Raw genomic sequence first — 230,686 nt, 5'->3', positions numbered from 1 at the left:
GCGGCGGCGATAATAAAGGCCTGGCCCGCGTTAAGGGCGAACAGACTCAAACGATTTTGGCGACGGGCTAATTGCCAGCTGGCCAGTTCTTCGTCGTAGCGTTGGGCTTCGTAGTGTTCGTTGCCAAAGTATTTGACGGTTTCAAAATTGAGTAGGCTGTCTACCGCGCGGCTGCTGCTGCGGGACTCCGCTTCGTTGGCGCGACGAATATAGGCCGTGCGGCGTTCGGTGGCGTAGATGGAGAAGGCCACATAGCAAATGACGGCAATGAGCACGATAAGCGCAAACCAAATACTGTAGCGCCAGCCGAGCAATACCACCACCAAGCCTATTTCAATAAAGGTGGGCACAATATTGAAAACCATGAAACGCAGTAAAAAATTAATGCCGTTGGTGCCGCGCTCAATGTCGCGGGACAGGCCGCCAGTGCGGCGATTAAGGTGAAAATCTAAATCTAATGAGTGCAAATGTTTGAACACGGTCAGGCCGATATTGCGCATAGCGCTCTCGGTAACCCGGCCAAAAATAGTGTCGCGCACCTCGCCAAACAACACATTGGCAAAACGCAGTGCGCCATAGGCGATTAGCAGCGCCAAGGGCAAGACGACAATGGCGGGTTGATCTTGGCTGTCGAGCTGATCGACGATATGTTTGAGTATAAATGGTAGGCCGACACTGGCAACCTTGGCTGCCACCAGGCAGAGCAGGGCAACACCGATACGTTGACGAAAGGCCAGCAAATAGGGGATTAGCTCTTTTAGGGTTTTCCAATTAACGTCTTGTTCGGGATTAAAACTGGTGCCGTGGCGCATAAGGAGTTTCTTTTGTAAGGCGCTGTAGTGAGCGCCTAGTGAATAATGTCGTTGGGGAAGCGATGGGGTTCTAGCTCAAAGCCCTCAACGCGATTGCCGAGGGTTACCACCTGGCCTTTGTAGCGCTCATGGCCAGTGGCGGTAAATTCAAAAATATAACGGCGCCACAGTTTGATTTGGCCATTGGTGTCACGTTTGCACCACACCGCGCGCAGGGCGACATGGCCGTCTAATAACTGCAGCTGTTGTTGCTCTAGGTGCTTTCGGGTGGCGCGCAACGCGAGTTCGCGGGTGCCTTGGGCGCGCCAAAAATATGCGAGCAAACCAAAAAAGCAAAAACTTAGGGTGAGGTCGCCGAGGTCAAACATGCGGTGCTCCCAGGGGGGCTTGGCGCATTAAAATATCCATGCGATAAGCAGCCATAGCACCAAAAAAAAGCCAAAGAAGCCGCTGAGCATAAACTGCAGCTCGCCCAATAAGCCGTCGCCAGCGGCCACGGCAAAAATAACAAGGGTGACGACAGTGGTAAAAAATGCCACCACGGCGGCGTCTTTCAAGCCCATCCCTGCGCTGAAATGCTGGTCGACAAAACTGCCTAGCAAGGGTAGGAATAGCATCAGCGCGACACCGAGAAGGGCGGCAATGACCAATGACGCTACCGCGATTTTAAGGACTTGGCGGTCGTCGCCCGAGTTTTGCTCACTCATGCAGTTAGATCCTTATCAGGCCTTAAGCCTGCGCGGCCTTGACCAGCTCGCGAAACACCTCTGGACGAGGCATTCCCGCCGCTTGAATTTCTGGGCTGTCGCCGGCGGTGTAAATTGATACGGTGCCTACTTTGAATAAGCGGTTAAAAAAAGACTGATTAATTTTAACGGTGCGAATACCGCTGACCGATAGCTCGGTGCGCTCTTTGCTCAGCAGGCCTTGTTCCAATACCACTTCATTGCCGTTAATTTCCAATTTGGTCGACTTACATCGTAAATACCAAACCATCAGGATAAGTATGCCGATAGCCGCCGGAATAAGGATGACGGCAAGGATGAACCCGAGGGGCTTGTTACGAAACATGGCGGGGTGTTCAGCGTATTGACTTGTCACCAGTGGCTACTCTCTTTATGGGAATGTGGGTGGGAGTTTGTCTTATTCTACACCGAATGGCCGAGCCTGCATTGACCTTGCTGATTTTTGCTCGGACATCGGGCTTAAGGTGGTGCCAGAATTATTGCGGTGCGGTAACGACAGCTTGGCCATAGCCCTGAATAAACTCTGGCGGCATCCGTCTTGGTTTGCCGTTGCTCATCCGAATAGAAACGAGTTGCCAGGTGGCTCGCAACAGGGTTTTACCGTCGATTTTGCGCTGCAATTGGAACTGCCGTTCCATAATAAGCTTGCCGTCACTGGCGGTCAGCCAGGTTCCCATCACACATTCCTGGCCAGCGTAGGCCGATAAAATATAGTCGTAGTCGGCGCGGCGAATCACCATGGCGGCATCAAGCCGACGGTAATCCTCAAGATTAAGACCCAGTGCCAAAGAGTGGCTCCAGCCTGCTTGCTGGCACCAGTCGACATAAACCGCGTTATTAACATGGCCAATGCCGTCGATATGGCTGCTGTCAACGCTAAAGTCCATGGTGAATGGCGTGGGTCTGTCCCAGTTAGGGGCTTGCGGCATAAGGCTGTTGTCCCAGATAAAACACCTATTATTCCTGACTGGCGAGCAAAGGGCGATTTTAGTTTTGAGCCACTGCATTTGCGGTGAAATTGGCTGCGAGGGTTTTATTGCAGTTTGTGATGGAGTTCACGCCGTTTTGGTCTTGCTCCTCGGTTTTCCCTTACTTAATTCAACTGCAAATCTTGTTATACTGCACACAGCACGCTCAGAACGCTGTAATAAATACTCTACTGCAGAGTTAAAGCTGGGTGATCGGACGTGTTTTCTAAAATGGGGGCCACCATTTTATTTAAGCTAATTAACGGATTAACGGAGTATTTAGTATGAAGTGCTTTTCAGGAAAAACCCTTCTTGCAGTGAGCTTCGGCGCCAGTTTGGCGCTGACCGCTTGCGGTGGTGGCGGTAGTAGTAAGTCTGGCAAGACAACGTCAGAGGAAGAGCAGCCGGTTACCTCAAGTTATTCTGAGGTTGAAGGCCCCCTTGATGTGGTTCAGCAGCCTTTGTCTGAGCAGGTCATTACTCAGCTGGCCGGAGCGGCGGCAGGCACACCGCTGGAAGGTGCAATCAATTGCGTTGGTGGTTTTGTTGTTACTGACGTTTTGGATATTTTAGATTCAGTGCTTGTGCAAGTAGACCCCGCAACCCTGCTAGACCCTGCTGCGTTATTGGCTAATTCAGCTTCGGGGCTGCAGGCGTCAGTAACCGAGTTGGCTACCGACCTTCCAGCGGCTTTGGCCTCCTTAACGGGCGCTAGCTGTACTGGTGGTAGCGCCGGTGAAAGTGGCAGCAATCCTTTGGCAGGCACACCATTAGCCCCCCTCGGTGATGCGCTGGCGCCTGTGTTTGCCGCCGCCAGCGGCGGTGGTAGCAGTGGCGGTGATGCACCAAGCGCGGCGGCACTGATGCAGCAATTGAGCACGGCTTTCAGCGAGGGGCTCGCGACCGTCATGGCGCAAGATCAAGTGGCTGATGCACCAATCTTAGGTGGTTTGTTAGTTACGCTTAATCAGGCGTTTAGCGATCTTGCCGTTACCGTCGCAGCGTTAGAAACCATGGACCCCGACATCACCGGCGCTGCGGTTACTAGCACGGTGAATAACTTGCTCGACAATGTTTTAACCAAGGTCGTGCCCATTGCCTTTATTGAAGAGCAGGCGGGACAGGGGCCGGTACTTAGTAGCCAAATTGAAGCGGCAGTGGCAAGTCTAACGGGGCTGCTCGGCGGAGACCTTAGCGGCTTAACCGCTGGCGACTTTACGTCTTTGTTTGGTGCGGGTGCCGGTGATCTCTTTGCGCCGCTGAGCGATACTGTGCTCGGTGGCTTACAGAGCGCAATTACTGGCGCACTAGCCGGTGGCGGTTCTTCGGGCACAACGGGTACGCCACTTGACGCTGTTTTAGATCAATTGGCGCCTATTCAAGCCGCATTGTCTGCGCAGGGCGGCAGTGGCCTTACTGGTACGCCATTGGATGTGTTGCTGGCACCAGTCGCCTCGGCGCTGCAGGGTGGCGGGGCCTGCCCATTGGCAACAACACCACTCGCTGCCGTTTGCGATGTGGTCGGTGATTTGCAATCAGCGCTAACGCTAAACCCCAGTGCTGACCCATTGGCGGTATTGCAAGGTTTACTAGAATCGATACTGGGCATTTTTTCAAACAGATGACGCGTCGGTAACGAGTTCTTATGCGGCCTACGGGCCGCTTTTTAGTTTAAGGCAGCGTTAAATAATTTGGCGGCTTCTTCGACAACAATCGCGTGACGCAGCGCTAAGGCCAGCTGGTCCCGGTCGTAACCGCCGCCAATCACTGTTGCAACGGCAATGCCTTGGGTCACACAGCTTTCTAAAACCAATCGATCTCGCTCTCGGATTCCGGCATTGCTGATATTGAGTAAGCCTAGGGGGTCGTGTTCATAAATATCGACGCCCGCGTCGTAAAGCACGATATCGGGCCGGGCAAGACGCAGTGCCTGGCTCAGGCCCGCGTTCACAATATCTAAATATTCCTGATCGCCGCAGCCAGCGGCAACATTGATATCGAGGTCGCTACGGGCTTTGCGAACAGGAAAGTTCTTCTCGCAGTGCACTGAGCAAGTAAACACCGCGGTATCGCTTTGCAAAATACGGGCTGTGCCATCGCCTTGGTGAACATCGCAGTCAAAGATGAGGATGCGCTGGACTTTTTTCTGCGCCAAGAGGGTGCGCGCCGTCACCGCAAGGTCATTAAAGATGCAAAACCCAGAGGCAAAGTCGTAGTGGGCGTGATGGGTGCCGCCAGCCAGATGGCAGGCCATGCCGTATTTCAGTGCCAATTGGGCGGTGAGAAAGGTGCCATTCGGTGAAATTAAGCTGCGCTGGCGCAGGCTCTCGCTCCACGGCAAGCCCATGCGCCGATTGGCGCTGGGGCTGAGGGTGTTGTTACAAAAGGCATGGATATACTGGGGGCAGTGGGCGAGCGCTAAGACTTCGCCGCGAACCCGTCCTGGTCGGTAAGTGTTGGCTTGCGTGGCAATGCCAATTTCACGCAAGTGATTAAATAATAAAGAAAACTTCTGCATGGGAAAGCGGTGGCCAGAAGCAAATGGGTAGCTGTACAGGGGATTGCTGACCAGCGGTAATTGTGCGCTCAAAACGGGGGGCTCCTCAGCCGTGGCGGGCCAATTAATCATTGCCTTTACGCGCCTAGCAATGGGTTTTACTCGGCCATGTAATAGCTTGAATTAGCTTACAATTTGCATCCATTGCGAACTAATAACATAATCCGCTCAGCTGTATTGACTTGGGCACGAATTGTGCCCGCAAACATAATCGTTCGGCAGGACTGTTAGCGCTTAAATTAAAGGGCTTATAACAGTGTTTTTGCATCCTGAAACCACGAGAAATTGAATGCGCGAGCACTACGGAATTACAATAACAAGTTATAGCGGTGCCAGACACTATACCGTAACGCAATTGATGCGCCGCTTTATGGCGGGTATTGCGATATTTATCGCTACCTGCTTTTTGGGCGGCTTTCTGGCGATTTATTTCCTTTCGTACCAGCTTAATAGCTTGAATGGCGAAGTGATCGAGCTGCAAGAATACCAGGCGCTAGTAAAAGAGAAAAATGAGAGCTTGCTGCGACAACAAAAGTTATTGCAGGCCACGGTAGAAGAAAAAGTCGCCGCCTTGTCAGTGATGAGTGATGAATTAGGCACCATCGAAACCATGATTGGTTTGAGCCCCGAACCTGAAACGGCACTTTACCAGCGCCTAGACACCGCAAGTCAAACCGCCTCCGAAAAACGCTTTATGCTCAGCACCATCCCCAGCGGCTACCCACTTGCCGAAGCGTATGTCACCAGCCGATTCGGTATGCGTAATCATCCAGTGCTTGGCCGCATGGCTTTGCACGGCGGCGCGGATTTACGTGCAAGTATCGGAACGCCGGTTTACGCGACCGCCGACGGCGTGGTGGAGTGGGCTGGCATGAACGACAGTGGCTTTGGCCGCTTAGTGAAATTGGATCACAATTTTGGTTTTACCACCCTGTACGGTCATCTCAACAAAACTGCGGTTAGCATTGGCGATTATGTTAGGCAGGGCGATTTATTGGGTTACAGCGGCAATACCGGCATGTCCAGTGCACCTCACCTGCATTACGAGGTACGGCATTTGCACCGGCGTTTAGCACCCGGTCCGTTTATGGAATGGTCTTGGGAAAATTACGACGTACTTTTTACGCGCGAGGGGAAAATAAAATGGGATTCACTGGCAAAAACGCTAAGAAAACAGACGGTAGCCCCAGAACGACGGTGGTCGCAGCTGGCACCACCCTTGTCGGCGACGTCAAGCTAACCGACAACTTCCATCTCGACGGGACCATGGAGGGTAAGTTGAACTCCGATGGTGATGTGACGATTGGCAGCAGTGGTCGCTATACCGGCGATGTTAGTGCTAAGCGGGTATTGGTCAGCGGCATTCTTGACGGCAAGGTTGATGCTGATCGTTTGGAAATTGTTGCTTCAGGCCAAGTCAGTGGCGAAATTAAAGTGCGGGAGTTGGTGATAGAGTCCGGCGGTCAGTTTATTGGCGCCAGCCAAGTCAAAAAGCACGACGCACCGCAACTTCGATCAGTTGATGAGTCACCGTCCACAAGCGCCGACGCAGATGCCAGTACCAGTGATTGGGAAAATAAAACCGCCTAATAAAGGCGGCTTTATTGGTGGGCGCCGGTGTTGCGGCGCCAGTCAGAGCGCCCCTACCGTGGTGTTGAGTTGTGGCCCGTTGAAATTTAAGGTCGTTTCTCACCGCCATACGCCGTAAAATACCTCGCTTTTAGCGCGGACAAGCCCTTATGAACACCGAACAAGCCCTTATGCAGCGCAGTGACTCTAAATGCGAGCTGTGTTCTTCTGCTGAGCATTTGGCGGTGTTTCCAGTAGCGCCCTATGGCGATGACGACGCTGAGCGCTGTGTTATGAGCTGTCAGGCATGTCGAGAGCAACTGGCTGACGGCAGTGAGCTAGACGTGAATCGCTGGCACAGCCTAAATGACACCGTGTGGAGCCCGATTCCCCCCGTACAAGTATTGTCGTATCGTCTCTTAGCGCGCCTGAGTGAGCACGCGTGGGCGCAGGATCTTCTGGAAATGGTCTATCTTGACGACGAGGTCAAAGAATGGGCTGTCGCGACCGAGGTTACGGCCAGCGATGACCGCGAGCCATGTTTAGACAGCAATGGCGTTCAGCTGGCTGCGGGAGATTCGGTGGTGCTCATTAAAGACTTAGATGTGAAGGGCACTAGCTTTGTTGGCAAGCGTGGAACCCCCGTGCGCAATATCTCTCTGACGAATAACCCCGAGCATATTGAAGGGCGGATAAATGGTACGCGTATCGTGATTATCAGTGCCTTCGTTAAGAAAACCAATTAAGCTTTGTCCGTATTCACTGTGAATCTAGCGCTGATCGCCTAATTTGGCGTGGCCGTTTACAATGGCCTAACGGCGCTGATTTTCAGCTATTCTTAAATGGTCTTGATTCAGACCCCAAAAAGGGCGCAATGAAAACACCCAAACGTATCCAGCCGCTGATTGACGACGGCATTGTTGACGAAGTGCTGCGGCCTTTAATGAGCGGTAAAGAAGCCTCCGTCTATGTGGTGCGCTGTGGCGAAGAAATTCGCTGTGCCAAAGTGTACAAAGAAGCTGCTCAGCGCAGCTTTAAGCAAGCGGTGCTTTACCAAGAAGGCCGTAAAGTGCGCAATAGCCGCCGCGCCAGAGCAATGGAAAAAGGCTCTAAGTTTGGTCGCAAGCAGCAGGAGGACGCCTGGCATAACGCCGAGGTTGATGCGCTCTATCGCCTAGCTAAAGCCGGGGTGCGAGTGCCGCAGCCCTATGGCTGTTTTGACGGCGTGCTACTCATGGAGCTGGTTACCGACGAAGAGGGTGGCGTAGCGCCACGCTTAAACGATGTGTCTATGCCCGCCGAACAGGCCATAGAAGATCATGCGGTGGTCATGCACTACGTAAAACTAATGCTTTGCGCAGGTCTGGTCCACGGCGACTTGTCTGAGTTTAATGTGCTGGTTGACGAATACGGGCCAGTGATTATCGACCTGCCCCAAGCCGTTGACGCTGCGGGCAATAATAATGCCCACAGTATGTTGACGAGAGACGTCAATAATATGACCGAATACTACGGTCAATACGCCCCCGAGTTATTGCAAACCCGCTACGCAGATGAAATTTGGGCCCTGTATGAAGAGGGCGAACTCAATGAAGACACCGAGTTAACGGGCTTGTTTGAAGACAGTGGCGAAGCTGCCGATGTTGACGCCGTCTTAATGGAAATTAAAGCGGTCATGGCCGAAGAGGCTGAGCGCCGTGAACGAATTCGCGAGGCGAATGAAGAGGATTGAGTGCCCGCCAAACGTTTGATTTAAAATCAGATCTGCCTAGCGATATTCAATTCGTAGTGAAATCCGCTTTTCTTAAAACGCGAGCCTGTAAGATATAACTGGTGTTATCTGATGATTTCGCCCTTTAATGGGCGGAATACTGGCGGTGTTGTTACCCGGGTTATGTACGGGTGGTGTCCACGCGTAAGTGCAGCCAAAGGTGAATTCATATTGTGATTGCCAAAGGTAGCTGGCGTTCACAACCAAATGGTTTCGGGTTAGGGTTGGAAACGCGCCGCTAAAATTGTTGTCCTTAACTAGCTGTTGCACTGCATGGGACGCGCCGCTGCGGAAAGTCCATCGGTCGTTAGGTGACCACTGGGCACCGAGCGTTAGCGAGGTAATATTATTAAACCCTAGTGCCAATAGCGCATTCATTTCTTGGCCATCGAAAAGCCCGCCTTCGGCGCGGTAGGAAAAACGGGCATCGCCGAGCATTTTTCGCCAATAGGTCCTGCGCAGGTCGGCAATCACCGCTACGCTAGTCGACGCTTGATGGGATACGCCAACAACAAATGCGGCTGGCAATTGCATATCTTCAAAGCGTCCCAGGCCATCTACTGGAATATGATTGTTTAAAATATCAACGGCGGTCAGTCTGCCTTTGCCTCTGAGGTCTGTCAGCTGAGTTTCAAACTCATAGGCAAGGGCAAGGCTTGTTTGCGGGCTGACTTGCCATGAGGCGCCAACTCTGCCGCCTATACCCCAACCAGATAATCCACCTGCGATCGGGTGATCGTTGACGAAATCGAGATGGACGCCAGCGAGTGTCGGTAGAGCGCCAACGATTGTGACGAGTCCGCCAGAGGCGCGATCCTGTTGTACTAACATGCGTACTTGTTTGGCGTCGTAAAGTGTTGCGATATTAAGACCTAAATTAACAATGTCCAGTGCCGCGCCAAGACGCAGCGTAGGCCTTGCTTGCCAAGCCAAGGCGATGGGTATGCGCAAAGCGGTTAAGCGGCCGGAGCTTTCTAAGCCGGTGGCGACATTGCCGGTTGTCGTTGTGGACAGAAAGGAGTCGCGACCGTACTCAATGCCAAAACCGGCGGCGGCAAAAATTCCGGCGCCAAAGGCCCAGTCGTCACCGCGATAGCTGTAGGCTACTTCGGGTAAATCATAGGGGCCGCGATTATTTCCTAAATTCGCTGTGTGTACAATTTCGTGAGTCTGTTCATTGCGTACATCGATGGCGGCTTGTATCTCCGAGACCTGTACCATGAACTCGTGACCGGGCTTGTTGGACAGCAGTTCGGCGGGGTTTAGAATTATCGCTGCGGCGCCGGTAGCGTGGGCGACACCGCCCCCAGCAAAGCCACGAGAAACTGGGCCAAAGCCTTCTATTCTGCCTAGTTCAACTGCAAAATTACTCGTGCTTGCACCGGCCAAGATAAGAGGTGCCAGCAGTTTCTTAATACTGGCAGCGCGCATTATTCGTTTCATTGTAATACTCAAACAAGCGGGTTTGCGTTCCTAGTAAAGGAGCGGAAGTAAACCCTCGGATTGTTTAGCCCTAAAGGCCTTAATTGATATCAGTGGCAATACTTGCGGCGCTGAGTGCTTAACCGCAGAGCTATTTTCACGGGAGTTGTACGGCGGAAAATACGGCAAGCGATAATTTTGTTAGCATGCGTATAATTTAGAAGTAAATGAGGGCAGTGTCAAGGCGTACGGCAATAGAGTCGGCGGCTATCATATAGATTGCTCACCATCATCCAAGCCGCGACCGCAGCGGCGCTGATTAATTTTTTCTGCAGTTGCAGCCAGTGTGCTAGGCGAATTGGCGAAAGTGCCTGCTGCTCAATTAAAACCTCACCAAGGCGACGATGTTGGCTGCTGTGTTCGGCTAGTGCTGTGTCCAATTGTGATTGGGTAATTTCGCCATTGTCTAGCAATAGCTGACCTAAGCTTAGCTGCAGAGCTTTGGGCATACTGCCGTCGGGTTTGAGTTCGAGTGCCTGCGCCGCGAGCTTTTTTTGTAAGGCGAGTATTGTTTGCTTTTCAAGTGGGCAAAGTTCGTGACGCTGCATTAGAACTTCGCCGAGGCGGCGACGACTCCAGCGCTGGATGCTCAAGGCCTGATTCAGTATGCCGGTCGTAATGAATCCGCCTGATACCAGTAGTTGCCCCAGCGAAATCGGAGTGGGTTGGACGCTGCCAAGCTTTGTAGGGTGCATAGACTTACGGCTCCTATTCCGGCTGTGTTGCGGAATGGATGAGTACACAGGCTATTATATTGCCCCTACTGCTAGGGCGCTTTCAATACGTAGAATGCGCAGCTTATGCTGGGTGTTTGCGTTAATAAATTCTGAGATCAGTCGCTAGTGTTGTGAGGGGAGTAGAGGGGCTAACATCTGAATAATGGCGTTCACGCCGGTATTGATGGGGTGTAGCGAATGCGCGGCCTTCAATAATGTGAGTTTTGCTGAGCAGAAGGGGTGTTGCAGTATATAGCAGGTCGCGTCCGTGCGAGGCCTGCTATAGATAGATGCTTAACGTCAGCTGGCTGACGCTAAGGGATTAGAAGCGATACGTAAATTCGGCACCGTAGCTCCGCGGTGGGCCGGCAAGGTAGTTGTCGTGACCGAAACCTGCTTGCAGATTAATTGCGTAGCTATCGTACTCTTCATCCATCAGGTTCTTTACCCACAGCGACACCGAGTAGCTGTCGTCGGAGGCGTGCCAGCTGGTGCGGGCGTTGAACAACCAATAGGCGTCTTGGCGAATAGCGCCGTAGCCGTATTGATCGTTGTAGGCGCTATACCACTGGTCATCTTGGAAGTTGCCATTTAGGTTGGTGGTGAGGTAGCCCGCTTCGGTCACCAAAATATCGTAGTCTAGCGAGATGCTGTAATTCAGCTTGGGTGCTGAGATTAACTCATTGCCGCTTAGGTCAACTCGGTCATCAGCGTCTGCGATGGTTTCGGTATTGGCCAGGGTCAGCTCAGAAAACTCGGTTTGCAAAAAGCCAAGGCCAATTTGCAGGGTGAGTCTTTCTGTTATGCGTGCCCACAATTCTGCTTCGGCGCCAGCAATTTTTGAGCTACCCGCATTCTCAAGAAAGTTAGAGAAACCGACGACGTTGATAAATTGCTGGTCGGTGTAATCGTAAGAGAATAGCGCCGCGTTCAAACGCATACTGTTGTCGAGCAGATCTGCTTTGAAGCCAACTTCAAAGGCATCGATATATTCTGGTGATGCATAGGCCGTCTCAATTGGGCGCGCGAGGTAGTACGCACCGCCATTGAAGCTGCCGCTGCGGTAGCCGTGGCTAGCGCTTACATACACCATTACATCTTCGTTTATGCGGTAGTCAAAGCCGAGTTTGCCAGTCCATTCCGCTTCATTTGCCTCGAGCTCGGGCGCCGAATCGAGTGTGTAGGGACCGTGGGTATAGCCAATGCTGAGTAGGTTTAGCAATAGCGTTGGGTCGCCGAGAATATCAATTAGCTGCGACTGCGACAGTGGTAGCGAAATATAGGCATCGTCAACCCCGGTGGTATTACCCGGTACATAAGTCCCTCTAGGGCTGCCGTCATAGCCGACCCGGGAAATATTGAAGTAGGTTTGTTCGTTGCCGTCTTTGGTGTAGCGCAGACCTAAATCCATGCCGAAGCGGTCAGTAAAATCAAAACGCATCTGCGAATAAGCGGCTAAGCTGGTTTTTTTGGTTTCCATGCGTTGGTCGAGCATGCCGTAGTCCAGCAAGAACGGGTATTGCTGAGCAGTATCAGGCTTTGCGACGCCAACTCGGACATCGGGTGGGGTGTCAAAGATGTCGTAGATATTGTGCATATATTGGTCTTCATAGCCGAAATACACACCGGCAATGATATTGAACATGCCGTCGAATTCAGAAGAGAAGCGCAGATCTTGGCTGTAGCCGATGGTGTCGGACGACCAAGTAATAGTGAGCAAGTCGTTGGGCGAGCCGTCGGTGTCTGCTTTTTGATAATAGTCGGCGTCATAGTAAGACGATACTGAGGTGATAGAGAAACCGTCGCCAGCAAAGGTGACGGTTAAACCGAGGATTTCGGTATTGGTGATCAGCGCGCCAACTTCATTGGCCTCAGTTTCATGAAAATCTAAATTGCGGCTCTGGCGTGAGTAGGCGTTGTAGTCGGAATTTGGGGCGCCAAGAAGATCGGTGCGACCTTCATTTCGGGCTGGCGTACTAAGGGCGTCGTTGCCGGAGGCGGTGTATTTAAAAACGGCGTCCCAGGTGTCGTTGGGCGCAAAATGCAAGGCAAAGCGGCCGCCTTGAAAATCGGTTTGGGCGCCCTTTTCACTGCGGCCGACAATGTCGACGTAACCTTCATCGCGCTTGAAACTTAATGCCCCGCGTGCCGCGAGAATACCGTCAATGAGCTGGGTTTCTGCGCCCGCTTCAGCGCTGGTGGCATTAAAGCTACCTGCACCGAGCTTGATGTAATTGCTGGGCTCGTCGCTAAATTGGGGGGTGCGAGTGATGATGTTGATCGCACCGCCGGTGGTGTTTTTACCGTAAAGCGTACCTTGAGGGCCACGCAGAACCTCAAGACGTTCGATGTCAAAAAAGTTAGCGCCGTGGCTGTACACCGGGGCTAAATACGTTTCGTCAACATATACACCAATTGGGCTGGCCTGGTTAGAACTGTAGTCAGACATGCTGACGCCGCGAATCGCAAAGATGGGTTGAATGTCGCCGTAGGGGCCGCTGACCTGCATATTGGGAACCTGCGCAGAAATGTCGCTGGCATTTTCAAAACCGTATTTGTCGAGCTGGGTGCCGGTTAAGCCGGTAACCGCTACGGGTATATCCTGGGTGCTTTGGCTGCGCTTTTGCGCGGTAACCAGTACCTCTTCAAGCATTGGCGCGGCAAAAGTAGTGCTGGTGGAGCTGGCAATGGCAAGGCAAATACCGGCGCGTAATAGATTCCGACGACTCTTATATGCGTGTGGACGACGTTGCTGCATGGACTATTCCTTTAAAACGGTGGCAGGGCTGATCTTGTGCTTCAGCTTTACGAGCGTGGAGAATGCCGATATTTCGGTGGCAATAATTGTCATTTGGCGACATATGTTTATCATTTGACGACACTAGGCCTGGCTATTGTTCATATTCCTTTTATTGGGCAATTACGCTACATAGCGTGGCGGTAAAGCCTTACTCAGGTTTTGCGCCGACGATGGTGTGCAGTGATTTGCGGTAGTGGTTGGGGGTGACCCCGAACCAGCGCTTGGCCGCGCGATTAAAAGAGCTTTGCTCCTGGTAGCCGAGCAGCGCGGCAATTTGCGCCATAGGCATTCTCCGTTCGGCGAGGAAGTTTTGGGCATCCTGTTTTCTGATGTTGTCTACCATTTCTTCAAAGATATAACCTTCGTCTTTTAAACGGCGCTGGAGGGTGCGTTGGTGCATAAACAGTTCGTTCGCCACGCTTTTAATATTGCAGCACTGGGTGGGCAGCAGGCGGCTAATAATGAAATTAGTTTGTTCGATGAAACTTAGCGGTGAGCCACCACTTTTTTTGATGAGGTAGTTCGCGATAATGTCGCGCTGAAACGCGTCGGCGGTGCGAATCGGAAAATCAAGTTGCTCCGGGGTTAGGACTAGGGCATTGCAGTCTTGATTAAAAAGCACTGGGCAGCCAAAGTGTCGTTTATAGACCTTTGGCTCTAAGATCCTGCTGTGCCGAAACAACACGGCTTCAGGTCGCTTGCGATTTTCCGTTAACATGGCGTGAATATTAGCTGTTAAGCCAATCGCCATTTCTACTGTTTGGTGGCGGTATGGGAAATCCGTGATATTAATGTCGAGCGTGATCCGTGGGAATTGCGGTGCGGATGTGTTGTCTAGCCCCAAAGTGATGGCGGGGCTGTGGTGGGAGATATAGCGGGCAATACAAAACAGGGCGTCGCCAGCCGTGTTTGAGGTGCGCGCCATAATTGCAATTGGGCCAAGGGTTTCCATAGTTTGTTTTGCGGATAAACGCAGACCAAAATCGGGACATTGCAATTCTTCGGCCGAGGCTTCGAGCAACTGCATTAAGCTGTGGAAGAAAATAAGATAACTGATATCGTCGAGTCGTTCGGGGTCAATATTAAATTGCCGTAGCAGTGGTTCTGGCTGTCCACCTAGTTCGCGAACGAGTTCGTTGTAGCCGCCGAGGGCGGAGGTGCGTATTAACGGGCGCATTGCTTACATCCACAAGAGTGTCGGCCTGACTGTCGTCAAATGCTAAATTTAGCATAACGGTATTGCGGTAAATTGAAAAGTAATAACAATAAGAGGGTGTGTAATGAAAGGTTTTTTGCGTGCGAGCGCCATCGTGGCTTTACTCATATTCGCTGCGGGCTTGGTGTTATATGTCCGCTCGCCTCTTCAGCCGGTGGTGTTTAGCGTTCCGGTTAGTGCTGGTTTGAACGGCGACTTCGCGGAAAATGAACGCTTGGCAGCGGTAACGACATATTTGCAGAATATCGGCACAGGGCCAGAAGACATTGTAAAAGGCCCTGATGGTGATTTTTATACGGGTTATCAAGATGGTCGTATTGTCAGTTTTGTTGTTCACGGCGGCCAAGTAGTAGGCGCTACTGCTAAGGAGTTTGTTAACACTGGCGGCCGTCCCTTGGGTATGCAGTTTGATGGCGGCGGAAACTTGATTGTGGCAGATGCTTTCAAAGGTTTGCTGTCAGTGTCACCGTCGGGCGAAATAACAACACTCGTCGATTATGCCGATGACCCCTCTTTACGTTTTATTGATGATGTCGATGTTGCTGAGGACGGCACCATTTGGTTTAGCGATGTCTCAACGCGCTTCGGTTTACACGATTATATTTTTGATTTAGTGGAGGCCAGCGCAACAGGTCGCTTACTCAGTTATTCACCCACTACCGGCCAAACCAAGGTGCATTTACAGGGTTTGTATTTTGCGAATGGGGTTGCCCTCGGCCCAGACGATAACTGGGTGCTGGTAAATGAAACCGGTGCGTCGCGGGTAAGCCGCCTTTGGCTAAAGGGGCCAAAAGCCGGCGTGAGCGATGTGTTTATCGAGGGTTTGCCCGGTATGCCGGATAACATCAGCTTTAATGGTGTTGATACCTTTTGGGTGGCGATGCCTGCGTTGCGAAGTAAAGAGATAGATGCATTGGCCTCGTACCCGTTTGTCCGCAAATTACTTGGTGGCTTGCCCGCCGAACTGCTCGTGCCATCTGATCACTATGGCTTTGTTGTCGGCTTAGGTTTAGACGGCAGTGTTAAATTTAATTTGCAGTCGGGCGCTGGCATTTACCATACGGTGACCAGTGTTAATGAGTACGATGGTCATATTTGGTTGGGTAGCTTGGCAATGCCTGCTGTGGCAGTGTTGCCGTTGCCTCGCACCATGGAGCAGCGCGAACCCGTGAACTAGCGTGATGGGCCGCGCTCGGTACGCGATATTGCTAGGCCATCCGGTCATTTTTGAAAATAATAATCGCTTTACGCTAGCGTCTAGTGACGTATCGCGAAAGAAGCTAAAGCACGCAAGTTGAGGGCGACGAGTGTCAGAGAGCAAACAGAAAAAAATCATCATTATTGGCGCGGGCTTCTCAGGCATGGGCCTCGCGATTCATTTGCAAAAGTCAGGTATTCGCGATTTTGCGATTTTGGAAAAGGCCGACGAGGTAGGCGGCACATGGCGAGAAAATCATTACCCCGGTGCGGAGTGCGATATTGCGTCAGCGCTGTACAGCTACTCCTTTGAACATAATGCCGATTGGCAATATAAATGGGCTGAGCAGCCGCAAATATTTGACTACCTTAAGGGTACGGCCAAGAAATACAATTTGTATGAACATATTCATTTCGCAACGGAAGTTGCTAGCGCAATATACGATGAACAGGGAAAATGTTGGCGCCTACGAAGCGTCGACGGCGAGGAGTGGTGTTGTCAGTTTTTAGTGGCCGCTGTGGGCCAGTTACATCACCCATTTACCCCTGAAATTCCGGGCCAGAGTGAGTTTAAAGGCGCGCAATTTCATTCCGCGCGCTGGCAGCATGATGTGGATCTTAGCAATAAACACGTCGCGGTTGTTGGCAATGCCGCCAGCGCCTTGCAGTTTATACCGCAAATCGCGCCGGAGGCGGCAAAGCTGACTGTGTTCCAGCGTGGCGCAAACTGGGTGATCCCCAAGCTCGATCGGCCCTACGCGGCATGGGAGCAATGGTTGTCGGCTCGGGTCCCGCTGGTGGCGAGTTATTACCGCTTTAGTATTTGGCTGCGAAATGAATTGTTGATATACCCGATAATGCAGGGCCGACGTTTACATTGCCGAATTGGCTTGTGGATGCATCGTCGCTATATTAATAAACATATTGGCGACCCAGTGCTACGGGCCAAATTAACACCTGATTATCCCATGGGCGCAAAGCGCATACTGGTATCTGATGACTATTACGCGGCGATGGCCAGGTCGAATGTTGAGTTGGAGGTTGACGGTATTGCGCAAGTGACAGAGCGCGGTATTACCACCACCGACGGCCGCGATATCCCAGCTGATGTGATTATTTACGGCACCGGATTTAAAACCAATCCGTTTTTGGCGCCAATGGATATACGCGGCGTTGAGGGCAGGCATTTGCGTGATGCTTGGCGTAGCGGTGCTCAGGCCTACTTAGGAATGATGACGAGCGGCTTCCCGAATTTATTTGTGCTGTATGGCCCCAATACAAACCTTGGTCACAACTCCATCGTAATCATGGCAGAGTCTCAGGCTCGTTATATTTGCGAGGCAATTACGGCTTTAGGTCGCGACGGTTACTCGGCGATTGAGGTAAAAGCCGAGGCTGAACAAGAATATAACAGTGAAATGCAGCGGCGCTTGGCCAAGATGGCGTGGAACGCGATTGAGGCGAGCTGGTATAAGGACGGCAATAAAATCACTAACAATTGGCCGGGTTCGACGTATGAATATATTCGCCGAACCCGGCGCTTAAAATGGAAGGATTATCAACTCACTTAACCATTAGCATAGGCGAGGGCGGCATCGCCCTCGTTGGTGAGTCCATAATACTCACCTTAGTTGCTTGGTGGGTTTGGTGCGACAGAAAACCTGACATTGCTAGTTTGCCCAGCGTCGACATCTACCGGAATGGCGTTGGTGAAATTGATGTCGTCGTCACTGTCTGGCTCGTCGAAAGCAGACTGGCAGGTGAGTGCGACGCTGTAGCCAGCAGCAGTAGCCTCTACAAAGCCGATTTTGAAGATATAGGCGCCACTATCATTTTGAGTGATTTCCGCACTGCTAATCGGTCTAGCTAAATCGCTTGTATCACCCACCTCGGCTTCCGTTTCGGCATTAGCTTGATCCGCCGCAATACTGGGGTCGTAGAAGTCTTCTGGTCTTTGGTTCGCTGAATTGATGTCGCCCTCATACAAATAGACGCTGTGTCCGCTCAGATCACTACACGCGTTGCTGGCAATGACGGTTGAGTCGACTGTACCCGCAATAGTGCCCACTTCGGCGTCATTCACTAACCGAAGTGCGGGGCGTAATAAGTAGTAATCTGCATTCGCCGGTTTGGTGAGTGCTTTGCGCAAAACAAAGTCGATTGTGAATGCCGCTTCACCGCCGGTTGGCGCTATAAATCCAGAATTTAATAATAGTGATTGCTCTACATTGCTCGTGTTCTGCTGACCTGGAATAAATAGATCGGCTTCGTTCCCCAGTTTTGGTGACACCGTTGAATCGGGGTAGCCGCCCTCAATGAAAAGTCGGATCCACTGGTAGTTACCTGCTGGTATGGTCGCATCGGAAATGATTGGTGTAGCGATATTTCCCGTTAGATTGAGCAAGTTAGGGATAACCACCGGCTCGCTAAAATTGAGCTTAATTATATCGCCATCAGCGTGTTTAAGTTCTAGGCGGTTGAAGGTAAGTTTCACGCCGTCGACGGCGTCAACAGGCGCGTCGGTTACCGAGAATGTTGCCGTTGACGTTTCGGCATGTGGTGGCACCGGATGGTTGGATGAGTCATTGCATGCGCTGACTAAGGATATGCCGAGGCCTAGGCTTGTAAATTTAATAATATTGTTGAGCTTAGGCGTTAATTCAAAACGCATAATTTCCTCCAATTTTTCGTCAATACCCATTAAGTAAACATTGGTTTCGACTCGTGAATGGAAGCGCTCCCTGCTTTTTTTTGCGATTTTCTCCTGCACGTAATTTTGTGAGTGTAACTTTGTGAGAAAGTTTCATTTTTCGGAAATAAAGGCCACCAATGTCAATCGGTATTGCTGGAGGTATAGTGTCTGGAATGTTTGAGCGCCGGGTATTTGCCTAGAAAGTGCTGCTAAATTCAAGGAACTTCGAAGGTAAAAGACTGCATTTCGCACCACGACACGATTCGGTGAACCGATGGGGACGCTCAGCAGTCATTTATTTAGCTGCTTAGACCTTAGCAATAAAGGTGCTGGTGATGAAAGCGTAAATGAGATTCTATAAAACTGGCGATAAAATAATAACTATGGTCATAGCCGTCGTGATAGTTCAGCTGCAAGGGATAGGCTCGTTTCTTGGCCGCTGCCGCCAGTAAATGGGGTTTGAGTTGCTCGTTGAGAAACTGGTCATCATTGCCCTGATCGATGAGGGTTGGGAGCCGCTCTGTTGCCGTGCCCATGAGTTCGCAGCTGTCGTATGCTTTCCAGGTGTCTTTGTCATTGCCTAAATAAGCGCTAAAGGCCTTTTGCCCCCAAGGACAGTTAATGGGATTGCTTATCGGGCTAAACGCAGACACAGAGGTGTAGCGCTTCGGGTTTTTTAGGGCGATGGTCAAGGCGCCGTGGCCACCCATGGAATGACCGGAAATAGCGCGCTGAGTTGAGATGGGGAAATGCTGCTCAATGAGTTCCGGCAGTTCCTTAACGATATAATCGTACATATGGAAATGACGATTCCACGGCGCTTGGCTGGCATTTAGGTAAAAGCCTGCGCCTTTGCCGAGGTCGTAACTGTCGTCGTCGGCAACGTCTTCGCCGCGCGGACTGGTGTCAGGCGCGATAAGGGCAATGCCGAGTTCAGCGGCGATACGCTGGGCGCCGCTTTTTTGCATAAAATTCTCGTCGGTGCAGGTTAAGCCAGATAACCAATAAAAAGCGGGCACTTTTACGCCAGTGTTGATTTGCGGCGGCAAAAATATCGCAAAGCGCATATCGCAATTTAGGGTGCTGGAGCGGTGGCGGTACTGCTTGTGCCAGCCGCCGAAAACCTTGTTGCTGCTGATGTTTTCAATGGTCATGGTGATTCGCACGACCTTGCAGCCGTGCGCCTTATGGGCTGTGTTGGCTTAGTAGTGAATTACCGAGCGGATACTTTTGCCTTCGTGCATTAGGTCAAAGGCCTCGTTAATGTCCTCTAGCGGCATCGTGTGGGTGATGAAGTCACTTAACTTAAATTCCCCAGCTAAATAGCGTTCAACGTAGTCTGGTAGTTCTGAACGACCGCGCACACCGCCAAAGGCGGTGCCGCGCCAGACACGACCGGTTACCAATTGAAAGGGACGGGTTGAAATTTCTTGCCCAGCACCGGCCACGCCAATAATAATCGACTCTCCCCAGCCCTTGTGACAGCACTCTAGGGCCGACCGCATAATATTGACGTTGCCAATGCACTCGAAGGAATAATCGACGCCGCCGTCGGTCATTTCCACAATTACTTCTTGGATTGGCTTGTCGAAATTTTTGGGATTAATGCAGTCGGACGCGCCGAGCTTGCGAGCTAGCTCAAACTTACTCTCGTTAATATCAATGGCAATGATGCGGCTGGCTTTGGCCATTACCGCGCCAATGACCGCAGAAAGCCCAATGCCGCCCAAACCAAAAATAGCGACGGTGTCGCCTTCTTTGACCTTGGCAGTATTCATGACCGCGCCCATGCCCGTGGTGACGCCACAGCCAAGTAGGCAGACTTCTTCGAGGGGCGCCGCGGGGTTAACTTTGGCCAGGGATATTTCTGGCAATACCGTGTATTCCGAGAAAGTGGAGCAGCCCATATAGTGGTAAATTGGCTGGCCATCTTTGTAAAACCGGGTGGTGCCGTCGGGCATCAGGCCCTTGCCTTGGGTTTCACGGATTTTCTGGCAGAGATTGGTCTTGCCCGATTTGCAAAATTTGCACTCGCCGCACTCTGGCGTGTAGAGGGGGATGACATGGTCGCCGACGTTCACGCTGGTGACGCCTTCACCAATCTGCTCAACGATACCGCCACCCTCGTGACCTAGAATCGCCGGGAAGATTCCCTCTGGGTCATCGCCAGAGAGCGTGAATGCATCCGTATGGCATACTCCTGTAGCGACAATCTTGATTAATACTTCGCCCGCTTTGGGCAGCATGACATCCACTTCTTCAATTTTTAGTGGTTGGCCGGGGCCCCAAGCAACAGCGGCTTTGGATTTAATAAATTGCTCAGACATGTCGATTTCTCTCAATAGCGTGAAAGTGGTGGTCGGTTTCTGAGTGCCATTGTAATTGTTTCTGTATAAGTGATAATTACGGTTATATGCAAAACACTTTTACGAGAATGTAATAATGACTCAGTGGCAGGGGGTGGCTGAATTTGTGGCGGTGGCCGAGACTGGTAGCTTTACCGCTGCGGCGGCACGCTTGGCCGTGTCGGTAGCGCAGGTAAGTCGACAAATCAGTGCTTTAGAGAATCGTCTGGGGGCTAAATTGTTTTTCCGCAGCACCCGTAAGGTGGTGATGACTGAAAATGGCGGGGTTTATTATCAGCACTGTCGCAGTTTAATGGATGGTCTTGACGAGGCGGAGCGCGCGATTTTAGACCTGCAAACTACGCCGCGGGGTAAAATTAAGATGACGGCACCCACCACGTTTGGTGAGGAAAGTGTCATGCCGCTGGTTAATGACTTTCTGTTACTTTACCCAGAGCTGGAGCTGCACTGTGATTTAAGCAATCAGCTTGACGACCTTGTTACCCAAGGATATGACGTGGCGATTCGCATTGGTAACTTAAGTGACTCGGCGATGATGGCCAGAAAGCTTGCGGCGCGCACCCGCTTTGTTTGCGCGGCGCCTGAATATTTAGATCGCTACGGTATTCCCCACTCGCTGGCTGAGTTGGAACAGCATAATTGCTTGGTGGGGGCGTCGGATTTCTGGCGTTTTGAGGAGGGCGGAAAATCTCGCAATGTTCGGGTGTCGGGTCGCATCCACTGTAATAGTGGTTACGCGCTGGTTGATGCCGCCTTAAAAGGCCTCGGTGTGATTCAATTGCCGGACTACTATGTTCAAGCTTATCTCGACGAGGGGCGTTTGATTAGCCTACTCGATCACTACCGTGAGCCTGAGGAGGGCATTTGGGCGCTGTTTCCCCATAATCGCCATTTGTCGCCCAAAATTAAGCTACTCGTTGACTTTCTGGCTAGGGGGTTTGGGGCGTCAGGCGCTGTTTGATGCCTGTTATTAAGGCAATTGAACGACGGCATGCCGCTTACTGGACCATTGGGCGGTGTCTAGCTAGGGGATTTTTAGTCGGGTTTTGTGGTATTTTGAGCCCGACTGAAAATACAGTGCACACAGGGACTAATTGGAGTTGAAGATGTTTAAACTTGGTGGATATCGCGCACTTAATACTTGCGCTCTCGTTCTTGTGGCTATGGTGGCGAGTTCATCGCTATCAGCGCAGACGGTGCCTGTGGTGGCCGGAATCGTACCCAGTAGTAGCGAGCTTCTCGATATTGGTTTGGTTGTTGGCGGCGATATGCTCCGTGGTAGTCTGCTCGATGATACCCTGAGCCTGCCCGGTGCGGGCGTGGTCCTTGGTGGTTCGCTGCTAGATACTGTTGGCTCGCTGAGCCTACCGACGAGCTTGCCGGTAAATACAGGTGTGCTGGAGCTTGTGGATATACCTGCGCAGGCGCTGTAATAAGCGATTATAGGCTTTCTAGCATTGCCCGCATTTTATCTTTGATAAGATTGATTGCTTTGTAGGGTCTGAGCATCACCTTAAAATCGGCAATCTTACCGTTTTCATCCCAGTGAATCATGTCGACACCGTTTACGGTGACGCCGTCCACTTCCACAACAAATTCGAGAACGGCGTTTTGGCCGTCTACGACTTCGCGAACATAGTGAAAACTGTCGTTGGCCAAAACATGAAAGGCGGCGCTTAGATACATCTTGGTCACGTCTTTGCCCACTTGCGGGCTATGCACAACGGGTGAATGAAATACTGCGGTGTCAGCGAGAAGGGTGTCTAGGGCGGTGGCGTCTTTAGCGCTAATAGCCTGGTGCCATGCGGCGAGGGGGCTGTTCATTTTGGCGCTCCGGTTTGAGGTGACAGCAGCCTAAACTACAGCAGTGAAACCGGCCGGGCAATGCTCCAGAGAGTATTGCCCGGCACAGTCTTAGCCGTGTAGACCGTGTTCGATCGGGCACTGGCCGTTAGCCAGCTTTTTGGCGCGCGCTACGAGTGTCGCTTCCATCGTTTCGCGGCCAATCATAATGACAAAATCTTCCTTGCGTATTCCATCTAGGGCGAATGCCGCTAATTCATCTAAATCTTGAACTGGCAGTTCAACGCCAATTTCTTTCATGCCCGTCATGAATTCGTCAAAGGTCATTTCGCCGCCAGCGGGGGCTGGCTTCTCGCGCGCTAATTCGGCGGGACGGTTGCGGCGCGTGGTCCAAATTCCGGTTGGCAAAATGCCGCCAGAAGGGTAGAAAATACAGGCGCGGAGCTTGGTGTTTTGGCCGACAAGCTGGGCGTTTAGGCATTCGGTCATAATAGACACACCGGCTTTGCTGCAGGCGTATACCGACTGGTCGGCGAGGGGGGATATGCCGCCATCGCCCGACGAGGTATTCATAATTAAGCCGGGTTCGCCCGACTCAATCATTCGCGCCACAAATGCTTGAATACCGTGGGCAACGCCCCGTAAATTTACCCCTAATACCCAGGCCCAGTCGTTGGGGGTGGTGTCCCAAACATTGCAGTTTGAAACGCTAACGCCGGCATTGTTACAAAGAATATGGCAGGCACCAAACTCCGCAAACACAGCATCGGCGAGGGCGGTGACCGACTCCGCTTTTGATACATCGGTGACAATGGCGCGTACCACGCCGCCGTTGGCACTAAGCTCGGCGGCGGTTTTATCCAATGCTGTTTTTTCGACATCAGAAAGCACTACCTTGGCGCCTCCAGCGAGAAACGCCTTGGCCAGTGCCTTGCCTATGCCGCTAGCGCTGCCGGTAACGACAACGACTTTATCGGTGAAATCTTGCATCTTTGCTCCCCATTTATGGTTTTTATCCTGGTTTAATTTCGACCTTGCTGAAGCGCTATTACTGGGCGCTTCTCCGTATATGGCTTGAAGTAACCATAATATAAATTTACACCATAGTGTAGTTATTTTCAAAGGGCTTTATGAAGGCCGTCTTGGTAGGGGGCATAGCGACTGTGCGGGACCATAGAACGGCCCCGCTCGGGATAGCGGCAGCGAGGGCGTCAATACGTGTTAGTGAACTATAGATCCGAAGCGATCGTCTTGTGGGCAGCTCATATACAAATGATCCTGCCCATTCATCAGCTCCATAAATGCCCCGTGCTGAAGATGGATTAAGTGTTCGTGGTCACCGCTCTCGAGGTAAACGTCTTTGGCGTGATTGAACTCGACTTCCCAGCTAACGGGCAGGCCATAGACTTGGCCGAGAGCGGGAACCGCGCCAATTTCACAGTCGTCGAAAAGCATGGCGACTTCGCGCTCCGTTGCCAGGCGGTAGTTGCCGTGCATGTGGGCATTGACGCGCTCGAGTATGAGCCGATGGTTTGCGGGAATCACGCACATGCGGTAGCGGTCGCCGTCGTGCAGTATTACTGCCTTGGCAATTTGCGAGGGCGGTAGTTTCGCCATGCGTGCGCTTTGCATGCTATTGCGGCTATGGGCGTGGCTGACTAGGTCAAAATTAACCCCAATTTTATTGAGGTGGGCGGCGATGCGTGGAGACATACTCACGGTTTTATCCTCCGGCGTTTGCAAGAAACGCATTCATTATTAACCCGGCGGATTTTGGTATCTGTTATGCGGCATAACGAATTTTCTCGTGCTTAAAATATTTGCGGACACGATGTGGCTTCCGTTGCAGCATACGCATGTGCTTCGATACCTTCTGTTTGAGTTGCTCTTTATTGCGTGCGGGCTGCCCACTATGCACACCACCCTTGAGGTCACAATTCAAATACTCGTCAGGATTTAGTTCTGGCGAATAAGCTGGCAGATAAAATACCTGAATCATTTTTTTGTGCGCCTCTAACCATTCTTTTACCGGCTTGGCATGATGCACCCGCAGATTATCCAGAATCAAAAACACTTTGCGCTTCGCATCTTTGAGCAATCGCATCATGAAATCAATCAGTCTATCCGCATTCATGTTGCCTTCAAATATCTGGTATCTTACTTTGCCCTGATTGGTCACTGCTGAAATCATGTTGCACGATTCACGCTTGGCATTTAGACGAATCACTGGGGTCTTTCCTTTGGGCGCATAGCCCCGCTCATGCTGGCAGTCGTTACGCAGACCAGTCTCATCGCCCCAGTAAATCTCGGCATTTTGCTGCTTCGCTTGCACTTTTATCGCCGGATATTCTTCCTCTAGCCATGCTTTCACTTCCGGCGCGCGTTGTTCATACGCACGCTTTTGTGGCTTCTGCGGTGTCATGCCCCAGCGCTTTAGGTAATCGCCAACGGTGCGTACGGGTAGCGCCAGCCCATAGCAATTAAGGATCAGTTCGCGAACCGATTCCCGCGTCCACAACGCATAGGGCATTTTTAATTGATCCGGCGTTTTGTCGATCAGCACCGATTCAATATGCTGTTCCTGTTCAGCCGTTAACCGCCGCCCACTACCGGCTTTTCGCCCCGGCTTATCGTATCCTAGTTGATTCTTGTCGCGCTTTAACCAACGACCAATCGTATCCGCGTGAATGCCCACTATTTCGCCAATCTCGGCTCTCGTCATTCCGCGTTTCCGAAGTCGATGCGCCTGTCGACGTTTTTCTTCAAGAACTTCTAAGGATAATTTTCTTGCATCAATTTTTTCGTCCATTCGCGCATTATATCAGATACTTTTGATCGCCGGGTTAATAGTGCCATTAAAATATAGTTTGGCGCGGGGCAGCTTGTCCAAGAAGGGAATCATGTTATGCCAGAGCTTTATAATGCTAAGCGCTATAAGCATTTGGATGCTGGGGTGTTCGGTAATACTTTTTTGAATGGTCTCGCTTCGGCGGCAGAGAATAGTTTACTTTTTGCTACATAATTAGCGTTTGTAATATTAGCGTCATCACTATGTAACATTTATGCACGATAATTTGTCCTTTCATGGCAGCTGGATTTCTGCCTTTTTATTTTAATATTATCTGCAAATACGGAGTGTATATGCGTTTAAATTGCGTGGGTGTTAAGGCAGTTCAGTTATTGCTGGTGTCGCTTTCTATGTTGTTATCGACAATATCGGTGGCCGATGAGCCCGTACAGTTGCTTGAAGAGGTCACTGTAGTTGGCGCCGTGCGCGGTAGCTCGACGATAGTGATTGCCGATATTGATGTGGCGGGCGACGAAAGCCTCGATGACATGCCCTACGTCTACGAGTAGTGCAATTACGCCGACATTAAACGTTGTTGAGCTTTGTTCAGCGACGTTTAATGTGCATTGCAGATGTTATTTGTAGTGTATGTATTTTTTCATTTATTTTTAACACTTCGCTTTGTTCACCGCTGCTAATACCCAGTGCAATATGACCCGCAGTAAACCTACCTAAGCCGCTATCGAAACTCTGCCACTGCTCTCCCGTCCAAGCCTGCACCCAGGCGTGGGGAACAAACACATATTTGCGGCCTAAAAAACGCTCATTATTATACGCTAAGCCAAATACGACACGGCTTGGAATACCGGCTGCACGCGCAAGCGACGCTAATAAAAGCGCGTGTTCAGTGCAGTCGCCTTGTTTGCTGTGGTATGCCTCCAGAGCAGTGGCGTAGCCGGAATAGGTGGCTTCACTATTCATGTGCCGACTTACAAAATGGCTGAGACGACGCATTTTTGCAGCTGGGCTTATGTTCCTTTCGCCGAGTACATCGTCAACTGTGGTATGGAAAATGGCATTGTCACTGGCGAGCCAATAATTTGTTTGTAAGTAGGTGTTGAGCAGTGCTGGGCTGAGCGAAGTTTCGGGTGCACAATCGGTGCAAACGGTAATTTCTACGCCGCCGTTAATCGGGGTTACCGTTTGTTCAGTGGTGCTCGGTGGTGTGTCGGAAAATTCGCCGAGGAGCTGGTAGCGAATTTTGCCCCGCAGCGCCGCGTCACTGATTTTATAGGGCGAGGCTATGAGTTGACGATACACATGGGTAACCGCCTGAAAATCCGCTGTGGCACATTCATAGCTGCAATTTTCAATGCGCAATTCGTCGCCGCCGGAGCGACTGATCTCAGTTAATGGCCGAAATGCCGTGTCGGTAAAAATTTCGCTGTAGCGGGCTTGATTCGTCATGACCTGACGTTGAATTTGCCAGGCATAGGCGGGCTGGTCCGCTGCGGTATAGGGTTTGACGATCAGTTGAATTTGTTCAAATTGTTGGCTGCTAAAATTCCAAGTGAAATAGGTGAATGGCGATGTTTGTCCTGCGCCGGTTGCTAAAACCTGACGCAAACCCTCGGGTAAAAAGAAGGGTTGGGGTATCGCATAATCGGTGGTATTGCCGGTAAGGTCATTCTGTATTAAGTGCAGCACGTTCGTGTCTACAACTGCGCGCATATTGTGATTGGTCGTGGCTGAGCTGACACGCTTGCTAATTGATATTGGCGCACCCTCTGGGCTTTCTCGGTACTCTAATACCGTTGTTGTCGTTGCATCAGCTGCGCCGGGCTGACTAAGGGTAATCACCAAGGTTTCTTTGTTAATGATTTCGTCTTTTGTGACGTGACGCTCCAGGTGCCGGTAGCCGAGTTTACTACCCGCCAAGCTCAGGGTCTGCCATTGCTCGGCTTCTCCCCAGACGGTGGCGCCGCTAACCATAAGAAATAAGCCAGCCGCCGCACTGAGCCAGTATTTGACGGTGTTTTGGGGCGCGTGCATATGCTAGGTTTCTGAGCGGAGCAGCTTGGTGCACTGCAACCAATCTCGGCTGAGTTTAACCACTTGCTCGCAGTCTTCCTGTAAGGCCATATGTCCGGCGCCTTTAATAACACCGTGACTAACAAAGGGCGATAGTCGCTTTACTCGTCGCTCAAACTCCTTGGCCTTGTGCAAATACGAGTGTTCAGCCCTAAGCACCAGGGTGGGCACCTGAATATTGCGCAGTGCCTGCCAGGGAGAAAAAGTGTGTTTGAAATTGTGCGCTTCCCACTCGCGGTTATAGCTCAGCTTATACTGCCCGTCGGCCTGTTCAATGAGCCCTGCTTGGGCATATTCATTAAACGCGTCTGCTGAAAAGCGTCGGTAGGCCGCTTTGTTGCGATGGTAGTCTATAAATGCCTGGCGGTCCGGCCACAGCTGTTGGCGGTTTTGGGTGCGCTTCACCAAATTTAATCGGCCCATCAGTTCGGTGGGGGCAATGGCTGCCACGGCGGGTAAAAAGCGGCCGGGGATGGTGGCGGGGTCAAACATCAGTAGCGCTTTAAAAAGCTCAGGACGTTTGGCGGCCGCTAAGGCCGAAACTGTGGCGCCAATAGAATGCCCCATGGCAATGACAGGGCGAGTTTGGGCGTGCTCTAAAAATGCAATGAGATCGTCGGCGTGCTGGCGCCACGAGAAGCCCCGAGGCGGCGGCTGGTGGTCCCAAACACCGCGATTTTCTAGACCAATTATGTGGTAGTCAGATTGGAAGTGGGCGAGAAATGGCGTGTAGCTAGCCACCGGAAAGCCATTGGCTGCGGCAAAGTGAAGGGGTTCTTCACCGTGTCCGCCAGCTTGCCATATTGCCGGGCCGCGGCCGAAATCAGATTGTTGAGTATTTAACATGGCGGTTTATTGGCTGGGAATAGTAAGCCCTAAGCATACCATGGTCTTTTGTGCTGGGGAGAGGGGGCAGCCGCTTGCGCGCTTAAGGTAGGTTGGGGGAGCGGGGTCATTAAACGGTGAATATACAGTAATTGTATCGTTGAAATCCGCTATGGACGCCGCTGAGTATGGCGGGCTATGGTGGCGATTACTGGCGTAATGGCTTGTTCAAATGAGCAGAATGACGCGCCCCTAGGGGAATCCCCTATAAAGTTAAATGCTCTGCTGCCGTTAATAACATTACGTATGGGTGAACTAGCGGCCGAGAATGGCAAACCCCGGCGCTTTTACCAATTCACTGACCAAGATAGTCGGAGTTTTCTTTGGACATAGCAACGTTATTAGGCATGTTGGGTGCCCTCGGGGTCATCGTCACCGCGATTGTAATGGGGGGCAGCGCCAGTGGATTTATCGATACGCCAAGCTTACTGATTGTGGTTGGTGGGGGCTTGCTGGCGAACTTGGTTAAATTTCCCTTGGATCAAACGATGGGCGCATTTAAGGTGGCGTCGCGGGCGTTTGTGCACAAACCCACCAGTTCTGAAGATCTTATTGCCGAGTGTATGTCGATGGCCGGGGTTGCTCGCAAAGAGGGTTTGCTGGGTTTGGAGTCACTAGAGATCAGCAATGAGTTTCTCAATAAGGGTGTGCAGATGGCGATTGACGGCCACGACCCTGAATTTGTGCGCCGGGTGTTGAATAAGGAGATTAGCCAAACTATTGAGCGTCATGAAATGGGCGAGGCGGTTTTTAAAGGCTTTGGCGAGTCGGCGCCCGCCATGGGCATGATCGGTACCTTGGTTGGTCTAGTGCAAATGATGTCCAATATGTCTGACCCCAAGGCGCTGGGCCCGGCAATGGCCGTGGCCTTGTTAACAACGCTCTACGGCGCCGTTTTGGCAAATGTGGTGGCGCTGCCAATGGCCGAGAAAATGGCATTTCGCACCGCCGAGGAACGTCGTAATCGGCATCTGATTTTAGAGGCGGTTGATGGCATACAAGAAGGGATAAATCCTCGGGTACTGGAGTCCTTGCTGCAAACCTATTTGCCAGACAATAAGCGTGAAGTCGAACCCAAGCCTGAGGAAGCCTAAGTGAACCTGGACGATGCGCCGAAGAAGGTATCTGCTGGCGCGCCCGCTTGGGTGCTCACCTTTGCGGATTTGATGTCGCTGCTACTGGCCTTCTTTGTTCTGCTGTTTTCATTCTCAGAAATGGATAAGCAGAAGTTTAAGGAATTGTCGGGGTCAATGAAGGACGCTTTCGGGGTGCAGCGGGAAATACCTGCATTTAAACCACCGATAGGAACCAGCATGATTGCCCGGGAGTTCAGCCCTGGCGCGCCGAAACCCACCGCTGAAAATCAAGTTCGCCAAGAAGCTATTCGTGAAATGCGCGACTTTGTAAAGGTTGAGGCCGACGAGGCGCTGAATGACGACCTTGAAAAAGTAAAAGCGCATCTTGCCGTGGAAATCAGCGAAGGCCTTGTTGAGGTGGTTGATGACGGTGAGCGAGTCATTATAATTCGGATTCGTGAGCGCGGTTCGTTCTCATCAGGAAGCGCCGATCTGTCGCCGGGGTTTGAGCCTGTGCTGGCTAAATTAGGGACCCTGCTAAATGAAATTAAGGGCGAGATTGTGGTTGCCGGACACACCGACACCGTGCCGATCCATACCGAGCGCTATTATTCAAATTGGGATTTGTCGTCGGCAAGGGCGACTACCGTTCTGCGGGGCATTATCGAGGCCAGCAGTCAGCCGAATGAGCGCTTTCGGGTTATGGCCCACGCCGCAACAAGGCCTCTTGCGGACAATGAGACGGCTGAAGGCCGAGCGCGTAATCGGCGGGTCGAAATCTTCCTATTGCGCGGTGCCAAGCATGACCCGGCAATGGGCGCTGCCATTGGTGGGCGCGAAACCTCATTATTGAATTGAGTTGTAAGTTTTTAATTTAAAAGCTAAATTGCGTCATTAGAAATGTGACTGACATCTCGCAAAGGAATATTACGTATAGCATGCAAACCACTTTAATAGCTAAATGCACCCCTAGCAAAGGTAAACACGTAGCAAAGTATAAGGTGGATGTAATGACTATTCGTAAATTAGTATCTGTAGGTGTCGCCTCCGTTGTATTGTCTTTTGGCGTGCAGGTGAATGCATCATCGGGCTGGGAGTTAGAGGCAATCTCCAAGTCGACCGGTTACAGTGTGCATGGCCAAAAGGGCAGTGCAAATCAATTTGGCTTGCTAAAACACAGTAATACCTGTGGCGCTGATGAGCTGTACATTAGCTGGGCAAGCGACAGCGCAAATATTTGGTCGCTCGCCGGTCAAAAGGTTTCCCTCGCAGCGGATTTTGATGGCGTCGCCTTGGATATCCCCCTTGAGGTTATTTCGATCCGCCCGCTGAAGGGTAATCAGCATCAAGTAATATTTGGTCATTCCTTTGCTAACCCAGAGCTATTGGCGCTCATGACAGCGGCTGGCTCCGTCAATTTAATGATGACCTCGTCTGACGTCGCGCAGTATTTCACCGTGACGGGCGATAACTTCCCGCTGCAGGGCTTTGCGCAAGCGCGTTCAAAAGCACTTACGCGCTGTGAATCTCAGAGTGGTTGAAGGCAATACCAGCCAATGAAAAGGGCTGCCGTGGCATACGGCGGCCCTTTTTTTATGATTGCGCATGGTCTTCAGCTTTCGTTCAGCTAGCTCCTGATACCTTACAAGCACATTCAGGAGGAACTGATGATGACAAATACAACGGCACTAAAAGTAGAACACCCCGGTGTAATCCGTAACCTGCTGCTCACCGCCTTGCTTGCGGTCGCGGTTGCCGTGACGCCTAAGCAAGCTCACGCTGAGCATGCGGAGACAGCTGCCGCGGTGTTAATTGGCGCTGCAGTCTTGTATGCCGCCCACGACGCCCACAAATCAGAGAGAAAGTACGCTAAGCGCCATGCCCATGTTCACGACCGCCATTGTGGACACCATGTCGAATATCGACGTAACGATCATCATCGCTATGGTAACGCGCATGTGTATTACCAAAATCAATATACCCGAGATCGTCATTCAAGCTATTACGGCAAGCACCCGAAGTACGTAGAGCAACACCACGGCGGCAAGCACAGTAACAAATACGCTAAGAAGCATGATAAGCACGATCGTTATGGTCGGGATGACCATAACGGTAAGAAGTATCGCAATGATGACCGTCATGCTAATCAATCGTGGAATACCCGGGTTAGAGTGAGTCAGGGCCACTAAGATCTTTGCTTACGACAACTCAAAGACGGAAGGATGTGGCGGCTGAAATAGGCCGCCATTTTTTTGCGCCGACATTTAGCCCTGCGCAGCCACTGTGATTTTATGCTGATAATAGTCGCGCTTACCGGCTAAAACGTTGATGCGGTCGATATCGTGTTCCGCCCAGTTGAGTACTTTTTTATCCATAACTCGGAACCAAAGCGGTGGAATATAAGCGAGCAGAAACATGGCGTAATAGCCGGCGGGGAGCTGCGGCACATTCTCGAAGTGTCTTAAGCACTGATAGCGACGGCTGGGGTGGGCGTGATGGTCCGAATGGCGCTGAAGCTGAAAGGTGATTAAGTTAGAAATAAGTGAGTTTTGGTTCCAAGAGTGCTGCGGTTGTGGCGTTTCGTAGCGGCCATTGTCCAGCTTTTGCCGCAGTAGACCGTAGTGCTCCACATAGTTTGCCGCGGTTAAATTGGTATGTCCTAGCAGGCTAGTGATCATGACAAAGGCTAATATTGTCGGTCCGCATAACAGGCCTACCGTCGCAAAAAACACAAAAGTGATGATGGCGCCGGGCAGTATTTCATTTTTGCTTGACCAGAACGACAGGCCTTTTGAATGCAGGCGCTCGGCTTCTAAGCGCCAGCCTCGCAGCCAGGTGCCAGGCATTTCTCTCAGCATAAAGCGGTAAAAGTTTTCACCTAATCGTGAAGAGGCGTGATCGTTGGGCGTGGCGACATCGCGGTGGTGGCCGCGATTATGCTCAACGCTGAAATGGGGGAGTGCGGCAATGCCGAGAGCAAGACTGGCTGCCCAGCGTTCCGGCCGATTTTTTTTGTGGCCTAATTCGTGGCCAAGGTTTAAAAATGCGCCGCCCAAGCCCATACACGATAATGCAAGGGCAGCCAGCCCTAGGATTGATAGCTGTGCATACCACGCATAGGCAATGGCGCTAAACCACACCACAAGCGTGCCCGCCAAAGCGACAAATAAGGCCCAGCGAAAGTAATTGTCCGCATCTAAGGCGGGTACATCAGCTTCATCGTGGTTGTTGGGATCTTGGCCAGAAACATAGTCAAGCACGGGAATGGCGACATAAAAAATAATAAAGCCGAGGGCCAGCCACGCGCTATTACCGGTTTTTAGTGCGGGAATGATTCCGATCAAGGCGAGCCACGGCATAAAAAAGGCATTTATCATCCACAGCCAGCGAAACCGCTGAGTAAGGTCAGTAATTGAAAATCGCGATATTGTCGTTGCCATCGTTATCGTCCTTATTATGGGGCTTATATTGGGTTATGGCGTTTGCTCAGTGCACGCACTGACTTCTTACAGTACGCCTAGGGTGTGGCGAGTTAAATGTTGCTACTGACCGTGATTATTGTTAATTTCGGCCATTATGGATAAAAATAACAATCATTCGACCGCATCACACACTGGGCAGCGACCCGCACTGGGGCTCTTAATCTTGTGCCAAACCCTTGAGGAGCTAGGGCTAGATTACGAGGCGGCCAGTTTAAGAACCGGTCTAAGTCGGAGTCAGCTAGAAACCCCAGGTTATTTGATTCGCTCAGAGCAAGAGCTCGCCTTTATTGAAGCGGCGCTCGCCGCGAATCCTCGGCCGGATCTTGCCTATCTGGTGGGGCGACGTTATCACTTTGGCGTTTTTGGTATTTGGGGCTTAGCCCTAATCTGCAGTGAAAATTTGCTGCAGGCTTTTCAAATTGCACAGGAGTTTATTGAGCTAACCCACAGCTTTGTCGGTTTGGAATTAAGCATTGACGGGACCGTAGCGAGTTTGGCGTTGCGCGATCACTACCCTGCTGGTGCGGTGCGCAATTTTGTGGTCGAGCGGGACCTGATTGTGACCCTGGTTATTGCGACAGAGGCGGCCGCTCAGAAAATACCGCTGCTATCTTTGGAGGTGGCAATCCCCGCGCCTGCGCATGCCAAAGAAATTGAACGTATGGTTGGTTGCCCAGTGGTATTCAATGCGCGCCGCACTCGTGCGACCTTATCGAGCGAGATATTGCAGATTGCCCTGCCTCAGTCTAACGCGGTGACGTGGTCGGCCTGCGTTCGGCAATGCCGTGAACTCATTGCCCGGCAGCACGGCGAACGCAGCTTTACGCACCGCGTTGAGCGGGCAATTGCGGACACCGCATTTCAAGGTATTCAGGTGGTTGCCGACGCGTTGAGCCTGCCGGAGCGAACGCTGCGCCGGCAGTTACAGCATGAGGGCACGAGTTATCGCGCGCTAAGCCAGAAGCTGCGCTTAGAGTTGGCTCAGCAATTTCTTGCTGATGACAGTTTGCGGCTCGATCAGGTGGCTGAAAAGCTTGGTTACAGTGAGGCGGCTAATTTTAGTCATGCATTCAAACGCTGGAGTGGACTAACACCGGGGGAGTATAGATACAGTACCCGCAATGTTAACACTGAAAGTAATCTATAATGCCCAGCGTTAAAAAGAGGATTAAAGATGACAATAGCAGAACTGATTGAACGCTTGGCGCAACAGCCACTGGCATTTACTGAGGTAATGGCGGTAATCGACGACAACTACACGTTTACGCCGACGGCCTTTCAAAATGGTGAGCAGTATAATGAAGCGGGAACGAACAATGGCTCGTGTAAAATTTTCGCGTTTGGCGCCTTACACCAACTAAGCGCGCAAGCGACGTTGAATGCCTTCGGGGATTTTTACACTAAGGACGTGCTGGCGAATCCGGACGGTGACGACCACGCCAATATCCGTAATTTTATGCGCAGCGATTGGGCTGGCATTCGTTTTGAGGGGAGTGCGTTGGCGCTTAAATAGGCTAAAAACGGGGGTGCTTGACGGGTAATTGTAAGCACCCATGCCGTTGCTTAGGCTAGCGCGTCGGCTTCGCTCACAAGGGGGCGGTCGGTTCTGGTGCCGCGCATTATGTTGCCATCGGGCTTGTTGTCGGCGCCGCAATGACCGAGCATCACGTAGTCGTCGTGGACTTCGACTAATACGCCAACAAAGGGCATGTCACGCATACTGCCGTCGACTCGGTAGCTAACGAGATCGCCGGGTTTAAAGGTGTCCGGATCAAAATTTAAGTCAAAAGGGCATTTTTCGCCGTCGCTGCTTCCCATATTCATCATGGCTGATTATCTCTATTTATTGGTTTTCGGGCTTGAAAATTTAAGCGACAGTATAACAATTTTTTTACTTAGTGACCCCTGTACTGGCGTGATTGTCTTGTATACGGTGGGTTTGCTTGTCTCTTGAAATACCACAACAGGGCAATTGAGCGATGAAAATGTTTAAGCGATTATTCTTCACCGTAGCGGTGATCCTTGGTCTGGTCATTATTACGCCGCTGTTGCTTATTCAGTTCGGCCCAGCGGGCTGGGGCACTACCTCAAAAGTGATGCTCAATATGGTGTTTGGCTATGGCGGAGAAGCGCCCAGCGCCAGCGGGGTAAAGCAGCGCCTAGAGGTGGCCGACGGCTTTAGTGTGAGCCTTTATGCCACTGGCTTGGGGAAAATCCGCTTTTTGAAGGTGACCGATTCAGGGGATCTACTGGTCAGTCGGCCGCGTAGCGGCGAAATACTTTTGCTGGAGCGCGACGGCAATGGCGACGGCCTGCCAGATGGGCAGCGGGTGCTGTTGGCGGGCTTAACGCGCCCCCACGGTTTGGATATTGCCGGAAGCTGGCTGTATGTGGCGGAGTCCGACGGTGTTGGGAAAATTGCGTTTAATAGCACTGACGGCGCGGTTTCTGGAGATTACCAGCGTATTGTCTCGGGTTTGGGGGACAAGGGTAACCACTGGACGAAGACGGTTCGCGCCTCCAGCGATGGCTGGCTATACCTTAGCGCAGGCTCTACCTGTAATGTCTGCGAGGAAGTGGATCAGCAGCGCGCCACTATAATGCGTTTTCGGCCAGACGGCAGTGAGTTCTCGATATACGCCAGCGGTTTGCGAAATAGCGTCGGCCTCGACTGGGCGCCTTGGGATAATAGCCTGTACGCGACGGATAATGGTCGCGACTTGCTTGGCGATGATATTCCCCCCTGTGAATTGAATCGAATAGAGGAGGGAGGCTTTTACGGCTGGCCCTATGTGAACGCGAGTACACCAGACCCTGATCTTGGCGAGTTGAACGCCAGCGCTGTCGCGCAGAATATTCCGCCGAGTCATGAATTCCGGGCGCACAATGCGCCACTGGGCCTTCGGTTCTTACGCCGTAGTGCGGTTGCTGGTTTTGAGCGAGCGGCGCTCGTTGCCCTGCACGGCTCGTGGAATCGCAGCGTTGCCGATGGCTATAAAGTTGTGTCGCTGCACTGGCAGGCCGATGGCAGTATTGTTGAAAAGGACTTTTTAAGTGGCTTCTTGCAGGGTGATACTTTGCTGGGGCGTCCAGTGGATATTACTGAAGATCGCGATGGCACTATTTTTATATCAGATGACTATTCAGGCTCAATCTATCGTGTTGCGATTGGCGAGGATGGTGCGCCGGCCCTTGCGCCAGAGGCATTAGCGCCGCCACCGCAGGGCCGCAGAGACAGTGGCTTGGCATCGTATACTGGCGAACAGCGCCGCGACTTGCTTGCGCGCGGGGAAATTGTGTACCGGAGTCACCCCTGCAGTAGTTGCCATATGAGCGGCAAAACTGAATCGGCTATTCCATTAGTGGGCTTAGCTGAGCGGTATACCGTCGCTGAATTAGCCGCATTTTTTACAGCGCCAACACCACCAATGCCAGTATTTCCATTGAGCGCATCTGACCGTGAAGCCTTGGCGGTCTATTTATTGGCTCGGCAGTGAGGGTTTAAGTGGGGTATCGCTGGCGGTTTTCTTGAATTGATATGCAATTTAGGATTGTCAAAATGCGTATCAATTCACAGTGCGTATTGATACGTATCGAGAAAACTAAGCAATTTCGTTAGTGTTCTGGTGAGCGATATAAATACGTAAGTTCTAAATGTTATAGCTCGTTTTGACTAGTCTGTGTAATACGGATATTCCACCTTTTAATAATGCGCGCGTATTGCCGAGTGGCAATGGCAGCAAAGGGCTGGCTGGCAGGGTGCTGGGCCCGCATTTACATTACCTGTGTTGTAATGCAAATAGTTTGAGGCAAATCAATGAAAAAATTGAATGAAGGTTTCACCTCTAAGGGGGCGTTAAAGCGCAAGCAGGGCGGTTTTGTCCTTGCCGCTGAATTAACGCTGATGAGTTCTATTATGGTCGCTGGTGTGACTGTTGGGATGACCACGCTGCGCGACTCTTTATTGGCCGAAATGGAAGATACTGCTGAGGCGATTGGTTCTTTAGATCAGAGCTTTTCTTATGCCGGCGTACGCAATGGTCATGGTACCGCGGCAGCGGGCGGCTCGGGCTTTCGCGATGCAATTGATACTAATGCTGGCGATGGCGTCGGCTTTGTCTTTGTGCAGTCAGATAATGTCGAGGGTGGCCTGTAGTTTATTGCACCAAAGGTAAATGACTAAGGCGCCTGCGGGCGCCTTTTTTGTTGTTTGGTCGCGCTGTAATTGTGCTGCGGAATACCGGCGTGGTGTTTAATGCGCAATGCTGAGACATGAACTATCGTCGCCATTGCGTATGCGCGTGGGGTCTGACTCGGCTTGCTGCGCTTAATTATCATGCGCGAGCAGCGCTAGGTCTGGCAAAAAATGCGCAGTGCTTCTAAGTCTTAACTTGCTGTATTCCCTAGTATTAATATTTGTCCTTGGTAATGGCGAGGCCCCGGCACGGCTTGTCCTTGTCCGCAATTTTAGCCTAGGGCTACGATACAGCGGGAGATCGTAGTAAACTTGGCGCCGCCAGAATTCCTCAAGAAAGATAAGTGCCATAGAATTTTGGAATGCTATGTGCTTCGCTACGGTGCCTAGCGCAAGGATTGCTTGGTAGGTATCGAGTTAAAAGCCCCGTGTTTGTGTAGAAATCGGATGTAAAAGGAACCGTAATGAAATCCATTTTCCCGTTAATATTCGCCACCTTGTTTTTATTTGCCTGCGCAAGTAACGAAACCGTGGTGTATTCAAATGGATTCAGTTTTGCCAATTACGATTATGTTGTTATCGAGCGCGATACCAATAGCGCGATATACGGTATGGACCTTGAATTTGGCAATATGATTGGCGCCTACAATATGGCCGTGGTGGGTTCTAAAGAAATTGAGAATCTGCCCTATGAGGCAAAAAAGCGTACGCTTGGCGTTCAATTGTCGGTTAGCGGCAGCAGTGAGCGTATTATGCTGGGGATATCCTTCCAGGACTTTATTACCGGTCGCACAGTCGCGACCATTGGCTCTACCGAGAAAGGCGACTTATTTGATCGCGATGATCGCACCGAAATTTTTGATCTAGTGACTGGAACGGTTGTTGCGGCTATTAAGCGAGACAAACAGCTTAATGTAGAAAATGGTCGCAGCCTTGATCGCAGTCCGCCGATGGCGGTTACCGCGCCGCGTTACAATGAGCGAGATGACCGCAATAGCGATACCGAAGAGTGGCGCTATGAATCTTCTGCGGAAAAGGCCTACACCTTGACCCCAGATTTCTCTGAGTAATTCCATTTACTATCACCCACCCCGACTAGCGATAATGTGCGCATCGCATTGAATCTTTGAGCGCGGGGTATCCGTCACAGCCATATTGGTCTTGTGCTAACTTAATGTATTTGCCTAGGATCTCTAGCTATGAATGCGCTTGATTTTACGACTTCTATTCTCGCCAGCAGCGTCCGTGCCTGGCGGGGCACCACGGCATTTTCACGCCGTGCGAAACAGCCGGAAAAGCTACTTGAGCTCTACGATATTGAAGGCTGCCCGTATTGCCGCCTAGTGCGGGAAGTACTGTGTGAATTAGATATTGATGCCATGATTTACCCCTGCCCTAAAGGTGGTATGCGCTTTCGTCCTGCCGCGCTCGATATTAGCGGTGTTAGTCAATTTCCGTTGTTGGTCGATCCCAATACGGGCGACGCGATAGTCGAGTCAGCGGATATTATCGCCCACCTTTATCAATATTATGGTGGCGGTAAAGTGGCTGGCGCTAAAGGGCTTGGCAGGCAGGTAGCCGTCGCCAGCTCCATGTTGGCCACAGCGTACCGCTCTGTTGGTCGCGCGCGTGGAATGTATGCGAAAAATGCTGAGGCCCCGACTCAGCCTCTTGAACTCTACAGTTTTGAATCTAGCCCTTATTCGCGGCCGGTGCGTGAATTGCTGTGCGAGTTAGAAATCCCGTATCGCCTGCGTAATTTTGCCAAGTCGCGCTGGCAAGAAATGGGGCCGCCTTTGGTGCGGGCCAAGTTTTTCCCCGACGCACCCATTAGCAGCCCAAATCGCATTCGACTGAACGAGTTAACTGGCCGTTCTCAGGTGCCTTACTTAGTCGATATCAATACCGGCGTTGGGATGTTCGAGTCGACCGATATCCTCGCTTATTTACAGCAAACCTACGGGCGTTAAATCGAGTGTTGCTGGGTGCAGAGCCTGAGTGCCGCATGTTGTTTATGCGGCAGTTTTGGTAGATACAGCCACAATCCTTGAATATCGGCGCGAATTAGTGATAATTGGCCGCAAAGTAAATCAGCCTGTGGGGGCGTTATAAGCGCAATTTTCTTGCTGGGCGATATCTTCTTGCTGTTGGGCTTCGTGCCAGCTTATGTGGCTCGCGATAGGTATCTTGGCCTGGCGGTGTTTAAAGTGGTCTGAATGCGGGCACAATAATAAAGGTGACTATGAATTCGGTTTCAGTAAAAGGCTCGCGCTTACAGGCAGTCCTCAGCGAATTGGCGCTAGGGAATGCCGAGTTGAGCCACAAGAATTTTGCTGAAAAGCTAGGCCAGCTAATCGATCTGTCTGGCTCTATTGCCCTTGCTGAGTCGCTGCGGGGCCTGCAAAAGCTTGAGTTCACGCCAGCCACAAGCGATGTGTCGGCACTCAAAAGCAGCTTTTTAACCAGCCGCGCGGAAATGCTGGCTTTTATTCTTAATAGCTTTATTACCGAACTGCATGAAGGCCAAGACAGCTCCGCGCCGTTTATACTGCCGCGCGCCAATGCCGAAACCTTGGCGGACCCAGAAGCTGGCTTTCAAGCGTATCAGCGCTTTTATAATTTACATCAAAGTCAGCTCGATCACCGGGTACTAGTGTTGCGTCGACAGCTGCAAGAGGCGCTTGCCGGGCAGTCACCACAATTAGCTCAATTGGCCGAATTGGATCGTAGTCTCGCCGATAAGCTGGGCGACTATACCCGCAAGGTATTTGTGAGTATTCCACGCTTATTAGCTCAGCGGTTTTATTATTTGAACCGGCAATACCGCGCAGTACAAGAAGCTCAGCGCAGCGCCGCAGGTGACACCGGTTTGAAGCTGGAGTTAGAGCCAGAATTGATGAGTGACAGCCCAGCGCTGTGGATGCAGAAAGGCGCTTGGCTCGATAACTTTTTCACCGAAATGCAGGGCTTATTACTGGCCGAACTAGAGTTGCGTCTCATGCCCGTAATGGGCCTGCTGGAAGCACTAGAAGTAGAGGTAGAAACACAAAAATGACGAGAACTCTGTCGATAGTCGCCTTTGTTTTAGGCGCAATTATAGTTCTGTGGATGGCATCTGCGTTTGTTGGTAGCAATTTATTAGCGCTGGGTGTCACCCTATTAATTGCCTTTGCCTATACGGTCGGTTTTGCCGAGCTAGTGCGCTATCAGCAGGCAAGCTGTGCCCTAGATGCCTCGTTGATCGCGGCGGGCGACGCGATTGATGACTTAGATAAATGGTTGGCCAATGTGCCGGCGGTGTTGCGCAATGCGGTTGGTCAGCGGATTCAGGGTGAGTATGTTGGCTTGCCCGCCCCAGTGCTGACGCCATATTTGATCGGCTTGCTGGTGATGCTGGGTTTGTTGGGCACCTTTATTGGCATGGTCGATACCTTGAAAGGGGCGGTGTTAGCGCTGGAGGGCACCACTGAGCTCGAAGCTATTCGCACTGGCTTAGCGGCGCCAATCAAGGGCTTGGGGATGGCCTTTGCTACGTCGGTTGCCGGGGTTAGCGCCTCGGCGATGCTGGGCTTTATTTCGACGCTGAGTCGGCGCGAGCGACTGCAGGTGTCGCGACAGCTCGATAGTCGGATGCGTTCGGTGTTTAAACATTACTCCCTGAGTCATCAGCGCAGTAAAAGCTATACCGCGATGCAGCAGCAAGCGGCAGCCCTGCCGGAGGTTGCTCAGCAGCTTAGCGAATTGGCAAGTCGGCTCGGCCAAATGAGCGACGATTTAGGTAATAAGCTCATCGCGGGACAGCAACAGTTTCACGCCGCTGCGCAAGCCCAGTACCGCGAGTTGGCGCAGTCAGTAGACAACTCCTTAAAGCAAAGCTTAGCCGACAGCGGACGCTTGGCGGGTGAGAATATCGCTCCGGTGGTGCAGGCGTTTGCGCAGGATATTAGTCGCGAGTTACAGCAGACCCAGCGGCAGCTCAGTGCGAGCGCCGAAGCACATTTAGACGGTTTGGGCGGCAGGTTTGTTAAAACAGCGGAGGAGCTTAATACTGCCTGGCAGCAGGGCATAGCCGATCAGCAAGCCAGCAGCGAGCGCTTGCTTGCGAAGATCGATGATGGTCTGGGTGCGTTTAACACGCAGTTTAGTGCAGCGACCAGTTCGCTATTAGATACCTTTAATCAGGTGAGCAGTGACGGCTTGGCGCGGCAGCAGGCGGCTGAGCAGGCGCGGTTAGAAAACTGGTCAGCCGTGTTTAATCACAGCGCCTACTTATTGCGCGACAGTGCAGCGCAGTTGGCGAGTAATGCACACAGCGGTTCTCAAGAAGTGGTGGCGGAGTTCCGCGACCTAGTTAAGACCGCCGAGCAGCTCACTCAAGCTCGTATCGCCAGCGAAGACAAATGGTTGAAAGACTATCAGCAGCGTATGGCTGAGCTGGGTAATACTCTGAAGACTGAGCTGGGCAGCCTTCGGGATGTTGAAGAGCGTCGCGGCGAGGCGGCCGTTGCGCGCTTGGCAGAATTACAAGGGGCGGTAGCCCAGCACTTGGCGACCTTGGCCAATGCTTTAGAAGAGCCGATGGCTAGATTGATTGAATCGGCGTCGGAAACCCCGCGAATTGCCGCCGAGCTCATGACGAAATTGCGAGCGGAAATGAGCGACAATATTGAACGCGACAATAGCTTGCTGAAAGAGCGCAGCGAATTACTGCTGCAGCTCAACAGCCTGTCTGAGTCGTTACACGCTTCTGCGGCAGGTCAGCGCGAAGCCGCCGAAAATATTTTGAAAAATTCCGCTGAATTACTCGACAATATCGGCAGTCGCTTTACTGATAAAGTGAGTGATGAAACCGGTAAACTCGCTGAAATTATCAATCACTTTGAGGGCAGTAGTGCTGAGTTGGCCAGCTTAGGCGAGGCGTTTAGCACGGCGGTGGCCTTGTTTAGTGAGTCTAATAATAGCCTTATTGGCACCATGGCCTCGATTGAATCAGCCCTGAGCAGTAGCACTGAGCGCAGTGATGAGCAAATGGCCTATTACGTTGCTCAGGCGCGGGAAATTATCGACCACAATATGTTGTCTCAGCAAGATATTATCAGTCAGTTACAGCAGCTCAGTGGCAAGGCGGTTGCCCAAGCGGGTGAGCGGGCGTGAGTATTTCAGAGCTGGACGACGGCTTAGATCAAGAACCGCCGATCTGGGCGATCTTTGGCGACTTAATGACCGGCCTCGTTGGGGTGTTTGTTCTCCTGCTGGTGTGGACCTTGGGTTTTCAGCTGGAATTATCGCAAACCCTAGAGCAGGAAATCCAAAAGCGCGAAGTGGCCGAGCAGCGTCGTCAGGCCTTGGAGGCGGCCCTTGCCGACCCCTTGGCGACGGGGCGAGTGACCTTGCGCGATGGCCGCATTGGTATCAGCGGCAGTGTGTTGTTTTCTTTAAACTCGGCTGAACTGCAAGAGGAGGGGCGCGCACTGCTTCATACTTTGCGGGCGCCGCTGCAAGTGTATTTGACCGACAGTGAGCAGCTATTAATGGTCAGCGGCTTTACTGACGATCTGCCAATTCAGCAGGGAAATCTGCACTTTAGCGATAACTGGGAGCTGTCTGCGCAGCGTGCCTTGACGGTAACTCGCGCTTTAATCGAAGAGGGTATGCCACCAAGTGTGGTGTTTGCGGCGGCGTTTGGTGCCCAGCAGCCGGTGGTGGCGAATGCCGACAGTGAGAGCCGTTCGCAAAACCGGCGAGTGGAAATGGCACCAGTGCCACGGGTTTCTGGCGACAAAGCCGCCCTCAGCTCAGGGCCGTGAACACGCCATGAATAGCGACGCGCTCATCCATAAAATCAGTGAACTGCGGACGGCGGGAGCCGACCAATTTGACCCGGTACGCTTTCGTTACATTGAAGCGTTGGCATTGCGCGCACACGGTTCGCGGCAGCCGCTGGGGCAGCGACTTACTGAAAAAAGTGCAGCTTCTTTAGCCGATTACTTGGCTAGCCGCGGCGCAATTCGGGCCGATAGTAAAGCAATTAAATCGCGCCCAGGCACCGCCACTGTCGCGTCTTTAGCGGCGTTGCGCCGAGCGCTGGACGCTAGCCAAACCCGCCCGACTGTGGGTGCGAGTGATTTTGAACAACAACTGCAAGATCAAGAGGGAGAACTGCTACAGGGCGCATTATTTGCGTCCTCACTCGGCAACGAAGCGGCCGCTGAGCCGCCGTCAGATAATGTTGATGTCGCGGTTAAGCCCTTAAAATCCAGTCAAAGTTTGCGCGTGCATCAGCAGCGCCGCGCGGCAGAAAAGCGTGTTGAACTCGCCATAGCGGAAGGGCCGGAAAGCCCTGGCCCTCTTAATCCGCAAATGCTCGCAATTAAAGCCCTGAGCATAATGCGCGACATCTCTCCGCATTATTTAAATCGCTACGTGGCGTATCTTGATACCTTGTTTTGGGTGGAGCAGTTGGACACTGCCGCGAGTACCAAAGCCGGCAAGAAAAACAGCCGGGTAGGCAGCCGCGCAAAGGCCAAGAAAAAGTCTGTATAGTCGCGATGCCGGCAAAGCTCGCCATTGCTAAATATGACTTGCTTCGATTAACGTTTTTCTTTTACTATAATTTAGCACGCGCATTCTTATCACGAGTTCAAATTTAATGCCTTTCATTTGTCCCGCCATGTTTGCCTCGGTCCAGCACAAATTAGTTGTGCGCTGGGCGCGTTGGGGTGTGGCCGAGCAATGATGTAAACCGATTTAAAACAACATTATTCAAAGGCCGCAGACATTCCGCTGCGGCCTTTGTCGTTTTAGGCCCAGCAGAAATCTACGGCAAGTATGCAAGGACAGCACAATGCTTGTACGTTTCACCTATTTACTGGTTATTGCCATTTGGGCAACGACGCCGCTGGCGATTAAATTGGGCGGCGATTCCCTTACCCCGATAGCGGGGCTGACGCTGCGTATTGCTTTGGCATTTATGGTGGGCAGTCTCATTTGTACTATTGGTGGTTATGCCGGATTGGCTATTCGTCGCCACTGGAAACTTTATGCTGCAGCGTCGATTAGTTTATTCCCCAATATGGCATTGGTATACATCGCGGCGCAGAGTATTTCGTCGGGCTTAATTGCCCTGCTGTTTGGCCTAACGCCGTTTTTTACAGCGGTATTGGCCAAGCCAATTCTCGGCGAAAATTTACTGCAGCCGCGAAAATTGCTGGGCATTGGTTTAGCGCTGGGCGGCTTAGCATGTATCTTTTTTGATAAGGCAACCGTAACTGCCGGTAGCTATTTGGGTATCAGTTTAATGCTGGTATCGAATTGCTTGTTCTCAGTTAGCGCCTTATGGGTGAAAAAACTCAACGCGCAAATGGCCGTAGAGCCTACTGAACAAGCGCTGGGCGCCATGGCCTTTGCCTTGCCGGGGATGGCGCTGAGCTGGATTTTTGGGTTTGGCATTGAGCCCCTTAACCTGAGTTCTACCTCGCTGGGGTCTTTGCTGTATTTGTCGCTGTTTGGGTCTTTGGTGGGTTTTGTTGCTTATTATTCGCTGCTTAAAAATTTGGCGGTGGAAACGGTTTCACTTATCCCGTTTATTACACCGATTTTGGCGATGGCGATCGGCGTGCTCGTCGCCGACGAGTCAGTATCGCTGCTAATGATGGCGGGGGCCGGTTTGATACTCGTCGCGCTGGCGATACATCAAAATTTTTGGCGAGCGCCAAAAATGGTATCGCCATAGAATTTGGCTGTAGTGGCGTAGAAAACGTGGACAGCCTATGCAACTGTTCACGTTTTGACCCTGCGATTACTTAATGTTCGTGCTGGCCAAAATTGCCGCTCCATGCAGACATATCGTCTTTCTGGGGGAAATTTTTGCGAATATTTTCCATTAATCCGAGTAGGCTAAACATATGGCTGCCAATGACTGGTTTGCCATTATTGAGCACCGCTACGGAGATGTCGCGCTGTGGGTCTGCCCAGCACAATATATTAGAAAAACCTAAATGGCCAAAGGCGTAAGGAGTATTGCGGCCATACAGCCCCATTACGCGGCCACCCAACATGGCACCTGCGCTGTAGCGCATGGGAATAATTAGCGACCGATCATGCTGAGGACGGGATGCCTCTGCGGTTAAACGGTATACCGACAGCGGTGACAGTATTTGCTTGCCTTGCCATTGTCCCTGTTGAAGTAACATTTGAAAAAACTGACAGGCTTCGTCGGCGTTTGCATATAAATTTCCAGACGGAATAATGGCGCCAAGAAAATCGTCGGTATTCGAAAGCGCCACGACGGTATCGACATCGGCGCCAAGTATTTTTTCTAGATGCTTACCGACAAGGGAAATATTAGCTAAGCCGCTGCTGTAGTTGTGCGCCTCGGTGCCGCGACTACTTTTGGGCATGCCGAAGGTGAAGGATTTAAAACCCATCGGTTTGCGAATAACTTGGTCGAGGTATTCGTTCATATTCAGGCCAGTGCAGACCCTGACCAGTTCAGTGGCGATAATGCCACCTGTAATCGCGTGGTAGGCAAGTATACGGCCGTCGATGTCGAGTGGCGGTTGCTCGCATATTAGGCGCAGTGATTCTTGGTGGTCAAACAGCACGCTCGGTGGTGTTCCCGGCGGGACGCCAGGTACGCCCGCGCGATGTGCTAATAGCTGGTATATCGAGATACCGGCCTTGCCGTTTTGGGCGAAGGCGGGAATGTAATAGCTCACCGGATTTAGCAGGTCGAGTAAGCCATCTTCGGCAAGCTTATGGATTAAGACCGCGCTTACGACTTTGGAAGCAGAGAATAAACATACCGGCGTATCTAATTGAGCGCCGACGGCGTCGGCGCCATTCACGCCCCGGGCCTGTCCGATGCTGCGATGCAGTACGGTTTTACCTTTGTGGCGCAGGCACATGCTTACCATAGGGTGCATGCCGCTCGAATGGAAGGCTTCTGCGCTGGCCCAAATAGCTTCCACGTCGACTCCATCTGCGGCCTGCTCTGCCGGGTCTATAGTGAGGGGGCTGGTCGCGGCTGGGGATAACTCGGGCGCTCTAAATATACGGCGACTGATTTTGTTCGCGCTAGAAGTAACCGACATAGTACGTCTCTTATTTTAGGTGGTTATTTTTATACCATGGTCGCAGTTTACACACTAGGGCTGAATACGGTTGTATTAAACTTTTCGGGCAGTAATGGGCCGCGATAGTAGCATTGCTGGGTAGTAACTGCGGCTAATTGTCTTCTTGCTTTGCAGCGCTGTACCATGCTGAATGGGAGTTTAGACTTAAACAATGCAATGGGAGCCGAAGAAAATGTCAGAGTCGACAATATATACCCCACCTGCCGTTTGGAAGTGGGAGAATCAGAGTGGCGGCCGTTTTAGTAATATTAATCGGCCAATTTCTGGCGCTACCCATGACAAGGTGCTGCCAGTCGGCGAGCATGGTTTACAGCTTTATTCCCTGGCTACACCCAATGGCGTGAAGGTGACGATCATGCTCGAGGAGTTACTTGAGCTGGGTATTAGCGACGCCGAATACGATGCCTACTCAATTATGATTTCTGACGGCGACCAGTTCGGCAGTGACTTTGTTGATATTAACCCGAACTCGAAAATACCGGCTTTAATGGATCGCAGTGTCAGCCCGCCAATCCGAGTTTTTGAATCGGGCGCGATTTTATTGTACTTGGCTGAAAAATATGACGCTTTTTATCCTAAGGAAGCGGCCGAGCGCGCCGCCTGCCAATCGTGGCTAATGTGGCATATGGGCAGTGCGCCATTTTTAGGTGGCGGCTTTGGTCACTTTTACGCTTATGCACCAGAGAAATACCAGTACCCCATCGACCGTTACGCAATGGAAGTTAAGCGTCAGTTAGATGTTTTAGATAAGCATCTTGCCGCGAATACTTTCTTGTGTGGCGACAACTACACCATTGCCGATATGGGGGCTTACCCGTGGTACGGCGCGCTGGTGCAGGGTTATTTGTATGAGGCCGCGGAGTTTCTTGATGTGGCCTCGTATACCCATGTTTTACGCTGGGCGAATCTTATCGCCGAGCGCCCCGCCGTACAGCGTGGCCGCCGGGTAAATCGCCTGTGGGGCGATGAAGACAAACAAATGGCAGAACGTCACAGTGCGGAAGATTTTAAATAGGGGCGTAAACCCGGCTCCAAGGCCATTCAATGCCATTGGGGCGGCGGCTTAGCCATCATTGAGAAAGGCCTTGTCACTAATATAACGCAGCGGCATACAGTCGCTGTTTTTATTGATTACCATGGAAGTGTCTACCCGTACGCAGCTACCGGCATACACCCCAGATGCCGTAAAAGTGCAAACCTGCGTGTAATACTTGTCGACTTTTGGCAGGGGGTAAAACTGTTGATATATTTTTTCCTGCTGGGCAAAGCCGCCGCTGGTTGCTTCAAGTAAATGCTGGTCTCGATCGAATAGCGCGATGTTAGCGCCGCAGCGGCCAACAATCGGCTTTTCAACATAGCCAGTGGTTTTTAACTCGTCGGTTAATTCAAACGCCGAATTCAGTAGTAATGGGTGATTGGGGAATAATTGCCACAATACTGGCAATATCGCCTTGTTGCTGGGAATGAGTGTCCACAGCGGCTCAAAAACCATGATGTTTTTGCGCAACAATACATCGGATAAGCGCAGTGGCTTGCCGAGCGACCACTGGGGTTCAAATACGGCATGGCTGGCGTCATCTTCGCATTCGGCGCGAATTTGGTCTAAGGCGGTTTCCCAGGACCATGTTTTCCACACCCAGTTGACGGCATCGCCATCTTGATCGCGAATAGTGCCTTGCTTGTCCCAGGCGAGTCCCTCGAGTTGAATAATGATCTTGCTGGCTATGCCGGCTGCTTCAAGCGTCTGCTGTATAAAGAGCGCGTGGTATTCCTCCTCGGGATCATGGTCACGCAATATATGCACTAAGCCCTTTGCGTGACTCTTCTCCCAAGCGCGGCTGAGGTCGTGAAACAAGGCCTTGCCTGCATCCTCGCTGTCAGTCAGCTGGTAGTGCTGACCCCATTTTCCCTGAACCTTACCCGCCTCCATATAGCAGGACGCCGAATCACAATTGTATTCGTAAACTTTGAGCCCATCGGCGGTTTGGGCAAAGTCAAAACGGCTGGTAATCAGTTGATTTAAACGATTGTCCCAAGACTGTCGAATTTTGGGCAATATCGCCTTGGGCAAATTAAATTTGGCCAGTAAGTCATCGTGGCAAAGAACGTAGTCGGTGGCGTGCATAAACAAGCCGTGCAGTTCATTGGTGGCGTACTCCAGGTCATCAATGGCGGTTTTTGATAATAAAAAGTAACGAGATTGATCAGGGGCGCTTGTTGTTAAAAAATGGCCGCCCATCATCTCAACAAAGGCGGCTTCGTCATTATTGGCCATATTCAGCCACGACCTTCGAGGGCTGCTACTGGCCTCAGCGTGGCGGCTCTTAATGGCACTCAGGGCGGTGTTTTTTGCCGGGCGGGGTTCAGCGTGGCGGGTGTCGTCAGTCTGTGTCATCCATCCGAGAATTTCGGCATCGCCGTAGGAGCACTTTACCCAGTACTCACCGTCTGCGGTGGTTTTTGCACTGAGTTCGCGTGCATAATTTTGTCCTTCTTGCCACTGCCCGTGCCCAACATTTTGCTCGGCAATGCGAATGTAATTTGGTTTAACTTCGGTCACTACCGCGACATGGCCGGTGTCTTCAAACTCGCCACCTTCTTGCCAGATGAGCAGGCTGCCAAGTACGGGGTGAGACTTGCTGCCATTGCGAAAGGCGTTTAGCGGTAAGCGATTATTGCTGGCTAAGTGGCGTACAGAGCGTAAGTCAAAAATATCGTAGGCCATCGCCACGTCGTCAAAAATATAGCCATAATTGATATACATCCAGCGCCGAGCAAACTCGACACATTGCCATTTGTAGCCCATATACACGCCGTCGATATAACTGCGGTATGAGCTGCGCTTTGGGTAGTCGGTGGTCGACGCCGAATCGTAATCCGAGGAATAGGCCGGGACGCCGCCTGGCGCATAGCCAAGTAAGACTCCAAAGGGCTGGGTGGTGTTTGGGATATTGCTCAACGGCGTCTCCGCTAGGTTTGGCTTATGGGTTTTATGAGCTGAGTATAGGCAGTGCTTTGCGGTTTAGTACAGATTCTTGGCGTGGAGTGCAGTTCACCTAATATTAGGCGTCGTAGTGCCAATTTTTAGTAATGATCTAAAACTCATGTAGGTCGCCGGGCTTATTGGCTTTAAGATCACTAATACGCTTTGTCGCAAACTAGTATGTTTATAGTGACTCTGCATCGGAATTATTCGTTGGCGCGGCAGCTGAAAACATCCACAATGACGCTTAACGCGTACAATGTCCGAGAGAATTTACGCTACCTGATTTGGGGGCGTAGCAGGGCGAGCGAAACATTAACGGCGAGTGTTATTTATGAAATTGTTTATCTTTAGCATTGCGACACTCTTTGTTGCCGCGTGTGCGGGTAGCAAAATAAAGGGCGGTAGTGAGTACGCCTATCAGCAGAATGTAATATACAAAACGATAGACACGCAGCAGCTAGGCGGCGATCTTTATATCCCTCGCTCGCCAGGCTTAAAGCCCGCCGTCGTTGTGGTGCACGGCGGCTGGGCTAACCGTAGCGGCGATATGGAAGGAGTGAGTAAGAAGCTCGCAAACGCGGGTTTTGTGGTATTTAACATCACTTATCGCTTAGCGCCGGATGATCGCCACCCCGCCCAAGTTAATGATGTTTCTGCGGCGCTGGAGTGGCTCTATGCCAATGCTGGAAAATACCAAATAAACCCACAGCAAATTTCTGGTTGGGGCTATTCGGCGGGTGCTCATCTTATTCTGATGGCTGGCCTCGACAGGCAGCAACCGCCTTACTTAAGTAGTATCGTTGCTGGTGGAACCCCAGCTGATCTGACCAAGTGGCCAAATTCGCCGTTGGTATTTAAGCTCATTGGCAAACCCATGAGCGAGGCTAAAACGGCGTGGCAAAATGCGTCGCCTGTTAACCACGTTGTTAGCAACTCGCCGCCGGTATTTTTATACCATGGCGAGTGGGATAAATTGGTAGAAATAGAACAAATGAAACTAATGGCTGCTGAGCTCGCCGCGAAAGGTGTGCCAGTGGAAAGCCATACCGTCAAATTTCTTGGTCACGTTGCTACTTATGTTTTGGCTGGCGGCGCCGAACAACAGGGTATTCAATTCACTAAGAAGCAGCTTGCCAGATAAAGGGCAGATCAAACTTGCGGCCGTCGATGTTCGACCGCTAACGCGGTGGGCCGCTAAGGTGTTTATCTTGAGGCGCAGGACCTTTTTTGACAGGCTTCATTACTTCTTTGGCCCAATCTTTAAATTCATATAATAGACCACTGCCATTTTTCCCCTTGCCTGCACCGTCGACGGTTTTGTACATAATCATTTTTTTAGCAGGGTTGCTGTGGTTGGAAATGTCGATAACCCTCCGTACCGACCACGCTTGCCCCGCTGCGCCATTGGTGTAAAGCCCGCCGATAACAATATTAAAACTTGCTTGGGATTCACTGAGCATTAATTCATCGGCTTTGTCGATAATGTATTTTATTTGTTCTGGCGCAATATCAATGACTTCGTCTAGTGATTCCATGGCGAGCTGGATATGACGAACATGAATTTTTGAGGTTTCTGGGCTGTACATGGATTTGTCATATTTCATAAGGCTAGATGGATAGCGGCGCCAATGAAATAAATTATTAAAAATAATTGAGAATGAAAAAATGATGATGCAATTGATTAAGGTTGGGAATAATAAAAAACTGAAACCCAAATTATGAATTGCGTCACCACCAACAACAGCAACGAGCGCCGTGGCACCACCTGGTGGGTGAATGCACCGCAAAACGTGCATAGTTAATATGGCAAGCCCTACCGAACAACCGGCGGCAAGATAGATATTGTTTATGGTGAGTGCGCAAACAACGCCAGCGCCGGCAGACAATACGTGGCCGCCAAACAGGGGCCAGGGTTGCGACAGAGTACCGTGGGGGACCGCCAGCAATAAAACCGCAGATGCACCCATAGAGGGGAGCAATGTCATCGCCAGTGTGCCGTTTGTCAGCCAGTCGCTTACAAAAAACACGGCGCAAATGCTAAGTATTGCGCCAATGCTGGCAATGATTTTTTCATCTACTGACGAGCGCGCTTGAATACCAATAAATTGCTGTAGTCCCATTATTTGATTTCCACGGCGAGATTCTCATTGCTTGTCGCTGCGTCTGGAAGCAGATCTGCGAGAGTGCGTTGACGCATGGTAGCCATAAAGGCATTTGTTGCTTCAAAGAGCAGGCCCTTCAGTTGGCAGCTGGAGGTGATCTTGCAGGGTGGGCTATCGCAATTGACAGGCTTTAGCGTGGTTTCAAAATCGGTAATGACGTTTGCTAGATTAATTGCACTTGGTGAGATCGCTAAGCGAATACCGCCGCCATGACCTCGTACCGAGCTTAGATAGCCAAGTTTGGTTAATTTTACAACGACCTTGGCTATGTGGTTTTGAGAGATGCCGTAGAACGCGCATATCACCTTAATATTGGCGAGCTCACCCTCGGGTAGCTGGCCGAGATAGAGCAGAATTCTAAAGGCAAAATCAGTTTGCTTGGTGAGCTGCATGTAATTGTGAGTCCGAGGGGGTTTACGCGAATCAAATGTGCATGTATTCTACACCTTTAAAAGATGCATTAAAAATGCATCTTTATTTTTCTAATAGAGGAGTGGCTCAGTGACCACATTGTATGAGCGGATAGGCGGCGAGCCTGCAGTAGATAAGGCGGTAGATGTGTTTTATGAAAAAGTTATTGCGGATGATCGAATAGCGGGCTATTTCGACAATCTTGATATGTTCGCCCAAGCGAATAAACAGAAAAAATTCTTAACAATGGCATTTGGCGGGCCCAGCGAATACTCAGGTCTAGACATGCGGAAGGCACATCTTCATTTGGGATTGAACGACGAACATTTTAATGCCGTCGTCGAAAACTTGGCGCTCACTCTAGAAGAGCTTGGTGTCGCTGCCAGTGATATTGGCGAAGTCGCTAAGATAGCCAACAGCGTTAAAGATGAAATACTGAACCGCTAACATAATGGCGCTAGCGGCGAGCTAGCAACTTCCCTTAAGTTGGCGGCTTACTTCACTTTATATCGGTGTTGCCGACCATTTTTTATCGTCGTGAATATGCTTCCACTGTTCGGACGGTGCCGAAATCTCAGTATTGTTTCCCATTTATCGAGTGCAGCACTGGCGCGTAGAGCGATCTTTTCTTAAAGCCACTCGTTAGTAGTGTTACTAATGAGTGGCTAATTGAAAATGTATTGTGCGTACGATGGGCTTGGCTATGTTCTTGTTCGGCTGTTTTTGTACTCAAATGGTGTTGGGAAATTGCTAACGGTATGTACCCCATTAATTTTATCCAGTATGTTTTTTGCTTCTGTCCTCGATATATAAAATTGGGAGTACCATTTTCTGCAGCTACCAAATGGGCCATCGTTGTTTAATTGGATAATACGAGTAGCTGCTCGCTTATTCGTCCATACGCTAAAATCCGCGGCGAGACTATCCATTGCCATTTGCTGAGAGATGGCTGCATTTTTTCTGTCTTCTTGATTTGGTGGTGTATTATTTCCTTTGCTAAGTACGCCATGCCAAACTTTGAGACAACCATCGTGAACTGGAGTATGTGCAATAAACTCATAGCTGGTAATGCCGTTCATTATTTGCCGGGAAATTAAAATCCCTGGGCCGGTATACCACGTTTCGGTTTCGAGCAGTGTACCGTAATCCTCATGGAAGCCTCCTTGCCGCTGGATACAAACGTATCCATCTATTTCGTTTTCGTAATAAACACATGTAGCGCCGTGTGTTGGCTCTAGATGGCGAATGTCCGCAATATTATCCATAACCTCTTGAGGGTGGACGTCTATTTCTCCGCAGTGATCCAGTTGCCACTTCACCCATTGTGGGTCATTCCACTCATCAATAAAGGGTGGCTCGTAATCTGGTTCGCCACCTTCTTCGTCAAACCAAATCATAATACAGCCCATAACTTCCCTAACTTCATAGGACGTTAAAATGGCAGAGCGCGGCATTGGCCCGTCATAGTACGGGATGTGATCGCACTGTCCATTACTGTTAAACCGCCATCCATGGTACGGGCAGCGTATTGAGTCGCCTTCGATTTGGAGTTTTTTTTGCGCGAGGACTGTTGTGTCGCTAGCAGCGAGATGAGTACCCATATGAGGGCAATAAGCGTCTATTAATATTGGTTTTCCTGACTTTCCGCGATAGAGAGCGAGGTCGATGTCGAAGAATGTTAAAGGTATAGGTGTATCCGTAAGCTCGGATGATTCTGCAATAACAAACCACCCTCTTGGGAATGTTGAAGGACCGAGTCCATAGTCTTTTGTCTTTGCCATACCTTGTCGCCCCTTAAAATAATCATGTTTAACTTGATTATCCATGGATGGTCGGGGGTTTAAATCGAGCGGGTGAACTAGTTCCTTTGGGTTATATCTAAATGCTAATCGTTAATCGGGCCGTTTTTTAATACGAGGGAAACCAATTGGGACTGGCGAGAAACTCCCATTTTTATGAAGATAGCTCTTAAGTGTGCTTTGGCCGTGTTTCGTTTAATACCCAGTATTTCAGCCGTTTCGTCAATGGAAAGGTCGTTTGCGAGGTGCATACACATAATGCTTTCTTGTTTAGTTAGGCTATACAGGTTTCGCAGTGCCTCTGTTGAAATGGTTGCTGGCTTGTTGTGGTCATAAATAGATAGTAAATACATAGGTCTGTTAAAGGACCGCTGTGTGTGGGTGCCATATTTTGCTTGTACCGTAATAGTTACTTTATCTGAATTGCATGGCGGCGAATAACTGACGGCATTCTTTAGTGAAGTATTGCAGTTCAGTAAATTTTTGCTGACCTCCGCGATGGATTTACTTAGTGAATTACTGAAAGTAGCGTCTGCTATCAAAAATTTATTATTCTTAATGTTAAGTAAGCGGTTTCTGTTAATAATATTTAGCGCGGACTCATTTATATCGTCAATATTCATATTGGAATCTACGGATAGGCACCCTATTGCTAACTTTTCTAAATGGTTCCTATAGAACAGCGTTTCAGCCTCGTTATCGCCCATTTTTCGATGAATACTTGCGACTCGCTTGATATGCGTGCCGAAGCTGGCGAGTAACTCCTTGTCCTGTGTTTTAAAGCGGCCGCGCGCTCTGGCTCTACCAAATCTAATTCGAGTGATAATCTGCTCGTCAATAGCGATGTCCATGCCAAGGAAATGATGTAGACCACTGTCGGCGACGACCAATTGGTAGAAATCACTCTGCTCCCAGAGTTTTTCACTAATGAGCTCATCGATTGAGTAAGGAGTAAGGTTTTTAAGATTTACGAAAGGGTCCATTAAATAAAGTTTGCTGGCGTACTGAGAAATATTCTTTTCGCAGCCACCGCGCATAACCGCGAGTTCAGGTTGCATGCCATCGCGGCTTGAGGAAATTATGCAGCCGCAATCGGCGCCTAACTCATGGTTCAGTTCGTCGATGAACAAATTCCATTTCGTGTCATCAATTAAGCCTTCGTATAGAAGCTCGGCTGTTTGATTCATCTACAACTCCGTTTGTTTGTTGGTATTCAAGCTAACTAGTTCGAAAGAACGATTATTAGTTGGGTTGAAAACTATACGATTACGTTCGCTTATTACCAACTAATAACACATATTTTTACATGGTGCAGGCCAAAGGAGAAGGTTAATGATTGCCAATAATGAAATCCCATTCGCAGCTATTAAGTCAGCGAACCCCGCAAGATACGCACGGGGCTGGCATTGCTTTGGATTGGTGGCGGAAATTACTCATTCTATTAGGTAGTTTGAGTGTTTCAGCACAAAAAATTGCGTGGATTTCGTGGCGAAGACATACACTATTGTAATTCAATCCCTGAAAGGGCAAGAATTCGGCAGCGACATACCGTAGTCGAAAACGATTTCCGCTTCGTCTGGTGTAATCATGAAGGGATTCCATCAATTCGCCAGTAAGTGATTACGTCGCATCGCATCGCTGCGTATTGACGCTGGCTGCTTGCACGCGGCTAATTTTATTTTCACATTATAAATTTAGTAGTGAATCGCCAAATCATAATTTTTGCCCGTAATAAAAATATTATTTTTTTAATAAAACTAGTGTTGACATATTTTAACCGGCAGTGCACTCATGCGCGGCATACCTGAGAAACGGTCATAACTGTCGTTGGTGCTGACCAGTCTTGAGGTGCTGCTGCCGTTGGAGAATAAACTACCGTTACTGTCGTCGTGCTCTACATCGCCAAAGGCGTGGGCCATTGATAATATGCCGCGCTTAAGGGTTTTGTCTGCATTGGCTATACCTATAATTTCACCATGAATAGACGTTATTACAATATTTTCGCCCTCGCCGACACCTAGTTCGGTGAGGTCATCGGGGTGCATAAATGCAGGATTGTAAGGGCGTTTGGTTTTAACAAGCTTAGGCAAATCCCGCAGCGACGAGTTGTAGGCATTCTTCATGCGGCGGCACACGAGCTTGTACGGATAGCCCGCGAGGCCGGTTTTTTGGTGTTGCACTGTGGCCAGCTCGGCCATCATGTCGGTGTTGCCGACGTCTAAGCGCGCGTCGCAGTCTTCGTTTTTGGCTTGTGCAATAATCGCTTCGGGAAAGAGTGCGCCGTTAGGATGTTGCTTGACCTCTGTGAGCGAAATACGTGAGCGATTGCAAAGTATTTCAAAGATCTCGTCAGTGCTTGGTTTGTTGACCATATCGAACATCACAAAGTCGCGATCTTCCCGGGTAGTCGCGGTTTTGGATTGAAGCGAGTAGGCAAACAAGCCTATACCGAGGCGCTGGGCGAGGCCATAGTAAAACTCCCACTCCTCGATTAAATCGGAGCCTGCGGGTGGCTCTATCAGCGCTGGAGCGTACATGCCGAAGGGCTCGCACAAACCCCAGTGGTAAGAGAAGTTTTCGAGCTGCTCAACTGCTAGTGACATCGTTGGCACCTCAAAGCTTACCTTGGGGGCGATAATATAGTCGGCTAGTTTCGCCGTGGCCGACATTTTAATGTCGACGTGGACCAGCAATTCCAGCGCCTTCATTGCCGCAACCGTTTTCTCTTGGTCTGGCCATGCAGCGACGGGGTTGCCGCCATTAACGATTAGGGCTTTTACTTGGCCCTCGCCCTCCAGCAGAATTTCATCTGCCAGTGCGGCGGTGGGCATGCCGCTGGCGCTTTGAGCCAAACCGCGCACCCGCAGCTTCTCTCCAAGGTTTGCGTAAGCAGCTGGCGCGACCGCTTCGGCTACTGGAGTGGCTCTAGGCAGCAATACGCCGGGGTTGGCGACGGCTTCACCGGCGCGCACAAATCGGCCGCACAGGGTATTCATACATAACATTAAATATTCGACGAGGGAGCTGTGGCCGGACATATTGGCACCCGTTAAGCCTGTGGCTACGCCGCGTTTGGCAGTGGCGAACAAGCGCGCGGCGTCGATGATTTGCTGTTCGGGTACGTCGGCTCTTGCTGCGGCAAAGGCCGGAGAAAAGGCTTCGACGGCGGCGGCCAGCGCGGCGAAGCCAGCGACGTTGTCGGCGACAAATGCGGTGTCGTAAAGCGACTCATTAATAATGACGTGAAGCATTGCTGCCAGCAGACTACTATCTTCGCCGGGGGTTGGGCGCAAATGAATGTGAGCTCTTGCCGCCGTTTCGCTGCGCCGAGGGTCAATAACAATAAGCTTCATGCCGTCTTTTAATTTGTCGGTTAGGCGCCTCGCGGGGTTTTGACTGGGAATGCCACCAGCAATTGACACTAAGGGGTTGCCACCGAGCATCAGCCATACATCGGCGTCGGCAAAGGCCTGAGGTCCCGCTTTCCATTGCCCTAGCATGGCGTTGGCGATGTCTTTGCCCGGTTGGTCTATGGTGGCGCTGGCGAAAATCATCGGCGAGCCCAGCGAGGCAACCAGCGACCCCAGCATAGGCGGCGCGGCGGGGTAGGGGCCTGAGTAAGTGCCAAAATAAGCGGCCAATGACCTTGGGCCATTGGCATCGATAAGTGCTTTTATTTTGTCAGCGATTTCATCCATTGCCTGCTCAATCCCAATGGGCGCAAAGCTGCCGTCGGCTTGGCGTTTCATTGAGCTGAGTAGGCGGTCTGGGTGGTTAATATGCTCAACCGAGGCTTGTCCGCGACTGCAACAGAAGGCGTGGTATGTTGGGCTGGCCTTGTTGCCAGTGACCTTTGTTGGCTTGCCGTCTTCCATCTCTACAGTGATGGGACAGGCCGCGTGGCACATTCTGCAAATCGACGGGTGCTCGGTTCGTATTGTCATGCTCTGGTCTCAGCGTATTTGGCAGGGGCGCAATTTAGATGAAATATAGGGTGGCTTTTGGTATAAGACAAATTGTGAGTTTTTATAAAAGATATAAATATGACTGATATATTGAGGGCCGACCTCAATCTACTAAAGGTGCTGGATGTGCTGCTGGACGAATGCAGTGTTTCTCTCGCGGCAAAGCGCCTGCATGTGACCCAGCCCAGTGTCAGCTATACCTTGCAAAAACTGCGGGAGTTATTTGACGACCCCTTGTTTATCCGTGCCCAGCGCGGGCTTATTCCAACGGCGCGCGCCGAGGCATTGCGGCCATCGATAAAGCGCTTACTCAATGACGCGCAAACCTTAATCAAACCGCCGGAGTTTAGGCCTGATCAGGCTGAGTTTACCTTTTCGGTATCGGCTAACGACTACTTGCAAATTGCCTTGCTAGCACCTTTGATAATGGCGGTTCGTGAATTATCGCCCAGGGTGAAGATCGCGATTTACGACCTGAGCGCAGAAGCAGCAACGGAGAGGATGCGGCGGGGCGATCTCGATATGGTGTTGACCTTTCCAGAGGAGCTGGCAGCTGATTTTTGTAGCCGACGGCTGTTTCGAGATAACTACGTTGGCGTCGTTAGCCGCGATCATCCGCTTAAATCAAAATCGGTGTCGCTTGCTCAGTTTTTGCGTTACGACCAGGTCATTGTGTCACCAACCGGTTTTGCTTTTGAAGGCCCGCTTTACCGCGGCCTACTTGATTCCCCTTTAATGGAAAAAATTGCGGTTACTTCCCCGAGTTTCGGCATTCTTCCCCGCCTTTTGGCCGGGGGTGAATTGGTAGCCATGATTCCTCGACGATTGTTGGCGATGATGACAAGTGAGCTGCGCGAAATAAACATTGCGGCCGAAATGCCCGCCCTCGATGTGATTGCCGCCTGGCACCCCCGCGTAGATCACGATCCGGCCCATCAGTGGCTGCGCGGCATTTTGGGCCGAGTTGCAGCGGAAAGTTAAAGCGAGTCATCAAAAAAACCGAAATGTGGCCCTTGCGCTAGATTCATTGTAGGTTTTTGGGGGTTACGCCAGTGCTGGTAAATGCTCTTGAGTTTTTGCAGAGCAGCCCAATATCTTTTAAAGATACAGCGTTATTGTCATTGGCTAATTGGGAACAGTCTGATGTCTGAAGAGAAGAATCATGAGAACGTACTAGATGGTGAAATGATGAGCGGCGATGAGCGCGGCACCGGCTTGGTGATTCCCGACAGTGTCATGCCCTCTACCTTATACCTGCTTCCTGCCCTAAAACGCCCCTTTTTTCCTGCGCAAGTACAACCAATTTTATTAGATATTGTTTTGTGGGGAGAGACCGTAAAGCGCGTCACTGATAAGCAGCAGCAAGCTCTGGGCCTGCTGTACTGCGGCGAGCTTGACGACGCTAATGAGTGGCGACCAGATAAGCTCCCGACAGTAGGTTGTGCGGCCCGAATTCATCAGATTCACCAAGAGAAAGGTACCGCGCAGATCGTGGTGCAAGGTGTGAAGCGTTTTCGCATTCGGCGGTGGCTGAGTAATAAGCCACCATTTTTAGTTGAGGTCGACTACCCAGACAATATTGGCGAGCGCGATACCGATGAAGTTAAGGCCTACGCCATGGCCATTATCAAGGCAATAAAAGACCTACTGGCAATCAACCCGCTGTACAGCGAAGAATTGAAACAGTACCTCAGCCGCTTTAGCCCCAATGAACCTTCGCTCCTCGTGGATTTTGCGGCGGCAATTACCAGCAGTGCTAGCGGCGACGATCTTCAAGAAATTATGGAGACCATACCGCTGCTAGGTCGTATGGAAAAGGTGCTGCAGTTGCTGGCCAAAGAGCGTGAAGTTGCGCAGCTGCAGGGCCGTATTAGCAAGCAAGTAAACGAAAGTATTACCGACAGTCAGCGCAAGTTCTTTTTGAAGGAGCAGCTTAAGGTCATTCAGCGGGAGCTCGGTATCTCTAAGGATGATCGGTCTGCAGACGCAGATCAGTTCCGCAAAAATTTAAAGGGCAAGACATTACCCGCAGCGGCACAAAAACGCGTTGATGACGAAATTAATAAGTTAGAAGTGCTCGAGAGCGGCTCCCCAGAATACGCCGTAACCCGTAATTATTTAGACTGGCTTAGCCAATTGCCGTGGGGGGTATACTCGTCCGACCGTCTTGACCTCAAACACGCCCGCAAAGTCTTAGCAGAGCATCACCACGGGCTCGATGATGTGAAAGACCGCATTATTGAATTTCTCGCTGTGGGTAAATTTAAAGGCAGTGTGGCTGGCTCTATTGTGTTGTTAGTTGGGCCGCCGGGGGTGGGCAAAACCTCCATAGGCCGTTCTATTGCCGACGCCTTGGGGCGTAAATTTTATCGCTTCAGCCTTGGCGGAATGCGCGACGAAGCGGAGATCAAAGGGCATCGGCGCACCTATATTGGCGCTATGCCGGGTAAACTGGTGCAAGCATTAAAAGACGTTGAAACCGCAAATCCCGTTATTATGCTCGACGAGATCGACAAGCTCGGTACCTCGTTTCAAGGTGATCCAGCGTCGGCCATGTTGGAGGTGTTGGACCCTGAGCAGAATAGCGAATTTCTTGACCACTACCTTGATCTGCGTTTTGACCTCTCCAAAGTATTGTTCGTTTGTACCGCCAACCAGCTCGATAGTATTCCCGGTCCTTTGTTAGATCGGATGGAAGTGATTCGGCTTGCCGGTTATTTGGGAGAGGAAAAATTAGCGATTGCCAAAAAACATCTGTGGCCACGATTGCTGCAGCGCAACGGCATAGGCAAGCAGCAGCTCAGTATTAATGCTGCGGCACTGCGCCATGTCATTGATGGCTACGCCCGTGAAGCCGGAGTGCGAGGCTTAGAAAAGCAGCTTGGCCGCATTGTGCGCAAGGCCGCAGTGAGTTTGCTGGAAGACGGCGTTAAGAAACTGAGCATTGGGCGCGACGACGTTGAAAAATTACTTGGTAAACCCATTTTCAAAAAAGAAAAGCGGCAGCGCGGCGTTGGTGTAATGACAGGCCTTGCTTGGACCGCAATGGGCGGGGCAACGCTAGCAGTCGAGTGCTCGCGCATCCATACCTTGAGTCGCAGCTTTCAGCTTACGGGGCAGCTCGGTGACGTGATGAAGGAGTCGGCGACAATTGCCTACGGTCATATTATGTCTAATCTGGAGCGTTTCGGCGCTGACCCCAAATTTTTTAATGAGTCAATGATTCACCTTCATGTGCCAGAGGGCGCGACACCCAAGGATGGCCCGAGCGCGGGTGTCACTATGGCTTCCGCACTGCTATCGCTAGCGCTAAATAAAGCGCCAAAACCGGGTTTTGCTATGACCGGTGAATTGACCTTGACTGGTCAAGTGCTGCCGGTGGGGGGGATTCGCGAAAAGTTAATTGCGGCAAAACGTATTGGTATCAAAAAAATCATACTTCCGGAGGGCAATCGTCGTGACTACGACGAGCTGCCGGCATATGTGCGCAGTGGTGTTGATGTTTATTTTGCTGAGCACTTTGATGATGTCCGTGAGGTGTTGTTTAATTAAGCTTAACTCGACCTAACGTGATCTCCGTCAACGGGGGTGAGTTAGGTCATCAACTCATATCGCTATCTAATTGCAAGACTAGGTGAATGAATGTGCGGCGCATTTGAACAGCATGGTATAGCGATGCATAAATGGGCCGCGATATTGGCTGATTGGCCAGCTAATGATATCGACAGAAAAAATATCCGTCCCACTGATTTGGCTGCGACCCTTGATGCGCAGGGCCATGCGCTGCGCAAGTGGTCGCTGCTTCCCCGTTGGTCAAAGGAGCCAAAGCTAAAGTTCGCCACATTTAATGCCCGTGCTGAAACACTCACTGAGAAGCCCACTTTTCGTGATGCCTGGCGTCGATCGCAGCGTTGTATTATTCCCGCCTCGGCCTATTTTGAATGGCCGGTATTAGATGGCAAAAAGCAATGTCACCGATTAGCTAGAGATGACGGCGAAGGGATTTTATTTGGTGGACTATGGGAGACGTGGCAACAGGCAGAAATACAGCTTGAGACCTTTACGATCATTACCACTGCTGCGGCAAGGGATATTGACTGGGTTCACCCGCGCACCCCGTTGTTAATTGACATAGAGCATATTGATCAATGGTTAACGGCTTCGCCAGAAGAGGCTGGGCATTTGCTGCGGCCAAGGCATAACACTGGCTTGCAGGCGTGTGCGGTGCTTAGCCCTAAAGAATGTTAAGGCGCCATTTGTCTGGTGCGTAGTACGTCCTTCTCTGATTTCGCTTTTGACTTCCCTCTGTTTTTTAGGTTTGGTGGTCGCTTAAAATCTCATACCGGCTCTTGGCGGCGATTATTGTTAATAAGACGGGCATTAATTTATTCCAGTCGGTGTCCGTCATTTTGAGATGCTTAAGGCGTCGACTGGCTCCAGTACCACCCCATAGCTCAGGTTAACCGACTCTTCTTCTTTCAGCTTTGGAATGCCAATGGCCTTGGCAACGGTGCTGTCATAGCGGAAAGTGCCCCGCTCCTGCGCGGTTAGGCCTCCTGAACCGTCGGTTACAAACTGGGTGCTAATATTATTGAAAGTACTGCTGCTGCATAGACGGAGCTCGGAAACCAGTACTTGCGGCACCTCGCAAGCTCACCCTGTCGGTTGCCCGAAAACTGCTGGCCAGCTTGAAGTATGCGGTTCCGCCGAAATCATCGTAATTGTTGTAGCGCACTGCGCCACTGAGTAGTCAGGCGTCGGAGATATCGTACTCGGCATCGGCCGTCGGCGACGCGTTAGCACGAATTGCCGCTTGGCATCCACGCTTGGATCATGACCCTGCCCAGCAATGGCTGCGGGGTGTTTTGGAGCGGGTTGCGGCGATAAATTAAAGCTAAGCTTTCTTTGGGGCCTAAAAATACACGCTGCGCTATATTTAACGTGGCCTTTGTGATTTTCGGTAGCAGCCCAATATAGTCTAAAGATACAGTGTTATTGTCATTGGCTAATCCCGATGCTAGTCCTAAAAATGTTTGAGTATTCCTGGCGGGGCGCGCTGTCTTTGCGTGTGGGTGGCTGGTTTGTCTTTATAGATCATCGCGCATTGGTGTCTGGCGCGGTGATATTCCTTTCAGCATCTTGCGCAATATTTTACGCAAGACTTGCAGCATATGCCGCGTGTTAATAAATATATCGGATCCAAAAGCATACTTAGAAGCCTCATTTTATCAGTGGCTTAGCGAATTTCGATATTTCGAAAATTATTTTTTGTTGCGGTCCCCAGTATTTACGTCGGCTAGCTTGCGGTTGTGCGATTTTTGAACAGGATTGATAAAAAAACTTACTTGTAAATTTTTTTGCTTAGCTATTAAATGCGGTCTAGGGAACATTTCTGCCATGGAGTGCATTAGCGAAATACATAATTAAAAGCAAGTAATAGCTGTCGCAGTCAGCGAAATTTTCTATTTTCTACTGCTGTGTTTAGTGTTGCTGTCAATCAAATCGTACTAACTAATTAACGCCATACCTTAATTGGGGGTTTCATGTTACGACAACAACTCGCTCTTTTTAGAGCGAAAGGGTTTGCTATTGCCCTTATTTCTGCAGCAGTAAGTGCTTGCGGTGGTGGAGGTGGCGGTGGATCGTCAGCGAGTTCCGCAGCGAGTATTGGTGGCGCGGGTGTAAAGGGGCCTCTAGCGAACGCGAGTATTAATGCCTACGCATTTGATGCAAATAGCATAGATTTATTGGGTGCCCTGTTGGGCTCCGGATCAACAAATGATAGTGCGGCCATAACCGATCTGAGTATTCCTGCTAGCCACCGTGGAGCGGTGATACTTGAGATATCGGCTGACGAATACACCGTTGATATTTCCACCGGAACAGTGCCAATTATTAAGCGCTTGTTGACGGTGATTAATGTCAGTGATGCTAGTTTAGATGACGTTTATCTCTCGCCATTAACCACTATCGCCTATCGTTTGGCCGCACAGAATGGTGATTTAGCAACGCCTGTTTATAACGGGAATGCAGATGGCCAGTTGAGCGAAGAGGAGTTTCTTTCGGCCTTTTCTGTCGCTTCTCGCCAAACTGCAAGTGCGCTCGGTTTTGGTATGAGTGCATCGGTGTCACTTAACTCAACGGCACCGCTAATTAATAATAGTGTGAATAGCGTCGAGAAGCAGGTGTTGGCGGCGCAATATCGAACGGCAATTGAAGCGGTTAGCGCTGTTGCTAAGAGTCTTGCTGATAGCGCTACGCAAAATAATGCAGCAAATACCGTAGATAGCGAAGCTATGTTAGCTGCGCTCGCTGACGATTTAGCGGATGGCAGTATTGATGGTTTGTCCAAAGGTAATGTCATCGCGGCGTTTAGTGACGTTAATAATGTCGTTGATTTAGTTACCGTTGACCCCTCTACACTGGTTATTCCCGGGACCAACATTAAGGTGACCGAGATAGCGAGTGTTCTTGTTAGCGAAAAGAATCGCACAGGTGCTGGTACTGATACTGCTGCACTTGAAAGTGGTGAGGCTAAATCAGAGCCAGTCGCCGCACGTACCGTGCCAGACTCTGATGACGATGGTGTCGACGACAGTCAGGACAATTGCCCGGCGCTTGCTAATTCGCAACAGGCAGATCTAGACGGCGATGGTAAGGGCGATATTTGCGATGAAGATATTGACGGTGATGGTGTTAATAACGACGCCGATGCTTTTCCAGAAGAAGAAAATGAGTCTGTAGATACTGATCTCGACGGCACTGGCAATAATGCCGACTCTGACGACGACGGAGATGGTGTTGCGGACGATCAAGATGCCTTCCCGTTAAATCCAGCGGAATCTCTAGATAGCGATAGCGACGGTATTGGCAATAACGCTGACCCTGATGATGACAACGATGGTGTTATTGACGAGGAAGATGCATTTCCACTTGATGCAACTGAGTCAGTCGATACCGATAACGACGGAACTGGAGACGGCGCAGATACAGATCGTGACGGAGACGGTGTTGCAAATGAATTAGATAACTGTCCGTTAACGCCTAACGAAGACCAGTTAGATTCTGACAACGATAATATCGGTGATGCCTGCGACGATTCAAGCGATTCTACAATTGCCGTGTGGGATGGATTTAATTGGGATCAAGCCGATTGGCAGTAATGGTTTCCCAGAAAAACAAAAAATTTATTAAAGGAATTATTTATGACTATGAAAAAAATGGCTTTATCACTAGCTGTAGCGTCAATTTCAATGAGCGCGTTTGCCCAGCTTGAAGACGCTTCTTTGAACACTTTCTCGGCTAATACACCTGCCAAAGCAGCCGAAGTGAATCAAAATTTCACGGTACTTAAAAACGGTATTAATGCTATTGCTAGCACGGTAGCTGTGCTTTCTGACCGCATTGTGGCAATCGAAGAATACGCCCCAAATCAATCAGTCGCAGGTCGTTGTTATAGTGTTACCAGCTATGAAACTGAATTGGCGCGCGAAAACAGCGCTAATCCTGATAAACCTTATAATTCTGGTAAGGGCTATGTTAATGGCTTGCAAGTTAAGAGCGGATACCTCTTTTTTGATGCCGATAATCAAACTGCCCGTATTTCGGTCCGTCGTGATACTGTTAGCCAATATTTTCTTGAGACCGGTGATGAGGGTGCTTCGGGCGACTTAATCAATACCGAATACACTGACCACAATATTACATGGTCGCAAACAAACTCTTCCATTGTGACGCAGCGCAATCGTGGTGCTGATGAAGGGGTTGAGGAGATCGCGTTTACTAGTTCGAAGTCGGGCGACGTTCTGTTTGCTACTCACATAGAAACGAACAGTTATTCGAGCGGTGCTAAAGCAGCTGCAGTGGAACTGTATCTGCTAAATGAAATGGCTTGTAGCGAGGCCCTGCAGGGCGACGCCGCGCTCACTACTCGATAAATTGACTGCCGCTTTAGGCCAGGGAAGGGCTAAAGCGCGTTATGAAAAGATACTTACTGTTGTCTGCGTTTAGCGCCTTTTCCACAAACGACTGCAGAAAATGATGTTTAACTATTTACGCTTAAAGTAAATAAACTCAATTCTCTAATTTCATGTTCTTGCTGTTTAATGATGATTCGCGTGCCAAAATCTCATGACGGTGTTTGGTGGCGATAATGGTTAGCAGCACTGGCATTAATTTATTCCAATCGGTACCGGTTACTTTAAAGAAACCATAGGTGGCGAGTGCCAGCCAGCCCGGTGGGCCAATAAGTTGCGCAATGGTCGCCGATAAGCCTGTATAGGCGGCATAGGGTAAGGTGATGCCCACCGCGTGGGTCGCGAAACCAAGTGCTGTGGTGGCGCCAGCGTACACCGCATAACCTGAGGCATTGGCTAGCGCTAATACACTGGCTGCGGTGCGCAAACCACCAATTTCCCGGCTTTTGACTCCCGCCGCTTCCCACATTGGGGTGGCATTGAATTCGTCTGTAAAAAAACGGTTGCGTTGCACAGGATTCATTCGCGCAAGTGCGGTCACAATCACGGCCTGAGGAATGAAACGTTCGTAATCGTCTATTGATGTGCAGTGTTTATGGATGCCGAGCTTTCTTGCCGCGCCTGCCAATAAAACCTCGTAGCTTGGGCAAGGCATATCCTCGCCGGTATCTTGCCTTACAACACGCTTAAAATTGCTTTTAATGCGGTGTCTGGTGCGGGAGTTGTATAGCCAACGAATTTGTTCGGTAATGGCCTGAGGGCTAGCACCTTCGTCGAGCTCGCAGAGAATGGCCAAGATGCATATGTCGCGCTCGTCCCAGCTTGTAAATAAGCTCTTAAGTGCGGTCTGATTTTTCACGTTTTTTCCGTTCTAGCATAATCTCCGCTCGCGAGCGCAGGGGCGTGTTATTGCGCAGGGCGTCAAAACCGTCGTGTTGCTCTTTAGGCTTCTTTGTCTCAGCTTTATTTGCTTGGCGTGGCGATTTACCCGCGCCATTTTTTTGCGCGCGAGTTACTTTGCTGGCCTTGGCAATTTTGCGTTCAACAAACCATAAATAGCCGATTCCCGCCAACAACCAGCCCAGCCAGCGGAAGTAAAAAGCCAGCGGTGCTAGGTCTAAGCGTTCTGTTGCTTTAAAGAATGCGAAGGCTTCAGTGTGAATTAAGTTCACCGCCAAAATAGCCAGCACGGTAACGATTATACCGAGGGCGCGCTGGCGAATATGTCGTCGCCAAATTACATACAGTACGCCGCTGCGCAATAAAGGCATCAACATTAAAAGTGACCTAGGGTGAGGGCGGCTATCAGCGCGGCAAGACTGTAATTCCTCAGCTTGCCCCGCAGCTTTATTTCTTCATCGTGTACGAGAATCTCCAATTCGTCGGCGCCTAACTCGCCGGGCGTGATGCCTTTCATCGCCAATTGTTTCTTGGCGTTGGTGATCGCGCCCTCGCGGATCCGCGTTCGGTATTTGGCGAGTAGTTTGTTTTTAGCTTGGCTAATCATAGGCTCTTAATGCGTGCTCGTGTCGGCTAGTGCTTTTCTCCATTCTAGCTCGCAGAAGGAGGCTTAGCGACCAGCTAGGTTTTAATAAAGTGGCGCTGACCGTTCTCGTCAGTGCTTCGGGGTAATTTATACGAATCTAAATGATAATGATTTGCATTTATAATTCTGAGTTAATATACTTCTGCCATTCACCTTAGGTCGCAGCACCCATACACAGCGAGAGCATCATGGCTAATTACACCACCTTATCCCTCCGCGCGGCGGTTGCGCTAGTGTCTTTTGGCATGACGACAACCGTTGTTGCTCAAAACGCCGGCGACCAAAAAGTTGCAGCAAAGCGCGACAATACTGCCGTTGAGTACGTTCATGTTTATGGCGAGCAGGGTAAAACCACCACAGCAACTAATCTCAATTTAAGCCTATTTGAAACCCCACAAACGGTCACTGCTATTTCACGTTCACAAATGGACGACTTTCTGTTGGATAAAGCTAACGAGGTGCTTGACTACACCCCAGGGGTGACGGTGGAAGAGGTTGAAACACACCGCACTTACTACACCGCGCGCGGGTTTGATATTGTCAATTTTCAATACGACGGTGTAGGAACGCCATTCGCATTTGGCCTTGTGCAAGGCCAGTCGGATACCGCTGTATATCAAAAAATAGAAGTGGTTAAAGGCGCCGCGGGTTTAATTACCGGCTTGGCGAACCCTTCAGCCACTATAAACTACGTTCGTAAGCGGCCAACAGAAGACCTGCAAGCTAACGCCCGGGCTTCCGTCAACGAGTGGAATGGCTATCGTCTCGACGGCGATGTATCTGGACGTCTAGGGGACGGTGTGCGCGGGCGCGTGGTGGTCGCTAGCGAAGATACCGAGTCGTATCTTGATCGTCATGAAGACAGCACCAATTTGTTTTATGGCGTGCTGGAATTCGATCTCAGCGAAGAAACCTTACTCACGGTAGGCCACAGCTACGATCTGAATGAAGCCGACGGCATTTTATGGGGTGCCTTACCCTTGAGTTATTCAGACGGCACCCCGACGGATTACGAGGTATCTACCAGTAGTGCCCCTGATTGGTCATTTCGCGATACCGAGCAGCAACAAACCTTTGTCGAGCTAAAACACCAGCTTAGTGATAAGTGGATGTTGAGTGGTATTTATACAAAAACAGATACGGATATTGAATCAGAACTGTTTTACATCGCAGGCTCTCCCAACCCAGATGAATCGGGGCTTAGCGCCTATACCGGACGTTATTTGAATGGTGTTAAAAGGGATATGTTTGACATCTCTGCCTCCGGTTATATTGAGGTGGGAGGTCGTGAACATCAGCTAGTGGTGGGCTATAACCGCGCTGATGTAGAAATTACTGGCGCGTCTTATCTAGATCTGGCAAACGGTTACCCAGCGCTGGGTTCCGATTGGGCGCAGGGCAATAGCCCACGGCCTAATTTTGTTGACCACGACCCTATTGGCGGCACCAGTAAGGTCGAGCAAGAGCATCAATCGTTCTATGCGGCGGCGCGTATCAGTTTCAGCGATCAGCTTTCAGCCCTTATGGGAGCGCGTAAAGCGGAATACGAGCAAAGTGGCGTGAGCTACGGCGGCTTGGCAAATACTGATGCAGATGAGCTTGTGCCGTATTTTGGCCTTAGCTACCAAGTGACTGACGATGTGATGCTCTATGGCAGTCACTCTGAAGTATTTTCACCTCAGTTGTTTGTTGACCCCCAGCTGCGTCCCCTTGGCGCGGCTAAGGGCGAAAGCTCGGAAATTGGTTTTAAAACGGCATTTAACAATGAGCGCGCCATTCTTACCGTGGCGGTCTTTCAGTCAGAAATAGGAAACCTCGGCGTTTTTGTCGGCAACGACATCGACAGTGGTGTGGCGACCTATGAACCGAAAACTCAAGAAAGTGAAGGCTATGAAATTGAGCTTGCCGGTCAGTTGTCGGATGAGCTGAATATTAGCGCGGGCTACACCAAAGTTGATATTCGTGATGTAAACGGCGAGGTCATTCCCTATATTCCGGAGCACATGATTAAAGCTTCTGCCTCCTACCAAATCCCTCGTATTCCGGCGTTAAAAGTTGGCGGTGTACTCAAGTGGCAAGACACTATTACCACCACAGGGGCCACCGCAAAGCAGCAAAGCTATGCACTCTTGGATCTTGTGCTTAGCTATCGACTTAGCGAACAAGTCTCCGCTGCAATTAATATTAATAACCTAAACGACGAAAAATATTACAACAGCCTTTACTGGGATCAAGCTTATTTTGGCGCGCCTCGTAATGTAGCGCTTTCAGTGAGCTGGACGCTTTAAGTGGCACAAGCTTCGGGTGCGGCCGCACTCGGAGTTCATTAAATTATCCCTGTTACGAATCTTACCTAGGGTCAGTCCAATGCGTGTTTTCTTCACCCTTGTGCATCGCTATCTTGGCTTAAGTATCGCGGTGTTTTTAATTATTACGGGGCTGACCGGCGCCATTATCTCTTGGGATCACGAGTTGGACGAACTGCTCAATCCTCATTTGCTAGAGGCCTCCACGGCCGGTACACCGCAAAGTGCAACTCGCTTGGCGCACCGAGTTGAGCAGCAATACCCAGAGGTGCAGGTCACATACTATGAGACCGCTGCGGAACTCGGGCATAGCTACGCGTATTGGGTAGAGCCACGAGTAAATCCGCAAAGTGGTGAACTGTATCGCCCCGGCTTTAATCAGGTTTATGTCGACCCTGTTAGCGGCGACATTCTCGGGAAACGGGAATGGGGTGCGGTGTGGCCAATAAGCCGTGAAAACTTTGTGTCTTTTCTCTACAAATTGCACTTTAGCCTGCATATCCCTGAGTTTAAAGATATTCACTGGGGCGTGTTATTACTGGGGGTAATTGCCCTTATTTGGACAGTAGACTGTTTTGTTGGCTTTTATTTGACGCTACCGCGTCGTCGTCGGAAGCGCCGCGTAAGTCAGGTGAGGGGCGATCAGTTTCGGAGTAATCAATCTTACTGGCAACGTTGGAAAGCTGCGTGGAAAATTCGTCGCAAGGCGGGTAGTTATAAGCTTAATTTCGATTTACATCGCGCCTTTGGTTTATGGACTTGGCTACTACTATTTGTGATCGCCTTTACTGGCTTCTCGCTGAATCTGTATCGAGAGGTGTTTTTTCCGCTGATGAGTCTCGTCTCCGACGTGACACCGACACCCATCGACAGCCGTACCCCCTCTGGTCATCACAATCCTATTGAAGCGCATTTTGGTTTTGAAAAAGCCATTGCATTAGGTGCCGAGCAAGGTCGTGGGCGCAACTGGCAAGCCCCGGTTGGCAGTCTTTGGTATGCACGGGAATTTGGGGTTTACCGCTTGGAGTTTTTTGCCCCAGAGGACGGCCACGGCGCCGGTGGTGTAGGTCACAAAGCAATTTATATCGACGCCAAAACCGGTGACTACCTTGGCGATTGGTTGCCCTGGCAGGGCAGCGCTGCGGATATTTTCGTGCAAGCGCAGTTTCCCGCCCATTCCGGCAGAATACTCGGTTTGCCCGGTCGTATACTTATTTCGGTAATGGGCGTGGTGGTGGCCATGTTAAGTGTGACGGGGGTTATTATTTGGCTGCGAAAACGGGGAGCCAGAGTTGTGGTGCAAAGGCGACAGTCGCGCTATGCATAAATGATATTTCGCTGGACCTTCGTGTTGAATGCGCAATAAAAATGGCGAGCTGAGATCAGTTCGCCATTTTTATTGATAGTATTCGACACGCCTGAAATAGGCGCATCATCGAGCGTTTTTATTCTCTAAAAATCATAAACCACACCGGCAAAGAAATACGCGCCATTAAAGCCAAATGGCGCGGAGCGGCGGGAGTATTGAAATACCCCTGGCGAACTGACAAACACATTGCCGTTACTGTCGGCTATGGTACCGGCACGGCTCTGGCCGATTCGGTTTCTGTCGGGTGTTTCGTCGAGAATATTATTGCCCCCAACATTAATCGTTACATCGTCTTTTAGGCGGTAACTTAAATTGACATCGGTTAATACTTTGGAGCTAAAGGTCTGCCGGTTTGCGGCGCCGGTGCAGGAGCCCTCACACACGGTGTACTCGCCGTAGCGATTAAAAGCGAGTACGGCAGTGAAGCGCTCAAGGGAGTAATTGAAGCTAAGGTTGATGCGATCCTTTGGCTGCCATTCTTCAATAATGGAAATGTCCTGTTTGCTAAAAACGTCTGAGGGGTTGAGGGTTGCGAGTCCGCCACCGGCAAACACTTTTGTTACTTCAGTCTCAGTAAAGTTAGCAGCAAATGAAATGGCCAAATCACCAGCGCCAGCGGCCATGGCGTAGGTGCTGACAATATCTACCCCGCTGGTCTCGGTGTCGGCGCCATTGAGGAAGAACTGGGCACTGCTTGCACCCGCTGCGGCTAATGCGGCGGTCAGGTTGGGATCGCCAAGGGAGGAGCTTAAGCCACCACTTAAGACGATGCGGTCTTTAATATCGATTTGGTAGGCGTCTATGGTGATGGTTAATGCGTCGACTGGCTCTAATACCACCCCTAAGCTCAGGTTAACCGACTCTTCCTCTTTTAGCTCTGGAATACCAATGGCTTTGGCCACTGTGCTGTCGTTACGGAAGGTACCGCGCTCTTGTGCTGTTAGCCCGCCCATGCCGTCAGAGACAAACTGAGTACTTATATTGTTGAAGTACTGCTGTTGCATTGAGGGTGCGCGAAAACCGGTACTCGCCGCGCCCCTAAAGCTCACTCTGTCCGTTGCGCGGAAACTGCTGGCGAGTTTGAAGTTAACCGTGCCACCAAAATCATCGTAATTGTCGTAGCGCAGCGCACCACTGGCCAGCCATGCATCAGAGATTTCATACTCGGTATCGGCGTATAGCGACCATACATCGCGGCTTTCATTCAGTTCGTTGCCAGGTTGGAAGCCTGGAAATACCTGAATGCCAGCAGCGGCATCGGCGGCATACATAGATGCGCCATTGGCATCTGTGTCGTAGTCAAAATAAGAGTATTCGTCGCCGGCCTTAATTTCATAATCGTCGCGGCGCAATTCCGCGCCCCAAGCTAGGCTCCAGGCGCCAAGTTGTTGAGTGAAATCGAGGTTGATGGTTTGTAAGCCAAGGCTTAGCTCACCGGCATCGGCGGCCCGGGACGCGCTGGCGCGAATCTCGGCATCGCTGAGGCTCTGCCCGTAGCGCAATTCGTTGATGTACGAGGCATTGACGGAATTGCTGATATAAAAGGCAAAGTCGTTCCAGCCAATGGTGTAAGACACATCCATTGTTACATCGTTGCTCAGTTCTTGCCGGTAGCCCAGATTGGCGGAAAAATCATCTATTTGGGTGTTAATTAATGGGAGGAAGCCATTGGGTGCAAAGGCTTCGCCGTCTGCCAAGGTTGGGTTGTTGTCGGTTTGATTGGCGCGGCGATAAAAGCCCCCCGAGGTGCTTTCGCGGTCTGAGTACGTAACAAAGCCATAGAGCTCGCCGGACTCCAGCTGGTAGGCGGAGTTGAGTATCACGGCCAATTGTTCTGACTCGGCATCGCCAATTCTAAAATTGCGACGGGGAAAGCTGGCTTCCCGTGGATCGGAGGCTTCGTCTATTCCATCAGGGTCCGTACCTGAACTGGTGGTGCCATCGTTGTTCGCATCACACCCGGCTAAATACTGGCATTCACCGCTGAGCCCGGCGCGATTAGTTGAACCGCGATCTCGGTAATTTAATGTCGCATTGATAAACCCGCGATCACCCAAGGCGAGGCCTTTGGAGAGATCGAGGTTATAAGTGGTACCGTCACCTTCGGAATACTCCCCGTACGAGACTCCAATGCGGCCCGCTTCGGGTTCGTCGCTGAGCACAATATTAATGACGCCAGCAATGGCGTCTGAACCGTACTGCGCCGCTGCGCCATCGCGCAGCACTTCAATTCGCTTAATCGCGGCGCCAGGTACGGCATTCATGTCTACCCCCGAGGTGCCTCGGCCCACAGAAGTGTTAACGTGAATCAGGGCGCTGGTGTGCCGCCGCTTGCCGTTAATGAGCACCAAGGTTTGATCTGGGCCTAGGCCGCGCAAGGTGGCGGGCCTAAGCGCATCCGTGCCGTCGCTAATCGATGAGCTGGAAAAATTAAACGATGGCGCTACCGACTGGAGCATTCGGCCCACTTCAGTTTGGCCGGTTTGACGGAGGGTATCTGCCCCCAGCGAGTCGACGGGAACCGGCATATCTACTGCGGTTCGGCCGGGTTTGCGAGACCCTAATACCACGACCTCTTCAATTTCTAGTGTCTTTCCTGCGGCATTGGCATTTTGTGCGTAGATATCGCTCGCTGCGATTGATATCAGGCAGACCCCAAGGGGTAATTTTAGTTTTTCGACATAGGACATAGATATCTTCCCCATTATGATTATTATTTACGTCGAGCAAGCAGATCACTTTAGTAGAAAGCGTTCTCCATAGCCTTCCTTCCAATATAGGGCAGATTTCGTCATTCACAAGTTGCACTTGGGTACTATTACCACCTGCGTGGCGTGTTGTGATAAGAAATTTCTGGCTGCAGATGATTTGATGCAAAACGGGCGTAGACAAAGGAAACAGCTATGGCAGGGATCTTAGAAAAACTACAGAATATGTTTAGGGGTGCTAGCATCGCTGAGCCCGTGGATTTGCAGCATCGACATTTTATTGTGACTGGTTGCGCCACGGGTTCCTTAGGCTTTGCCACGGCCTTGCAGTTACTCGCGCAGGGCGCGGTGGTCTCGGTAACGGTACGCAATAATAGTGAGGCAATTGCGGCAGCGTTGCGCGAGCAGTTGGCTGCTCGCTTCCATCAAAATATTCACGCTTTTGATTTGGATTTGTCGCAGTTCAGCTCGGTCGAAACTTTTGTGCGAGCCTACGAAGCCACGTCCTTAGGGTTAGATGTGCTCATTAATAATGCGGGTATTCATCTCGATCTGATGTCGAGGTGGACGTCGCCACAGCTTAGCGCTGATGGCTTTGAAATTCAGTGGCGGGTTAATTACTTGGGCACAGCGCATCTTACATACCGTCTACTGCCGCTGCTCAAAACGTCGGCGGCTATTTCTGGCGACAGCCGCGTAGTGACCGTGGTTTCGCAGCTGCATAGCAGAGGTCTTAATGCCGAGTTTTTTACGCCGCAGCGGCCGTATAATTCTTGGAATGCTTACGGGCAATCCAAATTGGCATTGGTGCATTTAACGCGCAGCATAGACGCACACTTCGCACAACACGGCATTAGCAGCTATTGCCTGCATCCCGGTGCGGTATACACCAATGTGGCAGGCAAAGGTCTTGCCGACACCGGGCTTATCGAAAAAGTGCGCAGCGCCTTAGCGCCCATCGAAAAGCTATTTTTGAAAACGGCAAGCCAGGGCGCGCAAACCCAAATTCACTGCGCTACCGCCGCGACGGCAATATTGAACTCTGGGGGCTATTATAGTGATCTGCAGCTTGGGGTGGCGAGTACCGAAGCCGATGACGCCGACGTTGCAGAGCGTTTATGGGGCAATGTGCAGCGCTGGGTGACTGAGGTGAGCAAGGTTAAATCTAGGCAGGCCATTGCTGAGAGGCGCCATGCGAGTCGCCTGGGGCTTAAATAAGTCGATGAATTAGGCAAAACTGTCATCTTTGTAACAGATAAACGGCATGTTTAAGCCTAAACTGCTGGCCTAGCGTATTTTTTTACAACAATAAGGAAGAAAAGCGATGGGGCAGAGTGTGTTTATCGATATTGGTTTACCCGTTTCTCTTTTTATCATCATGATTGGTATGGGGCTCGGCTTAACCGTTAAAGATTTTGTAAAAGAGGCGCATCATCCTCGCGCAGCTATAGCGGGTAGTATCGGGCAGCTGCTGGTTTTACCTGCACTTGGCTTTTTGGTGGCGTGGGGTTTAGGTTTATCTCCCGCTATTGCCGTTGGCCTGGTGATACTTGCGGCCTGCCCCGGTGGCGCAACATCGAATGTTATTACCTATTTAGCCAGAGGTAATGTGGCGCTCTCTATTGTAGTTACCGCCGTTGCCAGTATCGCGACGATTATGACTTTGCCGTTATTGGTGAATCAGGCATTGAGTTGGCAGCTTGGTCGCTCTGCCAATGTCACCATGCCGGTTGTCGATACTATTGTTATGTTGGTGGTGATCGTTTTACTACCGACGGGTATAGGTATGCTTATTCGAGCAAGGGCGCCAATTTTTGCGGTCCGTTCAGAGAAAAAATTTAATGCCTTTGGCGCTGTGGTGCTGCTGAGTTTAATCGTCATTATCTCTTACGGTTTGCGTGACCAGCTTCTAGGACTACTGATTCAAGCGGGCCCTGCTTGCATATTGCTTAACATTTTGGGGATTGGCGCAGGCTTAGGCATTGCGCGTATTGTTGGCGTGGCAAAGCCAGACCAAATGGCCATTGCGGTGGAGCTTGGCATAAAAAATAGCACCATCGGCATTTTGGTCGCGACAACGATTCTTGGCTCGCAGGAAATGGCGATACCGTCGATGGTATACGGGCTAACTATGTATGTGTTTGGCGCGGGCTTGGTGGCGTTTGGGCGGTCTACCATTGCCGTGAAGAGTGTGACGCCTTTGTAAGGCCTGCGCCTGAACTTGATGCTCAGTGGATGTTGTTGACCTGTTAGGTTTTGATTAAATAAATTAAAACGGCAGGCCTCAGCGTCACCGCTTCATGAGTTGCATTTGTACTCGTGCGAGCCGAACCCCAAATAGTAATCGTCTAGTTCTATAATTGAACGCTGATAATATTAGCGGAAATAGGCGTCCAGAGTGGCTTGGACGCCCTAGCGATTATGAGTTTGTTTGGCATTGACTTGGCGGCGGATTGCCAGGTTGGTTGTTTTGTGAATAGTTTATATAAATAAGTCCTTGGGCGAATTTTCCGTCGCTATCAGTAATTTTGACATTCAGTGTATATGAGCCGTAGGTGTCGGAAGTAAATTTAATTTTAAATGGATCTTCTAAGTTGATATTCGTTTGGGCACCGTTCGGACTGCAGACAATATTGACATCGATATTGTGGAGATTGAACTCGGCATCATAGAACCACTCTTCAAGGAGGACTTCAGCGGCCTCATGGTTTGGCGCGTAGAACAATCTTATTCTACTATCAGAGGTATATTGGGGTGTAGTATTCGCGGCGAAGGCATCAATATCGTCAATTCTTGGCGCGGGAATGCCGATACTTAAATACTCTCCTTCGCGTTCGGAGTATCGTAAACTGTAGCGGTTGTTGTGCAGTTTAACGAAGGCTTGTCGATTGCCCAAGCCAGTCAGTGTGGTTGCCACTAGGTCTTGGTCGCTGGATAATAAGAGGGCGCCACTGTTCTCGAAATTAAGGTATCCTGATGCGCTGATAGCTAGTCCAATATACTCCGGCAACTGCCGGTAGAGAAATGCGTAAGCAATATTACTTTCTAAGTTTTCTTGGATATCACTGTCGTATACATTGCGGTGGGTTTCGGCTTCGACAATAATTATATTGTACTCGGCTATGCGAACGTCAAATACAGTGGTGCCATTTGCGCTAAAGTGGCGATTGCCAAAGTCTTCTTGGTAATTAATAAATTCTACCGCGCCGTTATATGTTTGAGCTGCCTCATTGACATTGTAGATGTATGACTTAATCGTTCCCGAACTTGATGCATCATTGGCGTCGTCTTTGCATTGTTCGAACTCAAGCGTTATGGTGCCGCCATTGTCTTGAACGGTTGTGGTAACAGCGCCAGTATAATCACAAGCTATGCGCTGCCCACCATTTTGAATATTGAATTGAGGCATTGGCGCTGAAATTGTAGCGCGGTGACCATCGAATACGACAATAGGTTGAAATATTTCGTTGCGAAATTCTTCTGCTACTAGTGGGACGTTTTCTCTATTCAGTATATAGCTAGCAGATACCGAATGATTTTCAATGAACTTTGATGTTGGCTTTGCATTTGAGCTTGCACCGCTGCCGCCACCTCCACCGCACGCCGATATAATTGATACGGCAATGATAATACATATCCGGTGTGTTTTTAGCATGGAGGCGCTCCTGCGGTATCCGTTAATCCATTTGGGGTTTTACTTTTCGAGACGATTATAAGCGATGGTCTGAGCGCTAGCTAGCGCCGAAGTGCCTATGATTTTCTGCTGCGCAATGGTCGTCTTATGTGTAATTAAGAATAATCGGAGAGTAAAAGGAGAGGGTGTTCTAGCGAAGTGCTCGGTGCGATTTTAGGTGTAAAACCGATGGCCACCAAGCCCTTAACTTTGCCGCCATCGATTCAATTGCACTATGTTGAGAGCATTGCTAATACTGATTGGTGACGCGAGATACTTGTTGCAGTGTATTACACCGCATTGGCGTCTAAAGCGAGGGCAAGGTTACGGCCAATGCCTGAGCCTTTCTCTCATTAAATATGCAGATTTAACAGGTCGATTAAGCCGATAGCAATTAAATAGCCGGCAACAATATAGTTGAGCAGGCGCGGTTTGATTAAAATTGCTACACCTGCGGCAATAGAAATAATCGGAATGATGTCTAAGGTGATTGTCATATAAATTCCTTGTGGTGTTGATGCCCCTCGCAACCGCTTGGGGCGTCGAAAGATGGTGTGATTAGAGCTTAAATTTCAACATCAGCTTATACATTTTGTCGAAGGTGGCGCCGTACGGTGGCGCCATCATGAGTAGCGCACTCATTGGCCCTTGCTTAAAGATTGGCCGCATTTTTGAAAACTCAATAAAGCCCTCGTGGCCGTGGTAGTGCCCCATGCCACTGTTGCCAACACCACCAAAGGGCATGTCGTGCTGTGCTACGTGCACCACGCTGTCATTGATGCACATACCGCCAGACAGGGTGTTGTATATGACCTGCTCTTGAACCGCCTTTTTGTTGCTGTATAAATAAAGTGCTAGTGGTCGCTCGTTGGCGTTGATATAGGCAATAACGTCTTCGATATTGTCATAGGGTTTAATGGGCAGCAGCGGGCCAAAAATCTCGTCTTGCATAATCAACATGTCGGCGTTTACATCGCAGACTAGGTGAGGCGCTAACTTGCGAGAGGCGTCGTCGTTGATGGTTTGATCGATTAAGTTGACGGCGCGGGCACCTTTACTGGTGGCGTCTTCCAGTGTTTTATTGAGTCGCTGGTAGGCTTTTTCGTCGATAATCGAGGTGTAGTCAGCGCTATTCAGATTTGGGTAGCGTTGTTTAACCACGGTTTTCGCGGCATCAATAAAGGCGTCTACTTTGTTGCGGGGAATAAACACATAATCTGGCGCTACGCAGGTTTGTCCGGCATTCAAAAATTTACCAAATAGTAGGCGGTCGGCAGCGACTTTAATATCAAAGTCGTCGGCTACGATGGTGGGCGATTTGCCACCTAGCTCGAGGGTGACCGGCGTCAGGTATTTAGCTGCGGTTTCCATAACGGTTTTCGCGGTGGCTGCTGAACCGGTAAAAACCAGGTGATCCCACGGGAGGTGGGTAAACTCGTGGGCCGATACCCCTGCGACGACGGCGAGTACACTATCGTCAAACTCTTCGCTGATTAATTTTTCCATCAGTCTCGCCAAAGTCTGCGAGTTAGAAGCCATTTTAATAATGCAGCGATTACCTGCGGCCAGCGCGCTAATTGCGGGGCTCAGGGCGAGAAAAAGCGGGTAATTCCACGGGGTAACAATACCAATAACGCCCTTGGGCTGAGGGATGACGGTGTTTTTTGCACCGAAGAACGCAAGCCCGACGTGGCGCTTTTGGGGCTTCATCCATTTTTTCAGGCGCTTTCGAGTGTAGTTGCAGCCACTGATCAGACCAAAAATCTCCAAGACCTTGGATTCTTGGCTGGGGCGGTTGCCGAAATCAGTCGAAATCGCGTTGGCAATCGCATCCTGATGTTTTTCGAGTAGGGCGGCGAGTTTATCAATATGTTGAATTCGCTCCTGTACGCTTGGATAGGGCGCGCGCCGTGATGCTGTGCGCTGGGTCTCGAAAACCTGTGCAATACGTGATGTCTGCTGGATGGGTTGAGCTTCTGCTAAATTGTTCATTGTGCCCCCTATACTGTAGTTGTCGAGATAGTACAGCCGCCTTTGTGGTCAGCGGTCTGAGTGCTTAATAACGTAACATGCCATCCTATGCCTAATAGCACAAATAATAAACGATTAGTGGGTATTCGGTGGCGTCGCTGACGGGGCAGTAAACGCAGAGGCGTGAGTGGGCGCTGAACGGGTTTGGGGTACCTTTTGGTGAATGGCGCTGGTGTAAGCCTTGCGCTCGGCACCTTTAGCGTCTGAGCGCGGCAATATAATCGTCGGCATAACGTTTTACACCGTCAATCTTCTTGGCTACATCTTGAGTATCGCCGTAATAGAAAGCCCAGGGCTGCGTTAAGATATGGCTTACGCCGCCTTCTTCTAAGCGTTTATAGGCGTCCGGTGTGAAGGCGTCAGATGGCGTTGCCATTACTGAAAAGGGCAAATTTTCGCGGCCATATTCTTTTCGGTATACCTGTATCTTTGCAATACTCGCCAAGATGTCGTCACTGGTTTGTAGGTCGCTTACCCAGCCATCGCCGACTCTTGCCGCGCGGCGCATAGCGGCGTCACTAATGCCGCCTACCCAAATCGGAATATAGGCGGTGGGGGCGGGATTCATTTCCAGCGGCGGAAATTGATAATGCTGGCCGTGATATTCAACAAATTTGCCCGTCCACAGTAGGCGCATGATCTCAATCATCTCGTCGGCCCGCTTGCCTCGTGTGTGAAAATCCTGTTGTAACAATTCAAACTCGTCTTTTGACCAGCCAACGCCGATTGCGGGAATGACTCTGTTGTCTGAAATGATGGCGGCAGTGCTTATCGCCTTGGCAACCAAAAACGGATTCCGCATCGGTAGTACAAAAATATTATTGGTGAATTTTAAGCGCGTCGTGATGCTCGCTAAGGCGCCAATCATTACCCAAGGGTCGGGCCAGTCGGTGAAGGACTGCCAGCGCCGCTCGCCGTTTTCTGTATAAGGGTAAGGCGTGTTTAATTTCTCTGGGTTTACCACGTGATCAGAAAAAGACATGGCTTCCCAGCCGCACTCATCTGCTGCGATTGCTATTTTCTTTAAGTCAGTTACGCTGCTAAAAGAAGTAGATAGTACAAAATGCATATTAGGAACTCGTTTTATTAGAATTATTCTGGACTGAAGCGATGCCGCCTACTTGCCTTTAACTTTAAAGGGATCTTATAACTAAGAGGCTATACGCCAGCTAAATTAACGGTGCAAGGTTGGGATTGAGTCAAAGCTGCGCGGAAGTCATCAGGCATATCGATTTTCTGATGCTCATTTGCCGTCACCATAACGTAGACGATTTTTGCGCTGGCGATTTCTCGTTGCGTTTCAACATCGCTAAACCGCAATTGAATCGTATACGATGTTTTTCCCAAGGTGATGTCTTCAATGCTAATTGCGACCACGTCGTCGAAGGTGCAGGGAGATTTCCACTCGATTAATAAGGAAACCACCTGACTATCAATGCCCATATCCAGTATTGCCTGATAGCCGCCGAAAACCTGCCGATAAAATTCAGTCACCGCGACGTCGACATATTCCCCGTAGCGCGCATTAAACATAACACCTTGGGCATCGCAGTCAGAATAGCGAATTCTAACCAGTACTTTAAATGGATCTTGCAAGGGAGAATCTCCGGGCATCTAATTCTTTTAAAAGTGTAAAACTGGGCGCGCATTAAGTACAAATCAACAGGCCCCCTTCATTAATCATTTTTATGCCCTTTGAACGGCACCCACAGCTGCGCCCGCCAGCTGGCGGGAATAGCGTCATCTTCTATTCCTAGCTGTTCCGGACCAGATTTTTCTGCATCACGGAATCGGGTGCCAAATACCACATCCCAAAACAGAAAATTACTACCGTAATTATGATTCGCCTCAGATATCTTCAGTGAATGATGCCAGCGATGCATTTCGCCAACGCTGAAGATCCAAGTTAAAGGGCCCATTTTAAAGTTGATATTCGCATGCTGAAACAGACCCAGTAGTGAGTTCGCCAGTCCCACCAATGCCAAAATTTCTGCACTTGCTCCGGCCAGTGCCAGCGGCACGGCATTAAAAATGCCGCGAAACACAACTTCACCAAAATGTGCGCGTGTTGCATTCAGCCAGTATAAACGTTTTGGGTTGTGGTGAATGGCATGAAAGCGCCAGAGGAGAGGCACTTCGTGTAGCAAGCGGTGAGGCCAGTAGTCGAAAAACTCCACAACAACGCAGGCTAGGAGAAATTGAGCGAGCAGTGGCCACTCCGAGGGCCATAAGCCTATGCCCAAGGCATTCGAGATCATGGCGCCACCCAGCACAATGCCAGCGGCGACCACGGGTTGTACCAGCGCGTTAATGCCGAAATAGCTAGGTAGATACAGTAAATCTGCCTGCAGGTCACCTTGGGATTGATTCCATTCCTTGCGATAAGGCAGTAAGCGCTCTAATGTCACCACCAATACCAAGCTCGTAAATGTTCCGATGCCAGCGACCAGACTCGGCGCATGGCCGGCATCAATTGCCCAAACCCCACCCAACAGCACAACGGCAACCGTCACCGGAAAAATAGACCACGAAAAGACATCACGCGTTTTCATCGATTACTCGTAGTAGTTCTTATTCCACATAGAATACGCTAGATGGCATGTCTATTGAACTGTGCTTAATTTTGAGTCAATTAAGACTGAAAATTGGGAGATATTGGCGCTGGATGTCGTTGGTAGGTAGCTTTACCAGGTTTAGTCATAGGATTCGTCGTATATCTAAGATGGCTTCTTGCCGTGGTAAGTCAGCATGGGGGTGTAACGATCGCGGTTTTTTGTATGCTCCCACATTATTCGTATATTTTGCTGCTGAGTAAGATGTTGTACGTGTAGTAAAAATACGTTTTGATACTAAAACGGTCGAGTACCTCGGTAGGCCGGAAAGGTTATACACCCCCAGAATTGCTTCCCTGATTGTGCTCTCTTTTTCGCTACGCGACTAACCATGGGTTTAGTGTACTATTATGCCGTTAGAAGACGAAGCGATTGCGGAATGGCTAATCCAGCTAACAGAGCAATATTCTGATTGTGGCTTTGGCCTCTGCTTCGCTTATCTCAGGAATGTAAAAGGCTTCTCTTGGAATCATAAGCGGGTCTATCGCATTTACTGCGAGCTAGCATTAAACCTTCGCGTCAAATAAAAATGGGAGGATTAGCCCTGCACAGACAAAGGGCCAGGCTGCTGTGTTCAAACGAACAAAGGCCGGAGAATTCTCCGGCCTTTGTGGGTGTCGCGTCTTATATGGCGGGAAACGGCTTAGGGTTGTTCAGTGGCTGTTTGCTGGGGGCCGAGCAATTCCTCAAGTGCTGCTTGGTAGGCCTCCGGCGCTAAGTCTTCTGGCGGTTGTTCTGCATAAACAGCGATAGCGGCGTGCACGCGGGCATTAAACTCGCTAATGGTGCTAATTTCACTTGTTACTGCAGGGACAATATTGGGTGGTTGACGGTGTTTGGTCGCCTGTTCGTAGTCGTAGGCAATACCAATGCCGGTTCCCTCGTCAAACTGTCGTACAAAGATTTCCATGCCGCGGGGAACACCCACTGATTCATCAAAGCCGACTGGCACAACAATAGAGCCCATTTGTGTGGTTGACCCAAAATCACAGGTTCTACCACCCGTGGGGCCGGGTGAGAAAATAAGTGCGTCAACACTGACTGTGCCACCGTCGGGGCCAATAACCGGATCGCCGTTAATATCTTTAATAAGGTCCATTTCACCGGTGACATAGGCGCGCATGTCGACTATAGCCTGTAGCTGGGCGGCGGTAGCCGCTTGGTTGGGGTCACCGGCTGCGGTTAGCGCGAACAGTGCGGCGGTTCTGGGGCCGACACGGCCTGTTTCCACAATCCCTTCTAGGCCGTAGCATTGGTCATCGCGGTCATGGGCAGATTCTTCACCGTCTAGCGCAACCCTCGTACTGCTTACGCAGCGACGTGCACTGGTGCCACCTTCCGACTCAAATACGGCAAAATACTCGTTCATATCATAATGGCTGGAGCCAGCGCTAAGTGAGCTGTAGTTTGGGAGGTAGATGTCGTAAACATTGGCACCTAACTCTTTCATTTTGGCGACGGCCTCAGCAATTAGTTCGCCCTGGCGGCCGGTGCCCGTGGCATCGGTATTACCGCCAAGATTGCGCACCACACCAATATTGCGGCCTGCTAGACCATGTAAATCACGGTCTAAGAACTGGGCGTAAGTCTCTGGGCGGTCTTCTGCAGGAAATGCCGCGGCTTTCGGGTCTCTTGGGTCATACTTGCCCATGGCCGTCAGCATCAGTGCGGAGTCGGTAACCGACCGAGTCATTGGGCCGCCGGTATCGCGGCTGTGAGCCAACGGGAAAATACCGTGCTGAGAGACAACGCCCAAGCTTGGCCGAATCCCTACCAATCCGCCGACAGAAGACGGGTGGCGAATGGACTGACAAGTATCCGACCCCGTGCCACCTAAAGCAAAGTTAGCCGCTAAGGAGGCGCCAGTGCCAGAGGAGGAACCCGCCGGGCTCTCCGAGGTGTTGTAGGGGTTGCTTACCTGAATTGCCCGGGCAGAAAAACCGGTGGTGAAGAAAGCGAATTCATCTTGGTTTGCTTTGCCTAAGATTAATGCGCCCGCCTCACGCAGGCCTTGCACGGAGTTAGCGTCAACCCCAGCTTGGTGGCCTAACATTGAATACGACCCCTGAGTAGATGGATAATCAAATGTGTCGTAATTATCCTTTAACAGCACTGGCATGCAGTGCAGATAGCGGTCGCCAATACCGCCATCGCTGGCGTACAGTGCATCTAAAGCCTGCGCTTGCGCGATTGCGTTTGGCATTATCGCTAACACACCAAAAATAGGCAGGCCGCCGTTCGGCTGCGGATTGTCGTTGTAGGCTAAAATGCGATCTATGTATTGCTGGGTAATGGCAACACAGTTTAACGCTTCGCCATTTTCATCAACCAGTCCGCCCGCCAAGGCGGCATGGACGTCGGCCATGGTCGCTTCAACTAATTGAAATAGGTCGTCGCGAATTCCGTCATTGTCGTCGTCGATATCCGCATTGTCACCAATACCATCACCATCGGCGTCGACCGTCTCAGTGCTGTCGTTAGGAAAGGCGTCACTGTTGTCGCCCACGCCGTCGCCGTCAGCATCGCTGGTTTCAGATGCATCGTTAGGAAAGGCATCAGCATTGTCGCCCACGCCATCACCGTCGGTGTCGGCAGTTTCTGAGGCGTCATTGGGGAAGGCATCTTGGCTGTCTGACACACCGTCGCTATCCGAGTCGGCCAGCAGTGGATCAGTGCCTTGCGCCTGTTCGTCTGCGTCACTTAGGCCATCGTTGTCATCGTCTGCGTCGGCATTATTGCCAGTGCCGTCGTCGTCAGTATCAAGCGACTCCGTGTCATCTTCAGGGAAGGCGTCGGCGTTGTCGCCAACACCGTCATTGTCGGTATCCTTGGTTTCAGCTGGGTCCGTCGGAAACGCATCGCTATTATCACCAACGCCATCGGCGTCCGTATCAGCTGATTCGGTGGGGTCAGTGGGAAAGGCGTCCTGGCTGTCGGAGACCCCGTCGCTATCCGAATCTGCGCGGAGTGGGTCGGTGCCTAGGGATTGCTCGTCTGCGTCACTTAGGCCGTCATTGTCGTCGTCATTATCTGTATTGTTGCCAATGCCATCGGAATCCGTATCCACAGATTCAGTGGCGTCATTGGGAAAGGCATCCTCGCTGTCGGAGACTCCGTCGCTATCGGTATCTGGGCGCAGCGGGTCGGTGCCTAGGGATTGTTCATCGGCATCACTTAAGCCGTCATTGTCGTCGTCTTCGTCGGCATTGTTCCCTATACCATCTCCGTCGGTGTCTAGGCTTTCTGAATTATCGCTAGGAAACGCGTCGTCACCGTCGGCAACGCCATCGCCGTCTGAATCCGCCAGCAAGGGGTTTGAACCATTCTCGACTTCCTCGCTGTCGAGGACGCCGTCATTGTCATCGTCAAGGTCGCAGGCGTCGCCACGGGCGTCGCTGTCAGTATCAAGCTGATTTGGGTTTGCGATGGCAGGGCAGTTGTCTTGGCCATTTTTAATGCCGTCTTGGTCGCTATCTTGCTCTGCTTCGTCCAGCGCGCAACCATCTGCGTCAACCGCCAGGCCAGAGGCGGTTTCTGGGCAGGCGTCTACGACGTCGTTTACGCCGTCACCGTCGGTATCGGCACCGCCGTCAAAATCAAATGTACCGTCAGAGAGATCTTTTCGGGTTTTCTCAAGATGATCGTCGGCATCTAACGCGGAAACTAATACGCGGCCATCATCATTTGCATCCTGTGCGAATAGGCTCGCCTCGGATGAATCAAATACAGTAGGGTCTACATCAAAATCGCTGAGTGAGACATTCAGTGCCAATGCCTTGTCGATAACCAGTTGCGACAGGCTGATGCCGTTATCTGGATTTTGGTCTTCATCCAAAGTCAGTAGTAAGCGTGCGACATTGGTCTTGGCGTTGCCTGAACTCAACAGATCATCAAGTGTCACTATCGAATTACCGAGTGCGGAGCCAATTTTAAACGACCCGAAGTAGAATGAAACCGTTTGTCCCTCAAGGTAGGCAAAGTTACCCGTCGCATCGGTTAGCGGTAAATCAGCAATTGTGGTCGTATTTGGGGCGGTTGAATAAAAGATGCCCTTAACTGGGGAGTCTATGAATTTTCCTGTGGTGGCTGGGCCAAAATCATTGCCCCCATCTGGGGTGCTAGGACTGGAGCTTGCACCACTACTGCCACCCCCACAGGCGGCTAAGAAAACACTAAAACCACTAACAATTAATATATGTCGCATTTATATACTCCGTTACAGCTAGATACGGTGTCGAAATTCAGCAATAGCTAATAGCAATTTCAAGAAATGCATGTCTTGCAGTTTTTGTGCCACAGGCTTTGGTGTGAACAGAATATTGCTGCTTAGAATAAATAATCAGTTGAATTTAGCGGGACAAGGAAAGTTCTTGAGGGGCGTGGGAAATTGTAAAAGCTGCCAATTAGCAGCCATTATGATTCGCTCTTTGGCGAGGGTGGACTGTGCACGCAGGCAAGTTGTTGAACAGATTGCGTCTGAGTAAATACGGATTCCCTGCTAATATCCTGCTTTTTAGCATTTACTCGGATTCCGAATGGCCAAATATCGGAGCCGGAGGTTTTTATGTCAGCTCACTGTTGGCTTAGCTAAGCGCCAACTACCGTAAAATAAATCTGTCCCCTTTTTGTTCATCTTGGATCATAAATCAAAGACCTGACCCTCATGATGATACGATCACCGAAGTGCAGCGTCCTCTGGCAACTGTGGTAATTGGCGGCATTTTCTCGTCGACACTGCTAAGCTTATTTGTACTGCCGTCTTTATACCGTATGCTACATCGAAGTGAAGCGGAGGTATGAAGTGACGACAACAATGATTCGAGGCCGGATTTACGCGCTCATTGTCATACTAGTGGCGATGCTCAGTAGCGTAAGTGTGTTAGCCCACGGCATGTCTGAGGCAGATAAACAGCGCGCGATAGAAGCGGGTCTACCAGATTACGTTCTGTTGGGTGCGGGGCATATGCTCACCGGCTATGACCACTTGCTCTTTCTGTTTGGCGTTGTTTTCTTTCTCAGCCGCTTTAGCGATATCATAAAATTCATTACGGCGTTCACTGTGGGCCACTCGATTACGCTGGTCTTTGCCACGCTTTATTTCGTGCAGGCAAATTACTTCCTGATTGATGCTGTTATCGCGCTGACCGTCTGCTACAAGGGCTTCGAGAACCTAGACGGTTTTAAGCGCTATTTTGGTGTAGGCTCGCCAAACCTGATGTATATGGTGTTTGGCTTCGGTTTGATTCACGGTTTTGGCTTGTCGACGCGGCTGCAACAGCTGCCCATGGGCGAGGGCAGTATCGTTATGAAAATACTCGCCTTCAATGTCGGTGTCGAAGTCGGTCAGATCGCGGCGCTCACTGTCATGTTGGCACTGTTAGTCGGGTGGCGTAAAACTGCCTCTTTCAAGCGCTTTAGTGTTATGGCCAATACATTGCTAATCATTATTGGCGGACTGCTTTTTCTGCATCAGCTACACGGCTACCAGCACACCGTGTTTGCTGATGACTTTCCGATTAATACCGGTGATCACTCGCATATCCATGAAGATATGGCGACGGAGGCGAAAGCAAATATCCTCGATCACTATCCTCGGCGTATTATTGCTCCTCAGCCTTCGCAGTATGACGAAGGCGCTCATGAACATGGTGATGGCGCCTACCACAGCCACTAAATAAAGGTGAAAGAATGAAATTCCGGATTGCTTTGTGTTTACTCGCGAGCTTGTTTATAAGTTCAAATCTCTTGGCCCATGGCAGCGGCCATGCACCAATTTCTGAGCAAAAGGCCCTGCTCATCGCAACTCAAATCACTAAAGGTTTTGCCAATGTTGATCCCCAGCTTGGCTTTGGGAAAGTGCCGGGTAGCTGGGCGAATATTGCTAGTGATGCCGCGACTATTTTTGAGAGTGGCGATGGCTATCGTATCGTCAAAGTTGTAAACCCGAATGAAGAGAGCGCACTCTATATACTGATGTCAGATGAAGGCGAAGTTTATGATGCGAATATCAGCGGTAAGTTTGAAGGCGTAAATTAACGGTGAGTCTATGACAAGCTATATTTTGCCGCAAAGATACTTCTCGCCGCGTCGGTTATTGGCTATGCGTCGTGGTTGTCAGATAAGAAGCCGGTGTTGGCGGGCTTTATTGTCGCGCTACCACTGGTTTCTATTTTGGCTTTGTTATTTTCGTACATAGAACACAAAGACTCCCAGGTCAGCATCACCTTTGCCAAAAGTATTATTTTTGGCGTGCCGATTTCTTATTTATTCTTCTTGCCATTTTTACTTGCCGATCGACTACATCTTGTCTTTTGGCAAAGTTATGTATCGGGTTTACTGTTACTCGTTGTGGGTTACTTTTTGCACCGAACGATAATGATTGCCATTGGATGAGCTACTTATTTGTGAGTAAGCGAGGCTGTAATTGAAAAAGGCCGCTAATTAGCGGCCTTTTATGTTGCTTAGAATATTTTCTCTACTGCTAAAATATTCTCTCTAGCGCGAACTGGGGCGGAGGCGGTAATTCTCGCTAGAGGCGATTCCGTATCCCGTGGTATACGGGCGTTTCAGCCGTCTGTGTCACTAGAGATAATTTCGTTTTTCCGCTAGTGAAAATACTCATATAAAAATCAACATGTTACGGCCTGTCACAAAAGTCGGAAATTGCCAATGTCGGCCCAATAAAAATAGCCAGAGTCCAATTAGGTTCTGGATTTATGTGGGATTCGATATTGTAACAATCCGCATATACCTAAGTGTCACTACCTAAAAAACCGCCGTCCTCAAACCTGGCCCGAAAGTTCTCTTTGTCGCAGCCTGTCATCTTATCGCAGTGCTGACACTGTGCTTGGTTGTTGAATAATAAGGCGGTATTGAAAGAATTACTATCCCCGATAAATATTGGAGAGGGGAACCATTTTCTGCAATGCTCGCACCTGATAGAAATCTCTGTAGTTTTAGCCATTTTCTGTTTCCTTGTCTGTGGTATCGACTGTTGAAATATTAATCGGATATTATGCTTTTCTCTTGTGCTGCCGGCTGAATATTTTCGCAGGCGTTCGATGCAGCGTAGTATTCATTGTCTATCTTGCACTCGGCTTCAAATTTAAGAGCTTCCGACTTGTCTCCAAGATATCTAGGTACTCCGTTTAAGGCAATGAAACCACCTATAGGGTGCTCGTGATACCCAATTACTAGGCCTCCCGTGCAGTTGTGCGCATGGTTGCCACTTAGATAAGTTAAGGTGTTAGTTATAAGAATATTTTGGGGGCGAACTAATATCTCGACTCCGTTACGAAGAAAGCGGCCCTTTTTGATGATTACTTTATTGGGGGGCTGGAAATCAATTTCTATGAGTATTTTTCTGTGTGCTTCCCTAATGGTAAGGGTTGTACCGACAAGCTGGATGTCCCAGGGCGATGTTGAATAGAATAATTGATTGTTTTTTATTTGGAGTACAGGGCAGTTGTATTCGTCGAATATAACAATGTTCAGTAGGAAGTGACCGTCAGCCAAGATCAATCCGATCAACGGTGTCCCATCTACACTGATCGGCGCCATAGCGGTTCCGTAACCTTGGTCCTCACAAGTAAAACTATTGCTACCGATCTCTACGCAGGCTTTGTTGCCTGAAAAATGCAGATTGTAGGGTTTTGATGTGTCTGCTCTTAAGTTGTATGGGCTTTTATTTGCGGCTTCGACCTGCTGTTTGGGCAGTAACCCACCGGTCTTTTCGCGATGATGTTGGTCGCATAAAAGTGTGATTTCTTCAGCAATGTGTCTTTGTACTACAGCCCACTCTTCCATGTGTTCGTATTCATATAAAGGCAGCCCGCATATTACGCAGCCAAAACCACAGCGTTGCCTTACTTCGCGCTGAATAGGTAGCGGGATGTTTCTGCTATTACATTTTTGGAGCTCTTCCATGTGCGCACCAATAGTCAAATGTGGGGAATGTTCTCGGTCAATTTATAAGCTAGTGCCTTCTTGGCTTTGTAACTTGTTGATTCGTATTAAAAAGAATGCAATTGAGGTGATTTAGGGCGACCTTTGATAGCCGCCCTCGCTAGAGAAAACTTGGCCTTCGGGATCATCTCTAGTGACAAAATGTCGCTCTCTAGTGAGAATTGCCGTGATGATTTACATCACCAAGTAAGCGCTCCGCCAGTCTGATACTCAATTACACGAGTCTCAAAGAAGTTTTTCTCTTTGCGCAAATCCATGATTTCGCTCATCCATGGGAATGGGTTTTGCGCGCCGGGGAATTGTTCTTTTAAGCCGAGCTGGCTTAGGCGGCGGTTGGCGATGAATTGGAGGTATTCTTCCATCATGCCGGAGTTCATGCCGAGTACGCCGCGAGGCATTGAGTCTTTGGCGTATTCAATTTCGAGCTGCATGCCTTCGACGATCATTTGGGTTACTTCGCCTTGGAATTTTTCGCTCCAGAGGTGTGGGTTTTCCAGTTTGATCTGGTTGATCATGTCGATGCCAAAGTTCAGGTGCATAGATTCGTCGCGGAGTATGTACTGGAACTGTTCGGCGATGCCGGTCATTTTGTTGCGGCGGCCCATAGACAGGATCTGGGTGAAGCCACAGTAGAAGAAGATGCCTTCAGTCACTGCGTAGAAGCCAATCAGGTTGCGGAGCAGTTCCTGGTCGGTTTCTGGGGTGCCGGTGTGGAAATTAGGGTCGCCCAGTGCTTGGGTGTGCTGCAGGCTCCACGCCGCTTTTTTAGCGATGGAGGGCAGTTCGCGATACATATTGAAGACTTCGGCTTCGTCCATACCCAGTGACTCTACGCAGTATTGGTAGGCGTGGGTGTGAATCGCTTCTTCAAAGGCTTGGCGCAGTAAATACTGGCGGCACTCTGGGTTGGTGATGTGACGGTATACCGCCAGCACCAAGTTGTTGGCAACCAAGGAGTCGGCGGTTGAGAAGTAACCCAGTGAGCGCATGATGATGCGACGCTCGTCATCGGTAAGGCCTTCTGGGTTTTTCCACATGGCGATGTCGGCGGTCATGTTTACTTCTTGGGGCATCCAGTGGTTGGCGCAGCCGTCGAGGTATTTCTGCCATGCCCAGTCGTACTTAAAGGGTACGAGCTGGTTGAGGTCGAGGTGGCAGTTGATGATGCGCTTGTCTTCTACCCGTAGACGGGCAGCGCCCATTTCCAGTTCTTCTAAACCGGCGGCCACGTCAAGGTGTTCGAGGGCGGCATTGGCTTTGTCGAGAATAGCCTGGTCGACAACTGCTGCGCTGTCTTCGCTGTTCATGGTATTCAGTGCAGCAGAAACCACAGGCTCCGCTGCTTTTGGGGCTTGGGTTTTGGCAGCGGGCGCTTTGGCCGGTGCTTCTTCTTTATCGAACTCATCCCAACTTAACATTTTATAACCTCAATTCTTTTATATGTATTTTTCGTCAGACGTCTGACGCCAGTCGTCCGACTAAGGGGCCGTAGGCCCCTACGCACTTACTGACAGGCTTCGCAATCTGGATCATCCAGAGAGCAGGCCAGCGGTACGGGCGCGGCCTGCGGTGCAGCGGCAGACGCGGTGGCAGCAGGTTTAGGTGCAGCCGATTGTGATGAAACCTTGTTCATGGAGCCTTGAGAAACGGTAGATTTCTCGGTGGAGCTCGCAGCCAATGCGCGGAGGTAGTAAGTGGTTTTGAGGCCACGGTACCACGCCATACGGTAGGTGATGTCGAGCTTTTTGCCGTTGGCGCCAGCTATGTACAGGTTCAGTGACTGCGCCTGATCTAGCCACTTTTGACGGCGGCTTGCGGCGTCGACCAACCAGCGCGGTTCCACTTCAAAGGCGGTGGCGTACAGCGCTTTTAGGTCGTCTGGAATACGGTCGATTTTGCTTACCGAGCCTTCGTAGTACTTAAGATCGTTAACCATGACCGCGTCCCACAAACCGCGCGCTTTCAGGTCTTTAACCAAGTAGGGGTTCACTACGGTGAATTCGCCAGACAGGTTCGATTTAACGTACAGGTTTTGGTAAGTCGGTTCGATCGACTGCGACACACCCGTGATGTTAGCAATGGTGGCAGTTGGCGCAATGGCCATGACGTTCGAGTTACGCATGCCTTGAGCTTTAACAACTTCGCGCAGGCTGTCCCAGTCCAGTGTTTGGCTGCGGTCTACTTCGATGTAGTCGGCGCCGCGCTCTTGCACAAGGATTTCTACTGAGTCGATGGGCAGAATGCCACGGCTCCACAGTGAACCTTCGTAGCTCTGGTAGCTGCCACGCTCGGCGGCCAAGTCGCTAGACGCTTTAATCGCGTAGTAGCTGATCGCTTCCATAGAGCGGTCGGCAAACTCTACCGCTTCGTCAGAAGAGTAGGGCAGGTGCTGCTTGTAAAGTGCGTCTTGGAAACCCATCAAGCCTAGGCCAACCGGGCGGTGCTTGAAGTTGGAGTTCTTCGCCTGTGGCACGCTGTAGTAATTAATGTCGATTACGTTATCGAGCATGCGGACTGCCGTCTTAACGGTCTTTTCTACTTTAGCGAGGTCGAGGCCGTTGTCGCCAATGTGCTGGGCAAGGTTAACCGAGCCAAGGTTACATACTGCGATCTCGTCTTTGCTGGTGTTCAGGGTGATTTCTGTACACAGGTTGGACGAGTGCACCACGCCAACGTGCTGCTGTGGGCTGCGCAGGTTACATGGGTCTTTAAAGGTGATCCATGGGTGGCCGGTTTCAAACAGCATAGACAGAATCTTGCGCCACAAGTCAGCGGCTTTAACGCGCTTGTAGAGTTTGATCTCGCCTTTGCGGGTTAGCTCTTCGTAGTGCTCAAAACGCTCTTCGAAAGCCTTGCCGTAGAGGTCGTGCAGATCCGGTACATTGTTGGGCGAGAACAAGGTCCAGTCGCCGTCTTGGAATACCCGCTTCATAAACAAGTCAGGAATCCAGTTAGCTGTGTTCATGTCGTGGGTACGGCGGCGGTCATCACCGGTGTTTTTACGCAGCTCGAGGAATTCTTCGATGTCGATGTGCCAGCTTTCTAGGTAAGCACATACCGCGCCCTTGCGCTTGCCGCCTTGGTTTACGGCAACAGCGGTGTCGTTAACCACTTTTAAGAAGGGGACAACGCCTTGAGACTTGCCGTTGGTGCCTTTGATATAAGCGCCGAGGCCGCGAACTGGGGTCCAGTCGTTACCCAAGCCGCCAGCGTATTTAGACAACATGGCATTGTCTTGAATCGCGCCGTAAATGCCGTGCAGGTCGTCGGGCACTGTGGTCAGGTAACAAGACGACAGCTGTGGACGCAGGGTTCCAGCATTAAACAGGGTTGGTGTTGAGCTCATGTAGTCGAATGAGCTGAGCAGGTCGTAGAACTCAATGGCACGGGCATTGCGGTCTTCTTCGTTCATTGCCAAACCCATGGCAACACGCATAAAGAAGATCTGTGGCAATTCAATGCGCACTTCATTACTGTGAATAAAGTAGCGGTCGTACAGGGTCTGCAGGCCAAGGTAATGGAACTGCATATCGCGCTCTGGCTTGATGGCTTCGCCGAGGGCAGCAACGTCGTATTCGCTTTCTAGGCGTGGGTCTAGCAGCTCAAGCTCAGCACCTTTGCGCAGGTAGATTGGCAGTGCTTGCGGGTAGTAAATAGCCATGTCGTGCTGAGTGGCGCTCTGGGCAACCCCTAAAAAGTTCAGGGCTTCGGCGCGGAGTTTGTCGAGCAGCAAGCGGGCGGTAACCAGGCTGTAGTTGTGTTCTTTTTCAACCATGGCGCGGGCGGTAATCACCAGCGAGGTATTGACCTCTTCCTGGGGTACGCCGTTGTACAAGCTTTTAAGGGCTTCGTCTTGTACTTCTTGAGCGGAGACATCGCTCAGGCCTTCGCAGGCTTCTTGTACGATAAATTCTAAGCGGCCTACATCCAGCGGCGACTCGGTGCCGTCGGGGTGTTTAACACGAATGCTGGGGTGTACTTTTTCGCCAAGCGGTGCCAGCTGGCTGCGCTCTTCAGCGCGGGCGGCGCGATACAGTACATAGCCACGGGCAATTTTGTGTTCGCCGCTGCGCATTAGGGCCAGTTCAACTTGGTCCTGAATTTCTTCAATATGAATCGTGCCGCCAGAGGGCATGCGGCGCTTGAAGGTGGCGCTGACTTGTTCGGTCAGTTTAACAACGGTCTCGTGGATACGAGTAGAGGCGGCAGCATTGCCACCCTCTACCGCTAAAAAGGCCTTGGTGATCGCCACGCTGATTTTGTCGTCGGTGTAGCTCACTACGGAACCGTTGCGTTTAATAACGCGCAGTTGGCCGGGTGCGGTGGCTTTAAGTTCGGCGTCGCTAGCGTGCTGCGGGGGAGCGCCAGTGGCGCTAGTGCTGGTGTCTTGTTGGGTTTGCATGATGTCTCCGGCCCTTGCTTGATGTCTTAAAACTGCTCTACGTCAGTCTTATATTTGCCTCGTGAGTTCCCAGTGCGGGAAGCGAGGGCTTGCGAAATACCCAAATAACACAAGTGCGGAAGTTATCCCGAAAATGTAAATAGTTGTTATAAGGCTTGGGTGAAAAACCCTATATATAGGGTTTGGGTGAATCTGGGATACAAGATAATGCGGTTTGCATGATTTCGCAAGCACAAGATGCTGTGGGTCTTCTGTGGATAAAGTGTGAGTAAGTGGTGGGTAAAAACCGCTAAATTATTAACTGCCCGTAATGCGGGCTTTTCAGCGCCGTACTGAGGTGGTGAGTACATTCATAGGCGAGGTAGACGGATTACGCATAAGGAAAAGTTTTTTAGCTACTTCTTGGCTTATGTTCGCCGTGGTGTAATTCCTCGCGGCCAAAGGCAATAAGGTGGTCGGCCTCGGTGTTAATTTTTACTACTTCGTTAATCGCAAAATCGCGATGACTGGGCAGTAGTGCTTCAACTTGGCTGCCGGTAGGTAGGCGCAGGGTGTAGAGCGTGGCACTACCTGAAAACACCTTTTTTTCAATGGTGGCGCTGATGCCGCCAAAGTCGCTGAGCACAATATCGTCGGGGCGCAGTAAAATTTCTACCGGGGTGCCGGGTGGCCAAGCGTAGGCGCGGTTGCCCATTAGGGTGCCAAGTTCGGTGGTAACGGTATTGAGCTCGGTGCCGATAACGCCGGGCAAGAAGCTGCCTTCGCCGATAAAGTCGGCGACGAGGCGATTGCTGGGTTCGTGGTAGAGGTTAAACGGGGTGTCCCATTGCTGTAGTTTGCCGTTGTAGAGCAGGCCAATATTGTCGCTGAAGGCAAATGCCTCGAGCTGGTCGTGGGTGACCAGTATGGCGCTAATGCCTAGCTCTTTAATGATGTCGCGCACTTCGAGGCTGAGGCGTTTACGAAGCTCGGCGTCGAGGTTGGAAAAAGGCTCGTCCATTAGCAGTAAGTCTGGGCTGGGTGCTAGGGCGCGAGCCAGTGCAACTCGCTGTTGTTGGCCGCCGGAGAGTTCGTGGGGGAAGCGATTCTCGACACCCTCGAGGCGCACTAGCTCCAGTAATTGCATGACTTTTTGGCGCTGTGCTTGGCGGCTCTGTTTGCTGAGGCCAAAGCGAATATTGTCGTACACGCTCAAATGCGGGAAGAGGGCGTAATCTTGAAATACCATGCCGATGCTGCGCAGCTCGGGGGTAATCATACTGCCGGGTTCGCTCAGGCAGTTACCGCGCAGCGTAACCGAACCTTTGGTGAGGGGTTGAAAGCCCGCAATAGCGCGCAAGATGGTTGTTTTGCCGCAACCACTGGGGCCGAGCAAACTGCAAATGTCGCCGTCGTTAACATGGAAGCTGACGTCGTCGACAACGGAGACGCCTTCGTATTGGCATTGGATGTTTTTTACTTGCAGCACGGCTAGAGGCTGCTGGATGCTAGACGGGAGATGGGAGACGCAAAAGCGGGCGCGGCTTTACCGCGCAATGCTGAGTCTACGGCGTAGCCGTCAGGCCTTAGCGTCTCCCGTCTCCCGTTCAGCGTTAAGCTAAGCATTAGGCCCGCGCCTCTAACAACAAAAACTCCATCAATGCCTTCTGCGCATGCAGGCGATTCTCCGCCTCGTCCCAAATCACGGTTTTGGGGTTGTCCATGAGCTCAGCGCTGATTTCTTCGCCGCGCTTAGCCGGTAGGCAGTGCATATACAGGGCGTCGGGGTTGGCGTGGGCCATCAGCGCGCTGTTAATTTGGTAGCCGGCAAGTTCGCGGCGGCGCTCGGCTTTTTCTTCTTCCTGGCCCATGGAGGCCCAGACGTCGGTGACGAGTAAGTCGGAGCCGCGGGCGGCATCGGCGGGTTCGCGGAATATTTCAACGCGGTCACCGGCCTTGGCAACGATGTCGGCGCGGGGTTCAAAGCCTTCGGGGCAGGCGACTTTAAGGGTGAAGTCGAACTGCATGGCGGCGTGAATATAAGACTGGCACATATTGTTGCCGTCGCCGATCCATGCCACTTGCTTGCCCTTGATGCTGCCGCGATGTTCGATAAAGGTTTGGATGTCGGCTAGCAGTTGGCAGGGGTGGTGGTCGTCGGTTAGTGCGTTGATCACCGGCACGCTAGAGTACGCGGCAAAGCGTTCAATAATGCTGTGCTCAAAGGTGCGTACCATGATGATGTCGCACATTGAAGAGATGACTCTGCCGCTGTCTTCCACCGGTTCGCCACGACCGAGCTGGGTGTCGCGTGGCGACAGGAAGATGGCATGGCCACCCAAGTGCGCCATACCGGCTTCAAACGAGATACGAGTTCGGGTGGAGGCTTTTTCAAACACCATGCCCAAAACGTGGTTGGGGAATTGCACGCTGGTTTTGCGGGCTTTGTGCTCGGCTTTGAGTTGTATGGCACGCTGCATTAGGGTCTCTAATTCAGCGGGGCTCAAATCCATGAGGGTTAAAAAATGTCTTAATGCCATACGGCTACCTTTTGCTGCTGAACCGGCCTTATGCCGCGCTGGACTGAGCTGGCCACTGACGAATCAGTGGGCACAGTGTGGCGAGTAGCTCATCTATTTCCTGCTGGTTAATAATTAGCGGCGGCAGTAAGCGTACCACCCGCTCTGAAGTGACATTGATCAGCAGGCCTTTTTCTAAGGCTTGGGCAACCAGTCCGGCACAGGGGCTGCTCAGCTCAATGCCGATCATCAGGCCTTGGCCGCGAATGTCTTTTACGTGGGCAACATCGCCCAGTTGATCTTTTAAGGCGCTGAGAATATAGCGGCCGTTGTCGGCAATGGTGTCGATCATGCCATTGCTGTTCAGCGTGTTTACAACCGCGAGTCCGGCCGCGCACACCAGCGGATTACCGCCGAAGGTAGAACCGTGATTGCCGGGTTGAAACAGTGCCGCTGCTTTGCCATGGGCAAGGCAGGCGCCAATTGGTACGCCGCCACCTAGGCCTTTGGCGGTCACCACCACGTCGGGCATTACGTCGCTGTGCTGGTAGGCAAAGTATTTGCCGGTCCGGCCATTGCCGGTCTGCACTTCGTCTAGCATCATCAGCCAGTTGTGTTTGTCGCACAGTGCCCGCAGCTGAGTAAGGAAACCGGCGGGCAAGGTGTGAATGCCACCTTCGCCTTGAATTGGCTCAATGAGTACGGCGGCAATGCTGTCGTTGTGCTCGGCAATATTTTCGAGTGCGGCAAGGTCGCCAAAGGGCGCGCGGATAAAGCCCCGCACCAAGGGTTCAAAGCCCGCTTGAATTTTGCGATTGCCCGACGCTGTTAGCGTGGCCAAGGTCCGGCCGTGAAACGCCTGATCCATCACAATCACGTGGGGAATATCGATATTGCGTTTGTGGCCGTGCATCCGCGCTAGCTTAATGGCGGCTTCGTTGCCTTCGGCGCCGGAATTGCAAAAGAACACGTTTTCCATGCCGCTAATCGCGCACAGGGCTGCAGCGAGTTCTTCCTGCTTTTGCACTGAGTATAAATTGGAGGTGTGCAGCAGTTGGCCAGCCTGTGACTGAATGGCTTCGGTTAAGGCGGGGTGTGCGTGTCCCAAGGAGTTAACGCCAACGCCACTGATGCAGTCGAGATAGGCTTTGCCCTGCGTATCAAACAGTCGCACACCTTCGCCCCGGGTAAATGTTACCGGAAGACGTCCATAGGTGTTCATTAAAGCCGGCTGTGTCATCAACAGATCTCCGCGTGCCGAATAAGCAGGTTTAACCGCAAATAAGGCACAAATATAGCAGTGCAATGGATTTAAAACGCAAAAAGGCAGCCAGCGCTGCCTAGTCAGACCCTCAATAATATAAGGAATGCGCAGGGATTTCTAGGCCTGCGGCGGGTAAAGGCGTGATGAATTAATTGCCCCACACTTTTTGATAGAGATCTTTAATCTCTGCGGCACTGGGGATACGTGGATTATTATTGGGTGAGCCGGAATCCAGCGCCTGCTGGGTCATTAATTCTAGCGACTGCTGCCATGCTCGCGCGTCTATTCCAAACTCGCCGGGACTGGGGACCTTGAGGTCGCTGCAGAGCAAACGCAGGCCCGCGACGAGTTTCTGGTTGGCGTCGTCGTCGCTGTCCCTCTGCTCTGCCATGCCCATGGCGCGGGCGCAGTCGGCGTAGCGGGCAGGGGCGCCGCTGATCGACCATGCGGTTATTTCTGGCAATAACATGGCATTGCTCAGACCGTGGGGCACATGGTAAAGCGCGCCAATCGGACGGCTCATGCCGTGAATCAGGGTGACCGATGAGTTTGAAAAAGCGATACCGCCCTGGGTCGCCGCCAGCATCATGGCTTCCCGCGCTTCGCGGTTGTCGGGCTGTTGGCAGGCGGTGCGAATATGGGTGTTGATGGCCGTCATCGCCGCTAGGGCAATGGTATCGGTAAATGCGTTGGCCTTTTTGCTCACATAGGCCTCTAGGGCATGGCAGAGGCTGTCGAGTCCGGTATCGGCGGTCAAGCGCCAGGGCATACTCAGGGTCAATTCAAAATCGACCAGCGCGGCAATGGGCATTAGGCCGAGGCCCATGCACAGCATTTTTTCTTGGCTGTCGGTGTCGGTGATGACGGCGGCGCGGGTGGCTTCTGAGCCGGTGCCTGCGGTGGTCGGTATGGCGATAACGGGCAGACCATCATCTATTGAATTAGGCACTTTGTAGTGGCGCATCGGCTGGTCGCGGTGGGCCATAACGGCTATAGCTTTGGCGGTGTCTATCGAACTGCCACCACCTAATGCGACCACGCAATCATATTCACCTTGGCGTAATACTGCGAGGCCAGCTGTAACCGCAGCGCTGGTTGGGTCGGGAACAACTCCGGTAAACCGGTTGTGGCTAAAACCCTTTTCGCTGAGTTGGGTTTCTAGCGTGTCCAGCCAGCCAAGACTGACGATAAAAGCGTCGGTGACTAATAGCGGTTGCTTAAGGTTTAGCTCGTCGAGTACCTCGGGCAGTAGGCGGCTGGCACCCGCGCCAATGCGCAGTATTCGGGGCAGGTTGATATTGGCGGTCATAAAAGATTCCTATTTATTCTGCGAGTCATTTAATCCCGAGTTGCTTGGAAACACAAACTCAGTGTTGACGGTGAATACTTTTTCGCGCTAAATGAGTGCGTTTTGCTATTGCTCTGCTATACCAAGAGGGAGTCATTTCGTATTGATCATTGATATTGGCTCTGAGTGCTTAATTAGCACGGCAATTTACCCAATAAGAAACACATTAAGTACGGGGATAACAATATGATAAATAAACGACGTTCTGGGCATGCCTTAATTGGCGTATCTGTGGTGATGGGGCTCGCCGCTGGCGTGCCGTTAAGCCATGCAGAATCAACGCGCACCATCGAAGAGGTGTTGGTTACGGCGCGTAAGCAGTCCGAGACTTTGCAGGATGTGCCGTTTTCGGTAGCCGCGATGACCGAGGGGAAGTTACAGCAGAGCGGCGCAACCGATTTGGAGTCGATGGCGAATAATGTCGCAGGTATTTCCATACAAAATTTAGGTCCCGGTCAGAGTCAGGTTGCTATTCGCGGTATTTCTGCTGGGCAAATTGTTCGTGACCAGCCCGGTGTGAAAGAGCAGGTTGGGGTCTACATGGATGAATCGGTGATCTCTATGTCACTGTTTACGCCGGACTTGGATTTTTACGATATGAATCGCGTAGAAGTGTTGCGCGGACCGCAGGGAACCTTGTTTGGTTCGGGCTCCTTGTCTGGGACAATTCGCTATATCACCCAGCAGCCTAACTTTGATGGCGTCAGCGGTTCGATTCAGGGCGACGCAGAAACGATTAGCCATGGCAGCGATGGCGGTAGTGTGAAAGCCCATTTAAACGTGCCCTTGAGTGACAAGGTCGCCCTGCGGATGGTGCGCTATTATCAGGAGTTTGGTGGATTTATTGACGCCTTGCAGCCAGACGGCAGCGTTAATGAAGATGTGAACGAGGGCGTGCGCGAGGGCGGACGGCTGGCGGTGTTGTTTCAGCCAAATGATGCCTTGAGCATTACCCCGAAGGTGGTGTTCCAAAAAATTGATATGGACGGCTTCAACCGCGAAGACGACTACCATCTGTTAGCCAACCCTTACACCACCACTCGTCCGGCAATTACCTTGGGTGATTATGAGCAATACACTCAGTTAGAAGAGAGTTTTGAAGACGATTTTGCGCTGTTCGACCTCACCGTGAATTATGATTTTAACGATCAGTTGAGTTTGACCTCGGTCAGCTCGTACACCAACCGCGATGTGTTGGTGGTTAGGGACGCAACCGCACTGAACTCCAGTATTACTGGTGGTTCCTACGGCGAGGCCCCGTCAGTCTACTTGCTGGATGCGCCGCTTTACGACCGGACGTCGGCAGAAGTGCTTACCCAAGAATTGCGGTTGAGCGGTTTCGACGGCCCTATGCAGTGGGTTGCCGGGATATTTTATAGCGAAGTTGAACGTCACTATAATCAGTCTCTGTTTGTTGATGGTTTTGAGGCGAGTAATCCTCAGCACCCCGACCTCTCGGGTTCAACAGCAGGACAGCGGGCGAGTAAGGATGAACTCTATTACTCTGATATTCCCTATCAATTGGATCAATATGCGATTTTTGGTGAAGTGTCTTATGACCTAACTGATAAAACCATGTTGGTGGTGGGCGCGCGTTATTTTGATTATGAAGAAACCCGCGTGCTTAGCTTTGACGGGATCTACACGGCGGCGATTATTGATGACCGCAGTGTGGTGAGTTCTAACGGGGTTTCGCCGCGTGTTATTGTGCGCCATGCCTTGAACGACGATGTCATGTTAAATGCTCAGGTGTCCCAGGGCTTTCGTTTAGGTGGCAATAACGATCCCCTCAACGTGCCGCTGTGCAGCACGACCAATAATGACGTACAAATTTACGGTAATAATCCTGATTTTGATGACGAGACCGTGACCAATTATGAAGTGGGTGCGAAAACAAATTTCATGGATGGTGCAGGTACCTTTAATGTTTCGGCCTTCCATGCCCAAATCAAAGATCTGCAAGTTACTGTCGATGCCGGCTCGTGTTCCTCGCGCTTAATTTACAACGCCGATGAAGCTCATAGCAGTGGTGTTGAGATGGAACTGTTCATGCGGCCGCTGAGCAATTTGGAGTTTGGCTTGTCGGCGAGCTTTGTGGAGGCCGAGCTGGACTCCGATGTGGAATCAGAGGGTTCCGTGTTGGCAGTTGTCGGCGGTCAAGATGGCGATGATTTGCCGACTGCACCGGGCTTTGAACTCGCGGCGTCGGTGACCTATTACTTCCCCGTTTTTAATAGTTGGGAGGGTTTTGCCAATGCGACCTATCAAAATGTGGGTGAGCGCTATACCAAGATCTCTGACCAAAATAATAATGGTCAGGGCGTGGCGACCTTGTATCCCAATGTAGGTGGTCCGCTAACTCAGGCGACTTACGGTTATGACCGGGAGATGGATAGCTACGAAATTGTGAACCTGCGCTTGGGTGTTCGTAACGAAAACTGGGATACCGCGCTGTTTGTGCGCAATGCGACCAATGAGAAGGCGGAGCTGTCTATTGATACCGAACGCGGCGGTAATGCGCGGGTTGGTCATCATGTTAATCAACCGCGTACCATTGGCCTGAGTGCGCGCTATAGTTTCTAATACCACTGTTTGCCATTTATGTTGACGGCCCTTCGGGGCCGTTTTCGTTTGTGCGTGATTGGTATGTTCGCGAATATTCGTGATAATGACGTTTTTACCGCGCTGGACACCCATCATGGCTGCATCACCTCCCAAGCTTGATTCCGTTAAACTCGGTTTGTTTGTTAGCCGCATGGAGTCGGTGTGCGAGGAAATGGGCGCGGTGCTGCAACGCGCGGCGTTCTCGCCAAATATCAAAGATCGCCTCGATTTTTCCTGCGCCATATTTGATGCCAAAGGTCATTTGTGTGCCCAAGCGGCGCATATTCCAGTCCATCTTGGCAGCATGGCTTACGCCATGGCAGATATTGTCGATGCTTGCGAGTGGCAGCAGGGCGATATGGTGGTAGTGAATGATCCCTTTCTTGGCGGCACGCATTTACCCGATGTTACTGTAATTGCGCCGTGCTTTGACGCCAGCGGTGCCTTGCTGGCTTTTGTTGCTAATCGTGCCCATCATGCCGATATCGGCGCGTCGGCGCCGGGCTCCATGCCCTTATCCAAAACCTTGGACGAAGAGGGCGTGGTGATCCCGCCCACCGTATTGGTTCGCGCCGGAATATTAGCTAAAAATTTGCTAGATGACTGGTTTGGCGAAGGGCAGCACGGCGATTTTATTGCGCAAGTTAGCGCTAATCGCACGGGTTTGCAGCGTTTAAATGAAGTCATTACTGGCTTAGCCGTACCCTTCGGCGTGGCGGTAAATCAGTTGCAAGACTACGCCGAAGTTATTGCTCGGCGGCGTTTGGCCGAATTGCCCAGTGGCAGCTTTGCATTTACCGATTACATGGACGACGACGGCTTTGGCCATTTGCAGCTGCCTATAGCGGTAACAATTGATTTAAGTGCCAAAGGCGTGGTGGTCGACTTCAGCGGCACTGCGTTGCAGGTTGAAGGCAATATCAATTGTCCGCTGTCGGTCGCTGCCGCCGCCGTGTATTACGTGTTTCGCTGTTTAATGCCCGATGAAGTGCCGGTTTGCGCGGGCCTATTTCGGGCTATTCGTTTAAGTGCGCCGCTCGGTTGTCTGCTTAATGCTCAGCGGCCAGCGGCAGTGGCGGCGGGCAATGTTGAAACGTCAATGCGCATAAGCGATGCGGTATTGGGCGCACTGGCGCAAGCTGCCCCCGATCTCATTCCCGCGGCCAGTCAGGGCACCATGAATAATGTGGCTATGGGGGGGCGCGGCGTCGGGGGCGACTGGGACTACTACGAAACCATCGCTGGTGGCATGGGCGCTCACGCACGTGGTCGCGGCTTGAGTGCGGTGCAAAGTCATATGACCAACACCTTGAATACGCCGGTAGAGAGCTTGGAGATGCACTACCCCCTGCGAGTGCGCCGCTATGAAATCCGCCAAGACTCCGGTGGCCCAGGTCAATATCGCGGCGGCGAAGGCCTAATTCGCGAGTTTGAATTTTTAACGCCAACCCAGTTCACTCTGCTCACCGAACGCCGCCGACTTGCCCCTTGGGGTTTGGACGGTGGCGGCGACGGTGCCGTCGGCAAAAACAGTTTTAATGGCATGAGCCTACCAGCTAAGGTCAGTATGAGTGCTGTAGCCGGTGATGTACTTCGAATAGAGACCCCCGGCGGGGGTGGCTGGGGCGTCTGACGTCGGAAGTCTGATGTCTGACGAAGCCATATTACGTGGCGCGGCTAAACGCTGGACGGGAGATGTGAAGCGCCAAAACCAACGACAGATGGCCTTAGTGAATTAGCGCATGCAGAACCGAATTTAGCATCTATTGGCTTGGCTGATTTTGGCTTTTGCGTCCGGCGCCAGGCGCCAGACTTCCGACCGTTCCTAGCGTCTCCCGTCTCCCGTCCAGCATTCAGCGGTTGTCGGGCCATTACTTTTGCCCGCGAAATTGCTAGAATGGCGCGAATTCTTTCCGGTAAGCGCCTCGCGTCAATCAGGTCTTATCACTGTTATCAAACAAGTAGGTGGTCCATGGACACAATTGAAGCAATCAAACAGCAGATTTCAGCTAACCCAATTATTCTTTATATGAAAGGTTCGCCTAACCAGCCTCAGTGCGGATTCTCTGCGCGGGCGTCGCAGGCGCTTATGGAATGCGGCGAGCGTTTTGCCTTTGTGGATATTCTGTCTAACCCTGATATCCGTGCAAAAATGCCCGAGTTTGCCAATTGGCCGACGTTTCCACAGCTGTGGGTTGCTGGCGAGTTGGTTGGCGGCTGTGACATTATTTGTGAAATGCACGAAAGCGGCGAGCTGAAAACCTTGGTTCAAGAAACGACCGCAGCTGCCCCTAGCGCCGAATAAATCTCGTTTGTAGGCTGTTTTATGTAAAGCCCGGTGATTTTGTCATCGGGTTTTTTTGTGTCTGCAGAGACAAATAGTAATGGGAATGCTTTGCATTTAGATTGCGACTTGCTATGCTTTGCCGCGTTTTGCAATGATGCCATCGATATTTGGCGTTTATTTAAAAATAAGCGGGCCGAGAGATTCCGCGTTACTGAGACTGGAGAGTTTTCAATGAAAAAGACCGTATTAGCCGCGGCCATTGCGGCGCTGCCCTTTGCTGCCTATGCCGAGACTGCGCCGAGCAACGCTGAAATGTGGCAAATTATCAAACAGCAGCAACGCGAAATTGAACGTTTGACCGCCGAGCAAAAGCAAGCCGACAGCAAAATTAATGCAACAGCCGATGCGGTAGAAAAATCAGCAACCGTTGCCGATTGGGCTAACCGCACTACTATTGGCGGTTATGGCGAGCATCACTTTAACCACTTTAAAGACAAAGATGACAAGGTTGATGCTCACCGCTTTGTTCTTTTTGTTGGTCATCAGTTCAGCGATACCGTGCGGTTTTTCTCTGAGGTCGAAATTGAACACGGCTTTGTTGAAGACACGGCTGATGGCAGCGGCCCTGGCGAGTTGGAGCTAGAGCAAGCCTATATTGCGTGGGACTTCACCCAAGGTCATACGCTGACTATGGGGCAATTCTTGGTGCCAGTGGGCATCATTAATGAAACCCACGAGCCAGATACTTTTTACGGGGTTGAGCGCAATAACGTCGAAAAAGAAATTCTGCCTGCTACGTGGTGGGAAACCGGTGTCATGGTCAGCGGCGAAATTCTGCCCGGCCTTCGCTACAACGCGGCGCTGCACAGCGGTTTAAAAATTGATCCTACCGGTAACGGCGCTATCCGTGGCGGTCGTCAAAAGTCGGCTAATGCAACTGCGGAAGATCTGGCTTACACCGGTCGCTTGGTATTCAACGGCATCAGTGGTTTAGAGCTGGCGGCGACCTATCAGCACCAGCAAGATGTTACCCAGGGCCTTGGCGATGACGGCGAAGCCGATTTAATCGAGTTGCAGGCTCGCTACCAGTGGCAGAATCTGACGCTGACTGCGCTTGCCGCCGAGTGGGATATTAACGGTACTAGCTTTGTTGCCAATGGCAGTGATAAGCAGGAAGGTCAGTACGTTGAGGCCTCTTACAAACTCACCCCCGCTGTTGGCGTATTTGTTCGTCAGGGCGAATGGGATAACCGCGCAAATAGTGGCACTGACACCGAGATTGAGCAAATCGATGTGGGTGTTAACTATTGGCTGACCAAGAACGTGGTTATTAAAGCCGATGTGTCTGAGCAAGACGGCGCGAAAGATGACGACTCAATCAACCTTGGTTTAGGTTGGAGCTTCTAATATTGGCCATCAGCCATTATAAAATGCCAAAACGACGCAGCGGGCTTATCCCCGCTGCTGTCATTTTTGGCGTGCTCTTAGTTTTACAGTGTATGACGACACCGATGGTACAGGCGGCCAGTGCCGGACAGTATTTGACGGTGGACGAATTTCTCGACTTGGGTTTTGGTGATGATGCCAAGCCGGAGTCTAAAGTGTTTTGGTTAACGCCGGCGTTAAAGGCGCGAATAAAGGCGATTCGCGGTAAAGACTTCCCCCTGCTACGGGTGCGTTATTGGCAGTTGGGTTCGAGGACGGCGTGGATATTGGAAGAAATCGGCAAGGAAATGCCGATTACCATTGGCGTTGTCGTTGATTCGGGCGGTGCGAGAACAAGTGTGGCGCGAGTTGAGATTCTGGCCTTTCGCGAGAGTCGGGGGTGGGAGGTTCGGCACAGCTTTTTTACTGAGCAGTTTCGTGGTGCCGCGCTCGCTGAGCGCGATGTATTAAGCCAGCATATCGATGGTATCACCGGCGCTACTTTATCGGTTAGGGCGGTAAAACAAGTCACACTTATTGCATTACTCCTTGCAGATGCGGTACAAGCTTCAGCTGACATTAGCGCAGCGGAATAAGTAGTGAGCCCTTATCGTATTTTTAGAATGTTGTTATTGCGTTGGCATCGCCGTATTGGTGTGGTGGCAGCGCTTTTTGTTGTAGTGTTGGTTGTCACTGGCATTGCCATTAACCACAGCGACGACTGGGGGCTCGATAAAAAGCCCTTAAAACAAGCGTGGCTATTAAAGCACTACGGCATTCCCTCGCCGGTTCTGCGCAGCTTTCCTTTAAATAAACCCCTTAACAGCGGTGCTTGGTTGAGTCAGCTTGGTGATGGTCTCTATCTGGCGGAAACTCAAATTGGCAGTTGTGATAGCCCGTTATTAGGAGTGGTGGTGTTGCCAGACACGATTGCCGTGTTATGTGCTGGACGCCTACAACTTTTTACTCCTGCGGGCGAGAAGCTCGACGATATTAGCGAGTCGCTGGGTTTGCCTCGCGGCGCGGAGGCCTTGGCGCTGGATGGTGAGGCAGTATTACTGCGCACTCCCGCTGGCGTGATTGCTTTTGACCCCCGCAGCTTTATGTTTTCAGCCATGAGTGTTGAGGGCGTGGCTTGGGCCGCGCCAGCGCTGGCGCCGCCCATTATTCAACGCAGTCTTCTAGATCAATATCGCGGCAGTGGTTTGAGCTGGGAGCGCCTGTTGCTCGATTTACACAGCGGCCGCTTGTTTGGCTCTATTGGTGTCTACATTATGGACTTGGCGGCAATTGCCTTACTTCTTATTGCGTTAAGTGGTGTCTGGGTGTGGGTGAGCAAACCCGGGCGCTGGAAGCGGCCATCGTAAGCCTAGGCAAGCCACTATTGGCCGGTGCAGCGCGGCAGTGCACGCTGGCGGTCAATGGCGATTTTACTCGTTCGTGCTACGGTCTAGCTTATTATCCTTGGAGTGACCGTAATGAACACAACCCTGAAAATGTGGCGCAAGCTGTCGCCTTATCCCGCTGGTAAATGGACATTTTCCAAGGCGGTTTGTCTTAAAGCCCCTTATTTTGCAACGATAAAGCCCTGCTTTGAAGAATTGGACGTTGGTCATGCGGTGGTGCGCATCAAAGAACACCGCGCTATTCATAATCATATTGGCAGCGTACATGCGATTGCCATGTGCAACCTAGCCGAAATCTGCGCTGGCGTGGTCAGCATGGTTTCTCTGCCTGGAGGTATGCGCTGGATTCCCGCTGGTATGACCGTGCGTTATTTGGGGCGCGCCAAGGGTGTGTTGCGGGGCTACGCCACCATGCGCGAGATCGTGCCCGGCGAAAAAGGCTCAGTGCCGGTGATTGTTGAAGTGAAGAACGACGCGGGTGAAGTGGTGTTTGATGCTGAGATAGCGATTCATGTATCGCCAGTGAAAAAGGCTTGATGCTTGACGGGAGACGCTTTGGATCGTCGGACGTCAGGCGTCTGACGTCCGACGGTGAGCGCTTTTAGCTCACCCCACCCATCATCGACTGCTGATAATTCTGAATACCCACTTTCTCAATTAGGCCGAGCTGGGTTTCCAGCCAGTCAACGTGCTCTTCCTCTGATTCCAAAATCTCTTCAAACAGTTCGCGGCTTATATAGTCGTTAACGGTCTCGCAGTATTTAATACCGTCTTTTAGATCGGGAATTGCTTTTAGCTCTAGGGCTAAATCGCATTCCAGCATTTCCTTGGTATTCTCGCCAATCATCAATTTGCCGAGGTCTTGCAGATTGGGTAGGCCTTCCAGAAATAAAATGCGCTCAATCAGTTTGTCGGCGTGTTTCATTTCGTCGATGGACTCGTGGTATTCGTGGTCGGCTAGCTGTTTTAGCCCCCAGTCTTTGTACATGCGTGAGTGCAGAAAGTACTGGTTTATTGCGACGAGTTCGTTGCCGAGGGCTTTATTAAGATAGGCAATGACTTTGCTGTCACCTTTCATGAGCTTGATCCTTTGCATGGTTGGCGGTTTTTATAAGTGTGGACTGGGCACAGTGAGTATTCAAGTTGAAACGCGCGACGGGAGATGCAAATGTTACTTGGAACCCCATTGCTTAGAATGCATTTCGCCTTGGCGGTGGGTGGCGCAGCACTTTATCTGCGACCTGTTATCGCGTCATGCCTGTACCTTCGTTGCTGAGATGGGCTCCTGCCTTCGCAGGAGCGACGCTGGCACGCTAGGAATTACGACGGGGCTCCAGTGTTTATTACAAAGTAATTTATTCGGTCATATCTGCGCGTCATCCCTGCGAAGGCAGGGACAGGCATCCATATGCAAAGGGTACAAAAAGGTCTGGAGGCTGGCATTACTAGGTGCGTAATGTTTGCGAAAGTAAGAATACAGATTATGAAGGGGTGCTTAGGCCGCTGCGTAACAGAGATTTTCGTCGTAGCTGTTTAAGTAGTTCTCATAAACTTCGCGGGCGACAATGCCGCATTTACCGCATTGGCTGGCCAAATCGAGTTGACGGCGCACTTCGCGAAAGCTGCCAGCACCGGCATCAACGCTGTCGCGAATATGCTTATCTGTAATTCCTTTGCAAAGACAAACGTACATACTGGTCTCGATCTCGGTCAGCACTTTATTGAATGGCAACGATAATGCAAATGAGAATGCTTGTCAATTGTATGCAAGCCATATAATGCCGATAGCTAAATCCTATGGTCGTGATTAGAAAATTCAATGGGATAGAGCGGGGGGCGGGTGTATGATTGCCGGTCTGAATAAAGCTTTTATATCTGTTTTTTCAGGTATAAAAATTAAATCAAATATAAAACCGGAGGTTTATAAACATGGGTGTTTTAGTCGGTAAGCCAGCGCCAGATTTTACGTGTGCTGCAGTACTTGGTAATGGCGAAATCGTTGACAGCTTCACACTGAGCGAAGCCACCAAAGGCAAATACGCCTTATTGTTCTTTTACCCACTGGATTTCACGTTTGTATGTCCTTCTGAGCTGATCGCACTGGATCACCGTATGGATAAATTCCGTGAGCTGGGTGTAGAAGTAATCAGTGTTTCTATCGATTCACAGTTCACTCACAACGCATGGCGCAACACCGCTATTAAAGATGGCGGTATTGGTCCTGTGACTTACACCATGGCCGCTGACGTGCGTCACGACATCTGCCGTGCCTACGACGTTGAAGCTGAAGGCGGCGTTGCTTTCCGCGGTGCTTTCCTGATCGATAAAGAAGGTCAGGTACGTTCACAGTTGATCAACGACCTGCCACTGGGGCGTAACATCGACGAGCTAGTGCGTTTGGTTGAAGCCCTACAGTTCCACGAAGAGCACGGCGAAGTTTGCCCGGCTGGCTGGAACAAAGGCGACAAAGGTATGAATGCCTCGCCAGACGGCGTTGCTGCTTACTTGTCAGAGAATTCAGATAAGCTGTAAGTTGGTCTGAGGTTCTTTAAAAGCCCGCTGCATCGGAAGGTGTCGCGGGTTTTTTTATGCTTCTGGGACGCTGAATGCTGGACGGGAGACGGGAGACGCAAAGGCAGGACGGCACGAGCTTGAATTTATTGTGTTTTAGCGTTGCTCTGGCAAAACTTCATGCATAGGGCCGCCACTATTCAACCTACCTCGACCAGCCACTCTTAGCGTCTCCCGTCTCCCGTCAGGCATTACGCTCTCTGCGGACATAAAAAAACCCCGCCGAAGCGAGGTTCCTGAAGCGGGCGACATATCGTCCCCCATCTTCCGTCAGGCCTTACGCGAAATTCGCCGCAGCAAACTCCCAGTTCACCAAGTTCCAGAAACCTTCTTCCAAATACTTAGGACGGGCATTGCGGTAGTCGATGTAGTAAGCGTGTTCCCAGACATCGGCAGTGATCAGCGGAGTTTGACCTTCGCGGGCGATCGGGGTGTCGGCGTCGTCGGTGTTGACGATTTCAAGGCTGCCGTCGCTGTTTTTAACCAACCAAGTCCAGCCTGAGCCGAAGTTGCCGACTGCTTTGGCGTTGAATGCAGTTTTGAATGCATCAAATGAGCCGAAAGCTTTGTCGATGGCTGCTGCTAGGTCACCTGTTGGTGCGCCGCCGCCGTTGGGGCTAAGGCTGTTCCAGTAGAAGGTGTGGTTCCAAACCTGGGCGGCTTGGTTAAACATCACGCCACTAGAAGCTTTGATGATCTCTTCCAGCGTTTTGCCTTCAAACTCGCTACCGGGAAGCAGTTCGTTAAGTTTAGTAACGTAGGCGTTGTGGTGCTTGCCGTGGTGAAAATCGAGGGTTTCTGCAGAGATATGCGGTTGCAGAGCGTCTTTCGCATAGGGCAGTGCAGGTAATTCAAAAGCCATTGGATTCTCTCCTGAGAGTTGATTTACGTGGTTAAATTGTGACCGTATTAAGGCGGTTATTCTCCGCCGCGATCTGCTTTTAAATATTTAAAAGCAAGATCAAGACCAACGCCAGCCGCCAAGCTGTTGCCAGCGATTGACGATCTGGCAAAATAATTCGGCAGTCTTCAGTGCATCGTACGCGGCGCTATGGGCTTCGTTGTTGTCGAAGTCGATGTCCGCTAGCTGACAGGCTCTTGCGAGCACAGTGTGGCCATAAGCTAGCCCTGAAAGGCTGGCCGTATCCATCACCGAAAAAGGGTGGAAGGGATTGCGTTTAATGCTGCTGCGTTCAATCGCGGCCAATACAAAGCCAAGATCAAAGTGCGCATTGTGCCCAACTAGCACCGCTCGGGTGCACCCACTCGCTTTTACCTGTTGGCGAATTCGCTTCATCAGCTCGCCCATGACAGTCACTTCTTTTTGTGCCTGTCGTAATGGGTTATGGGGGTCAATGCCGGTAAATTCAAGGGCGGCGGGTTCGAGGTTGGCGCCTTCAAATGGCTCGACGTTGTAACTGACGGTGTCATCGGGTTCGAGTTGGCCGGAGTCGTCCATGCGCAAAAAAGTTGCGGCAATTTCCAATACGGCGTCGGTTTGGCAATTAAAACCGCCCGTTTCAACATCGATAACCACTGGTAGAAAGCCGCGAAACCGCTGCGAGATCATTGATTTTTCATCACAAAAGTCCATGTCGGTCTCAGCCTATCTGCCAGTGGAGTTGCTCACCACCGCGCAGCGGGTAAATAGTATCACTGCCCAGCGGGAGTTGCTCTGGGGCGGTCCACGACTGTTTGATCAAACTAATGCTGTCGCTATTGCGGGGCAGACCATAAAAGTCGGCACCGTAAAAACTGGCGAAGGCTTCGAGCTTGTCGAGGGCGCCAGCGGCGTCAAAGGCCTCGGCGTACATTTCAATTGCCGCGTAGGCAGTGTAACAGCCTGCGCAGCCGCAGCTGGTTTCTTTGCGATTTTTGGCGTGGGGTGCAGAGTCGGTGCCCAGGAAAAATTTGGGGCTGCCCGAGGTCGCGGCGCTAATTAAAGCTTGTTGATGGGTGTTGCGCTTTAATATCGGCAAGCAGTAATAATGCGGACGAATACCACCAGCGAGCATATGGTTGCGGTTGTACAGCAAGTGGTGAGCGGTAATGGTGGCGGCAATATTGTCGCTGGCCGCGCTCACGAATTGTGCGGCGTCAGCTGTTGTAATGTGTTCTAGCACCATTTTTAGCGCAGGGAAATTCGCGGCGATAGGTGTCAGGTGGCGTTCTATAAAACGCGCTTCGCGGTCAAAAATGTCAATATCGGCGTCGGTGACTTCGCCGTGAACCAGCAGCGGCAGGCCGTGTTTTTCCATGGCGGCTAAAACCGGGTAGAGATTTTCGATACTGGTCACGCCGGAGTCAGAATTGGTGGTGGCACCAGCGGGGTAGAGTTTGGCGGCAAATACCGTGTCTGATGCGGCTGCTTCAGCGATATCGGCGACAGTGGTTTTGTCTGTGAGGTATAAAACCATCAGCGGTGTCAATTGGTGGCCCGTAGCAGGTAAAGCCTGCACTATGCGCTGGCGGTAGGCATTGGCTTCGGCCAGATTGCGCACCGGCGGCGTCAAATTGGGCATAACTATAACGCGACCGAAGTAGCGGCTGGCGTCGGCGACGGTGTGGCTTAATACCTCGCCATCGCGCAGGTGAATGTGCCAGTCGTCGGGGCGGGTAATCTTTAAGGTTTGCATGGAAGGCCTTAATCAGTGTCGGCGGCGGCGATACTGACTAGCATCGGACCGGTAAGCAATGGCTCTGGCGCAGAATGCTACAGGAATTCGGGGTTTGTATAAACACCCACGGCATCGCGCCGCAGGTGTTTGGGGTTGGTAAGGGGAATTATCCCCAATTTGTGTTGGTAAACCTTCGGCTTAATTTGGGTCTTGCTGCCCAAACTCTAGTTCCTTGCTATTGGCGGTAATAATACTGCTGCCAATACCGGGAACGGCCAGGAGGTCCTCGCTGGATTTAAACGGGCCGTTGCTATTGCGGTAGGCAATGATCGCCTCGGCCCGCTTTTCGCCGATGCCTTTGAGGGTTTGTAATTCTTCAGCGCTGGCAGTATTCACGTCGAGGGCGTGGCCAGAAAAAGAGATGATTAACAGACTGCTTAAAAATACGAGTTGTGCCGACCAGCGGCGTAGATAGGTTTTCATCAGCAAATTCCCTTTGGTTGATGAGTACAGCTACGGTTTATTTTAAGCGGCGCAATGACGCCGCTTAAAATAGTAGAACAGCTGAGTAGGTTTGCAAAGGCCTTTAATACATTCTTAGCGAACCTTGATCTCCGTCCACAGTTTGTTGGCTAAGCGGCGCTCTTTGGCGTTGCGCGCGGCAATAGTTTCTAGTGTTGCCTGCTGTTCAGCGCTTGGGAAGATCGCCTTAATTTTAAGGATGTCCTCGTCAATGAAGGGCGTGGCTGCCGCATTGGGGTTGCCGGTGCCAACGATGGTGGTCAGTTCCGCGGCATTTTGCGGGTCCATCATAAAGTTAATGAACATATGGGCCAGCTCGGGGTTGCGGGCCTTTTTCGGGATAACCATATTATCTAGTGCTAATACCGCGCCTTGCTTAGGCAGTACAAAGTTAACAGTGAAATCACGTCCGGCGTCGGCAGCGTCGGCGCGAGCTTGGAACATATCGCTGGAATAGCCGTGGGCTACCCAGATATTGCCAACGGTAAGTTCTTTGATGTAGCTCGACGAGTTAAAGGCCGCCCAGTAGGGTTTGGCTTTGAGGATAACGGCTTGAGCTTCTTTGAGGTGTTTCTCATTGGTGTCATTTATAGAGTAGCCTAGGTATTTCAGCGCCGCGCCGAATAACTCTTCTGCGTCGTCCATTACCGTGACCTTGCCTTTGATTTTAGCTAACACGGCAGGATCAAAAATAATCGACCAGTCGGCGGGGTCGATACCCAGCTCGGTAATTTTGTTTTCGTTGTAGCCTATTAGCGTTGTGGTAAAGGCGTAGGGCAGGGAGTAAACATTGCCGGGGTCGTAAGCCTTGTTCATGTAGCCCGCCGCGCTATTGCCAATATTGCTGAGCTTGCTTTTGTCTAAGGGCATCAAAAAGCCCTGCTTGATCAGTGCTTCGACGGCGTTTTGGGTGGGAATAACCACGTCGTAATCGCCGCCACCGGCGAGGAGTTTGGCCATCATTTCTTCAGTGGCTGAGAAATAATCCTGCACCACTTTACAGCCGCACAAGGCTTCAAAACGAGTGACGGTATCTTCGGCAATATAGTCGTTCCAATTGAACAGATGTAAGGCCTTTTCAGCCATAGCAAATTGCGAAAGGCACAGCACAAAACAGCACAGTAACTTTTTCACGATAGCGTCCTTTTAGAGGGGTAAGTGGGTTATTGCCGCAATACAGCAGGCGAAATTTTCGATAGCACGGTAATCAAGGTCAGGGTGACCAACATCAACAGGGTTGATACGGCGTTGACTTCCGGGGTGACGGCAATTTTAACCATTGAATAGATCTCCAGTGGTAAGGTCGAGCTGCCTACCCCGGCAGTAAAGAATGTAATTACAAAATCGTCAATAGATAATGTGAAGGCCATTAATGCCCCGGCAATAATGCCGGGCATTAGCAGGGGCAAACTGATGAGCCTAAAGCTTTGCCAGGGACTGGCGCCGAGGTCGCGGGCCGCCTCTATTAAACTTTGATCCATGCCCGCCAAACGTGACTGCACTGCCAGCGCGACAAAGCCGATACAAAAACTGACATGGGCGAGAATGATCGACACCATGCCCAAAGTGACATTGAGTAAAATAAACATCAGCAACAGGCTAACGCCGATTAAAATATCGGGCATGGCAATGGGGCCTAGGACCAGTGCCGGCAGCCATTTCTGGCGGCCGCGATGGATCGCCAGGCCTCCTAGAGTGCCGAGGACCGTGGCCATGGCGGCGCTCATGATGGCAATAATGAGTGAATTGCCCGCCGCCCGCAAAATATTTTCGTTATGGATGAGTTTTTCATACCACTTCCACGTAAAGCCCACCCACTCGGCATTGAGCTTGGAGTCGTTGAAAGAAAAAATCACGACCACCGCTAGCGGGATGTAGAGGAATAGATAAACCAAAACGCCAGCGCTGACGAGAGCTTTACTGGGGCGATTATGTACCATTGTTGGCACTCCCAGTTTTGCCGAGTTTCGCGGCGAGTAAGACTAATAAAAGGGTGATGCCAGTGAGAACGAGCGATAACACGCTGCCAAACGGCCAGTCCCGAGATTCGACAAATTGCTGCTTAATGACGTTGCCAATCATAATGCCATTGGTGCCACCGAGCAGGTCGGGTATCGCGAAAATACCCAGCGAAGGAATAAATACTAAAATTGCGCCAGCATAGATGCCGGGCAGTGACTGTGGCCAGGTAATTAGCCAAAAGCACTGAAAGCGATTGGCGCCAAGGTCTTGGGCGGCATCGAGGAGGCGGCTATCGTGCTTCTCTAAATTGGCGTACAGCGGCAAAATCATAAAGGGTAAATGCACATAAACTAGGCAGGTAATGACGGCGGTACTGCTAAACATCAGGCTAATCGGCTCGAGGCCGAGTGCGGCAGTGACATGGTTAAGGCCGATGGTTAGCGCACCTTGGGGGCTGAAAATAATCATCCACGCGTAGATGCGTACCAGGAAATTACTCCAAAACGGCAGAATTACTAAAAGTAGCAGCAGATCCCGAAACCGCTTTTGGCTGCGGGCAATCATCAGTGCCAAGGGGTAGGCCATGATCGTGCAAATAAGGGTGGTCAGTAGCGCATAGCCCAAGGATTTAAATAGTAGGCCTAGGTAAATTCCCGACTCGAACAGGCGCAGCCAATTTTCTAGGGTGAAATCGAGGCTAAATTGCCCGTCTTCAATGTAATACCACGGCGCTAAGCCGCCGTATTCGCCGGGATAGCGGAATGAGGCAAAGAGCATCATTAGGCTGGGCACGGCAAAGAACAGCAATAGATAGAGCGCCGGTGGCAGCGCCATTAAGTGATTGCGGAGGCGTTCGGCGCGATTCATTAAAGTCTGCACTGGCTTACGGGACCAAGTGGCCGGCGTCGATACGCCAGGCAATTTGTACGCCATCGCCGGTATCGAACAAGCGGGTGCGACCGGGGGCATCGTTAGCCAGCATCGCCTCTATCAGCACACCGTTGGCGAGCTCAATGATGTAGACGGTCACGTCACCTAAGTACAGCATGTCGTGGACCTTGCCGCTGAACAGGACTTCATCGGAGCCTGCCTCAAGGGTGGCGGCGAGGCGAATTTTTTCGGGGCGCAGGGTGAGTGCGCAGCTATCGCCACTATTAAAGGTGATTTCAGGGTTGGCAGTGGCGCTCAATTCGCCAAGGCCCGCTACGGCAATACTCACCTTGTGTGCATCGCTGCTGACCACCTTGGCGTCGAGAATATTGCACTGGCCGATAAAGTCCGCCACAAAGCGATTGTCGGGATAGCTATAAAGTACCGAAGGCTCGTCGATTTGACTGATCTCGCCTTTGTTCATCACCGCAATACGGTGGGACAAGGCCAAGGCCTCGCCCTGGTCGTGGGTCACGTATACAAAGGTAATGCCCACTTCCTTTTGCAGGTTGATTAGCTCAATTTGCATTTGCTCGCGCAGTTTGGCGTCCAGCGCCGACAGCGGTTCGTCTAAGAGTAGTAGGCGAGGCCGGTTTACTAGGGCGCGGGCAATGGCAATGCGCTGCTTCTGGCCACCGGACAACGCATCGGGGTAGTGATTGGCCTTGTCGGGCAGGCGCACATCGTCGAGTACTTCGGCAACGCGGTGGGCAATTTCGGATTTGCTCATTTTGGCCATGCGCAGGGGAAAAGCGATATTCTCGGCCACGGTCATGTGGGGGAACAGCGCATAGCTTTGAAATACCGTGTGCACCGGGCGCAGCTCAGGCGGTAGCGCGCACAGGGATTTGCCATCGAGTAGTATTTGCCCACTATCGGCTTGGTCAAAACCGGCAATTAGCCGCAGCAAGGTGGTTTTGCCGCAGCCCGAGGGGCCAAGCAGGGTGAAAAACTCCCCGGCTTGGATGTGCAAGCTGACATTATTGAGCGCGACAAAATCGCCGAAGCTACGGGAAACAGCGTTAATCTCTAGCACGGCGAGGGGGCTTCCGTCGGGATGTTGAATTTGCGCTATTTTTTGCCAGCAATAGCCTTGCCGTCAATAGCCCAGAGCGCATTCATTTCAATAGTTTTACCGCTTTTTGGCCGATCTGGGCAGAAGGCGCAAGCTGGCATGGCGTAGCGGGGCAAAGACCGCTAAAATGACGGTCTTTTTTTAATCTCGCAGGCACAGCGTTTTGCGAGGGCTTCAGCGGAGTGATAAATGTCGGATATCAACAAAGTAGTCTTGGCTTATTCAGGTGGCCTAGACACCTCAGTGATTGTCAGGTGGCTGCAAGATACCTACAAATGTGAAGTGGTGACCTTTACCGCCGATATTGGTCAGGGTGAAGAAGTGGAGCCCGCCCGCGCTAAAGCCAAGGCGCTGGGTGTGCAAGAAATTTACATCGACGATCTGCGCGAAGAGTATGTCCGCGATTTCGTTTACCCCATGTTCCGCGCCAATGCGATTTACGAGGGCGAGTATTTGCTGGGCACCTCTATTGCCCGCCCGCTAATTGCCAAGCGCTTAATTGAAATAGCCAATGAAACCGGCGCCGACGCGATCTCCCATGGCGCTACCGGCAAAGGCAACGATCAAGTTCGCTTTGAACTGGGTGCTTACTCGCTGAAGCCCGGCATTAAAGTCATTGCGCCTTGGCGTGAATGGGATCTAACCTCCCGCGAAACCTTGATGGCCTATTGCGCCGAGCGCAATATCCCTGTTGATTTTGCTGGCAAGAAGAAAAAATCCCCTTACTCCATGGACGCCAACCTGCTGCACATCTCCTACGAGGGCGGCAATCTGGAAGACCCATACTGGGAGCCAGAAGAAGACATGTGGCGTTGGTCAGTTAGCCCTGAAGCAGCGCCAGATACCCCGACCTATATCGAAATTGGCTATGAAAACGGCGACCCAGTAACATTGAATGGCGAGGCGCTCAGCCCTGCTACTATGCTGGCTACGCTAAATAAAATCGGCGGCGACAACGGTATTGGCCGTTTGGACCTGGTCGAAAACCGCTATGTGGGCATGAAGTCGCGGGGCTGTTACGAAACCCCAGGCGGCACCATTATGCTACGCGCTCACCGCGCCATTGAGTCTATTACTTTAGATCGTGAAGCGGCTCATCTAAAAGATGAATTAATGCCCCGTTATGCAAAACTCATTTATAACGGCTATTGGTTCAGCCCAGAACGCCGTATGCTACAGGCGGCCATAGATGAGTCACAGGGTTTTGTTAACGGCGTAGTACGCTTGAAACTCTATAAAGGAAATGTGGTCGTAGTGGGTCGCAAGTCTGACAATTCGCTCTTTGATGAGAAAATTGCCACTTTCGAAGACGACGCTGGCGCGTATAACCAAAAAGATGCAGAAGGCTTTATTAAGCTAAATGCCCTGCGCTTGCGTATTGCCGCGAATAAAGGCCGCTCTCAGCTGTAATTTATTCGTTAGAAAAAGGGGCCGTTACAGCCCCTTTTTGATTTAAAAGGCTTTTGTTTTAGAGCTTCTATTTTAAAGATTACTATCGTGATGGTGCCTGATGTACACATTCAGTCGCGCTGTCAAAATGCCGGTATTGTTGGCGCTGGCCCGAATTGTAAATTGGGATGCTATTGATGATTTTTGAATCGCAGATGTACGGACGTAAATTCTGGGCGCTGTCGCTCGCCATCGGCATCATTGCCACCAGTGCGTGCAGTGGTAAAAGCGATAGCCGGGGCTTCCGGGGTACAGAGCCTAATTCTCGGCAATTTACGATTAACGAATCTTTGGGCAGTGTCGAGTTTTCAAAGGGCGCCACGATCGGTAATAGCAAGAGTCTCAACGTGGCTATTGGCAGTGGCGCGTTTCGACCACTGAGCGAATCCAACGACGTATTTTATACCATCACTGATCGCGGTCCGACGATTGATTGTGCCGACAGCGAAGCGGTGACGGGCATTGCTAATTTTTGTGATGGTAATCCCGGCACTGTCTTTGCTATTAGTGATTATTCGCCGCAAATTATTAAATGGCAGCTTAGCGGTATTGGCACCGGTTTAACATTGGAGCAGTCCGAAGTTATTACTCTGACTGGCAGCGATGGCGCCGCAATAAATGGCCTGCCTAACCCCTTTACCAGCGCCTATGTCGAGACGCCTTACGATAATCAAGGCAATGTATTGCCACGCAGTGCCGACGGTATTGATCCAGAGGCACTGGTGCGCTTGAACAATGGTAATTTCTGGGTTGCCGACGAATATGGCCCGAGCTTACTGCTGGTAAGCAGCACCGGCGAAATTTTAGAGCGGCAAGTGCCCGCAGGCTTGGCGGGTCAATTAGCTGCTGCAAACTATCCTGTCAGCGGCAATATTATTCCCGCCATTTTTGAACGACGCGCAATAGACCGCGGCATTGAGGCTTTAGCGCTGAGCCCAGATAACAAATACCTGTATTTCTTTATGCAGGGGCCCTTGGATAACCCCACTAATGGCGCAGCTGAGTCGCGTATTGTGCGGGTTGCTAAAGTTGAATTAAATGCTGATGGCACGGCGAAAGAAATGGTTGGCGAATACCTTTATCGTTTAGATGCGCCATCGCAATTTGCGATCAAGTCGCGAAGCGAGAACAAGGGTGATCTCGACGGCGATAATTTTGTAGCGCAAAGCGACGTGACCATAAATGAAGCTATCGCAATCGATACTGATTACGTGATTGTGGTTGAGCAGGCCAAGACGGTGAGTAAGTTTTACCGCCTCAACCTTGCCAATGCGACCAATATTTTAGGCGGCCCTTGGGATCAAGAAGCAACAAGCCCGAGCTTGGAGCAAACTACTCTCCCGACTGACGTCAAATTTATTACCAAGCAGCTCGGTTTTGATTCGCTGACTATGCCGCTGCCTAAGGGTATTAGTCCGCTGGCTGAAAATATTGAAGGTTTTGCACTGCTGGACGCCAATTTTGCGGTGGTGCTGAACGACAATAACTACGGTATTACCGGGCTTAGCAGCACAGTAAAGGTATTGCCGATTGGCGCTTTTGTTGTAACTTCCTCTGCGCCAATAGAGCCAAATCTGGATTACACTAAATCAGCATCGTTTGCCGTGGGCAATGCAATTGCCCTGGCTGGCGATACCACGAATAAGCGTTTATTTGCGGTGAATGGTCAAAACAATAGCGTAGATGTTTTAGACGTTACTGATCCTCTCGCACCGGTATCGGCGACGCCAGCGACCCTCGACCTAGCGGCAGCGGCGACTGACGCGGGTATTACGCTTGGTGCACCGAAATGGGTGACCACGTCGGGCTCCCATGTTGCAGTGGCGCTGGATAATAACGATCCGCAAGCGAAGGGCATCGTCGCGCTTTATTTATTATCTGACCTTAGCCTAGTGGCGACCTTTGAGGTTGGCGCGTCGCCCAAAATGGCGATTTTTGACTTGCTTAGCAGTCGCATTTTTGTTGCCAATGAAGGGCAGCCTAGTGATGACTTCAGCAATGACCCAGAGGGCAGTATTTCGGTTATCGACCTCAGGGATGGCGTTAATGTCGCAGAAGTTGAAGAAATTAGCTTTGCGGAGTTTAATGCTAGCGGTATTCGCGCCCAAGAATTGCCCGCTGGTGTGAGAGTGCACGCCGGTGCCACGGTCGCGCAAGATCTTGAGCCAGAACACATTGCCGTCACGCTAGATAACACCAAACTGTTTGTTACCCTGCAAGAAAACAACGCGGTGGCCGTTATCAATTTGGCTGATAACAGCATTGATCGCATTGTGGCCTTGGGGAGTAAAGACTTCGGCGTCAAAGGCAATGAATTCGATGTAAAAGCGGATAATACCGTTGATATTCGCAGTTGGCCTGGAGTTTACGGTCTGTATCAGCCAGACGAGGTTGGTGCCTATCGCTTCGCGAATCAAAACTACTTCATTACGGCCAACGAAGGTCGCCCACGTATTTACTCCGCGTATAGCGATCAGGTCAATGCCAGTGACCTCGCGGTTGATAATGGCAATCCAAGCGCAACCGCTGCCGCAGACCCTGCTATGTTGGGTGGTCTCAAAGTCAGTAACGAAGACGGCGATACCGACAACGACAACGATGTTGACGAAATCACTGCTTTTGGTGCGCGCTCGTTTGCGATCTGGAATGAACAGGGCGAATTGTTGTTTGATTCAGGTAGCGACCTCGCTCTGGTAACGGCGGCTAGCTTAGGTGCGAACTTTAATGATGCCGACACTGCAAGCCCCTTCAATGGTGCGGCGCCCAAAAGCATTGCGCTGGTGTCTAGCCTCAATCGGATTTATGCCTTTGTGAGTTTGCAGCGTGCCGGTGGTATTGCGATTTACGATATTACCTCACCAATGGGCGTTCAGTTTGTGCAGTACGTGAACAATCGCGACTTTGGCGCAGCAACTGGTGATAAGGGCGCGGACGGCATCACTACCTTCTTCATCGGCACCAAAGCCTATCTTGGTGTGGCGAACGCCGAGAGTGATAACGTGCGGATATTTGAGTTAAACTCGGGTGTCAGCACGACTACCGAATAAGATTTCACAAAGAAGGTGTCAATAAGGCCACCACCCGCAGCGGGTGGTGGCCTTATTTTTTGGCGGGTCGCTTTTGTAATTTACGCTGTAAGGTGCGGCGGTGCATGCCGAGTTGGCGTGCAGTTTCTGAAATATTTCCCCCGTTCTCTGCTAGCACGCGCTGAATGTGCTCCCACTCTATACGGTCTAAGGAGGGTGGGCTGAGCTCGGCGTCGCTCGTGCTGGCTGGGCTGGTTTGATCTTCCAATGCCGCCAGTATCTCGGTGGTGCTTGCCGGTTTCTGCAAATAGTTATCGGCGCCGAGCTTAATCGCTTCAACCGTGGTCGCAATGCTCGAATAGCCGGTGAGCATCAGCATTTTTATATTGGGGAAGCGCTGGCGTAACACGGGTATTAAATTCAGGCCGGAGCGGGTCTCTAATTTTAAATCGACAACCGCCATTTCGGGTGTGAATTGCTCGCACAGGGTAATCGCATCGTCGACACTGTGGGCGACATTTACCGTATAGCCTCGACGCTCTAACGATCGGCGTAGCGAGGCGCAGAAACTCTGGTCATCATCGACCAGCAATATTTTTTCATTATTGTTCACGGGCATACCTTGGCAATTGGTAAACACAATTCCACACGGCTGCCGCCACCGTCGCGACGCCGCCAGCGCAGCTCACCACCATAGCGAATAGCCGTGGCATTGCTCAAAAAGAGTCCTAGCCCTCGGCCTTTGCCTTTGCTGCTGACAAAGGCCTTGCTCATCATCGCCGCCTGCTCAGTACTCAGGCCTGGGCCGCGATCGCTGATGGCAAAAATAATACAATGATCCTGCTCCAACACATCTAAACGCAGGTCGTCGGTGCTGGTGTCGGCGCCATTGCTGAGTAAATTTAAAATAGCCTGGCTCACCGTCCCATCAAGTTTCAGCGTCATATTGCAAAGCGCCGGGCTGAGTGAGCTGTACAAATCGCAATCTGGCCGCAGTACCTGCCAGCGCTCCTGGAGCAGGGCTAAATACTGGGGCGCGGGGGTGGTTACTGTGTTGTCTGCACTGAGGTCTCTCGCCGTGCTAACGAGATTGGTGAGAATATCGCGGCAGTGATCGAGTTGCTGGCCGAGGGTGGCGAGGTCGGCGCGGGTCTCGGTATCAAAATCTTGTTCTGTTAAATCTTCCAGCACTACTTTCATCGTCGACAGCGGTGTGCCCAATTCATGTGCAGTGCCGGCGGCAAGGCTGGCAACTGCCAATAGCTGTTCATCTTGCAGACGGTGTTCGCGGCTGCTGGCTAACTCTGCTTCACGCTGACGCAGGCTATATGCCATTTTAAACACAAAATAGGTGATTAGCATGGCACTCACTGCGAAATTGGCCCACATGCCTAAAATATGCGTGTTCGGTGCGCCACTGTGTTGGTGATGGTTCGGGGCGACGGCTTCTAGAGGAATAAAATTAAACAGCAGCAAGCTGTAAGCGCCAAAACCCAAGCCGCCGAGTAACCAGGTATACGCCCAGGGCAGGGTGGCGGCAGAAATACACAACGGGACGAGTAAATAGGAAATAAAGGGGTTGTTAGCACCCCCAGAAAAATACAACACCGCGCTAAAGCCGAGAGTGTCGACGCAAAAATGAATAAATAATTCGACATCCGTCACCGGCCAGTTTTGATAACTGCGCCACCAGCTGAACACGGCAAAGCCCGAAATGGCAGCGAGCAACAGCTTTAGGGTAACGTAGGGAAGCATCCAGCCCAGCTGGCTTTCGGCGTACATTACCGCGCCAAACTGCCCCGCTATGACTAGGCTGCGAATCAGGCATAGGCCGCGTAAATTAGCGGTGTTGGGATTCAATAGCAGCTCCGCGCTAGGAAACATAGGATGTGTCAGTATACCGTTACACGCCATAGCTTGGGCGAGTCTGTGACATTTTGCCGCACCTCAATTTACGGCGGTTGCGTTTTTACTAGAATAGTACTGTTAGTCATGTCATTTACCGATGCACAGTCGAAATTCAATTGATTTGTCGGTTCTTCAAGAAAGTGTCGCTAGCAAACTCGCCAATGTAATTACCCGTGAGCGTGGCTTGTAATGTTGTTTTACAGCCTTCGGAACTCGCTAACGCGTAATGTATTTTTCGCAAGCTATTGAAGTGCACCAAATAGTTTTGTGCTTGGTGCGTCTTGGCTGCGGTGCGAGCGTCTAAGTTGGCACATGCAGATTAACTGGCGAATTTGTTCAATTAGAGTAGTCTAGTAGTAGACGGTGTTTATGCAGTGGCATAGGAACAAGTGCTCGCGAATGTCGCGATGTTGATCTGCCAATTTAGCCAAATTGTAGCGCGGGAGTTGAGTGTATGACTTGCCGCCGCTAATCCCACTTTCCCGCGCGCCGAGCCTGCTATGCGAATTGACCTTGAAAAGCACCGAATAGCGCTGATCTGTTGCAGTTTAATGATTTTGCTAGCACTTGCAGTGCTGGATTTCTTATTGCCCTTAACGCTCGTTTTCAGTATTCCGTATTTGGCGACACTGCTCGCGCTGAGCTATTGCGGTGCGCGGCGACGGGATATTGGCCTGCTTGGTGCGGCTATTGCTGCACTGATTGTGGTCGATATTTCACTGCATTATGCGCAATTGTCGAACTGGCACGAGGTCATAGCGCAGGTATTTGGCTTGTGTGGCGTACTTTTGGGTGCTGCCGCACTAATTTACTTTCGCGATGCGAGCCACCATGTTTTACGCATGAGTGAAGCTCGCTTTGAATCCTTATTTAATTTTGCGCCGGACGCCTTGCTTTTTACCGATCGCGACGGGGTGATTCGCTTAGCCAATCATCGCGCGCGATCCCTGCTGGGCGATAGCGAGGGCACCTTGTTGAATACTTCTATATTTGAACGTATACCCAGTGACCGGCATGAAAAATATCAACACTATGTTGCGCAGAGCTTAGGCGAGGAGCGCATTGAGAGCAGTCCCCCTAGCGGGCGACAAGGAGTGTTGCTGCCGCTGGAGATGCCACTGAGCAAGCTCAGCGGTGAAAGCGTTAGCGTAGAGCTGAATGTGAGTAAACTGAACGAAAATACCGAAGTTTGGGTCATGCTGGCACTGCGTGATATTACCGAGCGGCAATTGGTCGAGCGTATATTGCTACGCAAAAATGCCGAACTAGAAAGCTTTGCTTATATCACTTCTCACGATCTAAAAGCGCCGTTGCGGATAATTACGAATGCGAGCCGCTGGCTTCAAGAGGACTTAGCCGGACAGCTTGATGGTGAAAACTTGGAGAATCTAATGTTAATTCAGCAGCGCGCCCAGCGCATGGAAATGCTGCTTACGGCGCTGCGGGATTTTGCCAGTGTGAGTAAGAAAACAGGTCATCAATTTGAGCAAAGTATTACGCTGGCCGAACTCGTGCGTGAAATCGTCGATACACTGTCGCCACCACCAGGCACTGTGCTAGATATCCGGGCGGCAGCAGAAAGTTGCGTGGTTTACTGCATGCCCTTGCGCAGTGCCCTCGTGAATTTACTCAAAAATGCAATTAAGCATGCCGGACGAGTCGACGCAAAAATCACGGTGGACGTCGTTGCCGATGAGCGCTTTTATCGCATTCAGATACGCGACAATGGACCGGGAATAGAGCCGGCCTTCCACGAGAAAATTTTTGATGTATTTCAAACCCTGAAGCCCCGAGATGTGCTTGAAGGTAGTGGTATGGGTTTAGCAATTGTACGCAAAATTCTCGACACCTATGGCGGCGATATTGAACTGGAGTCACTGCGTGGCGAAGGCTGCTGTTTTACAGTCCTTTGGCCATGCGCACTGATGCCCGGCTGGCAAGCAGGGCGTGTGCGCAATAGTGGCGGAGGAAGCGCTGCCGAATTGCCGAAACTACCACGGCGACGGGGCTTTTTTCATTGAAGTAAAATAATGTCAGTGGCTTATCGCGCAAGGCATTGCTTGTTCATATTACAGTTAGCGAGACGGCACGCATACATGAAGTTTGGGCAGCGTAGTATACAAGAAAAAATTATTGCACTTGTGATTACACTGGTTATCGTCTGCAGTGGCGTGCCCTTGTTTTTTGTTTATCAGGCGCTAACGGTGCAGCTGGCGACCAATAAAGCATTGGAATTTTCCGGTGAAACCGAATTGCAAGGCCTGCTATTCACCACCCGCATTCAAGAAATGATTCACGACGTAAAAATTGTTGCTAGCAGCACCGCAGCGGAGACGGTTGCTCTCAGTGCAGAGGGATCTGCCGAACGTGAACGTGCTATCTCTCTGCTCGCGACTAGCTTTAGTCAGCTGCTAGCAGAAAAGCCGTATTATGTTCAGGCTCGATATATTGGTCTTGATGGTTATGAAAAACTGCGAATCGACCGCTACGGTTCCGGCGGCCGCCTGCGCCGTGTGCCTGCCGAGGAGCTCCAGGACAAGCTGCGCAGGGAGTATGTGCGGGCAAGCTTTAAGGACCTGTCGGCACCCTACTACATATCGAGGATAAACCTGAACCGTGAGAACGGTGAAATTACCCTGCCTTACGAGCCGGTGGTGCGGGTTGCCAAGCTTATATTTAACGGACAGGCGCAATTGCAGGGCATGCTGGTAATAAACCAGCGAATTAATGACTTGTTCACGGAAATGGCGCAAATGGCCAACCCGCTGTACACCTACCGAGTTATAGATCAAGAGGGCAACTATCTAAAACATATTGACGCGCGGAAGGTATTTTCCTTCGAGTTTGGTAAGGAACTGAGTGCATTCCAGGACTTCCCCGGAATCGAAGATATGTTTGCCAGTGAAGAGCCAGCGCGTTATTTCAGTGCTGTTGACGGTCCAAGTTATCAAGGTGCACTGGGCGTGCGCACAGTGTCATATGACCCGCGAGACCCTGAACACAAGATCGGTATTATCCTGCTGGGCAGTAAGGCTGATATTGATGCGATGGCAGCCGACACACTTAAAAATGTCTTGCTGATTATTGTCGTGCTGCTGGTTTTAGCAATGTTCATCGGCATTGCAATTGCTCGGAGCCTAGCGCGGCCATTGCGAGATATTGCCTCAGCGATACGCTTGGATGATATAGATGCTAGCCTCGAGGCCTTGCCTAGGTATCGCGATGAGCGCGTCACGGGCGGCGATGGCGCGCGACAAATAGTGCGCGCTGCGCCCAGCGGCAGATTGCTCAGTGTCGGCTCGCGGCGTCGCGACGAGGTTGTCGCGCTAGCCTGGGCACTCAGGCATTATCTTATTGAAATCAAAGATAAGACTGCGGCCTTGCAGACAGAGATTGACGACCATAACCGAGCTGAGCGCGCGCTGCGTACGGCCAATCACGAATTGAGTTGTGCGAATATTGAATTGGAACAGTTCTCGTATATTGCCTCTCATGATTTGCGGGCGCCCCTGCGAGTTATTGACAATGCGGCGTCTTGGCTGGAAGAAGATCTCGCCGAGCAACTTAATGGCGAACAATTAGAAAACTTGATGTTGTTGCGACAGCGAACACGCCGACTTGATAAATTATTAGAGGATTTGGCCGACTATACTATGGTCGGTAAGCAGCAGGACAGTCGCTACCAGACCCGCGTAAACGGTACACAAATCATCGACAAAGTGCGCTTTTTATTAAAAAAGCCTGTTGATTGCGAATTGCGGTTTACCGGTGACTGGAAAAATTATGAGTTTGTCAGTATGCCATTACAGCACGTACTGTCTAACTTGATTAATAATGCGATTAAACACGGTGCAAAATCGGGTGCAAAGATAACCGTATCAGCGCGCCTAGAGGGTGATAATTATGTGTTTGATATCACGGACAATGGTCCCGGTATAGCGCCGGAATATCGCGAACTTGTCTTTGATATGTTTAAAACCCTGAAGCCTAGGGACGAAGTAGAAGGCAGTGGTATGGGCTTGGCGATAGTCCGCAAAATCGTAGATTTGTATGGGGGTGCGGTAAGCGTTGGCGAGAGCACGGAGGGTGGCTGTACTTTTACTGTGGTATGGCCCAAGCAAGCACTAAACACGGAGGCTTAGTTATGTTGCGAGATATCGATATTATTGATCGTACCGTTAGTATTTTACTGATCGAGGATGACAATGGTGACGCGCGCGCGGTAGAGCGTGCGCTGCGCAAGGAACGGGTGGGTAACCCATTGTTCCGGGTAGCCGATGGAGTTGAGGCGCTAGAAGTATTGCGTGGCCAGCACAAGGAGATTCAGTTGACGCCCGCTCGGCTGTTGCTGGTCGACTTAAATATGCCGCGAATGGGTGGATTGGAATTGATACAGCAAATTCGTGCCGACTCGGAATTGCATCGCGAGATCGTGTTTGTGCTAACCACGTCTTCCAGCGATACCGATATTTTAGCGGCTTACGACCTCAATATTGCTGGTTATATTACGAAGCAGCGCGCGGGCGCGGACTTTGTCAATCTCGTCGGCATTCTGGACTTTTACTGGCGCATTATAGAGTTTCCGGTGCGCACTGATGTGTAGTGCTGATGGTTGTAGTCCGGACCTAACTTTGCCGATATTGTATTTACTTCAGGGCGAGGAGTTTGTTCATGAATGTATTAATTGTTGATGATGATTTGGGTGATCGCAAAAGTTTACAGCGCAGCTGCCGTGATGCGGGTTTGCAGTGTAATTTTTACGAGGCGGACAGCGTGCAGGCGTCGTTGTCGTTGCTTGAAACCGTGGAAATTAACTGCATATTAATGGACTACTCCCTTCCCGGGGACGATGGTTTAAGCGGTATCGCTCAAATTCACCTACGGTACCCCTATATTCCGACTATTATGGTGACGTGTTGTGGCGACGAAGTACTCGCCAGCAATGCCTTCAAATGTGGTGCGCTGGACTATCACTCTAAAGATGATATGAATGAGCTGGCTTGGAAATCAATCGTAAACGAAGCCATCGACAAAACCACGATACAGCGGGAGTTGGATGAAACCCGCGAATACCTCGCAAGTTTCTCAGATATGCTGGCCCACGACTTAATGTCTCCTATCGGGCATATTGTAAATTTCGTGGATATTGCTGAACGAGATTTACAAAGCAAAAATTATGCGTCACTGGCTGAACGCTTGGCTTATGTCAAAAAATCGGCGAATAATTTGATTAAGCTGATTACCGCCGTAACCGCCTATGCTCAGGGCGGGCGGGGTTCAGTTTTCTTTACCGTTCCGGTTCGCGAGCCAATTGATGCGGCGGTCGACATGCTACACGAAACAATTACTGGCAAAGGCGCTGAACTTGAAATTGCTGAGAATTTGCCCTCAGTGGTGGGTGATGTTGCCTTGTTAAGCCAAATGTTCATGAATTTGATTGCCAATGGCATTAAATTTAATACGAGTAATTCGCCTAAAATAGTGATTAAAAGTGAGGCGCTGGGGGCTGGGAGTCGCATCACTGTTGCCGATAATGGCATTGGTGTTTCCAATAGTGAACTTAGCGAGATATTCAAACCGTTTAAGCGTGGAAATTTAAGTCCTGAGTTTAAGGGTACCGGTTTGGGCTTGGCCACAGTGGAGCGCATTGCGCATCGCCATCGGGCTAAGGTTTCAGCAGAGCGAAATCCCTTGGGTGGCACGTCTTTTCATATTGATTTTCCACCCCCTGAGTCGGTGCCACTGGGCGAGCGCCATTAGCCCCCTGTAACTGCGACACTTTGTCGCAGGCCACGACGTCCCTAGCTTGCTAAACTGTGCGCCCGCAATTTACTAGGACGCTACCATGCGCAAGTTCGTGTTCATTCTGTCGCTGCTGGCCGCCGCTCCTTTGTGTGCCCACGAAGCCGCCACTAGCCTCGCGCAAGGCGCAGCGCGTCACGCGCCACTCGGCGTGATGGGCGACCATATGCATAGCACTGGCGAGTGGATGTTCTCCTACCGTTATATGCGCATGGAAATGGACGGCAATTTAGACGGCAGTGATTCGATTTCCCCTGCCGAAATTACCGGTACCATGATGAACCCCGGCCCGTACATGGTGGCGCCGCTTAAAATGACCATGGAAATGCATATGCTGGGTGCAATGTATGCGCCAAGCGATACCCTTACCCTTATGGCGATGCTGCCGCTGCTAAATAAAAGTATGGATCTCCGCAGCCGCATGGGCGCGGAATTTACGACCGAAACCGACGGTGTTGGCGACGTATCGCTAGCGGCCTTGGTGAGTGTTTACCAAGCGGTCGATAAATCGGCTGGCGTGCATTTAAATCTCGGTGTCAGCCTACCGACCGGCTCAATTGATGAGCGCGACGACACGCCAGCGATGGCCAATGCGAAGCTGCCCTACGGCATGCAATTGGGTTCTGGCACCTATGATTTAAAACCGGGCGTAACGTATCAAGCCTATTCAGCCCAATACAACTGGGGGGCACAGGCGCTGGCAACCTTGCGCAGCGGCGAAAATGACAATGATTACCGCTTGGGCAATCGCTATGAGCTAAGCGCGTGGCTGGCGCGAAGCTGGTCGTCCGCACTGAGTGGTGGGCTGCGTATAAAGCACAGCAGTTGGGCTGATATTCACGGCGCCGACCCCGACTTAAATCCCATGATGGTGCCTACCGCGGACACTCGCGCGCAGGGTGGCGAACGCAGCGAGCTACTCATTAGCGCCAATTATTTATTCCGCGCCGGTGCCCTAAAAAATCATCGTTTGGCCTTGGAATACGGCGTACCCATCTATCAAGAATTAGACGGCCCGCAAATGGAAATGCAAAACACCGTGAGCGTAGGCTGGCAGTACGCACCTTAATGAATATTTCACCGAGGGATAGTAGGCTGGGCTGTGTCTAATACAAATCGACTTCAAGGTATTTGTAATTAAAGGATTTAGCGTATGTCTCGCCGTTTGTTAGTTTCTATTCATTTGTACCTCGCTGCTTTTTTTGCGCCCATGGTCATTATCATGGCGGTATCGGGTGGCTTGCACTTGCTGGGTGTTAAAGAGGTGATGACCAGTACCGAGTTGGGCTATGTGAGTGGCCTTAAGCTCGATGCCGACAGCCCCAGCTTAAGCAGCGATGTGCGCACGGCGCTGCAAAGTCTCGGCGTAGATGCGCGCTTTGAATACGTGAAGGGCAGAGGCGGTGAATTCTCAACGCGGCCAAGCAGTCGTGAGCATTATCGTTTGAGCCAGCAGGCCGACGGTGTGGCGATTACGACGGTATCGCCAAACTGGCAGGCGGCGCTGATGGAATTACACATGGGCCACGGCCCGCGCTGGTATAAGTGGTTTGAGACGGCGTTTGCACTGGGCCTCATTATTATTATGATCAGTGGCCTCTACCTGGGCTTAATGAGCGCGGCCTATCGGCGTCAAACTTTGGTGTTGTGCAGTGTTGGCCTGCTGCTATTTTTAGCCCTCGCGTTTTTGTAAATTCTGCACGTTAGCGCCATTGAATTACGCTGTTAGTTCAATGGGGCTCGCCGCCGCCTCGTCTCGATAGACCCCACCAATAATGCACGCTGCTGGGTAACCAGCCTCGCGCAAGGCCTGTACGCAGGCCGCTGCGCGAGCGTGTGGCACGCTGGCCAACAGACCGCCCGAAGTTTGGGGGTCGAATAATAATGGGTACACTGGGTGATTGCGCCATGCCTCAGTATTTTTGACGGCAGCCCCAATCCGCTGGTTTTGTTCCTGCAAACTGCTGCTTATGCCATTTGCTAAACACGCCAGCGCGCCGTCTAGGGCGGGGATGCTACCGAGCTTTAGCTGCGCAGACAGGCCGCTGGGCTTTAACATTTCAACTAAGTGGCCGAGCAAACCAAAGCCAGTTACATCGGTACAGGCGGTGGCACCGTGATCGTGGAATATCTTGCCCGCGCTGCGGTTACTGCTGAGCATGGCGGCCAAGGCGCCTTCTAAGCATTTGCCTTGAGCCTGTAATTGGCCGTGGGCTGCAAACAAAGTGCCGGTGCCAAGGGCTTGGCTTAGAATTAATACCTCGCCCTCGTGTAAATTAGCTTTGGTGAGTACCGCGTTCTTTGCGGCCAATCCATTTACCACAAATCCAATGCTGAGTTCAGCGGCTTCACTGGTGTGGCCGCCGGTTAGGCTGCAATGATTGTCGTTAAGCACTTTCACCGCGCCACTCATTAATTGCAGTAAATCGCGCTCGGTTATTTTGTCGCCAGCAAAGGGCAGGCTGGCGATGGCCATTGCGCTTTGGGGCTGGGCATTCATGGCAAACAAATCACTTAAAGCGTGCTGGGCGGCAATTTGACCGAGTAAATACGGCTCGTCGATAAAGGCCCGAAAATGATCAACGCTTTGTAATAGCAATTGTGGCGCCGTGTTCTGATCTTGATTTATCCAGATAGCGGCGGCGTCGTCGGGAGCGTCTAGGCCCCAGGCGATATCGTCGCGCTGCACAGGGCTTAACTGCTTAATCACTTTGCTGAGGGTGCTGGCGCCGACCTTGGCGCCACAACCACCGCAGCGCATTGCCTGTGCATCGCTCGGGGTTTCGTCGCCGGTAATGAAGGGGTCGACAAGCTGCGTCCTAGGCTGATTAGTGCTCATGCTGAGTTCGCTAAACATGGCCATAAAGCGGCGATCGATTTTGTCTTTCCAGCGCCACACCCAGTCGCCGCTCAGTGTTGGCCATAAAGGCCGGTGGGCAATGGCGGTTTTTCCGCCCAAGGCCAAAATACTTAAAAAATCTTTTTGCGGACGATGTTGCTTTAAGGGCTGGCCCAATAGCTTGCTCTGCAAATTAGCGAATAATACCGGCCCTTGGCGCACTGCGAACACGCCAGCAGCAGGGCGAGGGTGATTCACTTGTTGGGCGGTGTCGCCAGCGGCAAACACAAAATCGTGGCTGAGTGATTGCAGGCTGTCGTTAATCGCGATAAAGCCATTTGCGTCGCAGGCAAGGCCAGAGTGCCTAGGCCAGTCGGCGGCTTTGGCATTGGTACACCAAAAAATATGCTCGCTGGGTAATGAGTGGTTTTTATCTTGGCCATGACCTGCGCCTTCAATATCTATGCGCTGGTCGGCGATATTGATAACCTTGGCCTCGGCGTGCAGTTGAACGCCCTTATTCTGTAAGGCGGTGTTCACGAGCTTGCGGATACGCTGGGGGTAGGCTTTGAGTAGCTCGGCGCTGGAGTACAGCAAGTGATAGCTGGGCGTGACAATCTCTGGGTATTGGCTAATGGCGTGTTGCATGGCCAGTATTAATTCAACACCCGCGGCGCCGCCGCCAACCACGCTGATGGCTGCGGGTGTGCTTGCTTTGCGCAGCGTTTCAAGAGTGCGCTGCCAGCGGGGGTAAAAATCACTGATCGGTTTCACCGGCGTGGCGAATTGCTCGGCTCCGGCAATGCTCAAATCTGGTGTTATACCGCTGTTGATCGACAGCAGGTCGAAGCCAATGGGCGGACGGTCTTTGTCGTTGAGCAGCAGCTGCTTTTGCTCAAGGTCAATAGCCACTACGCTGGCCTGTATAAAGCGCGCACCGGCAAATTGGCAGAGCCGCATTAAGTCGATATGGGCGTCGTCAAATTGATAGTGACCGGCAACCAGACCCGGCAACATACCCGAGTAAGGGGTTTGCACCTGCGGCGAGATCACGGTGAGCCGCACGCCAGCCAGCGGCTGCATGCCCCACATTTTTATGACTTGGGCATGGGCGTGGCCGCCACCGATCAGCACGAGGTCGAGATAGTTTGCTGCGGGGGGGATTGCGATGCTCATGTATTGTTATCGGCTTTTATTGGTAATGGATTACAGGGTCTCAGGGGACGGTCGCAGATGCAATCGCTGACGTAGGTTGCGGGCGAACATATCGGCGATAATATTCAGTATAGCGGCGCAGAGAATCAAGAGCAGCGCTCGATCAAAACGAAACTCTTCAAAGGCCGAGTCAATATAAAAGCCCAAGGTGCCAATACCGAGCATACCGAGAATGGCCGTCTCGCGCATAATGACCTCCCAGCGGTAGAGTAAAAAGGCCAGAAATTGGCGATAAACTCGCGGTAGTATTTCATAGCTGTAGCGATTGATGCCGGTGCAGGCATCCTCGCGTAACACTAACTCGCCGCTGTAGCGCCCCAGCAAATGGGCAATGATCGCCCCGTTGTGAATACCCAGCGCGAGTATGGCGGGCAGCATTGATGGCCCCAATAACAACAGGCCGATAAAGGCCAGTAAATACTCGGGCAGGGTGCGGGCAATAATTAAAAAGCCATCGCCTAGGCTGCGTTTTAGCGGGCTAAAAAACTGCCGTGAATTAAGCGGGAACCACACCAGGCTGAGTATGGCGGTGAGCAGTAGGGCGATTTGGCTGAGGATTAAGGTACTGGTCACGCCCGGTAAAATTTGTTGTTGCCAGAGCATCGCCAACCAGTCGAACACGGCGACATAATCAATATTCGTTTTATTGCGCAGTGGCGCAGGAATAATATCTTCGCTAAGAAAACGCGCAATATTTGCCCAGCTAAAATGCGCGGTGGGCGGCAAGTAAATAAGTGCGGCAATTAAATACCCTGGCAGCAGCGCTTTTTTTAGCCACCAGCGCAGGCTAAGCACAATGGCCAGCAGCACATACAGCAGCGCGGCGGCGTCATTATACTGGCCGTTGCCCAGTGCAGTTTCTAAATGGTAGCCGAGAGTGGGCAGGCCAACAAAACCTAAAACAATGCTCGAGCGAATGGCGCACTCAAAACGGTAGCTGGTGTATTGCAGCAGTGGTCGCCATGCCAGCGGCAGGGTGGTGTAGAAAAAGGCGCTGAGCCCTGCGCTCTGCAATAGGTTGTTGCGCGGCGCGGCCTCGGTCTCTTCAAATAATTCGCCGTAAATTTTTGCTAGGGTGCCGGCGTAGGGAATGGCAATGGCGAGCAAACCCGTGAGCGGCGAGAGACCAAATAATTGAATAAAAATCAGCGCCCAAAACAATTCATGAATGGCGCGTATAAAAGCGCAAAAACCGCGCACTAGGGGGTGGCGATACAGAAATGCCAGTACAAACCCCGCTGCGCTGGCCAGCGCCATACCCTGCAGGGCAAAGGCGAGGGTGTTAAAGGCGCTGCTGGCAATTTCGCGATAAGACCAGAAATTGGGCGCGATTAGGCCGTGGCCCATGCGCAGTAATTCTTGGCCGGGGCTGGCGCGGTGAATGTCGATGTCGGCAAACAGCAGGGCGATAAAGCCGGTCAGCGCCAGCCATAAACTTAATTTAAGTCGGGTATTGTTGTGGGGGCGAGTCTTAAAGTTCATTACGCTTGATACAGCGCAGCCAGTTGCTCGGCTGTTACCTGCGCACTCGGCAAGTCAAAGGCAATGGCGCCGTCTTTTAAGCCGATAATCCGCTGGCAAACGCGCAGTGCTTGTTGAGTATCGTGTAGGGCGAGCACAATTGTTTGATGGCGCTGGCTGATCAGGCTGAGCATTTTGTCGGCTTGTATGGCGTCGACTGCCGATACCGGCTCGTCGCCAATAAATATAGCTTGTTGCTGATACAGGGCGCGGCCAATGGCCACGCGTTGCTGCTGGCCGCCAGAGAGTTCGTCTACTCGGCTGTACAGTTCGGCGTCCAGCGCTAGGCTTTGCGCCAAAGCTTGTATCTCGGTCTTTGGCCCAGCGAGGGGGCGCAGCAAATTAGCGAGATTATAGAGCGCGGAGTGGCGGCTGAGGCCGCCCATATACATATTGTGATAGGCGCTGAGCATGGGCACCAGCCCCGCATGTTGCGGGCACCAAGCGACCTTGGCCGCTTGCAGGCTGCGCAAATGTTTAAGCAGAGTAGACTTGCCCGCCCCAGAGGGGCCGACCAATGCCACGCTTTCGCCTTGGCGAATAGTCAGCGAGGCGTCTTTGAGTACCGTCTGCTCCCGGTACCTTAAGCTTATTTTGTGAAGTTCGAACATGGCTGGTTTAGCCCTATTCTGCATCCATCAAACCAATTGCCATAGCGGTGTCTTTGATCGGCTGATAGTCATCGTTAGTGGCTTCAACAAAAGACTGGCGGGGGAATGCGGCGAGAATCTCGGCGTCGCTAATATTCAATAAGCTCTGTTTAACTTTGGCCTTAAAGCCAGCGCCCCAGCGCGCGTCCACGTCACCGCGAATACTCCACTGATAATCTGGGTAGCTGGGGGTTTGCCAAATAACGCTTACCTGACTGGGGTCGATAATGCCCGCGGCGAGTTCGTCTTCCCACACTTTGTAATTGACCGCGCCAAGTTCATAGGCGCCAGACTGTACTAGCGCAATGGTGCGGCTGTGATCGTCTGAAAAACCCACCCGCGTAAACACTTGCTCTGGGGATTTTTTGAAATGCTCGCGAATATAAAATTCTGGCATTAGGCGGCCGGAGGTAGAACCCTTGGCGCCGAAGGTGAATGTCTTGTTAGCGATGCCCGCAGGAAATTTGTCTGACTTGCTCAGGCCGCTGCGCTTATTGGCAATAAGATAAGTAACAAAAAATTGATCTTCATAGCCTTGAGCAATCGCTTCACTGCCCGCCACGAGTTCCCGCGCCTGTACCCCAGACAAGCCGCCAAACCAAGCGAGCTGTACTTGGTTGTTGCGAAACGCGGTTACCGCTGCGGCGTAGCTTTTGACCGGCACGTATTTTACTTTTACGCCCAGTTCTTTCTCTAAATACGCCGCAACCTTGCCAAAGCGTTCCTGCAGACGCGACTCGTCCTGATCTGGAATAGCCGTGAAGCTAAAGGTCTCAGCAAGGGCGCTAAGACTAATCGAACTTGAGACGAGCAGCGCTGTTAAAACAGTCAATAACCGCACGGGATTCTCCTGTAGAGAGTGAGTAAAGGGAATTATGTTGGCGTGTAATGTTGTGCCCAAGCCACGATCTCGTCTTTGTTGCCGCGAAAAATCTCGCGGCCATCGCGACGGCTTTGTTGGTAGTCGTACATTGGGTCGTAGTAATTGCTTAGTAATACTTCTATGCCGGGGCGAAAGCTATCGGCATTGCCGGTGTTTTCAAACTCGTTGAGCGCGGCGCTGAATATAGCCGTTAGCGCTTTGTGGCGGTCACCGCCGAGACGTTTGCGAATACGGTTGAGGTTGCCAAGAATTTGCTCTCGGAATTTCTCGCTGCCCAGCTCTTCGCCATAGGCTTGGATGTATTCAGGCCGCGCGCTAAGCACGTATTCCTCAAGGGCGATGTCGATTCGCTCCTCTAGCGGGGTTTCCAATACGGCCAGCGGCGCCTGTTGCATGGTGGCCTGCAGCTCAAGTGGCAGGGTCACCGAGCCAATCATATGGCCCTCGTCTTCGGTGAATAATGGCGACTGAGGGTGGGCATCGCGCAGCTTTAAAACCGCAATGCTCAAGGTGTTTTCAAAATCGATCTGTGCGGGCTGAGGTTTAAGCTGGCGGCCAAAGGCTGAGCCGCGATGATTGGCGAAGCCCTCTAAATCAAAACTGCGGGCAATGCGCTGAATAAGCCGCGTTTTGCCGCTGCCGGTGCGGCCTGCAATCAACACCAGCGGTGACTCGGGCTGACGCAGCGCCAGGCTGTTAGCGTCTAGCTCATCAATTAAAAAGCGGCGCATGGCTTTGTAGCCACCGGTGATTAAGGGGTAATCAATACTCGCTTCGGCAATGAGCTTTTTACTGAGATTGGAGCGTAAACCACCGCGAAAACAATATAAGTAGCCCTCGGGGTTTTGCTGAACATAGCGGGTCCAGTCAGCAATACGCTGGGCTTGAATGGCGGGGGTGGCAAGCTGCCAACCTAGCGCAATGGCGGCATCTTGGCCCTGCTCTTTATAGCGGGTGCCAATAACATGCCGCTGCTCATCGTCGAGCAGTGGAATATTAGTGGCGCAGGGAAAGGCGCCTTTATTGAATTCCACCGGCGCACGTACATCTAACAAGGGAATGTCCTTGAGAAAGAGCGTGCGGAAATCATCGCTATTGCTGCGCGTGGTCATAAGCTTGTATTTAATTGAGAGGGCAGCAGTCTACGCTGAATAGCTCACGGAGAGAAGTTGGAAGCGTGTGGGAGTGACGATGTGGAGCTTACACAAGGCCCACATCGTCATTTAGCGTAGAGCAGCACCGTCTGGGACGGTGTGCTGTTTTCAGGCCTTTATTGCCGCTTTAACGTCGGCGGGCTTTATCGGCAAATTGCGTAGACGGGCGCCAACGGCATTGAAAATCGCGTTGCCAATGGCTGGCGCCACCGCAATAACACCCGGCTCGCCGAGCCCGGTCGGGAACTCGGTGTTCTGCACAAAGCTAATGTCTAACTCGGGCACATCGCTCATACGCAGTGGCGTGTAGGTATTGAGGTTGCGGTCAGCGACTTGGCCGTCTTTAATCGCGGTGCCTTCGTGCAGTGCCATGCTCAAGCCCCACAGCATCGCGCCTTCGGTTTGCGCGAGGGCGCCGTCGGGGTGAACCACAATGCCGCAGTCCATCACGCTGGTTAGCTTAATGACGCTCACCTTGCCGGAGCTAGGGTCTACCTTAACGTGGGCAATACAGGCGCTCCACGTGGGCATGCCGCGCTCTTGGCCTGCCGCAATGGCGAGTCCTAAACCTTCATTTTTTGGCAATTTGTGGCCCCAGTTGGCTCTGGTTTTGGCCTCTTGCAGAACATGGGCTAAGCGCTTGGCGCCGCCGACGGCTTCCGGTGCTTTACCGGCGTTTTTACCTTTGGCGTCTAAGAGTTTTAGGCGGAAGCTGGCGGGGTCCTCACCCTGAGCGTGAGCGACTTCATCCATAAACGATTCAACGCCCCAGCCAATCCAGCCCGGTCCCACGGCGCGCAACCAGCCCGGCACAAAGGTTTTTTGGGCCAAGGTATTATTGATGGCGCGCACGCGATGGTTGTTTAAGCTATACCAGTGGTCGGCACCACTGATAGAGAAACTGTCGACCTTGGTTTTTTTGTCGACACTGTCGGGCATAAAGCCGGGCGCCATGGTGAGGGTTGGCCAGCCCGCTGCAGCGGCGTGTTCAATGCCCTGTAAGGCGTTGTCGGCATCCCAGTAGGCGGCAAAATGCTGTACCGAGGGCGAGCGAATGCAATCAAAACGGGAGTCGTCATCGCGGGTAAAGACCAATTTTACCGGCTTGCCGGTGGCTTGCGCGGTTAGCGCTGCGGGCAGCATATAATCACCGGCCAAACGTCGGCCAAAACCGCCACCGAGATAGTGCTGGTGAATGATTACTTTGTCTTCGCTCAGGCCCACCGATTTGGCCACCACCGGTAGGAAAAGCGATTGCCACTGGTTGCCGGTATACACATGGCAGATACCGTCTTTAAACTCGACGGTGGCATTCACGGGCTCTAGCGCAAAGTGCAAAACAGAGGCGGTGCGGTAAAGGCCTTCAATGGATTTTTTCGCTTGTTTCGCGGCGGTGTCGATATTGCCGTGTTCAACAAACAGCCCACCAGAGGATTTGTCGGCAACCAGTCGCTCGCCCTCAGCGATCAGGTCTTGCTCACTGACCTCGGCGGTTTCACCTGCTTTATAGCTTACCTTCACCGCGTCGGCGGCCTTGATCGCGCCGTGGTAGGTGTCGGCCAACACCGAGACCCAACCCTGTAAAATCTCGGCGGGATCTTTTAGCACTTTATAGCCGATATAACCTTTCACTTTTTTCGCGGCACTGTCGTCGATTTTTAGCACCGATGAACCATATCGCGTAGGTGGAATCAGCGGCCGCGCATAGATCATGCCGTCGAGTTCGGCGTCGATGCCATAACGCGCGGCGCCGGTGGATTTGGCGGGAATATCCAGCGCCTTGCTCGGCTTGGCAATGAGAGTGCGTTTGGCTGCGGGCTTGGGCGAAAACTTGGCAAGCTCCTCGTCGCTATAGGTTTTATCGATCTTGCCGCGGTTAACAATCTCGGCAAAGTCCAGGCGTTTGCTGCCACAAATAACTTGGCTGTTCTCAGTTCTGCAGTCTTTGGCGGCGACCCCGAGTAGTGCCGCAGCGGATTCAATTAGGGCCTCGCGACCCGCTGCCCCAGCTTGGGACATGGGTACATAAGACTGGAATACTGACCACGATCCGCCGGTCACCATATAGCCCCACTTAGGGTCGGTATCGACATGTTTGAAGCTCACACGGTTCCAATCCGCACCAAGTTCGTCGGCAACAATACGTGCTAGCGCTGTACCCACATGCTGGCCCATTTCGGCGCGGGTTATGTTCACCAGAATAGCGCCGGTTTGATCGATCTCAAACCAGATCGTGGGGTTAAACTGTTTGTTTTGTAGGCGCGCAGACGCGGGTGTATTGCCGGCTAGCGCGACGCTCGGGGCAAAGGCCATCATTAGTCCGGCGGTTGTAGTGCCGATCAAAAACTGACGACGGCTATAGTCTGCATTTTTGTCATTCGTGATTCGTGACATCTTAGCTTACTCCCTGTTCGTCAGTTTGCGCCGAGAGGCTATTGTCGACCACCGTCTGCCGCTTCGGGTCATATATTTGAATGACACCGTCGCTGCTTTGGGCAGCACTTTTAATGGCACGCTTAATACGGACATAAGACATGCAGCGGCACAAATTCCCCGACATATATTGAACAATCTCTTCATCCGTGGGATCGGCGTTATTCGCCAACAGCGCGGCGGCCTGCATGATTTGACCAGACTGGCAGTAGCCGCACTGGGGTACTTGCTCTTCTACCCACGTTTTTTGTAGCGGGTGGCGGGCTTCTAAGCCTTCAATGGTGCGAATGTCAGCGTTGCTTGCAGCGGCCAGCGGCAGCGAGCAAGAGCGCATCGGATTGCCGTTCATATGTACGGTGCAGGCGCCACACATGGCAATGCCGCAACCGAATTTGGTGCCCTTGAGGCCAAATTCATCTCGAATCACCCAGAGTAGCGGGGTGTCTCCCGGTGCACTTGAGGAGATCTTCTTGCCGTTTAGTGTGAAAGTGGTCATTCGTTCCATCCCCATTTATATTGAGCAGCTCTTAAGCGCTGTGAATCAGTGTAGTTCAGTTTGAGTTGAGGTGCGTTTTACTTGCTACGCTGTCGGCTTTGCCGCGTCGCGAACCGCGATCCAATCTTCTTCGACGGTTAAAGCAATTTTTGCGCGTTTTAACGCCAGTTGGCGGTGATACTCGGCAGCCGTGCGCATCTCTGCGTCGCCGATTGACGCTAGGGAGTGAAGTACTTTCTGTAAACGCACTGATACTTCCACTAGGCCTGCGCCGTCACGGCCAATTGCGGTAAACGCGTCGTCGAACATATCGCGCACGGATATTTCGGCGACTTCGACGCGATCGTAAACGGGCCGTTGGTCTTGGTTTGCTGTTGCCGGTTCGCGCCATTGGCTTAGTAGCCTTAGCAGTGTGCCCACCACATCGATTGCCGTACCAGGATCATTCACGGCGGGCGACAGCGCGCGGCTGGCAATTTCGGATAGGACAATTAAGCCAAATCGTGGGTCGTCGTCAAAAAGGCGGCTGCTGCCAATTTGGAATGACTTGCTAATAGCCGCGCAGTCGATCTTGGGTTTATCACCGGTAGCGGTAATGACCTGCGCGAGCGCCCGATCTGGCGACGCGAACGTGCCGGGCAGGGCGGTCACCACAATTCGCGCTTGGTTTTCTTCAGCCCATATCTGCAGCGCGGCAATATCGATGTGTTGCACGTAACCCACGCTCGGGGCGAACAGCGGGTGTCCTTGACGACCAGACTGGATCGGGACGCCACACAGCCGCGGGGCATTCCGCCGTCGCGCAAGAGCGCCAGCGGTGGCGTCTTCAATTTTGCCAATGGTTGACCCCATCCGGCCTAGGCGGGCAATGCGGTCAACCCAGCGAACAAAGGTCAGGATCACAATGCTGAAGACAAACACCGTTAGACCAAAAAGAATAAAGAGGCCCGCGCTTCCGAAGTAGTCATTTTTTAGCGCGGTTAGCGCCACGATGCTGAAAATAAAGGAGCCGACAAAGGTCGAGAGCGCATTCTGGGAGGCATCGTCGGCTACCACCAGCGGAAAAGACCTCGGCGTCGCGGTGTTTGCCGCTGAGGCGTAGGCGGACACCATTGACGCCACTGAAAACGTCGCAATGACCAGCATGCTTGCGGCCATCACCGACAGCAAAGACTCAACCGAGTCCTTCGCAATCACCGGCAATATCTGCTTTAAGGCCGTGCCATCAGCCAATTTGGCGACGAAGGCGATCGCAATCGAAAGCAGGCAGACCGCTAAGGGTTTTACCCAAAGCCGTTCGCGAAATCGATTGACGATAAATCTTATGCGATCAGCCGAAACAATAGAGGCCATCCCAATCTCCCGCGCGTAGCTTAGGCTCCAATTAGGAGTGCAATAACTAAGAGTAGCTGTTTTACTTTAATCTTGTGAGACCAACTAACACACAGATGGCACCGCCAACCATGCCAGCCCACGCTTCAATTGGCGTGTCGCCATTTAGCGCCCGGCCAATTTGAGCGCTTGCCGAATCATAGATGTTGTAGCCCCATATCGCCAAAGCAGCGCCGGCCACGACGAGTACAATACCAATAATTTTATTATTCATATTCACACCACTTTCTATAAGGAATAGCGTAACTAAAGTGTGTACATAAACACATATTAGGCATTAACAACACCTATAAAAGGTGCTTGCCGTGGCAGGCTGGCTTTATCAGCCCGCTCAAAGCCAAGTCGAGGGCTAACGCCGCTGGCTTACTAACTTAGTTGTCCGACATTCTCTATAGTGAAAGGTTTAAGCTTATCGAGCTGTGCATTTTTCACCTTGTTCACCCAATCGGAGTTCGCAAGCAAGGCCCGGCCAATTGCAATTAAATCAAACTCATTGTGGTCCATTTTTTCGAGCAAATTGTCGATATTGGCAATGCCTGCCCCCTCGCCGCGGAACGCCGACGTAAACTCCTGGTCGAGACCTACACTGCCGACGCTAATAGTGGGCTTGCCGGTGATTTTTTTGGTCCAGCCTGCCAAATTAAGGTCAGACCCCTCAAACTCAGGCTCCCAGAAACGACGCTGACTACAGTGAAAAATATCTGCGCCAGCATCGCTTAGCGGCGTTAAAAATTCGGTCAACTCTTCTGGGGTTTGGCAAAGCCGCGCCGTGTAGTCTTGCTGTTTCCACTGCGACCAGCGGAACAAAATTGGAAAGCCTTCACCAACTTTTTCGCGCACGGCTTTAACAATCTCAATGGCAAATTGGCTGCGCGCCGCGAGACTGCCGCCGTATTTGTCGGTGCGCACATTGGTATCAGCCCAGAAAAACTGGTCAATCAAATAGCCGTGGGCGGCGTGAATTTCAACGCCATCAAAACCGATTTGCTTGGCATCAAATGCCGCTTGCGCGTAGGCTGCCACCAAATTTTTAATTTCTGCACTGGTGAGCGCTTCAAACACCTTTTTGTCTTTCGCGACCAAGCCAGAGGGTGAGGCGCTTGGCGCACTGGGCACTGGGCCGCTCCCGGCGCTACGTGTAGAGCCGACATGCCATATTTGGGGCACAATTTTCCCGCCAACAGAGTGCACCGCCTCAACGACGTTTTTCCAGCCGGCCAGTGCCTCTTCGCCGAAGAAAGACGGGTGGCTGGTGTTGTCGGTGGCGGCGGGATGATTAATTAGCGTGCCTTCGGTAATGATCAAGCCAACGCCGCCTTCGGCGCGCTTGCGGTAGTACTCTGCAACGGCCGCGGTGGGTACGCCATTGGGTGAAAAGCCACGGGTCATGGGGGCCATTACGGTGCGGTTGGCGAGTTTAAGCTGGCCGAGTTCGAATGGCGTAAATAAAGCGCTGGTGTTCATGTGGCTACCTCGAATAAAACAATTAATGCATCTCATCACTAGCCGTCTAGTATACTTTTTCAAAAATAGAAGATAATCAGCTAATATTACGAAATACTTTTGCTGGAATCGCAATAATGGACAAGCTTAAAGCCATGCACTACCTCTGCTGTATTGCCGAGGTGGGGAGCTTCAGCGCGGCGGCCAAGCTCGCCAACGTGCCGGTCTCAACGGTGTCGCGCAGTATTCAAGCGCTGGAGTCTGAGCTGGGGGCGGCACTGCTCAAACGCAGCACCCGCCATGTTGGCCTCACTGAGATCGGCAAAATTTACCTCAGCGAATCAAAAGACATATTGGCGGCGATAGACCGCGCAGAGGGCAGGGTAGGCAATTATCAAAATGCGCCGTCTGGGGTGCTGCGTATCAGCGCGCTACCTTATTATGGCGAGGTTCGGCTGCTACCGTTGCTGGAGGCGTTTCAATCGCGCTACCCGCAAATAGTGATTGATCTCGAGTTGTCTAATCACACCGCCGACCTCCAGCGCGACGGCATCGACATTGCTATTCGCGGCGGCAGCGAACCGGATGGCCGGATTATCGCCCACCGCCTTGTCGATAATACCCACCGCCTGTGCGCATCTCGTTCTTATATTAATAAATTTGGCATGCCGCAAACCATCGCCGAGCTGGGCCTTCACCGCGCTCTGGTGTATCGCAGTCCCGCGCAAATATGGCATTGGCATGTCGAGGCGCGGGGCGCATGGCAGCGGGTAGATATCAGCACCGCGCAAATCAGCAATAGCATTCGTGTTATTCGTCAGGCACTACTAAGCGACCAGGGCTTGGCGATGTTGCCGAGCTGGAGTATTGCTGAAGAAATCGCCGATGGTCGATTGGCGTGGGTGCCGCTGCCAGAAACCTTATCGACGACGGCCAATCACCCAGCGGGCAGTATTTATATGCTGTATCAGCAGCCGCAATACACTGTGCCTAAAATTAAGGTGGCGGTGGATTATTTTAAGGAATATCTGCAGTAGGTTGGAGGGCGGCTCGCTTACTCATCTCGGTGGTTCCATGAATTTGCTCATTTATACTCGCCCAGACGAAACTGCAACTCTTACTCAAAAAAACTTATTTTTTGCCGTCAATGAAGTTAATGAAATGCTGAACGACACCGGCAGGGTCTTCGACCTGAGGGTAGTGGCCAATGCTCGCCAATTCACCTAAATAATCTAAACGACATTTTAGCTCTTTATAGCGTGCGACCATGTGTGCCCCAGAGACGGGATCTACCGAGCCATTGATTAAGGCGAGCGGAATAGTGGAATTATGCAGGGCGTTTACCCAGCGTTCGCGATGTTGTTTGCGATCCCGCATATAGGTAATTAAATTGTGAAATATATGCTTTCCGTCTTTCTCATTAATGAGGGCCCAAAAGATCCTGAGTTCTTCTTCAGTGGGTTTGCTTTGCTCGCCAAATACGGAGCTGAATCGCGCGCTAAACTGCTTATAGCCGGATAGCTTATTTAACAGTGGGCCTAAAGGGCTCAGTAGTAATTTTTGGGTCAATATGGCGCGGTGTGTTTCAGGAAATAAACCGCCGTTTAAAAAGCAGCACGACAGCCATGTACCCGCGCCGACACCCTGTTGCTGTCTTGCCAATAGCTCTTGGGCCACGGTGTCGCCGTAGTCGTGAGCCAATACATGAAACTGATCTAAAGATTTGGCGGCCACCAGTGCCTCAACAATATCGGCTTGGCCATGAATGGAGTAGGTACGTACATTGGGTTTATCTGAATAGCCAAAGCCCAGCATATCTAGGGTGACTAGCCGAAAGCGTGATTTTAGCGTATCCCATATGCCATACCAGTCCCAGCTTGAAGTGGGAAAACCGTGGATAAGTAGTAATACTGGGAGGTCGCTCGGGCCTTCGTCTTTAACGAATATTTGATGGCCTTTGAGTTCCAGCCACTCTCCGCTGGCCTTCCAGCTGGCAAGGGCTGTCTTTAAATTGCTTTTATTTTGAGTGTTCATGTTTACCCCAATATCACCATGCATTACGAAAATAGAGTGGACTAATGTTTGGCCATTAAAGCTGAACTTGACGTCTGGTTCAAGTTTTGACTATATTGCTTAGATTAACCGTTTGATACCCCGTTCAAATCGAGATTAAGAGTCACTTAATGAAAGCTATGCCAAGCCAAGCCAGAGCCAAACAAAAGCGCGCCGCCTTAATCGCCGCGGCGAGCGAGTGCTTTGTTAGTCATGGTTATCACGACACCACGGCAAAGACCGTGGCAAGCAAAGCGGGCGTCGCAACGGGTACGTTTTATCAGTATTTTGAAAATAAAGAAGACATGCTCCGCGTCATAGCGAAGCAGCGCATGGAAGAGCTTTATCAACAGGTGCCGTCGGCGACCGAGTTTCTTGAACTCAGTAGTAAAGTGGAAAAGGGCGGGGTAAAGCCAGGTGCGACAGAGCGGATTTTTCACCATGTTTTGGAGCTTATCTATGCTTTTCATGAGCAAGCACCTGAGCTTCATCAAATATTAGAGCAGCGCAAAGAACTCGATCCGGAACTGGCCGAAATTTTAGGCCAGGGCGAAAAAATGCTATACGACCGCGTACTGATGTTTGTGAATCGCTTCAATATTGAAAACGCCGATGCCGTTGCCTTTAACCTATTTGCCATGGCAGAGGGCTTGGTGCATCGCCAGGTATTTGGCCGCCCAAGGCAATCGAAAGCCCTTACATTACAACTGGGCGCAGCCATGCTCGCCAGTTATTTTGATAACTTATAAAAATAGAGATAATAAGCCATGAGTTCATCAGTGATAGTCGACACCCTGATTCAGAATGCAAAGATCTTTAATAGCGGTGAAGCCGCGGTTGTAGAAGACATTGCCATAGCCAACGGTAAAATTGTGGCAAGAGGTAAAAATCTCGATGCGGAGGGCGCGGCGCGGGTAATCGACGGCAGTGACAAATGGCTGATGCCGGGGCTGTTTGATATTCACACCCACTACGATCTAGAGCTCGAAGTCGCGCCCGGTTTACCCGAGTCGGTGCGGCACGGTACGACCTCGGTTGTTATCGCGAATTGCAGTTTAGGTTTGGCGTTCGGCAATCAGCGCAGCGGCGATATAGACCCCATCGTCGATTGCTTTGCTCGGGTCGAGAACTTACCAAAGTCATTATTGCGTAGCTGCGCAGACAAAGTTTACTGGGACTCACCAAAAGCGTATTTGGAACATCTAGAGCAGCTAAATCTCGGACCCAATGTCGTCACCTTATTTCCGCACTCAATGTTACGTATTGATGCCATGGGCTTTGATGCCAGTATTAGCCGCGACCCAAGTGACAGTGAATTAAAGGCCATGCAAACTACCTTGAGCGCTGCGCTTAGACTGGGTTACGCGGGTTTTTCGACCGATGCCTTGCCCTTTCATTACTTGGCTAATCAGCCGAATTGCGAAAAAACCATACCCACGCAATTTGCCAAATACGAAGAAATTAAAGCATTAACCCAGATCGTGCGCGACAACGGCGCGGTATGGCAGGCAACACCACCAAAAGACAGTGCGATTAACACCTTAAAAACGTTTTTGTTGACCAGTGGCAGGCTGCATAAACGACCATTGCGAACCACGGTAGTCGCTGCCTTAGATGTGGCGAACAACCGGAAACTTCTACGCTTAGCGAAGTTGCTTAGTAAAGTTTTAAATTCTAAATTTCTCCGCGGCGATTTTCATCTACAAGCCTTGGGTGCACCGTTTAAAGTTTGGTCAGATGGTGCAGTAACGCCGCTTTCAGAAGAAATTCCCGAACTGCGAAAATTAAATGAAACTGATATGGAAGATCGCGGCGCGCGGCTGCGTATCCTGAATGACGCCGATTACATTAAAGCGTTTAGGGCGATGTGGCTAAAGGGTAAGCATGGCTGGAGCGTGGCGAGGCTAAAACGTATTCTCAATTTGGAAGATTATGCCTTCAACCGCAACTTAAGTGATATGACCATCGAAGGCTGCCCGATTGAGAACTGGGTGGGTTTGAATATGCAGCACCTGCTCGACCGGATCATCGCGATCAAACGCGGTGAGACGCCCAGTGGCTGCAACGAAGCAGAAAAGGAGCTTATTAACCGTGACTTCTTTTGGATCAGCGACGAAGCCGACTTTATGCTGCAGTTATTGCGTAGCTTTGACCTTGACCTCAGCTGGAGCACGGTCACCGCTAACCGCAACCCGGAGACCATCAGAGAATTAATAATGAACCCGCTGCTTATGCCGGGCTTTAACGACTGCGGCGCACATCTGACCAATATGGCGTTCTACGATGTTAATTTGCGCAGCCTCAAACTTGCTTCCAGCGGTGGCGATAAAGACGTCTCGTATATGGTGAAGCGACTAACGAAAGACGCCGCCGATCTCTTTGGTGTTAAAGGCGGCACGATCCACGAAGGCGATGTTGCAGATTTAATTTTGGTCGACCCACAGGCCCTCGCGAATTACGACGGTGAAGCCCACGTTATTCGCCAGTTCCGCGCTGAATACAATCACGAGCAGTTAGTGAATCGCTCTGATGGTGTTGTGCCGCTGGTCATGATTGCGGGCAATGTCGCCTGGGAAAATGATGAATTCTCTGGTCAGTTTGGTAAAAAGCCGATGGGACGTTTGCTTAGAGCGGTAGCAAATTAAGGATAAGGCCCCCGCGTTCGCTAGGGTGACGGTGTTGGCGTAGAGATTCAATTTTGGCTCTGCGTTCAATATTGAACTCGTTTGCGCGCTATAGACCGAGCAGAGGCCCTGTCGTATTTACATGCCACCGGTCTGCGGGCTTGGTGCGAGTAGCGCAGTTGCCGCCGCACCGCACCCTAAGTACTCACTGGGTATTGTTGGCGCACTTTAATTGTGCGTGTCGATGTAAGCCTTATTTTTTTACCGAGGGCAGTAATGCAATTTTTTGGTGCTTCTAGCTTGGGCTTTTTGTTTTATTTCAAATTTCTTATTTTAAAACAATAGCTTAGTGTTTTGTGTGTGAGTTGGTTCGTTATTTGCTGTATCACTTGTAACAAAAAACTTGTGAGAGGAAGTACGCAGTGGCTTATATCGAACCCAATGAATTTGCGACAAAGATGGTTGACGCTGGAGAATCTAAGATCTTCATGTCGGCCAGAGATACTTTGGTAAGGGCCTATATGGCGGGTGCTATTTTGGCGCTTGCCGCCTTCTTTGCGATAACTGTAACCGTTAAAACGGGGAACCCGTTGGTAGGCGCGCTGCTCTTCCCGGTTGGTTTCATCATGCTGTACCTAATGAAATTCGATCTACTCACCGGTGTATTTACCCTTGTGCCTTTAGCTATTATTGATAAGCGCGCGGGCTGTACCGTAAAGCAAATGTTGCGTAATTGGGGGCTGGTGTTTATTGGCAATTTCGCTGGGGCCTTGTCAGTTGCCTTCTTTGCTTCCTTTATTCTGACCTATGGTTATAACACTGACGGCGGCGCTTTGGCCGCTAAGGTTGGCAGTATTGGTGAGTCGCGGACCCTTGGTTACAAGGCCCATGGCGAGGGTGGCTGGTTTACGATCTTTATTCGCGGCATGCTCTGTAACTGGATGGTGTCTATGGGCGTCGTTGGCGCAATGATCTCCACCTCTGCCTCTAGCAAAATGGCGGCGATGTGGATGCCAATTATGTTGTTCTTTTATATGGGCTTTGAGCACTCAATTGTGAATATGTTCCTGTTCCCCTTCTCGATGATTATGGGTGGCGAATTTACTATTGCTGACTATTTGTTCTGGAATGAAATTCCTACGGTATTAGGGAATCTGGCTGGTGGTTTCTTGCTGGTTGGTTTACCGCTTTACCTGACTCATGTTAGAACTAGTCCAGAGCGTAAACTGGTTTAACCACCACCATTTATTAACTGGAGCTCCCCGCGTCTAACAACGCGGGGCTTTTCTATGAAAGCTAAGTTGCTAAAAGTTTCTGTGGGCCAGTGTTCCGCTGCTGGGCGAAAGCAAGTGAATCAGGATTTTCACGGCCTGCTGATCCCTACTGACGCGCAACTTAGTGCCAAGGGTATTGCGGTCGCGATTGCCGATGGCATTAGCAGCAGTCAAGTAAGCCAAGTGGCGAGTGAGACCGCGGTAAAAACCTTTTTAAGTGACTATTACTGCACCAGCGACGCCTGGTCAGTTAAAACCTCGGCCTTAAAAGTCTTGGCGGCCTGCAACGCCTGGCTTTATGCCCAAACCCAAAACAGTCCCTACCGTCTAAACAAAGACAAAGGCTATATCTGCACCTTTAGCGCGGTGATTTTTAAATCAAATACCGCCTATGTTTTTCACTGCGGTGATACTCGGGTATACCGAGTGCTTGGCGACAGCCTAGAATTATTAACTCAGGATCACCGACGGGTGGTGTCTGAGGAGGTGAGTTATTTGTCCCGCGCGCTGGGCATGCAGTCGCGACTTGAAATGGATCACCTCGAACTCCCGATAGAGCCAGGCGATACCTATGTCTTGGCGACCGATGGCGTGTACGAATACATATCCGACAAAGCGATTGCTCACGCGATAAATACCCATGAGGGAGATTTAGACGCCCTCGCCGCCCAACTGCTGGATGAGGCATTAAAAGCCAACAGCCCAGATAACTTAACGATGCAAATTGTGCGTATAGAGGAGGTGCCAGATAAGCAGCGCGATGAGGTTCGCCAATTATTAGAAAATTTGAGTCCGCCGCCAATATTGTCACCACGGCAGAACTTTGAGGGTTACACCATAATCCGTGAACTGCATATTAGCAGTCGAAGTCATGTGTTTTTAGCTGCAGATACCCTGAGCGGCGAGAACGTGGTTATTAAAACTCCTGCAGCCGAAACCCGGGACAATCGCGAACACCTAGAAACCATGTTGTTGGAAGATTGGATAGGGCGGCGTATTGACAGCGTTAATGTGTTGCGCTCCATAGCTCCCCATTCCAGTCAGCGCTATATTTATACGGTAACGGAATTTGTCGACGGTAAAAGCCTTTTCCAATGGATGCTAGACAATCCTACGCCCGCCATAAATGAGGTGCGCGGTATTGTTGAACAAATCGCCAACGGCCTTCGGGCTTTGCACCGCCTTGAAATAGTACATCAGGATTTGCGCCCCCAGAACATTATGATCGACAGTGCGGGCACCGTAAAAATCATCGATTTTGGCGCGGCTAAAGTCGCGGGACTTGCCGAAACCTGCCGCCGTAATCTCGGGGTGGTCGGCACTATGCAGTATTCCGCGCCAGAGTATTTTTTAGATTTTGACGGCAGTAGCCGCTCAGACATATTTTCACTGGGGGTAATTGTCTACCAAATGCTCTGCGGCGAATTGCCCTACGGCAACGAAGTCTGCCGTGCGAGTACTCTGCAGGCGCAGACAAGATTGGCATATAAGCCCTTGGCCTTAGTGCGCGCCGATTTACCCGGCTGGGTAGACTACGCAATTTCCCAAGCGCTTCAGATTCAGCCCGAAAAGCGTTACCAAGAAGTCTCGGAATTTGTTTACGATTTACAAAATCCCAATAGTCGCTATTTAAATAGGGCTAAACCGCCAATTATCGAGCGCAGCCCCGTATTATTTTGGCAAGTTATATCGGCGGCCTTACTGGCCGTGATTGTGATTCAAAATATACGCTAGTAATACCGGGAGATTGATCGAGGGTGTGAGAGCGTAAAATGGCTGACGCCACTTTACGCAGTGCAGCAGCTTTACCAACTTTTGTAGGGCAAAAATTTTCCATTCATTGTGATTACAACCCTGTCGCCTTTGGGGTTCTCTTCTTTATCAACATCCATCGAAAAATCAATGGCGCTCATAATTCCGTCACCGAACTGCTCTTGAATAACCTCTTTCAAAGTATCGCCATAAACGCCAACGATTTCATAAAGGCGATAAATAAGCGGATCTTGCGGCACATCCCAGCCCCAAGTTTTAGTCGGATAGCTCATTAAGGTCGCCTTGGCCTCGGGCGGTAATTCGAGTAATGCGCACAACTTATCTGCTGGAGCTTCTGGCATGCTGTTCATACCTAAGCAAGCGGATGTTAGCCATACCTTGCCAACACCAAGATCATCAGCAATCGCTTGCCATGTTAGGCTTTTTGCTTGCTTCGCAAGCACAATAATTTCGGTTAATTCCTCTCGGTTCATGTGCATACCTTTGTTGGTTTATTTTAGGTATGTAAATCATTCAAGATGTATGCCAAGCAGTACAGGTTTTTGGATAATACCTGAGTTTTTGTGCTTAGTATGCAGATGCCAGTTATGCTAGTAACTCTATAGTCGTGAAGGAGAATTCTTGTTCTAATTACTTCACCGTTTCTTGCTGGCCATCTAATGAGGCACGAACTAATTGGGGCGTGAAAAACTACTTTTAGGCGTCCACTTGGCTTCCTTACGAGGATTGGACTATACGCAAGGGCTAAGTTATCACCTTTCGGAAACACGATGAATTTGGCGGATAACACTTCGTTGCTGGGATGGACCCCTGCCTTCGCAGGGGCGGTGCTCGGCCTTCGCAGGAGTGATTAAGAGTTATAGCTCGTTATGCCCGCGCAGGCAGGCATCCATGTGAACGTAGTGAATGCTTTTACGTCAGACACCCGACATCCGTCGTCCGACAATCCCTAGCGCAACTCAAACTCATCTGCATCCAAATGCGCCGGAAACTTTTCTCTAAATCCTTGCAAGTCGGTCAGGGAGATTTCCGCTGTCAGTATGGCGGGGGTGTTGGCGGTGGTTTGCGCGAGTGGCTGGCCGAGGTAGTCGAGGATGACGCTGTCGCCGCTGTAGCTGATCCCATTGCCGTCTTCACCGACACGGTTTACGCCAATGACATAGCTTTGGTTTTCGATAGCGCGTGCGGTGAGTAAGGACGACCACGCGTGGCGGCGGGGTTCTGGCCAGTTGGCAACAAAGATTAATACGTCGTAGTCGTTGCGGTTGCGGCAGTACACTGGAAAGCGCAAGTCGTAGCAGACTTGTAGGCACAGTCTAAAGCCTTGGTATTCGACTATTTTGCGCTCGCTACCGGCGGCGTAGTGCTTGTGTTCACCGGCCATGCGGAATAGGTGGTGTTTGTCGTAGTGGTTTTCGCTCTCTGGGCTTACCCAGTAAAGGCGGTTGTAGTAGTTGCCATTCTCTTCAACGGCAACAGAGCCGGTAATGGCCATATTGTGTTGCTGGCTCATATCCCGCAACCACCGCAGGCTTGGGCCGTCGGCTGGTTCTGCAATCTGCTCTGGCGCCATAGAGAAGCCGGTGGTGAACATTTCAGGTAAGACAAGTAGGTCAACTTCCCCAAGACTGTCAATAAGGTCGCTGAAGTAGGCGAGGTTGGCTTCGCGGTCTTGCCAGTACAGGGGCGATTGTAGCGCGGCTATTTTCATCTTAGTGCTTCTTTACTATAGTCGTTTAATTACAGGGCGCAGAGTTTGCTAGCGGCGTCTAATAATGTTTCTTCGCGCTTGGCAAAACAGAAGCGAATAATGCGGCTGTCTGACGGTGTTTTGTAAAATACCGATAAAGGAATGGCGGCTACGCCGTGTTCCCGGGTTAGCGCTTCGCAAAAGTCGACGTCGTTTTTGTCGCTGATCGCGCTGTAGTCGGCAAGGGCGAAATAGGTACCGGCGCTGGGCAGCATGGCAAAGCGCGAGGTCTGCATGGCGTTAATAAAGCAGTCGCGTTTGCTGCGATAAAAATCCCCAAGGCCGTGTACTTCGTCGCTGTGCTTATTGAGCATATCCGCCACCGCGTATTGGGCCGGTGTAAAACTTGTGAAGGTGACGAACTGGTGTATTTTGCGAAACTCCGCGCTTAGCGCGGGCGGCGCAATGCAGTAGCCCAGTTTCCAGCCAGTGGCGTGAAAGGTTTTACCAAAGGACGAAATGACAAACGTGCGGTCGTGTAGGGCCGGGTAGCAATGGGCGCTGTTGCGAGCTTGGTCAAAGACGATGTGTTCGTAGACCTCGTCGCTGATCACGAATAGGTCGTGCTGCTCAGCCAAGTTGGCGAGGGCTTGCCAGTCGCTGTCGCGAAATACCGTCGCTGTCGGGTTGTGGGGGCTGTTGACGATAATGAGCCGTGTTTTGGCTGACACTGCGGCCTCAATCTGCTGCCAGTCGGGCTGGTAGTGCGGCGGCATTAGGCTGACGTGCTTGCAGATGCCCCCCGCCAAGGTCACCGCTGGCGCGTAGCTGTCATAGGCGGGATCGAGCAGAATTACTTCATCGCCGAGATTTACGACGGCTTGAATGGCAACGAACAAGGCTTCGGTGGCACCGGAGGCAAGGGTGACTTCTGTGTCTGAGTTAATTGCACGGCCGTAGCATTCTTGAGTAAGCCTAGCGATAGCTTGCCGCAGCTCTGGAATGCCGTTCATTGGCGCGTATTGGTTTTTACCGCTGTAGGCATGGTGGCTGAGGCGGTCTAGCAGGTAGCCATTGGGCGTAAAATCTGGAAAGCCTTGGGACAAGTTGATGGCGCCACATTCGCTGGCCATGGCCGACATTACTGAAAATATGGTGGTGCCAACATCGGGAAGTTTACTGTTCAATTTGGAGTCCTTGACGCTGAGAGCGGTAGTGCGTTGGCTGAGTTTACTACAATTCACTAGGCGGGTAGAAAGACGAGGGGGATAACGCCGGGCTGGGGTGGTAGGGCGGCTGAAAGTGCCAAAATACGGTGGTTTAACCGCTTTTGGCGGGCTTGAATTCAACGTATGATGGCGGCGCCCACGCTATCACCGCGATGATTCAATGGCTGGGGGCCAGCATTTTAAGCTGATGTCATGAATTTGAGTTTTTATCTCTGTTGCATAGGTCCAGGTGCTGTAATGAACCGCAAAAAGAAAATGAATAAAGTGTTAAATCAAAAAATTAAGAAGGCGAATGCTAAGAACCAGCCTAATAATAAGCCACGATATATTTCAAAAGCCGAGCGGGCCGCCGCCGCTGAGCGTGAAAGCGAATAAGGTGTTGAGGAGGCGGCTGTGAGCGACCCTTGGCCGCCGGGGCCGCGCGCTTTATGGGCTGCCTCTCGCATCTTACGGTGCGATTGGCCGCGAGTGATGCGTTGCCTGGGTTTAAGGCGCTGGAGATATAGATAAAATGATGAATATCCGCAGCTTATAGGTTTATTCCCTAGTGAATAACTGGTAATAGGGGGTAGACACGGCCTGAAATCTCTATATACTCAATCGCAGCTAGAAAGTTCGACCTATATTTATGTACACCATTTCGAAGTCCTGTCTGTAGTTTTCGTCCTGTACTTCATAAGTAATAGAATCACTTCCAGCCTAATCGATCTGATTTCAGATCAAAAATTACCTTTGAATATTTCAGGAAAAAATTATGTCTACTACTACTGGCACAGTAAAATGGTTCAACGAATCTAAAGGCTTTGGCTTCATCGAGCAAGAATCTGGCCCAGACGTTTTCGCTCACTTCAGCGCTATCTCTGGTTCAGGCTTCAAAACTTTGGTTGAAGGCCAGCGCGTTCAGTTCACTGTTACTCAGGGCCAGAAAGGTCCTCAGGCAGAGAACATCGTAGCACTGTAATTTGCTATGTGGCCGCGCCTTAGGGCAGCGGCCAGCTTCAAACCCTTGTGGATTGAATGCTAAAGGGGCAGGACCTACGGGTCTTGCCCTTTTTTCATTTCAGCAACACTATTTAACATCCGGTTCCATCGCGCCACCGCCGCGCATTTTTCTGGCGGTATTACAGGATACACATCGTGAGTCAGCTAGATTTTTCTACCCTTCCGCTCAACCCCTCGTTATTGCAAAACCTGAGCTCGCTCGGTTATACCGAGATGACCCCCATTCAGGCCAAGGCGTTGCCGCATACACTACACGGCAAAGATGTTATTGCGCAGGGCAAAACCGGTTCGGGAAAAACCGCTGTTTTCGGTCTTACTCAGTTACAAAAATTAGATGTAAAAAAGTTTTATGTGCAGTCTTTGGTTCTGTGCCCGACTCGTGAATTAGCCGATCAGGTCGCTAAAGAACTGCGTAAGTTAGCGCGTACTATCCATAATATTAAGGTTCTAACGCTGTGTGGCGGCATGCCTTTTGGTCCGCAGGTTGGCTCCCTAGAGCATGGCGCTCATATTGTGGTTGGGACCCCCGGTCGTATAGAAGAGCATGTGCGCAAAGGCACGCTCAAATTAGATAATGTAAATACCTTGGTGTTGGACGAAGCCGACCGTATGTTGGAGATGGGTTTTCAAGACGCCCTCGACACCATCATTGGCTATATCCCCAAAGAGCGGCAGACGCTGCTGTTTAGCGCGACATACCCCGACGAAATTCAGGATGTTGCCACCCGCATTATGCAGCGGCCGCTACTGGTTAAAGTGGAATCTACCCACGACAACGAAAGTATTGCCCAGCATTTCTATAAAGTGGCCGACAACACCCAGCGTATTGTTGCGGTAAAATTATTGCTGCTGCGCTACCGCCCAGATTCCACCGTTATATTTTGTAATACCCGCCACGAAACCCAGCAGGTGTGTGACGATCTTCGCGAAGCCGGTTTTAGCGTGCAGGCACTGCACGGCGAGCTAGATCAAAAAATGCGAGATCAGACCTTGGTGCGCTTTGCGAATAAAAGCGTGTCGGTGTTGGTTGCCACTGATGTTGCGGCGCGAGGCTTAGATATCGACGCCCTCGACGCGGTGATTAACTACCACATTGCCCGCGACGCTGAAGTGCATATTCACCGCATCGGTCGCACCGGTCGTGCTGGCGGCAAAGGTATTGCCTGTAGCCTGTATACTGAGCGTGAAAGTGCCAAAATTGCCCGTATAGAAGAAATGCGCGGCAATAAAGTGGTGCCCGAGGCGCTGCCTGAGGTTAACTATTTAGATAAGCCTACCTTTAAGCCGCCCATGGCTTGCCTGCAGATTGACGGCGGCAAGAAGCAGAAAATTCGTCCCGGTGATATTGTTGGTGCACTAACCGGTGCCGACGGCATTGCCGGCACCGATGTCGGCAAAATCCACGTTTTTGACAATACTGCCTATGTTGCTGTGCGTAACGACGTGGCGGCTGACGCCCTGCGTAAACTAAGCGAAGGTCAGCTCAAGGGGCGTAACTTTAGAGTGCGTCGTATTCGCGGCTAGTTGCTTGGCGGACATCGGGCGGCGGAGCAGAATATTTGCCGCCCGAAGTAAACCGACGATACAAACCCCTCTTAATGAATAAAACCCTCTTTAAAATTCACCGGCTACTCGCCTTCTTGGTGTGTGTGCCGCTATTGCTGATTAGTTTAAGCGGCAGTGTGCTGGTGTTTAAGCATGAAATAGATGCGCTGCTCATGCCCGAGCGCGTTCGCGTAGATTTTCACGGCCAACAACGGCTGCCCTTTGATGTGTTGTTGGCTGCGTTTAATCAGCGCTATTCTGAGTATGAAGTTACTGGCTGGCAGTTATTCGCCGATCCTGGTCGAGCCGATTTAGTCTATGTAATGGCCCATGGCGGCAGCGACTGGTCGTCTATATTTGTCGATCAATACCGCGCGAACATGTTGTCGGCGCCTACGCCGCCAAAATACTACTTTAGCGACCTTGTACGTGAGTTTCACTACACCTTTTTGGTGGGGGATGCGGGCTTGCTGCTCTGCGCAATCGTCGCTGTGTTGCTTTGCTTGCAAGTCATAGTGGGTTTGATTTTACACCGCAAATTCTGGAAAGTTTTATTTACTTTTCGTTATCGCGCCCGGCCAATAATTTACCTTGGTGACGGCCACAAATTGCTCGGCGCCATTGCTGCGCCGGTATTGCTGGTGCTGGGGGTTACCGGGGCATATTGGAATATCAGTCAGCTAAGTTATAGTCTCGTTAAGCCTGTTGTCACCCCGTATATTGTTGGTGAGCGTCTGTATCATTCGGCAATTTCTATCGATGCACTGCTAGGCGAGAGCCGCCAGCGCCTGCCGGGTTTTACGCCTAGTTTTATCTCGTTGCCTAGCAAGCCCGGCTACGGCATTAGTATCTTCGGTGAGGTTGCTGGGCAAAATCCCTTGTTCAGCGAGTTTGCAAATTCCCTTCGTTACGACGCCCAAAACGGTGTATTCGTAGGTATGCGCGATATGGCGGAGGCCGCGACTGCTGAGCAAATAAAAAATAGCTTTCGCCGCCTGCACTTTGGTGATTTTGCCGGTAATTGGAGTCGCGTGATTTGGGTGGTGCTAGGCTTTAGTCCAATATTGTTAATCGCTATGGGCGTGGCGATGTGGCGTCTACGTCGCCCGCAGCGGCTGCGGCAGGCAGGAAAAAGTACAAAACGCCGGTGTAATAAGTAAGGGAATAGTCATGATAATTTTTTTACGGGGCTGGGGCATTAAGAAGTAAGCGCCCCAATTATTGGACAAGTAGGTGTTGTATTGGCGTCACACTGTTTAATCATATCAGCTAAGGTCTTTTCCATTTTTTTCAAATCTCTAATCTTTGCTTTAATGCTCCGCAAGTGAACGGCTGATAAGCCCCGTACTTGGCTGCAGCTTCTGTCGCTGCTGTCACTGAGTGAAATTAGGTCTTTTATTTCTTTGAGTGTAAAGCCGAGCTCGCGGCTGCGGCGGATAAAGATCAAACGCTGCAGGTGTTCCTCAATGTATATACGTTGCCCGCCAGCACTCCTGGCCGGAGGCTGAAGTAATCCGCAAGTTTCGTAATAGCGAATGGTCTCGGCGTTTACGTTGGTAACTTTGGCGGCCTGTGCGCGGGAATAGCTGCAGATTTTACTGTTCATACAATACTTGACCCTGTAGTTGCTACAGGGTTTATAGTCCTTTTGTACAAAAAATGTCAATCTTTGGAGTTTAGTATGAGCCGTAAATTAAGCGCATTAGATCACGTCGGCTGTGGCGGTATTTTGATCGCCGCATTGAGTTGTGCTGGCTGTTTCCCTGCACTGGGTGCGCTTGCGGCGACATTTGGGTTGGGCTTTCTTGGCCAATTCGAGGGTGTGATGGTAAACACCGTTTTGCCACTGCTCGCCGTATTGGTGTTGTTTATCAACGGCTACGCTTGGTGGCAACACCGGAGCCACTGGCGTGGGGTTTTATCTGTCCTTGGGCCGGTTGCCATACTGGCGAGCTTGTACCCACTGTGGCAATACTCGTGGAGCGGGGGATTGTTTTATGGTGCACTCACTTTAATGTTGGTGGTGTCGGTGATGGAATTTGTTAAACCAGTACAGGCTCGTTGCGTGCTGCCGAGGGGGATTAATGAATAAGATTGTTCAGGAATCGACAATACGTTGCCCATCTTGTGGGCATGAAAATTGTGAGGTAATGCCCGCAGATTTTTGTCAGTGGTTTTACGAGTGCCACTCCTGCGGTACGTTAATTAAACCTAAAGCGGGCGACTGCTGTGTCTATTGCTCCTACGGCACAGTGAAATGCCCACCGATTCAGGCGGGCAGCTCGTGTTGCGGGCAATAATTATTTGTCATGCCGCGTTAATTTATCCAGCATTCCCATCGCAAAAGCCGAGAGCACAAACGTCAGGTGAATGGCCACGTACCAAAGCAGTTTGTCGTTGTCGATTTTGTCGGCATTCATAAAAATTTTAAGTAAGTGAATAGACGAAATCGCGACGATGGAGGCGGCAACTTTATTCTTTAGGCTGCCGGTGTCGAGTTTACCTAGCCAGCTTAGTTTGTCGTCGTTGTCGTCGAGGTCGATTTGCGAGACGAAATTCTCGTAGCCAGAGAACATCACCATGACCAGTAGTCCGCCGACAAGGGAGATGTCGATTAGCGAGAGGACTAGTAGTACCAAATCCATTTCTGAGGTTTCAAAAATATGGGGTAAGACGTGAACGATTTCTTGAAAGAATTTGATGGCTAGCGCCAGCAGCGCAAAGCTCAGACCGAGGTAAATTGGGGCCAATAACCAGCGGGCAGAGTAGAGTATGCGTTCAAAAACCTTTTCTAACATCGGGCTAAAACCTTGTTGGCGAGTGGACAATTTAGCGCGCTATTATAGGGGAGTTTTGTTGCTGATGGTGAAGCTTCGCGGCGCAAATATGACATTGCTGAAACGGTAACGCTTTAGAGGTTTTATAGCACCCGCAGCGGTGTTATTGAGCGCGGGTGGCTCATATTGCGAGATCGTGGTGTTTAATTCTGAGTTTTCTTGATAAAGCCCGCTGCGTGCAGCGGGCTTTTGTTCGTTTTACGAGGCTTTTGGCGCTGAGCTGCGGCCACGGTTGCCGCCACCTGGGCGACCACGACGGGCACCTAGGTTTGCCGCTGGGCGTTGCCCGTCGCGGTGTTCAACTCGAGGGCGATGGGGGCGACTATTGCTGGGCGCTCCCAGACGAGATTCTGGCAATGGATTGACTGGGGTAAAGCCTTCGGGAATCTCGCGGGGCAGAATTTCCTTTATCAGCCGCTCGATGTCGGCCAGCAGCTTAAACTCGTCTGCACAAACCAATGATACCGCGTGGCCTGTCGCACCGGCACGGCCGGTACGGCCAATGCGGTGAACATAGTCTTCGGGCACATTGGGCAGGTCGAAGTTAACAACTTGAGGTAGTTGATCGATGTCTAAGCCTCGCGCGGCGATATCGGTTGCCACTAGCGCTCTTACGTCGCCATTTTTAAATTCGGCGAGTGCGCGGGTACGCGCCCCTTGGCTTTTATTGCCGTGGATGGCGGCGGCTTTAATGCCCGCGTTCTCTAGCTGGGTCGCTAGCCGGTTGGCGCCGTGCTTGGTCTTGGAGAAAATCAGCACTTGCTGCCAGTTATTACTGTTGATGAGGTGTGTTAAGAGCGCGGGCTTCTGGTTCTTATCAACGGGGTATATGCACTGGGTGACGGATTTTGCCGTAGTGACTTCGGGGCTAACGGATATTTCTACTGGATTATTGACCAAGCCCTTGGCGAGCTGGCGAATGTCGCCGGAGAAGGTCGCAGAAAACATCAGGTTCTGGCGGCGCTTTGGCAATACCGCGAGTATTTTGCGAATATCGTGAATAAAGCCCATGTCGAGCATGCGGTCGGCTTCGTCGAGTACCAGAATTTCTAGCTGGTTAAATTTCACAGCATTCTGATTGTATAAATCTAATAAGCGGCCTGGGGTGGCAACCAGAATGTCGACGCCACGGCGCAGCTTGATCATTTGCGGGTTAATTTTTACGCCGCCAAATACCACGGTGGAGCGCAGTGGCAGGTTTTTGCCATACATGGCGACGTTTTCGCCAATTTGGGCGGCAAGTTCGCGGGTTGGTGTCAGTATTAGGGCGCGGGCTTGGTTGGCATTGGCGCGCTCGCCACGAGACAGTAATTCCAGTATTGGCAGGGTGAAACCTGCGGTTTTGCCGGTGCCGGTTTGTGCAGCGGCCATAACATCTCTGCCTTCCAGTACGGCGGGAATGGCTTGGGCTTGGATTGCTGAGGGTGTGTCGTAACCTTTGTCGGTTACCGCAGAAAGTATCGGGGCGGATAAGCCCAGGGAGGTAAAGCTCATAAAATCTATCGTCTCATAATGTCGCGCGTCGCGGCGTGATGGCCGGTGTCCTGATGACAGCGGGCGTGCAGCTTACGGGAAAAGCAAGATTTGCGCCATAGATAGAAACCCTCAGTGCGACGGAATACCAGAGCTGGCGGGGTTTTGGTGGCGATGTGCGGTATATATTGGCAGGGCATTTCGCCGGTGATTGATGCGGCGAATAGTGCAAGCCCTGCTCAAGTCCTTTAAACTCACGCCTCTTATATACGCAGCTAGATTTTATTCTGCGTATCGTCCCAAACCTGTTTAGTCAGAAGACCCAATTTAATGTCAGATATTAGCTTTCAGCAGGAAGTAGCCAAACGCCGCACCTTTGCCATCATCTCTCACCCAGATGCCGGTAAAACCACCATTACCGAGAAACTGATCCTACTGGGCCAGCTAATTCAGGTGGCCGGTACGGTGAAAGGTAAAAAGAATGACCGCGCGGCGACGTCTGACTGGATGAGCTTGGAGAAAGAACGGGGTATTTCGGTGACTTCCTCGGTCATGCAGTTCCCCTATAAAGGCCGAATCGTTAACTTGCTGGATACCCCGGGGCACGAGGACTTCTCGGAAGACACCTATCGCACCCTGACGGCGGTGGATTCAGCACTGATGATTATTGATGGCGCCAAGGGTGTCGAAGACCGCACTATTAAACTGATGAACGTCTGCCGTTTGCGCGACACGCCCATTTTGGGCTTTGTTAATAAAATGGACCGCGATATTCGCGATCCCATTGAGCTGTTAGACGAAGTCGAGAGCGTACTGGGTATTGCTGCGGCGCCGATCAACTGGCCGATTGGTATGGGGCGCGATTTTAAGGGCGTCTACAATATGTACACCGACACCATTCACGTGTTTCAGCCCGGTAAAGGCTCGGTGGTGGCTGAAGATATTCGCATAGACGGCTTAGAGAGTGACGCTGCGCGAACTTTGCTCGACGATGAGTATGAGAATTTCCTCGAGGAAATTGAGCTGGTGCGTGGCGCCAGCCACTTCTTTGACCGCGAGGCCTATTTGGCGGGCAAGCAGACCCCAGTATTTTTTGGAACGGCGCTGTCTAATTTCGGCGTGCGCGAGATGCTCGACGGATTCGTGGAATGGTCGCCGGAGCCGCTGGATCGACCTACCGATAGCCGTGAGGTTAGCGCCAAAGAAGATACGTTCTCCGGCTTTGTGTTTAAAATTCAAGCCAATATGGACCCAAAGCACCGCGATCGCATTGCCTTTATGCGGATTTGTTCGGGCACCTATACCAAGGGCATGAAAATGCGTCATGTGCGTCTTGGTAAAGACGTTAAGATTGTCGATGCAGTGAGCTTTTTGGCGGGTGATCGAGAGCTTGTGGAAGAGGCGGTGTCGGGTGACATAATTGGCCTGCACAACCACGGCACCATTCAGATAGGCGATACCTTTTCTTCGGGCGAAAATTTTAAATTTACCGGTATTCCTCATTTTGCGCCGGAGCTGTTTCGCCGCATTCGCCTGAAAGACCCGATGAAGGCAAAGCAATTACAAAAAGGCTTGCAGCAGTTGTCTGAAGAGGGATCGACTCAGGTATTTATGCCCCAGCGCAATAGCGACCTAATTGTTGGTGCCGTGGGTAATCTGCAGTTTGAAGTGGTGAGCTATCGTCTTAAAGACGAGTATAAGGTCGAGGCGATATACGAGCCGATCAACGTTTTTACCGCGCGCTGGGTAGATTGTGACGATCCTAAAAAGTTTGAAGAATTTAAGCGCAAGTGTGCAGAAAATCTCGCTATTGACGGTGGTGGTCACTTGACTTATTTGGCACCAACGCGGGTAAATTTGGCGTTGACCGAAGAGCGCCATCCCGAGGTACGCTTTAGATCAACGCGCGAGCATTAATGTCACAAGCTTGCTATAAGCTGAACGACGACTAGGATTGGTGCTGGAAATTGCGGTGAAATTTACGCTATGTAGGTCTTGTTTGAGCGCTGTGCTGCCCTACAATAGATCTCACCAAACGAGTTCAATAATGACTTTTGATAAAACAAAGGATTATCACAATGAAAATGAAAGAATTAGTTCTGGCTGTAAGCTTAATCGGATTGAGCGGCAGCGTATTGGCTGACGGCGGTTTCTTCAGCAAACTTGGTTTTGGTGGCAGCGCTAAAGCGGAAGAAAAAGCAGACGCAAAAGCGGATGCAAAAGTTGAAGCCAATGTGAATGTCGATACCAATATTGATGAAAAAGCGGCCAAAATGAAGGCTGACGGCGAAGCGAAAGGCGAGGCTATGAAAGCGGCCGCCGCCGAGAAGAAAGCAGCTGCTGACGCCCAGCGTGAAGAAGCGAAAGCTGCTGCCAAAGCACGTAAAGCTGAGCGCGAAGCTCAAGCTGAGGCCGATGCACAAGCCCGTGCTGAAGCTCGTGCCGAAACTAAAGCGAACGCAAAAGCGGCCGTAGAAGAGAAGAAAAGCGCCCTGCGCAGCCTGACGAATATCAAGGTTGATGCTAGCGTAAATGCCGGTGCAGCAGCAGAATAAATCTGCGTTACATCAGCGTGTAAAAAAAGGGGCCTTCAAAGCCCCTTTTTTGTGGATGCGCCAAACTGCTCCGTCGCGATTTAAGCTCACTCCAATCTTCAGCGTTGGACATCAGAACTCGTGAGGGTTATGTTCAATAGGAAGTTCTTCCCCAGGTTTTAGCGAATGCCGACGGAAGTATAGTTAGCTACTTTGAATGGGACGCAACTGCGGGGCTTACCCCTAGTCATTATTAGATGTCCAAAGTCCTTTGAAAGGAAAGCTGGCGGCGGCGTTTGAAAAAATGTGGCCGTTTCGGCAACAAAGAGAAGGCCTTAGTTTTCGACAGGCGGCTTACGCAAAGGCGCTACTGCATCTCCAAGAAGTGTTTAAGATGAAAGGAACTAAAGAGTACTTTGCTAACGGCGAGTAATGGTTCCTTGGTATGGCGGATTATTGATACCGCGTCGCCAATATTGCTCAACCTACTTCTCAGAGAGGATACCTCGAATGTGGTTACGCACCAGCTGTGAAATGAGTTTTGAAATCTCAGTGCCGACCCCGTTCATTTTAATGCTGCGCCTACGCAGTGGACGTCAGCAATGGGTAGCCAGTGACGAATATATGCTCACGCCAATGATTCCGGTGATGGAGTTTACCGATGGCTATGGCAACCTCTGCCAGCGCTTAGTTGCTCAGCCTGGGCCTTTAACTATCTATACCTCTGCCGAGGTGATGACGGCCGATTACATGGATCAGTCGCCAGGGGCGCCGTTTGTCGATATTGAGCATTTACCAGATGAAGTCCTCAGTTTTCTTTTGCCCAGCCGCTTTTGTGAATCCGACCGCTTTGGGCAGATGGCTACTGCCATTGTGGCGGGGAAAACCTTGGGCTACGACCAAGTTAAAGCGATTGAGGATTGGCTGCGCAACTCGATACGTTTTGAACCCGGTAATAGTGAAGTGCCTATTTCTGCGGTAGAGGTACATGCCAGGCAGTCGGGGGTTTGCCGCGACTTATCACACTTGGGGATTGCGCTGTGCCGCAGCCTTAGTATTCCCGCGCGCTTGGTGGTGGGCTATATGTATGGCCTTGAACCCATGGATTTACATGCCTGGTTTGAAGCCTATGTCGGTGGCCGCTGGTATACCTTTGATGCGACGCAGACAGAGCTTCGCAGCGGCTATGTGGTTATTGGTTATGGCCGAGACGCGGCTGATGTTGCTATTTATAATCAGTTTGGCCCGCCGGTAAGCCCCGTTGTCAAAGACGTTCGCGTGCAGTTGCTTGAAAAGCGCTATACCTAAAGGACGAACATTGAGCGCGGTGGTCATCGGCCGCTTGCTGCCAGTGCTGCCATGGCCGACAATAGCCGCTTAATATAAGAGCGGCCAGATTTGTGAGTAACATCAGCAATAAACTTCTGCGCCTGGACCGTTATTTGGCCAGCGTGACCGATTATTCCCGTAGTGATGCCAAAAAACTGATTAAAGCCGGTGAAATTACCGTGGATGGCCTTGTTGTCCGTGATCCTGCCCAGGGGGTTGCGGCTAATGCCGAACTTACCTTAAACGGTCATTCGCTGCGGGCCGCCAGATCCCGCTATATTATGTTGAACAAGCCGCAGGGTTATATCTGCGCGGCGCGAGATCGTCGCCATCAAACTGTGTTGGACCTGATGGATGAAGATAACCCCGAGCGTTTGCATGTGGCTGGTCGTCTCGATATTGATACAACCGGCCTGGTGTTACTTACCGATGATGGTAACTGGTCCCACGCAGTGACCTCACCTCAACGGAAATGCTGGAAGCGCTATTACGTTGAAACCGCTGAAGTGATAAACGAGCAAGCCCAGCTGCATTTTAGTCGCGGCGTTTTTCTAAAGGATGATAAGGCCCGCACACTGCCGGCCGAACTGGAAATTTTAGGGGAGCGGGTGGCGCGCTTAAAAATCTGTGAAGGGCGCTACCATCAGGTTAAGCGAATGTTTGGTGCCGAGGGTAATTTGGTGACCCGCCTGCACCGCGAGGCAATAGGCGATATTGTTTTGGACGCCGACCTAGCGGAAGGTGAATATCGCTATTTAACGGCGGCCGAGGTTGCGAGTGTTCAAAAATAGTATTGATGTATTTTGGTCGGTGTAAATTATCTAGAGACTTCTATAGCAATGAGCAGTGAACAGTCAAACTCCATCGCATCAGATACCGCTTTAATGGCGCTGTATCAGCAGTTTTCAGGTATGCCTACACCGGCTTGGTGGTTTGCCGACGAGCACGTTGCGGCGATGCCTTTGCCTGCTGCGCGTGCCGATTGGCATAGCTATAGTAATCGCTGTGATATCGCTGGGCTCTTGCGGCGCGCGGGCTACCCCGTGACCTTGGCTGATTTTGTGGTGCCGGTCGACATCCCTAGGCCGCAAACAGTGTGTTATCGGGTGTCTAAAGAAAAAGCCTTAGTGAATTATTTAATTAATCAGGCACTGGCTGCCTTGCCTGTTGGTGGTAGCCTGTATTTGGCCGGTCATAAAAATGATGGCTTACACAACTATGCGAAAAAAGCGGCTGCGCTGGTGGGTGGCACGGCCGATATTAAAAAATACGGCGGCGCCGCGTATATCGCCACCATTAGCAAATACGCCGAGCCTAGTGGCCTGCTGCCAGACAGCGACTATACCCAAATACAGGAAATAGCGCAGTCGCCGAGCTTGTATAGCAAGCCGGGAGTGTTTGGCTGGCAGAAAATTGATCGTGGCAGCGCCTTGTTGGTTGAGCAATTACCTGCATTTTGGGCTGGCTTTGTTCAGCGCCCGGCGAGCTTGGTGGATCTTGGTTGTGGCTATGGATTTATCACGGTGATGGCGGCGGCGCAGCTCCCTGCAAGTAACTGGCTGCTCACAGATAATAACGCCACCGCGTTATTGGCTGCGCGCAAAAATTGTGAGGTGAGTGGGATTAACGCGCAAATTGAGTTGGCCGACTGTGCGTCAGGGTTAAACGGCCCCTACGATGCGGTGTTGTGTAACCCGCCGTTTCATAAGGGCTTTGCCGTTGCCGGGTCGCTAACCGACCAATTTATTGGCGCAGCCCACCGACTGTTGGGCCGTAAAGGTCGGGCTTTGTTCGTGGTGAATCAATTCATACCGCTGGAGCGCAAAGCCGCGGCACTGTTTGCCAGTGCCCAGGTGCTTGTTGAGCAGGACGGTTTTAAAGTCGTTTGCCTGAGCAAGTAGCGGTGACTATCTGGCAGCCCTTAGTTTTGCGGGGCTGCTGATGTGGTGGGGGCGACGGCGGTGCTGCCAGGGTCCGGCATCGCCTCCGGTAAGCGCGGTTTTAACAGCTCTTCTGGCAATTCTTCTACCGTCGGAATTTCATCAATGGCGCCGTCACAGGCGCTACCGGCGTAAATTGCGCGTTTGAGTAAACCTTGCGCCAATAAAGACAGGCCACCGGTGTAGATTGCCGCGCCGGTCGACAGCCCAGAAGTAAACATCCCGGATGGGTCGGCGACTATTTTGGGCTTGCTAAAGGTGCCGCCAAGCCGCACCAAACCCGCGGCGGCGCCGACATTAATGCCGACCCCGGTGCGCGCGATGGGCGATACCCCAAAGAGCAGCTGTTCCTTGCCGAGGTCGACATTGCCGGTGCCAATAATTTTGGTTTGAGCGGTCTCTAGGGCAATGCCGTCGTCACTAATAAATTTACCGCGCTTGCCGTCAAAGTGAACGGCGATGCACTCAATTTCTGTACTGGTTTTTTTCTCCGAAAACGGATTGAGCTTATCAATAGTTTCACTGAGTACGTCGGAGCCGATCAAATTCAGGGCATTACCTTCGGCGACTAGATCGGTGATTTTTACGTCTAATTTACCGTTCATATTGGCGGCTAACAGATGGGGACTGGCGCCCTGGCTATTAATGTTTAAACGAATGCCGCCGTTACCGCCATTGATGCCTGCGGCTTTGGTCAGCCCAAGTTTGCCGTAGTCGTCAGCGTCAATACTGAGTTTTAAGTCCATACGAGCTTGGTTTTCGGAGCTGTCGAGTTTTAGCCGCAATTTGGCGTCGCCACCGGCGAAATTAATGGTGGTGTTTTTTAAATGCAGAACGCCAGCTTGCAGACTGGGTTTGAGATTGGCTTTGCGAATAAGCGCGTAGCCAGTGTCGATGTCTTCCAGCGCAATACTTACATTGGCATTCATTGCTTGCAGTGCGCTCAAGTCGAAGGGGTCTTTGCTAATGAGCTTGCTGCCCTTTTTTGGGGGCGGGGCAGCAGCCGGGCTGGTCGTTGTGCTTGGCGCACTGAGAAAGGCGAGATCAATGCGTTTCAAATTTATACTGCCACTGAGCTCAGCGAGCTGTTCTTTGGCGGCGGGGGTAAACTGCAAATCGAGTTCGGTGTTTTGCTCGCCCATGCTGGCGCTGCCTTTGGCGGAGTAGCGATCTGCTTGGGTTTGAATATTGGCATTTACGCTTATCGCACCCGCTTCTTGGTAGGGCAGTTGGGCGAGTTTCCAGAGCGTTGCGCTCTGCGGGGCGTCGGCCTGCAGTTGCAGTTCGGTGCCCGCTATGCCGTTGACGTTGAGCTTGCCATCAGCGCTGGTCTCAAGTCCGGCCATGCTCAGCTTTAAACTCATGGCGAGGTCTGCGGCGTCGGTGATTTTAGCGAGCGGCTTTAAATCGACATCGGCCTTAAATTGGGCAATTTCACGACCATTGATTAACTCGGTGATACTTGCAGCGGCGAGTATGACCTTGATGTTCTCTTTTATGGTGATATCGCTGCTGATGTCTTGCAGTTGCCAGCCCGACGCGGTGAGCTTGCCAATATTGAGTTTGAGGGCAAGTTGGGTGGTGTCTAGCCATGCCCAGTCGATGGCTACTTCTTCGCTTGGCTCGGCGGCGTTTGTGGCAGGTACTGAACTTACTTCGGGCGCTGGCAGTAGCTTGTCGACATTAATGGATTTGGCGCTTAATTTGCCGCGCACTGCCGAACTGCCTGCATCAACAGTAAGCGCGCCGCGAATTTCGTCGTCATTGAGTTTTAATACAATGTCGGTGAACTCGTAGTTTGGGTTTATGGTGAGGGTACTCGCCAGACGTATTTTAGGTATCACTGGCGCGTCGGTGTTGGCGAGCGCGGCTAAATTTTCGACACTGCGTAAATTGAGTTTGAGCTTGATCGCGCTGCCAGCCAAATTGGGTGTGAGCACCAATTTCCCTTCGCTGCTGAAATCGAGGTCTTGGTGTTTGAGTGCTAATGCGTAAACGAGTACACCGCTCTTGGGGTCGAATAAAGTGATGTCGGTCTTAAGTTCAAAGTGCTGTTTTTGGTAATCCAGGCCAATATAAAAATCGCCGTTGCCCGCTTCTACGCGTTCGCCGCTGACCTTGGGAAGATGGACGCTGCGCTCGACACCGGCTTTATCCCGCCATACTAAGTTGATGTCCTTTAGGCTGATGTGATTAAAGTTGAAGTCGCCGGGTAGCGTCGGCATCCCAGTACTGACGTCGGGTTCTGGGCTGGTGGTGTTGCTATTGGCGAGTAGTTCTGGGCTGATCCAATTGAATTCTCCCGCCTCATTTTGCTCTAGCCGAATATTCAGTGAATCAGCGTTAAGAGTCCAAAATGGCTCCTTGCCAAAGGGGTTTTCGTTGAGGCTAATACTGATGTTCGCCAAACTTAATAGCGCGGGCCGTGGCCAGTGGGGGTTGCGAATCGCCAAACCGTCTACTTCGAGGCGCAGAGGGTTTAGCCGCGAACGTATATCGCTGATCTCAACCTCTAAACCGGCAAAACGCTGCGCGCCACTGCTGATGATGCCGCGCAGTAGTTGGGGTTGAATTAAGACGGTGGCAACGGTGATGAGGATAATGAGAGTCAGGAGGCCGAAGGCGATTAGCGTTTTTTTCATCATGGTGTTGGTTAAAAGCTCATACGCAAATGTCTGAAAATCTACGATACCATGTTTAACTGGCTTGCTGGGACTTGCGCGGGGCGCTAAACAAGCAGATTTACACTATTTACAGATTGCTAGGAGGGTAGGCGTGCAATGGCATGGGGAGTTACAGGGCGGCTATTTACTGCGGCGCTATAAGCGCTTTTTAGCTGACGTGGTCTTAGACAGCGGCGAAGAAATCACGGTGCACTGCCCAAATACCGGGGCCATGACTGGCTGCGCCGAGCCGGGCAGCCGAGTGTGGCTGTCGCGGAGTGCCAATCTAAAACGCAAATACAGTATGACTTGGGAGTTGCTTGAAACCGAAGCTGGGGCGACGGTATGTATTCATTCTGCGCTTGCTAATGGTCTGGTTCATGAGGGGCTGCTAGCTAGGCGCGTCGCTGACTTGGCTGGATACGCTCGGTGGCAGCGGGAGAGGAAGTTGGCTTCGGGCAGCCGCATTGACTTCTATGCGCCGCCTATCCAAGGCCTGCCTGAATGTTATGTTGAGGTGAAGTCGGTGACCTTGGACTGTGGCGAGGGCCTTGGCGCCTTTCCCGATGCAGTGAGCAAACGGGCGAGTAAGCATATCGAGGAATTAGCGGAGCTGCGGCAACAAGGAGCGCGGGTGGTGCTGCTGTTTGCTGTATTGCATGAGGGAATTCAGCGGGTGACGGCGGCAAGTCATATTGACCCTGTCTACGCGAGTACCTTAGGCGAGGCCGTTGACGCCGGTTTGGAGGTTTTGGCGTATAAGGCAAACATCAGTCTTGAACAGATGGTATTAGGGGCATCGCTACCGGTGTGTCTTTAATCGGGTTCGCAGATGCTTATCATGCCCTGGTCAATGCGAAAGTCGACGGCTTCTAGGCTTTTGCCTATACACGGCCCAGCGACGCACTCGCCATTTTCAATAATGAATAAAGCGCCGTGGGTCGCGCATTGGATTAGTGAGTCGTCGTAATCTAAAAATTGATCCTCCTGCCAATTTAATTCAATGCCAAGGTGCGGGCAGCTGTTCCGGTAGACGTAAACCTGCCCGTGCAGGCGAACGGCAAATAGGCTTTGCTCTGCGGATTTAAAGCCCTTGGAACCGGGGTCGGGGATGTCGTTGAGGTGGCAAAGTGCGCGCATAAAGTGGCTTGTTTCGTTTTTGGTCGCGAGCGCTGTAATACGCTAGCGACCTTGGCTGGTGGAGGCGTAGGGCCGGGAATTTAGAGCTTGGGCTCAATCAGGCGGTCGTCGCCTTCGCTTTTAAAGGCGTGGCGAATGGCCGGTAGCATACGGTCGACGGCATCGCGGCCCTCCTGAATGGCTTCGGCGGCGCTGCTGAATTCCATTAAACCGATATGCCCAAGGCGCGGCCACAGCATGATATCGGCAGGTTCGCCAGCGAGTCGGCTACGAGTGATGCGATCTTGCATAATATTGATGGCGCTCATCATTACCGCAATGGTGCCGGGCGGTTCTGGCTTTTTGTCTTCCTCACTGCCGCGGAAATTACTGGCCGCTTCTTTCACCGAGGCGGCAAAGCGGCTAAATGCGGCCCCAAGAAAGGGGTCTTGACCATCTACCTCGTCACCTTCGCTGTCCTCGAAAACGGGCAGCTCCTCCTCCGACTCCTCCTCTTCCGCGATTTCTTCCGCGCTGGCCGCTTTCGCATTGCTGATGACCTTCTGACGGCCAACGAGGTCGCTATTGAGGTCGACGCCGATAATGATGTCGGCGCCTAAGGCGCGACACACGGATACCGGCACAGGGTTTACAAGGCCGCCGTCAACGAGCCAAGAATTGCGGAAGGGTACCGGGGTTAGTATGCCGGGAATCGCCATAGAGGCGCGTACCGCGTCCCAAAGCGGGCCGCGCTGTAGCCAAACCTCGCGGCCGCGCACTAGGTCGGTGGCGACGGCGGCAAAGGGTTGGTCTAAATCTTCGATATTCGGGTTGCCGTACTCGCGGGCAAAAAAGTCGATCAGCCGGGTTGCATGGGCTACGCCTCCGGTGGCGCCGAGACTAACACTCATATAGTGGAGTACTTGGGTTGTACTTAAGGATTGGATCCAGTGTTCAAAATGATCGAGTTTTCCGGTGAGGTAGCAGGCGGCGATAATTGAGCCAACAGAAGTGCCACAGAGGATGTCTGGGCGAATGCCTAGCTCTTCGAGGCGCTGAATAACGCCGATATGAGCCATCCCGCGGGCTGAACCGCTGCCGAGGGCAAGGGCAATTTTCTTTTCATGTCCAGTGGACTCGTTCACGTATTCCTACTCCAGAATTTCAAGTCAGATCATTTGCCGGTAGTATGATGCCATGAAGCTTCAATACCTTAAACAGCGCGAATAGTATGCACCCATGATGGATCTAACCGTAAGTGCCGATTTGGCTTTAGGGCGTGATGATTCGGCCAATGAGCTATTTAATGGCGTTCCTGTGCATCGGGCTATTATCGCACCGTTAACGGCCTTGTGTGCTGACGCCAAAAATGCGGGGTTTGATTTGCGCTTGGTGAGCGGTTACCGCAGTTTTGAGCGTCAGTTGGCCATATGGAATGCTAAAGCCGAGGGGCGGCGCCCAGTATTAGACAGTGCGGGCCAAGTACTCGATATCCATACGCTAAGTGAGTCAGAGTTGATCAATGCCATTATGCGTTGGTCAGCTTTGCCAGGTGCGTCGCGACATCACTGGGGGAGCGATATCGATGTTTACGATGCGGCGGCGGTTCCTGCCGATTATTCTGTGCAATTAACCCCCGCTGAGGTTGCTGATGGCGGTGTTTTTGGGCCGATGCACAAGTGGTTAGATCGGCAGTTTGCCAATGGTCACGGTCATGGTTTTTTCCGGCCCTATGATGTTGATCGAGGCGGTATTGCGCCGGAGCGTTGGCATTTAAGTTACGCGCCTTTAGCCGCAAAGTGCGATGAACTGGTAAGCGCCAAGCTCCTAAGTGAAGTGTTAAATAGTGTGCCAACTTTACACTTGCGAGAAAGTGTTTTGGCGGAGTTAAATAAGCTTTATTCACGTTATGTGGTGGTGCCAAAGGCCTGCTATCCCGTGAATTATGTTGCGCTTAAATAAGGCTTGAGTAATGAATGCAGCAGTAAATGATTTGTGGCTTGCCATGACCAATGAAGCGCGGGACTACGGTCGCAACGAACCGGTGCTGGCGAGCTTTTATCACGCCAGTATTTTAAATCACGCGAATTTTGCCGATGCCCTCAGTTTTCATATTGCATCTAAAGTGGGTTGCGATTCTGTTCCGGCAATGCTGATTCGCGATGTGTTCAGTGAAGCTTTTGTCAATGATCCTAGCATTGTAAACTCAGCAGCGATGGATATCCGCGCCCACTATGATCGCGACCCCGCCTGCGATCACTACGGCATGCCATTTTTATATTTCAAAGGTTTTCAGGCAATTCAGGCGTATCGAATTGCACACTGGTTGTGGACGCAGAATCGCGAGTCACTGGCATTGTTTTTGCAAAATCGAATCGCCAGTGTCTTTGATGTCGATATTCATCCAGCCGCAGTAATAGGCTGTGGGGTGATGGTTGATCATGCTACCGGCTTGGTCATTGGTGAAACCGCCGTGGTTGGTAACAATGTTTCTATGTTGCATTCGGTGACCTTGGGTGGCTGTGGCAGTGGCCCTGGACCCCGTCATCCACATATTCGCGATGGCGTTTTAATTAGTGCTGGTGCTAAAGTTTTAGGAAATATTGTTGTTGGTGAAGGCGCTAAAATTGCGGCGGGTAGCGTGGTGTTAAATAGTGTGGCGCCGCATGCTACAGTAGCCGGTGTGCCAGCAAAGCAGGTAGGGGTATTATCTGTTGATTTACCTGCATTGAACATGGACCAATATATTAACGATGACGCCTAGCATGACCGTTTATTTTTGGCTCAGTATTATTAGGTCACATCTGTTATATTGTGAGATATAGATGTCGCATAACTAAATAAAGGGAGGTGCTTGTGAGCGTTAAACTATTAGATAATAAGGCGTTTTACGGCTTTCGGGTGCGCCGTACGGTAGCAGGGAAGCTGTATCAGGAATATTTCTCGCTGAAGAACGGTGGTGCGCGGCTGGAAGGCAAATTAAAAAATGAAGTAGAGAAACAAGCGAATGAGCGCGATGCGATTCTTGAAGCAGAGCAGCGTCGTTATCTTGAAGAAACAAAAGAAGATCGCTGCTTTAAAAGTGATGGCACGGTGCGGGGAATTAGCTATTTACTCAAAACCGAAAAAAGCGGAAATTTAACACCAATTTTTCAGGTTGGCGTGGCATCTAAGCTTGAGCAAAAAACCGTGTGTACCAGTTTTTCGCTCAACGCCCACGGCAGTGATGATGCGTGGCATAAAGCCGTTGAAGCTTATTCTAAACACAAGTCAATTCGTAAAAATTCAAAGTTATACCAGCGCTTATTAAAAGCCATGCCAGAAGTGGGCTGATTGATGGTTTTTTATGAAATAGTGCGTGTGCGCAAAAAAGGGGCTCTATGAGTCCTTTTTTTTGCCTAGGATTTTAGTTGCCTGCTAAAAAATCGGGTGTAAAGCGTTGTCGACTTGCACTATTGCAAGGCGTGGTCGGATTTTTTATTGAATCAAATGAGCTTTAACAAGGAGGGTTTGCGGGGCCTTGGGCGACCCCGCAGCAAGACTTAGCCTTTGTAGGCTGCAGCTGCTTTCATTACTTCAGCGCGTGCTTCTTCACTGCCCGCCCATCCGTCAATTTTTACCCACTTGCCCTTCTCAAGATCTTTGTAGTTTTCAAAGAAATGCTCAATTTGCTGGATTAGCAACGGGGGAAGATCTGAAGGCTCTTTAACATCTTTGTAGAGAACCGAGAGTTTGTCGTGGGGTACGGCTAATAGTTTGGCGTCTTTACCCGCTTCGTCGCTCATATTGAGGATGCCGATAGGACGAGCGCGAATCACTGAGCCGGGTACCACTGGGTATGGGGTCACAACCAATACATCCAGCGCGTCGCCGTCTTCTGACAGGGTGTTGGGGATGTAGCCATAGTTCGCTGGGTAGAACATCGGCGTGGCCATAAAGCGGTCTACCATCAGCGCATCGTAGTCTTTGTCGATTTCGTATTTGATGGGGCTGCTATTGGCAGGAATTTCAATGGCAACGAAGATGTCGTTAGGCAGGTCTTTACCGGCCGGAATTTGCGTGTAGCTCATGACGGGCTTCCATATAAGATTGTGGTTAGGGTTGAAATCTGGGCCGATTATAAACTGTGTGGGGCTTTATTACCAAAGGTCGAAAAAGGTCGGCTACTACCAAGGTAGCAACCGACGAGGGGGGGAGACTAAGTGGCATCGCTAAATTCGCCGTGTGGCGGTTTAGCAATTAACTTGAACTTGCACCAATTCACCCTCGGTGCGAACTTGGTAGCATGGAATGGATACGGTTTCATCTTCTAAGCAGTTGCCAGCCTCAAGGCTGAAATGCTGCTTGTAAACGGGCGACGCCACGACCAGTGTCCCCTTTACACTGCCAACAATGCCCCGCGACAGGACATTAGCCTTGCTAAAGGGGTCTTTGTTGGCCAGAGCGTAGACTTTGTCTTCTACCCGAAAAATAGCAACTTGCGTTTCATCTATTAGCGCGGCGACGCCGGCATTGGGGAGTATGTCGTCAAGGCGGCAAACGGTGGTCCAAGACATGGTGTATTCCTCTTATAAAGCAGTTTGATTTACCGCGACTTGAGCGCGATGAATCGTTTGGTATGGTTTAGGCAACGGCGATTAGGTCGTCTGCATTCGTCATTTTTTCGGCGTCGGTGGCCGGGCGAATTTGGCCGCGCTCTTGAACGAAGACAATTTCTTTGTCCGTTTTGTCGGCATTCACAAAACTGCGGAATTGCTTCACTTTCTCTGGGTTTTCAACGGTGGTTTTCCACTCGCACTGGTAGGTGTCAACGACGTTCGCCATTTCTGCTTCAAGCTCGGCGCAAATGCCTAGGGAGTCTTCAATAATCACCTTGCGGAGGTAGTCTAGTCCGCCTTCGAGGTTTTCCATCCACACTGAAGTGCGCTGCAGACGGTCAGCGGTGCGCACATAGAACATCAGGAAGCGGTCGATGTATTTCACCATTGTGTCGGTGTCGATGTCTGATGCGAACAAATCAGCGTGACGTGGCTTCATGCCACCATTACCACAAAGGTAAAGATTCCAGCCTTTTTCCGTGGCGATAACGCCAACATCTTTACTCTGCGCCTCGGCGCATTCGCGAGTACAGCCGGAAACCGCCATTTTGAGTTTGTGTGGTGAGCGCAGGCCTTTGTAGCGATTTTCTAAATCAATAGCCTTGCCAACACTGTCCTGCACACCGTAGCGGCACCACGTAGAACCAACGCAGGACTTTACGGTGCGTAGTGACTTGCCATAGGCGTGACCAGACTCAAAGCCAGCGGCAATTAATTCCGTCCAAATTTTGGGCAGCTGGTCGAGGGTGGCGCCAAATAAATCGACGCGCTGGCCACCGGTGATCTTGGTATAAAGATTATATTTTTTGGCCACTTGGCCCACGGCAATTAAACCATCTGGGGTGACTTCGCCGCCCGCCATGCGAGGTACTACTGAATAGGTGCCATTTTTTTGCATATTTGCTAAATAGCGGTCATTGGTGTCCTGAAGGCCGGCAAGTTTGGGTTCGAGAATATAGTCGTTCCAGCACGAGGCCATGATCGACGCGGCGGTGGGCTTGCAAATTTCGCAGCCGTGGCCGCTGCCGTGCTTTTCCAGTAGTTCATCAAAAGATTTAATTTGGCCGACTTTAACGAGGTGGAAAATCTCCTGACGGGTGTAGGGAAAATGCTCGCAGAGGTCGGTGTTCACCTCAACGCCCATTTTGGTTAGCTCGGCGTTCAATACCTGGCCAACCAGCGCGGTACAGCCGCCACAGGTGGTGGCTGCCTTGGTGCAGGCTTTAAGATCGCCCACGGTCATTGCGCCGCCTTGAACCGCTGCGCATAAATCACCTTTGCTCACGTTATTACAGGAGCAAATTTGGGCGACATCTGGCAGCGCATCAACCCCTAAACCAACTCCAGCGCTGCCGTCTAAAGTGGGCAGAATCATACTTTCGGGTTGCACGGGCAGGGTGATTTTGTTCAGGGCAAACTGGAGTAGGGTGCCATAGTCGTTCGCTTCGCCAATCAGTACCGAGCCCAGTAAATGCTGGCCGTCACTGCTCACCACTATTTTTTTATAGACTTCGGCTTTTTCGTCGATAAAGGTGTAGCACTTGGCGCCGGGGGTGCTGGCGTGAGCGTCGCCAATAGAGGCAACATCAACCCCCATTAGCTTGAGTTTGGTGCTCATGTCGGCGCCAGTGAAGGCCTTTTTTTCGATTCCGCCGAGCACATGGTCGGCGGCAACTCTGGCCATATCCCAGCCCGGTGCAATTAATCCGTAGATGCGACCGCCCCATAAAGCACACTCGCCAATTGCGTAAATTGCAGGGTCTGAGGTGAGGCAGGCATTGTCAATGACGATGCCGCCGCGTTCTCCAACCGCCAGTTCGCACTGTCTCGCTAATGCATCTTGGGGGCGGATACCTGCCGAGAAAACTAATATATCAGTCTCAAGTTCTGCGCCGTCGGCAAATTGCAATTTGTGAACGCAATCCTCGCCATCAACGATTTGCTGGGTGTTCTTTTGGGTGTGGACCGATACGCCCAGGTCTTCGATTTTACGGCGTAACAATGCGCCGCCACCTTCGTCAACCTGCACCGCCATAAGGCGAGGAGCAAATTCGATGACATGGGTTTTGAGGCCCAAGTCCATAATGGCCTTGGCGGCTTCTAAACCAAGTAAGCCGCCGCCCACCACCGCGCCAACTTTGGCATTCGCGGCAGCGGCGGTGATGGCTTCTAAATCTTCTATAGTGCGATAAACAAAGCAGTTCTTGCGGTCGTGGCCAGGTACCGGTGGCACAAAGGGAAAGGAGCCAGTGGCTAAAATCAATTTGTCGTAGGCGTATTGTTCGCCCTTGTCAGTGCTGACCGTCTGCGCTGCACGGTCTATGGCAATGACTTTCTCGTGGGTCAGTGCGGTAATGTTGTTGTCGCTGTAAAAGCCGTCCTTGACCATATTTAGCGACGCGGCCTCGCGGGTTTCAAACCACGCGGTTAGGTGTACGCGGTCATACGCTGGGCGTGGCTCTTCACCAATAACCGTGATATCGAATTGTCCGCCTTGGCCGCTTTCAATTATCGATTCAATAAATTGGTGGCCTACTGGGCCGTTACCAATGATGAGCAGGCGTTGTTTGTCAGTCATGGTTACTTCCTTCAATACTTTGGGCGATGGCTAGCGTGGGCGGCCGGTGCTGCTAATGGATATTGCATAAGGAAAAGCAAAAGCTGTGCCACAGTTTTGGTCATGCATTAAGTCATTGATTTTAAATAGGTATGTTTCAATTTCGCCCTTTTGTGGGGCGAATTTAGCGGTCTTGTTAGGCTGGTCGAGGAATTTGCTGGGGCGTTAAGGCCTATTTTGGTGCGTTATTGTGCGACTTAGCCTAATCGTTGTGTGCTCCAAAATAATGCAATGTAGACTAATCGCCGTCGCGAAATAAAAATTAAACCTTTGTAAACAATGTCTTAGTGATTTCGCCCAAAGTTCGTGCGCACGTTTGGCACAGGCCTTGCTCTTCAGGAGTAATACTTTTAAATGGCCATAACGGAGCTGTTAATGTCTTCCTCGACCTTAAACGTGCTTGATCTCAAGCAAGAAAAAATTCGATTACTTCACCTCAGTTGGTTTGCGTTTTTCCTCAGCTTTGTTGTGTGGTTTAACTTTGCGCCGATGCTGTCTTCAATTAAAGAAGCCTTTGACCTCACTAATCAACAGGTTAAAGCGTTAATGATATTGAACGTGGCGTTAACTATTCCGGCTCGGGTGGTGGTTGGCATGTTAGTGGACCGTTTTGGCCCACGAATAGTGTACAGCGCGCTATTGGTGACCGGCGGTATGGTCTGCTTGGCCTTTGCGTTTGCCAATAGCTATGAAGCGATTGCCCTATTGCGATTTTTAATGGGCTTTATCGGTGCTGGTTTTGTCATTGGCATTCGTTTGGTGGGTGAATGGTTTCCGGCCCGTCAGGTAGGATTAGCTGAAGGTGTGTACGGTGGCTGGGGCAATTTTGGTTCGGCAGCTGCCGCGATGGCACTGCCAACATTGGCACTGTATTTTGGTGGCCCAGACGGCTGGCGTTACGCCATTGCTTCAACAGGGGTGGTTGCCTCTATTTACGGTGTGTTCTTTTATTGGCGCGCACGCAACACCCCCAAGGGCTCTACCTACTTTAAACCTAAAAAATCCGGTGGCTTGGTTGTTAGCAATAAACGTGATCTGATCTTCTACATTATTATGTGCGTGCCGATGTATTTGGCGCTGGCCACCTTAACCTGGAAATTGTCGCCAGCGAATTTAGGTTTGCTAAATGACGCGGCTTCAATAGCCTTGTATGTGGTATTAGTGGTTTTGTTTGTTGTGCAAATCAGTCAAATACTACGCGTTAATAGTGATGTGCTGAACAATATTCCTATTCCGGAAATGCAGCAGTACAAGTTTAAACAGGTTGCTATTTTGAACGTAGCTTACTTTGTGACCTTTGGTTCAGAGTTGGCGGTAGTGTCAATGTTGCCCTTGTTCTTTATGGAAACCTTTGAGTTGAGTGCGGTAGCGGCAGGCATGTTGGCCTCAGGTTTCGCTTTTATGAATTTGGTGGCGCGCCCCGGCGGCGGTTACTTGTCTGATAAATTCGGGCGTCGTAAATCCTTGTCTATTTTGATTTGTGGTCTGGCTGTTGGCTATATGGTGTTGAGCAATATCGATTCGACCTGGACAATCTGGGTTGCGGTGCTTGCAACCATGTGTTGTTCTTTTTTTGTTCAAGCTGGTGAGGGTGCTGTTTTTGCGATCGTACCGTTAGTGAAGCGGAGCATGACCGGTCAGATTGCGGGCATGACCGGCGCTTATGGTAATGTTGGCGCGGTTATATTCTTAACCGTATTGTCATTTGTGAGTGCTTCTAACTTCTTCCTTGTTATTGCTGCCTGCGCTGGGGTGATCTTTGTTGCCGTGCAATTTATGGAAGAGCCCCAAGGTCATACCGCCGAAGTGAATGACGACGGCAGTGTCGCGCTGATCGAAGTAAGCTAAAGTGCTAGGGTTGTTCAGAACTAACTCTGTGATGATTCACTTTGGGACGCTTTAATGCACTTTGATGGCGGTTTGAAATTGGCCATTGCCCAGCGCAGCAGCGCTGGGCAAAAGTCCGTTAATGAAGACAGCTTGGGGATTTGTGTTCCTAAGGATGAGCAGTTGACCACCAAGGGCGCGGTAGCAGTTATTGCCGATGGCGTATCGGCAGCCGAGGCTGGCAAAGAAGCTGCAGAAACTTGTGTGACCGGCTTTTTGAGCGACTATTTTTCGACGCCGGATTCTTGGTCCGTTAAGCGCTCCGCCCAGCAAGTGCTAAACGCCTTAAACCGCTGGCTGTATGGTCAGGGTCAAAATTATTTGCAGGCTGAAAAGGGCTATGTGTCGACCCTGAGTATTGCCGTTTTTAAATCGCAAACTGCACATTTATTCCATGTTGGCGACAGCCGAATTTATCGATTGCGCGATGGCTGTCTTGAGCTGTTAACGCGCGATCACGCCATGCCCATCAGTCGGGGGAAGTCGTATTTAACCCGCGCCATGGGCTTGGACATTAACTTGGATGTGGACTATCGCGCGGCCGATGTGGCCGTGGCTGATATATTTCTATTGAGCACTGATGGTATTCACGATTTTTTAAATAGTAGCCGTATGCAAGCCATTATTAGTGATGCGGGCGATGATCTCGATCAGGCTTGCCAGCGAATGATCGACGATGCCTTGGCTGCGGGTAGTGACGATAATCTAAGCTGTCAGTTATTGCGAATTGAGGCCTTGCCGCTGGAAGACGCGGGCGATGTTTATCGAAAATTGACCGCCTTGCCGTTTCCCCCGCCGCTGTCTGCGGGCATGGTGGTGGATGGTTTGGTTATTGAGGACGAGATTCACGCCAGCCCTCGCAGTCAACTATACAAAGTATACGATGCCACGGCTGATCGGCATTACGCGATGAAAACGCCATCGGCAAATTTTAATGACGACCCAGCCTACATCGAGCGCTTTATTTTAGAGAGCTGGGTGGGGCGGCGTATTCAGAGTGAATACGTCATCGAGGTCATCGATCCGCCGCAGCCGCCAAGCTGCTTGTACTATTTGTCGGCATTCGAGCCGGGGAAAACCCTTGGTCAGTGGATGACTGAGCATCCGCAGCCATCCACACAGCAAATGTTAGATATTATTTTGCCTGCGGCTAAGGGCCTGCAGGCGATGCATCGCCGGGATACAATTCATCAGGATGTCAAACCCGATAATATTTTGATAGGAGATAATGCCCAGGTAAAAATAATCGATTTTGGCTCTTGCTATGTTGCCGGTTTAGCCGAAATTGCGGTCCCAATTACTCGCGACAGGGTGCTGGGAACGGCGCAGTACTCGGCGCCGGAACATGTGTTGGGGCGACGCCCTAGCACCAAGGCCGATCAATTTTCGCTGGCCGCCATTGTGTTTGAAATGCTCACGGCGCATAAGCCTTATCAAGGTCGTTTGGAGAATTGCGCAACAACTGCTGCGTTTACGCGTCTTGAATATATTGCGGCAAGCCATTACAACCCTCACGTGCCACTATGGTTAGACGCTGCCCTTTGCCGTGCATTGAGCATTAGTCCGGAACTTCGCTATAACGACATTTCTGAGTTTGTTCACGACCTTCAGTTTCCTAACCCGGTGTATAGCAAGGACAATTTCCAGCCATTGCTAAGCCGTAATCCCTTGATGGTTTGGCAGGGGATATCCTTGATATTACTCATTTGCCTGATCTGGAGTTTGGGTCATTAGTGACGGCGCTGGCACGTCATAATTTCATGTTCTTTATTTTTGGTCATATGTGGTGCAGTGCACGCTGAAATGTCAGCTTTTCTGTGTGTGAAAGTGGTGCATTGAAATTACAAAAGCTGCCTTTCGTATTTTTTGTTGTAGAGCAAACATCCCCTTTGTCCTTGATTTTTGTGCCCTTGTGCACAGAAGCACCACCTATTCTATCGAAAGCCTTAGCAAATTCGTCAGTGCGCAAATAATTTTCATACCGTTGGCGCGGCTTTTGCTATTACTAACTTGAACACGTTGGTGAACAAGGGAGTGCAGTACTTTAGGTTCTGCACGGTTCGGTAAAAGACTGGAAATACGTCGGTGTGCTTTGTGAAAATTCCATTGCTTGGTGTAATTAAATGCGCGCTTTACAGTGTTTTGCTTCTGCTCTCGGCAGTGGTGAATGCAAGTGATGGTGCCAGTTTAAAGGCTGAGGCATTAACTGTATTGAGTGATTTAAAATTGGCTGAAGCGCGATCGCAAAGTCAAATGCCCACCATCGCTTTGTATATCGCCAATAGAGATGACCGTTTTGCTATTCAGTCGGTAAAGCTAAGTGTTGATGGTCGCGAAACGGCACGTTATAGCTACAGTGAGTTGGAAGCCCAAACCTTGCTCGACGGTGGCTTACATCTTTTAAGTAAATTGGCGCTACCCAAAGAAAATCATACGATAAGTGTTAAATTTGCCGTGACAGAAGTGGGCGCGGGCCCCCACGCCGAGCGCTTATACCCGCGCTTCGAAAAAACGATTTCGATTACGGAAAATACCCAGTGGGAATTAGAGCTGATTCGCGGCGGCTGGATGAAATGGCAAGATAAAGTCGCGATTCAATTGCATGATCGTGGCCCCGAAAATAGCGTGAGTAGTGGCGATAGTCATCCCAGTTTCAGATCAATTTACTTCGATGCCAAACGGCATTTTTCTTTCGACGCCCTCGCTGATGCAATGGTGATGATAAAGAGTGGTGTCAGTGCGGGGCAATTTTCTGAACAAGTAAAACTCGCCTTAAGTCGCAGTGCTCGCGACTTGGGCTTAGCGGATATTCCGGTGAGCTTACGGGGCCTTGTCGAGCTTGATCGGCTAAGTGAGGAATCCAAGCCCAGTAGTATGTTTAGTCATTTCAATACCGGCGCCGCCCTCATTCAGCAAGGAAAATATGCCGAAGGTGTCGCCCTACTCGCCGTGCTGAGCGAAGGGGAGTTGCTTGCGGCGGATGAGTTACTCCTTCGCGATAAAGTTAATTTGGCGCTGGGTTATCATTTTTTAAAGCAGGGCGACAGTGAGCAGTCAGTAAATTATTTCAGTCAAGTGCGACGCTTGAGTCCCTATGCTAATAAGGCGCTGGTTGGCCTTGGCTGGGCTTTGCTGAGTCCGCGACAGAGTCAGGCTGCGCCGTTGGTCGCGAGCGATGACCATGCTTCCCAGGCAATAGCGACCGCTACCCCTTATTTGTGGTCAGGCTCAGAGGATGAAATAGCGTGGGCACGGCGACATACACCGTTTCGACGAGCGTGGGCGGTCGCTTCTGGCGGTAAGGAAGAGGATTTGCAGGCGGCGATGGTGCCGTGGATGGAGTTGGTAAATCGCGACCCACTAGATCCCGCCGTACAGGAAGGTTTGTTGATCTTGCCCTATGTGATGTCTCATTGGGCGGGGCAGGCACAACGGGCTGAACGCTATTACGTCGCGGCAAGCGAGCGCTTGCAAGCGGCATTGCAGAGCTTGCGTGGCGCAAGCGCTGATATCCAACATGGCGGATTGCGCGCAGCGATTGACCTCGCTGATCAGCGCGGCCGCAGTGGTTGGGACATTTGGCTGTCGGCGCTATACGACGATAAAGATGCTTACCTCGATTTACTGCTTGATAGCGCCGACTTTCACGATGCACTGAGTGAGTATCGGCAATTAGTACGCATTCGCAATTTACTCGATACATATCAGGCTGACGCCTTAGTCGTGATGGATGGCGGAGGGCTTGACGCTAAGCCTAAAGCCTTGTTGCCACGCTTGACGGCGAGTATCGCAAGACAGGCAGCGCTATTAGACCGCGAGGCGCTGGCTGAAATAGATCGTCATCACCGGCGTACGGAAATGTATTTAGCAGAGGCCAACTTTGCCTTGGCAAGGAACCATGAGAATACCCGGCGCAAGTTAAGCGGCGTGGTATGGGATGGGGAGATGATGCGATGACAGTCGTCACAACGTATCAATCAAAACACCGAGGCCTGCCGGTTGTCGCGACGCTATTGCTCGTCGGTACTCTGCTTAGCGCTTGTCAGCAGAGCGTAAAGCCAAGTGGCGAGTCGCAAACCATTGGTGGAATGCTAGAGCGGAATGGTCAGGGGCCTGATCGCTTGTTCATGGAAAAACTGCCTCCCAAGAAAATAGCCGACATTGACGCTGAGAGTCAGCGCGTTGAGGCTGCGGCCTTAAACCATTACCAACGTATATTAACGCTCGATTCAGCGCCCGGTGTGCGGGCTGAGGCAATGCGTCGCTCCGCAGATTTGCGTATTGAGTCCGCGGGGCAAGGTCTCGATATCAATGCGGAGGAGGTCGCGTTGGCCATCGGGCTTTATCGCGATCTTCTGCTTGAATTTCCCGACTACCCAAATAAAGATCATGTGATATATCAGTTGGCACGAGGCTACGAATTGTCGGGTCGCGCGGAGCTTGCGATTGATACCTTGCGGGGCTTAGCAGAGGACTTTCCCCAGTCTTCTCGTGCAAATGACGCCTTGTTTCGGTCCGCCGAAATGCTTTATTTGCGCAAGCGCTATGCCGAGGCTGCGGCCCAGTACGGTAAATTAATCACCCAAGATGCTGCCATGCCTTACTTGCAGATGGCGCAATATAAATACGGCTGGAGCCAGTATCAGCTTGGTCGCCCTGAGTTAGCCGTCGATGCTTTTACGGCGATTCTGATGCAATTGAAGCCTCGTCGAGAGGTGCGCAGCGTGGCGGAGTTAACGGCGCGGGCACCGGCAGCGAAGGCGGAATTATTGACTGACAGTTTGCGAGGGCTGTGTTTGGCGCTGGCCGCTAAGCCTGAAGGGCATAATATTAACACCTATTTTGCGTCACTCCCCGGCAAGCAATTCTCTCCTTTGGTATATAGCAGTCTCGGCGAGCTCCTCTTGGCTAAGCAACGTTACACCGATGCGGCGAGCGTATTTGACGATTTTGCGAGTGCAAACCCTCAGCATGACTTAGCCATTAGCTACAGTGAAAAAGCGATTTCGGCCTATAAACAAGGTGGATTTACCGCCTTAATGATTGCTGCTCAAGAGGCTTATATCAAGCGTTATGCGAATGACATCGTCGCGGCGGCCGGAGCAGATATAGCCCCAGCCAAGTTAGATTTAATTCGAGATTATATGGCTGAAGTGTTGCGTTTTCGCCATGCCGAGGCACAGCAGACGCCGGACAACGAAGCCAATTTACGCCAAGCACGTTTTGTCGCGGTGGCGGCAGCCTACCGCGAAATGCTCGGCATGTTCCCCAATGACCCGGCATTTGCGACTACAAGCATGCGCTATGCCGACGCGCTATTTGATGCGGGCGAGCTCAATGCCGCCGCTCGGCAATACACCTTAGTAGCCTACGATTTGCCCGCGGATGACAAGGCTGGGGATGCGGCGTTGGCGGCGGTAAAAGCATATCGAGCATGGCTGGCGGTCGCACCAGCGCAAGAGCGCGATGCCGCCCAGCAAGCGGTAATTGCCGCCAGCGCACAATTGGCTAGCGTATTTCCCCAGCACCCGGAGCGCAGCCGCATACTGCTGGCTAGCGCCGAGGACTTGTACGCGCTAAAGCGCTATGACGAAGTCCTTGCGCTGTGTGTGCCACTGTTGGCAGGTGCGCCCTTGCCAACGTCGAGCCTGACGAAAAAGGCACTAAGTGTGACTGCTGACGCCTATTTCGCCCAAGACAATTATGCACAAGCTGAGATTTACTACAGCAAGCTATTGCCAATGCTCGATACTGAGTCGGCGCTGCAAAAAATGGCGGCAGACCGTTTGTCGGTATCGGTATATCGTCGTGCGGAAGTGGCGAGAGATGCCGGTGACAATGTTTTGGCGGCAGATTTATTTATGCGCGCCGCGCAGTTAAGTCCAACAGCGGAATTACGGGCCAATGCCAGTTTCGATGCGGCGGGGCAGTTTTATGCGAGTCAAAACTGGCGTGAAGCGGCCAGTGTACTGCAGGATTTTCTAGGTGCATTCCCGCGCCATGCTATGGCGGCGGAGGGCGAGAAGTTGCTTGCCGAAACCTATCAGAAATCGGGGCAACCGGTACTTGCCGCCGGGGTTTACGCTCAAATTGCCAAGCGCGGTGACGAGGCGTTTGAAACTCGTCGTCAGGCCAGTGCACTGGCAGCAAGGCTTTATGATTCAGCGGGTCAGACGGAGGCAGCACGCACTGCGATAAGAAATTATATTGCGCAATTTCCGGCGCCACTGTTGGAGGCTCAACAGTTTCGTCAGCGTTTGGCGACGATGGCAGCGGCCAATAGCGTCGAACATTTGAATTATTTGCGTGAAATTATCGCTGCGGATCAGGCTGCGGAGATGCCGCTTGCCGCATCGCAACTACTCGCCGCCGATGCCAGTTTGCAATTGGCGATGGTCGATGTAAAGCGTGCCAATAGTGTTGAGCTGAAGCTGCCTATCGCCAACAGCTTGCCTCGGCGTCAACGCGCTATGCAAACCGCCATCGACAGCTTGGCCCGCGCAGCGGCCTACGGCTTCGCTGATATTACGACTATTGCTGGTCACGAATTGGGCGAGCTTTATCGTCACTTCGCGGCCGCCCTAATGAAATCGGAAGTACCCCGTGAATTACACGGTGATGTCCTTGCGGAATACACCATGCTTTTGGAAGAACAAGCCTACCCATTTGAAGAGAAAGCAATTAGCGCCTTTGAAACCAATCTGGCGCGGGTTCGCGAGGGCGTGTGGACCGCCGGTATGCGCAAGAGCCTTGTGGCCTTGGCCGAACTCGCCCCCGCTAAATATGGCAAACAGCCTGAATTGGAGAATAGCTATGACTCGCTTAATTAGGATTTTTGCGGTGCTACTCATAATCGCTACGGTGGCTGCGTGCAGTGCCGGGCCGCCGCCAAGCAGATCGAGTCAGTCAGGTTCTAGATCCGTTTCGAGCGAATTCGATAATGCACTAGCGCTAATGAAAAGTGGTGATAGCGAAAGCGCCATACAAGCATTTTTAGCATTGAGTGAGCGTTATCCCCGCGCCACCGGGCCGCTGACAAATTTAGGGATACTCGCGGCGCGCCAGCAGCAACATGAGTCGGCGGCCAAGTACTTTTTGGCTGCGCTGCAGCGAGACGCGAAAAATGTCACCGCGTTAAATTGGATGGGTTTTGTTACCAGCAAAAGTGGAAATTTTAATGGTGCTTTAGATTGGTATAACAAGGCCTTGGCTGTTCGTGGTGATTACGCTCCGGCTCATTTAAACCTGGGCATTCTTTACGAAACGGTGTTTAAACGCGGTAGCCAAGCACTTGAGCACTATCGCCGATATCAGGAGTTAACCGGCGGTGACAATATGCTGGTCAGTGCATGGATTCATAATCTGGAGTCCGCAAGCGATTATGTTGCGGCGAATGTGTCGCAGGTGAGCAGATGAGGGGTATGCAAATTTTAACAGTGGCATTGGTGCTAGGCGCGGCGCTGCCTGCCGCTGCCGAGCAAGAGATGGGCGTGACGATTCGCGGTGACGATGAGGCAGCGGTGGGACTGTATCTAATGCCTTGGGGGGAGGAGCCGGTGAGTGATATCGATCGGCCGCCGCAGTTAATTGACGAGAGCCCCAAGCCCATTAACGCCGACGAATTTCAGCGTTACGCCGAATGGCAGCAGGCCCACCGCGCTTATCGCTACTGGCGTTTGCAGTCGAATAACTGGTAGCGCAGAAGCTATCTTCAGGCTCATTAGACATTACATTTTTGAGGAATAATTATGGAAGCCTTATCGACGTTCGTCGTGTTTTTTAACAATGGCGGTCATTTCATGTACCCAATTGCTCTGGTGCTTGCCTTTGCTGTTGCCATCAGTATTGAACGCTTTATCTTCTTGAATAAATCTCTCAGGGATAATCGGCGGTTTTGGGCAAAAGTGTGGCCCATGTTAAGTGCCGGTAAACTTGGCGAGGCGGAGAACTTGATTGGCAGTTCAAAGCTGGCGGTCGCCCATATTTTGAATTGTGGTTTAGAGCAAGCTCGTATTGATAGTCGCCGCAGCGATGTGGAGATCGCCACCGAAGATGGTTTGATGGCGTTGTTGCCCGTCATTGAGCGCCGTACCCATTACCTCGCGACGTTTGCAAATGCAGCCACCTTGCTGGGGCTGCTCGGCACGGTGCTGGGTTTGATTGGCGCCTTTGCTGCACTGGGCAATGCCGATCCCGTGGAAAAAGCCAATTTGCTGTCGGCGGGTATTTCTGAGGCGATGAGCTGCACAGCATTTGGTTTGATGGTGGCGATTCCCTCGCTATTTGCCCACGCCTATTTGCAAAGTCAGGCCGGGGAGCTAGTCGACACCCTGGAGTCTGCTTGCTCGCGATTTGTCACCGCGCTTAGTCGCAGTAAATCACTGCAACACTGAGGGGTAATCATGAGCGCCATGTTTGGTATTGAGCCAGATTTTGACGAGGGGCCGCGCAGCTCGCGGCGCTTACGTCGTTTAAAACGGCGCCTGCGTCAGCGAGCCGACGGCGAGCTGAATATTGTGTCGATGATTGATGTGTTTGCGGTGCTGGTATTTTTCCTCTTGGTTGGCTCATCGGTTTCTGCCAGTAAGCTACACGCGCTGAAATTGAGCTTGCCGTCGGTGTCGCCTTCGCCTCAGGTGAGCGAGACGCCTAGCCTCGATTTAGCGGTAAGTTTGTTTGAAGATTATTTGGAGATTTCCAATAGCGACGGTGTGCAAAAGAAATTGCCTAAGCGTGATTCCGGCTACGACACTGCAGGACTCGCGCAGGTACTCATTGACATAAAAAGCACGCATCCCAGTGAAACAAAACTAAGCCTGTTGATTGCAGAAGACATTGCCTACGCCGACATCGTTGCGGTAATGGATAGCAGTAGAGAGTACCCGGTAGGCAGTGTTAGTGTGGATGGCAGCACAGCCTTGTTTCCAGTGATTTCAATGGGAGATGTTGCGCCGGGCAGTGCTAGTGCTGAGTCGGGCGTGTCGCCATGAGCCGCCGCCAGGAGCGAAAGCTAAATCGAAAAATTAAACTTGGTGGCCGTGACGTTGCGATTAATGTGGTCTCGTTAATTGATATCTTTGCCATCTTAGTTTTTTACTTATTGGTTAACGCCCTGGTGGTTGAGGTTATTCCCGAGTATCAGAATTTAATATTGCCCAGCTCCATTGCCACCGAAAAGGCCCAGCGCACGGTTACCGTCGCGGTGAGCGCCACAGCTATCTTGCTCGATGAGCAGCCAATAATGAGTGTTGAGGCAGCGCTCCAGTCGGAGCAGCGCGTCCTCGGCTTACTAGCGGCGGCGCTGCGGCCATTAGCGCGTGCAGAGGGTGTTGCTGGCGCCACGGAGTTAGACGCAGCGCAGTCGCCCGGTGCCGGTGACGTGAATATTGTTGCCGACCGAGACATACCGTATCGGCTGCTTAAAAAGATTTTAGCGACCTGCGTTGATGCGAATTTTGAACGAGTGTCGCTTGCCGTGCGGGAAATTACTCAGGGAGGCGGGGCATGAACACAGTGATCTCGGGGCCACTTTTATCGAGCCAAGGCCTGAGTGGGCATTCCGTCTTGGGTGCCGATTACTGGGGAATTATGTTTGCCGCAGATCGGCATTTTAAGCGAATTCTCGGTCATGTTATTAGCCTGCTGTTGGTGTTTTTACTTGCCTTGCCTTTTTGGGTCGTTGAAGCCCCTGAGCTCACGGCGGTAAAGCCGACAGTGAATTATGCTTTAGAACTGCTGCCGGTACCCACGCCAAAACCGTTAGCAAAACCGGCAGTTGCTAAGCCGCAGCCAAAGCCGACTACCATCGTCCAAGCATTAAAACCAGAACCACTTGCGCCAGCGCCTGTTGTGGCGCCACCAACCAAGACGGTGAATATGAAACAGCGCGAGCAGGATGCTGCCGCCGCAGCCACGCGGCGGCAGGCGGCGGCAAAGGCAGCCGCAATGCAGGCGGGCGTTATGGCTTTTAGTCAGCAGTTAGCGCAGTTGCGCGACAACAGCGATAAGGTGCTTGTTGCCGAGCAAAACCTGCGCGACCGAGGTGCAGTCAGCAAGGAGTCTATCGACCTTAGCGCCAAGCAGCTCTCGGCAAGTAAAAGTAGTGCTGGTCATGGTGACATTGGTCTGCGCAGCGTTAGTGGCCAGCAAGCTAGTACCGGCGTGGGGCAGCACAGTACAGAGCAGCTGCTTGCGATTCCGTCGCGGTCGGCGGCTACCAATAATCGCGGTGGCGAGCCTAGCAGTATAAAACCGTCGCGGAGCTTGGAGGAAATTCAACTAGCGTTTGATCGCAGTAAAACGGCTTTCTATAGCATTTTTAATCGGGCCGCTCGCAAAGACTCTAGCATTCACGCTGGCACGGTGGTGGTTAGTCTTACCATACAGCCGGACGGTTCGGTGAGTGATTGTAAAATAGTTTCATCTAGCTTTTTTAATTCTGATTTAAAAGAAAAACTTTTGCAGCGCGTGAGTATGTTGAAGTTTGAGGCGAAGGCAGTTCCGGCTTTTACCTATCCTAACTACCCTATTAGTTATATGCCGTAAAAAACGCAAGCTCGGTTCGCTGTCTATAAGCCTAGCGTCTTGGTCACCACGATAAATCTAGCTGATTAATCAGTGCGTTTCTTTCGCCTAAATTTATTGATTTTTTTCTATGTTGCTTAGCAACGTGTGAATACCTAATCTTAAGATATCAATATAAGCATATGCCACTTACTCATAATGGAAGTGGCATTGCTGCGTTTGCCGTTGGGTGTCTTTGCCTTAGGCGCGTTGTTTGTATTCTAGTGACAAGTTTTTTCCGCTGGTGTCTACGCTGATATTGCTCGGCTAATTTCCACTTTCGTATTTTTACAATCGGACTTTATTTGCCGAGCAAGCGCTGTGTCGACTTGCTTCTTTATGGTGCGGCACAAAAATAGCGCAATTTTCTGGGTGGTATTAATTGGTGCGTTTTGGCTCCAAATTGGAATTGTTGCAGTAATATTTAAAATTTATTGTGCTCGTGTTTGGGGCGAAGAGGAGGTGGTGATAGTTGATTATTTTTGTAATGCCATGATTTTAAAGTGTTTATAAATTAATTTCTGCTCAATTTTTATTGTGGCTCGTTGTTTGCTAAATCCTAGTCATCGCAAATTGATTGGGACAAGTATTGTTTGCGGTGTGCATCTGCCTAACAAACATTTATCTTAATGAGACACATTATGTTGAAAAAGAAATCATTATCCTCGGCTGTTTCTCTCGGTTTATTCGCTGCAGCAGCGCAAACTACGTTTGCGGCAGAATCTATTACCGAAGCGCTTAGTCAGGGCGAGGCCCATTTGAACTTGCGTCTGCGTTACGAATCGGTTGCCGAGGATGTGGCCGCCGGTGGTAATAAAACAGGTGACGCGCTTACCCTAAAAACCCGCGTAAATTATAAAACTGATGCCTTTAAGGGCTTTAGTGGCTTTGTTGAATTTGACGACGTCAGCAATTTTGCCGGTGATTCCAACGACAGCGTGAATGGGCAGGTTTCTGAATCGCTGATAGCCGATCCGGTAGGTAGTGAAGTTAACCAAGCCTTTATTGGCTATAGCAATTGGAATAGCGAATTTAAATATGGTCGTCAGCGCCTGACCTATGACAATCACCGTTTTGTTGGACACGTTGGCTGGCGTCAAAACGAGCAGACCTACGACGCGTTTACTGCGGCGAATAGCAGTGTCGAAAACCTGAAACTTAATTACGCCCATATTGCCAATGTAAACCGGATATTTGGCGAAGCCAGTGCGGTGGGCGACACCGAAATGGATTCTCATCTATTGAACGCCAGCTACACCCTGCCTGCCGGTACGGTAACCGGCTATGCCTATTTGCTTGAGACCGATGATAATTTAGCCGGTTTTAAGCGTATGGATACCGATACCTACGGTATCCGCTGGCAGGGTAAGGCGGGTGATCTTGCCTATAATGTTGAGTACGCGAGCCAAGAAAGCGCGGGTAATAATCCCGCCGACTACAGCTCAGACTATATGTTGGTTGAGGCTAGCTATAAACTCGCGCCGCTGACCTTAGGTCTTGGCTATGAAGCGCTTGGTGCTGACAAAGATGGCTTCTTTATCACGCCGTTGGCGACCTTGTTTAAATTCCAAGGTTGGACCGATATGTTCCTAAACAAGGGTTTGGGTAATATCAGCGAAGGTATTAACGACACCTACTTCACTGTTGGTGGCGCGGCACTGGGTGTGAATTGGTTGTTGGCCTACCACAGCTTTGAGTCTGAGCAGAATAATGCCGCCGGTGATAGCGACTTAGGTTCTGAACTTGGCGCTATGGTTACCAAAAGTTGGGGGCCATATTCTGCGGAACTGCGCTATGCCAGCTATAGTGCCGGAGACAGCACGGCCTTTAACGGCGGTGGTCTGAGCTTAACGGACACAGAGAAAGTATGGCTGACCTTGAGCGCTAACTTCTAAACGTTAATGCCTAATCACGCAATGCGATGCGCTGGCGTAGAGCTGGCGCGATAGCAGTGATACCATGCCACACAGACTTTTCTGTGTGGCGTTTTTATCTATGCACCTTCATATTTTGGGAATTTGCGGCACCTTTATGGGTGGCTTAGCCATTCTCGCCCGCGAGCTTGGCCACACCGTGACCGGCTCCGATGCCAATGTTTACCCGCCCATGAGTATCCAGCTGGAATCTCAAGGTATTACCTTGATGGAAGGCTATGAGGCGGCACATCTAACGCCCGAGCCAGACTTGGTGATTATTGGCAACGCCATGTCGCGGGGTAACCCGGCGGTTGAACATGTATTAAATCGCGGTATTCCCTACACCTCCGGCCCTCAATGGCTGAGTGACAATGTGCTGCAAAGTCGCTGGGTGCTGGCCTGCGCCGGTACCCACGGTAAAACCACCACCAGCAGTATGTTGGCCTGGGTGCTGGAAGATTGCGGCTTTCAGCCGGGATTCTTAATTGGTGGTGTTCCCGCCGATTTTGGTTTGTCGGCGCGCCTTGGTCAGACTGACTTCTTCGTGATTGAGGCCGATGAATACGATAGCGCCTTTTTTGATAAGCGCTCAAAATTCGTCCATTACCGTCCCTACACCGCTATTTTGAATAATTTAGAATTTGATCACGCCGACATTTTCCCGGACTTGGCGGCAATTCAGCGCCAGTTCCATCATTTGGTTCGTACTGTGCCCGCCATTGGCCGTATTGTTATTCCGTCCGGTGAGAGCGCTTTGGATGATGTGCTGGATATGGGGTGCTGGAGTGAAGTGGAGCGCGTTAGTAGCGAGAAGGGGCGGGCAGCAGACTGGCAGGCTAAGGTGCTCAGCGATGATTTTTCTCAGTTCGACGTACTTTATAAAGGCTTAGTCCAAGGGCGGGTGAACTGGGCGCACACCGGCGCTCACAATGTCAATAATGCGCTGGTGACCTTGGCCGCCGCTCACCATATTGGTGTTCAACCTAAAGATGGTATTGACGCCTTATGCCAGTTTCAGGGTGTTAAGCGGCGTATGGAGGTGCTTGCCACGGTGGCGGGGATTACCGTGTACGATGATTTTGCTCACCACCCCACGGCGATTGCGACAACCTTGCAGGGCCTGCGGGGACGGGTGGCAGAGGGAAGAATTATTGCCTTGATAGAACCGCGCTCCAATACCATGCGTATGGGTATCTATAAAGATCGCTTGGCGCCTGCAGTAGCATATGCAGACGAAGTGATTTGGTATCAGCCACCAGGCTTAAATTGGTCCTTAGACTCAGTGATTGCGGACAGCGCAACACCGGCGCGGTTGAGCGTGGATCTTGAGCAAACCATTGCCGAACTCAGTGCTAGCTTAAAGGCAGGAGATCACGTGGTGATTATGAGTAACGGCGGCTTTGGTGGTGTACATCAGCGCTTGATAAAGGCGCTGCGCAAGCGCTGGGAGGCGTCGCAATGAAATCGGTTACGCTGGCGATGACTGGCGCCTCTGGCGCGCAATATGGTTTGCGGCTGCTGGAATGTCTGTTGGCAGCGGGCTGCGAGGTACATTTTATGATTTCCAAGGCGGCGCTATTAGTTGTGGCGACCGAAACCGAGGAGACCCTGCCGGCCAAGCCTGCGGCGTTGTCGCGCTATTTGTGCGAGCGCTTTCAATGTACGCCGGAACAACTTAAGGTGCATGGCCCTGAAGACTGGATGGCGTCAGTGGCTTCTGGCAGCGGTGCGCCGAGCGCCATGGTGGTGTGCCCGGCCAGTACCGGTACGCTGTCTGCCATTGCCTGTGGAGCAAGTAATAATTTAATTGAACGCGCCGCCGATGTCGCGCTCAAAGAGCGCCGCCAATTGATTTTGGTGCCCAGAGAAATGCCCTTATCGGCGATTCATTTGCAGCATATGCTCAGTCTGACGCAAATGGGGGCGACGGTGATGCCTGCGTCGCCTGGTTTCTACCGCAAGCCCCAAAGCGTGGCTGATGTGATTGATTTTGTGGTGGCGAGAATTTTGGATCACCTTGGCGTGGCGCAGGAATTAGTGCCGCGCTGGGGCGAATAAAGAATAAGGTTTTAAAAATCGGACGCGCCTGCGAGGCGACTAACCAAGCTTAAGGGTTAAATATGAGTGGAATGCTGCTGTCGATTTACCAACGCGTAATACTGCGTAATGCATTTTGGGTTTTGGCGATATTGCTCGCCATAGTCGGCTGGTTGGGAAGCTATATTCCTACCTTGCAGCTCGACGCTTCCGCTGATGCCTTGGTACTAGAGGGCGACGAGTCGCTGGCCTATTACCGTGATATAAGTAAGCGCTACGGTTCTGAAGATTTCCTGTTGGTGACGTATCAACCGCAGGCCGATTTGTTTGCCCCAGAGCAGTTGCAGACGCTTGGCGAACTGCGTGACCGTCTGGCGGAATTGCCTAATGTCTCTAATGTAACCTCGATACTGGACGTGCCTTTACTGGAGAGTCCGCGGGTGTCGCTGAGTCAGGTCACGGCGGGAGAGATTCCGACCCTGCGTACGCCGGGTATTGATATGGACATGGTCCGCGAAGAGCTTGCGACCAGTCCGATTTACAAATCTTTACTGACCAGTACCGACGGCAGCACCACTGCAATTCAGGTCAATATTCAGCGCGACGAGCGTTATTATGAACTGCTAAATCAACGCGACGCGCTGCGCGTCAAGGCTGCGGCGGAAACCATTAGCGCTGACGAACAGGCAGCGTTGGATGACTTAGAAAAAACCTTTGCAGATTACACGGCCGAGGCCCACGAGCGGCAGGCTAAGTTAGTTGCCTTGGCGCGGGACATTGTTAAGGATTATCGCGGCGATGCCACGGTGTTTCTCGGCGGCGTCCCGATGATCGCGGTGGATATGATCGCCTTTGTTAAAAGCGATTTGCGGGTGTTTGGCGCTGGCATACTGCTGTTTATTGTGGTGTTGTTGACGGTGATTTTCCGTAGTCTGCGCTGGGTGTTAATCCCTCTGTCGACCTGTGTATTGAATGTGGTCTTTATGCTGGGTCTGCTGAGTTTTCTCGACTGGCGACTCACGGTTATCTCTGCGAATTTCGTGGCTTTGCTGCTGATTATTACCTTGTCGGTCACCATCCATCTTGTGGTGCGTTACCGAGAGTATTCTGCTGCTCAGCCAGAGGCGGATCAATTTAGCCTGGTCTCGCAAACCACCGCGATTATGGCCATGCCGTGTTTGTACACCACGTTAACGACCTTGGTGGCGTTTGCCTCCTTGGTGGTTAGCGGTATTCGTCCGGTAATTGATTTTGGTTGGATGATGACTATTGGTGTGGTGTCGGCACTGGTGTTGACCTTTATTGTTATGCCCTGCGCAATGATGCTCATGAAGCGCCGCAATGAAAAGGGCAGCTCGGATGATAGCGCGGCATTTACGCGGTATTTTGCCGTGGCTACCGAGCGCTTTGGGCGCACAGTGGTCGTGGTGTCTACAGGGCTCTTGCTGCTGAGTGTGTGGGGCATTACTCAGCTCAAAGTCGAAAACCGCTTTATTGACTACTTCCACGATACCACTGAAATTTATCAGGGTATGGAGACGATTGACGCTGAGTTGGGGGGCACTATTCCTCTCGATATTATTTTGGACCTGCCTAAGGAAGACCCCGTCGCCGAGAAGGCTGTAAATAGCGGCGGCGATGATTTTGACGATTTCAGTAACGATTTCGCCAATGACTTTGCCGATGATTTCGGCGGTGATTTTGGTGACGCAGGTGCTGCGCAGAGCGAGTGGTTCACCGTTGCCGGCTTGCAGCGAATTCAATCTGTACACGATTATGTTGATGGTTTGCCAGAGACCGGCAAGGTGCTGTCGCTGTCGACCTTTTATGAATTGATGCAGATTATTATGGGTAATGTCGACGACCTGCAATTGGCGCTTGCTCAGCGCTCATTGCCGGAGTCGATTTCGTCCATTTTGATTGATCCCTATATGTCGGCAGAAGTCGATCAAGTGCGCATCAGCGTGCGGGTTAAAGAAACCAGTCGCACCCTGAATCGCAATCAGCTATTGATTGATATTGAAGATCATTTGGTGAATGAGTTGGGCTTTGCGCCGGAGCAAGTGCACTTAACCGGTATGTTAGTTTTATACAATAATATGCTGCAAAGCCTGTTTACCTCGCAGATTATGACCTTGAGCGCGGTATTTGTAGCCATACTGGCCATGTTTATGGTGTTGTTCCGCTCATTGAGCCTGGCGCTTATTGCCTTGGCGCCCAATTTATTGGCGGCTGGCGCGGTATTGGGCGGCATGGGTTTGGCGGGTATTCCGCTGGACATGATGACGATCACCATTGCGGCGATCACCGTGGGTATTGGTGTGGATAACACCATTCACTATGTGCATCGCTTTAAGCAAGAATTTCCGACTGACCGCAATTACTTGGCAACCATGTACCGCTGTCACGCCAGTATTGGTAAGGCAATGTATTACACCTCCAGTATTATTATTTTTGGTTTCTCGATTCTGGCCTTGTCTAATTTTACGCCAAGTATTTATTTTGGCTTGTTAACCGGCTTGGCGATGCTGGCGGCATTGCTGGGCGCCATGTTGTTGCTGCCAAAGCTGCTGTTGGTGATTAAACCTCTAGGCCCTGAAATAGCCATAGAAAAGGCTGCGGATAAGAATGTCTGACTTAGGTTCGAGCGCGGTAGCAGAGCTACCGCTATTTCCCTTAAGCACGGTGTTGCTGCCCGGTGGTCGCATGGGCTTGCGGATTTTTGAACGTCGTTACCTGGACTTGATTCGCGATACCATGCGCAATCAGCAGAGCTTTGGTGTTGTTTGGTTGGCCGAGGGTGGCGCTGAGGTGCTTAAGCCGGGAGAGCGGCAGGCGACCTTGGCTCAAATCGGCACTGAAGCGCATATTGCGGACTGGGACCAACTCCCAGATGGCTTGTTGGGGGTTGTGGTTGAGGGCGGTCGTCGCTTTCAGTTGGCGTCGGCTCGTCAGGACGATACTGGTCTGTATATAGGCGAGGTCAGCTGGCTGACCGAGCAGGAAGATGTCGCGTTGCCGTCGCGCAGTACTGAGTTACATGAATTGTTGCAGCAGTTGGGCGACCACCCCCATGTTCAGCGTTTAGGAATGCAGCTAAATGTGGAGACAGCGGGTGCTTTGGCCAACAGTTTGGCGCAATTGCTGCCATTGCCCGCCGCCGACGCTTACCAAATTCTTGGTATCGACGCGCCTCTGGCACGTTTAGATGCCCTTCACGATATTTTGGATGCGCTGTCGAGCTAGTAAAGCTAGCCGACGGCACTCTGTACATATTGTCGATAGTGAGTCCTTTTCCAATCCGTTATACTAGCGGTCATTTTTCGTTCTCCTATTATGTGGGAATTAGCAGGTATTGACCTTCGCGATAGCGCGTAGGTGAGAGGATTAGAAGGCTCATGGATATTAAGCAGTATATGAATCAGCTGGGGCGTCAGGCGCGGCTTGCTGCGCGGCTGGTGGCAGCGGCTGATACCGGTGTTAAAAATCGCGCCCTGCTGGCGATCGCTGCGGCAGTAGACGCTAGGCGCGACGATATTCTTGCCGCCAATGCCAAAGACGTTGCGGCGGGTGAGGCCTCTGGTCTCGACGCGGCATTGCTGGATCGTTTGGCGCTCAATGCCGCTGGTATTGCCGGTATTATTGAAGGCTTGACTCAAGTTGCAGCGCTGGCTGACCCGGTTGGCGCCATCACTGATTTAAACTACCGGCCCAGTGGTATTCAGGTTGGTAAAATGCGGGTGCCGTTGGGCGTTATTGGCATTATTTATGAGTCTCGCCCCAATGTGACCGTTGAGGCAGCCAGTTTGTGCCTAAAGTCAGGGAATGCGGCGATTCTGCGTGGCGGCTCTGAAGCGATTCACTCAAATCAAGCTCTCGCTGCGTGTATTCGCGAAGGCCTAGTGGCGGCTGGCCTGCCTGAGCATGCTGTTCAGGTACTGGAAACCACGGATCGCGCGGCGGTCGGTGAATTGATTACCATGCCCGAGTATGTTGACGTGGTTGTGCCCCGAGGCGGCAAGGGCTTAATAGAGCGTATTGCCCGAGACGCCACGGTAACCGTGATTAAGCACCTCGATGGCATTTGTCATGTTTATATTGATGACGCCGCCGATGCTGAAAAAGCGTTGGCAATTGCAGTGAACGCCAAAACCCATCGCTATGGTACCTGCAATACCATGGAAACCTTGTTGATAGCCGAGAGTCGTGCTGAAGAGTTGCTGCCCGCCATTGCCGATGCATTGTTGGCAAAGGGCGTTGAGCTGCGCGGCTGCCCGCGCACCCGGCAGATTTTGATGGGGGCGGTAGAGGCTAGCGAGGAGGATTGGGGTACAGAGTATTTGGCCGCAATACTGTCTATTAAAGTGGTGGCTGATGTCGATGAGGCTATGGATCATATCGCCCGTTACAGCTCTGCTCATACCGAATCCATCGTGACTGAAAATTACACCACTGGCCGCCGCTTTTTGCGCGAAGTGGATTCTAGCTCGGTAATGATTAATGCCTCGACTCGGTTTGCCGACGGTTTTGAATATGGTTTGGGCGCGGAAATTGGTATTTCCACCGACAAAATACATGCTCGTGGCCCAGTAGGGCTGGAAGGTTTGACCTCGCAGAAGTACGTGGTACTCGGCGATGGCCATATTCGTCGTTAAATGACCGATTCGCATAAGGCTATTGAATCGCTGGCGATTTTTGGTGGCACTTTTGATCCCATTCATCACGGTCATCTGCGGTCGGCGATAGAAATTAAAGAGGCATTGGGTGTTGATGAGTTGGCGTTATTGCCGAGTCATCGACCGCCATTGCGGGGGCAGCCCGGTGCCGATAGCGCCCAGCGCTTGGCGATGGTTAGCGCTGCCGTCGCCGGGGAGCCGGGTTTGGCTGTCGACGGACGTGAATTATTGCGGGAAACCCCGTCGTATACCGTTGATACCTTGCGGGAGTTACGTGCTGAACGCGGCACCGAGGTATCGATTACGGTGATTATGGGCAGTGACGCGTTTAATCAGTTGCAGCGCTGGCGAGATTGGCCGTCGCTGTTTCGTTTGGCTAATGTATTGGTTTTGCATCGCGCCGCACATCCTTTAGCAATGGATGCGCAGGTGGCGAATTTTGTGGTTGATCGCAAGCTTGGCTCAGCATCGGCACTGACAGCGCACAGTGCCGGTGGGTTTTATGACACAGGTTTGATTCAGTTGCCGATCTCGGCTACTGATATCCGCCAGCGCCTGGCCTCTGGGAGGTCAATTCGTTACCTTGTTCCCGACGTTGTCGCGGACTATATCGCTGAACACGGTTTATATACACAGTGAAATACATAGGAATACCCGTTTGATGAACGCTGAACAACTCCAAAAGCTGGTGCAGAAAGCCCTTGACGATGTAAAAGGCCGAGATATTGTGACCCTAGATGTGCGTGGCATGAGTGGCGTTACTGACTATATGGTGGTGTGCAGTGGCACTTCGAATCGTCATGTAAAATCCTTGGCAGACAATGTATGGGTTGAGACCAAAAAGCAGAATGTGGTGCCGATCGGCATGGAAGGCCAAGATACCGGTGAATGGGTTTTGGTCGATTTAGGCGATGTGGTAGTGCACGTGATGTTGCCAGAAGCTCGCTTGTTTTATGATCTTGAGCGCCTGTGGCAAGTGCCAGAGCCGGGAACTGATGAGAGTTAGTTTAATCTGCATAGGCACTAAAATGCCGGCTTGGGTCGAGGAGGGGGTTGCGGAATACCGCAAGCGCCTGCCCGCCGAGATACAGTTTGATATTAAAGAATTGCCCCTGCCTAAGCGGGGCAAGAATACCGATATTCGCCGCGCTATTGCCCAGGAAGGCGACGCGATGACGGCGGCGATTTCCGCTGGTGATCGTGTTATTGCCCTCGATGTATTGGGTAAGGCCGTCAGTACAGAAAGCTTGGCTGAGGCCTTGGCAAACTGGCAAATGGACGGCGACAATATCAGCATTTTGGTTGGTGGCCCCGACGGTCTCAGTCCGGCGTGTTTGGCTTTAGCTAAGCAAAAATGGTCGCTGTCAGCCATGACCCTGCCTCATCCACTGGTTAGGGTATTGTTTGCCGAGCAGCTCTACCGGGCGTGGACAATTAATAATAACCATCCCTACCACCGCTGATGACTGTGTCATGACTAGGCGCCAACAGCTTAAAAACACGCACTATGAACGCCGGGTTTACCGCCATCGGGTGGCGATTTCCATTATATTCGTAGTGACAATGATATCGATTTTGATTGCCCGTTATGGGCAGTTACAAATCGCCGATTACAATATTTACAAAACCCACTCTGATCGCAATCGTATTCAGCTGTTGCCCATCGCACCTAAGCGCGGTTTGATTTTTGATCGCAATGGCGTGTTATTGGCTGAAAATATTCCCAGCTATACCTTAACCGTCGTTAAGGAGCGCCTTGCGTCGCTGGATGAAACCTTGGCTATTATCGGTGAGCTAATTCCCCTTGCCGACGAGGATATTGAGCAGTTTCGCAAGCGCTTGAGTCGGCGCAGACCCTATGAAGCAGTGCCGCTGAAATTTCGCGTTAGCGAAGAGGAAATTGCCAAGATTGCAGTTAATCGCTACCGCATTCCCGGAGTGGAAATTGACGCGCAATTGGTGCGGCACTATCCCCACGGCGAGCTATTTGCGCATGTGCTGGGTTATGTTGGGCGGATCAGCGAGCGTGAGCTTGACGAGATCGACCCCGTTAATTACAGCGGCACCCACCATATCGGTAAAATTGGTCTGGAAAAGTATTACGAAGAGTTGCTGCACGGCACAGTAGGCTATCAAAACGTTGAGAGTAATGCCCACGGCCGTATATTGCGGGTTTTAGAGCGCCATGACCCCCAGCCGGGTGGCGATATTCATCTCAGTGTTGACGCCTATGTTCAGCAGGTTGCCTTCGATGCGCTAAAGGGTCAGCGCGGCGCGATAGTGGCAATGGACCCAAGCACGGGGGGGATTATCGCGATGGTGAGCACCCCGAGCTATGACGCCAATTTATTTGTTAACGGTATTAGCAGCGCCGATTACAACGCCCTGCAAAATGACCCAGACCTCCCCCTCTATAACCGCGCCTTACAAGGGCAGTATCCTCCGGCATCGACCATTAAGCCGATTTGGGGCCTGGCGGGTTTACAGTATGGCATGGTGACGACAGCCACGCGTATTGCGGATCCGGGTTGGTTTACGCTACCCAACGACAGCCGCCGTTACCGAGATTGGAAGCGGGGTGGTCACGGCTATTCGGTGAATTTAGAGCAGGCCATTGTGCAATCCTGCGACGTCTATTTTTATGAGTTGGCGTACCGATTGGGGATTGATCGACTTCACGATTTTGGCGCGCGCTTTGGTCTGGGTGTGCCCACTGGTATTGATAATACCAATGAGCGCAGTGGTTTATTGCCATCACGGGCGTGGAAGGAAGAGGTCCGCAATAGTCACTGGTATCCAGGTGAGACCATTAGCGTCGGCATTGGCCAGGGCTTTATGCTCGCTACGCCGCTGCAATTGGCGGTGGCGACATCGGTTATCGCGTCGCGGGGTGAGTTGCGCGCTCCGCGCTTGTTGGCGTCGGTTGACGGTGAAAAGGTTCTTGCGCCGCTGCTAGGTCGAATGGATGATGTGCCCGATGTTTATTGGGACGCCATCACCCAGGGGATGGAACAGGTGGTGGCTGGCCCCCAGGGTACTGCGAGGGGCTTAAAAGCCGGGTTGACGTATCGGATGGCGGCGAAAACCGGTACTGCACAGGTTGTTGGTATCGCGGCCGGTGAAAAATACGACTCCAGTACGCTTCATAAGCGTAATTGGGATCACGCTTTATTTGTGGCCTTTGCTCCAGCGGAGGACCCTAAAATAGCCGTGTCGGTGATTATTGAAAATGGTGAGCACGGCGGCAGCGTTGCAGGCCCTGCGGCACGAAAAGTATTTGAGGCTTTTTTGGTCGGCGAACCGAAAACTGGACCAACGCCAATGGATATCACGCCTGAGGTATGGGTAGATGAATAATTCAGATTTTGTACGCCAGCTCCCCGGCAGTAACCGCAGTATTAGTAGTCAGCGCAGCATCAGTCAGCGTTTGCGTATTGATATTCCGTTATTGCTTTTGTTGTTGATATTGAGTGGCGTTGGTCTCGGTGTGCTATACAGTGCCAGTGATGGCAGCATGGACACGGTAATACGCCAGGGGCGCTACTTATCAGTCGCCTTTGTGGTGATGCTGCTGGTCGCCCAGCTCCACCCTGAGCAGCTACAGCGCTGGGCGCCTTTCGCCTATATTGGCTGTGTTATGTTGTTATTGGCGGTGGATTTCGTCGGTGTGGGGGCCAAGGGTGCCCAGCGCTGGCTAGCCATTGGTGGTTTTCGTTTTCAGCCTTCAGAGATTGCCAAATTGGTGATGCCGATGGCCGTCGCGTGGTATTTGTCGACCCATCCGCTGCCGCCGAGTTTTCGCCACACCTTTATCAGTTTGGTTTTGATACTAATTCCAACTGGGTTGATCGTTATTCAGCCTGATTTGGGCACGTCGATTTTGATCGCAACCTCGGGCATTTTTGTGCTGTTTTTAGCCGGTATTAGCTGGGGTTTTATATTTTCTTGCTTGGGCCTGCTGGCGATGATGGCTTACCCAATGTGGGAGTTTGTGCTCCACGACTACCAGCGCCAGCGCATTCTGACGATGCTCAACCCCGAAAGTGATAAGCTTGGCGCGGGTTGGAATATCATTCAGTCAAAAACCGCGATAGGCTCCGGCGGCTTTGAGGGCAAGGGCTGGCTGCTGGGTACCCAGTCGCATTTGGACTTTTTGCCAGAAAGTCACACCGATTTTATTATCGCGGTACTTGCTGAGGAATTCGGCCTGCGTGGGGTATTGCTGTTATTGTTACTCTATGGCTTGATCGTTAGTCGCGGTCTGTGGATTGCTAGCCAGGCAAAACAATGCTTCGGCCGCTTATTAGGCGGGAGTATTATTCTCACTTTCTTTGTCTATGTCTTTGTGAACATGGGCATGGTCTCGGGTTTGCTGCCAGTGGTGGGTGTACCCCTACCGTTGGTGAGTCAAGGCGGTACTTCACTGGTGACTCTATTAGTGGGGTTTGGGATTTTGATGGGTATTTGCGCCGATGAGCGTTTAGTACACCAGTAATAATAGGATTTACTGTGAAAAACCAATATAAATTAACAACGAAGATAAAGCAGTTGTGCGGCGGTGTGGCCACTGCGCTGTTACTCGCCAGCCCAAGTATTGCCGATTATAGCGCTCATCCTGGTTCCGAGGCGTTTATTAAGACCATGGTCGAAAAGCATAATTTTGACCGTGATTGGGTGATCGGTGTGCTTAAGCAGGCCGAGCCAAAGCAGTCTATTTTAGACGCAATGTCACGTCCGGCGGAGTCGGTGATGACTTGGGGTCGTTACCGCAAAATATTTATTCAAGACTCCAGAGTCGATCAAGGCGCTGAGTTTTGGCGAGAGCACCGCGCTACTTTAGCGCGCGCGGAGCGCGAATATGGCGTGCCGGCCTCAATGATCGTCGGCATTATTGGGGTAGAGACTCGGTACGGCCGTAATAAAGGCAGTTACCGCGTGGTTGATGCCTTGGCCACTCTGGGGTTTGACTTCCCGCGTCGCAGTAGCTTTTTCCTTGGTCAGCTCGAGGAATATATGTTGATGGTGCGAGAGCAGAGCTTTGATCCCTTTGATCTCAAGGGCTCGTATGCTGGGGCCATGGGCTTTGGCCAGTTTATACCGAGCAGCTACCGCGCCTATGCCGTCGATTTTGATGGCGACGGCAAAATTGATATTGTAAACAACCCTGTGGATGCGATTGGCAGCGTGGCTAATTATTTCAAACGTCACGGCTGGCGTGCGGGCGAGCCTGTGGTCAGTGGTGCGGTTTTGAAGGAAAATGCCGATACCAGTTTGTTTAACGCGGGTCTCAAGCCGACGAAAACCGTTTTGGAGCTTAGTAAGGCGGGCATTGGTAGTGATCGCGCATTGCCGCCCGAGCTGAAAGCCACCGCGATGAAGCTCGACGGCGACGAGGGTGATGAGTACTGGATTGGCTTGAAAAACTTTTACGTCATTACGCGTTATAACCATAGTGCGATGTATGCGATGGCCGCCTATCAACTCAGTCAATTGATTGAGGCCAAGGTGAATGGGGTAGCTGGATCTTGAGTTTGCGCTTTGTTTTTGCCTTTGCGATGCTCCTACTACTGGCGGCCTGTGCGCCATTAAGTCAGGTGCCAGATAGCAGCTCGAAAACGCCCGTGTCGGCAACACCAAAGCCCACTAATCACGGCCGCTACCAACAGCAGCACGATGGTGCGCCGTTGGTTCGTCTCGATCCGGCGACCATTGTCGATGCCACGCCTCGGCACGAACCAATAAGGGCGTCGGGTAATACTAGCCCCTATGTGGTGAACGGCAAGGAATATACTTTGCTTGCCGATCACCGTCGCTATAAAGAGCGAGGTATCGCCTCGTGGTATGGCACTAAGTTTGACGGCCATGCGACCTCGAATGGCGAAACCTATAGTCTTTATGACATGAGTGCGGCCCACCGCACACTGCCGATACCGGTGTATGTCAAAGTAACTAATTTGCGCAACGGCCGCACCGCCGTTGTGCGGGTCAATGATCGTGGCCCCTTCCACTCAGATCGCATCATGGATTTGTCTTATGCGGCAGCGGTAAAACTGGGGTTTTCTGACCAGGGTACCGCACCGGTGGAAATTGAGATCATAGACACGGATAATAGCCACGTGGTCAGCGGCACAGAGGCGACTCGGTATTATTTGCAGGTTGGCGCATTTAAACAGCTGTCTTCGGCAACAGAATTACAGCGCAATTTAAGCGCTGGATTAGGCTATCCCGTGTTGATTGCCAGTGGCAGTGGCAAACGCGGCAATGATTTGCATCGCGTGCGGGTTGGCCCGTTTGTTGACTATTCCTCGGCTCAAGCCGCCAAAAAAGTACTAAAGCAGCGTTGGTCGGGAGAACCCCATTTGGTGGTTGAGACCAATGACTCCTAAATTGTTAACGAAAGTAGAAAAGGGAATTATGTTTAAACAACGATTTTTGGCATTTGCAGCGAGCGTATTGGTGTCCTCCAGTGCCTTGTCCCAGGCGAACCTTATTCCGGCGGCGCCGAGTGTGGCGGCGTCGGCGTATTTGCTCATGGATGCGAATAGTGGCCAGGTGCTCATTGAACATAATGCGGATGAGCGTGTACCGCCAGCGAGTTTGACCAAGTTGATGACCAGCTATGTGTTGTCATATGAGTTGGAGCGCGGTGAAGTTAGCAACGACGATATGGTCACCATTAGTAAAAATGCGTGGGCACAAAATCCGATATTTAATGGTTCATCGTTGATGTGGATTGAGGTTGGCAAGCAAGTCGCGCTCCATGATCTACACAAAGGTGTGGTGATTTCCTCCGGCAACGACGCCAGTGTCGCGGTAGCGGAGCATGTGGCCGGCAGTGAAGATGCGTTCGCGGGGATCATGAATCAGCACGCGGGTATGCTCGGTATGAGCAATAGTCATTTCGTGAACTCCCATGGTCTGCCAGATCCAGAGCATTATACGTCGGCGCGAGACTTGGCATTGCTTGCCAAGGCGATTATTGGTTTTCCCCAAGAATATGCGCTGTATAGCGAAAAAGAGTTTATTTTTAACGGAATTCGTCAGAGTAACAGAAACGGTTTGCTGTGGAGTGACCCGAGTGTTGATGGTCTAAAAACCGGCCATACGGCGGAAGCGGGATACTGTTTGGTGACCTCAGCCAAGCGTGATGGCATGCGTTTGATTTCTGTCGTGATGGGTGCCAGTGGTGAGCGTGCTAGAGAGCGTGAAACGCAAAAATTACTGTCTTACGGTTTCCGCTATTTTGAAACACACCACCTCTATGCCGCTGGCAGTGAGCTGACTCGTAGTAAAGTGTGGAAGGGTGACAGCGACACCGTCATTCTCGGTGTGCAGAAAGATGTTTATATGACCATACCGCGGGGCAAGAGTGAAGCCCTTGACGCTCAGCTGATTGTTGACGAAGTACTGACTGCGCCAATTGCCGCCGATGAAGAATACGGTGAGCTGGTCGTGAGCTTAGACGGCGCTGAAAAGGTACGTGTACCCTTGGTGGCACTTGAGGCAGTAGAAGAGGGCGGTATTTTCAAGCGCCTGTGGGATAGCATTGTGTTGTTCTTCCTAAATTTGGTGTCTTAAATCGCCCACGCAGTTTAATAGAATGAGTAATGCGCCGCCCAGCGGCGCGGATGGCCTTATGAGTGAACACCCCCCGTTATTAGAATTTCCCTGCGCCTACCCGATCAAGGTCATAGGCAACGGTGGCGCCGAGCTGCGCGAGCGCGTAATCGAAGTTATGCGCATCCACGCCGGTGATTTTGACGAAAGCATTATCACCGAGCGTGCCAGCAGTGAGGGGCGCTTTGTGTCGGTTACCGTTACAATTACCGCTACGGGCAAGCCCCAGCTAGACCGTATTTTTGCGGACTTAAAAGCGACCGGTATTGTGAAAATGGTTTTGTAATGAGCCGCCCTGAAACAATATATGTACGCAAACTTGGTCGTCAGTCGTACGAGCCAGTGTGGCGTGCAATGCAGCAGTACACTGATATTCGTGACGGGAATAGCCCTGATGAGCTGTGGTTTTTAGAACACGACGCGGTATTTACGCAGGGCCAGGCGGGCAAAGCCGAACATATTTTGATGCCGGGTGATATTCCGGTGGTACAGGTGGATCGCGGCGGGCAAGTAACATATCACGGCCCCGGCCAGCTGGTGGGCTATGTGTTAGTTGACCTGCGGCGCTTAGGTATTGGTATTCGCGATTTAGTCACGGCCATTGAAACCAGTATCGTCGCGGTATTGGCTAAGCTGGGCATTGCTGCGCATCCCCGTGCCGATGCGCCTGGGGTATATTTGGACAGTGGCGCCAAAATTGCTCAGCTGGGTTTACGGGTGCGCCGAGGCTCAACCTTCCATGGTTTGAGCCTAAATATCGATATGGATTTAAGTGTGTTTTTACGCATTAATCCCTGTGGTCATCAGGGTATGGAAGTGAGCGATATTCGGCGTCAGCGCGATATTGCGCCGCCATCACAAGCTGAACTCATTCAGGCTTTGAGCGCAGAATTAGCTGGGCGCTTGGGCTACACAAATTGTCGCGAGGCGAGCGAACACACGCTGCCGAAGATGTCTGAGTAATTATAATAAGGGACGCTAGTCAGGCTGGCGTCGAGATTATTGCGAAATCGGCGCCCGTCGCCGCCCATTCTACGATGTCGGCCACGGTCGTCCCAATGCCTTGGTAGAAAATGAACCGCGGGAATTGGTCGCCGCCTCTTCAACAGATTTGTCGCGAGCTTATTCCTAGTATATTGTTAATTCGTATACAAAATTATTATTCCAGTTGTTACATGCTGACGGCTTTTTTCGCTGCTATAACGCCATTAGCAGTGGTTGTATTTCGTATCTTCGTGGTTGGCGTGCGGTGCTGGTACTTGCGCTTGGTGTAAATAAGGATATTTCACTAATGAAAAGTAAAACAATCTCGATAGTACTCCTCTTAATTATCGTATTAATCGTCGTATTTGCGATTCCAAGTCTGCAAGAAGTGAGGCCCTCCAGTCGCGGTGACGGCCATATTGATCAGGCAGCTTCTCCAGAGGGGCTTGCCGCCGCGGATACGCCGAAATTAGCGCCGTGGCCGGTTAATGAGGCTAGTGATATTGAGGAGCCACGCACAATGCTCGGTAGCCCGATTTATGCTGATGAGGCGACTACCGAAGAGTTAACAGCCGCGCCACTGCTCCTCGCTCCGACCTTTGAAATGTATAAAGTAGTGCTTGGTGTTGACGAGCAGCTCGCGCTGCCGGGCGAGCCAGCAAATTTGCGAATATGGATTGGCGACGACGGCTTTGCCCCGGATTTTTCTTCGGGGATGAGTAGCGCTGAAGGTTCAATCGCCGCCTTGGGCGACTCAGCCCAAATTGAAGCCTACGCCCCCGCTTTTCGAATTGAACCAGACGCAAGCAAATGTATTCGGATTCATCCCAGCGGCTCGGAAGTGCGCTTTAAATTGTATCCTCAGCACGCGGGAGAGTTTGCGGTAGGCGCAATAATCAATCTATTTGACTCCCCCGATTGCAGTGGTCCGCCGGTCCCGAAAACCACTACTGAACTAAAGGTTCAGGTGAAAGTGAATGTGGTTGGCTGGTTTCAGGGGCGACTCACAGAGTTGTGGGCTATTTTTTGGGAGAATGCTTTAGAGTTTTGGGCAAGCTTGCTTGCTTTGATTTTCGCGACAGCTTTGTTTTTGGTGCGGGGAAAACTCAAAAAGTGGTTTGGTTTTAAGGCGGAATAGCCGCCTGTTAGGTGGCTGGGGTGATTAGCCGCTGGCCCGCCAAGGCCGATACTAAGTTGCTGAGCAGCAATTTAGCATTCTCGTCACTTTGGCCTTTTTGGGCGGCGTCGATACGCGTGGCGAGTTGCAGTAAGGCGCCTAATTGCCGAGTCTTTAAGCGTCTTAGGGTGTTTTTGTAGAGCCCTTTACGTTTGTCCCAAACTCGCTGGCTATCTAAAGCTTTGTCGATATTTTGACCTTGCTCAACTAATTGCGCGCAGGCGTAAAGGCCGCGAATTTCCCTGACGATGGCACCGAGCATGGCAATGTCTTCGCCGCCTTCGGCAAGAAGGCTATTGAGCATCTGCAGGGCATTGCCCGCTTGCCCAGCTAGGGCGGCATCGATCAGTTTGAATACATCGTAGCGGGCGCTGCTGGCCACCGCGCTGGCCACCAATTCGGCGGTGATGGCTTGGTCGCCCACCAAAATCTTGAGTTTAGCAATTTCCTGATCTGCGGCCAGTAAATTACCCTCGACGCGGTCAGCCAATAATTGCACGGCATCGGGCTCAGCCGTGAGATTCATGCTGCGCATCCGCTGCATGATCCAGTTGCCTAAGTGTTGGCGCTCAACCGGCCACACTTGAATGACAACCCCCGCTGCATCTAGGGCTTTGACCCATTTGCTGTTCATGCTACGGCTGTCGAGCTTGCCACAACTCACCAGCAAAATATTACTGCCGTCGCTGAGCTGCAAATACTCTTGGAGAATAGCTGAGCTCTTTTGATCCATTTTGCTGCTACCTAAGCGCAGCTCAATCAGCTTGCGATCGGCGAATAGCGACATGGACTGCCCTGAATCGATTAACTGTCCCCAGTCAAAACCGCGTTCAACATTGAGTACTTCGCGCTCGTGAATCCCCTGTTTACGACAATATTGGCGAATGGTGTCGCAGCACTCCTGGGTAATCAGCAGTTCGTCACCGCAGACCAAATAGACCGATGCTAAATTTTTGTTGAGCTGTGCCGCTAATTGTTCGGGGCGCAACTTCATTAGGGCTGGGCTTGCATTTGATTTGACCAATATTCAACTTGGCGGGCGAGGCGAATACTGAGTTGCTCGCGCATTTCGGCGCGAACAATGGTTGATTCGGTTTCTTCGCCCACCGGGTTGTCGGGGTCATTTACAATGAGGCGGCGTTGCTGGAGGGTGTGAGGGCCCTTTAGGTTTTTGCCGTCGGGCGCTTGCAGCTCAACGCTGGCCGATTCATACAGTGCGTACTCCGCGTCGCGGGCTTCACGGTCTAATGCCGCGCTGCGCTTCTGTTCGTCGAGAAGTCTAATGACCACAATGAGTTTGGCTTCACCGCGTCGCTTAGTGACGGCAACATCATTTATCACAAACTGTCGCTTCAGCGATTGCTTTAATTCCTGACTGTCGCGCTCGGCACTGATGTACACCGGCTGCATATCAGCCGCCAAGCTGGTACTGCCGCGCAGCGCAAAGCCACAGGCTGCCAACGACAGGCAGGCGGCGACGCTCAGTAATAATCTCAAACGCTTAATTTGCAACGATATTCACCAATTTTTTAGGCACTAGGATTTCTTTGCGAATGGTTAAATCGCCAATAAAGCGTTTAACGTTTTCCTGCTCTCTAGCCAACTTTTTAATGGCGTCACCGTCGGCATCAATGGCAACCTCGATGGTAGCGCGTAATTTACCATTAACCTGTATTGCCATTTGAATGGTGTTGCGCACTAGCGCAGCATCGTCGACCTGGGGCCACGGCGCGTCAATTACCGCCTCGCTGTGGCCCAAGTTAATCCACAGCTGGTGGCTGATGTGAGGCACGATTGGCGCTAATAAACGCACGGCGGCCTCTAGGGCTTCACGCTCAACGGCCAAGCATTGCGGGCCTTGGGCTTGGAAGCGAGATACGTCGTTGATCAATTCCATCACTGCCGCAATGGCGGTGTTAAAGGTGAGGCGACGGCCGAAGTCGTCACTAACCTTAGCAATGGTTTCGTGGGTTTTGCGACGCAAATCCTGCTGGGGTCCAGACAAATTCGCGGTATCCAGTGCTGCTGGGCTACCCGCTTCTAAATGCCGCGCGGCCAAGTTCCATAAACGTTTAAGGAAACGGTGGGCACCTTCAACCGCGCTGTCTGACCATTCCAAGCTCTGCTCCGGCGGCGCGGCAAACATAATGAACAAGCGCACGGTGTCGGCGCCGTACTGCTCGATTAAAGCCTGAGGGTCGACGGTATTGCCCTTGGACTTAGACATCTTGGTGCCGTCTTTTAACACCATGCCCTGACAGAGCAACTGCTTAAATGGCTCGTCAGAGTTAACCAAGCCCTCGTCGCGCATCAGCTTGTGGAAGAAACGCGCATATAACAAATGAAGTATGGCGTGTTCGATGCCGCCCACGTATTGGTCTACTGGCAACCAGTAATTGGCGCGATCGGGGTCGAGCATGCCGTCTTCAAAGTCGGGGCAGGTAAAGCGAGCGTAATACCAAGACGACTCCATAAAGGTGTCGAAGGTATCGGTCTCGCGCTCTACGGGCTTGCCGTCGAGTTCGTCTTTACGCCACTCAGTATCGGCTTTAATGGGCGACTGTACACCGTCCATTTCTACGTCTTCGGGCAGGAGCATGGGCAGCTTGTGGGCTGGTACCGGAATCTCGCCGCCCTCGGGCAAATTAAACATGGGGATAGGCGCGCCCCAGTAGCGCTGACGGGAAACGCCCCAGTCGCGCAGACGGTAATTGGTGGTAACGCGGCCTTTATCTTGGGCAATGAGGGCATCGGAAATAGCGGTGAAGGCGGCGGTAAAATCGAGGCCGTCAAAGTCGCCGGAATTGATCAACACACCTTTTTCGGTAAAAGCGGCGACATCGATGTCGATGGCTTCGTCATTGCTTGATGCAACAACTTGCTTGATGCCAAGACCGTATTTTTTAGCAAATTCGTAGTCGCGTTGGTCGTGGGCGGGCACGGCCATAACCGCGCCTGAGCCGTAATCCATAAGCACGTAGTTGGCGATCCAAACCGGCACTAATTCGCCAGTTAGCGGGTGGCGAGCTTGCAGGCCAGTGGCCATGCCGCGTTTTTCCATGGTCGCCATATCGGCTTCAGCGACCGAGCTATTGCGGCAGCTGTCGATAAAGGCAGCCAGTTCGCTATTGGTTTTGGCCACTTCAATGGCAATCGGGTGCTCGGCCGCCAAGCTGACATAAGTCACGCCCATTAGAGTGTCGGGGCGGGTGGTATAGACCTCAAAGCTGTCGGCACCGGCAACGGGGGCTTCTAGGTCAAAGCGCATTTGCACGCCTTGTGAGCGGCCAATCCAGTTGCGCTGCATGGTTTTAACTTGCTCGGGCCAGCCGTCGAGCTGGTCTAAGTCGTCGATTAACTGTTCTGCATAGCTAGTGATTTTAATAAACCACTGAGGGATTTCTTTGCGCTGTACTTGGGTGTCGCAGCGCCAGCAGCAGCCGTCAATAACTTGCTCATTGGCCAGCACGGTTTCGTCAACGGGGCACCAGTTCACTGCCGAGGTCTTTTTGTAGACCATGCCTTTTTCGTAAAGGCGGGTGAAGAACCACTGCTCCCAGCGATAATAGTCGGGCTTGCAGGTGGCTAGTTCCCGATTCCAGTCATAGGCAAAGCCAAGCTGCTTGAGCTGGTTGCGCATATAGGCGATGTTTTCGACGGTCCACTTGGCGGGCGCGGTTTTGTTTTTAACGGCGGCGTTTTCAGCGGGCAGACCAAACGCGTCCCAGCCCATGGGCTGTAAAACGTTTTTGCCAAGCATGCGCTGGTAACGCGAGATAACATCGGCAATGCTGTAATTGCGAACATGGCCCATATGGAGCTTGCCGCTGGGATAGGGAAACATGGCCAAGCAGTAGTATTTTTCGCGACTGGGATCTTCTACGGCGGTGAAGCTGCCTTGCTCATGCCAAAATTCTTGGGCAGCGGTTTCGATGTCGCGGGGGGCGTATTGATGATCCATTGGCAATGTCAATTCTCTATACAGCGGGCAGTTGAAGTTTAGGGCGCTTATTCTAGCAGCTTAGCTGGGGCGGGGCGATTGCTTGCCGCCGATCCGCGTGCAGAGAATAAGGGCAAAGCACAATAAAATAATGGGGGTGGAGCCGTAGCGGGTGAAGGGCGTGGTGCCTTCGCGGGCGTGGACTTCACCGCGCAGGGCGGTTTCCGTAAATGACGGCACGCGGCGTTGAATATTGCCATGGTGATCCACTAGCGCGGTGATGCCGGTGCTCGTCACCCTTATCAATTCTCGACCATTCTCCAGGGCGCGCATTTGCGCCATTTGCATGTGCTGATCTGGGCCGATGGAGTGGCCAAACCAGGCATCGTTGCTGATGGTAAACAACACATCGCTACCGCGAGAACTTTTCGCAATAAGATCTGGATAGGCGATCTCATAGCAAATTGACGGCGCCAATTGCCAGCCTTTAACACTGAGGTGAGCTTGCTCGGAACCACCTCGGCTAAAACTGGATAGTGGCAGGTCGAATATTTTGAGCAGCCCCTGAATATAGCCGCTTAGTGGCACGAACTCGCCAAAGGGCACAAGGCGCTGCTTGTGATAAATGCCTTCCCCGCCGCTAATGACCATGGCCGAGTTGTACATGTTTTCATCGAAGCGGGTGGGCACGCCGGTGATTAAAGCGCTGTCATTGGCCGCGGCGCGTTCGGCGATATAGTCGAAAAAGGACTGGGCATTGTGATAGAGCGCGGGAATCGCGGCTTCTGGCCAAATCACGAGATCGGCGTCGGCCCATAGTTTCTCGGAGGCTTGGTCGTACAGTTCAAGGGTGGCCCAGTATTGGGTGTAGGCCCATTTCTTTTCCTGGGCAATATTGGACTGCACCGCGCCAATGCGCAGCGGTGTAGTGCTTTTTGCTTGGGTCCACTCGGTTTGTTTCAGTAGATAACCCTGGCTAAACAGCAGCAGACAGCCGAGTAGCGGCGCGGCGCTGTGTAGCTTTCGTGATGTTGGCGCGATAATAAACTGACTCAGTGCGGCGCCGCTCAGGGCAACCCAAAAACTGAGCCCGTACACTCCAACCACGGGTGACCATCCCGCTAGCGCGGTGTGTAAGTGGCCATAACCCAAGTACAGCCAGGGGAAACCCGTAAAAATCCAGCCCCGCAGCCATTCACACAATACCCAGATGGCAGCAAAACCAAGGACGCGGCCGCCCCAGCCAGCGCGAACCCAGTGGCTATATGCGTAGCATGTTAGCGCCGGTACTAGACCGAGAAAAATGCAAAAGACCGCCGTCATCGGCAAGGCGAGATAGGCGGGTGTAGCGCCAAAGTCGTGAATGGCGATATAAACCCAAGACACGCCAGTTAAAAAACTGGCGCTGCCGAAAACCCAGCCCAGCAAAAAACTGTGTTTTGGACTGGTGTTATTGATTCCCGCGGCGAGTGCAGCCATTGCTAATACGCCGAGCCACCACAAGTCGAAGGGTGCGAGTGAAAGCGGGAGACCGGCACCCGCGAGGGCGAGAAACAGAAATTGGCTAAATTTTATTGAGGGTGGGGTTTGCTGTGGCAGGGTGTTCACAGGTTGCGGATCCAAGCAGAAGGCCAAATTTAGCGAGGGTCTAGTGTAACGGTGCGCTGACGTTGGCGCTAGCGCACCGCAATGAATCAGGCTTGGCGAATGTCTGTATCATTCGCGGAGTGCAGGGCGGGAATACTTGCAGCGCCGTTATCGGCGCCATGGTGTTTGTCTGCTGTGCTGGCAATCAGGTATTCAGGTTTGGGGGTGCGCTCTGGATAGCGGTTGGTTAGTGGCTCGGGGCTGCCGCTATTGTCAATTAAATACACGTGTTTGCGTTGCAGGCCGCGGGCTTCTTTTACACCGCAGGAATGTGCAATAACGCCGACCTCGTGCATCAAGTTGAGCGCGTAATTTTTGACGCGAGTGGCTTTGTTCTCTGGAACGAGGCCGCGCTGCAGTTCTGGGTCGTGGGTGGTGATGCCCGTGGGGCAGGTGTTCTTATTGCATTGCAGCGCTTGAATACAACCCAGTGCGAACATAAAGCCACGGGCGCTGGTGATAAAGTCGGCGCCGACGCAGAGCGCCCACGCCGCTTCGGCGGGATTAATCATTTTACCCGAGGCGATGACTTTAATACGTTTGCGCAAATTGTATTCGCAGAGTTTGTCGACCACCAGCGGCAGGCTGCGCCGAATAGGAAGGCCCACATAGTCCATCAAACTTTGCGGGGCCGCGCCAGTGCCGCCGTCGGCGCTGTCTATGGTGATAAAGTCGGGTGCGTACTTTTGGCCGCGTAGGTGTATGGCTTCGCACATTTCGTCTAGCCATTCGGAAAACCCCACAACGGCTTTGAAGCCGACGGGTTTGCCAGTGATATCGCGAATGCGCACAATCATGTCTAAGAGATCGTCGATGCTGTGAATATCGGTGTGGCCGTTGGGGCTGATTGAGTCTTTGCCAATTTCGATGCCGCGAATATTGGCGACTTCGGCAGTAACTTTGCCACCGGGTAGAATGCCGCCTTTGCCGGGTTTAGCACCTTGGCTGAGTTTGATTTCAATCATGCGGACTTGGGGGTGGCTGGCGATATCGCGGAGCTTGTCATCGCTGAGGTGGCCATCTGCGTCGCGCACCCCGTATTTTGCGGTGCCAATTTGGAACACGATGTCACAGCCCGCTTCGAGGTGGTAGGGCGACAAGCCACCTTCACCGGTGTTTAACCAGATGCCGGCTTCTTTGGCGCCAGCGCTGAGGGCGCGAATAGCGGGCTTGGAAATGGCGCCAAAGCTCATGCCGGAAATATGGAAAATGGCGGAACTGGTGTAGGGGTGTTTGGCGAAGCCTTCGCCAATGGTGACAGCGTGAGTGGGCACGGCGTCTTGGCTGAGGGTTGGAAAAAAACAGTTCATGAACAGCACTTCGTTGTTCTGATTTAGCGGGCGGGTTGAGCCAAAGGCGACTGTGGTGTCGATGTTTTTGGCCGCGCGGTAAACCCAGGAGCGCTGGGAGCGATTAAAGGGCAGTTCTTCTCTGTCCATGGCAAAAAAATACTGGCGGAAAAACTCGCCTAAATGTTCAAAAATATAGCGAAAACGTCCAATTATGGGGTAGTTGCGACGGATGGCGTGTTGGGTTTGGGTAATGTCGGCAATATACAGGTAGGTGAGGTAGGCGATGCCGACGGCTAAAGCCAAGAGAAATGCTAATGCCCCATAGCTGATGATGGCGTTGGCGATATTGTTTAGCTTGTCGAGGGTGGTTGCGAACATAGCTTCCTCTTGGTGCGCAGTAAAATGCCAATGTATTTAAGGCATTGTAGACTGAAACCAAGAGTAAAGTTCACCGAGACGCTGAATGTGTCCCGGTGACGAAACGAATAGGCATTTTAATCGTCGATTTTTGCCAGTGACCGCATGCGTAGCAGGTGAATTTGACGATTGTCGGCGTTGACCACTTTGAACTCAAAATCATCTAGGCGGGCAACTTCATTGCGGCTTGGTAGATAGCCAAAGGACTTTAATAATAAGCCGCCAATGGTGTCGAATTCCTCGTCGCTGAGTTTGGCGTTGAAGTAGTCATTGAAATCGTCGATGGGGGTCAGTGCCTGCACAACAAAGTCGTTGTCAGTGATTTTGCGAATGGGCAGGTCGTCGTCTTCGTCGTATTCGTCTTCAATATCGCCCACGATTTGTTCGAGAATATCCTCAATGGTAATGAGGCCCGCCGCGCCGCCGTATTCGTCAATGACCACGGCCATGTGGTGGCGTTTTTCCCGGAAGTCGCGCAGCAGCACGTTCAGGCGTTTACTTTCGGGCACCAAGGTGGCAGGCCGGAGAATGTCGCGAATATCGATATCTTCGCTGTTGGGGGTTTTCCACAGCAGAGGCAGTAAATCTTTGGAAAGCAGTATCCCCAAGACATTGTCGAGGGTGTCGCCAATGACCGGATAGCGCGAGTGGCCGGTATCCACAATGATGGGCAGTAGTTCGCTGAGCGGTTGGTCTGCCTTGAGAACCACCATCTGCGGGCGCGGAATCATGATTTCTCGGGCCTGCATATCACTGATATGCATGGCACCTTCAACAATGCTTATGGCATCGTCATCAATGACTTCGTTCTGTTTGGCGACAGCAAGCAGTTCAAACAGATCTTCCCGAGTTTTGGGTTCAGATGAAAAAGCATGGGCTATTTTCTCGATCCAAGACTTGTCACTTGGATCGTTGCTAGATCGATCTTCACTCATGGTTTTGGGTGCTGTCCTCACATATGGGGGTATAGGGATTGCTAATATTTAGCGTTTTTAGAAGCGCAATCTCAAGCGCTTCCATAATTTCCGCCTCGTCATCGTCAATATGATCGTAGCCGAGGAGATGGAGTGTACCGTGAATTACCATGTGCGCCCAGTGGTCGTGGCAGGCTTTACCCTGCTCTTGGGCTTCGCGCTCAACCACTTGCTTGCAAATCGCCAAGTCGCCGAGCAGTGGCAGCTCCAATTCTGGGGGTAAATCGGCGGGGAAAGACAACACATTGGTGGGGCCGTGCTTTTGCCGATACTGCAGGTTCAGCTCGGCGCTCTCAGCGATATCAACGAGGCGAATACTGAGTTCGGCCTCATCGCGGTGCTCAGCTAAGGCTATTTGCGCCCAGTGTTCAAATTGCGCTTGGCTTGGTAGCTTGCTAGATTCGCAGGCAATTTGCAGATCGAGATCAAGATTGACTTGGCTCATTGAGTAGCGCCAGTGGTCGCTTCGAAAGCGGCGTAGGCTTCGACTATACGCTGTACCAGCGGGTGGCGAACGACGTCTTTGGCGGCAAAGTGGGTCATGCTGATGCCATCGATGTCGCCGAGTACTTTCATCACATGAACAAGGCCGGATGGCGTGCCCCGTGGCAAATCGATCTGGGTGGCGTCGCCGGTTATGACGGCGGTGGAGCCAAAGCCGATACGGGTCAGGAACATTTTCATTTGTTCCCGCGTGGTGTTTTGGGCTTCGTCCAAAATAATATAGGAGTCGTTCAAGGTGCGGCCGCGCATAAAGGCCAGCGGCGCAATTTCAATAATATTGCGCTCAATGAGCTTGGTGACGGTTTCCATGCCAAGCATTTCATAGAGTGCATCGTAGAGCGGGCGCAGATAGGGGTCGATTTTCTGGGCGAGGTCGCCCGGCAAAAAGCCTAATTTCTCACCAGCCTCTACCGCCGGGCGAACCAGCAAAATACGCTGCACATCATTGGATATGAGAGCTTCAACTGCGCAGGCAACGGCCAAGTAGGTTTTGCCGGTACCGGCGGGGCCAATGCCAAAATTGATGTCGCAATTTTGAATAGATTTAACATAGCGCTGCTGGTTTTCGCCGCGAGGTTTAACGCTGCCTTTTTTGGTTTGAATAACCACTGGCACATGATCGGCAACCGGGCGGCTTATTTGCTCAAGGCCTGATTTCTGTAAATTAAGGTGAACGCTTTCAGCATTCAAAACAAGCCCATTTTGGGAGTCGCTGTACAAGTGCTTGATGAGTTGTACAGCATCATCGACAGACTCGCTGGGGCCATTAATTTGGAAGGTGTTGCCCCGCGCGGCAATGCGCACGAGCAGACGCTGTTCAATCATTTTGAGATTGGCGTCGTGCTGGCCGCAGAGATCCGCTAATAAGCGTGGGTCGTTGGGTTCAAGGGTGAGAACGCGTTGTATATCTTGTGCTGTCAATGATTCACCGAGTGCCGCTATTGCGGCGTAAATTGGGAAATGTAGATCATAGGCCGGTTTGCATGAGAATCAAACCGGCATTAACAACTAGCGCATTTTGCCGCGCAGAGAGTTGGAGTAGGCCTGTAATATGTCCACGTCGACAAATTGGCCAATGACACTCTGATCGGTACAGGGAAAGTTGACCACCCTATTATTTTCAGTGCGGCCCTGCAATTCGCCGGGGTCCTTACGAGAAACCCCTGTTACGAGAATGCGCTGCGTAGTGCCGGCCATTTGCCGACTGATTTGCGCGGCGTTCTGCAAAATGTGGTGTTGCAGAATATCGAGGCGCTGCTTTTTAACTTCTTCGGGGGTTTCGTCCGGCAGCTGGGCGGCGGGGGTGCCGGGGCGAGCGCTATAGATAAAACTGAAAGAGTGGTCAAAGCCAATATCTTTAATTAGCTGCATGGTCTGTTGAAAGTCTTCATCGGTTTCGCCGGGAAAGCCAATAATGAAGTCAGATGACAAGCTGATGTTCGGGCGTATGGCTTTGAGTTTGGCAATTTTGGCGCGGTATTCGTCGGCGGTGTGGCCGCGTTTCATGGCCGCTAGTATGCGGTCGCTGCCATGTTGTACGGGCAGGTGCAGGTGGTCGACTAACTCGGGCACCGTGGCATAAGCCTGAATCAAGGCCTCGCTAAATTCCACTGGATGGGAGGTGGTGTAACGAATCCGATCGATGCCGGGTACCTGGGCAACAAAGTGGATGAGCTCGGCAAAATCGACGATATCGTCTTCGTGGTTTATACCGCGATAGGCATTGACGTTTTGGCCCAGTAAATTGACCTCCCGTACGCCCTTGGCGGCCAACTGCGCCACTTCGGCAATAACGTCATCAAAGGGGCGGCTGACTTCTTCGCCACGGGTATAGGGCACCACGCAGAAGGTGCAGTACTTTGAACAGCCTTCCATAATGGAGACAAAAGCACTGGGTCCATTGACGCTGGGCTCAGGTAAGTTGTCGAATTTTTCAATTTCAGGGAAGGTAACGTCGACAATAATCGGCCCCTTGGGCTTTTTGCTGTCGAGCATGGCGGGCACCCGATGCAGAGTTTGCGGGCCAAAAATAAGGTCGACATAGGGTGCTCGGCGGCCAATATCGCTGCCTTCTTGGCTGGCCACGCAACCGCCAACACCAATGATGAGATCGGGGTTTTTGGCCTTGAGTTTGCGCCAGCGGCCTAGCTGGTGAAAGACTTTCTCTTGGGCCTTTTCGCGAATTGAGCAGGTATTTAGCAGTAATACATCGGCTTCATTCGGGTCGTCGGTGGGAATCATGCCGTGGCTGACCCCAAGCAAATCCTGAATACGGGACGAATCGTATTCATTCATCTGGCAGCCCTGGGTTTTGATAAACACTTTTTTGGGCTTGGCTGTGGCCGTGCTGGCAATAAGCTCGGGCGCTGCTGGTGTGAGAGACGATTCGCTGGTTTCAGGCATAGGATTAGTTGACGATTTAGGGCCTTAAAGGCCGCAAATAAAATTGGGGAGGCATTATAGCCAAATTGTGGTCTAAAACCCAGAAGTGCAGTGGATTTGACAAATTTATGCTATCATCCGCGGCCCGGTTTTCCGGTGCGATCTCTCGCTAATACAGTGCTGCTAAACGACGGAAAGACTATGCCCCAAGCTCCTATTTACAAAGTTATTTTCAATAATAACAACAAGGTCTATGAACTCTACGCGCGGGCGATTTACCAAAGCGATATGTATGGTTTTATTGAGATCGAGGAGATTGTTTTTGGCGAGCAGAGCCAGATTGTGGTCAATCCCGGCGAAGAAAAGCTCAAAAATGAGTTTCACGGCGTAACGCGTAGCTATATTCCAATGCATGCGATTGTGCGGATTGATGAAGTAGAGAAGGAAGGCGCAGGTAAAATTGTCGATGTGGAAGGTGGCAGCAGTAATGTGCGGCATTTCCCCAGTGCGCCAGGTCGGCCGATTAACCGGACGCCGGATTCTGAGTAGTTAATAAATAGATGTAAAAAAGGGGGTAGCGATTAATCGCTGCCCCCTTTTTATTGTGTGGTCTACTTAGCTTAGGCGCTGACGCACCGAGGCTAATTTTACGCAGTTCACAAATACCGCCATGGCGCGGTCAATCTCGTCTAAGCTGGGTACACTGGGTGCAATGCGGATGTTTTTGTTGTCCGGATCTTTGCCGTAGGGGAAGGTCGCACCGGCTGGTGTTAATTTCACGCCAGCATCAGCCGCCAATTTAACAACTTCCTTCGCCAAGCCGGGCAAGGTATCAAAGGAGACGAAATAACCGCCCTGCGGCTCGTTCCAGCTCGCCATGCCAGTGTCCGCCAAACCTTCGCGCAGGTGCTTGAGTACAATATCAAAGCGGGGCTTTAGCACGGCGGCGTGGGCGCGCATATGCGCGGCGAGACCCTGGCTGTCTTTCAAAAAGCGAACGTGACGTAATTGATTGATTTTGTCTGGGCCAATTTGACTCATACCGAGGTGTTGGCTAAATGCCTTGAGGTTGCCCTTAGACATACCGGCAAACGAGACACCGGCGCCCGCATAAGTGATTTTAGAGGTCGAACCAAATAGGTAAACACTGTCCTCAGTGCCGTGGGCGCGACAGCGGTCCATGATGTTGGCCAGTTCTGGCGCGTCATCGCTGAGGCTGTGAACGGCGTAGGCATTGTCCCAGAAAACCCGGAAGTTGCTGCCCGCGAGCTTACCGAGCTGGGCGAGGCGGTCAACGACCTGATCTGAATACACGGTGCCCGTTGGGTTGCTAAACCGCGGCACACACCAAATGCCCTTGATGCTAGGGTCGGCTTTCACTAACCGCTCAACCGCGTCCATATCTGGGCCGTCGTCGTTTAGGGCAACGGGGATGAGCTCGATACCGAGGTGCTCGCATACGCTAAAGTGGCGGTCGTAGCCAGGTACGGGGGCGAGGAATTTCGTGGTCTTGCCTTCGCTGGCCCAGCTCGCGCCCAGGGCGCCAAAGCCTTGGTTTTGCGCGAAGAGCACGGCAAAGTACATTAAGGTTAGGCTGCTATTGCCGCCAATTAAAATCTCGTCATTGGCGACGCCCAATACCTCGGCAAAGAGGCGCTTGCACTCTGGAATACCGTCGAGGCCGCCGTAGTTCCGTAAATCGGTGTTGCTCTCATTGCTGAGGTCGTCACCCAGAATGAGGTTCATGGCATCAGATAAGTCGAGTTGCTCGGCGCTGGGTTTGCCCCGGGTAAGGTCGAGATTGAGGCCGGAGGCTTTAAACTGCTGATACTCCTGCGCTAGGGTGGTTTCCCATTCGCGTAGCTGCGTTGTAGAAGCTTGGTCGAGTTGCAAAGTCATCACCTTAAATACGTGATCGCGCATGGGCGCGATTTAACGAGTATGGAGTCGGGCCGAGCTCGCTCATGAAGAGCAAACTTGCGGGGCAAAATTATACCTATTTTTTGCTGCTGCCGTCACCCGGATATAAATAAATGCCGGAGACTAACGTTGAGTTTAGGGGCGATTGAGGCTCGCGCTGCGCCCAGAGGCAATCATGCGCAGTTGGTGTAACTCTTCGATCAGGGCTTGGCTAGCGGGGTAGCTGTAATTGATACGCGCCAAGCCTTCGCTGAGCTCAGTTTCAATATCTTTGCCCATCGCTTTGGCGCGACGCAGTTCAGACCAGTCGGCATGAGGTTTGATATACCAAAGTATGTCGTCAATTAACTTCATACTGCGACGCAGTGGCGTGCTGTTACTGCCGTGGCGTAACCAGTGGTATAAGACAATAGTGGTCATTGGCCCGTAGAGCATATTGTCAACACTGGTGGGGAGTTTGAGTTCTGCGGTCTTTTCGTCGAGCATCTCATGCACTTTGCGGCGCAGCCTAGTTAGGCGTTTTTGGCCAACGTCTGTGCTGAGGTTGCGTTTGTCGTTGAGTTTGATGCTTTGCAACAAGTGTTGGCAGCACTCGTCAACTTGTTTGCGAATCTGGGTGAAGTCGCTAGCCTGGATGTTGTTCTTTGCAAGCTTGCGGCTAATGATTTTAAGCGCCCCCTCAAATTGTAGGCGTTGGCTGCTGTCTGCATCATCCCAATGACTAAGGGCATTTACGATTTGTCGGCAAACTTGGCGGGCCGGGTGCAGCGAGTGCAAAAAGCTTTGGCGGTCTTGCAGGGCAATACTGCTAACTTGATTTTGCAGCGTATTCAGCCCTGCGAGGATGCTTGGCGATAGTCGGCGGCGGTTGCTCAGTTGGTGGAATATACTGGCGGCGGCCTCAATAAGTTCGTTGTCAGTGACCTCGATAGGCTTGGCAACACTGCTGGTTTCACGGTAGTCGTGCAATTTTAACAGTCGCTGCAAACGCAACTCTGTTAATGCCCGCTGCTGGGTTGTTAGGTTCTTTTCACTTAATTGGAGTTTGCTGTGGGCAATCCAGTCGGCAAGGTTGTGGGCGTTGATTGGTTTGGGCAGCGTCGCCGCCAAATTGTCATAAAGCTTGCTCAACTCATTGATAAATAGGCCCTGAAACATGGTGAGGGCTTGGTGGCGGTGCTGGGTGTCTAGGCGCAGTGGGGTCATTAAGTGCTGAAAGCCAGCCAGCAAGGTGATTGGCGCGATGGCGCGGCAAAAATACTGCAATTCAGGTTTTTCTTTCGCAAAACTGTCGTCGGGCAGTTTCTCTAATTGCTGAGCGAGGCGGTCAAGCTCCGGGTAATTGCCGGCTTCATAATCGCGCTTGGTGGTGAAGGCGTGATTGATATGATCGGCAAATAGGCGAAAGGCTTCGTCCTGTCCGGCCCTGACGGCGCGCTGCTGGTCGAGCAATTCATTTTGTTCGCTGCCAGAATTGGCAGTGAGGGCGCGGCGGTGGAAATTATCTTGTAGGCGCTCAAAATAACGGTACAGCTGCTCGCCAAACCACTGTCTTGACTGTGATTTGAGGCGGTCAACGAGTAATCCGGTATCGCTATGAGGCATGCATTGTCCAAGGCGCTACGTAATAGTGCGTATATCAATTTAATAAAGGTATCATATAAATGTCATGCGAGGACTAAGTTTGAGTGTTATTTGTTCAGGTTTTGACCAGTGTCACGCTTTGCTAGCGCCCAATTTTAGGGCGCTTCGGCGACAAATGTTGCTCTTTTGGGTGCGGGATAGCCTTCAATCGTTTTGCTTGGGTCCTTGGGGTCCAAGAACTCGGATAATGAGTGGAACTGCATCCACTCTGTGCTGCGCTGTTCGTTAATGCTGGTTTGGTTGACCTCGATCAGGCGAGGGTTTTTAAAGCCCGCCTTTTTTAGCCATGAGGCTAAGCTAGCAGTGCTGGGAATAAACCAGACATTGCCCATTTTGCTGTAACGCCCTTCGGGGACTAAGACCTCACCTAAACCGCCATCGATAATCAGTGTTTCAAGAACCAGCTGGCCACCACTACGCAGGGTGTCGCGCAATGCCAATAGATGGTCGAACGGTGAGCGGCGGTGGTAGAGAATACCCATTGAAAAGGTGGTGTCGAAGGCCTGGAGTTTGGCTGGTAGGTGTTCAATGCCCATGGGGAGAACGGCGACGGCCGGGTCGCTCAGGTATTTTTGCAAGGCAAAATACTGGGTGACGAATAGCGGCGTTGGGTCTATACCTACCACAAGCTCAGCTCCTGCGCCGCGCATCCGCCAGCAGTGATAGCCACTGCCGCAGCCAATATCGAGCACCGTGCGACCGGTCAAAGGCGCAATGGCATCTTTTAATCGATCCCACTTCCAATCTGATCGCCACTCGGTATCTATGTGCACGCCAAAGAGTTCAAAGGGGCCTTTGCGCCAAGGGTGCAGTCCCTTTAGGGCTTGTTCCAGAGTGCTGCGCTGGAGGTCGCTAATATCGCCGGTGGCGCCAACCCGCGATGAATCTAAGCAGATACCGCTTGGCGTGAGGCTTGGCAGGGCGGCAAGGGCTTCCTTCCAGCGTGGTAGATCGCCATAGCGCGACTCATTTAGTCCATTGCTAATCTGCTCCGGCAATAGCGCCGCCCATTCCGCGAGCTTTGGATTTTGGCTAAGTCGGGAGAGAAATGCGTGGTAATCCATCATTTAATGGCAACCAGCGAGGCGAAATTAAAGCACTGGAACCACACGTCGATACTGCTAAAACCAGCCGTTCGCAGACGTTGCTGGTGTTCTGTAAGGGTTTCCGGAATTAAGACTTCCTCTATCGCGTTGCGCTTTTGTGCAATTTCCAGCTCGCTATAGCCGTTGGCGCGCTTAAATGCGTGGTGCAAATCGGTGTTTAAGTCTTGTAAGTGAGCGTCGGCAAATCGAATCTTTTCAGACAGTATGAGGATGCCACCGGGGCGCATGGCCTCGCTGATTCTGTTAATTAGCGCTGCCCGCTCGGCGGCGGGAACAAACTGTAAAGTGAAATTTAAAACGACTACCGAGGCGTTGCTAATTTCGGTGTTTTGAATGTTTTCGCAGCGCAGGGTAATTGGCGTGACGCTATTAGTAATATAGCTGCGACAGCGTTCAATCATTGCCGCGGAGTTGTCTACCCCAATAATATTGCAGTCATGCTTATTAATTTCCCGAGCCATCGACAGGGTGCTAGCGCCCAGTGAGGAGCCGAGATCATAGATGTTGCTTCCGGCCTGTGCATAGCGGCCCGCGATAACCCCGGTCATCGCGATAATCGTTGAATAGCCAGGCACCGAGCGTTGAATCATGTCGGGGAACACTTCGACGACGTGTTCGTCAAAGGCGAAGCGGCCGAGATTGGCGTGGGGTGTGGCGTAGAGGGTGTCGGGTTTGGTCATGGACTGTTCGGCTGATGTCGGGATGTATGGCGCAAGAATTTTAGCGTAGTTAACAGTGCGAGGCGCCCATTAATTTTGGCATCTTAAGGCAATATGTTACTTGCAACTAAAATTGTAGTATTGAGCACCTTGCTGGGAGCCGTGGATTAAGCTTGGTCTGGTTGCGGAACAGGCTGGCTGAAAGCCAGCCTGTATTTATTGAGATCGCACAATTGTGTGCTATGGAGGGGTCACCGTTTGTGATACGGCTGCCTGGCCAAAGGATTGCACGCCGCTCGGCGTGGTCACGATAACCTCTAAGGTGCCTCCACCGGGTGCGTTCGACTGTTTTAGTGCAGTGACATAAACCGCTGGGCCATCGGCGATACTGTCAGCAACTTCCCATGAATTTGCACCTGATATGCTTCCAAATGTTGTGGTGATGGATACCGTTGTGCCCGCCGGTGGGCGTTTATTTCGTGCTACGCCTTCTGCGTCGGTGATGGTGATCATTATCGCTGCGTCGCCACCGTCAAGATTTGCAGGCGTCACATCTACATTGAAGCTTGACGCGCCAAATATAATTTTCATTTGGTTGCTGACATACAGTGTGTTATTTCCGCAATTTGCGTCACACAGTAGTCCGTCGTATAGGCTTCCGGTTGAATTTGGGTCGCTGCTGTCATTGCGGACGCCATCGTCATTAAAGTCTGCGAAAAACTCGCCGGCGTTATGTGTGATGTCTTCGTTGTCATCGCGGAAGGGTTCTAGGATATTGTCGAAGGCTTCACCGCTGTCGTAGCGCCCATTGCCATTGCTATCAGTGAAGTTTTCTTCGCCAATTGCGTATGCAAATACACTCACTTTTCCGTCGACCGGTTTCGGGTTTTGCGATCTTAGTGTTACTGAGCAAACGCCGCCAACCGTAAAGCATTCGCCGCCGGTGCCCTCGCCTGTGGTAGGGTCGCTGCCGTCTACTTGACCAATAGCGCCACCTTCAGTGTTGAATACAATTGCTGTTCCATCTAAAACTGGATTGTTAAATCTATCCGCAGCATGGACCGTAATGGTTGTGGTTTCGCCATTGCGGCTATTTCCTTCAATATTGAGGACAGAGGCGCTGATGGAAAAACTATCTTGATCTGGAATACCAGTGGTAATTGCAAGAGATGACGACTGTGCGGTTTTTTCCACACCGTTTTGCAGGGCTGTTGCAGTGACCCTGATCGGGGTTGCTCGCGTTCCGGCATTCACCGTCGTTGAGATTTCGCCGTTCGCGTCAGTGGTTTCTTGATAGCTACTTAAAAATGCATCTTTACCGTTATTTGAATCGCTTGCGATTGGGTCTCCAGTATTTAATGAGAGGTTAACGATTTGGCTTGGTAAGGGTGAGCCGTCCGCTGCGGTGACTTTAAATTTGACGATGGATTGTGAGTCAGAGGAAGGGCCTCCGGTGCCATTCAAGCGCAATACTCGAGGCGTGGCGCTAATGAACTGAATGCCTCCAATTGGGAGCTGCTCAGTCGCGATATCGATAGTAGCGGTTAATGTGCTTCCTGCGACGCTCGTTTGGGCGGTGACTATATCGTTGGGCTCACAGCCCCGCGCGGTGTAAATTACGGTTGCTTTGCCATCGCTGCTTGCGATAACGCTTGGGTCGATTTCTGCTAGGCCGGTGGCTTGGCAGTTTGAAGTGAAAAAGATATCGCTGGCGCCAGTATAGCGATCGTTATTTTGGTCAATTAAATCGACGGTGAGTTGTGTAGATTGACCGGCCTCAATCGTCCCGTTCACACTGCTTGCAATTGTGCCTTCATTGAAGGTTAGTTGATTAAAAGAGCCGAATCGAACCTGCAAAGGGTCTATTGTCAGTGTGCTTGTCGCACTTAGATCTTGTCCTTCATAGCGGGTTTCTGCAATGACGATATCTTCGCCATCGCAACCGTTTGCAGTGTAGTTGGCAGTGGCGATACCGCTGGCATTTGTTGCCGCGGTTGCGGTAATACTCGCTAGATCTGAGCCAACGCAGTTTGATGACGAGAATCGAACGTCATGGCCAACAACTGGGTTGGCTTGCCCGTCCTGTAGTTTCACTGTAAGGATAGCGGTTTGCCCTGTTTTTAAAGTGCTGGTGCTGGTTTTGATTAGGCCGTCTTTGAATATTCCGCCAACTATGGTGCCGAAGCGATTGTTGAAAGTCGTGGTGAGTACAACATTGGCGTTCAGGGCAACGTTGTCGACACTGGTGGTGGCGATAACGTTATCTTCGCCATTACAGCTCACTGAGGTGTATTGGGCCTGAATTAAGCCGTTGCTGTTAGTTACGCTAGCGGGTGTTATGGTCGCTAAGTTTGCGCTAATGCAGGTCGACGTGAAGGTGACGGAGGCAGGGTCGGTGTAAGGTAAACCATCGCCATTAATAAAGGAAACCTCAAGGTTTACCTTGTCGCCAGGCTGAAGGCTGGTGAAGTTGGCCTTAATTGCGCCGTCAACAAAACTGTTGTTGGCAAATGTGCCGAAGCGAATATCGGTAGTATCACCGCCGCCATTGCCGCCCCCTGTGCCAATGTCGCTGCTAGTTGCTAACGATACCGATGCAATTAATTTAGTATTGTTAATGGTTGTAGTGGCAACCACTGTGTCTGAGATATTACAGCCTTCGGCGGTATAAGTAACACTCACCAGTCCGGTGGCATTCGTTGTGGTGGCAGGGGTAATAGAGGATGCGCCATCGCTAACACAAGTGGAGGTGAACTCGATCTGCGCAGGGGTTGTCACCGGGGCGCCATTTTCGTCAACAAAAGCAACTCGCAGAGTGGTGCTGTCATTTTGTGCTAATTCGGTGAGGTCGCTTCCAATTACTCCGTCTTGAAATCCGCTGCTATTGGATATGCCGAAACGAACACTAGTATTGGTGTTGCCGCTGCCGGGGGTTTGGCCATTTGGGGTGAGTGATGGACCGTCGCTCCCTCCACCGCCACCGCATGCGGTAATTGTTGTGAGTGAGAGAGCCAGTAAGCTGGCACGCAACAAAAGCTTCATAACCGATATCCCCTATCAAGTATCACTTCCCTTGGGTTGTTCAGTGCCCAAGATTATATTTTTTATCAGTTTAATGTAGTAAGTCACTAACTATAAACGCATATTAGCTTAATTGTTGCGCTTTTGCGGCAAACTTGTGATGAGGGAGACAAAAGCGGATTGGTGTGATGCGTTTCGAGTTTTGGTTTTCGAGTAGATTTTGAAAGCAAGCTGCTTATAGGGCTGGAATTAAGGGGGCGGGTTGATCAAAAACAGGCTAGGGCCTGTTTCCGCCCCTGCGGGCTGCGCCACGTATTGAAAAGCATACATGGCTTGTCCCAAATACTTGGTCGCATTTGGTCGAACCGCGCCGCGGTTCTCATCCACCCGTCGGGGGGTGGTTTTTTTGAATAATGTGGCAGCGTTTAGTACGGGGCGGGGGCTCTTCATCATTAACGGGGGACACCGGCATTCATTAAACTGAATTTGCGAAGAAACAGTTTGATGGAGAATACCGATGTCCCACGCAGGAAGAATTATAGGCATACCTGGCCTTGAGATTGAACGGGTAGTCCGCAGGAAAGGGATCGAAGTCTGGGCAAAGCCTGTGCACAGGCCGCCTTGTAAGCATTGTCAGGGCAATGGCCTGAGGATTAAAGCCACGCATCTCAGGACGGTGAAGCACACTCGTCAGGGGAATCAAGTGATGACCTTGCACCTTCGAGTACCCAAGTACCATTGCCAGGAGTGTAAGCGCTATTTTCGTCACGCCTTTACCGGTATTCGTCCGCGTTTTCGCGCTTCAGAAGCCTATCGACTGGAAGTGTTCGAAGCCCACGATGGCGGTGTAACGCAGCGCAAGTTGTCTCGAACCCATCAAATCAGCCCAGCGACGGTAGAGCGTTGGTATCAGCACCATATTAAGCAAAAGCGTTCCGAGGGGGATCGCCGATATTGCCCTCGCGTATTAGGGATAGATGAGCATTTCTTTACCCGTAAAAAGGGTTATGCGACCACGCTTACCGACCTCAAGAATCACAAAGTGTTTGATGTCCAACTAGGACGATCAGAATTGAGTTTGCGCCGCTATTTAAAGGCCCTTGAGGGACGAGAGCGCGTTCAGGTTGTGGTGATGGATCTCTCGGAAACGTACCGCAGCATTGCCCGCCGCTACTTTCCCAATGCCGCGATCGTGGCTGACCGATTCCATGTGGTCAGGCTTATTAACCAGCACTTTTTAAGTGTCTGGAAGCAGCATGATCCTGAGGGCAGAAAGAACCGCGGTTTGATCAGTTTAATGCGTCGCCATCAATGGAATTTGCGGGATGAGCAGCACGCCAACCTTATGCAGTATTTGGCTGAGTACCCAGTGCTGCAAGCACTGTATGTGGCCAAGCAACGATTAATCCGATTTGTGTTGCTCAAGACCCTGACGCGCAAGAAAGCCAGCATCAAGTTGCCGGTATTCATGAAATTGCTTGATGAGCTAGCTGAGAGCCCGCTACGAGCGCTAGCTAACACATTGCGCTCCTGGTTGAAGCCCATTGTGGCCATGTGGCGATTTAGTAAAAGTAACGGAATAACTGAGGGCTTCCACAACAAAATGGAAATGATGACACGACGAGCGTATGGTTTTAGAAACTTTGAAAATTACAGGATGAGAGTGCTGGCCCACTGCGGGTGGGACGGAGTGATTAACAGGGTTTGATGAGTGCTATCCCCCGATAATGGGGTAGAGCCGGGGCGGGTTAATCATTAGCAGGCTTGGGCCTGCTAATGCCCCTTCGGGCTGCGCCATGTATTGAAAAGCATACATGGCTTGTTCCAAATGCTTGGTCGCATTTGGTCGAACCGCGCGGCGGTTCTCATCCGCCCATTGAGTACGGAGCACTTTTCGATAGTCGAAAAAAAACCACCTATTGGTGGTTTTTAGAATAATGGTAGCAAGGGGCGGATTCGAACCGCCGACCCCAACATTATGAGTGTTGTGCTCTAACCAACTGAGCTACCTTGCCACTGTTCTCTATGCAGAGAAGGCGCGCATTTTCCAAGCTTCAGGGCGCTATGTCAAGCGCTCAATGGCGTGTGTTAGACATTGAAGCGGAAATGGACAACATCGCCGTCTTTTACGATGTAATCTTTGCCTTCTAAGCGCCATTTGCCAGCGTCTTTGCTGCCTTGCTCGCCTTTGTATTGAATGTAATCGTCATAGGCGATCACTTCGGCGCGGATAAAGCCTTTTTCAAAATCGGTGTGAATGACGCCCGCCGATTGTGGCGCGGTGGCGCCAACGGGGATTGTCCAGGCGCGAACTTCTTTTACGCCTGCCGTGAAGTAGGTTTGCAGGCCGAGTAGTTGGTAGCCTGCGCGAATGACGCGGTCTAGGCCGGGCTCTTCCATGCCGAGATCGGTAAGGAATTCGACTTTTTCGTCGTCGTCGAGCTCAGCGATTTCAGATTCTAGTTTGTTGCAGATAGGGACAACGATGGCGCCGTCTTCTGCTGCGATGGCGCGTACTACGTCAAGGTGCGGATTGTTTTCAAAGCCGTCTTCGTTAACGTTGGCGATGTACATCGTGGGTTTGATGGTCAGTAGGTGCAGTGTGCGGGTGCGCTGCATTTCGTCGGCATCAAGTTTGAGTGAGCGTACGGGTTTGCCTTCGTTGAGGTGGGCCAGAAGCTTCTCAAACAGGTTTTTAAGTACGGTGGCTTCTTTGTCGCCGCTGCGCGCAACGCGAACGACTTTTTGTAGTTGCTTGTCGATGCTCTCCATGTCCGCGAGTGCCAGCTCGGTATTGATGATGTCGATGTCGGCGGCGGGGTCGATTTTATTGGCAACGTGGATGATGTTGTCGTTGTCGAAGCAGCGCACAACATGGGCAATGGCGTCGGTTTCGCGAATATTGGCTAAAAACTTATTGCCCAGACCTTCCCCTTTGGAGGCGCCAGCGACGAGGCCGGCGATGTCGACAAATTCCATGGTGGCGGGCATTACGCGCTCGGGTTTGACGATGGCAGATAGCGCATGGAGGCGTTGATCGGGCACC

General features: G+C 51.4%; 203 protein-coding genes, 1 tRNA gene and 2 pseudogenes (2 of these 206 only partly in view). 107 read left to right on the top strand and 99 right to left on the bottom strand.

The window, feature by feature from the left end:
- From AZF00_RS15925 to AZF00_RS15905, 5 genes are all read right to left on the bottom strand, one after another.
- On the bottom strand, window positions 1-812 hold the beginning of the coding sequence (locus AZF00_RS15925) for an ABCB family ABC transporter ATP-binding protein/permease (RefSeq protein ID WP_008252071.1). The gene continues 991 nt to the left of window position 1, outside the view; 812 of the gene's 1,803 nt are visible here — the first part of the coding sequence; the start codon lies at window positions 810-812; the stop codon falls past the left edge of the window.
- 35 nt (window positions 813-847) lie between these two features.
- A complete protein-coding gene (locus AZF00_RS15920) occupies window positions 848-1,180 on the bottom strand; it encodes a DUF3301 domain-containing protein (protein ID WP_008252069.1) in 333 nt (110 codons plus the stop codon).
- A gap of 27 nt (window positions 1,181-1,207) precedes the next feature.
- Window positions 1,208-1,519, bottom strand: coding sequence for a hypothetical protein (locus AZF00_RS15915; protein WP_008252067.1), 312 nt, complete (start codon window positions 1,517-1,519; stop codon window positions 1,208-1,210).
- A gap of 22 nt (window positions 1,520-1,541) precedes the next feature.
- A complete protein-coding gene (locus AZF00_RS15910) occupies window positions 1,542-1,913 on the bottom strand; it encodes a PH domain-containing protein (RefSeq protein ID WP_040803987.1) in 372 nt (123 codons plus the stop codon).
- A 121-nt stretch (window positions 1,914-2,034) separates the two neighbouring features.
- A complete protein-coding gene (locus AZF00_RS15905; RefSeq protein ID WP_040803985.1) occupies window positions 2,035-2,487 on the bottom strand; it encodes an acyl-CoA thioesterase in 453 nt (150 codons plus the stop codon).
- Window positions 2,488-2,810: 323 nt separating this feature from the next.
- Between AZF00_RS15905 and AZF00_RS15900 the strand changes: the two genes are divergently transcribed.
- Window positions 2,811-4,151: a hypothetical protein gene (locus AZF00_RS15900; RefSeq protein WP_008252061.1), complete on the top strand. Its 1,341-nt coding sequence runs from the start codon at window positions 2,811-2,813 to the stop codon at window positions 4,149-4,151.
- A 41-nt stretch (window positions 4,152-4,192) separates the two neighbouring features.
- On the opposite strand, the gene AZF00_RS15895 is transcribed toward AZF00_RS15900, so the two are convergent.
- On the bottom strand, window positions 4,193-5,155 hold the full coding sequence (locus tag AZF00_RS15895) for a histone deacetylase family protein (protein WP_008252059.1): 963 nt from the start codon (window positions 5,153-5,155) through the stop codon (window positions 4,193-4,195).
- Between the two features lie 217 nt (window positions 5,156-5,372).
- On the opposite strand from AZF00_RS15895, the gene AZF00_RS15890 reads away from it, so the two are divergent.
- The 4 genes from AZF00_RS15890 to AZF00_RS15875 all read left to right on the top strand — a co-directional run bounded on the left by AZF00_RS15890 (window position 5,373) and on the right by AZF00_RS15875 (window position 8,384).
- A complete protein-coding gene (locus AZF00_RS15890) occupies window positions 5,373-6,323 on the top strand; it encodes a peptidoglycan DD-metalloendopeptidase family protein (protein ID WP_008252056.1) in 951 nt (316 codons plus the stop codon).
- On the top strand, window positions 6,281-6,673 hold the full coding sequence (locus tag AZF00_RS19205) for a bactofilin family protein (RefSeq protein ID WP_197465672.1): 393 nt from the start codon (window positions 6,281-6,283) through the stop codon (window positions 6,671-6,673). The genes AZF00_RS15890 and AZF00_RS19205 overlap by 43 nt, the downstream gene beginning before the upstream one ends.
- 149 nt (window positions 6,674-6,822) lie before the next feature.
- Window positions 6,823-7,398, top strand: a complete 576-nt coding sequence (locus tag AZF00_RS15880) for a PhnA domain-containing protein (protein ID WP_008252052.1) — start codon at window positions 6,823-6,825, stop codon at window positions 7,396-7,398.
- A 128-nt stretch (window positions 7,399-7,526) separates the two neighbouring features.
- Window positions 7,527-8,384, top strand: coding sequence for a PA4780 family RIO1-like protein kinase (locus tag AZF00_RS15875; RefSeq protein ID WP_008252050.1), 858 nt, complete (start codon window positions 7,527-7,529; stop codon window positions 8,382-8,384).
- 72 nt (window positions 8,385-8,456) lie between these two features.
- Here AZF00_RS15875 and AZF00_RS15870 read toward each other — a convergent pair whose 3' ends face one another.
- The 4 genes from AZF00_RS15870 to AZF00_RS15855 form a co-directional block, all read right to left on the bottom strand.
- Window positions 8,457-9,866, bottom strand: coding sequence for an OmpP1/FadL family transporter (locus tag AZF00_RS15870; protein ID WP_082793683.1), 1,410 nt, complete (start codon window positions 9,864-9,866; stop codon window positions 8,457-8,459).
- 218 nt (window positions 9,867-10,084) lie between these two features.
- A complete protein-coding gene (locus tag AZF00_RS15865) occupies window positions 10,085-10,600 on the bottom strand; it encodes a cyclic di-GMP-binding domain-containing protein, MshE-related (protein WP_008252044.1) in 516 nt (171 codons plus the stop codon).
- A gap of 343 nt (window positions 10,601-10,943) precedes the next feature.
- Window positions 10,944-13,379 (bottom strand): TonB-dependent receptor, encoded by a 2,436-nt coding sequence (locus AZF00_RS15860; protein ID WP_008252042.1) that lies wholly within the window; start codon window positions 13,377-13,379, stop codon window positions 10,944-10,946.
- 190 nt (window positions 13,380-13,569) lie between these two features.
- Entirely contained in the window at window positions 13,570-14,598 is a 1,029-nt protein-coding gene (locus AZF00_RS15855; RefSeq protein ID WP_008252039.1) for an AraC family transcriptional regulator, read from the bottom strand.
- Window positions 14,599-14,701: 103 nt separating this feature from the next.
- Between AZF00_RS15855 and AZF00_RS15850 the strand changes: the two genes are divergently transcribed.
- Together AZF00_RS15850 and AZF00_RS15845 are read left to right on the top strand one after the other, a co-directional pair.
- Window positions 14,702-15,814, top strand: coding sequence for an SMP-30/gluconolactonase/LRE family protein (locus AZF00_RS15850; RefSeq protein ID WP_008252036.1), 1,113 nt, complete (start codon window positions 14,702-14,704; stop codon window positions 15,812-15,814).
- A gap of 130 nt (window positions 15,815-15,944) precedes the next feature.
- Window positions 15,945-17,405, top strand: coding sequence for a flavin-containing monooxygenase (locus AZF00_RS15845; RefSeq protein WP_008252034.1), 1,461 nt, complete (start codon window positions 15,945-15,947; stop codon window positions 17,403-17,405).
- A gap of 56 nt (window positions 17,406-17,461) precedes the next feature.
- On the opposite strand, the gene AZF00_RS15840 is transcribed toward AZF00_RS15845, so the two are convergent.
- The 3 genes from AZF00_RS15840 to AZF00_RS15830 form a co-directional block, all read right to left on the bottom strand.
- Entirely contained in the window at window positions 17,462-18,505 is a 1,044-nt protein-coding gene (locus AZF00_RS15840) for a DUF4382 domain-containing protein (RefSeq protein ID WP_197465671.1), read from the bottom strand.
- Window positions 18,506-18,840: 335 nt separating this feature from the next.
- Window positions 18,841-19,680, bottom strand: coding sequence for an S-formylglutathione hydrolase (fghA, locus tag AZF00_RS15835; RefSeq protein WP_008252029.1), 840 nt, complete (start codon window positions 19,678-19,680; stop codon window positions 18,841-18,843).
- 48 nt (window positions 19,681-19,728) lie between these two features.
- On the bottom strand, window positions 19,729-20,853 hold the full coding sequence (locus AZF00_RS15830) for an S-(hydroxymethyl)glutathione dehydrogenase/class III alcohol dehydrogenase (protein ID WP_008252020.1): 1,125 nt from the start codon (window positions 20,851-20,853) through the stop codon (window positions 19,729-19,731).
- Between the two features lie 115 nt (window positions 20,854-20,968).
- Between AZF00_RS15830 and AZF00_RS15825 the strand changes: the two genes are divergently transcribed.
- A complete protein-coding gene (locus AZF00_RS15825) occupies window positions 20,969-21,853 on the top strand; it encodes a LysR substrate-binding domain-containing protein (RefSeq protein ID WP_008252018.1) in 885 nt (294 codons plus the stop codon).
- A gap of 145 nt (window positions 21,854-21,998) precedes the next feature.
- Window positions 21,999-22,325 carry a hypothetical protein gene (locus AZF00_RS15820; RefSeq protein ID WP_008252016.1) on the top strand — a complete coding sequence of 109 codons (327 nt, stop codon included), beginning with the start codon at window positions 21,999-22,001 and terminating at the stop codon, window positions 22,323-22,325.
- A gap of 7 nt (window positions 22,326-22,332) precedes the next feature.
- On the opposite strand, the gene AZF00_RS15815 is transcribed toward AZF00_RS15820, so the two are convergent.
- From AZF00_RS15815 to AZF00_RS15800, 4 genes are all read right to left on the bottom strand, one after another.
- On the bottom strand, window positions 22,333-22,716 hold the full coding sequence (locus tag AZF00_RS15815) for a nuclear transport factor 2 family protein (protein WP_008252013.1): 384 nt from the start codon (window positions 22,714-22,716) through the stop codon (window positions 22,333-22,335).
- A 90-nt stretch (window positions 22,717-22,806) separates the two neighbouring features.
- On the bottom strand, window positions 22,807-23,685 hold the full coding sequence (locus tag AZF00_RS15810; RefSeq protein WP_008252011.1) for an SDR family NAD(P)-dependent oxidoreductase: 879 nt from the start codon (window positions 23,683-23,685) through the stop codon (window positions 22,807-22,809).
- 231 nt (window positions 23,686-23,916) lie between these two features.
- The gene (locus tag AZF00_RS15805; protein WP_062384190.1) at window positions 23,917-24,408 is read right to left on the bottom strand and encodes an aminoacyl-tRNA deacylase; all 492 of its coding nucleotides are present in this window, start codon (window positions 24,406-24,408) and stop codon (window positions 23,917-23,919) included.
- A gap of 70 nt (window positions 24,409-24,478) precedes the next feature.
- A complete protein-coding gene (locus AZF00_RS15800) occupies window positions 24,479-25,504 on the bottom strand; it encodes an IS630 family transposase (RefSeq protein ID WP_062383594.1) in 1,026 nt (341 codons plus the stop codon).
- A 332-nt stretch (window positions 25,505-25,836) separates the two neighbouring features.
- Between AZF00_RS15800 and AZF00_RS15795 the strand changes: the two genes are divergently transcribed.
- Window positions 25,837-26,052, top strand: a complete 216-nt coding sequence (locus AZF00_RS15795) for a hypothetical protein (RefSeq protein ID WP_008252007.1) — start codon at window positions 25,837-25,839, stop codon at window positions 26,050-26,052.
- A gap of 37 nt (window positions 26,053-26,089) precedes the next feature.
- On the opposite strand, the gene AZF00_RS15790 is transcribed toward AZF00_RS15795, so the two are convergent.
- Both AZF00_RS15790 and AZF00_RS15785 read right to left on the bottom strand, forming a co-directional pair.
- Entirely contained in the window at window positions 26,090-27,535 is a 1,446-nt protein-coding gene (locus AZF00_RS15790; protein WP_008252005.1) for a transglutaminase-like domain-containing protein, read from the bottom strand.
- 3 nt (window positions 27,536-27,538) lie between these two features.
- Window positions 27,539-28,420: an alpha/beta fold hydrolase gene (locus tag AZF00_RS15785; protein WP_008252003.1), complete on the bottom strand. Its 882-nt coding sequence runs from the start codon at window positions 28,418-28,420 to the stop codon at window positions 27,539-27,541.
- A gap of 362 nt (window positions 28,421-28,782) precedes the next feature.
- Between AZF00_RS15785 and pomA the strand changes: the two genes are divergently transcribed.
- The 4 genes from pomA to AZF00_RS15760 all read left to right on the top strand — a co-directional run bounded on the left by pomA (window position 28,783) and on the right by AZF00_RS15760 (window position 31,724).
- Window positions 28,783-29,553, top strand: coding sequence for a flagellar motor protein PomA (gene pomA, locus AZF00_RS15775; RefSeq protein WP_040803981.1), 771 nt, complete (start codon window positions 28,783-28,785; stop codon window positions 29,551-29,553).
- The gene (locus tag AZF00_RS15770; protein WP_008251999.1) at window positions 29,554-30,393 is read left to right on the top strand and encodes a flagellar motor protein MotB; all 840 of its coding nucleotides are present in this window, start codon (window positions 29,554-29,556) and stop codon (window positions 30,391-30,393) included.
- Window positions 30,394-30,545: 152 nt separating this feature from the next.
- Window positions 30,546-31,076, top strand: a complete 531-nt coding sequence (locus tag AZF00_RS15765) for a hypothetical protein (RefSeq protein WP_143829470.1) — start codon at window positions 30,546-30,548, stop codon at window positions 31,074-31,076.
- A 126-nt stretch (window positions 31,077-31,202) separates the two neighbouring features.
- Window positions 31,203-31,724, top strand: coding sequence for a hypothetical protein (locus tag AZF00_RS15760; protein ID WP_040803979.1), 522 nt, complete (start codon window positions 31,203-31,205; stop codon window positions 31,722-31,724).
- Window positions 31,725-31,799: 75 nt separating this feature from the next.
- Here the strand turns inward: AZF00_RS15760 and AZF00_RS15755 are convergent, their stop codons facing one another.
- Complete coding sequence (locus tag AZF00_RS15755) at window positions 31,800-32,975, bottom strand: alkane 1-monooxygenase (RefSeq protein ID WP_008251992.1); 1,176 nt, start codon at window positions 32,973-32,975, stop codon at window positions 31,800-31,802.
- A gap of 136 nt (window positions 32,976-33,111) precedes the next feature.
- On the opposite strand from AZF00_RS15755, the gene AZF00_RS15750 reads away from it, so the two are divergent.
- The gene (locus AZF00_RS15750) at window positions 33,112-34,164 is read left to right on the top strand and encodes an AraC family transcriptional regulator (RefSeq protein ID WP_008251990.1); all 1,053 of its coding nucleotides are present in this window, start codon (window positions 33,112-33,114) and stop codon (window positions 34,162-34,164) included.
- A 27-nt stretch (window positions 34,165-34,191) separates the two neighbouring features.
- A complete protein-coding gene (locus AZF00_RS15745) occupies window positions 34,192-34,530 on the top strand; it encodes a HopJ type III effector protein (protein WP_008251989.1) in 339 nt (112 codons plus the stop codon).
- A gap of 50 nt (window positions 34,531-34,580) precedes the next feature.
- On the opposite strand, the gene AZF00_RS15740 is transcribed toward AZF00_RS15745, so the two are convergent.
- Complete coding sequence (locus AZF00_RS15740; protein WP_008251986.1) at window positions 34,581-34,844, bottom strand: reeler domain-containing protein; 264 nt, start codon at window positions 34,842-34,844, stop codon at window positions 34,581-34,583.
- 158 nt (window positions 34,845-35,002) lie between these two features.
- Here AZF00_RS15740 and AZF00_RS15735 point away from each other — a divergent pair, with 158 nt between their 5' ends.
- The 9 genes from AZF00_RS15735 to AZF00_RS15695 all read left to right on the top strand — a co-directional run bounded on the left by AZF00_RS15735 (window position 35,003) and on the right by AZF00_RS15695 (window position 44,944).
- Window positions 35,003-36,514 (top strand): PQQ-dependent sugar dehydrogenase, encoded by a 1,512-nt coding sequence (locus tag AZF00_RS15735; RefSeq protein ID WP_040803975.1) that lies wholly within the window; start codon window positions 35,003-35,005, stop codon window positions 36,512-36,514.
- Window positions 36,515-36,834: 320 nt separating this feature from the next.
- Window positions 36,835-37,173, top strand: a complete 339-nt coding sequence (locus AZF00_RS15730) for a hypothetical protein (protein WP_008251983.1) — start codon at window positions 36,835-36,837, stop codon at window positions 37,171-37,173.
- A 503-nt stretch (window positions 37,174-37,676) separates the two neighbouring features.
- Entirely contained in the window at window positions 37,677-38,282 is a 606-nt protein-coding gene (locus tag AZF00_RS15725) for a hypothetical protein (RefSeq protein ID WP_008251982.1), read from the top strand.
- Between the two features lie 129 nt (window positions 38,283-38,411).
- Window positions 38,412-39,182 (top strand): glutathione S-transferase N-terminal domain-containing protein, encoded by a 771-nt coding sequence (locus AZF00_RS15720; protein ID WP_008251981.1) that lies wholly within the window; start codon window positions 38,412-38,414, stop codon window positions 39,180-39,182.
- Window positions 39,183-39,454: 272 nt separating this feature from the next.
- Window positions 39,455-40,267 (top strand): DUF3348 family protein, encoded by an 813-nt coding sequence (locus AZF00_RS15715; RefSeq protein ID WP_008251980.1) that lies wholly within the window; start codon window positions 39,455-39,457, stop codon window positions 40,265-40,267.
- Window positions 40,264-42,366, top strand: coding sequence for a DUF802 domain-containing protein (locus AZF00_RS15710; protein ID WP_008251978.1), 2,103 nt, complete (start codon window positions 40,264-40,266; stop codon window positions 42,364-42,366). Before AZF00_RS15715 ends, AZF00_RS15710 begins: the two co-directional genes overlap by 4 nt.
- Entirely contained in the window at window positions 42,363-43,019 is a 657-nt protein-coding gene (locus tag AZF00_RS15705) for an OmpA family protein (RefSeq protein ID WP_008251976.1), read from the top strand. Before AZF00_RS15710 ends, AZF00_RS15705 begins: the two co-directional genes overlap by 4 nt.
- A 7-nt stretch (window positions 43,020-43,026) precedes the next feature.
- Window positions 43,027-43,755: a DUF2894 domain-containing protein gene (locus AZF00_RS15700; protein WP_008251974.1), complete on the top strand. Its 729-nt coding sequence runs from the start codon at window positions 43,027-43,029 to the stop codon at window positions 43,753-43,755.
- A gap of 301 nt (window positions 43,756-44,056) precedes the next feature.
- Complete coding sequence (locus tag AZF00_RS15695; RefSeq protein ID WP_008251972.1) at window positions 44,057-44,944, top strand: DMT family transporter; 888 nt, start codon at window positions 44,057-44,059, stop codon at window positions 44,942-44,944.
- A gap of 70 nt (window positions 44,945-45,014) precedes the next feature.
- Here the strand turns inward: AZF00_RS15695 and AZF00_RS15690 are convergent, their stop codons facing one another.
- Window positions 45,015-46,304, bottom strand: coding sequence for a serine hydrolase domain-containing protein (locus AZF00_RS15690; protein ID WP_008251970.1), 1,290 nt, complete (start codon window positions 46,302-46,304; stop codon window positions 45,015-45,017).
- A 214-nt stretch (window positions 46,305-46,518) separates the two neighbouring features.
- Here AZF00_RS15690 and yghU point away from each other — a divergent pair, with 214 nt between their 5' ends.
- Window positions 46,519-47,361, top strand: coding sequence for a glutathione-dependent disulfide-bond oxidoreductase (gene yghU, locus AZF00_RS15685; protein ID WP_008251968.1), 843 nt, complete (start codon window positions 46,519-46,521; stop codon window positions 47,359-47,361).
- A gap of 48 nt (window positions 47,362-47,409) precedes the next feature.
- Here the strand turns inward: yghU and gss are convergent, their stop codons facing one another.
- The gene (gene gss / locus AZF00_RS15680; protein ID WP_008251965.1) at window positions 47,410-49,305 is read right to left on the bottom strand and encodes a bifunctional glutathionylspermidine amidase/synthase; all 1,896 of its coding nucleotides are present in this window, start codon (window positions 49,303-49,305) and stop codon (window positions 47,410-47,412) included.
- A gap of 358 nt (window positions 49,306-49,663) precedes the next feature.
- Here gss and AZF00_RS15675 point away from each other — a divergent pair, with 358 nt between their 5' ends.
- Complete coding sequence (locus tag AZF00_RS15675) at window positions 49,664-50,473, top strand: alpha/beta hydrolase (RefSeq protein ID WP_062384187.1); 810 nt, start codon at window positions 49,664-49,666, stop codon at window positions 50,471-50,473.
- 37 nt (window positions 50,474-50,510) lie between these two features.
- Here AZF00_RS15675 and AZF00_RS15670 read toward each other — a convergent pair whose 3' ends face one another.
- On the bottom strand, window positions 50,511-51,452 hold the full coding sequence (locus AZF00_RS15670; RefSeq protein WP_008251961.1) for an HPP family protein: 942 nt from the start codon (window positions 51,450-51,452) through the stop codon (window positions 50,511-50,513).
- Entirely contained in the window at window positions 51,452-51,886 is a 435-nt protein-coding gene (locus AZF00_RS15665) for an Rrf2 family transcriptional regulator (RefSeq protein ID WP_008251959.1), read from the bottom strand. Before AZF00_RS15665 ends, AZF00_RS15670 begins: the two co-directional genes overlap by 1 nt.
- 109 nt (window positions 51,887-51,995) lie before the next feature.
- On the opposite strand from AZF00_RS15665, the gene AZF00_RS15660 reads away from it, so the two are divergent.
- On the top strand, window positions 51,996-52,352 hold the full coding sequence (locus AZF00_RS15660) for a group I truncated hemoglobin (RefSeq protein ID WP_008251957.1): 357 nt from the start codon (window positions 51,996-51,998) through the stop codon (window positions 52,350-52,352).
- Between the two features lie 254 nt (window positions 52,353-52,606).
- On the opposite strand, the gene AZF00_RS15655 is transcribed toward AZF00_RS15660, so the two are convergent.
- The 3 genes from AZF00_RS15655 to AZF00_RS15645 form a co-directional block, all read right to left on the bottom strand.
- The gene (locus tag AZF00_RS15655; RefSeq protein ID WP_231856166.1) at window positions 52,607-53,731 is read right to left on the bottom strand and encodes a Rieske 2Fe-2S domain-containing protein; all 1,125 of its coding nucleotides are present in this window, start codon (window positions 53,729-53,731) and stop codon (window positions 52,607-52,609) included.
- 59 nt (window positions 53,732-53,790) lie between these two features.
- Window positions 53,791-54,891 (bottom strand): helix-turn-helix transcriptional regulator, encoded by a 1,101-nt coding sequence (locus AZF00_RS15650; RefSeq protein WP_008251954.1) that lies wholly within the window; start codon window positions 54,889-54,891, stop codon window positions 53,791-53,793.
- Between the two features lie 570 nt (window positions 54,892-55,461).
- The gene (locus AZF00_RS15645) at window positions 55,462-57,648 is read right to left on the bottom strand and encodes a molybdopterin-containing oxidoreductase family protein (protein ID WP_040803973.1); all 2,187 of its coding nucleotides are present in this window, start codon (window positions 57,646-57,648) and stop codon (window positions 55,462-55,464) included.
- Window positions 57,649-57,747: 99 nt separating this feature from the next.
- Here AZF00_RS15645 and AZF00_RS15640 point away from each other — a divergent pair, with 99 nt between their 5' ends.
- The 3 genes from AZF00_RS15640 (at window position 57,748) to AZF00_RS15630 (ending at window position 61,917) form a co-directional block, all read left to right on the top strand.
- Complete coding sequence (locus tag AZF00_RS15640) at window positions 57,748-58,650, top strand: LysR family transcriptional regulator (protein ID WP_008251952.1); 903 nt, start codon at window positions 57,748-57,750, stop codon at window positions 58,648-58,650.
- 162 nt (window positions 58,651-58,812) lie between these two features.
- On the top strand, window positions 58,813-61,221 hold the full coding sequence (lon, locus tag AZF00_RS15635; protein ID WP_008251951.1) for an endopeptidase La: 2,409 nt from the start codon (window positions 58,813-58,815) through the stop codon (window positions 61,219-61,221).
- Between the two features lie 90 nt (window positions 61,222-61,311).
- Complete coding sequence (locus AZF00_RS15630) at window positions 61,312-61,917, top strand: SOS response-associated peptidase (RefSeq protein WP_008251950.1); 606 nt, start codon at window positions 61,312-61,314, stop codon at window positions 61,915-61,917.
- A gap of 156 nt (window positions 61,918-62,073) precedes the next feature.
- Here AZF00_RS15630 and AZF00_RS15625 read toward each other — a convergent pair whose 3' ends face one another.
- Together AZF00_RS15625 and AZF00_RS19375 are read right to left on the bottom strand one after the other, a co-directional pair.
- Window positions 62,074-62,313 (bottom strand): hypothetical protein, encoded by a 240-nt coding sequence (locus AZF00_RS15625; protein WP_008251949.1) that lies wholly within the window; start codon window positions 62,311-62,313, stop codon window positions 62,074-62,076.
- Window positions 62,258-62,404 carry a TonB-dependent receptor domain-containing protein gene (locus AZF00_RS19375; protein WP_143829469.1) on the bottom strand — a complete coding sequence of 49 codons (147 nt, stop codon included), beginning with the start codon at window positions 62,402-62,404 and terminating at the stop codon, window positions 62,258-62,260. The genes AZF00_RS15625 and AZF00_RS19375 overlap by 56 nt, the downstream gene beginning before the upstream one ends.
- A gap of 808 nt (window positions 62,405-63,212) precedes the next feature.
- Between AZF00_RS19375 and AZF00_RS15620 the strand changes: the two genes are divergently transcribed.
- The gene (locus tag AZF00_RS15620; protein ID WP_008251948.1) at window positions 63,213-64,832 is read left to right on the top strand and encodes a thrombospondin type 3 repeat-containing protein; all 1,620 of its coding nucleotides are present in this window, start codon (window positions 63,213-63,215) and stop codon (window positions 64,830-64,832) included.
- Window positions 64,833-64,874: 42 nt separating this feature from the next.
- The gene (locus AZF00_RS15615) at window positions 64,875-65,606 is read left to right on the top strand and encodes a hypothetical protein (RefSeq protein ID WP_008251947.1); all 732 of its coding nucleotides are present in this window, start codon (window positions 64,875-64,877) and stop codon (window positions 65,604-65,606) included.
- A 136-nt stretch (window positions 65,607-65,742) separates the two neighbouring features.
- Here the strand turns inward: AZF00_RS15615 and AZF00_RS15610 are convergent, their stop codons facing one another.
- Genes AZF00_RS15610 through AZF00_RS15600 form a run of 3 tightly spaced genes read right to left on the bottom strand, consistent with a single transcriptional unit; the run spans window position 65,743 to window position 67,152 of the window.
- On the bottom strand, window positions 65,743-66,504 hold the full coding sequence (locus AZF00_RS15610) for a hypothetical protein (protein WP_008251946.1): 762 nt from the start codon (window positions 66,502-66,504) through the stop codon (window positions 65,743-65,745).
- On the bottom strand, window positions 66,482-66,922 hold the full coding sequence (locus AZF00_RS15605; protein WP_008251945.1) for a hypothetical protein: 441 nt from the start codon (window positions 66,920-66,922) through the stop codon (window positions 66,482-66,484). Before AZF00_RS15605 ends, AZF00_RS15610 begins: the two co-directional genes overlap by 23 nt.
- Entirely contained in the window at window positions 66,922-67,152 is a 231-nt protein-coding gene (locus AZF00_RS15600; RefSeq protein ID WP_008251944.1) for a hypothetical protein, read from the bottom strand. Before AZF00_RS15600 ends, AZF00_RS15605 begins: the two co-directional genes overlap by 1 nt.
- A gap of 227 nt (window positions 67,153-67,379) precedes the next feature.
- Here AZF00_RS15600 and AZF00_RS15595 point away from each other — a divergent pair, with 227 nt between their 5' ends.
- Together AZF00_RS15595 and AZF00_RS15590 are read left to right on the top strand one after the other, a co-directional pair.
- Entirely contained in the window at window positions 67,380-69,479 is a 2,100-nt protein-coding gene (locus tag AZF00_RS15595) for a TonB-dependent siderophore receptor (RefSeq protein WP_008251942.1), read from the top strand.
- A 79-nt stretch (window positions 69,480-69,558) separates the two neighbouring features.
- Window positions 69,559-70,824: a PepSY-associated TM helix domain-containing protein gene (locus AZF00_RS15590; RefSeq protein ID WP_008251940.1), complete on the top strand. Its 1,266-nt coding sequence runs from the start codon at window positions 69,559-69,561 to the stop codon at window positions 70,822-70,824.
- A 125-nt stretch (window positions 70,825-70,949) separates the two neighbouring features.
- Here AZF00_RS15590 and AZF00_RS15585 read toward each other — a convergent pair whose 3' ends face one another.
- Window positions 70,950-73,556 (bottom strand): TonB-dependent receptor plug domain-containing protein, encoded by a 2,607-nt coding sequence (locus tag AZF00_RS15585; protein ID WP_008251939.1) that lies wholly within the window; start codon window positions 73,554-73,556, stop codon window positions 70,950-70,952.
- Window positions 73,557-73,769: 213 nt separating this feature from the next.
- Here AZF00_RS15585 and AZF00_RS15580 point away from each other — a divergent pair, with 213 nt between their 5' ends.
- The gene (locus tag AZF00_RS15580) at window positions 73,770-74,792 is read left to right on the top strand and encodes an SDR family NAD(P)-dependent oxidoreductase (protein WP_008251937.1); all 1,023 of its coding nucleotides are present in this window, start codon (window positions 73,770-73,772) and stop codon (window positions 74,790-74,792) included.
- A 106-nt stretch (window positions 74,793-74,898) separates the two neighbouring features.
- Window positions 74,899-75,780: a bile acid:sodium symporter family protein gene (locus tag AZF00_RS15575; protein WP_008251936.1), complete on the top strand. Its 882-nt coding sequence runs from the start codon at window positions 74,899-74,901 to the stop codon at window positions 75,778-75,780.
- 213 nt (window positions 75,781-75,993) lie between these two features.
- Here the strand turns inward: AZF00_RS15575 and AZF00_RS15570 are convergent, their stop codons facing one another.
- From AZF00_RS15570 to AZF00_RS15550, 6 genes are all read right to left on the bottom strand, one after another.
- Window positions 75,994-77,229 (bottom strand): hypothetical protein, encoded by a 1,236-nt coding sequence (locus AZF00_RS15570; protein WP_008251935.1) that lies wholly within the window; start codon window positions 77,227-77,229, stop codon window positions 75,994-75,996.
- Between the two features lie 371 nt (window positions 77,230-77,600).
- Window positions 77,601-77,744, bottom strand: coding sequence for a DUF3096 domain-containing protein (locus tag AZF00_RS19200; protein ID WP_008251934.1), 144 nt, complete (start codon window positions 77,742-77,744; stop codon window positions 77,601-77,603).
- A gap of 61 nt (window positions 77,745-77,805) precedes the next feature.
- Window positions 77,806-79,239 carry a coniferyl aldehyde dehydrogenase gene (locus tag AZF00_RS15565; RefSeq protein WP_008251933.1) on the bottom strand — a complete coding sequence of 478 codons (1,434 nt, stop codon included), beginning with the start codon at window positions 79,237-79,239 and terminating at the stop codon, window positions 77,806-77,808.
- Window positions 79,240-79,474: 235 nt separating this feature from the next.
- On the bottom strand, window positions 79,475-80,347 hold the full coding sequence (locus tag AZF00_RS15560; protein ID WP_008251932.1) for a TIGR03619 family F420-dependent LLM class oxidoreductase: 873 nt from the start codon (window positions 80,345-80,347) through the stop codon (window positions 79,475-79,477).
- An 89-nt stretch (window positions 80,348-80,436) separates the two neighbouring features.
- Window positions 80,437-80,874 (bottom strand): acyl-CoA thioesterase, encoded by a 438-nt coding sequence (locus AZF00_RS15555; RefSeq protein ID WP_197465669.1) that lies wholly within the window; start codon window positions 80,872-80,874, stop codon window positions 80,437-80,439.
- A gap of 80 nt (window positions 80,875-80,954) precedes the next feature.
- Window positions 80,955-81,830, bottom strand: coding sequence for a sterol desaturase family protein (locus tag AZF00_RS15550; RefSeq protein WP_008251930.1), 876 nt, complete (start codon window positions 81,828-81,830; stop codon window positions 80,955-80,957).
- A 419-nt stretch (window positions 81,831-82,249) separates the two neighbouring features.
- On the opposite strand from AZF00_RS15550, the pseudogene AZF00_RS19370 reads away from it, so the two are divergent.
- Window positions 82,250-82,414 (top strand): annotated as a pseudogene (locus AZF00_RS19370) (IS3 family transposase); the annotation flags it as partial.
- 119 nt (window positions 82,415-82,533) lie between these two features.
- Here the strand turns inward: AZF00_RS19370 and AZF00_RS15545 are convergent.
- Window positions 82,534-86,094 carry an amidase family protein gene (locus AZF00_RS15545; protein WP_008251928.1) on the bottom strand — a complete coding sequence of 1,187 codons (3,561 nt, stop codon included), beginning with the start codon at window positions 86,092-86,094 and terminating at the stop codon, window positions 82,534-82,536.
- A 467-nt stretch (window positions 86,095-86,561) separates the two neighbouring features.
- On the opposite strand from AZF00_RS15545, the pseudogene AZF00_RS19815 reads away from it, so the two are divergent.
- The 4 genes and pseudogenes from AZF00_RS19815 to AZF00_RS15530 all read left to right on the top strand — a co-directional run.
- Window positions 86,562-86,690: pseudogene (locus tag AZF00_RS19815) on the top strand (efflux RND transporter permease subunit); the annotation flags it as partial.
- Between the two features lies 1 nt (window position 86,691).
- Complete coding sequence (locus tag AZF00_RS15540; protein ID WP_231856165.1) at window positions 86,692-87,564, top strand: HupE/UreJ family protein; 873 nt, start codon at window positions 86,692-86,694, stop codon at window positions 87,562-87,564.
- A 14-nt stretch (window positions 87,565-87,578) separates the two neighbouring features.
- Window positions 87,579-87,926 carry a DUF6488 family protein gene (locus tag AZF00_RS15535; RefSeq protein WP_008251926.1) on the top strand — a complete coding sequence of 116 codons (348 nt, stop codon included), beginning with the start codon at window positions 87,579-87,581 and terminating at the stop codon, window positions 87,924-87,926.
- Window positions 87,927-88,001: 75 nt separating this feature from the next.
- The gene (locus AZF00_RS15530) at window positions 88,002-88,283 is read left to right on the top strand and encodes a hypothetical protein (RefSeq protein ID WP_231856164.1); all 282 of its coding nucleotides are present in this window, start codon (window positions 88,002-88,004) and stop codon (window positions 88,281-88,283) included.
- A 609-nt stretch (window positions 88,284-88,892) separates the two neighbouring features.
- Here the strand turns inward: AZF00_RS15530 and AZF00_RS15520 are convergent.
- The 7 genes from AZF00_RS15520 to AZF00_RS15490 all read right to left on the bottom strand — a co-directional run bounded on the left by AZF00_RS15520 (window position 88,893) and on the right by AZF00_RS15490 (window position 99,328).
- A complete protein-coding gene (locus AZF00_RS15520; protein ID WP_197465667.1) occupies window positions 88,893-89,816 on the bottom strand; it encodes a cell division protein in 924 nt (307 codons plus the stop codon).
- Window positions 89,817-90,034: 218 nt separating this feature from the next.
- A complete protein-coding gene (locus tag AZF00_RS15515) occupies window positions 90,035-91,273 on the bottom strand; it encodes a ribonucleotide-diphosphate reductase subunit beta (protein WP_008251913.1) in 1,239 nt (412 codons plus the stop codon).
- An 86-nt stretch (window positions 91,274-91,359) separates the two neighbouring features.
- A complete protein-coding gene (locus tag AZF00_RS15510) occupies window positions 91,360-94,257 on the bottom strand; it encodes a ribonucleoside-diphosphate reductase subunit alpha (protein WP_008251912.1) in 2,898 nt (965 codons plus the stop codon).
- A 391-nt stretch (window positions 94,258-94,648) separates the two neighbouring features.
- Entirely contained in the window at window positions 94,649-95,725 is a 1,077-nt protein-coding gene (locus AZF00_RS15505; protein ID WP_008251911.1) for an ABC transporter ATP-binding protein, read from the bottom strand.
- A gap of 136 nt (window positions 95,726-95,861) precedes the next feature.
- The gene (gene argF / locus AZF00_RS15500; protein WP_008251909.1) at window positions 95,862-96,776 is read right to left on the bottom strand and encodes an ornithine carbamoyltransferase; all 915 of its coding nucleotides are present in this window, start codon (window positions 96,774-96,776) and stop codon (window positions 95,862-95,864) included.
- 28 nt (window positions 96,777-96,804) lie between these two features.
- Entirely contained in the window at window positions 96,805-97,995 is a 1,191-nt protein-coding gene (locus tag AZF00_RS15495; RefSeq protein WP_008251907.1) for an aspartate aminotransferase family protein, read from the bottom strand.
- Window positions 97,996-98,167: 172 nt separating this feature from the next.
- Window positions 98,168-99,328, bottom strand: a complete 1,161-nt coding sequence (locus AZF00_RS15490) for an iron-containing alcohol dehydrogenase (RefSeq protein ID WP_008251905.1) — start codon at window positions 99,326-99,328, stop codon at window positions 98,168-98,170.
- A gap of 225 nt (window positions 99,329-99,553) precedes the next feature.
- Here AZF00_RS15490 and AZF00_RS15485 point away from each other — a divergent pair, with 225 nt between their 5' ends.
- The 7 genes from AZF00_RS15485 to AZF00_RS15455 all read left to right on the top strand — a co-directional run bounded on the left by AZF00_RS15485 (window position 99,554) and on the right by AZF00_RS15455 (window position 107,626).
- Window positions 99,554-101,950: a TonB-dependent receptor gene (locus AZF00_RS15485; RefSeq protein ID WP_008251903.1), complete on the top strand. Its 2,397-nt coding sequence runs from the start codon at window positions 99,554-99,556 to the stop codon at window positions 101,948-101,950.
- 115 nt (window positions 101,951-102,065) lie between these two features.
- Window positions 102,066-103,604 (top strand): hydantoinase B/oxoprolinase family protein, encoded by a 1,539-nt coding sequence (locus tag AZF00_RS15480; protein WP_008251901.1) that lies wholly within the window; start codon window positions 102,066-102,068, stop codon window positions 103,602-103,604.
- A 339-nt stretch (window positions 103,605-103,943) separates the two neighbouring features.
- Window positions 103,944-104,276, top strand: a complete 333-nt coding sequence (gene grxD / locus AZF00_RS15475) for a Grx4 family monothiol glutaredoxin (protein WP_008251899.1) — start codon at window positions 103,944-103,946, stop codon at window positions 104,274-104,276.
- Window positions 104,277-104,489: 213 nt separating this feature from the next.
- Window positions 104,490-105,665, top strand: a complete 1,176-nt coding sequence (locus AZF00_RS15470) for a porin (protein WP_040804207.1) — start codon at window positions 104,490-104,492, stop codon at window positions 105,663-105,665.
- Window positions 105,666-105,757: 92 nt separating this feature from the next.
- Entirely contained in the window at window positions 105,758-106,279 is a 522-nt protein-coding gene (locus AZF00_RS15465) for an FMN-binding protein (RefSeq protein WP_050985241.1), read from the top strand.
- 3 nt (window positions 106,280-106,282) lie between these two features.
- The gene (locus AZF00_RS15460; RefSeq protein ID WP_008251893.1) at window positions 106,283-107,050 is read left to right on the top strand and encodes a PepSY domain-containing protein; all 768 of its coding nucleotides are present in this window, start codon (window positions 106,283-106,285) and stop codon (window positions 107,048-107,050) included.
- A gap of 111 nt (window positions 107,051-107,161) precedes the next feature.
- Window positions 107,162-107,626 (top strand): hotdog fold domain-containing protein, encoded by a 465-nt coding sequence (locus AZF00_RS15455; protein ID WP_008251885.1) that lies wholly within the window; start codon window positions 107,162-107,164, stop codon window positions 107,624-107,626.
- 64 nt (window positions 107,627-107,690) lie between these two features.
- Here the strand turns inward: AZF00_RS15455 and bfr are convergent, their stop codons facing one another.
- On the bottom strand, window positions 107,691-108,167 hold the full coding sequence (bfr, locus tag AZF00_RS15450) for a bacterioferritin (RefSeq protein ID WP_008251884.1): 477 nt from the start codon (window positions 108,165-108,167) through the stop codon (window positions 107,691-107,693).
- Window positions 108,168-108,584: 417 nt separating this feature from the next.
- Window positions 108,585-108,782 carry a bacterioferritin-associated ferredoxin gene (locus AZF00_RS15445; RefSeq protein WP_008251883.1) on the bottom strand — a complete coding sequence of 66 codons (198 nt, stop codon included), beginning with the start codon at window positions 108,780-108,782 and terminating at the stop codon, window positions 108,585-108,587.
- A gap of 236 nt (window positions 108,783-109,018) precedes the next feature.
- Between AZF00_RS15445 and AZF00_RS15440 the strand changes: the two genes are divergently transcribed.
- Window positions 109,019-109,621: a peroxiredoxin gene (locus AZF00_RS15440; protein ID WP_008251881.1), complete on the top strand. Its 603-nt coding sequence runs from the start codon at window positions 109,019-109,021 to the stop codon at window positions 109,619-109,621.
- Window positions 109,622-109,937: 316 nt separating this feature from the next.
- Here the strand turns inward: AZF00_RS15440 and AZF00_RS15435 are convergent, their stop codons facing one another.
- From AZF00_RS15435 to AZF00_RS15400, 8 genes are all read right to left on the bottom strand, one after another.
- Window positions 109,938-110,522, bottom strand: a complete 585-nt coding sequence (locus AZF00_RS15435) for a superoxide dismutase (protein ID WP_008251879.1) — start codon at window positions 110,520-110,522, stop codon at window positions 109,938-109,940.
- A 99-nt stretch (window positions 110,523-110,621) separates the two neighbouring features.
- Window positions 110,622-111,254 (bottom strand): ribonuclease T, encoded by a 633-nt coding sequence (rnt, locus tag AZF00_RS15430; RefSeq protein ID WP_008251877.1) that lies wholly within the window; start codon window positions 111,252-111,254, stop codon window positions 110,622-110,624.
- Window positions 111,255-111,261: 7 nt separating this feature from the next.
- Window positions 111,262-112,296, bottom strand: a complete 1,035-nt coding sequence (pyrC, locus tag AZF00_RS15425) for a dihydroorotase (RefSeq protein ID WP_008251875.1) — start codon at window positions 112,294-112,296, stop codon at window positions 111,262-111,264.
- A 180-nt stretch (window positions 112,297-112,476) separates the two neighbouring features.
- Window positions 112,477-112,761 (bottom strand): ComEA family DNA-binding protein, encoded by a 285-nt coding sequence (locus tag AZF00_RS15420; protein ID WP_008251872.1) that lies wholly within the window; start codon window positions 112,759-112,761, stop codon window positions 112,477-112,479.
- A 114-nt stretch (window positions 112,762-112,875) separates the two neighbouring features.
- Window positions 112,876-113,934, bottom strand: coding sequence for a polyamine ABC transporter substrate-binding protein (locus tag AZF00_RS15415; RefSeq protein ID WP_008251868.1), 1,059 nt, complete (start codon window positions 113,932-113,934; stop codon window positions 112,876-112,878).
- Window positions 113,935-113,963: 29 nt separating this feature from the next.
- A complete protein-coding gene (locus tag AZF00_RS15410) occupies window positions 113,964-114,740 on the bottom strand; it encodes an ABC transporter permease (RefSeq protein ID WP_008251866.1) in 777 nt (258 codons plus the stop codon).
- Window positions 114,730-115,629, bottom strand: coding sequence for an ABC transporter permease (locus tag AZF00_RS15405; protein ID WP_008251865.1), 900 nt, complete (start codon window positions 115,627-115,629; stop codon window positions 114,730-114,732). The genes AZF00_RS15410 and AZF00_RS15405 overlap by 11 nt, the downstream gene beginning before the upstream one ends.
- Window positions 115,630-115,645: 16 nt before the next feature.
- A complete protein-coding gene (locus tag AZF00_RS15400) occupies window positions 115,646-116,728 on the bottom strand; it encodes an ABC transporter ATP-binding protein (protein WP_008251864.1) in 1,083 nt (360 codons plus the stop codon).
- Between the two features lie 228 nt (window positions 116,729-116,956).
- Here AZF00_RS15400 and AZF00_RS15395 point away from each other — a divergent pair, with 228 nt between their 5' ends.
- Together AZF00_RS15395 and AZF00_RS15390 are read left to right on the top strand one after the other, a co-directional pair.
- On the top strand, window positions 116,957-118,177 hold the full coding sequence (locus AZF00_RS15395) for an argininosuccinate synthase (protein ID WP_008251863.1): 1,221 nt from the start codon (window positions 116,957-116,959) through the stop codon (window positions 118,175-118,177).
- A 176-nt stretch (window positions 118,178-118,353) separates the two neighbouring features.
- Window positions 118,354-121,263 carry a choice-of-anchor I family protein gene (locus AZF00_RS15390; protein ID WP_008251862.1) on the top strand — a complete coding sequence of 970 codons (2,910 nt, stop codon included), beginning with the start codon at window positions 118,354-118,356 and terminating at the stop codon, window positions 121,261-121,263.
- 52 nt (window positions 121,264-121,315) lie between these two features.
- On the opposite strand, the gene AZF00_RS15385 is transcribed toward AZF00_RS15390, so the two are convergent.
- Window positions 121,316-121,861 (bottom strand): response regulator transcription factor, encoded by a 546-nt coding sequence (locus AZF00_RS15385; protein WP_040803964.1) that lies wholly within the window; start codon window positions 121,859-121,861, stop codon window positions 121,316-121,318.
- A complete protein-coding gene (locus AZF00_RS15380) occupies window positions 121,852-123,102 on the bottom strand; it encodes an ATP-binding protein (protein WP_197465666.1) in 1,251 nt (416 codons plus the stop codon). The genes AZF00_RS15385 and AZF00_RS15380 overlap by 10 nt, the downstream gene beginning before the upstream one ends.
- A 548-nt stretch (window positions 123,103-123,650) precedes the next feature.
- On the opposite strand from AZF00_RS15380, the gene AZF00_RS15375 reads away from it, so the two are divergent.
- From AZF00_RS15375 to AZF00_RS15350, 6 genes are all read left to right on the top strand, one after another.
- Window positions 123,651-125,171: a sensor histidine kinase gene (locus tag AZF00_RS15375; RefSeq protein ID WP_008251858.1), complete on the top strand. Its 1,521-nt coding sequence runs from the start codon at window positions 123,651-123,653 to the stop codon at window positions 125,169-125,171.
- Between the two features lie 75 nt (window positions 125,172-125,246).
- Window positions 125,247-127,292 (top strand): sensor histidine kinase, encoded by a 2,046-nt coding sequence (locus AZF00_RS15370; RefSeq protein ID WP_008251856.1) that lies wholly within the window; start codon window positions 125,247-125,249, stop codon window positions 127,290-127,292.
- A 2-nt stretch (window positions 127,293-127,294) separates the two neighbouring features.
- Window positions 127,295-127,753, top strand: coding sequence for a response regulator (locus AZF00_RS15365; protein ID WP_008251853.1), 459 nt, complete (start codon window positions 127,295-127,297; stop codon window positions 127,751-127,753).
- A 68-nt stretch (window positions 127,754-127,821) separates the two neighbouring features.
- On the top strand, window positions 127,822-128,910 hold the full coding sequence (locus AZF00_RS15360) for an ATP-binding protein (RefSeq protein WP_008251852.1): 1,089 nt from the start codon (window positions 127,822-127,824) through the stop codon (window positions 128,908-128,910).
- Between the two features lie 85 nt (window positions 128,911-128,995).
- Window positions 128,996-130,021 (top strand): transporter, encoded by a 1,026-nt coding sequence (locus AZF00_RS15355; protein WP_008251851.1) that lies wholly within the window; start codon window positions 128,996-128,998, stop codon window positions 130,019-130,021.
- A gap of 84 nt (window positions 130,022-130,105) precedes the next feature.
- Window positions 130,106-130,645, top strand: a complete 540-nt coding sequence (locus tag AZF00_RS15350; protein ID WP_008251849.1) for a PepSY-associated TM helix domain-containing protein — start codon at window positions 130,106-130,108, stop codon at window positions 130,643-130,645.
- Between the two features lie 24 nt (window positions 130,646-130,669).
- Here the strand turns inward: AZF00_RS15350 and selD are convergent, their stop codons facing one another.
- From selD to AZF00_RS15300, 10 genes are all read right to left on the bottom strand, one after another.
- The gene (gene selD, locus AZF00_RS15345) at window positions 130,670-132,967 is read right to left on the bottom strand and encodes a slr1591 family oxidoreductase (protein ID WP_008251843.1); all 2,298 of its coding nucleotides are present in this window, start codon (window positions 132,965-132,967) and stop codon (window positions 130,670-130,672) included.
- A 30-nt stretch (window positions 132,968-132,997) separates the two neighbouring features.
- Complete coding sequence (locus AZF00_RS15340; RefSeq protein WP_008251842.1) at window positions 132,998-134,488, bottom strand: PhnE/PtxC family ABC transporter permease; 1,491 nt, start codon at window positions 134,486-134,488, stop codon at window positions 132,998-133,000.
- Window positions 134,488-135,138: an ATP-binding cassette domain-containing protein gene (locus tag AZF00_RS15335; RefSeq protein ID WP_008251841.1), complete on the bottom strand. Its 651-nt coding sequence runs from the start codon at window positions 135,136-135,138 to the stop codon at window positions 134,488-134,490. Before AZF00_RS15335 ends, AZF00_RS15340 begins: the two co-directional genes overlap by 1 nt.
- Before the next feature lie 13 nt (window positions 135,139-135,151).
- A complete protein-coding gene (locus AZF00_RS15330) occupies window positions 135,152-136,018 on the bottom strand; it encodes a putative selenate ABC transporter substrate-binding protein (RefSeq protein ID WP_008251840.1) in 867 nt (288 codons plus the stop codon).
- 32 nt (window positions 136,019-136,050) lie between these two features.
- On the bottom strand, window positions 136,051-137,172 hold the full coding sequence (mnmH, locus tag AZF00_RS15325; RefSeq protein WP_008251839.1) for a tRNA 2-selenouridine(34) synthase MnmH: 1,122 nt from the start codon (window positions 137,170-137,172) through the stop codon (window positions 136,051-136,053).
- 150 nt (window positions 137,173-137,322) lie between these two features.
- Entirely contained in the window at window positions 137,323-139,608 is a 2,286-nt protein-coding gene (locus AZF00_RS15320; RefSeq protein ID WP_008251838.1) for a xanthine dehydrogenase family protein molybdopterin-binding subunit, read from the bottom strand.
- 1 nt (window position 139,609) lies between these two features.
- On the bottom strand, window positions 139,610-140,143 hold the full coding sequence (locus AZF00_RS15315; protein WP_008251837.1) for a (2Fe-2S)-binding protein: 534 nt from the start codon (window positions 140,141-140,143) through the stop codon (window positions 139,610-139,612).
- Between the two features lie 84 nt (window positions 140,144-140,227).
- Window positions 140,228-141,496, bottom strand: a complete 1,269-nt coding sequence (locus AZF00_RS15310; protein ID WP_008251836.1) for a DUF2254 domain-containing protein — start codon at window positions 141,494-141,496, stop codon at window positions 140,228-140,230.
- Window positions 141,497-141,557: 61 nt separating this feature from the next.
- Window positions 141,558-141,749 carry a DUF3185 family protein gene (locus AZF00_RS15305; RefSeq protein WP_008251835.1) on the bottom strand — a complete coding sequence of 64 codons (192 nt, stop codon included), beginning with the start codon at window positions 141,747-141,749 and terminating at the stop codon, window positions 141,558-141,560.
- 152 nt (window positions 141,750-141,901) lie between these two features.
- Window positions 141,902-142,999 (bottom strand): NADH:flavin oxidoreductase, encoded by a 1,098-nt coding sequence (locus tag AZF00_RS15300; RefSeq protein ID WP_008251834.1) that lies wholly within the window; start codon window positions 142,997-142,999, stop codon window positions 141,902-141,904.
- Between the two features lie 116 nt (window positions 143,000-143,115).
- Here AZF00_RS15300 and AZF00_RS15295 point away from each other — a divergent pair, with 116 nt between their 5' ends.
- Window positions 143,116-144,015 (top strand): LysR family transcriptional regulator, encoded by a 900-nt coding sequence (locus AZF00_RS15295; RefSeq protein ID WP_008251833.1) that lies wholly within the window; start codon window positions 143,116-143,118, stop codon window positions 144,013-144,015.
- A 94-nt stretch (window positions 144,016-144,109) separates the two neighbouring features.
- Here AZF00_RS15295 and AZF00_RS15290 read toward each other — a convergent pair whose 3' ends face one another.
- Window positions 144,110-145,012, bottom strand: coding sequence for an alpha/beta fold hydrolase (locus AZF00_RS15290; RefSeq protein WP_008251832.1), 903 nt, complete (start codon window positions 145,010-145,012; stop codon window positions 144,110-144,112).
- Window positions 145,013-145,161: 149 nt separating this feature from the next.
- Here AZF00_RS15290 and AZF00_RS15285 point away from each other — a divergent pair, with 149 nt between their 5' ends.
- The 4 genes from AZF00_RS15285 (at window position 145,162) to AZF00_RS15270 (ending at window position 150,662) form a co-directional block, all read left to right on the top strand.
- Complete coding sequence (locus AZF00_RS15285) at window positions 145,162-145,779, top strand: TetR/AcrR family transcriptional regulator (protein ID WP_008251831.1); 618 nt, start codon at window positions 145,162-145,164, stop codon at window positions 145,777-145,779.
- Between the two features lie 18 nt (window positions 145,780-145,797).
- Window positions 145,798-147,675, top strand: a complete 1,878-nt coding sequence (locus AZF00_RS15280; RefSeq protein WP_008251830.1) for an N-acyl-D-amino-acid deacylase family protein — start codon at window positions 145,798-145,800, stop codon at window positions 147,673-147,675.
- Between the two features lie 401 nt (window positions 147,676-148,076).
- A complete protein-coding gene (locus AZF00_RS15275) occupies window positions 148,077-148,889 on the top strand; it encodes a formate/nitrite transporter family protein (protein ID WP_008251829.1) in 813 nt (270 codons plus the stop codon).
- 54 nt (window positions 148,890-148,943) lie between these two features.
- Window positions 148,944-150,662, top strand: coding sequence for a bifunctional protein-serine/threonine kinase/phosphatase (locus AZF00_RS15270; protein WP_008251827.1), 1,719 nt, complete (start codon window positions 148,944-148,946; stop codon window positions 150,660-150,662).
- A 71-nt stretch (window positions 150,663-150,733) separates the two neighbouring features.
- Here AZF00_RS15270 and cynS read toward each other — a convergent pair whose 3' ends face one another.
- From cynS to AZF00_RS15255, 3 genes are all read right to left on the bottom strand, one after another.
- Window positions 150,734-151,174 (bottom strand): cyanase, encoded by a 441-nt coding sequence (gene cynS, locus AZF00_RS15265; RefSeq protein WP_008251825.1) that lies wholly within the window; start codon window positions 151,172-151,174, stop codon window positions 150,734-150,736.
- Between the two features lie 476 nt (window positions 151,175-151,650).
- Window positions 151,651-152,412 carry an amidohydrolase gene (locus AZF00_RS15260; RefSeq protein WP_008251823.1) on the bottom strand — a complete coding sequence of 254 codons (762 nt, stop codon included), beginning with the start codon at window positions 152,410-152,412 and terminating at the stop codon, window positions 151,651-151,653.
- 29 nt (window positions 152,413-152,441) lie between these two features.
- Window positions 152,442-153,578: a methionine aminotransferase gene (locus tag AZF00_RS15255; RefSeq protein WP_008251821.1), complete on the bottom strand. Its 1,137-nt coding sequence runs from the start codon at window positions 153,576-153,578 to the stop codon at window positions 152,442-152,444.
- A 279-nt stretch (window positions 153,579-153,857) separates the two neighbouring features.
- Here AZF00_RS15255 and AZF00_RS19195 point away from each other — a divergent pair, with 279 nt between their 5' ends.
- The 4 genes from AZF00_RS19195 to AZF00_RS15240 all read left to right on the top strand — a co-directional run bounded on the left by AZF00_RS19195 (window position 153,858) and on the right by AZF00_RS15240 (window position 157,327).
- Entirely contained in the window at window positions 153,858-153,995 is a 138-nt protein-coding gene (locus AZF00_RS19195; protein ID WP_008251820.1) for a DUF2986 domain-containing protein, read from the top strand.
- Window positions 153,996-154,374: 379 nt separating this feature from the next.
- Window positions 154,375-154,581, top strand: a complete 207-nt coding sequence (locus AZF00_RS15250; protein ID WP_008251819.1) for a cold-shock protein — start codon at window positions 154,375-154,377, stop codon at window positions 154,579-154,581.
- A gap of 173 nt (window positions 154,582-154,754) precedes the next feature.
- Window positions 154,755-156,146 carry an ATP-dependent RNA helicase DbpA gene (dbpA, locus tag AZF00_RS15245; protein ID WP_373092069.1) on the top strand — a complete coding sequence of 464 codons (1,392 nt, stop codon included), beginning with the start codon at window positions 154,755-154,757 and terminating at the stop codon, window positions 156,144-156,146.
- A 74-nt stretch (window positions 156,147-156,220) separates the two neighbouring features.
- The gene (locus AZF00_RS15240; RefSeq protein WP_062384180.1) at window positions 156,221-157,327 is read left to right on the top strand and encodes a PepSY-associated TM helix domain-containing protein; all 1,107 of its coding nucleotides are present in this window, start codon (window positions 156,221-156,223) and stop codon (window positions 157,325-157,327) included.
- Window positions 157,328-157,365: 38 nt separating this feature from the next.
- Here AZF00_RS15240 and AZF00_RS15235 read toward each other — a convergent pair whose 3' ends face one another.
- The gene (locus AZF00_RS15235; RefSeq protein ID WP_062384176.1) at window positions 157,366-157,773 is read right to left on the bottom strand and encodes a MerR family transcriptional regulator; all 408 of its coding nucleotides are present in this window, start codon (window positions 157,771-157,773) and stop codon (window positions 157,366-157,368) included.
- A 75-nt stretch (window positions 157,774-157,848) separates the two neighbouring features.
- On the opposite strand from AZF00_RS15235, the gene merC reads away from it, so the two are divergent.
- The gene (merC, locus tag AZF00_RS15230; protein ID WP_062384173.1) at window positions 157,849-158,259 is read left to right on the top strand and encodes an organomercurial transporter MerC; all 411 of its coding nucleotides are present in this window, start codon (window positions 157,849-157,851) and stop codon (window positions 158,257-158,259) included.
- A complete protein-coding gene (locus AZF00_RS19740) occupies window positions 158,252-158,467 on the top strand; it encodes a GDCCVxC domain-containing (seleno)protein (RefSeq protein ID WP_082793682.1) in 216 nt (71 codons plus the stop codon). The genes merC and AZF00_RS19740 overlap by 8 nt, the downstream gene beginning before the upstream one ends.
- Here the strand turns inward: AZF00_RS19740 and AZF00_RS15225 are convergent, their stop codons facing one another.
- Window positions 158,468-158,965 carry a TIGR00645 family protein gene (locus AZF00_RS15225; protein WP_062384885.1) on the bottom strand — a complete coding sequence of 166 codons (498 nt, stop codon included), beginning with the start codon at window positions 158,963-158,965 and terminating at the stop codon, window positions 158,468-158,470.
- A 237-nt stretch (window positions 158,966-159,202) separates the two neighbouring features.
- Complete coding sequence (locus tag AZF00_RS15220) at window positions 159,203-160,498, bottom strand: DEAD/DEAH box helicase (protein WP_062384170.1); 1,296 nt, start codon at window positions 160,496-160,498, stop codon at window positions 159,203-159,205.
- Between the two features lie 309 nt (window positions 160,499-160,807).
- On the opposite strand from AZF00_RS15220, the gene AZF00_RS15215 reads away from it, so the two are divergent.
- The 5 genes from AZF00_RS15215 to AZF00_RS15195 all read left to right on the top strand — a co-directional run bounded on the left by AZF00_RS15215 (window position 160,808) and on the right by AZF00_RS15195 (window position 166,241).
- Window positions 160,808-162,394, top strand: coding sequence for a peptide chain release factor 3 (locus AZF00_RS15215; protein WP_062384167.1), 1,587 nt, complete (start codon window positions 160,808-160,810; stop codon window positions 162,392-162,394).
- A 161-nt stretch (window positions 162,395-162,555) separates the two neighbouring features.
- Complete coding sequence (locus AZF00_RS15210) at window positions 162,556-163,032, top strand: hypothetical protein (RefSeq protein WP_008251807.1); 477 nt, start codon at window positions 162,556-162,558, stop codon at window positions 163,030-163,032.
- Between the two features lie 489 nt (window positions 163,033-163,521).
- On the top strand, window positions 163,522-164,319 hold the full coding sequence (locus AZF00_RS15205; RefSeq protein ID WP_062384164.1) for a transglutaminase-like domain-containing protein: 798 nt from the start codon (window positions 163,522-163,524) through the stop codon (window positions 164,317-164,319).
- A gap of 92 nt (window positions 164,320-164,411) precedes the next feature.
- Window positions 164,412-165,131 carry a pseudouridine synthase gene (locus AZF00_RS15200; protein WP_082793681.1) on the top strand — a complete coding sequence of 240 codons (720 nt, stop codon included), beginning with the start codon at window positions 164,412-164,414 and terminating at the stop codon, window positions 165,129-165,131.
- A 48-nt stretch (window positions 165,132-165,179) separates the two neighbouring features.
- Window positions 165,180-166,241 carry a class I SAM-dependent methyltransferase gene (locus AZF00_RS15195; RefSeq protein WP_062384162.1) on the top strand — a complete coding sequence of 354 codons (1,062 nt, stop codon included), beginning with the start codon at window positions 165,180-165,182 and terminating at the stop codon, window positions 166,239-166,241.
- A gap of 20 nt (window positions 166,242-166,261) precedes the next feature.
- Here the strand turns inward: AZF00_RS15195 and AZF00_RS15190 are convergent, their stop codons facing one another.
- Window positions 166,262-168,925 carry an AsmA family protein gene (locus AZF00_RS15190; protein WP_062384159.1) on the bottom strand — a complete coding sequence of 888 codons (2,664 nt, stop codon included), beginning with the start codon at window positions 168,923-168,925 and terminating at the stop codon, window positions 166,262-166,264.
- Window positions 168,926-169,055: 130 nt separating this feature from the next.
- Between AZF00_RS15190 and sfsA the strand changes: the two genes are divergently transcribed.
- Window positions 169,056-169,763 (top strand): DNA/RNA nuclease SfsA, encoded by a 708-nt coding sequence (sfsA, locus tag AZF00_RS15185; protein WP_062384156.1) that lies wholly within the window; start codon window positions 169,056-169,058, stop codon window positions 169,761-169,763.
- Here sfsA and AZF00_RS15180 read toward each other — a convergent pair.
- Together AZF00_RS15180 and AZF00_RS15175 are read right to left on the bottom strand one after the other, a co-directional pair.
- A complete protein-coding gene (locus tag AZF00_RS15180; protein ID WP_062384153.1) occupies window positions 169,760-170,083 on the bottom strand; it encodes a Rieske (2Fe-2S) protein in 324 nt (107 codons plus the stop codon). The two genes, sfsA and AZF00_RS15180, sit on opposite strands and share 4 nt — an antisense overlap.
- 80 nt (window positions 170,084-170,163) lie before the next feature.
- Window positions 170,164-171,207: a patatin-like phospholipase family protein gene (locus tag AZF00_RS15175; RefSeq protein WP_062384149.1), complete on the bottom strand. Its 1,044-nt coding sequence runs from the start codon at window positions 171,205-171,207 to the stop codon at window positions 170,164-170,166.
- A gap of 94 nt (window positions 171,208-171,301) precedes the next feature.
- Here AZF00_RS15175 and AZF00_RS15170 point away from each other — a divergent pair, with 94 nt between their 5' ends.
- The 3 genes from AZF00_RS15170 to AZF00_RS15160 all read left to right on the top strand — a co-directional run bounded on the left by AZF00_RS15170 (window position 171,302) and on the right by AZF00_RS15160 (window position 173,395).
- Window positions 171,302-172,024, top strand: a complete 723-nt coding sequence (locus AZF00_RS15170) for a M15 family metallopeptidase (RefSeq protein ID WP_231856163.1) — start codon at window positions 171,302-171,304, stop codon at window positions 172,022-172,024.
- Window positions 172,025-172,034: 10 nt separating this feature from the next.
- Entirely contained in the window at window positions 172,035-172,826 is a 792-nt protein-coding gene (gene cysE, locus AZF00_RS15165) for a serine O-acetyltransferase (RefSeq protein WP_008251786.1), read from the top strand.
- A gap of 92 nt (window positions 172,827-172,918) precedes the next feature.
- Window positions 172,919-173,395, top strand: a complete 477-nt coding sequence (locus AZF00_RS15160; RefSeq protein ID WP_008251784.1) for a hypothetical protein — start codon at window positions 172,919-172,921, stop codon at window positions 173,393-173,395.
- A gap of 209 nt (window positions 173,396-173,604) precedes the next feature.
- Here AZF00_RS15160 and ppa read toward each other — a convergent pair whose 3' ends face one another.
- From ppa to nirB, 3 genes are all read right to left on the bottom strand, one after another.
- Entirely contained in the window at window positions 173,605-174,132 is a 528-nt protein-coding gene (gene ppa, locus AZF00_RS15155) for an inorganic diphosphatase (RefSeq protein WP_008251782.1), read from the bottom strand.
- 162 nt (window positions 174,133-174,294) lie between these two features.
- Window positions 174,295-174,618 carry a nitrite reductase small subunit NirD gene (gene nirD, locus AZF00_RS15150; RefSeq protein WP_062384144.1) on the bottom strand — a complete coding sequence of 108 codons (324 nt, stop codon included), beginning with the start codon at window positions 174,616-174,618 and terminating at the stop codon, window positions 174,295-174,297.
- Window positions 174,619-174,685: 67 nt separating this feature from the next.
- Window positions 174,686-177,238 carry a nitrite reductase large subunit NirB gene (nirB, locus tag AZF00_RS15145; protein ID WP_062384141.1) on the bottom strand — a complete coding sequence of 851 codons (2,553 nt, stop codon included), beginning with the start codon at window positions 177,236-177,238 and terminating at the stop codon, window positions 174,686-174,688.
- A gap of 414 nt (window positions 177,239-177,652) precedes the next feature.
- Here nirB and AZF00_RS15140 point away from each other — a divergent pair, with 414 nt between their 5' ends.
- The 27 genes from AZF00_RS15140 to AZF00_RS15010 all read left to right on the top strand — a co-directional run bounded on the left by AZF00_RS15140 (window position 177,653) and on the right by AZF00_RS15010 (window position 208,095).
- Window positions 177,653-179,125, top strand: a complete 1,473-nt coding sequence (locus tag AZF00_RS15140; RefSeq protein ID WP_008251777.1) for a NarK family nitrate/nitrite MFS transporter — start codon at window positions 177,653-177,655, stop codon at window positions 179,123-179,125.
- Window positions 179,126-179,179: 54 nt separating this feature from the next.
- The gene (locus tag AZF00_RS15135) at window positions 179,180-180,898 is read left to right on the top strand and encodes a bifunctional protein-serine/threonine kinase/phosphatase (RefSeq protein WP_062384139.1); all 1,719 of its coding nucleotides are present in this window, start codon (window positions 179,180-179,182) and stop codon (window positions 180,896-180,898) included.
- 360 nt (window positions 180,899-181,258) lie between these two features.
- On the top strand, window positions 181,259-183,121 hold the full coding sequence (locus AZF00_RS15130; protein WP_156474869.1) for a hypothetical protein: 1,863 nt from the start codon (window positions 181,259-181,261) through the stop codon (window positions 183,119-183,121).
- Window positions 183,118-185,994: a tetratricopeptide repeat protein gene (locus tag AZF00_RS15125; protein ID WP_008251766.1), complete on the top strand. Its 2,877-nt coding sequence runs from the start codon at window positions 183,118-183,120 to the stop codon at window positions 185,992-185,994. The genes AZF00_RS15130 and AZF00_RS15125 overlap by 4 nt, the downstream gene beginning before the upstream one ends.
- A complete protein-coding gene (locus tag AZF00_RS15120; protein ID WP_008251765.1) occupies window positions 185,978-186,580 on the top strand; it encodes a tetratricopeptide repeat protein in 603 nt (200 codons plus the stop codon). The genes AZF00_RS15125 and AZF00_RS15120 overlap by 17 nt, the downstream gene beginning before the upstream one ends.
- Window positions 186,581-186,585: 5 nt before the next feature.
- Window positions 186,586-186,861 carry a hypothetical protein gene (locus AZF00_RS15115; protein ID WP_143829465.1) on the top strand — a complete coding sequence of 92 codons (276 nt, stop codon included), beginning with the start codon at window positions 186,586-186,588 and terminating at the stop codon, window positions 186,859-186,861.
- Window positions 186,862-186,912: 51 nt separating this feature from the next.
- A complete protein-coding gene (locus AZF00_RS15110; RefSeq protein ID WP_008251762.1) occupies window positions 186,913-187,557 on the top strand; it encodes a MotA/TolQ/ExbB proton channel family protein in 645 nt (214 codons plus the stop codon).
- A 9-nt stretch (window positions 187,558-187,566) separates the two neighbouring features.
- Window positions 187,567-188,154: an ExbD/TolR family protein gene (locus AZF00_RS15105; protein ID WP_008251746.1), complete on the top strand. Its 588-nt coding sequence runs from the start codon at window positions 187,567-187,569 to the stop codon at window positions 188,152-188,154.
- Window positions 188,151-188,672, top strand: coding sequence for an ExbD/TolR family protein (locus tag AZF00_RS15100; RefSeq protein WP_008251745.1), 522 nt, complete (start codon window positions 188,151-188,153; stop codon window positions 188,670-188,672). Before AZF00_RS15105 ends, AZF00_RS15100 begins: the two co-directional genes overlap by 4 nt.
- The gene (locus tag AZF00_RS15095; RefSeq protein ID WP_008251744.1) at window positions 188,669-189,709 is read left to right on the top strand and encodes a TonB family protein; all 1,041 of its coding nucleotides are present in this window, start codon (window positions 188,669-188,671) and stop codon (window positions 189,707-189,709) included. The genes AZF00_RS15100 and AZF00_RS15095 overlap by 4 nt, the downstream gene beginning before the upstream one ends.
- 659 nt (window positions 189,710-190,368) lie before the next feature.
- Window positions 190,369-191,622 carry an alginate export family protein gene (locus tag AZF00_RS15090; RefSeq protein ID WP_008251743.1) on the top strand — a complete coding sequence of 418 codons (1,254 nt, stop codon included), beginning with the start codon at window positions 190,369-190,371 and terminating at the stop codon, window positions 191,620-191,622.
- Between the two features lie 100 nt (window positions 191,623-191,722).
- Entirely contained in the window at window positions 191,723-193,105 is a 1,383-nt protein-coding gene (gene mpl, locus AZF00_RS15085; RefSeq protein ID WP_008251742.1) for a UDP-N-acetylmuramate:L-alanyl-gamma-D-glutamyl-meso-diaminopimelate ligase, read from the top strand.
- A complete protein-coding gene (locus AZF00_RS15080; RefSeq protein WP_008251741.1) occupies window positions 193,102-193,701 on the top strand; it encodes a flavin prenyltransferase UbiX in 600 nt (199 codons plus the stop codon). Before mpl ends, AZF00_RS15080 begins: the two co-directional genes overlap by 4 nt.
- A gap of 62 nt (window positions 193,702-193,763) precedes the next feature.
- Window positions 193,764-196,316 (top strand): efflux RND transporter permease subunit, encoded by a 2,553-nt coding sequence (locus AZF00_RS15075; protein WP_008251740.1) that lies wholly within the window; start codon window positions 193,764-193,766, stop codon window positions 196,314-196,316.
- Window positions 196,309-196,926, top strand: coding sequence for an LON peptidase substrate-binding domain-containing protein (locus AZF00_RS15070; RefSeq protein ID WP_008251739.1), 618 nt, complete (start codon window positions 196,309-196,311; stop codon window positions 196,924-196,926). Before AZF00_RS15075 ends, AZF00_RS15070 begins: the two co-directional genes overlap by 8 nt.
- A 152-nt stretch (window positions 196,927-197,078) precedes the next feature.
- Window positions 197,079-198,335, top strand: a complete 1,257-nt coding sequence (locus AZF00_RS15065) for a glutamate-5-semialdehyde dehydrogenase (protein WP_008251738.1) — start codon at window positions 197,079-197,081, stop codon at window positions 198,333-198,335.
- A complete protein-coding gene (gene nadD, locus AZF00_RS15060; protein ID WP_008251737.1) occupies window positions 198,336-198,995 on the top strand; it encodes a nicotinate-nucleotide adenylyltransferase in 660 nt (219 codons plus the stop codon). It begins immediately after the preceding gene.
- 22 nt (window positions 198,996-199,017) lie between these two features.
- On the top strand, window positions 199,018-199,362 hold the full coding sequence (rsfS, locus tag AZF00_RS15055) for a ribosome silencing factor (protein ID WP_008251736.1): 345 nt from the start codon (window positions 199,018-199,020) through the stop codon (window positions 199,360-199,362).
- Window positions 199,352-199,819 carry a 23S rRNA (pseudouridine(1915)-N(3))-methyltransferase RlmH gene (rlmH, locus tag AZF00_RS15050; protein ID WP_008251735.1) on the top strand — a complete coding sequence of 156 codons (468 nt, stop codon included), beginning with the start codon at window positions 199,352-199,354 and terminating at the stop codon, window positions 199,817-199,819. Before rsfS ends, rlmH begins: the two co-directional genes overlap by 11 nt.
- A 10-nt stretch (window positions 199,820-199,829) precedes the next feature.
- The gene (mrdA, locus tag AZF00_RS15045) at window positions 199,830-201,713 is read left to right on the top strand and encodes a penicillin-binding protein 2 (protein ID WP_008251732.1); all 1,884 of its coding nucleotides are present in this window, start codon (window positions 199,830-199,832) and stop codon (window positions 201,711-201,713) included.
- Complete coding sequence (rodA, locus tag AZF00_RS15040) at window positions 201,706-202,851, top strand: rod shape-determining protein RodA (protein WP_008251731.1); 1,146 nt, start codon at window positions 201,706-201,708, stop codon at window positions 202,849-202,851. Before mrdA ends, rodA begins: the two co-directional genes overlap by 8 nt.
- 14 nt (window positions 202,852-202,865) lie before the next feature.
- A complete protein-coding gene (gene mltB, locus AZF00_RS15035; RefSeq protein WP_008251730.1) occupies window positions 202,866-203,885 on the top strand; it encodes a lytic murein transglycosylase B in 1,020 nt (339 codons plus the stop codon).
- Window positions 203,882-204,742: a septal ring lytic transglycosylase RlpA family protein gene (locus tag AZF00_RS15030; RefSeq protein ID WP_008251729.1), complete on the top strand. Its 861-nt coding sequence runs from the start codon at window positions 203,882-203,884 to the stop codon at window positions 204,740-204,742. The genes mltB and AZF00_RS15030 overlap by 4 nt, the downstream gene beginning before the upstream one ends.
- 28 nt (window positions 204,743-204,770) lie before the next feature.
- Window positions 204,771-205,934, top strand: a complete 1,164-nt coding sequence (locus tag AZF00_RS15025; RefSeq protein WP_008251728.1) for a D-alanyl-D-alanine carboxypeptidase family protein — start codon at window positions 204,771-204,773, stop codon at window positions 205,932-205,934.
- 58 nt (window positions 205,935-205,992) lie between these two features.
- A complete protein-coding gene (locus AZF00_RS15020; RefSeq protein WP_040804171.1) occupies window positions 205,993-206,259 on the top strand; it encodes an HP0495 family protein in 267 nt (88 codons plus the stop codon).
- A complete protein-coding gene (gene lipB, locus AZF00_RS15015) occupies window positions 206,259-206,936 on the top strand; it encodes a lipoyl(octanoyl) transferase LipB (protein WP_008251725.1) in 678 nt (225 codons plus the stop codon). Before AZF00_RS15020 ends, lipB begins: the two co-directional genes overlap by 1 nt.
- 328 nt (window positions 206,937-207,264) lie before the next feature.
- On the top strand, window positions 207,265-208,095 hold the full coding sequence (locus tag AZF00_RS15010) for a hypothetical protein (RefSeq protein ID WP_008251723.1): 831 nt from the start codon (window positions 207,265-207,267) through the stop codon (window positions 208,093-208,095).
- A gap of 7 nt (window positions 208,096-208,102) precedes the next feature.
- Here AZF00_RS15010 and holA read toward each other — a convergent pair whose 3' ends face one another.
- The 9 genes from holA to miaB all read right to left on the bottom strand — a co-directional run bounded on the left by holA (window position 208,103) and on the right by miaB (window position 219,311).
- Window positions 208,103-209,128 carry a DNA polymerase III subunit delta gene (gene holA / locus AZF00_RS15005; protein ID WP_008251721.1) on the bottom strand — a complete coding sequence of 342 codons (1,026 nt, stop codon included), beginning with the start codon at window positions 209,126-209,128 and terminating at the stop codon, window positions 208,103-208,105.
- Window positions 209,128-209,646 carry an LPS-assembly lipoprotein LptE gene (locus tag AZF00_RS15000; RefSeq protein ID WP_008251720.1) on the bottom strand — a complete coding sequence of 173 codons (519 nt, stop codon included), beginning with the start codon at window positions 209,644-209,646 and terminating at the stop codon, window positions 209,128-209,130. The genes holA and AZF00_RS15000 overlap by 1 nt, the downstream gene beginning before the upstream one ends.
- Window positions 209,636-212,095, bottom strand: coding sequence for a leucine--tRNA ligase (gene leuS / locus AZF00_RS14995; RefSeq protein ID WP_008251718.1), 2,460 nt, complete (start codon window positions 212,093-212,095; stop codon window positions 209,636-209,638). The genes AZF00_RS15000 and leuS overlap by 11 nt, the downstream gene beginning before the upstream one ends.
- Window positions 212,096-212,155: 60 nt before the next feature.
- Window positions 212,156-213,682 (bottom strand): apolipoprotein N-acyltransferase, encoded by a 1,527-nt coding sequence (gene lnt / locus AZF00_RS14990; protein WP_008251713.1) that lies wholly within the window; start codon window positions 213,680-213,682, stop codon window positions 212,156-212,158.
- An 86-nt stretch (window positions 213,683-213,768) separates the two neighbouring features.
- Window positions 213,769-215,391, bottom strand: a complete 1,623-nt coding sequence (locus tag AZF00_RS14985; protein WP_008251712.1) for an FMN-binding glutamate synthase family protein — start codon at window positions 215,389-215,391, stop codon at window positions 213,769-213,771.
- Between the two features lie 116 nt (window positions 215,392-215,507).
- Entirely contained in the window at window positions 215,508-216,365 is an 858-nt protein-coding gene (locus AZF00_RS14980; RefSeq protein WP_008251711.1) for a CorC family transporter, read from the bottom strand.
- A complete protein-coding gene (ybeY, locus tag AZF00_RS14975) occupies window positions 216,358-216,849 on the bottom strand; it encodes an rRNA maturation RNase YbeY (RefSeq protein WP_008251710.1) in 492 nt (163 codons plus the stop codon). Before ybeY ends, AZF00_RS14980 begins: the two co-directional genes overlap by 8 nt.
- The gene (locus AZF00_RS14970) at window positions 216,846-217,829 is read right to left on the bottom strand and encodes a PhoH family protein (protein WP_008251709.1); all 984 of its coding nucleotides are present in this window, start codon (window positions 217,827-217,829) and stop codon (window positions 216,846-216,848) included. The genes ybeY and AZF00_RS14970 overlap by 4 nt, the downstream gene beginning before the upstream one ends.
- Window positions 217,830-217,916: 87 nt before the next feature.
- A complete protein-coding gene (gene miaB / locus AZF00_RS14965) occupies window positions 217,917-219,311 on the bottom strand; it encodes a tRNA (N6-isopentenyl adenosine(37)-C2)-methylthiotransferase MiaB (protein ID WP_008251708.1) in 1,395 nt (464 codons plus the stop codon).
- A 180-nt stretch (window positions 219,312-219,491) separates the two neighbouring features.
- On the opposite strand from miaB, the gene AZF00_RS14960 reads away from it, so the two are divergent.
- Complete coding sequence (locus tag AZF00_RS14960; RefSeq protein WP_008251707.1) at window positions 219,492-219,839, top strand: DUF1820 family protein; 348 nt, start codon at window positions 219,492-219,494, stop codon at window positions 219,837-219,839.
- Window positions 219,840-219,905: 66 nt separating this feature from the next.
- Here AZF00_RS14960 and AZF00_RS14955 read toward each other — a convergent pair whose 3' ends face one another.
- The 5 genes from AZF00_RS14955 to AZF00_RS14935 all read right to left on the bottom strand — a co-directional run bounded on the left by AZF00_RS14955 (window position 219,906) and on the right by AZF00_RS14935 (window position 227,661).
- Window positions 219,906-221,183, bottom strand: a complete 1,278-nt coding sequence (locus AZF00_RS14955; RefSeq protein WP_040804164.1) for an aspartate aminotransferase type Ic — start codon at window positions 221,181-221,183, stop codon at window positions 219,906-219,908.
- Window positions 221,184-221,345: 162 nt separating this feature from the next.
- Entirely contained in the window at window positions 221,346-222,815 is a 1,470-nt protein-coding gene (locus AZF00_RS14950) for a DUF1631 family protein (RefSeq protein ID WP_008251704.1), read from the bottom strand.
- 134 nt (window positions 222,816-222,949) lie between these two features.
- Complete coding sequence (cmoB, locus tag AZF00_RS14945; RefSeq protein WP_008251703.1) at window positions 222,950-223,921, bottom strand: tRNA 5-methoxyuridine(34)/uridine 5-oxyacetic acid(34) synthase CmoB; 972 nt, start codon at window positions 223,919-223,921, stop codon at window positions 222,950-222,952.
- Window positions 223,918-224,640 (bottom strand): carboxy-S-adenosyl-L-methionine synthase CmoA, encoded by a 723-nt coding sequence (cmoA, locus tag AZF00_RS14940; protein ID WP_008251702.1) that lies wholly within the window; start codon window positions 224,638-224,640, stop codon window positions 223,918-223,920. The genes cmoB and cmoA overlap by 4 nt, the downstream gene beginning before the upstream one ends.
- Before the next feature lie 219 nt (window positions 224,641-224,859).
- Window positions 224,860-227,661 carry an Ig domain-containing protein gene (locus AZF00_RS14935; RefSeq protein WP_008251701.1) on the bottom strand — a complete coding sequence of 934 codons (2,802 nt, stop codon included), beginning with the start codon at window positions 227,659-227,661 and terminating at the stop codon, window positions 224,860-224,862.
- Window positions 227,662-228,157: 496 nt separating this feature from the next.
- On the opposite strand from AZF00_RS14935, the gene AZF00_RS14930 reads away from it, so the two are divergent.
- Window positions 228,158-229,348, top strand: coding sequence for an ISL3 family transposase (locus tag AZF00_RS14930; RefSeq protein ID WP_062382734.1), 1,191 nt, complete (start codon window positions 228,158-228,160; stop codon window positions 229,346-229,348).
- Window positions 229,349-229,578: 230 nt separating this feature from the next.
- Here AZF00_RS14930 and AZF00_RS14925 read toward each other — a convergent pair.
- A tRNA-Met gene (locus AZF00_RS14925) sits at window positions 229,579-229,655 on the bottom strand.
- 73 nt (window positions 229,656-229,728) lie between these two features.
- Window positions 229,729-230,686 carry the 3' portion of a redox-regulated ATPase YchF gene (gene ychF / locus AZF00_RS14920; protein ID WP_062384133.1) on the bottom strand. It continues 134 nt past the right edge of the window, so only the last 958 of its 1,092 coding nucleotides appear in the window; its start codon lies off the right edge, out of view; it ends in the stop codon at window positions 229,729-229,731.

The organism is Zhongshania aliphaticivorans (assembly GCF_001586255.1).
GTDB classification, from domain to species: domain Bacteria; phylum Pseudomonadota; class Gammaproteobacteria; order Pseudomonadales; family Spongiibacteraceae; genus Spongiibacter; species Spongiibacter aliphaticivorans.
This window is presented reverse-complemented; position numbering and strand designations above follow the sequence as displayed.

Excerpts from the sequence above, each read along its gene's own strand:
- AZF00_RS15920 (WP_008252069.1), bottom strand. The coding sequence starts at position 1,180 with ATGTTTGACCTCGGCGACCTCACCCTAAGTTTTTGCTTTTTTGGTTTG.
- AZF00_RS15915 (WP_008252067.1), bottom strand. The coding sequence starts at position 1,519 with ATGAGTGAGCAAAACTCGGGCGACGACCGCCAAGTCCTTAAAATCGCG.
- AZF00_RS15905 (WP_040803985.1), bottom strand. The coding sequence starts at position 2,487 with ATGCCGCAAGCCCCTAACTGGGACAGACCCACGCCATTCACCATGGAC.
- AZF00_RS15900 (WP_008252061.1), top strand. The coding sequence starts at position 2,811 with ATGAAGTGCTTTTCAGGAAAAACCCTTCTTGCAGTGAGCTTCGGCGCC.
- AZF00_RS15895 (WP_008252059.1), bottom strand. The coding sequence starts at position 5,155 with ATGATTAATTGGCCCGCCACGGCTGAGGAGCCCCCCGTTTTGAGCGCA.
- AZF00_RS15890 (WP_008252056.1), top strand. The coding sequence starts at position 5,373 with ATGCGCGAGCACTACGGAATTACAATAACAAGTTATAGCGGTGCCAGA.
- AZF00_RS15880 (WP_008252052.1), top strand. The coding sequence starts at position 6,823 with ATGAACACCGAACAAGCCCTTATGCAGCGCAGTGACTCTAAATGCGAG.
- AZF00_RS15875 (WP_008252050.1), top strand. The coding sequence starts at position 7,527 with ATGAAAACACCCAAACGTATCCAGCCGCTGATTGACGACGGCATTGTT.
- AZF00_RS15870 (WP_082793683.1), bottom strand. The coding sequence starts at position 9,866 with ATGAAACGAATAATGCGCGCTGCCAGTATTAAGAAACTGCTGGCACCT.
- AZF00_RS15865 (WP_008252044.1), bottom strand. The coding sequence starts at position 10,600 with ATGCACCCTACAAAGCTTGGCAGCGTCCAACCCACTCCGATTTCGCTG.
- AZF00_RS15860 (WP_008252042.1), bottom strand. The coding sequence starts at position 13,379 with ATGCAGCAACGTCGTCCACACGCATATAAGAGTCGTCGGAATCTATTA.
- AZF00_RS15855 (WP_008252039.1), bottom strand. The coding sequence starts at position 14,598 with ATGCGCCCGTTAATACGCACCTCCGCCCTCGGCGGCTACAACGAACTC.
- AZF00_RS15850 (WP_008252036.1), top strand. The coding sequence starts at position 14,702 with ATGAAAGGTTTTTTGCGTGCGAGCGCCATCGTGGCTTTACTCATATTC.
- AZF00_RS15840 (WP_197465671.1), bottom strand. The coding sequence starts at position 18,505 with ATGCGTTTTGAATTAACGCCTAAGCTCAACAATATTATTAAATTTACA.
- fghA (WP_008252029.1), bottom strand. The coding sequence starts at position 19,680 with ATGACCATTGAAAACATCAGCAGCAACAAGGTTTTCGGCGGCTGGCAC.
- AZF00_RS15830 (WP_008252020.1), bottom strand. The coding sequence starts at position 20,853 with ATGTCTGAGCAATTTATTAAATCCAAAGCCGCTGTTGCTTGGGGCCCC.
- AZF00_RS15825 (WP_008252018.1), top strand. The coding sequence starts at position 20,969 with ATGACTCAGTGGCAGGGGGTGGCTGAATTTGTGGCGGTGGCCGAGACT.
- AZF00_RS15820 (WP_008252016.1), top strand. The coding sequence starts at position 21,999 with ATGTTTAAACTTGGTGGATATCGCGCACTTAATACTTGCGCTCTCGTT.
- AZF00_RS15815 (WP_008252013.1), bottom strand. The coding sequence starts at position 22,716 with ATGAACAGCCCCCTCGCCGCATGGCACCAGGCTATTAGCGCTAAAGAC.
- AZF00_RS15810 (WP_008252011.1), bottom strand. The coding sequence starts at position 23,685 with ATGCAAGATTTCACCGATAAAGTCGTTGTCGTTACCGGCAGCGCTAGC.
- AZF00_RS15805 (WP_062384190.1), bottom strand. The coding sequence starts at position 24,408 with ATGTCTCCACGCATCGCCGCCCACCTCAATAAAATTGGGGTTAATTTT.
- AZF00_RS15800 (WP_062383594.1), bottom strand. The coding sequence starts at position 25,504 with ATGGACGAAAAAATTGATGCAAGAAAATTATCCTTAGAAGTTCTTGAA.
- AZF00_RS15795 (WP_008252007.1), top strand. The coding sequence starts at position 25,837 with ATGCGTTTAAATTGCGTGGGTGTTAAGGCAGTTCAGTTATTGCTGGTG.
- AZF00_RS15790 (WP_008252005.1), bottom strand. The coding sequence starts at position 27,535 with ATGCACGCGCCCCAAAACACCGTCAAATACTGGCTCAGTGCGGCGGCT.
- AZF00_RS15785 (WP_008252003.1), bottom strand. The coding sequence starts at position 28,420 with ATGTTAAATACTCAACAATCTGATTTCGGCCGCGGCCCGGCAATATGG.
- AZF00_RS15765 (WP_143829470.1), top strand. The coding sequence starts at position 30,546 with ATGACTATTCGTAAATTAGTATCTGTAGGTGTCGCCTCCGTTGTATTG.
- AZF00_RS15760 (WP_040803979.1), top strand. The coding sequence starts at position 31,203 with ATGATGACAAATACAACGGCACTAAAAGTAGAACACCCCGGTGTAATC.
- AZF00_RS15755 (WP_008251992.1), bottom strand. The coding sequence starts at position 32,975 with ATGGCAACGACAATATCGCGATTTTCAATTACTGACCTTACTCAGCGG.
- AZF00_RS15750 (WP_008251990.1), top strand. The coding sequence starts at position 33,112 with ATGGATAAAAATAACAATCATTCGACCGCATCACACACTGGGCAGCGA.
- AZF00_RS15745 (WP_008251989.1), top strand. The coding sequence starts at position 34,192 with ATGACAATAGCAGAACTGATTGAACGCTTGGCGCAACAGCCACTGGCA.
- AZF00_RS15740 (WP_008251986.1), bottom strand. The coding sequence starts at position 34,844 with ATGATGAATATGGGAAGCAGCGACGGCGAAAAATGCCCTTTTGACTTA.
- AZF00_RS15735 (WP_040803975.1), top strand. The coding sequence starts at position 35,003 with ATGTTTAAGCGATTATTCTTCACCGTAGCGGTGATCCTTGGTCTGGTC.
- AZF00_RS15730 (WP_008251983.1), top strand. The coding sequence starts at position 36,835 with ATGAAAAAATTGAATGAAGGTTTCACCTCTAAGGGGGCGTTAAAGCGC.
- AZF00_RS15725 (WP_008251982.1), top strand. The coding sequence starts at position 37,677 with ATGAAATCCATTTTCCCGTTAATATTCGCCACCTTGTTTTTATTTGCC.
- AZF00_RS15720 (WP_008251981.1), top strand. The coding sequence starts at position 38,412 with ATGAATGCGCTTGATTTTACGACTTCTATTCTCGCCAGCAGCGTCCGT.
- AZF00_RS15715 (WP_008251980.1), top strand. The coding sequence starts at position 39,455 with ATGAATTCGGTTTCAGTAAAAGGCTCGCGCTTACAGGCAGTCCTCAGC.
- AZF00_RS15710 (WP_008251978.1), top strand. The coding sequence starts at position 40,264 with ATGACGAGAACTCTGTCGATAGTCGCCTTTGTTTTAGGCGCAATTATA.
- AZF00_RS15700 (WP_008251974.1), top strand. The coding sequence starts at position 43,027 with ATGAATAGCGACGCGCTCATCCATAAAATCAGTGAACTGCGGACGGCG.
- AZF00_RS15695 (WP_008251972.1), top strand. The coding sequence starts at position 44,057 with ATGCTTGTACGTTTCACCTATTTACTGGTTATTGCCATTTGGGCAACG.
- AZF00_RS15690 (WP_008251970.1), bottom strand. The coding sequence starts at position 46,304 with ATGTCGGTTACTTCTAGCGCGAACAAAATCAGTCGCCGTATATTTAGA.
- yghU (WP_008251968.1), top strand. The coding sequence starts at position 46,519 with ATGTCAGAGTCGACAATATATACCCCACCTGCCGTTTGGAAGTGGGAG.
- AZF00_RS15675 (WP_062384187.1), top strand. The coding sequence starts at position 49,664 with ATGAAATTGTTTATCTTTAGCATTGCGACACTCTTTGTTGCCGCGTGT.
- AZF00_RS15670 (WP_008251961.1), bottom strand. The coding sequence starts at position 51,452 with ATGGGACTACAGCAATTTATTGGTATTCAAGCGCGCTCGTCAGTAGAT.
- AZF00_RS15665 (WP_008251959.1), bottom strand. The coding sequence starts at position 51,886 with ATGCAGCTCACCAAGCAAACTGATTTTGCCTTTAGAATTCTGCTCTAT.
- AZF00_RS15655 (WP_231856166.1), bottom strand. The coding sequence starts at position 53,731 with ATGGATAATCAAGTTAAACATGATTATTTTAAGGGGCGACAAGGTATG.
- AZF00_RS15650 (WP_008251954.1), bottom strand. The coding sequence starts at position 54,891 with ATGAATCAAACAGCCGAGCTTCTATACGAAGGCTTAATTGATGACACG.
- AZF00_RS15645 (WP_040803973.1), bottom strand. The coding sequence starts at position 57,648 with ATGACAATACGAACCGAGCACCCGTCGATTTGCAGAATGTGCCACGCG.
- AZF00_RS15640 (WP_008251952.1), top strand. The coding sequence starts at position 57,748 with ATGACTGATATATTGAGGGCCGACCTCAATCTACTAAAGGTGCTGGAT.
- lon (WP_008251951.1), top strand. The coding sequence starts at position 58,813 with ATGTCTGAAGAGAAGAATCATGAGAACGTACTAGATGGTGAAATGATG.
- AZF00_RS15630 (WP_008251950.1), top strand. The coding sequence starts at position 61,312 with ATGTGCGGCGCATTTGAACAGCATGGTATAGCGATGCATAAATGGGCC.
- AZF00_RS15620 (WP_008251948.1), top strand. The coding sequence starts at position 63,213 with ATGTTACGACAACAACTCGCTCTTTTTAGAGCGAAAGGGTTTGCTATT.
- AZF00_RS15615 (WP_008251947.1), top strand. The coding sequence starts at position 64,875 with ATGACTATGAAAAAAATGGCTTTATCACTAGCTGTAGCGTCAATTTCA.
- AZF00_RS15605 (WP_008251945.1), bottom strand. The coding sequence starts at position 66,922 with ATGTTGATGCCTTTATTGCGCAGCGGCGTACTGTATGTAATTTGGCGA.
- AZF00_RS15600 (WP_008251944.1), bottom strand. The coding sequence starts at position 67,152 with ATGATTAGCCAAGCTAAAAACAAACTACTCGCCAAATACCGAACGCGG.
- AZF00_RS15595 (WP_008251942.1), top strand. The coding sequence starts at position 67,380 with ATGGCTAATTACACCACCTTATCCCTCCGCGCGGCGGTTGCGCTAGTG.
- AZF00_RS15590 (WP_008251940.1), top strand. The coding sequence starts at position 69,559 with ATGCGTGTTTTCTTCACCCTTGTGCATCGCTATCTTGGCTTAAGTATC.
- AZF00_RS15585 (WP_008251939.1), bottom strand. The coding sequence starts at position 73,556 with ATGTCCTATGTCGAAAAACTAAAATTACCCCTTGGGGTCTGCCTGATA.
- AZF00_RS15580 (WP_008251937.1), top strand. The coding sequence starts at position 73,770 with ATGGCAGGGATCTTAGAAAAACTACAGAATATGTTTAGGGGTGCTAGC.
- AZF00_RS15575 (WP_008251936.1), top strand. The coding sequence starts at position 74,899 with ATGGGGCAGAGTGTGTTTATCGATATTGGTTTACCCGTTTCTCTTTTT.
- AZF00_RS15570 (WP_008251935.1), bottom strand. The coding sequence starts at position 77,229 with ATGCTAAAAACACACCGGATATGTATTATCATTGCCGTATCAATTATA.
- AZF00_RS19200 (WP_008251934.1), bottom strand. The coding sequence starts at position 77,744 with ATGACAATCACCTTAGACATCATTCCGATTATTTCTATTGCCGCAGGT.
- AZF00_RS15565 (WP_008251933.1), bottom strand. The coding sequence starts at position 79,239 with ATGAACAATTTAGCAGAAGCTCAACCCATCCAGCAGACATCACGTATT.
- AZF00_RS15560 (WP_008251932.1), bottom strand. The coding sequence starts at position 80,347 with ATGCATTTTGTACTATCTACTTCTTTTAGCAGCGTAACTGACTTAAAG.
- AZF00_RS15550 (WP_008251930.1), bottom strand. The coding sequence starts at position 81,830 with ATGAAAACGCGTGATGTCTTTTCGTGGTCTATTTTTCCGGTGACGGTT.
- AZF00_RS15545 (WP_008251928.1), bottom strand. The coding sequence starts at position 86,094 with ATGCGACATATATTAATTGTTAGTGGTTTTAGTGTTTTCTTAGCCGCC.
- AZF00_RS15535 (WP_008251926.1), top strand. The coding sequence starts at position 87,579 with ATGAAATTCCGGATTGCTTTGTGTTTACTCGCGAGCTTGTTTATAAGT.
- AZF00_RS15520 (WP_197465667.1), bottom strand. The coding sequence starts at position 89,816 with ATGGAAGAGCTCCAAAAATGTAATAGCAGAAACATCCCGCTACCTATT.
- AZF00_RS15515 (WP_008251913.1), bottom strand. The coding sequence starts at position 91,273 with ATGTTAAGTTGGGATGAGTTCGATAAAGAAGAAGCACCGGCCAAAGCG.
- AZF00_RS15510 (WP_008251912.1), bottom strand. The coding sequence starts at position 94,257 with ATGCAAACCCAACAAGACACCAGCACTAGCGCCACTGGCGCTCCCCCG.
- argF (WP_008251909.1), bottom strand. The coding sequence starts at position 96,776 with ATGGCATTAAGACATTTTTTAACCCTCATGGATTTGAGCCCCGCTGAA.
- AZF00_RS15495 (WP_008251907.1), bottom strand. The coding sequence starts at position 97,995 with ATGACACAGCCGGCTTTAATGAACACCTATGGACGTCTTCCGGTAACA.
- AZF00_RS15490 (WP_008251905.1), bottom strand. The coding sequence starts at position 99,328 with ATGACCGCCAATATCAACCTGCCCCGAATACTGCGCATTGGCGCGGGT.
- AZF00_RS15485 (WP_008251903.1), top strand. The coding sequence starts at position 99,554 with ATGATAAATAAACGACGTTCTGGGCATGCCTTAATTGGCGTATCTGTG.
- AZF00_RS15480 (WP_008251901.1), top strand. The coding sequence starts at position 102,066 with ATGGCTGCATCACCTCCCAAGCTTGATTCCGTTAAACTCGGTTTGTTT.
- grxD (WP_008251899.1), top strand. The coding sequence starts at position 103,944 with ATGGACACAATTGAAGCAATCAAACAGCAGATTTCAGCTAACCCAATT.
- AZF00_RS15470 (WP_040804207.1), top strand. The coding sequence starts at position 104,490 with ATGAAAAAGACCGTATTAGCCGCGGCCATTGCGGCGCTGCCCTTTGCT.
- AZF00_RS15465 (WP_050985241.1), top strand. The coding sequence starts at position 105,758 with ATGACGACACCGATGGTACAGGCGGCCAGTGCCGGACAGTATTTGACG.
- AZF00_RS15455 (WP_008251885.1), top strand. The coding sequence starts at position 107,162 with ATGAACACAACCCTGAAAATGTGGCGCAAGCTGTCGCCTTATCCCGCT.
- bfr (WP_008251884.1), bottom strand. The coding sequence starts at position 108,167 with ATGAAAGGTGACAGCAAAGTCATTGCCTATCTTAATAAAGCCCTCGGC.
- AZF00_RS15445 (WP_008251883.1), bottom strand. The coding sequence starts at position 108,782 with ATGTACGTTTGTCTTTGCAAAGGAATTACAGATAAGCATATTCGCGAC.
- AZF00_RS15440 (WP_008251881.1), top strand. The coding sequence starts at position 109,019 with ATGGGTGTTTTAGTCGGTAAGCCAGCGCCAGATTTTACGTGTGCTGCA.
- AZF00_RS15435 (WP_008251879.1), bottom strand. The coding sequence starts at position 110,522 with ATGGCTTTTGAATTACCTGCACTGCCCTATGCGAAAGACGCTCTGCAA.
- rnt (WP_008251877.1), bottom strand. The coding sequence starts at position 111,254 with ATGGACTTTTGTGATGAAAAATCAATGATCTCGCAGCGGTTTCGCGGC.
- pyrC (WP_008251875.1), bottom strand. The coding sequence starts at position 112,296 with ATGCAAACCTTAAAGATTACCCGCCCCGACGACTGGCACATTCACCTG.
- AZF00_RS15420 (WP_008251872.1), bottom strand. The coding sequence starts at position 112,761 with ATGAAAACCTATCTACGCCGCTGGTCGGCACAACTCGTATTTTTAAGC.
- AZF00_RS15410 (WP_008251866.1), bottom strand. The coding sequence starts at position 114,740 with ATGGTACATAATCGCCCCAGTAAAGCTCTCGTCAGCGCTGGCGTTTTG.
- AZF00_RS15405 (WP_008251865.1), bottom strand. The coding sequence starts at position 115,629 with ATGAATCGCGCCGAACGCCTCCGCAATCACTTAATGGCGCTGCCACCG.
- AZF00_RS15395 (WP_008251863.1), top strand. The coding sequence starts at position 116,957 with ATGTCGGATATCAACAAAGTAGTCTTGGCTTATTCAGGTGGCCTAGAC.
- AZF00_RS15390 (WP_008251862.1), top strand. The coding sequence starts at position 118,354 with ATGATTTTTGAATCGCAGATGTACGGACGTAAATTCTGGGCGCTGTCG.
- AZF00_RS15385 (WP_040803964.1), bottom strand. The coding sequence starts at position 121,861 with ATGCCCGTGAACAATAATGAAAAAATATTGCTGGTCGATGATGACCAG.
- AZF00_RS15375 (WP_008251858.1), top strand. The coding sequence starts at position 123,651 with ATGCGAATTGACCTTGAAAAGCACCGAATAGCGCTGATCTGTTGCAGT.
- AZF00_RS15370 (WP_008251856.1), top strand. The coding sequence starts at position 125,247 with ATGAAGTTTGGGCAGCGTAGTATACAAGAAAAAATTATTGCACTTGTG.
- AZF00_RS15365 (WP_008251853.1), top strand. The coding sequence starts at position 127,295 with ATGTTGCGAGATATCGATATTATTGATCGTACCGTTAGTATTTTACTG.
- AZF00_RS15360 (WP_008251852.1), top strand. The coding sequence starts at position 127,822 with ATGAATGTATTAATTGTTGATGATGATTTGGGTGATCGCAAAAGTTTA.
- AZF00_RS15355 (WP_008251851.1), top strand. The coding sequence starts at position 128,996 with ATGCGCAAGTTCGTGTTCATTCTGTCGCTGCTGGCCGCCGCTCCTTTG.
- AZF00_RS15350 (WP_008251849.1), top strand. The coding sequence starts at position 130,106 with ATGTCTCGCCGTTTGTTAGTTTCTATTCATTTGTACCTCGCTGCTTTT.
- selD (WP_008251843.1), bottom strand. The coding sequence starts at position 132,967 with ATGAGCATCGCAATCCCCCCCGCAGCAAACTATCTCGACCTCGTGCTG.
- AZF00_RS15340 (WP_008251842.1), bottom strand. The coding sequence starts at position 134,488 with ATGAACTTTAAGACTCGCCCCCACAACAATACCCGACTTAAATTAAGT.
- AZF00_RS15335 (WP_008251841.1), bottom strand. The coding sequence starts at position 135,138 with ATGTTCGAACTTCACAAAATAAGCTTAAGGTACCGGGAGCAGACGGTA.
- mnmH (WP_008251839.1), bottom strand. The coding sequence starts at position 137,172 with ATGACCACGCGCAGCAATAGCGATGATTTCCGCACGCTCTTTCTCAAG.
- AZF00_RS15320 (WP_008251838.1), bottom strand. The coding sequence starts at position 139,608 with ATGTCACGAATCACGAATGACAAAAATGCAGACTATAGCCGTCGTCAG.
- AZF00_RS15315 (WP_008251837.1), bottom strand. The coding sequence starts at position 140,143 with ATGACCACTTTCACACTAAACGGCAAGAAGATCTCCTCAAGTGCACCG.
- AZF00_RS15310 (WP_008251836.1), bottom strand. The coding sequence starts at position 141,496 with ATGGCCTCTATTGTTTCGGCTGATCGCATAAGATTTATCGTCAATCGA.
- AZF00_RS15305 (WP_008251835.1), bottom strand. The coding sequence starts at position 141,749 with ATGAATAATAAAATTATTGGTATTGTACTCGTCGTGGCCGGCGCTGCT.
- AZF00_RS15300 (WP_008251834.1), bottom strand. The coding sequence starts at position 142,999 with ATGAACACCAGCGCTTTATTTACGCCATTCGAACTCGGCCAGCTTAAA.
- AZF00_RS15295 (WP_008251833.1), top strand. The coding sequence starts at position 143,116 with ATGGACAAGCTTAAAGCCATGCACTACCTCTGCTGTATTGCCGAGGTG.
- AZF00_RS15290 (WP_008251832.1), bottom strand. The coding sequence starts at position 145,012 with ATGAACACTCAAAATAAAAGCAATTTAAAGACAGCCCTTGCCAGCTGG.
- AZF00_RS15285 (WP_008251831.1), top strand. The coding sequence starts at position 145,162 with ATGAAAGCTATGCCAAGCCAAGCCAGAGCCAAACAAAAGCGCGCCGCC.
- AZF00_RS15280 (WP_008251830.1), top strand. The coding sequence starts at position 145,798 with ATGAGTTCATCAGTGATAGTCGACACCCTGATTCAGAATGCAAAGATC.
- AZF00_RS15270 (WP_008251827.1), top strand. The coding sequence starts at position 148,944 with ATGAAAGCTAAGTTGCTAAAAGTTTCTGTGGGCCAGTGTTCCGCTGCT.
- cynS (WP_008251825.1), bottom strand. The coding sequence starts at position 151,174 with ATGAACCGAGAGGAATTAACCGAAATTATTGTGCTTGCGAAGCAAGCA.
- AZF00_RS15260 (WP_008251823.1), bottom strand. The coding sequence starts at position 152,412 with ATGAAAATAGCCGCGCTACAATCGCCCCTGTACTGGCAAGACCGCGAA.
- AZF00_RS19195 (WP_008251820.1), top strand. The coding sequence starts at position 153,858 with ATGAACCGCAAAAAGAAAATGAATAAAGTGTTAAATCAAAAAATTAAG.
- AZF00_RS15250 (WP_008251819.1), top strand. The coding sequence starts at position 154,375 with ATGTCTACTACTACTGGCACAGTAAAATGGTTCAACGAATCTAAAGGC.
- AZF00_RS15240 (WP_062384180.1), top strand. The coding sequence starts at position 156,221 with ATGAATAAAACCCTCTTTAAAATTCACCGGCTACTCGCCTTCTTGGTG.
- AZF00_RS15235 (WP_062384176.1), bottom strand. The coding sequence starts at position 157,773 with ATGAACAGTAAAATCTGCAGCTATTCCCGCGCACAGGCCGCCAAAGTT.
- merC (WP_062384173.1), top strand. The coding sequence starts at position 157,849 with ATGAGCCGTAAATTAAGCGCATTAGATCACGTCGGCTGTGGCGGTATT.
- AZF00_RS19740 (WP_082793682.1), top strand. The coding sequence starts at position 158,252 with ATGAATAAGATTGTTCAGGAATCGACAATACGTTGCCCATCTTGTGGG.
- AZF00_RS15225 (WP_062384885.1), bottom strand. The coding sequence starts at position 158,965 with ATGTTAGAAAAGGTTTTTGAACGCATACTCTACTCTGCCCGCTGGTTA.
- AZF00_RS15220 (WP_062384170.1), bottom strand. The coding sequence starts at position 160,498 with ATGAGCTTTACCTCCCTGGGCTTATCCGCCCCGATACTTTCTGCGGTA.
- AZF00_RS15215 (WP_062384167.1), top strand. The coding sequence starts at position 160,808 with ATGTCAGATATTAGCTTTCAGCAGGAAGTAGCCAAACGCCGCACCTTT.
- AZF00_RS15210 (WP_008251807.1), top strand. The coding sequence starts at position 162,556 with ATGAAAATGAAAGAATTAGTTCTGGCTGTAAGCTTAATCGGATTGAGC.
- AZF00_RS15205 (WP_062384164.1), top strand. The coding sequence starts at position 163,522 with ATGTGGTTACGCACCAGCTGTGAAATGAGTTTTGAAATCTCAGTGCCG.
- AZF00_RS15195 (WP_062384162.1), top strand. The coding sequence starts at position 165,180 with ATGAGCAGTGAACAGTCAAACTCCATCGCATCAGATACCGCTTTAATG.
- AZF00_RS15190 (WP_062384159.1), bottom strand. The coding sequence starts at position 168,925 with ATGATGAAAAAAACGCTAATCGCCTTCGGCCTCCTGACTCTCATTATC.
- AZF00_RS15180 (WP_062384153.1), bottom strand. The coding sequence starts at position 170,083 with ATGCGCGCACTTTGCCACCTCAACGACATCCCCGACCCCGGTTCCAAG.
- AZF00_RS15170 (WP_231856163.1), top strand. The coding sequence starts at position 171,302 with ATGATGGATCTAACCGTAAGTGCCGATTTGGCTTTAGGGCGTGATGAT.
- cysE (WP_008251786.1), top strand. The coding sequence starts at position 172,035 with ATGAATGCAGCAGTAAATGATTTGTGGCTTGCCATGACCAATGAAGCG.
- ppa (WP_008251782.1), bottom strand. The coding sequence starts at position 174,132 with ATGAGCTACACGCAAATTCCGGCCGGTAAAGACCTGCCTAACGACATC.
- nirD (WP_062384144.1), bottom strand. The coding sequence starts at position 174,618 with ATGTCTTGGACCACCGTTTGCCGCCTTGACGACATACTCCCCAATGCC.
- nirB (WP_062384141.1), bottom strand. The coding sequence starts at position 177,238 with ATGACTGACAAACAACGCCTGCTCATCATTGGTAACGGCCCAGTAGGC.
- AZF00_RS15140 (WP_008251777.1), top strand. The coding sequence starts at position 177,653 with ATGTCTTCCTCGACCTTAAACGTGCTTGATCTCAAGCAAGAAAAAATT.
- AZF00_RS15135 (WP_062384139.1), top strand. The coding sequence starts at position 179,180 with ATGCACTTTGATGGCGGTTTGAAATTGGCCATTGCCCAGCGCAGCAGC.
- AZF00_RS15125 (WP_008251766.1), top strand. The coding sequence starts at position 183,118 with ATGACAGTCGTCACAACGTATCAATCAAAACACCGAGGCCTGCCGGTT.
- AZF00_RS15120 (WP_008251765.1), top strand. The coding sequence starts at position 185,978 with ATGACTCGCTTAATTAGGATTTTTGCGGTGCTACTCATAATCGCTACG.
- AZF00_RS15115 (WP_143829465.1), top strand. The coding sequence starts at position 186,586 with ATGCAAATTTTAACAGTGGCATTGGTGCTAGGCGCGGCGCTGCCTGCC.
- AZF00_RS15110 (WP_008251762.1), top strand. The coding sequence starts at position 186,913 with ATGGAAGCCTTATCGACGTTCGTCGTGTTTTTTAACAATGGCGGTCAT.
- AZF00_RS15105 (WP_008251746.1), top strand. The coding sequence starts at position 187,567 with ATGAGCGCCATGTTTGGTATTGAGCCAGATTTTGACGAGGGGCCGCGC.
- AZF00_RS15100 (WP_008251745.1), top strand. The coding sequence starts at position 188,151 with ATGAGCCGCCGCCAGGAGCGAAAGCTAAATCGAAAAATTAAACTTGGT.
- AZF00_RS15095 (WP_008251744.1), top strand. The coding sequence starts at position 188,669 with ATGAACACAGTGATCTCGGGGCCACTTTTATCGAGCCAAGGCCTGAGT.
- AZF00_RS15090 (WP_008251743.1), top strand. The coding sequence starts at position 190,369 with ATGTTGAAAAAGAAATCATTATCCTCGGCTGTTTCTCTCGGTTTATTC.
- mpl (WP_008251742.1), top strand. The coding sequence starts at position 191,723 with ATGCACCTTCATATTTTGGGAATTTGCGGCACCTTTATGGGTGGCTTA.
- AZF00_RS15080 (WP_008251741.1), top strand. The coding sequence starts at position 193,102 with ATGAAATCGGTTACGCTGGCGATGACTGGCGCCTCTGGCGCGCAATAT.
- AZF00_RS15075 (WP_008251740.1), top strand. The coding sequence starts at position 193,764 with ATGAGTGGAATGCTGCTGTCGATTTACCAACGCGTAATACTGCGTAAT.
- AZF00_RS15070 (WP_008251739.1), top strand. The coding sequence starts at position 196,309 with ATGTCTGACTTAGGTTCGAGCGCGGTAGCAGAGCTACCGCTATTTCCC.
- AZF00_RS15065 (WP_008251738.1), top strand. The coding sequence starts at position 197,079 with ATGGATATTAAGCAGTATATGAATCAGCTGGGGCGTCAGGCGCGGCTT.
- nadD (WP_008251737.1), top strand. The coding sequence starts at position 198,336 with ATGACCGATTCGCATAAGGCTATTGAATCGCTGGCGATTTTTGGTGGC.
- rsfS (WP_008251736.1), top strand. The coding sequence starts at position 199,018 with ATGAACGCTGAACAACTCCAAAAGCTGGTGCAGAAAGCCCTTGACGAT.
- rlmH (WP_008251735.1), top strand. The coding sequence starts at position 199,352 with ATGAGAGTTAGTTTAATCTGCATAGGCACTAAAATGCCGGCTTGGGTC.
- mrdA (WP_008251732.1), top strand. The coding sequence starts at position 199,830 with ATGACTAGGCGCCAACAGCTTAAAAACACGCACTATGAACGCCGGGTT.
- rodA (WP_008251731.1), top strand. The coding sequence starts at position 201,706 with ATGAATAATTCAGATTTTGTACGCCAGCTCCCCGGCAGTAACCGCAGT.
- AZF00_RS15025 (WP_008251728.1), top strand. The coding sequence starts at position 204,771 with ATGTTTAAACAACGATTTTTGGCATTTGCAGCGAGCGTATTGGTGTCC.
- AZF00_RS15020 (WP_040804171.1), top strand. The coding sequence starts at position 205,993 with ATGAGTGAACACCCCCCGTTATTAGAATTTCCCTGCGCCTACCCGATC.
- lipB (WP_008251725.1), top strand. The coding sequence starts at position 206,259 with ATGAGCCGCCCTGAAACAATATATGTACGCAAACTTGGTCGTCAGTCG.
- AZF00_RS15010 (WP_008251723.1), top strand. The coding sequence starts at position 207,265 with ATGAAAAGTAAAACAATCTCGATAGTACTCCTCTTAATTATCGTATTA.
- holA (WP_008251721.1), bottom strand. The coding sequence starts at position 209,128 with ATGAAGTTGCGCCCCGAACAATTAGCGGCACAGCTCAACAAAAATTTA.
- leuS (WP_008251718.1), bottom strand. The coding sequence starts at position 212,095 with ATGGATCATCAATACGCCCCCCGCGACATCGAAACCGCTGCCCAAGAA.
- AZF00_RS14985 (WP_008251712.1), bottom strand. The coding sequence starts at position 215,391 with ATGTTCGCAACCACCCTCGACAAGCTAAACAATATCGCCAACGCCATC.
- AZF00_RS14980 (WP_008251711.1), bottom strand. The coding sequence starts at position 216,365 with ATGAGTGAAGATCGATCTAGCAACGATCCAAGTGACAAGTCTTGGATC.
- ybeY (WP_008251710.1), bottom strand. The coding sequence starts at position 216,849 with ATGAGCCAAGTCAATCTTGATCTCGATCTGCAAATTGCCTGCGAATCT.
- miaB (WP_008251708.1), bottom strand. The coding sequence starts at position 219,311 with ATGCCTGAAACCAGCGAATCGTCTCTCACACCAGCAGCGCCCGAGCTT.
- AZF00_RS14960 (WP_008251707.1), top strand. The coding sequence starts at position 219,492 with ATGCCCCAAGCTCCTATTTACAAAGTTATTTTCAATAATAACAACAAG.
- AZF00_RS14950 (WP_008251704.1), bottom strand. The coding sequence starts at position 222,815 with ATGCCTCATAGCGATACCGGATTACTCGTTGACCGCCTCAAATCACAG.
- cmoB (WP_008251703.1), bottom strand. The coding sequence starts at position 223,921 with ATGATGGATTACCACGCATTTCTCTCCCGACTTAGCCAAAATCCAAAG.
- cmoA (WP_008251702.1), bottom strand. The coding sequence starts at position 224,640 with ATGACCAAACCCGACACCCTCTACGCCACACCCCACGCCAATCTCGGC.
- AZF00_RS14935 (WP_008251701.1), bottom strand. The coding sequence starts at position 227,661 with ATGAAGCTTTTGTTGCGTGCCAGCTTACTGGCTCTCTCACTCACAACA.
- AZF00_RS14930 (WP_062382734.1), top strand. The coding sequence starts at position 228,158 with ATGTCCCACGCAGGAAGAATTATAGGCATACCTGGCCTTGAGATTGAA.